192 protein-coding genes, 3 tRNA genes, 1 pseudogene and 1 riboswitch (1 of these 197 only partly in view) are annotated in these 230,686 nt (G+C 72.8%); of the genes and pseudogenes, 127 read left to right on the top strand and 69 right to left on the bottom strand.

Annotated features, from left to right (window positions below; translation table 11 throughout):
- Position 1 carries a 1-nt sliver of a dioxygenase gene (locus ACIBNE_RS07145; RefSeq protein ID WP_399271255.1) on the top strand. The gene continues 773 nt to the left of window position 1, outside the view, so a 1-nt sliver of its 774-nt coding sequence is all that appears in the window; the start codon falls outside the window, past its left edge; only part of the stop codon is in view: it crosses the left edge, with 1 base visible at position 1.
- A 65-nt stretch (positions 2-66) separates the two neighbouring features.
- Here the strand turns inward: ACIBNE_RS07145 and ACIBNE_RS07140 are convergent, their stop codons facing one another.
- The 3 genes from ACIBNE_RS07140 to ACIBNE_RS07130 all read right to left on the bottom strand — a co-directional run bounded on the left by ACIBNE_RS07140 (position 67) and on the right by ACIBNE_RS07130 (position 2,514).
- A complete protein-coding gene (locus ACIBNE_RS07140) occupies positions 67-1,104 on the bottom strand; it encodes a questin oxidase family protein (RefSeq protein WP_399270441.1) in 1,038 nt (345 codons plus the stop codon).
- Positions 1,105-1,176: 72 nt separating this feature from the next.
- Positions 1,177-1,842: a Uma2 family endonuclease gene (locus tag ACIBNE_RS07135; RefSeq protein ID WP_399270440.1), complete on the bottom strand. Its 666-nt coding sequence runs from the start codon at positions 1,840-1,842 to the stop codon at positions 1,177-1,179.
- Positions 1,843-2,001: 159 nt separating this feature from the next.
- Positions 2,002-2,514, bottom strand: a complete 513-nt coding sequence (locus ACIBNE_RS07130) for a GNAT family N-acetyltransferase (protein ID WP_399270439.1) — start codon at positions 2,512-2,514, stop codon at positions 2,002-2,004.
- A gap of 154 nt (positions 2,515-2,668) precedes the next feature.
- Between ACIBNE_RS07130 and ACIBNE_RS07125 the strand changes: the two genes are divergently transcribed.
- Entirely contained in the window at positions 2,669-3,670 is a 1,002-nt protein-coding gene (locus tag ACIBNE_RS07125) for an RNA polymerase sigma factor RpoD/SigA (protein WP_399270438.1), read from the top strand.
- Between the two features lie 142 nt (positions 3,671-3,812).
- Here ACIBNE_RS07125 and ACIBNE_RS07120 read toward each other — a convergent pair whose 3' ends face one another.
- Entirely contained in the window at positions 3,813-4,778 is a 966-nt protein-coding gene (locus ACIBNE_RS07120; RefSeq protein WP_399270437.1) for a helix-turn-helix transcriptional regulator, read from the bottom strand.
- Positions 4,779-4,839: 61 nt separating this feature from the next.
- Here ACIBNE_RS07120 and ACIBNE_RS07115 point away from each other — a divergent pair, with 61 nt between their 5' ends.
- Positions 4,840-6,360, top strand: coding sequence for an MFS transporter (locus ACIBNE_RS07115; protein ID WP_399270436.1), 1,521 nt, complete (start codon positions 4,840-4,842; stop codon positions 6,358-6,360).
- Between the two features lie 95 nt (positions 6,361-6,455).
- On the opposite strand, the gene ACIBNE_RS07110 is transcribed toward ACIBNE_RS07115, so the two are convergent.
- The 4 genes from ACIBNE_RS07110 to ACIBNE_RS07095 all read right to left on the bottom strand — a co-directional run bounded on the left by ACIBNE_RS07110 (position 6,456) and on the right by ACIBNE_RS07095 (position 10,600).
- Positions 6,456-7,268, bottom strand: a complete 813-nt coding sequence (locus ACIBNE_RS07110; RefSeq protein ID WP_399270435.1) for a maleylpyruvate isomerase family mycothiol-dependent enzyme — start codon at positions 7,266-7,268, stop codon at positions 6,456-6,458.
- 107 nt (positions 7,269-7,375) lie between these two features.
- A complete protein-coding gene (locus ACIBNE_RS07105; RefSeq protein ID WP_399270434.1) occupies positions 7,376-8,116 on the bottom strand; it encodes a DUF6227 family protein in 741 nt (246 codons plus the stop codon).
- A 143-nt stretch (positions 8,117-8,259) separates the two neighbouring features.
- A complete protein-coding gene (locus tag ACIBNE_RS07100; RefSeq protein ID WP_399270433.1) occupies positions 8,260-9,336 on the bottom strand; it encodes a P1 family peptidase in 1,077 nt (358 codons plus the stop codon).
- Positions 9,337-9,463: 127 nt separating this feature from the next.
- The gene (locus tag ACIBNE_RS07095) at positions 9,464-10,600 is read right to left on the bottom strand and encodes a low temperature requirement protein A (protein ID WP_399270432.1); all 1,137 of its coding nucleotides are present in this window, start codon (positions 10,598-10,600) and stop codon (positions 9,464-9,466) included.
- A 307-nt stretch (positions 10,601-10,907) separates the two neighbouring features.
- Between ACIBNE_RS07095 and pflB the strand changes: the two genes are divergently transcribed.
- The 8 genes from pflB (at position 10,908) to ACIBNE_RS07055 (ending at position 19,613) form a co-directional block, all read left to right on the top strand.
- Positions 10,908-13,175: a formate C-acetyltransferase gene (pflB, locus tag ACIBNE_RS07090; protein ID WP_399270431.1), complete on the top strand. Its 2,268-nt coding sequence runs from the start codon at positions 10,908-10,910 to the stop codon at positions 13,173-13,175.
- Between the two features lies 1 nt (position 13,176).
- Positions 13,177-13,998 (top strand): pyruvate formate-lyase-activating protein, encoded by an 822-nt coding sequence (gene pflA, locus ACIBNE_RS07085; RefSeq protein WP_399270430.1) that lies wholly within the window; start codon positions 13,177-13,179, stop codon positions 13,996-13,998.
- Between the two features lie 67 nt (positions 13,999-14,065).
- Positions 14,066-15,379 (top strand): MFS transporter, encoded by a 1,314-nt coding sequence (locus tag ACIBNE_RS07080; protein ID WP_399270429.1) that lies wholly within the window; start codon positions 14,066-14,068, stop codon positions 15,377-15,379.
- Positions 15,376-17,676 (top strand): molybdopterin oxidoreductase family protein, encoded by a 2,301-nt coding sequence (locus ACIBNE_RS07075; RefSeq protein WP_399270428.1) that lies wholly within the window; start codon positions 15,376-15,378, stop codon positions 17,674-17,676. Before ACIBNE_RS07080 ends, ACIBNE_RS07075 begins: the two co-directional genes overlap by 4 nt.
- Before the next feature lie 7 nt (positions 17,677-17,683).
- Complete coding sequence (locus ACIBNE_RS07070) at positions 17,684-18,283, top strand: 4Fe-4S dicluster domain-containing protein (protein ID WP_399270427.1); 600 nt, start codon at positions 17,684-17,686, stop codon at positions 18,281-18,283.
- On the top strand, positions 18,280-18,990 hold the full coding sequence (locus tag ACIBNE_RS07065) for a ubiquinol-cytochrome c reductase iron-sulfur subunit (protein ID WP_399270426.1): 711 nt from the start codon (positions 18,280-18,282) through the stop codon (positions 18,988-18,990). Before ACIBNE_RS07070 ends, ACIBNE_RS07065 begins: the two co-directional genes overlap by 4 nt.
- On the top strand, positions 18,987-19,403 hold the full coding sequence (locus ACIBNE_RS07060; protein ID WP_399270425.1) for a hypothetical protein: 417 nt from the start codon (positions 18,987-18,989) through the stop codon (positions 19,401-19,403). The genes ACIBNE_RS07065 and ACIBNE_RS07060 overlap by 4 nt, the downstream gene beginning before the upstream one ends.
- Positions 19,404-19,424: 21 nt before the next feature.
- The gene (locus ACIBNE_RS07055) at positions 19,425-19,613 is read left to right on the top strand and encodes a hypothetical protein (protein ID WP_399270424.1); all 189 of its coding nucleotides are present in this window, start codon (positions 19,425-19,427) and stop codon (positions 19,611-19,613) included.
- A 58-nt stretch (positions 19,614-19,671) separates the two neighbouring features.
- On the opposite strand, the gene mscL is transcribed toward ACIBNE_RS07055, so the two are convergent.
- From mscL to ACIBNE_RS07025, 6 genes are all read right to left on the bottom strand, one after another.
- Positions 19,672-20,184: a large conductance mechanosensitive channel protein MscL gene (gene mscL / locus ACIBNE_RS07050; RefSeq protein WP_399270423.1), complete on the bottom strand. Its 513-nt coding sequence runs from the start codon at positions 20,182-20,184 to the stop codon at positions 19,672-19,674.
- A 72-nt stretch (positions 20,185-20,256) separates the two neighbouring features.
- A complete protein-coding gene (locus ACIBNE_RS07045) occupies positions 20,257-20,784 on the bottom strand; it encodes a hypothetical protein (protein WP_399270422.1) in 528 nt (175 codons plus the stop codon).
- 297 nt (positions 20,785-21,081) lie between these two features.
- A complete protein-coding gene (locus tag ACIBNE_RS07040; RefSeq protein ID WP_399270421.1) occupies positions 21,082-21,927 on the bottom strand; it encodes an S-methyl-5'-thioadenosine phosphorylase in 846 nt (281 codons plus the stop codon).
- Between the two features lie 96 nt (positions 21,928-22,023).
- A complete protein-coding gene (locus ACIBNE_RS07035; protein ID WP_399270420.1) occupies positions 22,024-22,374 on the bottom strand; it encodes an FmdB family zinc ribbon protein in 351 nt (116 codons plus the stop codon).
- A 68-nt stretch (positions 22,375-22,442) separates the two neighbouring features.
- Positions 22,443-23,714 (bottom strand): MFS transporter, encoded by a 1,272-nt coding sequence (locus ACIBNE_RS07030; protein ID WP_399270419.1) that lies wholly within the window; start codon positions 23,712-23,714, stop codon positions 22,443-22,445.
- Positions 23,715-24,030: 316 nt separating this feature from the next.
- On the bottom strand, positions 24,031-25,476 hold the full coding sequence (locus ACIBNE_RS07025) for a potassium/proton antiporter (protein WP_399270418.1): 1,446 nt from the start codon (positions 25,474-25,476) through the stop codon (positions 24,031-24,033).
- Between the two features lie 261 nt (positions 25,477-25,737).
- Between ACIBNE_RS07025 and ACIBNE_RS07020 the strand changes: the two genes are divergently transcribed.
- Positions 25,738-28,626 (top strand): penicillin acylase family protein, encoded by a 2,889-nt coding sequence (locus ACIBNE_RS07020; protein ID WP_399270417.1) that lies wholly within the window; start codon positions 25,738-25,740, stop codon positions 28,624-28,626.
- Here ACIBNE_RS07020 and ACIBNE_RS07015 read toward each other — a convergent pair.
- Positions 28,595-29,185 (bottom strand): 5-formyltetrahydrofolate cyclo-ligase, encoded by a 591-nt coding sequence (locus tag ACIBNE_RS07015; RefSeq protein WP_399271254.1) that lies wholly within the window; start codon positions 29,183-29,185, stop codon positions 28,595-28,597. The two genes, ACIBNE_RS07020 and ACIBNE_RS07015, sit on opposite strands and share 32 nt — an antisense overlap.
- 106 nt (positions 29,186-29,291) lie before the next feature.
- Here ACIBNE_RS07015 and galU point away from each other — a divergent pair, with 106 nt between their 5' ends.
- From galU to ACIBNE_RS06980, 7 genes are all read left to right on the top strand, one after another.
- On the top strand, positions 29,292-30,203 hold the full coding sequence (galU, locus tag ACIBNE_RS07010) for a UTP--glucose-1-phosphate uridylyltransferase GalU (protein ID WP_399270416.1): 912 nt from the start codon (positions 29,292-29,294) through the stop codon (positions 30,201-30,203).
- The gene (gene glp / locus ACIBNE_RS07005) at positions 30,200-31,501 is read left to right on the top strand and encodes a gephyrin-like molybdotransferase Glp (RefSeq protein ID WP_399270415.1); all 1,302 of its coding nucleotides are present in this window, start codon (positions 30,200-30,202) and stop codon (positions 31,499-31,501) included. The genes galU and glp overlap by 4 nt, the downstream gene beginning before the upstream one ends.
- A gap of 57 nt (positions 31,502-31,558) precedes the next feature.
- The gene (gene moaC / locus ACIBNE_RS07000) at positions 31,559-32,038 is read left to right on the top strand and encodes a cyclic pyranopterin monophosphate synthase MoaC (RefSeq protein WP_399270414.1); all 480 of its coding nucleotides are present in this window, start codon (positions 31,559-31,561) and stop codon (positions 32,036-32,038) included.
- Entirely contained in the window at positions 32,023-32,550 is a 528-nt protein-coding gene (locus ACIBNE_RS06995; RefSeq protein ID WP_399271253.1) for a molybdenum cofactor biosynthesis protein B, read from the top strand. The genes moaC and ACIBNE_RS06995 overlap by 16 nt, the downstream gene beginning before the upstream one ends.
- Positions 32,547-33,155 carry a GNAT family N-acetyltransferase gene (locus tag ACIBNE_RS06990; protein WP_399270413.1) on the top strand — a complete coding sequence of 203 codons (609 nt, stop codon included), beginning with the start codon at positions 32,547-32,549 and terminating at the stop codon, positions 33,153-33,155. The genes ACIBNE_RS06995 and ACIBNE_RS06990 overlap by 4 nt, the downstream gene beginning before the upstream one ends.
- A gap of 106 nt (positions 33,156-33,261) precedes the next feature.
- A complete protein-coding gene (gene glpR, locus ACIBNE_RS06985; protein WP_399270412.1) occupies positions 33,262-34,392 on the top strand; it encodes a gephyrin-like molybdotransferase receptor GlpR in 1,131 nt (376 codons plus the stop codon).
- A gap of 76 nt (positions 34,393-34,468) precedes the next feature.
- A tRNA-Ala gene (locus ACIBNE_RS06980) sits at positions 34,469-34,542 on the top strand.
- Positions 34,543-34,698: 156 nt separating this feature from the next.
- Here the strand turns inward: ACIBNE_RS06980 and ACIBNE_RS06975 are convergent.
- The 3 genes from ACIBNE_RS06975 to ACIBNE_RS06965 form a co-directional block, all read right to left on the bottom strand.
- A complete protein-coding gene (locus ACIBNE_RS06975; protein ID WP_399270411.1) occupies positions 34,699-35,229 on the bottom strand; it encodes a hypothetical protein in 531 nt (176 codons plus the stop codon).
- Positions 35,230-35,351: 122 nt separating this feature from the next.
- On the bottom strand, positions 35,352-36,368 hold the full coding sequence (locus tag ACIBNE_RS06970) for a trypsin-like serine peptidase (protein WP_399270410.1): 1,017 nt from the start codon (positions 36,366-36,368) through the stop codon (positions 35,352-35,354).
- A gap of 83 nt (positions 36,369-36,451) precedes the next feature.
- Positions 36,452-36,946 (bottom strand): GNAT family N-acetyltransferase, encoded by a 495-nt coding sequence (locus ACIBNE_RS06965; protein ID WP_399270409.1) that lies wholly within the window; start codon positions 36,944-36,946, stop codon positions 36,452-36,454.
- A gap of 29 nt (positions 36,947-36,975) precedes the next feature.
- On the opposite strand from ACIBNE_RS06965, the gene ACIBNE_RS06960 reads away from it, so the two are divergent.
- Both ACIBNE_RS06960 and ACIBNE_RS06955 read left to right on the top strand, forming a co-directional pair.
- A complete protein-coding gene (locus ACIBNE_RS06960; RefSeq protein WP_399270408.1) occupies positions 36,976-37,815 on the top strand; it encodes an exodeoxyribonuclease III in 840 nt (279 codons plus the stop codon).
- Positions 37,816-37,903: 88 nt separating this feature from the next.
- Positions 37,904-38,887, top strand: a complete 984-nt coding sequence (locus ACIBNE_RS06955; protein ID WP_399270407.1) for a DUF6528 family protein — start codon at positions 37,904-37,906, stop codon at positions 38,885-38,887.
- Here ACIBNE_RS06955 and ACIBNE_RS06950 read toward each other — a convergent pair.
- Positions 38,884-39,495 (bottom strand): MerR family transcriptional regulator, encoded by a 612-nt coding sequence (locus ACIBNE_RS06950; RefSeq protein ID WP_399271252.1) that lies wholly within the window; start codon positions 39,493-39,495, stop codon positions 38,884-38,886. The two genes, ACIBNE_RS06955 and ACIBNE_RS06950, sit on opposite strands and share 4 nt — an antisense overlap.
- A gap of 225 nt (positions 39,496-39,720) precedes the next feature.
- Here ACIBNE_RS06950 and ACIBNE_RS06945 point away from each other — a divergent pair, with 225 nt between their 5' ends.
- The 4 genes from ACIBNE_RS06945 (at position 39,721) to ACIBNE_RS06930 (ending at position 43,317) form a co-directional block, all read left to right on the top strand.
- Positions 39,721-41,244, top strand: coding sequence for a flavin-containing monooxygenase (locus ACIBNE_RS06945; RefSeq protein ID WP_399270406.1), 1,524 nt, complete (start codon positions 39,721-39,723; stop codon positions 41,242-41,244).
- A complete protein-coding gene (locus ACIBNE_RS06940; RefSeq protein ID WP_399270405.1) occupies positions 41,241-42,191 on the top strand; it encodes an alpha/beta fold hydrolase in 951 nt (316 codons plus the stop codon). Before ACIBNE_RS06945 ends, ACIBNE_RS06940 begins: the two co-directional genes overlap by 4 nt.
- On the top strand, positions 42,188-43,066 hold the full coding sequence (locus ACIBNE_RS06935; protein ID WP_399270404.1) for an SDR family oxidoreductase: 879 nt from the start codon (positions 42,188-42,190) through the stop codon (positions 43,064-43,066). Before ACIBNE_RS06940 ends, ACIBNE_RS06935 begins: the two co-directional genes overlap by 4 nt.
- Before the next feature lie 77 nt (positions 43,067-43,143).
- Complete coding sequence (locus ACIBNE_RS06930) at positions 43,144-43,317, top strand: hypothetical protein (protein WP_399270403.1); 174 nt, start codon at positions 43,144-43,146, stop codon at positions 43,315-43,317.
- 228 nt (positions 43,318-43,545) lie between these two features.
- Here ACIBNE_RS06930 and ACIBNE_RS06925 read toward each other — a convergent pair whose 3' ends face one another.
- Positions 43,546-46,869 (bottom strand): S41 family peptidase, encoded by a 3,324-nt coding sequence (locus tag ACIBNE_RS06925; protein WP_399270402.1) that lies wholly within the window; start codon positions 46,867-46,869, stop codon positions 43,546-43,548.
- Positions 46,870-47,055: 186 nt separating this feature from the next.
- On the opposite strand from ACIBNE_RS06925, the gene ACIBNE_RS06920 reads away from it, so the two are divergent.
- Together ACIBNE_RS06920 and ACIBNE_RS06915 are read left to right on the top strand one after the other, a co-directional pair.
- Positions 47,056-47,628 (top strand): TetR/AcrR family transcriptional regulator, encoded by a 573-nt coding sequence (locus tag ACIBNE_RS06920; RefSeq protein ID WP_399270401.1) that lies wholly within the window; start codon positions 47,056-47,058, stop codon positions 47,626-47,628.
- 107 nt (positions 47,629-47,735) lie between these two features.
- Complete coding sequence (locus tag ACIBNE_RS06915) at positions 47,736-49,928, top strand: MMPL family transporter (protein WP_399270400.1); 2,193 nt, start codon at positions 47,736-47,738, stop codon at positions 49,926-49,928.
- Between the two features lie 47 nt (positions 49,929-49,975).
- Here ACIBNE_RS06915 and ACIBNE_RS06910 read toward each other — a convergent pair whose 3' ends face one another.
- Complete coding sequence (locus ACIBNE_RS06910) at positions 49,976-50,314, bottom strand: SsgA family sporulation/cell division regulator (RefSeq protein WP_399270399.1); 339 nt, start codon at positions 50,312-50,314, stop codon at positions 49,976-49,978.
- Between the two features lie 172 nt (positions 50,315-50,486).
- Here ACIBNE_RS06910 and ACIBNE_RS06905 point away from each other — a divergent pair, with 172 nt between their 5' ends.
- From ACIBNE_RS06905 to ACIBNE_RS06875, 7 genes are all read left to right on the top strand, one after another.
- Positions 50,487-51,545 carry an energy-coupling factor ABC transporter permease gene (locus tag ACIBNE_RS06905; RefSeq protein WP_399270398.1) on the top strand — a complete coding sequence of 353 codons (1,059 nt, stop codon included), beginning with the start codon at positions 50,487-50,489 and terminating at the stop codon, positions 51,543-51,545.
- A 1-nt stretch (position 51,546) separates the two neighbouring features.
- Positions 51,547-52,308: a cobalt ECF transporter T component CbiQ gene (gene cbiQ / locus ACIBNE_RS06900; RefSeq protein ID WP_399270397.1), complete on the top strand. Its 762-nt coding sequence runs from the start codon at positions 51,547-51,549 to the stop codon at positions 52,306-52,308.
- Entirely contained in the window at positions 52,296-53,051 is a 756-nt protein-coding gene (locus ACIBNE_RS06895) for an energy-coupling factor ABC transporter ATP-binding protein (protein WP_399270396.1), read from the top strand. The genes cbiQ and ACIBNE_RS06895 overlap by 13 nt, the downstream gene beginning before the upstream one ends.
- A 110-nt stretch (positions 53,052-53,161) precedes the next feature.
- On the top strand, positions 53,162-54,802 hold the full coding sequence (locus tag ACIBNE_RS06890; RefSeq protein WP_399270395.1) for a penicillin-binding transpeptidase domain-containing protein: 1,641 nt from the start codon (positions 53,162-53,164) through the stop codon (positions 54,800-54,802).
- A 63-nt stretch (positions 54,803-54,865) separates the two neighbouring features.
- Positions 54,866-55,360, top strand: coding sequence for a YbaK/EbsC family protein (locus ACIBNE_RS06885; RefSeq protein WP_399270394.1), 495 nt, complete (start codon positions 54,866-54,868; stop codon positions 55,358-55,360).
- Positions 55,357-56,208 carry an EamA family transporter gene (locus ACIBNE_RS06880; protein ID WP_399270393.1) on the top strand — a complete coding sequence of 284 codons (852 nt, stop codon included), beginning with the start codon at positions 55,357-55,359 and terminating at the stop codon, positions 56,206-56,208. The genes ACIBNE_RS06885 and ACIBNE_RS06880 overlap by 4 nt, the downstream gene beginning before the upstream one ends.
- A gap of 143 nt (positions 56,209-56,351) precedes the next feature.
- Positions 56,352-57,017, top strand: coding sequence for a hypothetical protein (locus tag ACIBNE_RS06875; protein WP_399270392.1), 666 nt, complete (start codon positions 56,352-56,354; stop codon positions 57,015-57,017).
- Here the strand turns inward: ACIBNE_RS06875 and ACIBNE_RS06870 are convergent.
- The 4 genes from ACIBNE_RS06870 to ACIBNE_RS06855 form a co-directional block, all read right to left on the bottom strand.
- Positions 56,995-57,774: an SDR family NAD(P)-dependent oxidoreductase gene (locus ACIBNE_RS06870; protein ID WP_399270391.1), complete on the bottom strand. Its 780-nt coding sequence runs from the start codon at positions 57,772-57,774 to the stop codon at positions 56,995-56,997. The genes ACIBNE_RS06875 and ACIBNE_RS06870 overlap by 23 nt on opposite strands.
- A gap of 23 nt (positions 57,775-57,797) precedes the next feature.
- Positions 57,798-58,964: a serine hydrolase domain-containing protein gene (locus ACIBNE_RS06865; RefSeq protein WP_399271251.1), complete on the bottom strand. Its 1,167-nt coding sequence runs from the start codon at positions 58,962-58,964 to the stop codon at positions 57,798-57,800.
- Positions 58,965-59,130: 166 nt separating this feature from the next.
- Complete coding sequence (locus tag ACIBNE_RS06860) at positions 59,131-59,640, bottom strand: DUF4253 domain-containing protein (protein ID WP_399270390.1); 510 nt, start codon at positions 59,638-59,640, stop codon at positions 59,131-59,133.
- A gap of 964 nt (positions 59,641-60,604) precedes the next feature.
- Positions 60,605-62,335, bottom strand: a complete 1,731-nt coding sequence (locus ACIBNE_RS06855; protein ID WP_399270389.1) for a dolichyl-phosphate-mannose--protein mannosyltransferase — start codon at positions 62,333-62,335, stop codon at positions 60,605-60,607.
- Between the two features lie 60 nt (positions 62,336-62,395).
- On the opposite strand from ACIBNE_RS06855, the gene rsmI reads away from it, so the two are divergent.
- From rsmI to galK, 13 genes are all read left to right on the top strand, one after another.
- Positions 62,396-63,283, top strand: a complete 888-nt coding sequence (rsmI, locus tag ACIBNE_RS06850; RefSeq protein WP_399270388.1) for a 16S rRNA (cytidine(1402)-2'-O)-methyltransferase — start codon at positions 62,396-62,398, stop codon at positions 63,281-63,283.
- 172 nt (positions 63,284-63,455) lie between these two features.
- Positions 63,456-63,851, top strand: a complete 396-nt coding sequence (locus ACIBNE_RS06845; protein ID WP_399270387.1) for a hypothetical protein — start codon at positions 63,456-63,458, stop codon at positions 63,849-63,851.
- Between the two features lie 42 nt (positions 63,852-63,893).
- Complete coding sequence (locus ACIBNE_RS06840) at positions 63,894-64,763, top strand: TatD family hydrolase (RefSeq protein WP_399270386.1); 870 nt, start codon at positions 63,894-63,896, stop codon at positions 64,761-64,763.
- 163 nt (positions 64,764-64,926) lie between these two features.
- Positions 64,927-66,465 (top strand): ubiquitin-like domain-containing protein, encoded by a 1,539-nt coding sequence (locus ACIBNE_RS06835; protein WP_399270385.1) that lies wholly within the window; start codon positions 64,927-64,929, stop codon positions 66,463-66,465.
- A 98-nt stretch (positions 66,466-66,563) separates the two neighbouring features.
- A complete protein-coding gene (gene rsmA, locus ACIBNE_RS06830; RefSeq protein ID WP_399271250.1) occupies positions 66,564-67,400 on the top strand; it encodes a 16S rRNA (adenine(1518)-N(6)/adenine(1519)-N(6))-dimethyltransferase RsmA in 837 nt (278 codons plus the stop codon).
- Positions 67,397-68,308, top strand: a complete 912-nt coding sequence (locus ACIBNE_RS06825) for a 4-(cytidine 5'-diphospho)-2-C-methyl-D-erythritol kinase (protein ID WP_399270384.1) — start codon at positions 67,397-67,399, stop codon at positions 68,306-68,308. The genes rsmA and ACIBNE_RS06825 overlap by 4 nt, the downstream gene beginning before the upstream one ends.
- Positions 68,309-68,446: 138 nt before the next feature.
- A complete protein-coding gene (locus ACIBNE_RS06820; protein WP_399270383.1) occupies positions 68,447-70,258 on the top strand; it encodes an ABC-F family ATP-binding cassette domain-containing protein in 1,812 nt (603 codons plus the stop codon).
- Positions 70,259-70,519: 261 nt separating this feature from the next.
- The gene (locus ACIBNE_RS06815; protein ID WP_399270382.1) at positions 70,520-72,394 is read left to right on the top strand and encodes a PQQ-binding-like beta-propeller repeat protein; all 1,875 of its coding nucleotides are present in this window, start codon (positions 70,520-70,522) and stop codon (positions 72,392-72,394) included.
- A 163-nt stretch (positions 72,395-72,557) separates the two neighbouring features.
- Positions 72,558-74,378 (top strand): PQQ-binding-like beta-propeller repeat protein, encoded by a 1,821-nt coding sequence (locus ACIBNE_RS06810; protein ID WP_399270381.1) that lies wholly within the window; start codon positions 72,558-72,560, stop codon positions 74,376-74,378.
- Between the two features lie 219 nt (positions 74,379-74,597).
- A complete protein-coding gene (locus ACIBNE_RS06805) occupies positions 74,598-75,299 on the top strand; it encodes a LuxR C-terminal-related transcriptional regulator (RefSeq protein ID WP_399270380.1) in 702 nt (233 codons plus the stop codon).
- Positions 75,300-75,486: 187 nt separating this feature from the next.
- Positions 75,487-76,542 carry a galactose-1-phosphate uridylyltransferase gene (gene galT / locus ACIBNE_RS06800; protein WP_399270379.1) on the top strand — a complete coding sequence of 352 codons (1,056 nt, stop codon included), beginning with the start codon at positions 75,487-75,489 and terminating at the stop codon, positions 76,540-76,542.
- Positions 76,539-77,507: a UDP-glucose 4-epimerase GalE gene (gene galE / locus ACIBNE_RS06795; RefSeq protein ID WP_399270378.1), complete on the top strand. Its 969-nt coding sequence runs from the start codon at positions 76,539-76,541 to the stop codon at positions 77,505-77,507. The genes galT and galE overlap by 4 nt, the downstream gene beginning before the upstream one ends.
- Positions 77,508-77,641: 134 nt before the next feature.
- A complete protein-coding gene (gene galK, locus ACIBNE_RS06790) occupies positions 77,642-78,736 on the top strand; it encodes a galactokinase (protein ID WP_399271249.1) in 1,095 nt (364 codons plus the stop codon).
- 66 nt (positions 78,737-78,802) lie between these two features.
- Here the strand turns inward: galK and ACIBNE_RS06785 are convergent, their stop codons facing one another.
- The gene (locus tag ACIBNE_RS06785; protein WP_399270377.1) at positions 78,803-79,246 is read right to left on the bottom strand and encodes a GNAT family N-acetyltransferase; all 444 of its coding nucleotides are present in this window, start codon (positions 79,244-79,246) and stop codon (positions 78,803-78,805) included.
- A 231-nt stretch (positions 79,247-79,477) separates the two neighbouring features.
- Here ACIBNE_RS06785 and ACIBNE_RS06780 point away from each other — a divergent pair, with 231 nt between their 5' ends.
- Entirely contained in the window at positions 79,478-80,260 is a 783-nt protein-coding gene (locus tag ACIBNE_RS06780) for a LuxR C-terminal-related transcriptional regulator (RefSeq protein WP_399270376.1), read from the top strand.
- Here ACIBNE_RS06780 and tamR read toward each other — a convergent pair.
- Positions 80,219-80,716 (bottom strand): MarR family transcriptional regulator TamR, encoded by a 498-nt coding sequence (gene tamR, locus ACIBNE_RS06775; protein WP_399270375.1) that lies wholly within the window; start codon positions 80,714-80,716, stop codon positions 80,219-80,221. The genes ACIBNE_RS06780 and tamR overlap by 42 nt on opposite strands.
- 73 nt (positions 80,717-80,789) lie before the next feature.
- On the opposite strand from tamR, the gene ACIBNE_RS06770 reads away from it, so the two are divergent.
- A complete protein-coding gene (locus tag ACIBNE_RS06770) occupies positions 80,790-81,611 on the top strand; it encodes a trans-aconitate 2-methyltransferase (RefSeq protein WP_399270374.1) in 822 nt (273 codons plus the stop codon).
- On the top strand, positions 81,611-81,979 hold the full coding sequence (locus tag ACIBNE_RS06765; RefSeq protein ID WP_399270373.1) for a VOC family protein: 369 nt from the start codon (positions 81,611-81,613) through the stop codon (positions 81,977-81,979). The genes ACIBNE_RS06770 and ACIBNE_RS06765 overlap by 1 nt, the downstream gene beginning before the upstream one ends.
- Before the next feature lie 112 nt (positions 81,980-82,091).
- On the opposite strand, the gene ACIBNE_RS06760 is transcribed toward ACIBNE_RS06765, so the two are convergent.
- A complete protein-coding gene (locus tag ACIBNE_RS06760; protein ID WP_399270372.1) occupies positions 82,092-82,751 on the bottom strand; it encodes a TetR/AcrR family transcriptional regulator in 660 nt (219 codons plus the stop codon).
- Positions 82,752-82,758: 7 nt separating this feature from the next.
- Positions 82,759-83,769: an acyl-CoA desaturase gene (locus ACIBNE_RS06755; RefSeq protein ID WP_399270371.1), complete on the bottom strand. Its 1,011-nt coding sequence runs from the start codon at positions 83,767-83,769 to the stop codon at positions 82,759-82,761.
- Positions 83,770-83,976: 207 nt separating this feature from the next.
- Between ACIBNE_RS06755 and ppc the strand changes: the two genes are divergently transcribed.
- Positions 83,977-86,718: a phosphoenolpyruvate carboxylase gene (ppc, locus tag ACIBNE_RS06750; RefSeq protein ID WP_399270370.1), complete on the top strand. Its 2,742-nt coding sequence runs from the start codon at positions 83,977-83,979 to the stop codon at positions 86,716-86,718.
- Between the two features lie 56 nt (positions 86,719-86,774).
- Here the strand turns inward: ppc and pth are convergent, their stop codons facing one another.
- From pth to ACIBNE_RS06725, 5 genes are all read right to left on the bottom strand, one after another.
- Positions 86,775-87,368 (bottom strand): aminoacyl-tRNA hydrolase, encoded by a 594-nt coding sequence (gene pth, locus ACIBNE_RS06745; RefSeq protein ID WP_399270369.1) that lies wholly within the window; start codon positions 87,366-87,368, stop codon positions 86,775-86,777.
- A 102-nt stretch (positions 87,369-87,470) separates the two neighbouring features.
- Positions 87,471-88,052: a 50S ribosomal protein L25/general stress protein Ctc gene (locus tag ACIBNE_RS06740; RefSeq protein ID WP_399270368.1), complete on the bottom strand. Its 582-nt coding sequence runs from the start codon at positions 88,050-88,052 to the stop codon at positions 87,471-87,473.
- A 183-nt stretch (positions 88,053-88,235) separates the two neighbouring features.
- A complete protein-coding gene (locus ACIBNE_RS06735; protein ID WP_399270367.1) occupies positions 88,236-89,210 on the bottom strand; it encodes a ribose-phosphate diphosphokinase in 975 nt (324 codons plus the stop codon).
- A gap of 108 nt (positions 89,211-89,318) precedes the next feature.
- Entirely contained in the window at positions 89,319-90,776 is a 1,458-nt protein-coding gene (glmU, locus tag ACIBNE_RS06730; RefSeq protein WP_399270366.1) for a bifunctional UDP-N-acetylglucosamine diphosphorylase/glucosamine-1-phosphate N-acetyltransferase GlmU, read from the bottom strand.
- A gap of 144 nt (positions 90,777-90,920) precedes the next feature.
- Positions 90,921-90,992 (bottom strand) — tRNA-Gln (locus ACIBNE_RS06725).
- 248 nt (positions 90,993-91,240) lie between these two features.
- Between ACIBNE_RS06725 and ACIBNE_RS06720 the strand changes: the two genes are divergently transcribed.
- Positions 91,241-92,608: a sensor histidine kinase gene (locus ACIBNE_RS06720; RefSeq protein ID WP_399270365.1), complete on the top strand. Its 1,368-nt coding sequence runs from the start codon at positions 91,241-91,243 to the stop codon at positions 92,606-92,608.
- A gap of 98 nt (positions 92,609-92,706) precedes the next feature.
- Here the strand turns inward: ACIBNE_RS06720 and ACIBNE_RS06715 are convergent, their stop codons facing one another.
- Both ACIBNE_RS06715 and ACIBNE_RS06710 read right to left on the bottom strand, forming a co-directional pair.
- Complete coding sequence (locus tag ACIBNE_RS06715; RefSeq protein WP_399270364.1) at positions 92,707-93,198, bottom strand: SUKH-3 domain-containing protein; 492 nt, start codon at positions 93,196-93,198, stop codon at positions 92,707-92,709.
- Between the two features lie 8 nt (positions 93,199-93,206).
- On the bottom strand, positions 93,207-93,725 hold the full coding sequence (locus ACIBNE_RS06710) for a YwqJ-related putative deaminase (protein ID WP_399270363.1): 519 nt from the start codon (positions 93,723-93,725) through the stop codon (positions 93,207-93,209).
- Between the two features lie 221 nt (positions 93,726-93,946).
- On the opposite strand from ACIBNE_RS06710, the gene ACIBNE_RS06705 reads away from it, so the two are divergent.
- The 3 genes from ACIBNE_RS06705 (at position 93,947) to ACIBNE_RS06695 (ending at position 98,818) form a co-directional block, all read left to right on the top strand.
- Positions 93,947-94,939 (top strand): SMI1/KNR4 family protein, encoded by a 993-nt coding sequence (locus tag ACIBNE_RS06705; RefSeq protein ID WP_399270362.1) that lies wholly within the window; start codon positions 93,947-93,949, stop codon positions 94,937-94,939.
- 5 nt (positions 94,940-94,944) lie between these two features.
- Positions 94,945-97,614 (top strand): SUKH-4 family immunity protein, encoded by a 2,670-nt coding sequence (locus ACIBNE_RS06700; protein WP_399270361.1) that lies wholly within the window; start codon positions 94,945-94,947, stop codon positions 97,612-97,614.
- Between the two features lie 331 nt (positions 97,615-97,945).
- On the top strand, positions 97,946-98,818 hold the full coding sequence (locus ACIBNE_RS06695; protein WP_399270360.1) for a cellulose-binding protein: 873 nt from the start codon (positions 97,946-97,948) through the stop codon (positions 98,816-98,818).
- A gap of 240 nt (positions 98,819-99,058) precedes the next feature.
- Here ACIBNE_RS06695 and ACIBNE_RS06690 read toward each other — a convergent pair whose 3' ends face one another.
- Together ACIBNE_RS06690 and ACIBNE_RS06685 are read right to left on the bottom strand one after the other, a co-directional pair.
- A complete protein-coding gene (locus ACIBNE_RS06690) occupies positions 99,059-100,381 on the bottom strand; it encodes an LAETG motif-containing sortase-dependent surface protein (RefSeq protein ID WP_399270359.1) in 1,323 nt (440 codons plus the stop codon).
- 181 nt (positions 100,382-100,562) lie between these two features.
- Positions 100,563-102,389 carry an MDR family MFS transporter gene (locus ACIBNE_RS06685; protein WP_399271248.1) on the bottom strand — a complete coding sequence of 609 codons (1,827 nt, stop codon included), beginning with the start codon at positions 102,387-102,389 and terminating at the stop codon, positions 100,563-100,565.
- Positions 102,390-102,734: 345 nt separating this feature from the next.
- Here ACIBNE_RS06685 and ACIBNE_RS06680 point away from each other — a divergent pair, with 345 nt between their 5' ends.
- From ACIBNE_RS06680 to ACIBNE_RS06625, 12 genes are all read left to right on the top strand, one after another.
- Positions 102,735-103,523: an ABC transporter ATP-binding protein gene (locus ACIBNE_RS06680; RefSeq protein ID WP_399270358.1), complete on the top strand. Its 789-nt coding sequence runs from the start codon at positions 102,735-102,737 to the stop codon at positions 103,521-103,523.
- Positions 103,520-106,102, top strand: a complete 2,583-nt coding sequence (locus ACIBNE_RS06675) for an ABC transporter permease (protein ID WP_399270357.1) — start codon at positions 103,520-103,522, stop codon at positions 106,100-106,102. The genes ACIBNE_RS06680 and ACIBNE_RS06675 overlap by 4 nt, the downstream gene beginning before the upstream one ends.
- 347 nt (positions 106,103-106,449) lie before the next feature.
- Entirely contained in the window at positions 106,450-108,678 is a 2,229-nt protein-coding gene (locus ACIBNE_RS06670) for a BTAD domain-containing putative transcriptional regulator (RefSeq protein WP_399270356.1), read from the top strand.
- Complete coding sequence (locus ACIBNE_RS06665; RefSeq protein ID WP_399270355.1) at positions 108,671-110,923, top strand: TOMM precursor leader peptide-binding protein; 2,253 nt, start codon at positions 108,671-108,673, stop codon at positions 110,921-110,923. Before ACIBNE_RS06670 ends, ACIBNE_RS06665 begins: the two co-directional genes overlap by 8 nt.
- 124 nt (positions 110,924-111,047) lie before the next feature.
- Entirely contained in the window at positions 111,048-113,060 is a 2,013-nt protein-coding gene (locus ACIBNE_RS06660; RefSeq protein ID WP_399271247.1) for a TOMM precursor leader peptide-binding protein, read from the top strand.
- 62 nt (positions 113,061-113,122) lie between these two features.
- Positions 113,123-114,781, top strand: coding sequence for a SagB family peptide dehydrogenase (locus ACIBNE_RS06655; RefSeq protein WP_399270354.1), 1,659 nt, complete (start codon positions 113,123-113,125; stop codon positions 114,779-114,781).
- Between the two features lie 33 nt (positions 114,782-114,814).
- Entirely contained in the window at positions 114,815-117,523 is a 2,709-nt protein-coding gene (locus ACIBNE_RS06650; RefSeq protein WP_399270353.1) for a lantibiotic dehydratase, read from the top strand.
- Positions 117,520-118,572, top strand: a complete 1,053-nt coding sequence (locus ACIBNE_RS06645; protein WP_399270352.1) for a lantibiotic dehydratase C-terminal domain-containing protein — start codon at positions 117,520-117,522, stop codon at positions 118,570-118,572. The genes ACIBNE_RS06650 and ACIBNE_RS06645 overlap by 4 nt, the downstream gene beginning before the upstream one ends.
- Positions 118,569-119,675, top strand: a complete 1,107-nt coding sequence (locus tag ACIBNE_RS06640) for a metalloprotease (RefSeq protein WP_399270351.1) — start codon at positions 118,569-118,571, stop codon at positions 119,673-119,675. Before ACIBNE_RS06645 ends, ACIBNE_RS06640 begins: the two co-directional genes overlap by 4 nt.
- Positions 119,676-119,736: 61 nt before the next feature.
- Positions 119,737-120,642, top strand: coding sequence for an ABC transporter ATP-binding protein (locus ACIBNE_RS06635; RefSeq protein WP_399270350.1), 906 nt, complete (start codon positions 119,737-119,739; stop codon positions 120,640-120,642).
- Positions 120,643-120,683: 41 nt separating this feature from the next.
- A complete protein-coding gene (locus ACIBNE_RS06630; protein WP_399270349.1) occupies positions 120,684-121,439 on the top strand; it encodes an ABC transporter permease in 756 nt (251 codons plus the stop codon).
- On the top strand, positions 121,436-123,334 hold the full coding sequence (locus tag ACIBNE_RS06625; RefSeq protein ID WP_399270348.1) for a TOMM precursor leader peptide-binding protein: 1,899 nt from the start codon (positions 121,436-121,438) through the stop codon (positions 123,332-123,334). The genes ACIBNE_RS06630 and ACIBNE_RS06625 overlap by 4 nt, the downstream gene beginning before the upstream one ends.
- A 128-nt stretch (positions 123,335-123,462) precedes the next feature.
- Here the strand turns inward: ACIBNE_RS06625 and ACIBNE_RS06620 are convergent, their stop codons facing one another.
- Positions 123,463-123,639 (bottom strand): thiazolylpeptide-type bacteriocin, encoded by a 177-nt coding sequence (locus tag ACIBNE_RS06620; RefSeq protein WP_399270347.1) that lies wholly within the window; start codon positions 123,637-123,639, stop codon positions 123,463-123,465.
- Between the two features lie 191 nt (positions 123,640-123,830).
- Between ACIBNE_RS06620 and ACIBNE_RS06615 the strand changes: the two genes are divergently transcribed.
- Complete coding sequence (locus ACIBNE_RS06615; protein ID WP_399270346.1) at positions 123,831-125,078, top strand: amidohydrolase; 1,248 nt, start codon at positions 123,831-123,833, stop codon at positions 125,076-125,078.
- Positions 125,075-125,386 carry a hypothetical protein gene (locus ACIBNE_RS06610; RefSeq protein WP_399270345.1) on the top strand — a complete coding sequence of 104 codons (312 nt, stop codon included), beginning with the start codon at positions 125,075-125,077 and terminating at the stop codon, positions 125,384-125,386. The genes ACIBNE_RS06615 and ACIBNE_RS06610 overlap by 4 nt, the downstream gene beginning before the upstream one ends.
- Before the next feature lie 41 nt (positions 125,387-125,427).
- On the opposite strand, the gene ACIBNE_RS06605 is transcribed toward ACIBNE_RS06610, so the two are convergent.
- On the bottom strand, positions 125,428-126,432 hold the full coding sequence (locus ACIBNE_RS06605; protein WP_399270344.1) for a helix-turn-helix transcriptional regulator: 1,005 nt from the start codon (positions 126,430-126,432) through the stop codon (positions 125,428-125,430).
- 285 nt (positions 126,433-126,717) lie between these two features.
- Between ACIBNE_RS06605 and mfd the strand changes: the two genes are divergently transcribed.
- Complete coding sequence (mfd, locus tag ACIBNE_RS06600) at positions 126,718-130,260, top strand: transcription-repair coupling factor (protein WP_399270343.1); 3,543 nt, start codon at positions 126,718-126,720, stop codon at positions 130,258-130,260.
- Between the two features lie 104 nt (positions 130,261-130,364).
- Here the strand turns inward: mfd and ACIBNE_RS06595 are convergent, their stop codons facing one another.
- Complete coding sequence (locus ACIBNE_RS06595) at positions 130,365-131,669, bottom strand: SGNH/GDSL hydrolase family protein (protein ID WP_399270342.1); 1,305 nt, start codon at positions 131,667-131,669, stop codon at positions 130,365-130,367.
- Positions 131,670-131,730: 61 nt separating this feature from the next.
- Positions 131,731-132,315, bottom strand: a complete 585-nt coding sequence (locus ACIBNE_RS06590; protein ID WP_399270341.1) for a TetR/AcrR family transcriptional regulator — start codon at positions 132,313-132,315, stop codon at positions 131,731-131,733.
- Positions 132,316-132,494: 179 nt separating this feature from the next.
- On the opposite strand from ACIBNE_RS06590, the gene ACIBNE_RS06585 reads away from it, so the two are divergent.
- The 5 genes and pseudogenes from ACIBNE_RS06585 to ACIBNE_RS06565 all read left to right on the top strand — a co-directional run bounded on the left by ACIBNE_RS06585 (position 132,495) and on the right by ACIBNE_RS06565 (position 138,747).
- Positions 132,495-133,379 carry a hypothetical protein gene (locus tag ACIBNE_RS06585; RefSeq protein WP_399271246.1) on the top strand — a complete coding sequence of 295 codons (885 nt, stop codon included), beginning with the start codon at positions 132,495-132,497 and terminating at the stop codon, positions 133,377-133,379.
- Between the two features lie 144 nt (positions 133,380-133,523).
- Positions 133,524-134,276: pseudogene (locus ACIBNE_RS06580) on the top strand (HNH endonuclease family protein); the annotation flags it as partial.
- Between the two features lie 232 nt (positions 134,277-134,508).
- Positions 134,509-135,270 carry an N-acetyltransferase gene (locus tag ACIBNE_RS06575; RefSeq protein ID WP_399270340.1) on the top strand — a complete coding sequence of 254 codons (762 nt, stop codon included), beginning with the start codon at positions 134,509-134,511 and terminating at the stop codon, positions 135,268-135,270.
- 142 nt (positions 135,271-135,412) lie between these two features.
- Positions 135,413-137,662: an N-6 DNA methylase gene (locus tag ACIBNE_RS06570; protein WP_399270339.1), complete on the top strand. Its 2,250-nt coding sequence runs from the start codon at positions 135,413-135,415 to the stop codon at positions 137,660-137,662.
- A gap of 200 nt (positions 137,663-137,862) precedes the next feature.
- Positions 137,863-138,747, top strand: coding sequence for a hypothetical protein (locus ACIBNE_RS06565; protein WP_399270338.1), 885 nt, complete (start codon positions 137,863-137,865; stop codon positions 138,745-138,747).
- Positions 138,748-138,772: 25 nt separating this feature from the next.
- Here ACIBNE_RS06565 and ACIBNE_RS06560 read toward each other — a convergent pair whose 3' ends face one another.
- Positions 138,773-140,401, bottom strand: coding sequence for a lytic transglycosylase domain-containing protein (locus tag ACIBNE_RS06560; RefSeq protein ID WP_399270336.1), 1,629 nt, complete (start codon positions 140,399-140,401; stop codon positions 138,773-138,775).
- 205 nt (positions 140,402-140,606) lie between these two features.
- Between ACIBNE_RS06560 and ACIBNE_RS06555 the strand changes: the two genes are divergently transcribed.
- Positions 140,607-141,383 (top strand): hypothetical protein, encoded by a 777-nt coding sequence (locus ACIBNE_RS06555; protein ID WP_399270334.1) that lies wholly within the window; start codon positions 140,607-140,609, stop codon positions 141,381-141,383.
- Positions 141,384-141,501: 118 nt separating this feature from the next.
- On the opposite strand, the gene ACIBNE_RS06550 is transcribed toward ACIBNE_RS06555, so the two are convergent.
- The gene (locus ACIBNE_RS06550) at positions 141,502-145,356 is read right to left on the bottom strand and encodes a GEVED domain-containing protein (RefSeq protein WP_399270332.1); all 3,855 of its coding nucleotides are present in this window, start codon (positions 145,354-145,356) and stop codon (positions 141,502-141,504) included.
- A gap of 282 nt (positions 145,357-145,638) precedes the next feature.
- Here ACIBNE_RS06550 and ACIBNE_RS06545 point away from each other — a divergent pair, with 282 nt between their 5' ends.
- From ACIBNE_RS06545 to ACIBNE_RS06515, 7 genes are all read left to right on the top strand, one after another.
- Positions 145,639-146,109, top strand: coding sequence for a hypothetical protein (locus tag ACIBNE_RS06545; protein ID WP_399270330.1), 471 nt, complete (start codon positions 145,639-145,641; stop codon positions 146,107-146,109).
- Between the two features lie 275 nt (positions 146,110-146,384).
- Positions 146,385-146,723 carry a hypothetical protein gene (locus tag ACIBNE_RS06540; protein ID WP_399270328.1) on the top strand — a complete coding sequence of 113 codons (339 nt, stop codon included), beginning with the start codon at positions 146,385-146,387 and terminating at the stop codon, positions 146,721-146,723.
- Positions 146,724-146,812: 89 nt separating this feature from the next.
- Positions 146,813-147,562: an ATP-binding cassette domain-containing protein gene (locus ACIBNE_RS06535; protein WP_399270326.1), complete on the top strand. Its 750-nt coding sequence runs from the start codon at positions 146,813-146,815 to the stop codon at positions 147,560-147,562.
- Positions 147,562-148,857 (top strand): ABC transporter permease, encoded by a 1,296-nt coding sequence (locus ACIBNE_RS06530; RefSeq protein ID WP_399270324.1) that lies wholly within the window; start codon positions 147,562-147,564, stop codon positions 148,855-148,857. The genes ACIBNE_RS06535 and ACIBNE_RS06530 overlap by 1 nt, the downstream gene beginning before the upstream one ends.
- Entirely contained in the window at positions 148,844-149,449 is a 606-nt protein-coding gene (locus ACIBNE_RS06525; protein WP_399270322.1) for a hypothetical protein, read from the top strand. Before ACIBNE_RS06530 ends, ACIBNE_RS06525 begins: the two co-directional genes overlap by 14 nt.
- Positions 149,450-149,778: 329 nt before the next feature.
- Positions 149,779-150,576, top strand: coding sequence for a helix-turn-helix domain-containing protein (locus ACIBNE_RS06520; protein ID WP_399270320.1), 798 nt, complete (start codon positions 149,779-149,781; stop codon positions 150,574-150,576).
- 46 nt (positions 150,577-150,622) lie between these two features.
- The gene (locus tag ACIBNE_RS06515; protein ID WP_399271245.1) at positions 150,623-151,210 is read left to right on the top strand and encodes a Uma2 family endonuclease; all 588 of its coding nucleotides are present in this window, start codon (positions 150,623-150,625) and stop codon (positions 151,208-151,210) included.
- Between the two features lie 61 nt (positions 151,211-151,271).
- Here the strand turns inward: ACIBNE_RS06515 and ACIBNE_RS06510 are convergent, their stop codons facing one another.
- Positions 151,272-154,319, bottom strand: a complete 3,048-nt coding sequence (locus ACIBNE_RS06510) for a VCBS repeat-containing protein (RefSeq protein WP_399270318.1) — start codon at positions 154,317-154,319, stop codon at positions 151,272-151,274.
- 395 nt (positions 154,320-154,714) lie between these two features.
- Between ACIBNE_RS06510 and ACIBNE_RS06505 the strand changes: the two genes are divergently transcribed.
- The 4 genes from ACIBNE_RS06505 to ACIBNE_RS06490 all read left to right on the top strand — a co-directional run bounded on the left by ACIBNE_RS06505 (position 154,715) and on the right by ACIBNE_RS06490 (position 162,090).
- Complete coding sequence (locus ACIBNE_RS06505) at positions 154,715-161,098, top strand: RHS repeat domain-containing protein (RefSeq protein WP_399270316.1); 6,384 nt, start codon at positions 154,715-154,717, stop codon at positions 161,096-161,098.
- Positions 161,099-161,185: 87 nt separating this feature from the next.
- Positions 161,186-161,662, top strand: coding sequence for a hypothetical protein (locus ACIBNE_RS06500; protein ID WP_399270314.1), 477 nt, complete (start codon positions 161,186-161,188; stop codon positions 161,660-161,662).
- Positions 161,659-161,835 carry a hypothetical protein gene (locus tag ACIBNE_RS06495; RefSeq protein ID WP_399270312.1) on the top strand — a complete coding sequence of 59 codons (177 nt, stop codon included), beginning with the start codon at positions 161,659-161,661 and terminating at the stop codon, positions 161,833-161,835. Before ACIBNE_RS06500 ends, ACIBNE_RS06495 begins: the two co-directional genes overlap by 4 nt.
- 99 nt (positions 161,836-161,934) lie before the next feature.
- A complete protein-coding gene (locus tag ACIBNE_RS06490) occupies positions 161,935-162,090 on the top strand; it encodes a hypothetical protein (RefSeq protein ID WP_399270310.1) in 156 nt (51 codons plus the stop codon).
- Between the two features lie 49 nt (positions 162,091-162,139).
- On the opposite strand, the gene ACIBNE_RS06485 is transcribed toward ACIBNE_RS06490, so the two are convergent.
- Both ACIBNE_RS06485 and ACIBNE_RS06480 read right to left on the bottom strand, forming a co-directional pair.
- The gene (locus ACIBNE_RS06485) at positions 162,140-162,868 is read right to left on the bottom strand and encodes a class I SAM-dependent methyltransferase (protein WP_399270308.1); all 729 of its coding nucleotides are present in this window, start codon (positions 162,866-162,868) and stop codon (positions 162,140-162,142) included.
- Positions 162,869-163,049: 181 nt separating this feature from the next.
- On the bottom strand, positions 163,050-164,552 hold the full coding sequence (locus ACIBNE_RS06480) for a D-glucuronyl C5-epimerase family protein (protein ID WP_399270306.1): 1,503 nt from the start codon (positions 164,550-164,552) through the stop codon (positions 163,050-163,052).
- A gap of 232 nt (positions 164,553-164,784) precedes the next feature.
- On the opposite strand from ACIBNE_RS06480, the gene ACIBNE_RS06475 reads away from it, so the two are divergent.
- The 11 genes from ACIBNE_RS06475 to ACIBNE_RS06425 all read left to right on the top strand — a co-directional run bounded on the left by ACIBNE_RS06475 (position 164,785) and on the right by ACIBNE_RS06425 (position 176,877).
- Positions 164,785-165,414 carry a SurA N-terminal domain-containing protein gene (locus ACIBNE_RS06475; RefSeq protein WP_399270304.1) on the top strand — a complete coding sequence of 210 codons (630 nt, stop codon included), beginning with the start codon at positions 164,785-164,787 and terminating at the stop codon, positions 165,412-165,414.
- Positions 165,415-165,424: 10 nt separating this feature from the next.
- Complete coding sequence (locus tag ACIBNE_RS06470; protein ID WP_399270302.1) at positions 165,425-166,399, top strand: nucleoside triphosphate pyrophosphohydrolase; 975 nt, start codon at positions 165,425-165,427, stop codon at positions 166,397-166,399.
- A 141-nt stretch (positions 166,400-166,540) separates the two neighbouring features.
- Positions 166,541-167,791 (top strand): cytochrome P450, encoded by a 1,251-nt coding sequence (locus ACIBNE_RS06465; protein WP_399270300.1) that lies wholly within the window; start codon positions 166,541-166,543, stop codon positions 167,789-167,791.
- Between the two features lie 114 nt (positions 167,792-167,905).
- Positions 167,906-168,886, top strand: a complete 981-nt coding sequence (locus ACIBNE_RS06460) for a transglycosylase family protein (protein ID WP_399270298.1) — start codon at positions 167,906-167,908, stop codon at positions 168,884-168,886.
- A gap of 254 nt (positions 168,887-169,140) precedes the next feature.
- Positions 169,141-169,308, top strand: a riboswitch (cyclic di-AMP (ydaO/yuaA leader).
- A 3-nt stretch (positions 169,309-169,311) separates the two neighbouring features.
- Positions 169,312-170,019, top strand: a complete 708-nt coding sequence (locus ACIBNE_RS06455) for a transglycosylase family protein (RefSeq protein ID WP_399270296.1) — start codon at positions 169,312-169,314, stop codon at positions 170,017-170,019.
- 247 nt (positions 170,020-170,266) lie between these two features.
- Positions 170,267-171,553 (top strand): phosphopyruvate hydratase, encoded by a 1,287-nt coding sequence (eno, locus tag ACIBNE_RS06450; protein WP_399270294.1) that lies wholly within the window; start codon positions 170,267-170,269, stop codon positions 171,551-171,553.
- A 177-nt stretch (positions 171,554-171,730) separates the two neighbouring features.
- On the top strand, positions 171,731-172,192 hold the full coding sequence (locus tag ACIBNE_RS06445) for a septum formation initiator family protein (protein WP_399270292.1): 462 nt from the start codon (positions 171,731-171,733) through the stop codon (positions 172,190-172,192).
- A gap of 20 nt (positions 172,193-172,212) precedes the next feature.
- Positions 172,213-172,749 carry a DUF501 domain-containing protein gene (locus tag ACIBNE_RS06440; RefSeq protein ID WP_399270290.1) on the top strand — a complete coding sequence of 179 codons (537 nt, stop codon included), beginning with the start codon at positions 172,213-172,215 and terminating at the stop codon, positions 172,747-172,749.
- Positions 172,746-173,663, top strand: coding sequence for an exopolyphosphatase (locus ACIBNE_RS06435; protein WP_399270288.1), 918 nt, complete (start codon positions 172,746-172,748; stop codon positions 173,661-173,663). Before ACIBNE_RS06440 ends, ACIBNE_RS06435 begins: the two co-directional genes overlap by 4 nt.
- A 334-nt stretch (positions 173,664-173,997) precedes the next feature.
- Entirely contained in the window at positions 173,998-175,380 is a 1,383-nt protein-coding gene (locus ACIBNE_RS06430) for an NAD(P)/FAD-dependent oxidoreductase (protein WP_399270286.1), read from the top strand.
- 198 nt (positions 175,381-175,578) lie between these two features.
- Positions 175,579-176,877, top strand: coding sequence for a class I SAM-dependent methyltransferase (locus tag ACIBNE_RS06425; protein ID WP_399270284.1), 1,299 nt, complete (start codon positions 175,579-175,581; stop codon positions 176,875-176,877).
- Positions 176,878-176,956: 79 nt separating this feature from the next.
- On the opposite strand, the gene ACIBNE_RS06420 is transcribed toward ACIBNE_RS06425, so the two are convergent.
- Entirely contained in the window at positions 176,957-179,494 is a 2,538-nt protein-coding gene (locus ACIBNE_RS06420) for an ABC transporter permease (RefSeq protein WP_399270282.1), read from the bottom strand.
- Between the two features lie 54 nt (positions 179,495-179,548).
- Positions 179,549-180,319: an ABC transporter ATP-binding protein gene (locus tag ACIBNE_RS06415; protein WP_399270280.1), complete on the bottom strand. Its 771-nt coding sequence runs from the start codon at positions 180,317-180,319 to the stop codon at positions 179,549-179,551.
- A gap of 516 nt (positions 180,320-180,835) precedes the next feature.
- Here ACIBNE_RS06415 and ACIBNE_RS06410 point away from each other — a divergent pair.
- Both ACIBNE_RS06410 and ACIBNE_RS06405 read left to right on the top strand, forming a co-directional pair.
- Positions 180,836-180,920 (top strand) — tRNA-Leu (locus ACIBNE_RS06410).
- A gap of 237 nt (positions 180,921-181,157) precedes the next feature.
- A complete protein-coding gene (locus ACIBNE_RS06405; protein WP_399270278.1) occupies positions 181,158-182,030 on the top strand; it encodes a Bax inhibitor-1/YccA family protein in 873 nt (290 codons plus the stop codon).
- Positions 182,031-182,124: 94 nt separating this feature from the next.
- Here ACIBNE_RS06405 and ACIBNE_RS06400 read toward each other — a convergent pair whose 3' ends face one another.
- Entirely contained in the window at positions 182,125-182,355 is a 231-nt protein-coding gene (locus ACIBNE_RS06400; protein ID WP_399270276.1) for a DUF4287 domain-containing protein, read from the bottom strand.
- Positions 182,356-182,454: 99 nt separating this feature from the next.
- Here ACIBNE_RS06400 and ACIBNE_RS06395 point away from each other — a divergent pair, with 99 nt between their 5' ends.
- Entirely contained in the window at positions 182,455-182,802 is a 348-nt protein-coding gene (locus tag ACIBNE_RS06395) for a hypothetical protein (protein ID WP_399270274.1), read from the top strand.
- A gap of 100 nt (positions 182,803-182,902) precedes the next feature.
- On the opposite strand, the gene ACIBNE_RS06390 is transcribed toward ACIBNE_RS06395, so the two are convergent.
- The 3 genes from ACIBNE_RS06390 to ACIBNE_RS06380 form a co-directional block, all read right to left on the bottom strand.
- Positions 182,903-183,811 carry a hypothetical protein gene (locus ACIBNE_RS06390; protein WP_399270272.1) on the bottom strand — a complete coding sequence of 303 codons (909 nt, stop codon included), beginning with the start codon at positions 183,809-183,811 and terminating at the stop codon, positions 182,903-182,905.
- Between the two features lie 349 nt (positions 183,812-184,160).
- Positions 184,161-185,381: an acetyl-CoA C-acetyltransferase gene (locus ACIBNE_RS06385; RefSeq protein WP_399270270.1), complete on the bottom strand. Its 1,221-nt coding sequence runs from the start codon at positions 185,379-185,381 to the stop codon at positions 184,161-184,163.
- 266 nt (positions 185,382-185,647) lie between these two features.
- A complete protein-coding gene (locus tag ACIBNE_RS06380) occupies positions 185,648-186,634 on the bottom strand; it encodes an SGNH/GDSL hydrolase family protein (RefSeq protein ID WP_399271244.1) in 987 nt (328 codons plus the stop codon).
- 156 nt (positions 186,635-186,790) lie between these two features.
- On the opposite strand from ACIBNE_RS06380, the gene ACIBNE_RS06375 reads away from it, so the two are divergent.
- The 3 genes from ACIBNE_RS06375 (at position 186,791) to ACIBNE_RS06365 (ending at position 190,428) form a co-directional block, all read left to right on the top strand.
- The gene (locus ACIBNE_RS06375; RefSeq protein ID WP_399270268.1) at positions 186,791-188,179 is read left to right on the top strand and encodes a cystathionine beta-synthase; all 1,389 of its coding nucleotides are present in this window, start codon (positions 186,791-186,793) and stop codon (positions 188,177-188,179) included.
- 299 nt (positions 188,180-188,478) lie between these two features.
- Positions 188,479-189,282 (top strand): SAM-dependent methyltransferase, encoded by an 804-nt coding sequence (locus tag ACIBNE_RS06370; RefSeq protein ID WP_399270266.1) that lies wholly within the window; start codon positions 188,479-188,481, stop codon positions 189,280-189,282.
- 144 nt (positions 189,283-189,426) lie between these two features.
- Positions 189,427-190,428 (top strand): helix-turn-helix domain-containing protein, encoded by a 1,002-nt coding sequence (locus tag ACIBNE_RS06365; RefSeq protein ID WP_399270264.1) that lies wholly within the window; start codon positions 189,427-189,429, stop codon positions 190,426-190,428.
- A 55-nt stretch (positions 190,429-190,483) separates the two neighbouring features.
- On the opposite strand, the gene ACIBNE_RS06360 is transcribed toward ACIBNE_RS06365, so the two are convergent.
- Complete coding sequence (locus ACIBNE_RS06360) at positions 190,484-190,927, bottom strand: hypothetical protein (RefSeq protein ID WP_399270262.1); 444 nt, start codon at positions 190,925-190,927, stop codon at positions 190,484-190,486.
- A gap of 132 nt (positions 190,928-191,059) precedes the next feature.
- Positions 191,060-191,485, bottom strand: a complete 426-nt coding sequence (locus tag ACIBNE_RS06355; RefSeq protein ID WP_399270260.1) for a hypothetical protein — start codon at positions 191,483-191,485, stop codon at positions 191,060-191,062.
- A 240-nt stretch (positions 191,486-191,725) separates the two neighbouring features.
- Between ACIBNE_RS06355 and ACIBNE_RS06350 the strand changes: the two genes are divergently transcribed.
- Positions 191,726-192,607: a MurR/RpiR family transcriptional regulator gene (locus ACIBNE_RS06350; RefSeq protein WP_399270258.1), complete on the top strand. Its 882-nt coding sequence runs from the start codon at positions 191,726-191,728 to the stop codon at positions 192,605-192,607.
- A gap of 95 nt (positions 192,608-192,702) precedes the next feature.
- Here the strand turns inward: ACIBNE_RS06350 and ACIBNE_RS06345 are convergent, their stop codons facing one another.
- From ACIBNE_RS06345 to ACIBNE_RS06330, 4 genes are all read right to left on the bottom strand, one after another.
- Positions 192,703-193,080 carry a hypothetical protein gene (locus tag ACIBNE_RS06345; RefSeq protein WP_399270256.1) on the bottom strand — a complete coding sequence of 126 codons (378 nt, stop codon included), beginning with the start codon at positions 193,078-193,080 and terminating at the stop codon, positions 192,703-192,705.
- Entirely contained in the window at positions 193,062-193,505 is a 444-nt protein-coding gene (locus ACIBNE_RS06340; RefSeq protein ID WP_399270254.1) for a roadblock/LC7 domain-containing protein, read from the bottom strand. Before ACIBNE_RS06340 ends, ACIBNE_RS06345 begins: the two co-directional genes overlap by 19 nt.
- Positions 193,506-193,543: 38 nt before the next feature.
- The gene (locus ACIBNE_RS06335) at positions 193,544-194,002 is read right to left on the bottom strand and encodes a hypothetical protein (RefSeq protein WP_399270252.1); all 459 of its coding nucleotides are present in this window, start codon (positions 194,000-194,002) and stop codon (positions 193,544-193,546) included.
- Positions 194,003-194,113: 111 nt separating this feature from the next.
- Positions 194,114-195,514 carry a diaminopimelate decarboxylase gene (locus ACIBNE_RS06330; protein ID WP_399270250.1) on the bottom strand — a complete coding sequence of 467 codons (1,401 nt, stop codon included), beginning with the start codon at positions 195,512-195,514 and terminating at the stop codon, positions 194,114-194,116.
- Between the two features lie 104 nt (positions 195,515-195,618).
- On the opposite strand from ACIBNE_RS06330, the gene hutU reads away from it, so the two are divergent.
- The 5 genes from hutU (at position 195,619) to ACIBNE_RS06305 (ending at position 203,498) form a co-directional block, all read left to right on the top strand.
- On the top strand, positions 195,619-197,301 hold the full coding sequence (hutU, locus tag ACIBNE_RS06325) for a urocanate hydratase (RefSeq protein ID WP_399270248.1): 1,683 nt from the start codon (positions 195,619-195,621) through the stop codon (positions 197,299-197,301).
- Positions 197,302-197,318: 17 nt separating this feature from the next.
- Positions 197,319-198,515: an allantoate amidohydrolase gene (locus tag ACIBNE_RS06320; protein WP_399271243.1), complete on the top strand. Its 1,197-nt coding sequence runs from the start codon at positions 197,319-197,321 to the stop codon at positions 198,513-198,515.
- Positions 198,512-199,855, top strand: coding sequence for a formimidoylglutamate deiminase (locus ACIBNE_RS06315; RefSeq protein ID WP_399271242.1), 1,344 nt, complete (start codon positions 198,512-198,514; stop codon positions 199,853-199,855). Before ACIBNE_RS06320 ends, ACIBNE_RS06315 begins: the two co-directional genes overlap by 4 nt.
- 139 nt (positions 199,856-199,994) lie before the next feature.
- Complete coding sequence (gene hutI / locus ACIBNE_RS06310; protein WP_399270246.1) at positions 199,995-201,179, top strand: imidazolonepropionase; 1,185 nt, start codon at positions 199,995-199,997, stop codon at positions 201,177-201,179.
- Between the two features lie 72 nt (positions 201,180-201,251).
- Complete coding sequence (locus ACIBNE_RS06305; protein ID WP_399270244.1) at positions 201,252-203,498, top strand: protein kinase; 2,247 nt, start codon at positions 201,252-201,254, stop codon at positions 203,496-203,498.
- A 24-nt stretch (positions 203,499-203,522) separates the two neighbouring features.
- Here ACIBNE_RS06305 and ACIBNE_RS06300 read toward each other — a convergent pair whose 3' ends face one another.
- Entirely contained in the window at positions 203,523-204,464 is a 942-nt protein-coding gene (locus tag ACIBNE_RS06300) for a zinc-binding dehydrogenase (protein ID WP_399270242.1), read from the bottom strand.
- A 72-nt stretch (positions 204,465-204,536) separates the two neighbouring features.
- Here ACIBNE_RS06300 and ACIBNE_RS06295 point away from each other — a divergent pair, with 72 nt between their 5' ends.
- Positions 204,537-205,229 (top strand): TetR family transcriptional regulator, encoded by a 693-nt coding sequence (locus tag ACIBNE_RS06295; RefSeq protein ID WP_399270240.1) that lies wholly within the window; start codon positions 204,537-204,539, stop codon positions 205,227-205,229.
- Between the two features lie 55 nt (positions 205,230-205,284).
- Here ACIBNE_RS06295 and ACIBNE_RS06290 read toward each other — a convergent pair whose 3' ends face one another.
- Entirely contained in the window at positions 205,285-206,169 is an 885-nt protein-coding gene (locus tag ACIBNE_RS06290; protein WP_399270238.1) for an RNA polymerase sigma-70 factor, read from the bottom strand.
- A gap of 82 nt (positions 206,170-206,251) precedes the next feature.
- Positions 206,252-206,461: a hypothetical protein gene (locus ACIBNE_RS06285; RefSeq protein ID WP_399270236.1), complete on the bottom strand. Its 210-nt coding sequence runs from the start codon at positions 206,459-206,461 to the stop codon at positions 206,252-206,254.
- Between the two features lie 330 nt (positions 206,462-206,791).
- Here ACIBNE_RS06285 and ACIBNE_RS06280 point away from each other — a divergent pair, with 330 nt between their 5' ends.
- The 6 genes from ACIBNE_RS06280 to ACIBNE_RS06255 all read left to right on the top strand — a co-directional run bounded on the left by ACIBNE_RS06280 (position 206,792) and on the right by ACIBNE_RS06255 (position 214,096).
- Positions 206,792-207,862: a GNAT family N-acetyltransferase gene (locus ACIBNE_RS06280; RefSeq protein WP_399271241.1), complete on the top strand. Its 1,071-nt coding sequence runs from the start codon at positions 206,792-206,794 to the stop codon at positions 207,860-207,862.
- Between the two features lie 44 nt (positions 207,863-207,906).
- Positions 207,907-209,418, top strand: coding sequence for a glycosyltransferase (locus ACIBNE_RS06275; RefSeq protein WP_399270234.1), 1,512 nt, complete (start codon positions 207,907-207,909; stop codon positions 209,416-209,418).
- A gap of 104 nt (positions 209,419-209,522) precedes the next feature.
- Positions 209,523-210,278 (top strand): polysaccharide deacetylase family protein, encoded by a 756-nt coding sequence (locus ACIBNE_RS06270; RefSeq protein WP_399271240.1) that lies wholly within the window; start codon positions 209,523-209,525, stop codon positions 210,276-210,278.
- Between the two features lie 157 nt (positions 210,279-210,435).
- Positions 210,436-212,382: a hypothetical protein gene (locus ACIBNE_RS06265; protein WP_399270232.1), complete on the top strand. Its 1,947-nt coding sequence runs from the start codon at positions 210,436-210,438 to the stop codon at positions 212,380-212,382.
- A gap of 59 nt (positions 212,383-212,441) precedes the next feature.
- Positions 212,442-212,942, top strand: a complete 501-nt coding sequence (locus ACIBNE_RS06260; RefSeq protein WP_399270230.1) for a hypothetical protein — start codon at positions 212,442-212,444, stop codon at positions 212,940-212,942.
- Positions 212,939-214,096: a glycosyl hydrolase gene (locus tag ACIBNE_RS06255; RefSeq protein WP_399270228.1), complete on the top strand. Its 1,158-nt coding sequence runs from the start codon at positions 212,939-212,941 to the stop codon at positions 214,094-214,096. The genes ACIBNE_RS06260 and ACIBNE_RS06255 overlap by 4 nt, the downstream gene beginning before the upstream one ends.
- A 66-nt stretch (positions 214,097-214,162) precedes the next feature.
- Here the strand turns inward: ACIBNE_RS06255 and ACIBNE_RS06250 are convergent, their stop codons facing one another.
- Positions 214,163-214,534, bottom strand: coding sequence for a hypothetical protein (locus tag ACIBNE_RS06250; protein ID WP_399270226.1), 372 nt, complete (start codon positions 214,532-214,534; stop codon positions 214,163-214,165).
- A gap of 73 nt (positions 214,535-214,607) precedes the next feature.
- On the bottom strand, positions 214,608-215,828 hold the full coding sequence (locus tag ACIBNE_RS06245) for a helix-turn-helix domain-containing protein (RefSeq protein ID WP_399270224.1): 1,221 nt from the start codon (positions 215,826-215,828) through the stop codon (positions 214,608-214,610).
- A gap of 166 nt (positions 215,829-215,994) precedes the next feature.
- Between ACIBNE_RS06245 and ACIBNE_RS06240 the strand changes: the two genes are divergently transcribed.
- Together ACIBNE_RS06240 and ACIBNE_RS06235 are read left to right on the top strand one after the other, a co-directional pair.
- Complete coding sequence (locus tag ACIBNE_RS06240) at positions 215,995-216,483, top strand: hypothetical protein (protein ID WP_399270222.1); 489 nt, start codon at positions 215,995-215,997, stop codon at positions 216,481-216,483.
- Positions 216,484-216,594: 111 nt separating this feature from the next.
- Positions 216,595-217,413, top strand: a complete 819-nt coding sequence (locus tag ACIBNE_RS06235; RefSeq protein WP_399270220.1) for an NUDIX domain-containing protein — start codon at positions 216,595-216,597, stop codon at positions 217,411-217,413.
- A 409-nt stretch (positions 217,414-217,822) separates the two neighbouring features.
- Here the strand turns inward: ACIBNE_RS06235 and ACIBNE_RS06230 are convergent, their stop codons facing one another.
- From ACIBNE_RS06230 to ACIBNE_RS06215, 4 genes are all read right to left on the bottom strand, one after another.
- Positions 217,823-218,299, bottom strand: coding sequence for a hypothetical protein (locus ACIBNE_RS06230; RefSeq protein WP_399270218.1), 477 nt, complete (start codon positions 218,297-218,299; stop codon positions 217,823-217,825).
- A 213-nt stretch (positions 218,300-218,512) separates the two neighbouring features.
- A complete protein-coding gene (locus ACIBNE_RS06225; protein ID WP_399271239.1) occupies positions 218,513-220,789 on the bottom strand; it encodes a lipopolysaccharide biosynthesis protein in 2,277 nt (758 codons plus the stop codon).
- 4 nt (positions 220,790-220,793) lie between these two features.
- Positions 220,794-221,984 carry a DegT/DnrJ/EryC1/StrS family aminotransferase gene (locus ACIBNE_RS06220; protein WP_399270216.1) on the bottom strand — a complete coding sequence of 397 codons (1,191 nt, stop codon included), beginning with the start codon at positions 221,982-221,984 and terminating at the stop codon, positions 220,794-220,796.
- A 149-nt stretch (positions 221,985-222,133) separates the two neighbouring features.
- On the bottom strand, positions 222,134-223,105 hold the full coding sequence (locus tag ACIBNE_RS06215) for an RNA polymerase sigma factor SigF (RefSeq protein ID WP_399270214.1): 972 nt from the start codon (positions 223,103-223,105) through the stop codon (positions 222,134-222,136).
- Between the two features lie 239 nt (positions 223,106-223,344).
- Between ACIBNE_RS06215 and ACIBNE_RS06210 the strand changes: the two genes are divergently transcribed.
- From ACIBNE_RS06210 to ACIBNE_RS06180, 7 genes are all read left to right on the top strand, one after another.
- On the top strand, positions 223,345-223,713 hold the full coding sequence (locus tag ACIBNE_RS06210) for an STAS domain-containing protein (protein ID WP_399270212.1): 369 nt from the start codon (positions 223,345-223,347) through the stop codon (positions 223,711-223,713).
- Positions 223,714-223,909: 196 nt separating this feature from the next.
- On the top strand, positions 223,910-224,452 hold the full coding sequence (locus ACIBNE_RS06205; protein ID WP_399270210.1) for an ATP-binding protein: 543 nt from the start codon (positions 223,910-223,912) through the stop codon (positions 224,450-224,452).
- Between the two features lie 127 nt (positions 224,453-224,579).
- Entirely contained in the window at positions 224,580-224,756 is a 177-nt protein-coding gene (locus tag ACIBNE_RS06200) for a hypothetical protein (RefSeq protein WP_399270208.1), read from the top strand.
- A gap of 207 nt (positions 224,757-224,963) precedes the next feature.
- Positions 224,964-225,737 (top strand): peptidase, encoded by a 774-nt coding sequence (locus ACIBNE_RS06195; RefSeq protein WP_399270206.1) that lies wholly within the window; start codon positions 224,964-224,966, stop codon positions 225,735-225,737.
- A gap of 7 nt (positions 225,738-225,744) precedes the next feature.
- The gene (locus ACIBNE_RS06190) at positions 225,745-226,731 is read left to right on the top strand and encodes a hypothetical protein (RefSeq protein ID WP_399270204.1); all 987 of its coding nucleotides are present in this window, start codon (positions 225,745-225,747) and stop codon (positions 226,729-226,731) included.
- Positions 226,728-228,026: a hypothetical protein gene (locus ACIBNE_RS06185; RefSeq protein ID WP_399270202.1), complete on the top strand. Its 1,299-nt coding sequence runs from the start codon at positions 226,728-226,730 to the stop codon at positions 228,024-228,026. The genes ACIBNE_RS06190 and ACIBNE_RS06185 overlap by 4 nt, the downstream gene beginning before the upstream one ends.
- Before the next feature lie 14 nt (positions 228,027-228,040).
- The gene (locus ACIBNE_RS06180; RefSeq protein WP_399270200.1) at positions 228,041-229,465 is read left to right on the top strand and encodes a hypothetical protein; all 1,425 of its coding nucleotides are present in this window, start codon (positions 228,041-228,043) and stop codon (positions 229,463-229,465) included.
- A 138-nt stretch (positions 229,466-229,603) separates the two neighbouring features.
- Here ACIBNE_RS06180 and ACIBNE_RS06175 read toward each other — a convergent pair whose 3' ends face one another.
- Positions 229,604-229,738 (bottom strand): hypothetical protein, encoded by a 135-nt coding sequence (locus tag ACIBNE_RS06175; protein WP_399270198.1) that lies wholly within the window; start codon positions 229,736-229,738, stop codon positions 229,604-229,606.
- Between the two features lie 13 nt (positions 229,739-229,751).
- Between ACIBNE_RS06175 and ACIBNE_RS06170 the strand changes: the two genes are divergently transcribed.
- Positions 229,752-230,582 carry an endonuclease I family protein gene (locus tag ACIBNE_RS06170; RefSeq protein WP_399271238.1) on the top strand — a complete coding sequence of 277 codons (831 nt, stop codon included), beginning with the start codon at positions 229,752-229,754 and terminating at the stop codon, positions 230,580-230,582.
- The last annotated feature ends 104 nt before the right edge of the window (positions 230,583-230,686 follow it).

The following is a 230,686-nucleotide window of genomic DNA, read 5'->3' as shown; positions in this document are numbered from 1 at the left end:
GGCCGCGCGCCGTGGACGCCGGTCGCCCCGACGGCAGCCTCGCCGGTCGCCCCGACGCCCGGCCCGCTAGAGCGCGGGCTCGTTCAGCTCGATCGACCGGACCGCCGCCGCCAGCGCGACGTCCCCGCCGACGTCGAGCGCGGTGTCCGTGAACTTGATCGTGTGGTCGTCGCCGTGCAGCGCCGCCCGCTCGAAGACCTCCTCGGGCGTGAGCGGGGTGCGGGCGTACGGGGCGGCCTCGGCGGGCGCGTACGCGGCCGTGACCGCCGCGCTCGCCGCCCAGGCCGCCGCCAGGCTCGGCGCCCACAGTTCGCGGGGGAGCGCGGGCAGGGCGCGCAGCACGGCGTTGGGCGCCGTCGCGGCGTGCACCAGCATGACCGGCTCGCCGTGGCCGTGGGTGGCGTAGCGGTGGGTCGCGGCGGTGACCAGCTCGGTCAGCAGGGCGCGCGCGGCGTCCGGGTCGGGGGCGGTGCCCCACGCGGGAAAGGCGGAGAGCTGCGCGAGGCGGTGCACGATGCCCCGGGACTGGTCGGGCACGCGGGGCACGGCGTCCAGCGCGGCGCGGGCGCTCGGGGCGGCGTCCAGCGCGGTGAGCGGGGGGAGGGGCTGGTGGCGTGCGGCCCAGTAGCCCAGGCCGTGGGCCAGCTCGGTGACGCGGGGCGCGGTCGCGGCGCCCTCCAGGAGCGTCCGCACGGCGTGGCCGACGCGGATCACGGGGTGGGTGGCGCCCGCGGCGATGCCGGGCAGCAGGCGCGGCCACCACTCGGCGAGCACCTCGCGCCAGGGCCGCTCGGCTGTCTCGCGCTCGAAGTACCGGGTCCAGTCGCCGATGCGGGTCGGGTCTCCCAGGGCCTCGCGCCAGGTCGCGGCGGTGATGCGGGCGCTGGTGCCGGGCATGTCCTCCAGCTTGGCCCGGTAGTGGTCGAGCCACCGGTGGACGACCGGCGCCTGCCCGTTCCGCACCAGTGCCTCGACGGCCATGGGCGCGTGGTTGCTGAGCCAGCCCTGGCGTTCGGGCCCGGCCGCGTGCAGCCGCTGGAGCGCCTCGTCGAGGGTGCCGGAGGTGTCGGGGATACGGGTGGAGGTCTCGCCCTTGGTGTCCATGGGCCGACGGTAGGGCGGCGGGGGAAGGCTCGGTAACGGTCTGCGGCCCTAGACCGGCCCCCGGCCTCTGCCCTAGTCCTTCGGGCGGACCGGCCCGGTGATGTCCTCGGTGACGGCGAAGCCCTTGAGGGGGCCGTCGGGGACGGTGACCCCGGTGCCGTACGGGACGCGGTGCTCGCCCACCCAGTCGCCCTTCTTGGGGTTGGGCCCGGTCAGGACGGTGACCGTACCGCCCTCGTCGTGGCTGTCGACCAGCACGTACACGGGGATGCCCGCGCGGGCGTACTCGCGGCGCTTGCGGGCGCGGTCGCGCTGGCGGTCGCGGTGGCCGGGGGAGACGACTTCGACGACGAGGGCGACGGCGGAGGCGTTGAACCCCAGGCCGTCCTCGTCGAGGTGCGGCTCGTCGTCCTCGGGGGCGACGATGATGTCCGGGATCCAGACCTTGCGGTCGTGCACCACGTTGAAGTCCTGGTAGGCCGCGTACTCGCTCTCGGCGAGGAACGCGTCCAGGGCTCGACGCAGACGGTTGTGGATCCTGCCGTGGTTGGCGCGGCCGGTGGGTGACACCTCGATGGCTCCCTCGATGATCTCGGCGCGGAAGCCCTCAGGGAGTTCCATGGCCTTCCACGCCTGCCAGAGAACCTCGTCCAGGTCGGGAACGTCGGGAACGTGACGAACGGGGGACTCCGGCACGGTGGCCTCGATCTCGGGTGCCTCGTGGGCGAGAGCGGTCATGGTGCAGCACCTCCTCCTTCAGTGTGGGCGTGTGCGTCCTAACGGCACAAGCGACATCGGGAAGGTAAGGGGCGTACGACCGCCTGCGCGGGGGAACGGGTGATCGCTTCACCCGGACCGGTGAGGGGGCAACGTTTCGGCGCCGCCCCCTCGCGGTGCTCAGAGCTTCTTCTCGTACCAGGCCACGTCCCAGTACGCGCCGAACTTCCGGCCCACCTCGCCGTGCGTGCCCGTGTGGGCGAAGCCGAAGCGTTCGTGGAGGCGGACCGAGGCCTCGTTGGGGACCGTGATGCCCGCGTACGCGCGGTGGACGTCCTCGTCGGCCAGGGCCTCGAAGAGCGCCTTGTACAGGAGCGTGCCGACGCCCCGGCCGCCCGCGTCGGGGGCGCAGTAGACGCTGACCTCCACGGAGGTGGCGTACGCGGCCTTGGGGCGGAACGGGCTGCTCGTCGCGTACCCCAGAAGCCGGTCATTCTGGACATCGCGAGCAACCAGGAGGCGGTGGGGGCCGTCTTCAGGGTGGGAGAGCAGCCAAGGGCGGCGCTCGTCGGGAGTGATCGGCTCCGTGTCGAATGTGATCGCCGTCTCACGGATGTAGTGGTTGTAAAGCTCCGTGAGGGCCGTCAGATCGGCCTCCGTACCCGGCCTGACCTGCACTTCCATCTGTGACATCGGAATCCGTCCTCCTCGTGTGGCGGCACAGGGTACTGCATGATCGCAAAATTCAATGGGCGGCATGGGAATTCTGTCCGGATTCCAGTCGTTGTTTCCATCGGATGCAGGGCACCCGAGAGGGTGTCGCGACCTACTCAGCAAGGGAGCACGCATGGCAACCCGTGCCGTCGCCCGCCGTCAGTCCGCCACCGAGGGGACCAGCCGGGCAAGCAGCGCTCGCGTCGTGGGCGGGGAGATCGCCGACCGCGACCTGGTCGGCATGTATCTCGACGAGATCGCGCGCACGCCCCTGCTCGACGCCGCCAAGGAGGTCGAGCTCTCGCAGACCATCGAGGCGGGTGTGTACGCCCGGCAGATACTCGACGGCGAGATCGCGGACAGCGATGCGGGCGGCGCCTCGCGCGAGGAGCTCCAGGCCCTGGCCGACGAGGGCGAGCGCGCCAAGGACGTCTTCATCCGTTCCAACCTCCGCCTCGTCGTCGCCGTCGCCCGGCGCTACCCGAGGGCGGGGCTGCCGCTCCTGGACCTGATCCAGGAGGGAAACGCCGGTCTCGTACGGGCGGTTGAGAAGTTCGACTACGCGAAGGGCTTCAAGTTCTCGACGTACGCGACGTGGTGGATCCGCCAGGCCATCACCCGGTCGATAGCCGACCAGTCGCGCACGATCCGCCTCCCCGTCCACCTCGTCGAGGAACTCGGCCGGATCCGGCGCGTGCAGCGGGAGTTCAACCGCGAGCACGGCCGCGACCCGGAGCACGCGGAGATCGCCGCGGAGCTGGGCGCGAAGCCCGAGCGCGTCAGCGACGTGCTCGACTGGGCGCGCGACCCGGTCTCGCTGAACATGTCGGTGGACGACGAGGGCGAGACCCAGTTCGGCGACCTCCTCGAAGACACCTCGGCGGTGTCGCCCGAGCAGTCCGTGCTGACGCTGCTGCGCAGCGAGGAGCTGGACGGGCTCATCGGCAAGCTCGACAACAGGACCGCGTCGATCATCAAGATGCGGTACGGGATCGAGGACGGCCGGGAGCGGACGCTCACGGAGGTCGGCAAGGAGCACGGGCTGACGCGGGAGCGGATCCGGCAGATCGAGAAGCACGCGCTGCTGGAGCTGAAGAAGATGGCGCACGACACGGGCTTCGACGCGGTGGCGTAACGCCGCGCGGCGGGCCCCCGCGCCCCGAGAACGGCCCCGGTACCCCTCCCCCCCCCGGTACCGGGGCTTCCCCCTGCGCGAAGGAGGGCCCCCTGCCCCCGCGGCGGCCAGCGCCCCGCCCCGCGCCCCTTCCGGCGCGCTCCTACTTCGCCGCCGCCCGTGCGAGGCGCCCGCTCAGCCCCCGTACGTACTCCCGCAGCTCCGCCGGCCCCCGGACGGTGAACTCGCAGTCCACCAGCGCCAGCCGCACCGCCAGCCACTCCACCGAATCGCTCGACGTCGCCCGCAGCCGGCAGCCCCCCGACTCCAGCGCCTCGGGCACCCCCAGCGTCCCCGGCAGCCGCGCCGCCACGAACTCCGCCGGCGCGTCGAACACCACGTCCACCTCGTGCTCCGGCCGCCCCGACCGCGCCAGCGACGCGCCCAGCAGCTGCGCCGCGTCCTGCGTCGGCAGCTCGCGCGGCGCGAACCGCGCCCCCGTGGCGAACGGCTCGCTCACCCGGTCCACCCGGAACGTCCGCCAGTCCGCCCGGTCCAGGTCGTACGCCACCAGGTACCAGCGGTACCCCGTCGACACCAGCCGGTACGGCTCCACCTGCCGCTTCGACGGCGTCCCGTCCCCCGCGCGGTACGCGAACCGCAGCCGCTCCCGCCCCGTCACCGCCCCCGCCATCACCGTCAGGGTGCGCGGGTCGACGGACGCGCCGTCGCCCCTGGTCAGCGGCAGCGTCGCGTGCTGGAGCGTGGAGACGCGGTGCCGCAGCCGGGCCGGCAGCACCTGCTCCAGCTTGGCCAGGGCCCGTACGGACGCCTCGTCCACGCCCTCGATGGCGTGCCCCGCGCCAGCCCGCAGGCCGACCGCGATCGCCACGGCCTCCTCGTCGTCGAGGAGCAGCGGCGGCATCGCGGCGCCCGCGACCAGCCGGTACCCGCCCACCGCGCCCTTCGACGCCTCCACCGGATAGCCGAGGTCGCGGAGCCGGTCGATGTCGCGGCGGATCGTGCGCGCGCTCACGGACAGCCGCTCGGCCAGCTCGCTGCCGGGCCACTCGCGCGGAGTCTGGAGCAGGGACAGGAGATTCAGCAGCCTTGCCGGGGTATCGGTCATGGACCCAGGGTGACGGTTAATTGGGACACGATCTGACCTAATGGCGGTCTAACTTCTTCCCATGACCTCCTCACCCCTCCCCGCAGAGTCCGTGCGGCCCACGGACCGGCAGGACCGCCGCAGGTGGTTCGCGCTGGCCATCGTGATGACGGCGGCCTTCATGGACCTCGTCGACGTCACGATCGTCAACATCGCGATCCCGAGCATCCAGCAGGACACGGGCGCGACGCTCAGCGCGATCCAGTGGATCACCGCGGGGTACGCGCTCGCCTTCGCGGGCGGGCTGATCACCGGTGGCCGCCTCGGCGACATCTACGGCCGCAAGCGGATCTTCCTGATAGGCATCGCGGGCTTCACCCTCGCCTCCGCGCTCTGCGGCTTCGCCGCCGGTCCGGAGATGCTCGTCGCCTCCCGCGTCCTCCAGGGCGCGATGGCCGCGCTGATGGTGCCGCAGGTGCTGTCGATCGTGCACGCGACGTTCCCCGCGGAGGAGCGCGGCAAGGTCTTCGGGCTCTTCGGCATGGTCGTCGGCCTCGGCGCGGTCTCCGGACCGCTGCTGGGCGCGCTGCTCACCGAGTGGAACATCTTCGGCCTCGAATGGCGCCCGATCTTCCTGATCAACCTGCCCGTCGGCATCGCGGGCCTGATCCTCGGCACGAAGTTCATCCAGGAGTCGAAGGCCCCCAAGGCGCTCAAGCTCGACCTGGTGGGCGTGGTCCTGGTGGTCGCCGCGCTGATGGCGCTGGTCTACCCGCTGACCCGGGGCCGCGAGCTGGACTGGCCGCTGTGGGGCTTCGTCCTGATGGCCGCCAGCCCCGTCCTGTTCGGCGCGCTGGTCGCGTACGAGAGGGCGAAGGCGCGGCGCGACGGGTCGCCGCTGATCGAGCTGTCGCTGTTCAAGGTGAAGAGCTTCGCGGCGGGCATCGCCGTGCAGCTGACCTTCGGTCTCGCGCTCGGCGTCTTCTTCCTGGTCTGGACGCTGTACATGCAGGTCGGACTCGGCTGGAGCGCGCTGAAGGCGGGCGCGACGGGCATCCCGTTCTCCATCGCGGTGTCGTTCGCCGCGGCGATCTCCGTACAGAAGCTGGTGCCGCGCTTCGGCCGCAAGGTGCTTCAGGCGGGTGCCGCGACGATGGTGGCGGGGCTGCTGCTCTACATCGCGCTGGCCTCGCACTACGGCCTGGACATCGCGCCCTGGCAGATGGTCCCGCCGCTGGTCGTGATGGGCCTGGGCATGGGCCTGATCGTCGCGCCGCTGACGGACGCGGTCCTCTCCGAGGTGCCGCGCGAGCACGCCGGATCGGCGTCCGGGCTGATCAACACCGTGCAGCAGATGGGCAACGCGGTGGGGCTCGCGCTGGTGTCGGTGGTCTTCTTCGGCACGATCGACGAGCGGATCGCGCCGACGGAGATCGGGGCGGCGTACGCGAACGCGTTCGAGAACGCGCTGTGGTGGGTCGTGGCGGTGCTCGCGGCGATCTTCCTGCTGATGTTCGCGCTGCCGCGGAAGCCGAGGCAGCACGCGGAGGCCGAGGCGGCGGGCGGGGCGCCCGCGAAGGAGCGGGAGTCGGTGCTCGCGTAGTCCGGCCGGGAGGGTACGCCCGGCGTGTGCTCCACTCTCCCGCGGTTCCCCGCGCCCCTTCGGGGGCGCGGGGGATTCGCCGGTTCGCGGGGGAGCTACGGATTGGGCGCGAGCTCGAAGAGGCGGGGGAGGAGTTCGCGATCCCCGGCCACCCCCATCCGCTCCGCCGGCACCCGGCCCCAGAGGAACAGCAGCAGCTCCGCCGCCCCGCCCGAGACCGTCACGTCGGCCGCCTCCGCCCCGCCCTCGGCGACCCGCACCTCGTCGCCCTCGAAGGACACGGTCCAAGCGCCACCGCCCCCGTCCGTGCGACGGAAGGCGAACCGCTCGCCCCCGCCCCGCGGCGCACTCCCCATCGCGCGCCACCCCGGCACCAGCAGCCCGAAGTGCAGCCCCACCGCCTCAGCGGCCAACTCCGCGTCGATCGGCGCGCGTTCGCCCAGCGCGCCCTGGGCGTCCCAGCGGTGCACGGCCGCCTCGACGGTCTGCACGCGCAGCCAGAACCCAGCCGTGTGGTCCGCCGACCACGACCACACCGGATCGTCGTCCGAGCCGCTCCGCAGCAGCTCCTCCAGCGCGGTGGCCCCGCGCGCGAACCAGTCGGGCAACTGGGGGTGGAGCGGCCCGGTGTGCGGCCCCTTCGCGGGATCGGGCCAGCCCGTGAGGTCGGCGGGCAGTTCGAAGAGCGTCAAGTCGGAGGTGTCGGGCGGCACCTGGAGGCGGTCGCGCAGGATCCGGGCCACGAACCGGTGCACACCGCCCAGGTGGGCGGCCAGGTCGGCGATCGACCAGCCGGGGCAGGAGGGGACGAGGGGCGCGGCGTCGGCGCGCGCCGCGGTGCGCAGCGCGGCCTCGAAGTCCCGAGCCTCGCGGTGGAATCGGGCGACGTACTCGTCTGCGTGCTTCATGCTCCCAGAGTGACAGGGCCCCGCCCTCCGGGGGACTCCCGGACTCCCGGACTTCTGGACCTCCGAACTCCCGAACTCCTGGAGGGCCGGACCTCCGCCGCCCCGCGTCAGCGCACCTGCGCCCGGTGCTCCATCGCCTGGCGCGCGGCGCGCTCGTCCCCGTACACCTCGCACATCTGGCGGCCGTCGGGGGTGGCCGTGTGCTCTATCTCCCACAGGCTCGCCTCGCTGCCGTCGAGCAGCAGGAACGCGTGCTCGTACAGCGTGAAGCCGGCCTCCTTGCCGCCGACCACGCACTGCCTGCCGTACACCCGCGTGATGTGGTGGGCGAACGCGGCCCGCAGCCGGTGCGACAGCTCCCAGCCCGGCCGGTCCTCGTTCTCCGCGCGGCGCAGCACCCGGCGGGCGTGGTCCGCGGAGTTGTCCGGCACGTACATCCGGGGCAGCGGCGCGGGCGGGGCCGACATCAGTGCGGCGAGCACCTCCAGGTCCGACTCCGCGTCCTCGTCGGGGAACGCCACGGACCCGGGGAACGCCGCCGCGAGCCGGGACGCCGCGAGATGCGCCTCGGCCTCCTCCTCGTACACCTCGTACTGCGGACCGTCCTGGCCCGCCGTGGAGTGGATCAGCTCCCACAGGCTGAGCGCGCTGCCGTCCGCCAGCAGGTACGTGTGCCGGTAGGTCTCGCGCTGGAGGCTCTGGCTGTGGTGCGAGGAGTGCAGCGCGCTGGCGTGGGCCAGGGCCGTCTCCAGCCGCTCGACCGTCGCGTCGGACAGGTCGAAGGAGTTGAGGGCCCGACCCAGGAGTCGCGAAAGGTGTTTCTCCGTGGTCTCGTTCGGATCGTTCAAGGTGCTCTCTCCAGGCAGTCGCCGTCGCTGCGTGTCACTCAATGCGTGCTTAAGGTAGTACCTGGGTCTGACAACGCGTCCCGGGTTCGGAAAAACGCGGAGGGGCCCCGGAAGGTTCCCGCAGCCCCAACGCCCTGTCGCGGTCATCCCATTCCATACAGCTCCGTGTACGAAGGAAACGTTCCACCCGGCCCCTCGATCCCCTCCGCCGCCCGCAGCGCCTTCACGATCGCCCTGGTCACCAGGTCCGCGCCGACCGCCAACACCGCGTTCAGCGCGAGCGGATCGCCGTGCGCCAGGGGGCGCGCGCCGGTGGCGAGCGCGAAGACCGTGTCGCCGTCGTTCAGCAGGTGCACCGGCCGGAGGGCGCGCGCCATGCCGTCGTGCGCCGTCCCCGCGAGCTTCTGCGCCTGCGCGCGCGTCAACTCCGCGTCCGTGGCGACCACCGCGAGCGTCGTGTTGAGCGGCCGCGCCGAGAAGTCCGCCCGTGCGGGCGTCAGTTCGGCGAGCCGCCGCGCCGCGTGCGCGTGCACCCCGGGACCGGGGTACGCGGGCCGCCCCGCCAGGTACTCCCCGTACAGCACGCCCGTCAGCGGATCGACCGCCGAGCCCGCCGCGTTCGCCACGACCAGCGCGGCCACCGTCGTCCCGTCGGGCAGGACCGCGCTGGCCGTCCCCACCCCGCCCTTGACCAGGCCGACCACCGCGCCCGCGCCCGCCCCCGCGTTCCCCTGCCCGACCGGCGCGCCGTCGCCCGAACCGGCCGCCGCCGCCACCGCCGCGTACCCGGTCGCCGCGTCCGGCCTGGCCCGCCAGTCGCCGCCGCGCCCCAGGTCGTAGACGCAGGCCGCGGGCACCACCGGCACGACCTGCTCGCGGCGCGGACCGACCCGAACCCCGCGCCCCCGCTCCTCCAGCCAGGCCATCACCCCGCCCGCCGCGTCCAGCCCGTACGCGCTGCCGCCGGTCAGCACGATCGCCTCCACCCGCTGCACGAGGTTGCGCGGATCCAGCGCGTCCGTCTCCCGGGTGCCGGGGCCGCCGCCCCGCACGTCCACGGCCGCCACCGCCCCGCCCTCGGGCGCGAGGACGACCGTGGTGCCGCTCAGCGCCCCGGCGCCCGGCACGCGCGCGTGGCCGACCCGCAGGCCGGCCACATCGGTCAGGGCGTCGAGCGGCCCGCTGCGCGGCGCGTGGTCCCGTACGTCATGAGTGGCCATGGGGCCCATGCGTACCACGGGAGTCGCGCGCAGGGACCGCGCGTGCGGCGAGCGTCACGTCTCCGGTGCGAGGCGGAGGTCACGTCTCCGGTGCGCTGCGGGGCCAGGACTCCGGTGTGCCGCGGAGTCACGTCCGCGGCGCGCGTGCGGCGAGCGTCACGCCCACCGCGACCGTGGCCGCCGCGACCAGCCCCGCCACCAGTACCGCCCAGTGCCCGGCGAACGTCGACGCGAGGACCAGCGCCGCCGCGACCGGCAGCGTGAGCTGCTGCGCTGCGGTGCGCTTGAAGTGCCGCGAGTGCAGCGCCCACACGGCCAGCAGGAACAGCGCGGCGGGGATCGTCACGGCGGCGGACGCGGCGGTCGTGGAGATGTGCGCCTTGCCGTCCGTCTGCTCCACCGCGATCTCGATGCCCGCCCCGATCGCGGCGGCCGAACCGAAGACCAGCACGTGCCCGTAACCCCACAGGAACGCCTGCCGGTTGGAGCGCAGGTGGTCGTGGATCGGCACGGCGAAGTAGATCCAGTACGCGGCGAAGACGATGAGCAGCCCGCCGCCCGCGATCGGCACCAGCCGCCACAGCTCGTCGTGCTCGTTCAGCGCCTCCTGCACGGCGACGGTCGCCGCGGCGATCGTCTCGCCCAGCACGATGATCGTGAACAGCCCGTACCGCTCCGCGATGTGGTGCGGGTGCCAGGGCGTCTGGTGGTCGCGCTCGGCGAGCGCGGGGACGGACAGCTCGCAGAGGAAGAGGGCGACGAAGGCCCAGTTGCGCGCGGAGTCGGGCACGAGGAGCATCGCGACCCAGCCGACCTGGCACACGGCCACCCCGGCCGCGTACCGCAGCGCGACCCTGCGGTCCGCGCCCCCGGTCGACAGGGCGGCGCGCAGCCACTGGCCGGCGAGGGCGAGGCGCATGACGGCGTAGCCGATGACGCCGACGGTCCAGTCGCCGTTGTCGAAGGCGCGCGGGATCCCGGCCGCGAAGATCAGCACGCCGGTGATCTGCACGAGGGTCATGACGCGGTACGGCACGTCGTCGCAGTCGTAGGCGGAGGCGAACCAGGTGAAGTTCATCCACGCCCACCAGACGGCCGCGAAGACCGCGAGGTAGGCGGCGAGGCCGTGGCCGAAGTGCCCCTCCGCGACGTCGTGCACCAGGCGGGCGCCCGCCTGGGCGACGGCGACGACGAAGCACAGGTCGAAGAAGAGCTCCAGCGGGGTGGCGGCGCGGTGCGCCTCGGTGCGGCTGCGGGGAGCCATGCGGGGGGTTGTGCGGACCATGCCCGTCAGGACAGCAGAGGCGGGCGGGGCGGGGGAGCGGTGGCGCGCGGCGGGCGGGTTTTTCGTACCGGGGTGGGGGTACGGAACATTATTTGTGAATGCATTCACAAGCGAACCATGGTCCAAAGTCCTTGCCGTAACCGCAGGTCAGCGGCTTTCCTTCAGAGGATCGCGGCGAAAAGAGGGACCTTGGGCCCCGCGCTGGTGACCATCGGCGAGCCTTTCGGGCGGCCCTCGGGAGTGGAATGGAGGGGAGCGAGAGCACAGCGAGCGGAAGGTGCGCACCATGACCGCGACCCCTGCGGAGAAGACGGCGGCCGGAGCCTGGGAGGGCTTCGAGGGCGGACGGTGGCGGGAGGCGATCGACGTCCGCGACTTCGTGCAGCGCAACTACACGCCGTACGAGGGCGACGGCTCCTTCCTCGCGGGCCCCACCGCGCGCACCACCGCGCTCTGGGGCAGGCTCCTCGCGATGTTCCCCGAGGAGAACGCCAAGGGCGTCCACGACGTCGACGTGCGGACCCCCTCGCGCATCGACGCCTTCGGCCCCGGCTACGTCCACGGCACCGCCGACGACCACGAGGACCTGATCGTCGGCCTCCAGACCGACGCCCCGCTGAAGCGCGCCATCATGCCGGCCGGCGGCTGGCGCATGGTCGAGGGCGCCCTCGACGCCTACGGCTACGAGGCCGATCCCCAGGTCCGCGAGATCTACACGCACCTGCGCAAGACGCACAACGAGGGCGTCTTCGACGCGTACACGCCCGAGATCCGCGCCTGCCGCTCGTCGGGCATCATCACCGGCCTGCCCGACGCCTACGGCCGCGGCCGCATCATCGGCGACTACCGCCGCGTCGCGCTCTACGGCGTGGACCGCCTCGTCGCCGACAAGCGGGACGCCAAGCGCGAACTGGACGCCCAGTGGCCCACCGAGGACGTCATCCGCGCCCGCGAGGAGACCTCGGAGCAGATCAAGGCGCTGGACGAACTGAAGGCCATGGCCCTCTCGTACGGCTACGACATCGCGGGCCCCGCCACCACGGGCCGCGAAGCCGTGCAGTGGCTGTACTTCGCCTACCTCGCCGCCGTGAAGGAGCAGAACGGCGCCGCCATGTCGATCGGCCGCATCGACGCGTTCCTCGACGTCTACCTCCAGCGCGACCTCGCGGCCGGACGCATCACCGAGTCCCGGGCCCAGGAGCTCGTCGACGACTTCGTCATCAAGCTCCGCATCGTCCGCTTCCTGCGCACCCCCGAGTACAACGAGCTCTACAGCGGCGACCCCACCTGGGTCACCTGGTCCCTGGCGGGCATCGGCGACGACGGCCGCCCGCTCGTCTCGCGCACCACCTTCCGCGCCCTCCAGACCCTCTACAACCTCGGCCCGGCCCCCGAGCCCAACCTCACGGTCTTCTGGTCGAGCCGACTGCCCGCCGGGTTCAAGGAGTTCGCGGCGCGCGTCGCCATCGACACCTCGGCCATCCAGTTCGAGTCCGACGAGCTGATGCGCCCCAAGTACGGCGACGACACGGCCATCGCCTGCTGCGTCTCCGCGATGGCGGTCGGCAAGCAGATGCAGTTCTTCGGCGCCCGCGTCAACGTCGCCAAGGCGTTGCTGTACGCGATCAACGGCGGCCGCGACGAGATGACAGGCAAGACCGTCGTCGAGGGCTTCGAGCCGCTGACGGGGGAGTACCTGGAGTACGAGGAGGTCGCCGAGCGCTACGACGCGATGCTGGAGTGGCTGGCGAAGACGTACGTCCACGCGCTCAACGTCATCCACTACATGCACGACAAGTACGCCTACGAGCGCATCGAGATGGCGCTGCACGACCGCGAGGTCCTGCGCACCATGGCGTGCGGCATCGCGGGCCTGTCGGTCGCGGCGGACTCCCTGTCGGCGATCCGGCACGCCAGGGTCAGGGTGGTCCGCGACGGGACCGGGCTCGCGGTCGACTACGAGATCGAGGGCGACTACCCGGCGTACGGCAACAACGACGACCGCGCCGACGGGATCGCGCGGCACGTCGTCCGCGAGTTCATGCGCAAGGTCCGCAAGCACCCCACGTACCGCGACGCCGTCCACACCCAGTCCGTGCTGACGATCACCTCCAACGTCGTCTACGGCAAGAAGACCGGCAACACCCCCGACGGGCGGCGCGCGGGCACCCCGTTCGCCCCGGGCGCCAACCCGATGAACGGCCGCGACGAACACGGCTACATCGCCTCGGCCCTGTCCGTCGCCAAGCTGCCGTACGACGACGCGGAGGACGGCATCTCGCTGACGAACACCATCACCCCCGACGCGCTGGGCCGCACGCCCGACGAACGCGTCCGGAACCTCGCGGGAGTGCTGGACGGCTTCACGGCGAGCGGCGGCTTCCACATGAACGTCAACGTGCTGGACAGGGCGACCCTGGAGGACGCCGTGGAACACCCGGAGAACTACCCCCAGCTGACGATCCGGGTCTCGGGCTACGCGGTGAACTTCATCCGCCTCACCCGCGACCAGCAACTGGACGTCATCAACCGCACGTTCCACGGGGCGCTCTGAGATGGACGTCGTCGACCGGTCCGCCACCCCCGAGGCCGCCGTCACCCCCGCGGCCACCGCCGCCACTCCCGCGGCCGCCGCCACGCACCGTCCCAGCAGCGGCACGGTCCACTCCTGGGACCTGTCCACCGGGGTGGACGGACCGGGCACGCGCTTCGTCACCTTCCTCTCCGGCTGCCCGCTGGCCTGCCTCTACTGCCACAACCCCGACACGATGCGCATGCGCAACGGCCGACGGGTCGCGGCGGACGAGATCGTCGCCGAGGCGGCCAAGTACACGGCCTTCATCCGCGCGGCGGGCGGCGGCGCGACCGTCAGCGGCGGCGAGCCGCTGCTCCAGCCGGTCTTCGCGGGCGAGCTGTTCCACCGCTTCAAGCACGAGCTGGGGCTGCACACCGCGCTCGACACCTCGGGCTTCCTCGGCGCCCGCGCCACCGACGCCCTGCTGCGCGACGTCGACCTGGTGCTCCTCGACATCAAGTCCTGGGACCGTGCCACCTACCGCGAGGTCACCGGCCGCGACCTGGAGCCGACGCTCGCCTTCGCGCGCCGCCTCGCCGCTCTCGGCAAGGAGATCCACCTCCGTTTCGTCCTGGTCCCCGGCCTCACCGACGACCCCGCCAACATCGAGGGCGTGGCCTCCTTCGCCGCCACGCTCCCCACCGTCACCCGCGTCGACGTCCTGCCCTTCCACAAGCTGGGCGAGGCGAAGTGGGAGGCCCTGGGCAAGCCCTTCACGCTCCACGACACCCCGTCGCCCACCCCCGGCCAGGTGGCCGCGGCCCGCGAGGTCTTCGCCGCCCACGGCCTGCGCGCCATCTGAGGGACCCGCCCACCCGGACACCCGTACAAAACAGGCACAATGCCCGAACCGCCCCTACCGTGGCCGCGTGACCGAGCCACCAGCGCCCCCGCCCGACGGCCCTCCCGCCCCACCCCCAGACCCCCGCCAGGCCTCCGGCCCCACCCGCGCCCCGGACGGTCCGCCCCCAGCCACGCCCCCGGCCCCGGCCCCGGTCACGCCACCGGCCCCGGCCCCGGCCCCGGTCACGCCACCGGCCCCGGGCGTCACCACCACCCTCGCGCCCCCGGCCCCGTCCGCCGCCCCGTCCGCCGCCCCGTCCGCCGCTCCACCCGCCGCCCCGCGCGCGGCCGGTCCCTCGGTCACCGGCCGCGCCACCCTCGTCGGCGCGGCCGTCTCCCTCCTCCTCGTCGCCGCGATCGTCTTCGGCAGCCGCCTGCTGCGCGACTTCGACTCCGCGCTCCTGCCGTACGCCGTCGCGACCGTCTTCCTCGCCTTCGGCGTCGCCTACCGCTACACCGTCTGGGTCTCGGCCCCCGGCGCCCGCCGCCTCTTCCGCCAGGGCTGGCGCAGCCTCTTCTCCGCCGCCAACTTCCGCAGGGCGCCCACCGCCCTGCCCAGGATGGCGGCCACCTACCTCGGCTTCCAGAAGTTCCTCGGCGCCCGCTCGCACGCCCGCTGGGCCGCCCACCAGCTGATCTTCTGGGGCTGCGTGCTGGCCGCCGCGATCACCTTCCCGCTCACCTGGGGCTGGTTCACCTTCACCTCCTCCACCGGCTCGGGCCCCGGCTACGAGATGCGGGTCTGGGGCTTCAAGGTCCTCGGCTTCGACTCAGCGAACGCCATCGGCTGGCTGATGTTCCACGGCCTGGACGTCGCCGCCGTGCTCGTCATCCCCGGCGCCTCGTACTTCCTGTGGCGGCGGATGAAGGACCGCGGCGCGATCACCGGCCAGCGCTTCGCCTACGACCTGGTCCCGCTGATCGCCCTGATCGTGATCTCGGTGACCGGTCTCCTCCTCACCTTCTCGTCGATCTTCCTGCACGGCGGCGGCTACGAGTTCCTGGCGGTCCTCCACATGGTCTCGGTCGTCTTCACGCTCATCTACGTCCCGTTCGGGAAGTTCTTCCACATCGTGCAGCGCCCCGCCGCCGTAGGCATGCAGCTCTTCAAGTACACGGCCCGGCAGGACGGGGGCGACGGGCAGGGGGCCGACGGCGGTCTGTTCCACTGCCGCCGCTGCCGGGAGCCCATCGACACCACCGCGTACGTCGAGAACCTCGAAGGCACCATGCGCGACCTGGACCTCCGCTTCGCCCAATGGGCCGAGTACTGCCCGCGCTGCAAGCGCGTCCTGCGCGGCGGCGCCTACCTCTCCCACGTCAAGAAGGGCTACAAGTGAGCGGGCCGCACCTCCCTCTCGACCCGTCCGTCGCCCCGCCCGGCACCCGGAACTTCCGCGACGCGGGCGGCATCCCGGCCGACCGGTGGCACGCCGACCAGAACGGCGAGACCCTCGTCCCCACCCACTGCTGCTTCTGCGGCGTCCAGTGCGGGATGTACCTGCGCGTCGACAAGCACCAGAAGGTCTTCGGCGTGGAGCCCCGCAACCACGACATCAACCGCATGCGGCTGTGCCCCAAGGGCATCAACGCCTATCAGCAGGTCAACCACCCCGACCGGCTGACGGCTCCGCTGCTGCGCCACAGCCGCGACGAACCCTTCCGCGAGGCGTCCTGGGAGGAGGCGCTGGACTTCACGGTCTCCGAGATCCGGCGCATCCAGGGCGCGCACGGCAACGACGCCTTCGGCCTCCTCGGCGGGGCGAGCCTCTACTCCGAGAAGACGTACCTCGTGGGCAAGTTCGCCCGGGTCGCCCTGCGCACCCGGCACGTCGACTACAACGGCCGCCTGTGCATGGTGTCCGCCGCCGGTGCCAACAAGCTCTCCTTCGGCATCGACCGGGCCGCCAACCCCTTCTCCGACATCCTCCTCACCGACTGCCTGCTCATCGCGGGCTCCAACGTCGGCGAGTGCTTCCCCGTCATGACCCAGTACGTCTGGGGCGCCAGGGACCGCGGCGCCACCCTGATCGTCGTCGATCCGCGCGAGACCGCCGTCGCCCGCACCGCCGACATCCACGTCGCCCTCAAGCCCGGCACCGACTCGGCGTTCTTCAACGCCGTGCTGCACGTCGTCGTCGCCGAGGGCCTCACCGACGAGGCGTTCCTCGCCGCGCACACCACGGGCTGGGCGGAGGTGAAGCAGACCGTCGCCGCGTACCCGCCGTCCCGCTCCGCCGCGATCTGCGGCGTCCCCGAGGAGCAGATCGTCCGGGTCGCCCGGGTCTTCGGCGGCGCGGACAAGGCCATGGCCATGCACGCCAGGGGCATCGAGCACCACTCCCAGGGCGTCGAGAACTGCCTCTCCGTCATCAACCTCTGCGTCGCCACCGGCAACCTCGGCCGCCCCGGCGCCGGTTACGGCACCATCACCGGCCAGGGCAACGGCCAGGGCGGCCGCGAGCACGGCCAGAAGTCCGACCTCCTCCCCGGCGGCCGTTCGATCACGAACGAGGAGCACCGCCGCCAGATCTGCGAGATCTGGGGCATCGACGAGTCGCAACTGCCGCCCGCCGGCACCTCGATGATGGAAATGGTCTGGCAGATGAACCGCCGCGAGATCCGCGGTCTGATCGGCATCTGCAACAACCCCTTCGTCTCCCTCCCCAACTACGGGACGGTCAAGCAGGGCTACGACACCCTCGAATTCCACGCCCAATTCGACTTCTTCCTCTCCGAGACCGCGGCCAACGCGCACGTGGTCTTCCCCGTCACGGTGTGGGCCGAGGACGAGGGCGTCATGGCCAACACCGAGGCCCGCGTCGTCAAGCACAACAAGGCCCAGGACCCGCCGCCCGGCGTCCGCACCGACACCTGGGTGATGTGCGAACTCGCCCGCAGGCTCGGCGCGGGGGACAAGTTCGACTTCCCCGACTCCCGCGCCGTCTTCGAGGAGCTGCGCATCGCGTCCGCCGGGACGGTCAACGACTACTACGGCATCACGTACGAGCGGCTGGAGGAGACCGGCGGCATCCCCTGGCCCTGCCCCACCACGGACCACCCGGGCACCCCGCGCCTCTTCGAGGGCGGCCGCACCTACCACCCGGACGGCAAGGTCCACCTCCAAGTAGTGGAGTGGCACCCGCCCATGGATCCGTACTCCGAGGAGTTCCCCTTCTCGCTCACCACCGGGCGCACCGTCGCCCACTTCCTCTCCGGCAACCAGACCCGCCGCCTGGGCGCCCTCGTCGAGCAGACCCCCCGCCCCTGGGTGGAGGTCCACCCCTCGCACGGCTTCAAGAACGGCGACCCGGTCCGCGTCGTCACCCGCCGCGGAAGCGAGGTCTTCCCCGCCCTGGTCACCGAGGCCATCCGCCCCGACACCTTCTTCGTGCCCTACCACTGGCCGGTCCCCACCGCGGCCAACGCCCTGACCGTCGACGCCCTCGACCCGCGCTCCAAGATCCCCGAGTACAAGGTCTGCGCCTGCCGCATCGAGCGCGGCGAGCGCGTCGACGAGGTCCCCGAACCGCCGACCGCGCCGGGCCACCGGGCGTACCCGGCGACCCAGGTCTCCCGCACCGACCCCCTGCCGCCCACGTCCCCGCAGGGCCGTGGCACCGCGGAGAGGAGCTGACGCCCGCATGATGGGCAGAACGATCTTCATCGACCCCGGGCGCTGCATCGGCTGCCAGGCGTGCGTCTCCGCCTGCCGCGAATGCGACTCGCACCGCGGCAAATCCATGATCCATCTCGACTACCCCGACGAGGGGTTCTCGGTCGCCTCCCTTCCCACCGTCTGCATGCACTGCGAGGACCCGGTCGCCCCCTGCGCCGAGGTCTGCCCAGCCGACGCGATCCTGGTGACCGCCGACGGCGTGGTGCAGCAGGCCGACACCACCCGCTGCATCGGCTGCGCCAACTGCGTCAACGCCTGCCCCTTCGGCGTCCCGAAGATCGACCTGGCGGCGAAGCTCCAGATGAAGTGCAACCTCTGCTACGACCGCACCGCCTACGGCCTCGCCCCCATGTGCGCCACGGTCTGCCCGACCGGTGCCCTCTTCTACGGCACCCTCGAAGAGCTCGCGGCCGAGCGCCCCGGCGTCCAGGTCGCCGACTCCTTCACCTTCGGCGACGTCGTCGTCTCCACCGGGGTCGCCGTGGTCGTCCCCGCCGACAAGGTCCAGTGGCCGGTGCCCGGCGGTCTCCCCATCGTCGAAGTGAACGGCAGGGACGTGCGATGACCGTCACCGACCAGCAGCCGCCCGCCGACGACCCGGAGGCGAGGACCCCGGCGACGGACCCGGCCGCAGACCCGGCCGCGGGCCCGGCGAAGGACGCCGCGCGGGCGGCCCTGCACGACCGGATCGCCGCCGATTCGCTCACCACCCGCCGCGACTACCTGCGCATCGTCGCGACCGTCTCCGGCGGTCTCGCCGTCGGTGGCGTCGCCGTCGCCTCGGGCGTCCTGCACCGCCACGGCGACAGCGAGGGCGCCCCCGAGCCGAAGAAGGTCACCGAAGAGCTGCCGCCCGGCGAGTCGATCGCCTTCCGCTACCCGGGCGACGAGGACCGCGCCGTGGCCGTACGCCTGGCGGACGGCACCCTCGTCGGCTACTCCGCCGTCTGCACGCACCTCGCCTGCGCCGTCCTGTGGCGCAAGGAGCGGGGCGAGGAGGGCGAGCTGTACTGCCCCTGCCACGAGGGCGTCTTCGACGCCCGCACCGGCGAGGTGACCGCGGGGCCGCCGCCGCGCCCGCTGCCCAAGGTGCTGCTCACCGAAGAGCTCGACGGCAGCGTCTGGGCGGTGGGCACCACCCGTTCGGGCGAGAGCGTCAGGGACGGGCTGTGCCGGCAGTTCCTCGACGAGCGGCCCGAGATGGCGGCCAGGCTCCGGTGCCCCGGCGCCGCGGAACCCGAGCCCCGGACGGAACGGGGGAGGGCGACATGACCGAGCAGCCCCCGCCCCCCGACCCGGGCACACCCCCCGACCCGCGCACACCCCCCGAGGCGCCGCCGCGCCCCGCCTACCACCCGGGGAGCGCCGAGCCCCGGCTGAACCGGCCGGTCCACGAGCGCTATCCGCAGATCCGCTCCACCAGCGGCTACGGCGACCCCCGTATCCGCCACACGGGGCCGGGCCCCGGCGCTGGCTCCGAGCAGGAGCCCGAGCGTTCCTCGAAGCTCTCCGCCCGGCTCGCCCTGGCGCTCACCGTGGTCATCGGCCAGCTCTGGGGCCTGACCGTGGTCGTCGACGAGTGGATGAGGGGCGACACAGGCACGGCCTGGTGGGGTGCGGGGTTCCTGTGCCTGTCGTTCCTGGTCGTCCTGGGCCTGTGGCGGCTCGACCCGAAGGACCGCTGAGGCCCGCCGTACCCTGGAGGCATGAGTACCGCCCCCACCCCCGGACCGCGCGACGCGAAGCCGAAGCCGAGGCTCGTCTTCGACGACCCGCTGGACCAGCAGTCGTCGGACGACACGGACCGGGGGTGGGGCGAGCAGCCCCGTACCAGCGGCGACAGCGCCGCCGACCTGGCGCGCTTCCTCGACGAGAAGCCGCCCCACCACATCTGATCCGTCCGTACGGCGGAGCCCCGCCGTGCCGCGGGGCCCGGCGCCGCTCGGCCCCGTACTACGAGGCGCTGCCGTGCCCCGAGCCGCGCTGCGAGATCAGCGCGTCGCGGATCTCCTTGAGGACCTCCAGCTCGCTGACCTCCATGACCTCCTCGACGCCCGCCTTCGCCCTGTCCTGCGCGCTCTTCCTGGCGAGGTACTTGGCCATGGGCAGCACCATCAGGAAGTAGACGACGGCGGCGGTGATCAGGAAGCTGAGCGTGGCGCTGAGCACCGAGCCCCACATGATCTGGATGCCGTCGACCTCGCCGTTCACGGTCTTGCAGCTGCCCTTGAGGCAGGAGCTGTACGACTCCAGGTCCTTGGTGCCGAAGGCGCCCACGATGGGGTTGATGACGCCCTTCACCACGGAGTTGACGATGTTGGTGAACGCGGCACCGATGACCACCGCGACTGCTAGATCGATCACGTTTCCGCGCGTCAGGAAGGCCTTGAAACCCTCCAACAGACTCTGCTTGTCTTCCCCAGCCACGCCGGTGCCTTTCGTCGCATGTGCAGTTGGCGCAGCCATTAGGCCGTCTGCGGTGCATAGCCGTCCAATCCGTACACACGAACAGGTGACTTGACTCTTCGTCAGTTCTAATCACCGCAGCGTCACCGCCAGTGGGGACGTAGTGCCCGCGCCGGCCAGCGCCACCGCCGTGGCGCGCGGGACGGTGAGGACGACCAGGGCGCCGCCGTCCGCGGCGGTCTCGCGCGCCCGGGGGATTTCGGCCACGCGGGCACCCGCCGCGACCACCCGGGCCTCACCCGGCGCACCCGCCCGGGAGCCCGCGCCCGCGACGACGTCGACGAGGTCTCCGGGGCGCAGCAGCCGGACCGTCGCGGCGTCCGCGATGCGTACGGGAGCGGACGCCGTCTCGGCCGGTCGTTCCCGCGCTCCGGGAGGCGGTCCGGCGGCGCCGGGCGCCGAGCCGCCGGCACCCGCCGGTGCGGCGGCCGCCGCGGCCAGCGCGGCGGCGGACATCGCGAGCCCCGCCGCCACCGCCCGTCGTCGCCCGCGCGGGATCCGCCGCGGCCGCCACCTGCCGCCGCGCACCCGCACCGGGGCGAACGCGGGCACGCCACCGGGCGCGAAGGGCGGCGAGGCCATCACGGGCGGCGCGGCCATTACGGGGAGCGCGGCCATCACGGGCGGCGCGGGAGTCGGAGGGCTCGAAAGGGCGGGGGAACGGAGCACGGCCATCACCACCAGGCGTCAGCGGATACGGGTGTGGATGCCGCTCGCGGCGGGCGCCGGAGCAACACCCACCACGATCCGCGCCCCGCGGAAATCCCGCTGAAGCCTGTGGACTACTCACCGGTTGTGGAAAACCCGCTCACCCGACCCGTGCCCGCCCGACCCGTGCTCACCCGCTGGCCTGCCCGCTCCGCCCGGCCCGTGCCGAGCCCCCTTGCCGTGGCCCGGCTACGGCAGCGCGATCCCCGTGTCGATCCCGTCCAACGCGTGCGCGCACAGGCAGTCGCGGGACGCCCCGTCGGGCAGCCCGGTCACCGCGTCGAAGAGCACCCCGCGCAGCCGGTCCACATTGGCCGCGAACACCTTCAGCACCTCCTCGTGGGAGACGCCCTCGCCGGTCTCGGCGCCCGCGTCCAAGTCCGTGACCAGGGTCATCGTCGTGTAGCAGAGCCCCAGTTCACGGGCGAGCACGGCCTCGGGGTGCCCGGTCATGCCGACCACCGACCAGCCCATCGACGCGTGCCACCGCGATTCGGCGCGCGTCGAGAAGCGCGGCCCCTCGACGACGACGAGCGTCCCGCCGTCGACCGGCTCCCAGCCGCGCCCGCGCGCCGCCGCGAGCGCGGCCCCGCGCCCCTCGGGGCAGTACGGGTCGGCGAACGACAGGTGCACCACGTTCGGCAGCGTCCCGTCGACCGGGGTCTCGCCGTCGTAGAACGTCTGGGTGCGCGACTTGGTGCGGTCGACCAGCTGGTCGGGCACGAGCAGCGTCCCCGGCCCGTACTCGGCGCGCAGGCCGCCCACCGCGCAGGGGCCGATGACCTGCCGCACCCCGACCGACCGGAGCGCCCACAGGTTGGCGCGGTAGTTGATGCGGTGCGGCGGCAGGTGGTGGCCGCGCCCGTGCCGGGGCAGGAAGGCGACGCGCCTTCCGCCGATCTCTCCGATGAAGAGCGAGTCGCTGGGGTCGCCGTACGGCGTCTCCACCCGCAGCTCGGTCACGTCCTCCAGGAAGGAGTAGAACCCCGAGCCGCCGATGACGCCGATCTCCGCTGTGATCTCTGCCTTCGCCATGCCGATCACACTATCGGGGCACACGTGCGCGCAGGGCCCCGCTGTGCGAAACAGCGGGGCCCTGCGCGAAGGCTGGAATCAGCGCGAAGGCTGGAATCAGGCGGCCGACGTGCTCGACGAGGACGACGACGAAGAAGAAGCCGAGGACGACGAGGAAGGCGTCGACGAGGCGGCGGGCTTGCTGTCCGAGGACGAGCCCGTGGAGCCCGACGAGGACGTGCCCGACGAGGACGACGTCTTGGACGACGCGGGCGAGCTGCTGGACGACGAGCCGCGGCTGTCGTTCCGGTAGAAGCCGGAGCCCTTGAAGACAATGCCGACGGCCGAGAACACCTTCTTCAGGCGTCCCTTGCAGCTGGGGCACTCGGTGAGTGCGTCGTCGGTGAACTTCTGCACGGCCTCAAGGCCCTCGCCGCACTCGGTGCACTGGTACTGGTAGGTCGGCACTTGTCTTCCTCCTGGCACTCTCACTCGATGAGTGCTAACGACGGTCCATAGTGACGTATTCCGCTGGATCAGTCCACCGTGGCCGGAACTCGGTGACCCACGCCACGTGCCACGGTGCGCCCCTCGCCGCTCGGGACGAGCCGCGAGCGCAGCGTCAGCAGGGTCAGCAGCGCCAGCGCGGTGCCGACGAGCGGCACCAGGAATCCGGCGCTCGATCCGTGCCCGTCGGCGAGCCGTCCTGCGACGGTCACAGCGGCGGCCTGGCCCAGCGCCACGGCACCGGTCAGCCAGGTGAACGCCTCGGTGCGGGCGCTCGCGGGTACCAGCGACTCGACGAGCGTGTAGCCGGTGATGAGCGCGGGCGCGATGCACAGGCCCACGAGCAGGCCGAGCGCGCCGAGCAGGACCACCGAGTTCGCGGCCCACAGGACGGACGCGGCGAGGGTCAGGCCGACGTACCCGAGGATCAGCCTGCGCTGCGGGCCGATCTTCCAGGCGATGGCGCCGCAGGCGATGCCCGCCAGCATGTTGCCCGCCGCGAAGGTTCCGTACAGCACGCCGTTGATGCCGGGGTTGCCGATCTCCTCGGCGAACGCGGTCAGCGAGACCTGCATGCCGCCGAAGACGGAGCCGATCCCGAGGAACGCGATGGCCAGGACCCGTACGCCCGGTACGGACAGTGCGGAGGCGTGCGGCTGTGCGGCGTTCGCGCCGGTGCGGCCGTGGGCGGGCTGGGTGCGCCGCTGTGCGGCGAAGAACAGGCCGCCTACGAGGGTCAGCGCGGCTTCCGCGATCAGACCGGCGGCGGGGTGGACGCCGGTGCACAGGGCGGTGGCCAGGATGGGGCCGACGACGAACGTGAACTCGTCGGTGACGGACTCGAAGGCCGCGGCCGTCGGCATCAGGGGCGAGCCGCCCAGCCGGGCCGCCCAGCGGGCGCGCACCATGGGGCCGATCTGCGGCACCGACGCACCGGTCGGCACGGCGGCCGCGAACAGCGCCCACAGGGGCGCGTCCGCCAGGGCGAGCGCGATGAGCGCCGAGACGGACGCGACGTGCAGCAGGACGCCGGGGACCAGTACGGCGCGCTGTCCGAACCGGTCGGCGAGCTTGCCGCCCTGCGGGGCGAAGAGCGCCATGGAGACACCGCTGGTGGCGGCGACGGCGCCCGCGGTGCCGTACGAACCGGTGGTGTGCTGGACCAGCAGCAGGATGCCGATGGTCAGCATCGCGAAGGGCTGCCTGGCCAGGAAGCCGGGCAGCAGGAACGTCCAGGCGCCGGGGGTGCGCAGCAGCTGTCCGTATCCAGGCCGCTTCTCAGGGGTGACCGTGTGGGACACGGCCCTTGCCTTTCTGCCACCTGGTAGCGCTCTCCCGAACAGGGGAGATGCCGAGAGCTGTCCTCTTGCGCGGAACTGCGGTAGATGCCGGGCGGCTCACTGCGGGAGGGCGCCTCGACCGCCATACGGTCGCGCCAGCTCTGCATCAGGCAGAGTTGGTCGATCAATGTGCCTTCATGGTACAGGGGACGCTGTTGATCGTCCTGGGAAAGCGCTGCGATTCTCGTCACCGGCCTGTGAATGGCGGGCGACGGGGCGTGAGCACGCCCCGTCGCTCCGCGACGCACGAGGGCCGTTTCCGGTCGGCCGCGGGCTCTCAGCCCCCGGTGCCGAGCCAGCCCGCCAGCTTGCCGCCCTGGCCCACGGCCCGCAGCCGGGCCTCGGCCGCGTCCCGCACCGGGTCGGTCGCGACCACCAGCAGTTCGTCGCCGCGCCGCAGGACGGTCGTCGGTCCCGGCACGAAGCTCGAACCGTCGCGTACGACGAGGGTGACGGCCGCGCCCTTGGGCAGCCGCAGCTCGCCGACCTCCACGCCGTGCATCCTGGACTTCTCCGGGATCGCGACCGACAGCAGGTGCCCGCGCAGCCGCTCCAGGGGAGCGGATTCGACCCCGAGGTCGGCGGCCTCGGAGGAGTCGCCGAGCTTCAGCGCCCTGGCGAGCCAGGGCAGGGTGGGGCCCTGGATCAGGGTGTAGACGACGACCAGCACGAAGACGACGTTGAAGACCTTCTCGCTGCCCTCGATGTCGGCGACCATCGGGATGGTCGCCAGGATGATGGGCACGGCGCCGCGCAGGCCGGCCCAGGACATGAGGGCCTGCTCCTGCCAGGGGATGCGGAAGGGCGCCAGGCTGATCAGTACGGACAGCGGCCGGGCCACCACGGTCAGGACGAGTCCCACTATCACCGCGGGCCAGAAGTCGTCGGCCAGTTCGTGCGGCGTGACCAGCAGGCCGAGCAGGACGAACATGCCGATCTGGGCGATCCAGCCCAGGCCCTCGGCGAAGCCGCGGTTGGCCGGGGCGTGCGGGAGCTTGGAGTTCCCCAGGACCATGGAGGCGAGGTACACGGCGAGGAAGCCCGAGCCGTGGGCGATGGCGCCGGTGGCGTAGGCGGCGACCGCGATCGCCATCACGGCGATGGGGTAGAGGCCGGACGCGGGCAGCGCGACGTGGCGCAGTCCGAAGGCGCCGAGCCAGCCGACCGCGAGGCCGACGGCCGCGCCGATGGCCAGTTCCAGCGCGATCTCGCCGATCAGCAGGTACCAGTGGTCGACGGGGCCCGCGGTGGAGAAGGCCACCACGAGGATGACGACGGGGGCGTCGTTGAAGCCGGACTCGGCCTCCAGCACGCCGGTGACGCGCGAGGGCAGGGGCACTTTGCGCAGGACCGAGAAGACCGCCGCGGCGTCCGTCGAGGAGACGACAGCGCCGACGATGAGCGCCTGGCGCCACTCCAGTCCGACCAGGTAGTGGGCGGCGGCGGCCGTGACGCCGACGCTCACCGCGACGCCGACGGTCGACATCATGACGGCGGCGGGCAACGCCGGTCTGATCTCTTTCCACTTGGTGCCCAGGCCGCCCTCGGCCAGGATCACCACGAGCGCGGCATAGCCGATGACCTGCGTCAGCTCGGCGTTGTCGAACTTGACGTTGAAGATGCCGTCCTGCCCTATCACCACCCCGATGCCGAGGTAGAGGAGCAGGCTGGGGAGGCCGCTGCGCGAGGAGACGCGCACCGCGGCCACGGCGATCAACAGCACCAGAGAGCAGATCAGCAGGAGTTCGTTGAGCTGGTGGACAGTCAGTGCCGTTCCTTCCCCGCGTGCCTGTGCCTTCAGCCGGATCGTTCCTCCGGAGGCCGGTAGTTCGTTACCTTACCTAATCTTTGACGCTTTCTTTACGCGCCCGATCATTCATACGAAAAATGGCGGCCTCTGTGGATACCGAGTCGGGCGGGCACGAGCGCTGCGCCTATGGTTGCTCCAGCACTCCAGGACCACCCTGCCCCTCGAAGGACAGCGATGCCCGCCAACACCACGCCCCCTTCCGCCGAGCCGCCCGGCAAGAAGATCAAGAAGAAGGGGCGCCGTGCCCGTCTCCTCGTGATCGTTCTGGTCCTGGCTCTCGCAGGGGGTGTCGGGTACGGAGCGTTCTGGGGCGTCGACACCGTGCGCGCCTCGTTCCCGCAGACGACGGGGACGATCGAGCTCGAAGGACTCGGCGGCGAGGTCGAGGTCAAGCGGGACGGCTACGGCATCCCGCAGATCTACGCCGACACCGACGCCGACCTCTTCCGCGCCCAGGGCTTCGTCCAGGCGCAGGACCGCTTCTGGGAGATGGACGTCCGCCGCCACATGACGGCGGGCCGGCTCTCCGAGATGTTCGGCCCCGGCCAGGTCGACACGGACGCCTTCCTGCGCACGCTCGGCTGGCGCAAGGTCGCGCAGGAGGAGTACGACAAGGTCCTGTCCCCGGAGACCAAGAAGAACCTCCAGGCGTACGCGGAGGGGGTCAACGCCTACCTCAAGGGCAAGTCCGACAAGGACATCTCCGTCGAGTACGCGGCGCTGAACCTCAAGTACGACTACGAGCCCGAGCCCTGGACCCCCGTCGACTCGGTGGCCTGGCTCAAGGCGATGGCCTGGGACCTGCGCGGCAACATGCAGGAGGAGATCGACCGTTCGCTGCTGACCGGCAAGCTGGACGAGAAGCAGATCAAGGACCTCTACCCGGCCTACCCGTACGAGCGCAACCGCCCGATCGTCGACAAGGGCGCCGTCAACAAGATCACGGAAAAGTTCGACCCGGGCGCCACGCCCGCCTCGAACGAGCTGGACTCCCAGAACGGGAACTCCCAGGACTCCCGGGGCGGCAACTCCCAGAACGGGAACTCGCAGGGCGGCAACTCCCAGAACAACGGTTCGCAGGGCAACGGCTCCCAGAACAACGGCTCCCAGAGCGGCAACTCCCCGCAGGGTGCCGCCCGGGGCCTGCAGTCCCAGCTCTCCGCGCTCTCCGACACCCTCGACGAGATCCCCGCGCTGCTCGGCCCGAGCGGCAACGGCATCGGGTCGAACTCCTGGGTCGTGCGCGGCCAGTACACGACCACGAACCAGCCGCTGCTCGCCAACGACCCGCACCTGGCGCCGCAGCTGCCCTCGCTCTGGTACCAGATGGGCCTGCACTGCCGTAAGACCTCGGCGACCTGCAAGTACGACACCGCCGGCTACACCTTCGCCGGCATGCCGGGCGTGATCATCGGTCACAACCAGGACATCGCCTGGGGCTTCACCAACCTCGGCGCCGACGTCACCGACCTCTTCCTGGAGAAGGTCACCGACGGCGGCTACCAGTACGACGGCGAGACGAAGCCCTTCGTCAGCCGCGAGGAGACCATCGAGGTCGCGGGCGAGAAGCCGCGCACCATCACCGTCCGCGAGACCAACAACGGCCCGCTGGTCTCCGACCGCAGCGACGAGCTGGAGAAGGTCGGCGAGAAGGCCCCCGTCGGGAGCGGCGCCCCGGACCGCGGCGAGGGCTACGCGGTGGCCCTGAAGTGGACCGCGCTGCAGCCCGGCAAGTCCATGGACGCCGTCTTCGAGCTCAACCGCGCCAAGGACTGGGACACCTTCCGCGAGGCCGCCGAGCACTTCGAGGTCCCCTCGCAGAACCTCGTCTACGCCGACACCAAGAACAACATCGGCTACCAGGCCCCCGGCAAGATCCCGCAGCGCAAGGCGGGCGACGGCACCGTGCCCTCGCCGGGCTGGACCTCGGAGTACGGCTGGAAGGACGAGTACGTCCCCTTCGACGAGCTGCCGTACGAGTACAACCCCGAGCGCGGCTACATCGTCACCGCCAACCAGGCCGTGATCGACCAGGAGAAGTACCCCCACCTCCTCACCAAGGACTGGGGCTACGGCGCCCGCAGCCAGCGGATCAACGACCTCATCGAGTCGAAGATCAAGGACGGCGGGAAGATCTCGACCGACGACATGCGCACCATGCAGATGGACAACAGCAGCGAGATCGCCAAGCTGCTCACCCCGCTGCTGCGCAAGATCGACATCTCCGACCCGGACGTCCGCGAGGCCCAGAAGCTGCTCGACGGCTGGGACTACACCCAGGACACCGACTCGGCCGCCGCCGCCTACTTCAACGCGGTCTGGCGCAACACCCTCAAGCTCGCCTTCGGCCACAAGCTCCCCAAGGAGCTGCGCCCCAAGGGCCAGTGCATCAACGTCCGCAACACCGACCAGTCCGGGCCCGTCGACGACCTCAACAAGGTGGTCCGCGAGTGCGGCGAGCGCGACGCCGACTCCGCCCAGCCGGACGGCGGCGACCGCTGGTTCGAGGTGGTGCGCCCGCTGCTCGCCGACAAGCAGCAGGACAACGCCTGGTGGCAGTCGCCCAAGAGCCGCAACGAGAAGGCCACCAAGACGCGCGACGAACTGCTCGCCCGCGCCATGGCCGACGCCCGCTGGGAGCTGACCGCCAAGCTCGGCAAGGACATCTCCGCCTGGAGCTGGGGCAGGCTGCACCAGCTGAACCTGCGCAACCAGACCCTCGGCAAGGAGGGCCCCGGAGTCCTGCGGTACATGCTCAACCGCGGCCCCTGGAACCTCAGCGGAGGCGAGGCCGCGGTCAACGCGACCGGCTGGAACGCGGCCGGCGGCTACGACGTGGTGTGGGTGCCGTCCATGCGGATGGTGGTCAACGTCGGCGACTGGGACAAGTCCCGCTGGATCAACCTCACCGGCGCGTCGGGCCACGCCTACAACGCGCACTACACCGACCAGACCGAGAAGTGGGCCAAGGGCGAGCTGCTCGACTGGGCCTACCGCCCGGACGCGGTCGAGCAGGCGACCTCCGACACGCTCAGGCTGACGCCGCCGGGAAGCGGCGCGTAACCGAGGGCGTCACCACCGCTCGTACGGGGTGGTCGTGCGGCTCCGCAGGGACCCGCGCGACCACCTCGTCGTCGTAGAGCAGCACCACCAGCGCCGGATGCGCGCCCGCCCGCTCCAGCCGCTGGAGCACCCGATCGTACGACCCGCCGCCCCGCCCGAGCCGCATCCCGCGGCCGTCCACCGCGAGTCCCGGCAGCAGCACCGCGTCCGCCCCGCACACCGCGTCGGGACCCAGCCGCTCCCCGCCGGGCTCCAGGAGCCCCCGCCCGGCCCGCACCAGCGAGTCCGCCCCCTCGTAGGCGCCCCAGTCCAGGTCGTTGTCGTCGAGCAGCACCGGCAGCAGCACCCGCACCCCCCGCTCCCGCAGCGCGTCCAGCAGCGCGCGCGTGCCCGGCTCGCGCCCCACCGAGACGTACGCGGCGACGGTGTCCGCCCCCGCCAGCTCGGGGAGGGCGGCGGCCGAGGCACCCAGGGCCTCGCCCGCGCGGCGCACGTCCTCCGGGGTCAGCCCGGCGCGAGTGGCCAGGAGTCGGCGGCGCAGCTCTGCTTTTTCGGACAACTCATTGCTCACCGGGTGCACGCAAACCTCTCGTATGTAGCTGTATGGCAACGAAGTTAAACTCACGCACATCTGACTCACATATGCAGCGGATATGGTGCTGCGCATGACCAAGCCACCCCCGCGGATCACCAAGGCTGTCATTCCGGCAGCAGGCCTCGGCACGCGCTTCCTCCCGGCCACCAAGGCCACCCCCAAGGAGATGCTGCCGGTCGTCGACAAGCCCGCGATCCAGTACGTGGTCGAAGAGGCGGTCGGTGCCGGCCTCTCCGACGTCCTCATGATCACAGGTCGCAACAAGCGCCCGCTCGAGGATCACTTCGACCGCAACTACGAGCTGGAGTCCGCCCTCTCGCGCAAGGGCGACGCGGACCGGCTCGCCCGGGTCCAGGAGTCCAGCGACCTCGCGACCATGCACTACGTCCGCCAGGGCGATCCCAGGGGGCTGGGCCACGCGGTGCTGTGCGCCGCGCCGCACGTCGGCGACCAGCCGTTCGCGGTGCTCCTGGGCGACGACCTGATCGACCCCCGCGACCCGCTGCTCGCCCGGATGGCCGAGGTGCAGGAGCGCGAGGGCGGCAGCGTCATCGCGCTCATGGAGGTCGAGCCCGAGCAGATCCACCAGTACGGCTGCGCGGCGGTGAAGGACACCGGCGAGAGCGACGTCGTGCGCGTCACCGACCTGGTCGAGAAGCCCGAGAGGTTCGAGGCGCCGAGCAACCTCGCGATCATCGGCAGGTACGTCCTGGACCCCGCGGTCTTCGACATACTGCGCAAGACCCAGCCGGGCCGCGGCGGCGAGATCCAGCTGACCGACGCGCTCCAGATGCTCGCCGCCGACGAGACGATCGGCGGGCCGGTGCACGGCGTGGTCTTCAAGGGCCGTCGCTATGACACCGGGGACCGGGGAGACTATCTGCGGGCCATTGTCAGACTGGCGTGCGAACGTGAAGACCTGGGACCCGACTTCAGGTCCTGGCTCCGCGGATACGTCGATGAGGAGATGCAGACACCTTGAGCCGTACGACCTGGTCGGTGGACGAACACCTGGACGACATCCTCGCCGCGGTCAAGCCGCTCGAACCCATCGAGCTGCAACTGCCCGACGCCCAGGGCTGCGTCCTGGTCGAGGACGTCACGGTGGGAGTGTCCCTGCCGCCCTTCGACAACAGCTCCATGGACGGGTACGCCGTCCGGACCGCCGACGTCGCGGGTGCGACGGAGGAGTTCCCCGCGGTGCTCACCGTCATCGGTGACGTCGCCGCGGGCAGCGGGGAGCTGCCGACGGTCGGACCCGGCCAGGCCGCCCGCATCATGACCGGCGCCCCGCTGCCCCCGGGCGCCGAGGCCGTCGTCCCCGTCGAGTGGACCGACGGGGGCGCGGGACGGGGCGCGGCGACCGCGATGCGCGCCGCGTCCGCCGACCCCGACGGCGCGGCGGGCGAGGTCCGGGTGTTCCGCCCGGCGGGCCCGCGCGCCCACGTCCGCGCGCGCGGCAGCGACGTCGGGGCGGGCGAGCGCGCCCTGGCGGCGGGCACGGTGCTTGGCGCGCCGCAGATCGGCCTGCTCGCGGCGATCGGCCGGGGCTCGGTCAAAGTCCGCCCCCGCCCCCGTGTGGTGGTCATGTCCACGGGAAGCGAACTGGTCCAGCCCGGTGAGGAGCTGGCCGAGGGGCAGATCTACGACTCCAACAGCTTCACGCTCACCGCGGCGGCCCGCGAGGCCGGGGCCATCGCCTACCGGGTCGGCGCGGTCACCGACGACGCCGACGAGCTGCGCGCCACCATCGAGGACCAGCTGATCCGCGCGGACCTCGTCGTCACCACGGGCGGCGTGAGCGTCGGCGCGTACGACGTGGTCAAGGAGGCGCTGGCCGAGACGACCGACGCGGACGAGCCGGGCAGCGGCGTCGACTTCCGCAGGCTCGCCATGCAGCCGGGCAAACCGCAGGGCTTCGGCTCCGTCGGCCCCGACCACACCCCGCTGCTGGCCCTGCCGGGCAACCCGGTCTCCTCGTACGTCTCCTTCGAGCTGTTCGTGCGCCCCGCGATCCGGGCGCTGATGGGCCTGAAGGACGTGCACAGGCCGGTGGTGAAGGCCGCCCTGGACAGCGCGGAGCCGCTGTCGTCGCCCGCGGGCAGGCGCCAGTTCCTGCGCGGCGTGTACGACGGGCGGGCGGGCACGGTGGCCCCGGTCGGCGGCCAGGGTTCGCACCTGGTGGCCGCGCTGGCGCACGCCGACTGTCTGATCGTCGTCCCCGAGGACGACACCACCGTCGAGCCGGGCGCGTCCCTGGACGTGGTCCTGCTCGGCTGAACCGAGGGGCGTGGCGGTACGGTGACTGCCCACACAGGCCCGAGGAGCGCCACAGCAATGAGTACGGAAGCCAGGCTCACGCACATCGACGAGGCGGGCGCGGCCCGGATGGTGGACGTGTCCGCCAAGGACGTCACCGCCCGCACGGCGCGCGCCGCCGGCCGCGTCCTGGTCTCGCCGCGCGTGGTGGAACTGCTGCGCGGCGAGGGCGTCCCCAAGGGCGACGCGCTGGCCACGGCGCGGATCGCGGGCATCATGGGCGCCAAGCGCACCCCCGATCTGATCCCGCTCTGCCATCCGCTGGCGCTCTCGGGAGTGAAGCTCGACCTGGCGGTCACGGACGAGGCGGTCGAGATCCTGGCGACGGTGCGGACCACGGACCGCACGGGCGTGGAGATGGAGGCCCTGACGGCGGTCACGGTCGCGGCCCTCACCGTCGTCGACATGGTCAAGGCGGTCGACAAGGCGGCGGTCATCACCGACGTCCGGGTCGAGGAGAAGACGGGCGGCAAGTCGGGCGACTGGAGCAGGTCGTGAGCCAGGCCGACCTCAGCACCGGGGCGGGCAGGGCGCTGGTCGTCACCGCGTCGAACCGCGCGTCGGCCGGTGTGTACGCGGACAAGGGCGGCCCGCTCGTCGCCGAGGGCCTGACGGCGCTGGGCTTCGCCGTCGAGGGCCCGCGGGTCGTCCCCGACGGCGACCCGGTCGAGCGGGAGCTGCGCGCGGCCGTCGCCGCCGGGTACGACGTCGTCGTCACCACGGGCGGCACCGGCATCTCGCCCACCGACGCCACGCCCGACGCGACCCGCCGCGTCGTCGACTACGAGGTCCCCGGCATCCCGGAGGCGATCAGGGCGTACGGGACCGCGCACGGCGTGGCCACGGCGGCGCTGTCCCGGGGCCTGGCGGGCGTCGCGGAGCGCACCCTGATCGTCAACCTGCCGGGCTCGTCCGGCGGGGTGCGCGACGGTCTCGCCGTCCTCGCCGGGATCCTGCCGCACGCCGTCGACCAGCTCCGCGGCGGCGACCACCCGAGACCGGCCGCGTGAACCCGGCCTGGCCCGTGGTCCTCCACCAGGGGGACGTCACGCTGCGGCCGATAAGGATGCGCGACCAGCGGGCCTGGCGCGAGGTCAACCGGCGCAACCGCGACTGGCTGCGCCCCTGGGAGGCGACGGTCCCGCCGCCCGCGCCCACCGGGCCCGTCGCCCAGCGCCCCACGTACCGCCAGATGGTGCGCCACCTGCGGGCGGAGGCCAACGCGGGGCGGATGCTGCCGTTCGTCATCGACTACCAGGGCCGTCTGGTCGGCCAGTTGACCGTCGCGGGCATCACCTGGGGCTCGATGTGCTCGGGGCACGTCGGCTACTGGGTCGACCGGGAGGTCGCGGGGCGCGGGGTGATGCCGACGGCCGTCGCGCTCGCCGTCGACCACTGCTTCCGCACGGTGGGGCTGCACCGGATGGAGGTCTGCATCCGCCCGGAGAACGGGCCGAGCCGCCGGGTCGTGGAGAAGCTCGGATTCCGCGAGGAGGGGCTGCGGCCGCGCTACCTCCACATCGACGGCGCGTGGCGCGACCACCTGGTGTTCGCGCTGACCGCGGAGGAGGTCCCGGAGGGGCTGTTGCGCCGCTGGTCACGGGAAATGAAATAAGTGTTCGAAATTAATCACAAAAAAAGTCTGTGATATCAGCCAGATCGTGCGACACACCGATCCAATTGGCGGATGGGCTTGCGGGAACACCTCTACGGTGTGAAGCGTGAGCAGCAGCGGCCTCATCTACGCAGTCATCGTCGGGGCCTGGGCCGCCTACTTGGTGCCGATGTGGCTCCGCAGGCAGGACGAGCTCAACGAGGCACGTCCGACGGAACGCTTCAGCACGGCCATCCGGCTCCTGTCCGGACGGGCGGCCATGGAGCGCCGGTACGCCAGGGAGCTTCAGGAGCGCGACGCATCGGGGGCGGCCCCCGACGCCGACCCGGACGCCGAGACCGAGCACCTCAGCTCGGTCGACGTCCGGGCCTTCGCCGCGCCCGAAAGCCAGGTGGGCCGGGTCCCCGGAGCCGAGGAGCGGGCCGAGCGCCCGTCCCCCAAGCGCGAGCGGCAGCCCGCGGGGCGCCCCAGGGAAGCGGCCCCCGGACCGCCGCGGGGCGCGGCCGAGCGGGCCAGACGCTCCAAGGTCCTGGCGCGCCGCCGCCGCACCACGCTGATGCTCTTCGCCGCCTTCACGCTCGGCGCGGTCGTCGCGGCGGTCGGCGGGCTGCACTTCCTGTGGGCGCCCGCGGTGCCCGCGCTGCTGCTGAGCGCGTACATCGTGCACCTGCGCACGCAGGAGCGCAGGCGCTTCGTGTACGTGATGGACCGGCGCAGGGCCGAGCAGGCCGCGCAGCGGCTGCGGGAGAACCGCCCGCGCCGCCACCAGCAGCACGCCCCGGCCCCGGCCGACGCGGACGCCGACCCCGAACCCGCGCCCGCGCACCCCGAGCCCGAGCCGGTGCCCGCGCCCGTGGTGTCACCTCAGGAGGCGGGGCGCCGCGCGCTCGTCGAGCAGACGGACCATCAGGAGTGGGTGGACCAGCAGCGCCAGCGCGGCCCCGCGCGCGGCGACAGCTGGGACCCGGTCCCGGTGCCGCTCCCCACGTACGTCACGGCCCCGGTCGCCCCGCGCGCCTCGGGCGGCGTCGAGGTGAACGACCCGGAGACCTGGAGCGCCGCCCGCTCCAGCGCGGCCGAGCCCTCGGACCCCACGGCCACGGACCCGCGCCAGCGCGCCGGCGACCCCGCGCCGCGCCCGCGCGCCGACCGCCCCCGCAAGGGGCGCGAGCGGGGCCGCACGCCCCTCTTCGACCAGTACGAGGACGGCGACCGGCCGCGCGCGGCCAACGAGTGATCCACATCATGCGTGGCCTGGGGGGACCGGATTTCCTTCCACCCCGATCGGGGTGCTAATGTTTCACACGTCGCAAGGGCCTGTGGCGCAGTCTGGTAGCGCACCTCGTTCGCATCGAGGGGGTCTGGGGTTCAAATCCCCACAGGTCCACAGACGACAGTTCTTGAGTAGCTCTCAAGAATCGTCACGAGATCCCGTTCCGCCGAAAGGCGGGGCGGGATCTCGGCGTTTCTGGGCCCGTGGATCGCACGGGGCAGAAGGAGGGCCCCGCGGCACGGAAGTGCCGCGGGGCCCTGTCGTTCCCTCTCAGTTGAGGGGCAGACACATCGCGTACGGGGTGACGGTGTCGGCGTTGTCGCCCGCCTGTCCGATGTTCTTGAAGCTCACCGACCAGGCGGTGCCCTCCGCGTTGGGGCGGGAGATGTAGTTGTAGCTGTTCACGACGTCGTCCTGGTGGTAGCCGCCACCGGTCACCGTCGTGCCCGCGGGGCAGGCGACCTCGCCGCCGGCCGCCTGGCCCGGCTCGATCCTGATGGGGTCGCCCGTCACGATCTGGATGGGCTTGGCGACCCCGTCCTTGCCGTCCTTGCCGTTCTTGCCCGGCTTACCCTGCTTGCCGGGCTTGCCCGGGTCGCCCTTGAGCTGCTTCTTGTACTTCTTGATGTACTTCTTGACGCAGCCTTCGCACCAGTCGCCGTCGCCGCCCCGGATCGGGCTGGAAACGGCGACGGCTTCGGTGGTCGGAGCCAGCGGGGAGCTGGCGGCGGCGAGTGCCGGGGAGGCGGTGAGGCCCATTCCCGCGGCTGCGACGGCAAGTGCTACGAGTGTTTTCTTCACGGCCACAAAATGCCCCACGAAGGGCTCGGAGCTGGCCGTACGGGTGCTCGCCACACGCCGATTCCCCTGTTGGAACCAATTGGCCAATGGCGCCAGTCAGTTCGATTGCTCCGGTTGGCGCATCAGGAGGTCTGGGCCTTTTCGTAGAGCGCCTTCGCCTCGTTGCCGAAGTACGGGCCGAACATGCGGTTCGGGAGGAAGGTGTAGCCGAAGCTGTTCACCGATGCCTGGAGGCCCGTGCCCGTGGACTCGTTGAAGGTGGTGAACCAGGGGCCGCCGCTGGAGCCGCCCGTCATGTTGCAGCCCATGCCGTGGTCCTTGGAGAACAGGAAGTCCTTGGACGTGTTGCCGCTGCAGTAGACGAGCTTCGTGCCGTCGTACGGGGAGGCCGCGGGGAAGCCGAAGGCGTACATGGGCCTGTTGTAGGCGCCGTTGAACTCCAGGCCCTGGGCGCCGACCACTGCGGTGAGCTTCTGACCGTTCAGCGGGGCCACGACGGCCGCGCCGACGTCGTAGTTGATGTCCTCGCTCGCCGCCCACTGGTCCGTGGCCAGGGTCTTGGCCGCGGACCACTGGCCGTACGGGGCCTGGCCGTTGTCGTACGCGGGGACGAAGACCCAGTTGGTGTGCCAGCTGCCCTGGTACTTCACGCAGTGGCCCGCCGTGATGACGGTGGAGGCGTTCTGGCTGGTGACCGCGTTGCCCGAGCAGGAGGCCGTACGGCCGTTGAAGGTGAAGAACACCCGGCCCGAGGTCTTCACCACCGCGCCGCCGCCCGTCCAGGGGCCGCCCGCCTGCGGGAAGGCGAAGGGCGTGGCGCGGGTGGCGGCGTCGGTGGCGGCGGCGGGCGCGGGGGTCGGGGCGACCGTGGTGCGGGCCGCCGGGGCGGCGGCCGCCGTGCGCGGGTCCGGGGCGGCGGTGCCCGGGAGGTCCAGGGGGGCCGCGGAGCGCATCCGGGCCGCCGTCCAGAAGCCCTCGGCGGGCTGCTCGTGGCGGAACTCGGGTGCGGGCTGCGTCCGGGGCGCCGACGGGAGCCGTACCTGGGACGCGGGCTGCGCCTGGGCCTGGGCGGTGGTGGCCAGAGCGGCCGTCAGGGCGGCGCCCACGGCCAGCAGGGCCGTGCGGGAGCGACTTCTCACGCTTGTCTCCTTGTGCCTCAGTGGGGATGGGGCGGTGCGGATCGGCGTGCGTGAGGAAGCGTGCTCCCGCTGTCACGGGCGGGTCAAGGTGTGGGGTTGAGTGGCTTCGCGTAGCAGCGGCTGTCCTCGTATGTGCGGTAGTGGCCGAATTTCTCGCACGGCTCGTAACCGCTGGAGGTGTAGAGCGCGATGGCCTCCGGCTGGGCCGTGCCCGTCTCCAGGGCCATGCGGAGCCGGCCCGCCGCGCGGGCGTCCTCCTCCAGGGCGGCGAGGATGCGGCGGGCCAGGCCGAGGCCGCGGGCCTCCGGGACCACGTACATGCGCTTGATCTCGGCGTCGCCGTCGAGGTTGTTCTCCGGGTTGCGGTCCCTGGCGCGCCAGCCGCCGCTGGCGACGGGGCGGCCCTCGGCGTCGTACGCCACCAGGAACAGGCCGTTGGGCGGGGCGAACATCCCGGGCGCGAGCGGGGTGACGTCGCCGTCGGGCTCGTCCGGGTAGCGCACGTTGTATTCGAGCAGCACCTCGTCGCTGAGCTTCACTGCGTCGGGGTGGTCGTAGGGCGTCGGGCGGATGTGCATGGTGGGGGATCGTACAGGTTTGCGAGTGAATGGGCGCGGGGTGCGGGGGTGGCGGTCGGTATGGTGCATTGGTGCTGACTGTGACCTCTGTGAACGTGAACGGGCTTCGCGCCGCCGCGAAGAAGGGCTTCGTGGAGTGGCTCGCCGCCACCGAAGCCGATGTGCTCTGCCTCCAGGAAGTGCGGGCCGAGCCCGAGCAGCTGCCCGCCGGGGTCGGGGATCCCGAGGGCTGGCACGTCGTGCACGCGCCCGCCGCCGCGAAGGGGCGCGCCGGGGTGTCGCTCTACACGCGCGCGGAGCCCGAGCGCGTGCGGATCGGGTTCGGGAGCGAGGAGTTCGACGGGAGCGGGCGGTACGTGGAGGCCGACCTGCCCGGGGTGACCGTCGCCAGCCTCTACCTGCCGTCCGGCGAGGTCGGGACCGACCGGCAGGACGAGAAGATGCGGTTCATGGCGGAGTTCCTGGAGTACCTGCGGGGGCTTCGGGTGCGGGCCGCCGAGGACGGGCGCGAGGTCGTCGTGTGCGGCGACTGGAACATCGCCCACCGCGAGGCCGATCTGAAGAACTGGCGCGCCAACCGGAAGAGCTCCGGGTTCCTGCCCGAGGAGCGGGAGTGGCTCGGGCGGGTCTTCGAGGAGGTCGGGTACGTGGACGTGGTGCGGGCGCTGCATCCCGACGTGGAGGGGCCGTACTCGTGGTGGTCGTACCGCGGGCGGGCCTTCGACAACGACTCCGGGTGGCGGATCGACTATCACGTGGCCACGGAGGGGCTTGCCCGGCGGGCCGTGAAGGGGTGGGTCGAGCGGGCGGCTTCGCACGGGGAGCGGTGGAGCGACCATGCGCCGGTGACGGTGGTGTACGGGGAGTAGGGGAGCAGGGGGGCGTCCTCCCGCGTTCACCTTGGGGTGGGATGTTGTGGCGTGTACATGATCTGTCGCCGTCTCCTGGGGAGTCCCCATGCCCGGTTCCGGTCATCCGTCCCGTCGCACGCTGGTCCTGGGCGGCGCTGCCGCCGGCCTCCTCGGCGCGGGGCCCGCCTTCGCCGCGGCCCCGCGTCCGCCCGCGCTGCTCGTCACCGACCAAGCGCGCAAGCGGATACTCAAGCTCGACTCCGGGCGTGACGTCTGGGACCCCGAGGGGGATCCCGGGTGCGTGCGGTGGGCGTTCTCGCCGCTCGGGGATCCCCGGTACGCCGACCTGGCGCCCCGCGAGAGCTGGGTGTACCCCTGTGAGGCCAAGGTCAGGGTGCACGGGAAGCGGACGTATCTGCTGACCACCGCGTCCTTCGGGTTCGCCGCCGTCGTGGAGTACCCGTCGGGGCGCCGCCACTGGGGCGCCGCGCTGTCCGCCGGCACCATCGGGCACAACCCGCACAGCATCGAGCTGCTGCCCGACGGGAGCGTCGCCGTGGCCAGCAGTACGGGCGGATCCGTGCGGTGGTACGCCGCGCCACCCTCGAAGGACTTCGTGGACTTCGCGCTCGAAGACGCGCACGGGCTCCAGTGGGACCCCGTGCACCGCCTCCTGTGGGCGCTCGGCGGGCACGAGCTCGTCGCGCTGCGGGCGGGTGACGGGGCCGGGGGCCGGCCCGCGCTCGGCAGGCTGTTCGGGGTGCCGCTGCCCACCCCGTACGGGCACGACCTCTTCCAGGTCGCCGGGCGGTCCCGGCGGCTGTGGGTGACCACGGGGGCCGGGGTGTACCAGTTCGACAAGCGCGAGCGGGGCTTTCGGCAGGACTTCCCCGGGGCGGACCGCATCAGCCGCGCCGACGTCAAGGCCGTCGGCGACCACCCGCTGACCGGGCAGGTCGCCTCCACGGTCCCGCGGGCCGGGCTCCCCGAGACCTGGTGGACCCGGGAGGTGACGGTCCACCGGCCCGACGGGGTCCGCGTGCTGAAGGGCGGGGGGATCTACAAGGCGCGGTGGTGGGCGCCCCGCTAGGGGCGCAGGCGGCGGTCCAGTGCCATGGACAGTTCCGCTTCGACCACGCTCTTCGCCAGCGGGCGCAGCTTCTCCGGGTCCGTGCCGTGCGCGCTCACGAACTCCAGGAACAGGTCCGCCAGGCTCTCCGCGTGCTCGCGCACCCGGTGGCCCGCCGTCAGCACGGCGGAGAGCGGGACGCCCTCCCGCACCAGCGCCGCCGAGACGTCCAGCAGGCGGCGGCTGATGTGGACGATCTCCTCGCCGTCCGTGGCCAGGTAGCCCAGGTCCAGGGCCGCCGCGAGGTTCTCCGGGGTCACCTCGCCCTCGAAGTAGTCGGCCAGCTCTTCGGGGGTGAGGCGGACCGGGGTCTCCTCGGTCGGCGCCACCAGGCCGCCCAGCACCTCGTCGACGCCGCGACCGCCGTCGAAGGCCGCCGACAGGTCGGCGATGCCCTGGAGGGTGTGGCCGCGCTCCAGCAGGGCGGCGATCGTGCGGAGCCTGGCGAGGTGGCGGTCGTCGTACCAGGCGATGCGGCCCTCGCGGCGGGGCGGCGGGATCAGGCCGCGCTCGCGGTAGTAGCGCAGGGTGCGCAGCGGGATCCCGGCGGCTTCGGCGAGGTCCGGCATGCGGTACTCGCGGGGGGCGCCGCCCCGTTCGTCCCGCACGTCCCGCTGTTCCGGCGCTTTCGGCGCGTCCTTCGGGGGGTCTTCTGCTGCTGCCACGCCGGAAGCCTATGTCGTACTGCCGGTAACTTTCCTTTGCCGTACCCCTACCGATCGGTATGCCACTGCTCTACGCTCCGGACTGTGCCAGTGATTACTGGCAGCATTGAGCGCGGCGGGAGGCGGCACATGGAGAGCGAACGCGAGCACGTGAGGGTCGCGGTCATCGGATCAGGGTTCGGCGGGCTCGGTGCCGCCGTCCGGCTCAGGCGCGAGGGGATCACCGACTTCGTGGTGCTGGAGCGGCGCGACTCGGTCGGCGGCACCTGGCGCGACAACTCCTACCCCGGGTGCGCCTGCGACGTCCCCTCGCACCTGTACTCGTTCTCCTTCGCGCCCAACCCCGACTGGCCGCGCACCTTCTCCGGGCAGCGGCACATCCGCGCGTACCTGGAGCGCGTCGCCGACACCTTCGGGCTGCGGCCGCACATCAGGCTGAACCACGAAGTGCTGATGATGCGCTGGGACGACGAGCAGCTGTGGTGGGAGATCGAGACCTCGCGGGGCACGCTTGTCGCCGACGTCGTCGTCTCCGCGACCGGGCCGCTCTCCGACCCCAAGACGCCCGACGTGCCGGGGCTCGACGGCTTCGACGGCAAGGTCTTCCACTCCGCGCAGTGGGACCACGACTACGACCTGAAGGGCAAGCGGGTCGCCGTGGTCGGCACCGGCGCCTCCGCCATCCAGATCGTGCCCGCGATCCAGCCGCGGGTGGCGAAGCTGACGCTGTTCCAGCGGACCCCGCCGTGGGTCATGCCGCGCATGGACCGGGGCATCAGCGGCGTCGAGCGCTGGCTGCACCGCCAGCTGCCCTTCACCGGCGCGGCCCGCCGCGGCCTGCTGTGGGGCATCAGGGAGCTCCAGGTCAGCGCCTTCACCAAGCGGCCGAACGAGCTGGGGCTCGTGGAGTCCGTCGCCAAGGCGAACATCGCCCGCGCGATCAAGGATCCGGCGCTGCGCGCCAAGCTCACCCCCTCGTACCGCATCGGCTGCAAGCGGATCCTGCTGTCCAGCACGTACTACCCGGCGCTGGCCGAGCCCAACGTCGACGTCGTCGCCTCCGCGCTGCGCGAGGTGCGCGGCAACACCGTGGTCGCGGCCGACGGCACCGAGGCCGAGGTCGACGCGATCGTCTTCGGCACGGGCTTCCACGTCACGGACATGCCGATCGCGGACCGCGTCGTCGGCGCGGACGGCATCACGCTCGCCGAGGCGTGGAAGGAGGGGATGGAGTCGCTGCGCGGCGCGACGGCGGCCGGGTTCCCGAACTGGATGACCATCATCGGCCCCAACACCGGGCTCGGGAACTCCTCGATGATCCTGATGATCGAGTCCCAGCTGAACTACCTGGCCGACTACATGCGGCAGTTGACCGTGCTGGGCGGGCGCGCGGCGCTCGCGGCGCGGCCCTCGGCCGTCGGCGCGTGGAACCGGGGCGTGCAGGAGCGCATGAAGCGCACGGTGTGGAACACCGGCGGCTGCACCAGCTGGTACCTCGACTCCAACGGGCGCAACACCACCGTCTGGCCCGGCACGACGGGCGAGTTCAGGCGCCTGACGCGCGAGGTGGACCTGGCGGAGTACGAGATCGTGCGCGCGGCGGCGGCCCCGCGCTCCGAGGCCGTGAAGGCGGAGCGGGAGGCCGTGGCGTGAGCGGGACCGGGGTCGTACGGGAGTTGACCGTCGCGTCCGCCGACGGCGCCGCGCTCCACGTCGAGGTGCACGGCCCGCCCGCCGCGCCCGCCGTGGTGCTGGCGCACGGCTGGACCTGCTCCACGCGGTTCTGGGACGCGCAGGTGCGCGGCCTGGTCGCGGTCGGGCACCGGGTGGTCGTCTACGACCAGCGCGGACACGGGCGTTCGCCGCTCGCCGAGGTCGGTACCGAGCGGTTGGCCGACGACCTGGAGGCGGTGCTGCGGGCGACCCTCGAACCGGGGGAGAAGGCCGTGGTGGCCGGGCACTCCATGGGCGGCATGACGATCATGGCGGCCGCGGCCAGGCCCGCGTTCACCGAGCACGCGGCGGCCGTCCTGCTGTGCAGCACGGGCGCGTCGGTGCTGCTGGACGAGGCGCGGGTCGTGCCGCTGCGGGCCGGGCGGCTGCGCAGCCGTCTGACGCGGGCGGTGCTGGGGGCGAAGGCGCCGCTCGGGCCGGTCACGCCGGTCTCCAAGCGGGTGCTGCGGTACGCCACGATGGGGCCGGGCGCGGCGTCCGCGCGGGTCGCGGAGTGCGCCCGGATCGTGCACGCCTGCGGGCGGCGCGCCCGGGTGGCCTGGTCGGACGTCCTGGCGGAGCTGGACCTGGCCTCGGGCGTACGGGAGTTGGCTGTGCCCACGGTGGTGGTGGCCGGGGCCGTCGACCGGCTGACCCCGCCCGTGCACGCGCATCGGATCGCGGCGTGGCTGCCCCGCTGCGTGGAACTGGTGGAGCTGGCGGGGGTCGGGCACATGGCTCCGATGGAGGCGCCGGAGTTCGTGACGGACCGGATCAGCGGGCTCGTGGACGCGTACGTACGGGCGGGTTCGGCGGACGCGGCGGGTTCGGCGGGTTCAGTGGGCGCGGCGGGCGCGGTGGTTTCGGCGGAAGGGGAAGCGGCATGAGCAAGGTCGGTCTCGAAGGGCAGGTCGCGGTCGTCACGGGCGCGGCGCGCGGCGTCGGCGAACTGCTGGCCCGCAAGCTGTCGGCGCGCGGCGCGAAGGTGGCGCTGGTCGGTCTGGAGCCCGAGGAGCTGAAGCGGGTCTCGGGGCGGCTGCACACCGAATCCGACTGGTGGCACGCGGACGTCACGGACCACGAGGCGATGGCGCGGGTCGCGCGGGAGGTGAAGGAGCGGTTCGGCAAGGTCGACGTCGTCGTCGCCAACGCGGGCGTCGCGGCGGGCGGTCCCTTCGTCGACTCCGACCCGGCCGCCTGGCGGCGGGTCATCGAGGTCAACCTGATCGGCGGGGCGGTGACCGGGCGGGCGTTCCTGCCCGTACTGATGGAGAGCCGGGGGTACTTCCTCCAGATCGCGTCGCTCGCCGCGATGACGCCCGCGCCGATGATGACCGCGTACTGCGCGTCCAAGTCGGGCGTCGAGGCGTTCGCGCACTCGCTGCGGGCGGAGGTCGGGTACCGGGGCGTGCGGGTCGGCGTCGGATACCTGTCGTGGACCGACACCGACATGGTGCGGGGCGCCGACCAGGACGACGTGATGCGGGAGTTGCGGCAGCGGCTGCCGTGGCCGGCGAACCGCACGTATCCGCTGGGTCCGGCCGTCGACCGGATCGTCGCCGGGATCGAGCGGCGCTCGGCGCACGTGTACGCGCAGTGGTGGCTGCGGGGCATGCAGTCCGTGCGCGGGTACCTGCCGTCGGTCATCGGGATCGTCGGGCAGCGCGAGATGCGGCGCTTCGAGCCCCGGCTCGGTGCGGTGGGCACGGGGCTCGTGGGGGCGGGGGGCGCGGCGGACGAGGGGGAGCGGGCGGCACGGTAGCCGAAATGCGGGGTTCGTCCCTGCGTGCCAGGCTGGGTGGGGCCCGATCCCCCCACACCCCACTAGGAGTGAATTCCATGGGCATCGCAGACCAGTTCAAGGACAAGGCGCAGGAGCTCGCGGAGCAGGCGAAGCAGGCGTTGGGCGGCGCGAAGGACGAGGCGTCGGAGCGGGCTTCGGAGGCGGGCGAGCAGGGGCAGCAGAAGGCTCAGGAGGCGGCGGACGCGGCGAAGGACCGTCTTCAGGGTTGAGTGCGGGTTGCCCGGGGGCGCCGTTTCGCCTGCGGCGGGCAGCACCCCACCCCGCCCCTTCCCGAAACCCTCCGGGGCCCTGCGGGGCCGGTTGGGTACGCGCGGCATCTGCCGCACCCTCGCGCAGTTCCCCGCGCCCCTAAAAGGGGCGCGGGGAACTGCGCGATCTTTTGAACGCCCCCGGCAGGGTTTCGGGAAGGGGCGGGTAGGGGATCACCCCCTGTCCCCCTACCCCCTCGGCGGTAGCCGGGGCCTGGTGCGGTCCGGGACCGACTCGTAGCCCGGGGGCGCCGCCGCCGGGTTCGTGGTCAGGAGGTCCAGGGCCACCCCCACCGCGTCGTCCAACTGCGCGTGCCGTCCCTCCGCCCAGTCCAGCGGTGTCCGCAGCGCCTCGATGTCCGGCGTCACGCCCTCGTTCTCCACCGACCAGCCGTACTCGTCGAACCACGCCGCGTTCATCGGCACCGTGATCACCGTGCCGTCCCCCAGCGTGTGGCGGCCCGTCATGCCGACGACGCCGCCCCAGGTGCGCTGGCCCACCACCGGGCCCAGGCCCAGCAGTTTGAACGCCGCCGTGATCATGTCGCCGTCCGACGACGTCGCCTCGTCGGCGAGCGCGACGACCGGGCCGCGCGGCGAGTTGGAGGCGTACGACACCGGCTGTGCGTTCCGCGTCAGGTCCCAGCCGAGGATCCTGCGGGTCAGCTTCTCCACGACCAGCTCGCTGATGTGCCCGCCCGCGTTGCCCCGCACGTCCACGATCAGCGCCGGACGCGAGACCTCCAGCCGCAGGTCGCGGTTGAACTGGGCCCAGCCCGAGCCGCCCATGTCGGGGATGTGCAGGTAGCCGCACCGGCCGTCGCTCAACTCCCGTACCACCGCGCGCCGTTTGGCCACCCAGTCCTGGTACCGCAGCGGCCGCTCGTCGATCAGCGGGACCACCGCGACCCGCCGCGAGCGCCCCTCGTTCCCGGCGGGCGTGAACGTCAGCTCGACCGTCGTGCCGCCCGCCGCCGCGAGCAGCGGGTAGGGGCCCGTCACCGGGTCGACCGCGCGGCCGTCCACGTGCGTGAGGACCGCGCCCTCGCGGATGCCCGTGCCCGCGAGCGGCGAGCGCGCCTTGGAGTCCGAGGAGTCGCCAGGCAGGATCCGGGAGACCTGCCAGCCCCCGTCCCGGCACACGAGGTTCGCGCCGAGCAGGCCCATCGGACGCTGGTAGTGCGGCGGCCCCTCGTTGCGGCGGGACGGCGATACGTACGCGTGCGAGGTGCCCAGCTCGCCCAGCACCTCGCGCAGCAGGTCCGCGAAGTCGTCGGGCGTGGCGACGCGCGGCAGCAGCGGGCGGTACTGGTCGAGGACGCCCGTCCAGTCGATGCCGCACATCCGCGGCTCCCAGAAGTACGCGCGCACGATGCGCCCCGCCTCGTCGTACGCCTGGCGCCACTCCGATGCCGGGTCGACGTCGTGCAGGATGCGGCGCAGGTCAAGGTAGACCGTGGAGTCGTTGTCGCCGGACTCCGTCGCGGGCACGGCCCGCAGGTCGCCCTCGTCCATCACGACGAGCCGCGAGCCGTCGCCGCTCACCGCGAACCAGTCCAGGTGGTCGACCAGTTCGGACTTGCGGGCCTTGGCGATGGCGAAGTGCTCCAGCGTGGGCCGCCCCGAGGTGTCGTCCGGGTTGGCGAACGTCTCGCCGAGCGCGCCGGAGATCGGCCAGCGCAGCCAGACCAGGCCGCCGCCGCTGACCGGGCAGAGCGCGGAGTACTTGGACGCGGCGACCGGGAACGGCGTCACCCGGCTCTCCAGGCCCTCCGCCTCCACGGTGACCGTGCCGTCCGTCGACTCGTCGTCCGAGGGGTCGAGGCCGCCGGCGGCGGGGCGGCCGTCCGCCGAGAGCGCGAAGGGGGAGGGGGTGGCCGAGGAGAGGGGCACCAGGTAGGGGCGGCAGCCGAGCGGGAAGGAGAGGTCCCCGGTGTGCACGTCGTACACCGGGTCGAAGCCGCGCCAGGAGAGGAAGGCCAGATAGCGTCCGTCGCTGGTGAAGACCGGGTTCTCGTCCTCGAAGCGGCCGTCGGTGACGTCCAGGACCGTGGGGCCGTCGGGGCTGCCTGGGCTGCCTGAGCCGTCGGGCGCCGCTTCTCCGGTGCCCTCGCCCGCCCCCGCGATGCGGGCCAGCTTGATCTGGCGCAGCGAGCGGCCGATGCCCGGGTGCGACCAGGTCAGCCAGGCGCCGTCGGGCGAGAACGCCAGGTCGCGCACGGGCCCGTTGGCGGACCTGATCAGCTCGGTGACCTCGCCGTCGGAGTCCTCGGTCGCGTCGATGAGCAGCAGCCGCCCGTCGTGCGAGGCGATGGCGAGCCGCTCGCCGTCCGGGTCCGCGATCAGTTCGGTGACCCGGCCGAGACCGCCGGCCGCCAGGCGCCTGGGCGGGCGGTCCCCGGTGGCCCTGGGCAGGTAGGCGATCTCCACCGCGTCCTCGCCCTCGGCGTCCGTGACGTACGCGACCTGGCCGCCGCTGCCCAGCATCTCCGGCAGCCTGACCCGTACGCCGGGGGTGTCGGCGATGGTGCGGGCGGGCCCGTCGCGGTGGGTCAGCCAGTACAGGCTGCCGCGCACGTTGACCGCGCTCGCCCGGCCCGTCTCGTCGACCGAGATCGAGTCGACGTGGCCGCCCGCGGGGACCTGGTAGGCGCGCCGCCCGGTGCGCGGCCCGCCGAGCCGCACCTCCAGCCTGCGCGGGACCGAGTCGGGGGTGAGCGCGTCGACGATCCACAGGTCGCCCGCGCACTGGTAGACCACGCGCCGCCCGTCGCTGGACGCGTGCCGGGCGTAGAAGGCGTCGTGGTCGGTGTGGCGGTGCAGGTCCGTGCCGTCGGGCAGGCAGGAGTAGAGGTTGCCGACGCCCTCGTGGTCGGAGAGGAAGGCGATGCGGCCGCCGACGAACATCGGGCAGTCCAGGTGCCCGCCGACGTCCGGCAGCAGCCGCTCCCCGTGCAGCCACAGCCGCCCGGTCGCCCCGCCCCGGTAGCGCTTCCAGGCGGCGGGCTCGTGCGGCGGCGTGCCGGTGAGCAGCAGCGTGCGGCGCTCGGGGCCCCCGTCGCCCGGCACGTCGGTGACGGCGATGTCGGAGACCGGGCCCCAGGGCAGCCTGCCGCCGGGGGAGCCGTCGGTGGGGACGCTGTAGGCCCAGGAGAAGTACGAGAAGGGCTGGGCGTGCGAGGAGACGGCGAGGATCTGCCGGTCGGGGGTCCAGCCGCAGACCCGGGTGTCGGTCGAGCCCCAGTAGGTCAGGCGCCGGGACTCTCCGCCCGCGACGGGCGCGAGGTGGATCTCCGGGTCGAGGCTGCGCCAGTTCGTGTACGCGATCGAGGTGCCGTCGGGGGAGAAGCGGGGGTGCCCGGCCTTGGTCCGGTCCACCGTCAGCCGCCAGCCGCGCCCCGGCCGGTGTCCCTCGGGGACCAGGGGCGCCACCCAGAGGTCGTCCTCGGCGACGAAGCAGAGCAGGTCGTTGTGGAGATGCGGGAAGCGGAGATACGCGTCGTCGTCACTCACCCCCACATGCTTTCCGCGGCAGGGGGGCGCGGCAACTCGTAACGCCGTAACACTTCCGGGGCGTACGGGAGCGGGGCCGGCCGCGGTGTGGCGCACCCCACAAGCGAAACGGCGCCGTTTCGATAAGGGGCGGAGCTATGGTTCTACGGTACGAAACCGTTTCGTTCCATGGATGGGAGGTCGATCATGGCCCGCACGCGCATCACGCCCGAGCGCGAGAAGGAGCTGTACGGAGCCGTGCTCGACCTGCTCCGCGAGGTCGGGTACGACGGGCTGACGATGGACGCCATCGCCGCCCGCACCCACTCCAGCAAGGCCACCCTCTACCGCCAGTGGGGGAGCAAGCCCGAGCTGGTCGCCAGGGCCATGCGCGACCACGAGCCGGACAACATCGCCGACATCGACACCGGCTCGCTGCGCGGGGACTTCCACGAGATGATCCTGCGCACCGACGACTGCCAGTTGGAGAAGGACTCCGCGCTGATGCGGGCCCTCTTCCACGCCGTCCATGAGAACCCCGACCTCCACAGGGCGCTGCGCGAGCTGCTCATCGAGCCGGAGATGACCGGCCTCGACGTGCTGCTGCGGCGCGCCGTGGACAGGGGCGAGGTCGCCGCGGACAGCCCCGCGCTCGCCTTCGTCCCGCACATGCTGATCGGCGCCTTCGTCGGCCGGCAGCTCATCGAGGACGCCCCGACCGATCGGGAGTTCCTCGCCGGATACATCGAAGCCGTGGTCCTCCCCGCCCTCGGCGCCTGACGTCCGACCAGCTCCACCCGCCTGACCCGCTCTGCCTGACGCGCTCGCTCACGTCGTCGGGACGGCTCCCCATGCCCTGTTCACCACCGAAAACGGGAGACGCCCTCGTGGCCACGTTCCTCTACAAGCTCGGCAGGCTGGCCTTCAGGCGCCGCCGCCTCGTCGCCCTCATATGGGTGGGGCTGCTGGTGCTCGCCGGAGTCGGCGCCGCCACCGCGACCACCCCCACCTCCAGTTCCTTCTCCATCCCCGGCACGGAGGCCCAGAAGGCGTTCGACCTGCTGGAGAAGCGCTTCCCCGGGGCCAGCCCCGACGGGGCGACCGCCCGGGTCGTCTTCAAGGCGCCCGCGGGCCAGAAGATGACGGACGCGGGCCACAAGGCCGAGGTCCAGAAGATCGTCGGCGAGCTGAAGTCCGGCTCGAAGCAGATCGGCTCCGTCACCGACCCGTACCAGGCCCAGGCCGTCAGCAAGGACGGCTCGACCGCGTACATCTCCGTGGCCTACAAGGTCAACGGCATGGAGCTGACCGACGACTCGCGCGACTCGCTCAAGAAGGCGGGCGACGAGGCGCGCGAGACCGGGCTGACCGTGGAGATCGGCGGTGACGCGCTCCAGGCCATGCCGGAGACCGGCTCCGGCGAGATCATCGGCATCATCGTCGCGGGCATCGTCCTCGTCCTCACCTTCGGCTCGATGGTGGCCGCCGGACTGCCGCTGCTCACCGCGATCATCGGCGTCGGCATCGGCGTCTCCTCGATCACCGCGCTCGCCAACGTCCTGGACCTGGGCACCACGACCTCGACGCTGGCCATGATGATCGGCCTCGCGGTCGGCATCGACTACGCGCTCTTCATCGTCTCCCGCTACCGCGCCGAGCTGGCCGAGGGCCGGGAGCAGGAGGAGGCGGCGGGCCGCGCCGTCGGCACCGCGGGCTCCGCGGTGGTCTTCGCCGGCCTCACCGTCGTCATCGCGCTGGTCGGCCTGGCCGTCGTGAACATCCCGATGCTCTCCAAGATGGGCTTCGCCGCCGCCGGCACGGTCGCCATCGCCGTCCTCATCGCGCTGACCCTCATCCCCGCGCTGCTGGGCTTCGCGGGCAAGAAGGTCATCGGCCGCAAGGCCCGCAAGGCCGGCGTCGTCACGCTCGACAAGGGCAAGGAGAAGGCGGGCGTCCGCTGGGCCCGCTTCGTGCTGCGCCGCCCGCTGATGGTGCTGCTCGTCGGCGTCATCGGGCTCGGCGCGGTCGCCGTTCCGGCCGCCTCGCTCCAGGTCGGCCTGCCCGACGACGGCTCGCAGCCGGTCTCCACGACCCAGCGCAAGGCCTACGACCTGCTGTCCGAGGGCTTCGGCCCCGGCTTCAACGGCCCGCTCCTGATCGTCGTCGACGGCGACAAGGCCGCAGCCGACCGCGCCGTGAAGCAGATCGAGGGCATCGAAGGCGTCGTCGCGGTCACCCCGCCCGCGCCCAACAAGGCCGGCGACACCTCGATGATCACGGTGATCCCCGAGGACCGCCCGTCGTCCAAGGACACCGAGGACCTGGTCCACTCCATCCGCGACACCGCGGGCGACGAGGTCCTGGTCTCCGGCATGACCGCGATGAACATCGACTTCTCGGAGAAGATGAACGACGCGCTGCTGCCGTACCTGGCGCTCGTCGTGGGCCTGGCCTTCCTGCTGCTGATGGTGGTCTTCCGGTCGGTGCTGGTGCCGCTCAAGGCGGCGCTCGGCTTCCTGCTCTCGGTGGTCGCGGCCCTCGGCGCCGTCGTCGCCGTCTTCCAGTGGGGCTGGCTCGCCGACGTCTTCGGCGTGGAGCAGACCGGCCCGATCATGAGCATGATGCCGATCTTCATGGTGGGCGTCGTCTTCGGCCTCGCGATGGACTACGAGGTCTTCCTCGTGACGCGGATGCGCGAGGCGTACGTGCACGGCGAGCGCCCCGGACAGGCGATCGTCACCGGCTTCGAGCACGGCGCGCGCGTCGTGTCGGCCGCCGCCGTCATCATGATCGCGGTGTTCTCCGGCTTCATCGGGGCCAGCGACTCCATGATCAAGATGATCGGCTTCGGCCTCGCGATCGCGGTCTTCTTCGACGCGTTCGTGGTGCGCATGGCGATCGTCCCCGCGGTGCTCGCCCTGCTCGGCAAGTCGGCCTGGTGGCTGCCGCGCTGGCTGGACAAGGCGCTGCCGAACGTCGACGTCGAGGGCGAGGGCCTGCGCAAGGGCCTCGGTGACGGCGCGTCGGGCCCCGCGGGCCACGAGGACCCGGACGCGGACCGGGAGCTGGCGCGCGTCTGAGCCGCACGCGGTGGTGCGCGAAGGTGGCCGTACCCCCTGATCACCGATCAGGCGGGTGCGGCCACCGCGTACGTCCGGCGCAGGAAGCGGACCAGCGCCGCGCTGTCGAACTGGAGCACCGCGACGCCGTCCGGCGAATGGAACTCCAGCACCGTCTGCACCCGGCCGCACGGCCAGACCTCGATGTCCCCGCGCCGTACCGGGGAGCGCATCCCGGCCTCCAGGAGCTCCCGCGCGAAGACCCACTCGTTGCCCCCGGGGAAGACGAAGCGCACGGCACGCGGGTCGTTCGCCGCGTCGTAGCTGAGGGCGACGGGCACGGCCGTGGCGGTGGGCGCGTCGGTGATCAGACGTGCTCGTGCGTGATTCTCAACGGTGGGGGACATCGCCCGACTCCTCACGCCTATTCATTCGCATACGCGATATGTGTCCTCTAATGTCGCATATTTTCGATGGTGAATACCAGCTCTTTTGTGGGCCGTCCGCTCTTGCGAAGCCTTCGCAAGTGAGCACTATCATCAAACGGTTAAGCACCTTCGGGGGAAGCGGAGCCCTCCCATGCATGTACCCGACGGATTCATCGACGCACCTGTATCCGCGGTCACAGCCGTCGTGGCGGCGGGCGCCGTAACCGTCGGCCTCAGAGGCGCCAAGCGGGAGCTGGACGACAGGACCGCGCCGCTGGCCGGACTCGTCGCCGCATTCGTCTTCGCCGTGCAGATGCTGAATTTCCCGGTCGCCGCCGGGACCAGCGGACATCTGCTGGGCGGCGCGCTCGCCGCGATCCTCGTCGGCCCGTACACCGGAGTGCTCTGCATATCCGTCGTCCTGCTGATGCAGGGCATCCTCTTCGCGGACGGCGGCCTCACCGCGCTCGGCGTGAACATCACCGTCATGGGCGTCGTCACCGTCCTCGTCGCGTACGGCCTCTTCCGCGCCCTCGTGAAGGTGCTGCCGCGCACCCGCCGCTCCGTGACCGCCTCCGCGTTCGTCGCCGCCCTGGTCTCGGTGCCCGCCGCGGCCACCGCCTTCACCGCGATCTACGCGGTCGGCGGCACCACCGACGTCCCCGTCGGCAAGGTCTTCACCGCCATGGTCGGCGTCCACACCCTGATCGGCATCGGCGAGGCCGCGATCACCGCGCTCACCGTCGGCGCCGTGATCGCGGTGCGCCCCGACCTGGTGCACGGCGCGCGCGACCTGCGCACCCCGCTCAAGCTGCGGGTCGGCGGCGAACTGATCGACGCGCCCGCCGCGCCCGCGCCCGCCGCCGCGCCCGCCGCCCGGATCGCCACCCGCAAGGTCTGGGGCGCGGGCCTGGTCACCGCACTCGTCCTCGCCGGGTTCGTCTCCTTCTACGCCTCCCAGAGCCCCGACGGCCTGGAGAAGGTCGCCGCCGACAAGGGCATCGACGCCAAGGAGGAGGAGCACGCGGCCAAGGACTCGCCGCTCTTCGACTACGGCGTCCAGGGCGTCACCGACACCCGCCTCTCCGGCGGACTCGCGGGCGTCATCGGCGTCGGCGTGACCATCGGCGTGGGCACCGGCGTCTTCTGGGCCGTCCGCACCCGGCGCGAGCGCGAGCGGCAGGCCCCCGCCGAAGAGACGACCCCCTGACGTGGGCGCGGGACACGCCCACGCCCTCTACCGGCCCGGCGACTCACCCGTCCACCGGCTCCCCCCGCACTGCAAGCTCGTCGCCGTCCTCGCCTTCGTCACCGCCGTCGTCGCCACCCCGCGCGAGGCCGTGTGGGCCTTCGGGCTGTACGCGGCGCTGCTCGGCGCGGCCGCCGCGGCGGCCGGACTCCCGGCGGGCGTCCTGCTCAAGCGGCTGCTCATCGAAGTGCCGTTCGTGGCGTTCGCGCTGCTCATGCCGTTCGTGGTGCCCGGCGAGCAGACGACCGTGCTCGGCGTGCGGCTGAGCGTCCCCGGGCTCTGGGGCGCCTGGCACGTCCTGGCCAAGGGCACGCTGGGCGTCGCCGCCTCCGTGATCCTGGCCTCCACGACCGAACTGCGCGCCCTGCTGCTGGGCCTCCAGCGGCTGCGCCTGCCCCCGCTCCTCGTCCAGATCGCGTCCTTCATGATCCGGTACGGCGACGTGGTCACGGACGAGATGCGCCGGATGTCCGTCGCCCGCCGCTCGCGCGGCTTCGAGGCGCGGGGCGTACGGCACTGGGGCGTCCTCGCCAAGTCGGCGGGCGCGCTCTTCATCCGCTCCTACGAGCGCGGCGAGCGGGTGCACCTCGCGATGGTCAGCCGGGGGTACACCGGGACGATGCCGGTGCTCGACACGGCGGGCGCGGGGCGCGCGCAGTGGTCGTACGCCCTGGCCCTCCCCGCGACGGCCCTCGGCGTGTGCGTGCTGGGATGGACCCTGTGACCCCTTCTCTCGAAGTCAGCGGCCTCGCCTACGCCTACCCCGACGGCCACCAGGCCCTGTTCGGCGTCGACCTCACCGTCGGGCGCGGCGAGCGGGTCGCGCTGCTCGGCCCCAACGGCGCGGGCAAGACGACCCTCGTCCTGCACCTCAACGGCATCCTGACCGGCGGCGCGGGCACCGTGTCGGTGGCCGGGCTGCCCGTGTCGCAGCGGCACATGGCGGAGATCAGGCGCCGCGTCGGGATCGTCTTCCAGGACCCGGACGACCAGCTCTTCATGCCGACCGTCCGCGAGGACGTCGCCTTCGGCCCCGCGTCGGCGGGCGTCCGGGGCGCCGAGCTGGAGACGCGGGTGCGGGACGCGCTGGAGCGGGTCGGGATGGCCGAGTACGCGGACCGGCCGCCGCACCACCTCTCGTTCGGGCAGCGGCGCCGCGTCGCGGTGGCCACGGTGCTGGTGATGGAGCCGGAGATCCTGGTCCTCGACGAGCCCTCCTCCAACCTCGACCCCGCGTCCCGCCGCGAACTGGCGGAGGTGATCGGGGCGCTGGACGTGACGGTGCTGATGGTCACGCACGACCTGCCGTACGCGCTGGAGCTGTGCCCGAGGTCGGTGGTGCTCAGCGGGGGCGCGATCGTCGGGGACGGGCCGACGCGGGACGTCCTGGCGGACGGGGCGCTGATGCGCGCGCACCGCCTGGAACTCCCGTACGGCTTCGACCCGAGGAGCGTTCCGGCGGGGTAGCGCGCCGCCCGGGGGAGAGGGTCCCGGTCCGGTAACGACGCGTAGCGGTGTCACTGCCGTCCCGTAGGGTGCAGTCGCCACACAGGCTCCCGGGGAGGGGACTGCACGTCATGCGTAGTGGAGCGAAGGTAGCGGTCGTCGGCGCGGTGTTCCTCGTCGCGGCGGGCGGCACCGTCTACGGCGCCTACAGCCTCGTCGGCGGCGACGACGGCACGAGCGTCGAGGGCAAGTCCGCGTCGGGCAAGAAGAAGACGGGACCCCCGGACCCCACCGAGATCCGCGAGACCGCCGCCGAGTTCCTCGCCGCCTGGGCCAAGGGCGACGCCCCCGCCGCCGCGGAGCTGACGAACAACGCGGCCGAGGCCGGGCCCGCCCTCGCGGGCTACGCCACCGAGGCGCACGTCTCGCGGGCGGCCATCACCCCCGGCGCCCCGGTCGGCGCGAAGGTGCCGTTCACCGTCAAGGCCACGGTGTCGTACCAGGGCGCGAGCAAGCCCTGGTCGTACGCCTCGTCCCTGACCGTCGTCCGCGGCCTCAGCACCGGCAAGGCCCTCGTCGACTGGCAGCCGGCCGTCGTCCACCCCAAGCTGACCAAGGGCACCTCGCTGCGCACCGGCGAGGCGGGCACCCCGCAGATCAAGGCGGTCGACCGGGGCGGCCAGGAGCTGACCAAGGAGAAGTTCCCCTCGATCGGGACGATCCTGGACGGCCTGCGCCAGAAGTACGGCTCCGAGGCGGGCGGCAGGGCGGGCATCGAGCTCCAGATCACCGGCGAGAGCGACGCCGTCCCCGACCAGACCCTGCTGACCCTCACCAAGGGCACCCCGGGCCGCGTCCCCACCACCATCGACGCGAACGTCCAGGCCGCCGCCGAACGCGCGGTCAAGCGCTTCAAGCAGGCGTCCGTCGTCGCGATCCAGCCGAGCACCGGCGAGATCAGGGCCGTCGCCAACAACCCGGCGACCGGCTTCAACGCCGCGATGCAGGGCAAGCAGGCCCCCGGCTCCACGATGAAGATCGTGACCGCCGCGATGATGATGGAGCACGACATCGCGGGCCCCGACAGCAAGGTCGAGTGCCCCTCCACGGTCACCTGGGAGGGCGTGCCCTTCCGCAACCTCGACAGCTTCTCGATCCCCTCGGGCACCCTCACCGACAGCTTCCGCCGCTCCTGCAACACCGCCTTCATCAAGGCCATCGGACCGCTCAACGAGAAGGGCCTCGCGAACACCGCGCTCGGCTCGACCGCCCTGAAGTACTTCGGGATCGGCGCCGACTGGAAGACCGGCGTCGTCTCCAGCGACGGCAGCGTCCCCGAGTCCAGCGGCGGCGAGACCGCCGCCTCGTACATCGGCCAGGGCAAGATCACCATGAACGCCCTGAACATGGCGTCGATCACCGCGACCGCCAAGAACGGCGGCTTCAAGCAGCCGGTCATCGTCCCGCAGTCGCTCGACGACCGCGAACTGGCCACCGCCGAGCCGCTGCCGGGCCGGATCTCCGACGGGCTGCGCCGCCTGATGCGCGCCGCCGCGGGCCCCGGCGGCACCGGCCAGCAGGCCATGTCGTCGGTCGGCGGCGACAAGGGCGCCAAGACCGGCTCCGCCGAGGTCGACGGCCAGTCCAGCTCCAACAGCTGGTTCACCGGCTACAGCAACGACCTCGCGGCCGCGGCCGTCGTCCAGGCCGGCGGCCACGGCGGCGACGCGGCGGGCCCGGTGGTCGCCGAGGTGCTCAGATCCGGCAACTGACGCCGGTGCCACCGGTCGAAACCCGGTCGCATGGCCCGTACACCCACCACTAACGTGCGGGCCATGAGCGATTCACCCGACTCCCTCGCCCACCCCCGCTTCGCCGCCGCCCTGGGCGAGCTGGGCCTCGCGTCCGTCGAGATCCGCCGTTTCCCCGACGCGACCCGCACCGCCGCCGAGGCCGCCGCCGCGATCGGCTGCGACACCTCCGAGATCGTCAAGTCGCTGGTCTTCGTGGCGGACGGCGTCCCGGTGCTGATCCTGATGGACGGCTCCTCGCGGGTCGACGTCGAGCTGGTGCGGCGCGAGCTGGGCGCCGCACGCGTGGAGCGGGCGAGCGCGGAGCTGGTCCGCGAGACCACCGGGTACGCGATCGGCGGCGTCCCGCCCTTCGGCCACCGCACCCGCACCCGCGTCCTCGCCGACCGGGGCCTGCTCGACCACGCCGTCGTGTGGGCCGCCGCGGGAACCCCGCACACGGTGTTCCCGCTCGACCCGAAGACCCTGATCGGCCACGCGGGCGGCACCCCGGTCGACGTGCGGGAGCGCACCGCGTGACCCCTCTCGTCGCCGCGGCCGTGCTGCTCGCCGCCGTCACGCACGCCAGCTGGAACGCGATCGCCCACCACATCAAGGACCAGCTGCTCTCCTTCACGCTCATATCCGGCGGCGGGGCCCTCATCGGCCTCGCCGCCGCGGCGTTCGTGCCGTTCCCCGACGCCGGGGCGTGGCCCTACCTGATCGTGTCGGCGGCGCTGCACCTCGCGTACATGGCGCTGCTGATGCGCTCCTTCTCGCTCGGCGACTTCGGGCAGATGTACCCGATCGCGCGCGGCACCGCGCCCCTCGCGGTGACCGTGCTCGCCGCGCTGTTCGTCGGCGAGCGCCCGGACGGCTGGCAGCTGACCGGCGTCGCGGTCGCCTGCGCGGGCCTGGTCGGCGTCGCGCTCTGGGGCATCAGGGGCGGGGGCGCCCGCCCGCACTGGCCCGCGCTCCTGGCGGCCGCCGCGACGGGCCTGGCCATCGCCGCGTACACCGTCGTGGACGGCGTGGGCGTGCGCGCGTCGGGCTCCGCACTCGGCTACGTCGCCTGGCTGATGATCCTGGAGGGCCTCGCCATCCCGGCGTACACCCTCTTCCGCAGGCGCGGCGCCCTCGCCGCGCAGCTGCGCCCGTACGCGGTGCGCGGGCTGATCGGCGCGGCGCTCAGCTTCGCCGCGTACGGCCTCGTGCTGTGGGCCCAGACCAGGGCCGCGCTGGCCCCGATCGCCGCGCTGCGCGAGTCGTCGATCATCGTGGGCGCGGCGATCGGCGCGCTGTTCTTCAAGGAGAAGTTCGGCGCCCCGAGGATCGCGGCGGCCGGTCTCATGGTGGCGGGCATCGGGCTGATGCTGCACGCGGGCTGACGCCGTACGCGGGCTGACGGTTGCCCAGGGGGTCCAGGGGGCCGCTGTGACGTACCCGACTGCCGTCAAGTGCTCGTTCAGCCAACGTTGATCCACTCCTGGCACTCTTCGTGGTGGACCACGAAGACGGGGGAAGCACCGACATGCGACACCGACCAGACCCGGCCAACTGGCTGACCGACCTGCCCGACGAGACCCCGATCCAGCGGCTCTCGCTGCCCGGCACGCACCGCAGCGCCAGCGCCGCGCACCAGAACTGGACCATCGCCGAGCAGTTGGCGCACGGCGTCCGCTTCCTCGACGTCGACCGCGTCGACGACGCGGTGCTCTCGCCGTGCCGCACCTTCCTCGCCGCGCACCCGGGCGAGCTGGTCCTGCTGCGCGTACGCGACAGGGGTCCGCTCTCCTGCGACGAGCTGCCCCCCTCGCTGGGCGCGGCCCGCGGCCGGATCGTCCAGCTCACCGACCTGGAGGCCGACCGGGACCGCTTCGGCGTCCAGGACTCCCTGAGCACCGGGCCGTTGGAGAAGAAGGCGCTGATCACCGCGCAGTTCGACGAGGCCCGCTTCCAGCGCGGCGCCGAGCGGCTGCACGTCAACGTCACGGCGCTGGCGGGCGGGCACAGCGAGCTGGTCATGCCCTACGTACGGGCGTGGCTCCAGGCCCGCGCCGAGGACCCGGGGCCCTGCGGCGCGGTCGTCATGGACTTCCCCGACCTGTACCCGTCGGTCGTGCCCGACGTGATCGCCCGCAACTTCGCGCCGCGGGGCGCCGGTTCGCCCGTGCTCAGCCGTTCAGCGCACGTCTGAGGCCCAGGTTGCTGTTGAGCAGGCCGCCGTCGACCGGGAGCGTCACGCCGGTGATCCACGCCGCGTCCCGGGAGGCGAGGAAGGCGACGGCCGCCGCGATGTCCTCGGGACGGCCGACCCGGCCCAGCGGGTACTCCTCGGCCGCGCCCACCAGCGCGTGCTCCTTGCCCTGCGCGGCCCACACGCCGGTGTGGACCGTGCCGGGCGCCACCAGGTTGACGCGCACGCCGCGCCGCGCCGCGTGCCCCGCGAGGGTGCGGGTCAGGCTCGCCAGGCCCGCCTTCGCCGCGCTGTAGGCGTGGTTGCCGAAGTCCTGCTCGCCGTTGACCGAGCCGATCGAGACGATCGCGCCCCTGCCGGACGCGACGAGGTGCGGCAGGGCGGCCCGCGCGCAGCGGTACGCGCCGGTGAGCGTCACGTCGATGTCGCGCGCCCAGCTCTCGTCGTCCTGGTCCTCGAAGAGCGGGGCGTCGGGCGTGCAGGCCAGCGCGTTGTTGACCAGCACGTCGAGGCGGCCGAAGCGCTCGACGGCCACGGCCACCGCCGACTCGACGGCCGCCCTGTCGGTCACGTCGCAGGGGTGCGCGGACGCGCCCGGTATGCCGGCCGCGGCCTTCTCGGCGCGCTCCCCGTCCAGGTCGGTGACGAGCACCCGGGCGCCCTCGGCGGCGAGCCGCCGCGAGATCGCGGCGCCGATGCCCTGCCCGGCGCCGGTGACCAGCACCCCGTACCCCTCGAACCTCTGCGTTGCTGTCATCGCTGTCATGGGTGTGATGGGTGTCATGAGGGTGAACGTACCGCCGCACCCACCGCCTTGATCAAGGCGTGCGAGCGGGGGTCGGCCGTGACGCCCTTGCGCAGGCTGTTGGTCACGTACCCCATCGCGATGCCGTTCTCCGGGTCGGCGAAGCCCAGCGAGCCGCCCCTGCCGGGGTGGCCGAAGGAGCCCGGCGCGAGGAACGGCGAGGTCGAGCCGTGCAGCATGAAGCCCAGGCCGAAGCGGGTGTTGACGACCAGGACGCGGTCCGGGCCCGCCGACTCCTCGGTGCGGGCGAGGGTGAGCGTCGCGGGCGCGAACAGGCGGTGGCCGTCGACCGGGCCGATCATCGCGGCGTAGCAGCGGGCGAGGGCACGCGCGGTGGATATGGCGCCGGACGCGGGGAGTTCGGCGGCGCGGTAGGCCGGGTCGTTCTCGTCGGGCAGCGGGGCGATGGCGCCGAAGGCCCTGCGGGTCAGGGAGTTCGGGTCTTCGTACGCCTCGGTGACGTTGCGCTTGGGCCGGAGTTTGAGCGCGGAGGTGGTGGGGGGTTCCTCGACGGGGCCGATGCGTCCGACGCGGGACGCCTCCTCGGCGGGGAGCCCGAACCAGAAGTCCAGGCCGAGCGGGCGGGCGATCTCCTCGGCGACCCAGCGGCCGATGGTGCGTCCCGTGACGCGGCGCACCAGCTCGGAGAGCAGCCAGCTGTACGTCTGCGCGTGGTAGCCGTGGTCGGTGCCCGGCTGCCATGCGGGCGCCTGCGCGGCGACGGCGCGCGGGCCGCTGACCCCGTCGCAGGCCTCCGCCGGGGTGAGGGGGCGGTCGACGACCGGGAGTCCCGCACGGTGCGTCAGGAGGTGCCGTACGAGGACGCGTTCCTTGCCCGCCGCCTTGAACTCCGGCCAGTACGTGCCCACGGGGGCGTCCAGGTCGAGCTGGCCGCGCTGGTGGAGGAGGAGGGGGACGGCGGCGGCGATGCCCTTGCCCGCGGAGCGGACGATCTGGGCGGTGTCCACGGCCCAGGGTTCGTGGCCGTCCACGTCCTTGGTGCCGGCCCACAGGTCGACGACCTTCACCCCGTGGCGGTAGACGGCGACGGCGGCGCCGCGGTCGCCGCGGTCCTGGAAATTTCGGAGGAACGCGTCCCGTACGGGCTCGAAGCCGTCCGAGACGGTGCCTTTCACGTCCACGTGCTGCACGCTCATGGCCCCATGGTGCACGTGCACGCTCCGCGCGCGGGAGTTGGGGGTGCGCCGAGAGGAGCGCCTTCCCGCCCGCCGTCCCGGCGGACTGTCCGTGGTCCGCTGCTGCCAAGAGGGCTCCGGAGCGTGCGAAAAGATTCACAGGATTTGTGGTTCAGTCCCACCAGAACGACCAGTAATTCGATCGAACCTGACCGTTTCCCAGCTCGATGACATCCAGCAAGTCATCGCAGTACGCATACTGTTCGATAGCCAGCTCTGTCACTTCGCCCTGTGATACAGGAGGTCGCGGGACGGCCAGCTGAAGTTCTGTCCCATTCATGAAGAAAACCTCTGCGCCATAGCGCTCGTGCCAGCGCTGGATGAATGCTTGATTGTCGAACGGTGAGAGGTCGACCACGTTCGGAGACGCTGACGTCGAGGTTCTTTTGAGCAGTCCCGGAACCTTTGGAGGCAAGAGGTGTCCGGATTCCACATTGACGAGAAGGAGTCTCAGCCGCGCCGACCCCCAGCGGCGGGAAAATGACAGTGGGTCGCCGGGCAACACCTCACCCCAGGGCCCATCAAGCATTGAAGAGAGCCTGGCAGGGTCGGAGACCATCTCTTCCTCCGCCCTGTCCCACTCGGGGGTCGCTTCGATCCTTGCTCTGGTGACTTCCTTCACCCGAGCCTGAACGTAAGCGTGAACTTCGGCCGCCGGTACCTCGGTGCACCAGTCGGGAAGGTCCCATCGGTCGGTGGAGGAGGGAGACCGCGTGCCCACAACAGGGGTCCAGCCGGTTTCAGGTCTGAGGGCAAGCCATTTCCGCCAGACTGATTCGCATTCGTGTAGTGCGACAAGGAATTCATGCACCACGACACCTTCCGGGAGATGGGTCGTCCGTACTTGCGGAAGGCGATCCTCGCCGTACCATTCCTGCATTTGTGACCGGATGAGCCGGACCCCTGATGTGGACAAAATATTTGCTCCTTACTCGGGTCTGCGCTCTACAGTGAACTGCCATTCGGCATAGTCTTCGCCGCCGAAGGCCCGGACCGTGGACAGTGTGCTCGGGTTCCGCCACACATTGTTCTTGACGGCGTACAGCGCCTTCTCTTGGCTCACATTACTGATGGCCAAGTAGACGGCGTCAGCTCCCTGTTCTCCTGCTTTTTTGAGTCGGCTTCTGACCGCCCGCTCGCTTGATGGGGCCTTGAATTCGGCTCGTACGCCATCGACCCAAGCACCGAACGACTTCTCGTTCCATCGCGAGCCTCAGGGCAATCGAAAACACCTCCACGGTCAAGGGAGCGTTCAACGCGCCCTTCGCTCCTGGTCGACACCCACGGGCTACAGCCGCTCGCGTGCCAAGTTCGTGGCCGGCGACTTCAGCGGCGACGGTCGGGACGATCTCGGTGCCCTCGACCACCGCAGTGACGGCACCGTCCGAACGGTGACCTGGACCGCGACGCCCAGCGCGTCGTTCAACCCCGGCATCGTCGGTTGGACCATCACCTCGAAGGACTGGCTCTACAACAACACCAGACTCTTCAACAGCTACAACTGATCCGAATCCGGCCGTTTCCGGCACCGCGAGCGGTGCCGGAAACGGCCGTTTCGTTACCGCCGGGCAGGCACGGTCGCCCCGCTACACCCACGTGTCCAGCCACATTCTGTTGCGCCACTCCTCCAGCGGGATCGGGTCCCCCGTGTACAGCGGCCAGAAGTAGATGAAGTTCCAGATGATCAGGAGCACCAGGACGCCCGCGCCGATCGCGCCCACCGCGCGGCGGCGTTCGTCCGCGCCCGGGGGGCCGAGCATCGCGCCGATCATCATCGTGACCGCCAGGCACAGGAACGGGACGAAGACCACCGCGTAGAAGAGGAAGATGGTCCGTTCCTGGTAGAAGAACCACGGCACCCAGCCCGCCGCCACGCCGCAGGCGATCGCGCCCGCGCGCCAGTCGCGGCGGAAGAACCAGCGCCACAGCACGTACACGAGGGCGAAGCACGCCGCCCACCACAGCAGCGGCGTGCCGAGCGCCAGCACCTCGCTCGCGCACTTCTCGCCGCCCACGGGCGCGCCGCAGCCGTCGACGCCCGGTTTCACGTCCTCGTAGTAGTACGAGACGGGGCGGCCCACCACGATCCAGCTCCACGGGTTGGAGTCGTAGGTGTGGCCGTCGGTGAGGCCGACGTGGAACTTGTAGACCTCGTTCTCGTAGTGCCACAGGCTCCGCAGCCAGTCGGGCAGCCAGGTGAAGTTCCCGCCCTTGCCGCCCGTCGTCGCCCAGTCCCGGTAGTAGCCCTTGTCGCCGACGATCCAGCCGGTCCACGTCGCCAGGTACGTGGCGATCGCGACCGGCACGGTCGAGACGAACGCCGGGAGCAGGTCCCGCTTCGCCACCGCCGCGTACGGCCGCACCGCGCCCGCCACCCGCCGCGCGCCCACGTCCCACGCCACCGTCAGCAGGCCGAACGCGGCGAGGACGTAGAGGCCGTTCCACTTCGTGCCGCACGCGAGGCCGAGCAGCACGCCCGCCGCCAGGCGCCACGGCCGCCACCCCAGGCGCAAGGTTTCCGCGACGCCCGCGTCGGGCCGCAGCACCCCGTCCGCGTCCACCGGCAGCGCCGCCGCGAGCCTCTCCCGCGACCGGTCCCGGTCGATCAGCAGACAGCCGAACGCGGCGACCACGAAGAACATCAGCACCATGTCGAGCAGCGCGGTGCGGCTCATCACGAAGTGCAGGCCGTCCACCGCGAGCAGCAGCCCCGCCAGGCAGCCCAGGAACGTGGAGCGGAACAGGCGGCGGCCGATGCGGCAGAGCATCAGGACCGAGAGCGTGCCCAGCAGCGCCACCATGAAGCGCCAGCCGAAGGGGTTCAGGCCGAAGAGCTGCTCGCCCAGGCCGATGACCCATTTGCCCATGGGCGGGTGCACGACGTAGCTGGGCTCGGTGGGGACCTTCACGTCGCCCGGGTACTTCAGGATCAGCTTGTCGACGTCCTTGAGCCGCCAGGCCCCTTCGTACCCCTGGTTGACCAGCGCCCACGCGTCCTTGGCGTAGTACGTCTCGTCGAATATGACGGCCTTGGGCCGGTCCAGGTGCCAGAACCGCAGGGCGCCCGCGACCAGCGCGACCAGCAGCGGTCCGCCCCAGGCCGACCAGCGCTCCACCCGCCGCGCGAGCGGCTCGGGCACGCCGAGCACGGCCCAGGTCCTGCGGTTGGGCCGGACGTACGGAGGGACCAGCCGGTCCCGCAGCGACGGCGTCCGCCGGGGCGCGTAGCCGAATCTGAGCAGCCGCCGCTGCCAGGAGTGCGGCGGCCGCCGGTCGGCGTCTTGGCCCTGTAGGGCTTCGGGCGCGGTACTGGTCACCGCGCCATCGTAGGGAACGCTCCTGCGCGAGTCGCCCGTCCGGGCTGGGAGGATGGAAAGGTGACAGGAACGCCCGGAACCCTCGTACTCGCAGGCACCCCCATCGGAGACGTGGCGGACGCCCCGCCCCGGCTCTCCGCCGAACTCGCCGCGGCCGACGTCGTGGCGGCCGAGGACACGCGCCGTCTGCGCCGTCTGACGCAGGCGCTCGGCGTGCAGACCACCGGGCGTGTCGTCTCCTACTTCGAGGGCAACGAATCGGCCCGTACGCCCGAGCTGGTCGAGGCGCTGGAGGGCGGCGCGCGCGTGCTGCTGGTCACCGACGCGGGCATGCCGTCGGTCTCCGACCCCGGCTACCGGCTGGTCGCCGCCGCGGTGGAGAAGGACATCAAGGTCACGGCCGTGCCGGGGCCTTCGGCCGTGCTCACCGCGCTGGCGCTGTCCGGCCTGCCCGTGGACCGCTTCTGCTTCGAGGGCTTCCTGCCGCGCAAGCAGGGGGAGCGGCTCGGCCGGCTGCGGGAGGTCGCCGACGAGCGGCGCACGCTGGTCTACTTCGAGGCGCCGCACCGCCTGGACGACACGCTCGCCGCGATGGCCGAGGTGTTCGGCGGGGAGCGGCGGGCCGCCGTGTGCCGCGAGCTGACCAAGACGTACGAGGAAGTGAAGCGCGGCGCGCTGAAGGACCTCGCCGAGTGGGCCGCCGAAGGGGTGCGCGGCGAGATCACCGTCGTCGTCGAGGGCGCCCCGGAGTCCGGGCCCGCCGAGCTGGACGCGGACGAGCTGGTGCGCAGGGTGCGGGTGCGCGAGGAGGCGGGCGAGCGGCGCAAGGAGGCGATCGCGGCGGTCGCGGCCGAGGCGGGCCTTCCCAAGCGCGAGGTGTTCGATGCCGTCGTGGCGGCAAAGAACGCGGAACGGCAGGCCCCCGCACAGGGCAAGGGACTATCGTAAAAAGAACACCGCAGGTAAAGCGCTCGCCGCGCTACGGGCCCCTTTCCCAGGAAAGGGCCAAGACCGCTCCAATACTCGACCGGCCGGCTCGCACTCGGCCGGAAAAAGGCGTCCACTGTTCTGTGGGCAGCGCTTGGTTCGAGGGCCTGTCCACTGGACAAGAGGAGCAGGCATGAGTGACTTCTCAGGCACCACCGTCCACGAGGCGTACGCCTTCGCGTGCATGAGGTGCGGTCACGGCTGGGAGCAGTCGTACGACATAGAGCACCACGTCGACGCGGCCGGCGAGCCCTATGTGACCTACCGGGCGGACGGGGAGAAGGTGCCTTCTCCGCTCACCCGCCCCACCTGCCTCAACTGCGGCGGCCACGTCGTGCGCATCATGCGCGCCGGACAGGTCTCCTCGGTGCTGGCGCTGATGGGCCAGCGCGGCGCGGCGGCCAAGGGCGGTGCGTCCGGGACCGGCCCCGCGGCCGAGGACGCCGGGACCGCCGCCGCCCCCGCCGCGGCCAAGCCCGAGCACCACTGGCACCTCTCGGATCTGCTGCATCCCTTCCACCGCAAGTAATCCGTTCCACCGCGGACACCCGCGGAAATTACGATCGGGGGCATGAGCCCCAAGGACGCACACCCGCCGCTGCCCGAACCACTGCGGGTTCCGGTCGCCGACTCGCACACCCATCTGGACCTCCAGGACGCCACGGTCGACGAGGCGCTGGCCAAGGCCGCGTCCGTCGGCGTCACGACGGTGGTCCAGGTGGGGTGCGACATCAAGGGCTCGCGCTGGGCCGCCGAGACCGCCGCCGCGTACGAGAACGTGCACGCGGCGGTCGCCCTGCACCCCAACGAGGCGCCGCGCATCGTGCACGGCGATCCGGACGGCTGGTCGCGGCAGGGCGAGCGGCCCGGGGGCGGCGATGCCGCCCTGGACGAGGCGCTCGCCGAGATCGAGCGCCTCGCCTCGCTGGAGCACGTGAAGGCCGTCGGCGAGACCGGCCTCGACCACTTCCGTACGGGCCCCGAGGGCATGGCCGCCCAGGAGCGCTCCTTCCGCGCCCACATCGAGATCGCCAAGCGGCGGGGCAAGGCGCTGGTCATCCACGACCGGGAGGCGCACGCGGACGTGTTGCGGATCCTCGCGGAGGAGGGCGCGCCCGAGCGGACCGTCTTCCACTGCTACTCGGGCGACGCGGAGATGGCCCGGGAGTGCGCGGCCGCGGGCTACTTCATGTCCTTCGCGGGCAACGTCACCTTCAAGAACGCCCAGCACCTGCGGGACGCGCTGGCGGTCGCGCCGCTGGAACTGGTCCTGGTGGAGACCGACGGGCCCTACCTGACGGCGGTGCCGTACCGCGGACGGCCTAACGCGCCGTATCTCATTCCGGTCACGCTGCGGGCGATGGCGCAGGTGCGGGGCATCGACGAGGACGCCATGGCCGCGGCGGTCTCGGCCAATACCGCACGCGCTTTTGGTTACTGAGGGGCGGCGCCCGCGGACTTCGGGAGGGCGCGGCGCAGGGTAGCGCCGCGACGCTCCGTGGTCGAGCCGCTTTGGAGAGTGACCTCCGCTCCGCTAGTGTCCCGGCCCGCAAGGCTGGACGAGCCGCAAGGCTGAACGAGCGCGGACCGGACTCTGGAGCGCAGTGAGCAATTCACAGGGCAGTCACCGTGCCGCGCGGGGCGGCCGCCGCGCCACCAGGACGGCGGAGCCGCCCGCCGCCGTGCGCGAGGACCCGGGGCCGGGCTCCTTCGACACGTACGACTCCGACACGTACGACTCCGACGCGTACGACTCCGACGCGTACGCCCCCGACAGCTACACCCCCGGCACGTACGACCCCGACCCCGACACGTACGCCCCCGCCTACGAGCTGCGCGAGCCCCTGCTGCCCCGGCAGAACCCCGGCGCCGACGCCCCGCCCCCCGCCCCGCAGCCCGCCGCGTACGCGGACCCGCCCCCCGCCCCGCACCCCGACCCGCAGGACCCCCCGCACTCCGCCGCGCCGGACGTCCCCGCCCCCGGGCGCGCCGGAGGTGGGCGGCGCCGCAAGCCGGGCAGGGGCGCGGCGGGCGGCGGCATCGGCGGCGGTCCCGACGGGCTGCGCCGCCTCGTGCCCCAGGCCCTCGTCGTGGCGTTCCTCGCGGGAGGCACCTCCGCGTTCGTCGCCAACGACAAGGCCGTCAAGCTCAGCGTCGACGGGGTGCCCCGCACGATGCACACCTTCGCCGACGACGTCAGCGAGCTGCTGGCGGACGAGGGCGTCGGCATCGGCGCCCACGACATCGTCGCCCCCGCCCCCGGCACCGCGCTGGCCAGCGGCGACGAGGTCGTCGTGCGCTACGGCCGCCCCGTGACGCTCACGCTCGACGGGCAGCGCCGCCGGGTGTGGACCACCGCGCGCACCGTCGAGGGCGCGCTGCGCCAGCTCGGGGTGCGGGCCGAGGGCGCGTACCTCTCCGCGTCCCGCTCCTCGGCGATCGGCCGCACCGGGCTCACGCTGGACGTGCGCACCGAGCGCACCGTGACCTTCATGGCCGACGGCCACGAGCGCACCGTCCGCACCAACGCCGCCACGGTCCGCGAGGCGGTCGAGGAGGCCGGGATCACCCTCGGCGGCCAGGACACCACCTCCGTGCCGCCGGACAGCTTCCCGCGCGACGGGCAGACCGTCACGGTCATGCGGATCACCGGCACCGAGGAGATCCGCGAGGAGCCCATCGCGTACCGCGTGCGCAGGACCGACGACCCCACGCTCTTCACGGGCACCGAGGTCGTCGAGCAGTCCGGCCGCGAGGGGTCCCGCAAGGTGACGTACGCCGTGCGCACCGTCAACGGCGTCAAGCAGAAGCCCAAGCGGATCTCCGACGAGGTCGTGCGCGAGCCGGTCGAGCGGATCGTGAAGGTCGGCACCAAGAAGATGCCCACGTCCGTCGCGGGCGCCGACAACCTCGACTGGTCCTCGCTCGCGCACTGCGAGTCGGGCGGGCGGCCGGGCGCCGTCGACCCCTCGGGCAACTACGGCGGGCTGTACCAGTTCGACCGCCAGACCTGGCAGTCGCTCGGCGGCAGCGGCAGCCCGCAGGACGCGCCCGCGGCCGAGCAGACCTTCCGGGCGAAGAAGCTGTACGTCTCCAGGGGAGCGAGTCCCTGGCCGCACTGCGGCCGTAGGCTTTACGGGTGAGCACCACTGAGCAGCCCGACACCCCCGACGTCACGGACGCCTCCGGCCCCGCCGCCGACGCGGCCCCCGGCCCCGCGGCCGATGCCGCGTCCGACGCCCTGCTGGGGCCCGCCGACATCCGCGAGCTGGCGGCGGTCCTGGGCGTGCGCCCGACCAAGCAGCGCGGCCAGAACTTCGTCATCGACGCCAACACCGTGCGCCGCATCGTCCGCACGGCCGGGGTGCGCCCCGACGACGTGGTCGTCGAGGTCGGCCCCGGACTCGGCTCGCTGACCCTGGCGCTGCTCGAAGCCGCGGACCGGCTCGTCGCCGTCGAGATCGACGACGTGCTGGCGTCCGCGCTGCCCGCGACGATCACCGCGCGGATGCCCGCGCGCGCGGAGCGCTTCGCGCTGGTGCACTCCGACGCCATGCAGGTCCAGGAGCTGCCCGGCCCGCCGCCCACGGCGCTCGTCGCCAACCTGCCGTACAACGTCGCCGTGCCCGTCCTGCTGCACATGCTGGACCGCTTCCCGTCCATCGAGCGCACGCTGGTGATGGTCCAGGCCGAGGTCGCCGACCGGCTCGCGGCGAAGCCCGGCAACAAGGTGTACGGCGTGCCGTCGGTGAAGGCCAACTGGTACGCGGACGTGAAGCGCGCCGGGGCCATCGGCCGCAACGTCTTCTGGCCCGCGCCCAACGTCGACTCCGGGCTCGTCTCGCTGGTGCGGCGCGCCGAGCCGGTGAAGACCACCGCCACGAAGGCGGAGGTCTTCGCGGTGGTCGACGCGGCGTTCGCGCAGCGCCGCAAGACGCTGCGGGCCGCGCTCGCGGGCTGGGCGGGCTCGGCCGCCGCCGCGGAGGCGGCGCTGGTCGCGGCCGGGATCTCGCCGCAGGCGCGCGGCGAGGCGCTGACGGTGGAAGAGTTCGCGGCGATCGCGGAGAACAAGCGGTGAGCCGACCGGTGAACGGCGTTGCGGTACGGGTCCCGGCCAAGGTCAACGTCCAGCTCGCGGTCGGCGCCGCGCGCCCCGACGGCTTCCACGACCTCGCCAACGTCTTCCTCGCGGTCGGCCTCTACGACGAGGTGACGGTCGCCCCCGCCGACGAACTGCGCATCACCTGTACGGGGCCCGGCGCCGACCAGGTCCCGCTGGACCGCACGAACCTCGCGGCGCGCGCCGCGCTGGCCCTCGCCGGGCGCCGGGGCATCGCGGCCGACGTGCACATCCACATCGACAAGGACATCCCCGTCGCGGGCGGCATGGCGGGCGGCAGCGCGGACGGCGCGGGCGCCCTGCTCGCCTGCGACGCCCTGTGGGGCACCGGCGCGACCCGCGCCGAGCTGCTCGAAATCTGCGCCGAGCTGGGCAGCGACGTGCCCTTCAGCCTGGTCGGCGGCGCCGCGCTCGGCACCGGGCGCGGCGAGCGGCTGACCCCGCTGGACGTCGGCGGCACCTTCCACTGGGTGTTCGCGGTCGCCGACGGCGGGCTCTCCACCCCCGCGGTCTACCGCGAGTTCGACCGGCTGACCCCGGTCGCGCCCGCCCCCGAGGCGGCCCCCGCGCTGCTGGCCGCACTGTGTACCGGCGACGCGACGGCGCTGTCCACCGCGCTCGCCAACGACCTCCAGCCCGCCGCGCTCTCGCTGCGCCCCTCGCTGGCCGACACGCTCGCGGCAGGCACGGCGGCGGGCGCGCTGGCCGGCCTGGTCTCGGGCTCGGGCCCCACGACGGCGTTCCTGGCGAAGGACGCGGAGTCGGCGGCGTCGATCGCCGACGCGCTGCTGGCCTCGGGCACCTGCCGTACGGCGAGGGTCGCCGGATCCCCCGCGCCGGGCGCCCGCGTCGTGGACCGCGCGTAGGCCGCGCGTAGGCCGACGAGCGGCGCCCGGCGCGGGCGCCGCTCGACGGGGGAGCGGGTGCGGGAGCCCGTACCCGACAGGCGCACCGGCCCGGCGCTTACCCTGGGACGTCGATCGATCCCGCCGTACAGGAGTGAAATGGCCGTCAATCTGGTCAATGTCGAGGCAGTCAGCAAGGTGTACGGCACGCGTGCCCTGCTCGACTCCGTCTCGCTCGGTGTGTCCGAGGGGGACCGGATCGGCGTCGTGGGCCGCAACGGCGACGGCAAGACGACCCTCATCAGGATGCTCGCCCAGCTGGAGGAGGCCGACAGCGGCCGGGTCACCCACGTCGGCGGGCTGCACCTGGGCGTGCTCACCCAGCACGACTCGCTCGACCCCGCCGCGACGATCCGCCACGAGGTGATCGGCGACCTCGCGGACCACGAGTGGGCGGGCAGCGCCAAGATCCGCGACGTGCTGACCGGCCTCTTCGGCGGGCTCGACCTGCCGGGCTTCGAGCTGGGCCTGGACACCGTCATCGGCCCGCTCTCCGGCGGCGAGCGCCGCCGCATCGCGCTCGCCAAGCTGCTCATCGCCGAGCAGGACCTGATCGTCCTCGACGAGCCGACCAACCACCTCGACGTCGAGGGCATCTCCTGGCTGGCCCGCCACCTCCAGGAGCGCCGTTCCGCGCTGGTCTGCGTCACCCACGACCGCTGGTTCCTCGACCAGGTCTGCACCCGCATGTGGGACGTGCAGCGCGGCCAGGTCCACGAGTACGAGGGCGGCTACTCCGACTACGTCTTCGCGCGCGCCGAGCGCGAGCGCATCGCGGCGACGGAGGAGGCCAAGCGGCAGAACCTGATGCGCAAGGAGCTGGCCTGGCTGCGCCGCGGCGCCCCGGCCCGCACCTCCAAGCCCCGCTACCGCATCGAGGCCGCCAACGAGCTGATCGCCGACGTGCCGCCGCCGCGCGACACCAGCGAGCTGATGAAGTTCGCCAACGCGCGCCTGGGCAAGACGGTCTTCGACCTGGAGGACGTCACCGTCCAGGCCGGCCCCAAGACCCTGCTCAAGCACCTGACCTGGCAGCTGGGCCCCGGCGACCGCGTGGGCCTGGTCGGCGTGAACGGCGCGGGCAAGACCTCGCTGCTGCGCGCGCTGGCCGATGCGGCGGCGAGCCAGGGCGAGGAGCAGCCCGCGGCGGGCCGGGTCGTCGTCGGCAAGACGGTCCGCCTCGCGTACCTCTCGCAGGACGTCACCGAGCTGCCGTCGGAGCTGCGGGTCCTCGAAGCGGTCCAGCAGATCAGGGACCGGGTGGACCTCGGCAAGGGCCGCGAGATGACGGCCGGGCAGCTCTGCGAGCAGTTCGGCTTCGCCAAGGAGAAGCAGTGGACGCCGGTCGGCGACCTGTCCGGCGGCGAGCGCCGCAGGCTCCAGATCCTGCGGCTGCTGATGGACGAGCCGAACGTCCTCTTCCTCGACGAGCCGACCAACGACCTCGACATCGAGACCCTGACGCAGCTGGAGGACCTGCTCGACGGCTGGCCCGGCTCCATGGTCGTGATCTCCCACGACCGGTTCTTCGTCGAGCGCACCACCGACAAGACGTTCGCGCTGCTCGGCGACGCGACGCTGCGGATGCTGCCGCGCGGCATCGACGAGTACCTGGAGCGGCGGGCGCGCGCGGTCGAGGCGGCGGCGCCCGCCCCGGCGGCCCAGGCGAAGGCCGGAAAGGAGGCGTCGTCGACCTCGTCGGCGGACGCCCGCGCGGCCAAAAAGGAACTGCAGAAGATCGAGCGGCAGCTCGACAGGATCTCCGACAAGGAGGCGAAGCTGCACGCCGACATCGCCGCGAACGCGACCGACTTCGAGAAGGTCGCGAAGCTGGACGCGACGCTGCGCGAACTGGTGGGCGAGCGCGAGGAACTGGAGATGCGCTGGCTTGAGCTGGCCGAAGACGCGTAGCGGTGACGCGGGCCGGGTCGTAGAGGTCGTGTAGAGGGCGCGTAACGGAGGTATCACGGGCCGGTTCTCCCTTGGGAACAGGGGAGGAACCGATCAGGTGTTCCCCGGTGCACCAGTGATAGAAAGAAGCCCCGCTCGACTGACGCAACACTGCGCAATCCATGTCCGAAACGCTCCATCCCGACGGGGGTCGTTCCAGCCCGGAGGGACAGCGGGGGAGGCCGGATCGGACATCGGATCCGCACAAAGGGGGACCGAGCTGTGACGCAGCCGCCCAGCCAGCAGCCGCCGCAGGGAGGCTTCGGAGCACCGCAGGATCCCCAGCAGGGGACGCCCGGTGCTCCGGCGCAGCCGCCCCAGCCGCCGCCCGCGCAGCCGGGGTACGGCTACCCGCAGGCGCCCGGCCAGCCCGCCCAGCCCGGTCCTTACGGCCAGCAGCCGCCGCAGCCGGGTCCGTACGCGGCCCCTGCGGGCCCTTACGGCCAGCAGCCGGGCCAGCCGGGCCCGTACGGCCAGCAGCCGCCGACGCAGCCGGGCCAGCCGGGCCCGTACGGCCAGCCTCCGACGCAGCCCGGTCAGCCGGGCCCGTACGGCCAGCCCCCGGCGCAGCCCGGTTACGGCCACCCGCAGCAGGCGAACTTCCCCACGGCCCCGATGCAGCCCGCCGCAGGCAGTGGCGGCAGCGGCAGCGGTGGCGGCGGCCCCTTCAAGGGCAAGCCCGCGGCGATCATCGGCGCGGCCCTCGCCGCCGTCCTCGTGATCGGCGGCGGCGTCTACTTCGCCACCAGCGGCGACGGGGACGACAAGCCGGAGGCGAAGAAGAGCTCGACGGCCCCCAAGCCCTCCAGGTCCCTCACGGACGAGGAGATCGAGGGAGACGGCCAGGGCGGCAACGGCCAGGAGTTCTCCGACGACCTCAACGCGGGCCGCAAGCCGGGCGAGTCGAAGGTCCTCTTCCTCAACCAGAACCAGGTCGACCTGCCCAACAACGGCGCGAAGCAGCTCGGCCCCTGGTTCACGGACGACACCGTCGTGACCGCCACGTACCGGACGGTCACGGGCTACTCGGTGGCGGACGGCAAGGAGAAGTGGAAGGTCCCGTTCACCGTCGACCTGTGCGGGGCGCCGAAGACCGCGACCGCCGACGGGAAGATCGCGGTCATGATCAAGAACGGCGCGACCGAGAGGGCCGACTGCGACACGATCCAGATGATCGACCTGAAGACCGGCAAGTCGGGCTGGCGCACCAAGGTCGACCGCAAGCAGGGGGCGTTCGACATCGGCGGCCTCGGCGAGAGCTTCGTCATCTCGGGCAACACCTTCGCCGTCGGCCGGATCAACGGCGTCAGCGCCTACAGCATGACCGACGGCAAGCAGATCCACCGCAAGCGCGCGGGCAACTGCCAGCCGGAGGAGTACGCGGGCGGCGCCAAGCTCATCGCCGTCACGGCCTGCCGCTCCGCCGACTACGACACCCGGCCGATCCAGATCGAGGAGCTGGACCCGGCGAACGGCAAGCCCAGGTGGACGTACCGGGTGCCGACCGGCTGGAAGGTCAAGAAGATCTTCTCCACCGCCCCCACCGTGGTGCTGCTGGAGAACGAGGCCCAGAAGAAGCTGCGCATCCAGGTGCTCACCGAGCGGGGGACGGTCCGCTCGACGCTGGCCACCGGCGGGCTCCACTTCGACCAGCAGTGCGGCCTCTTCAGCAGCGGCCTGGAGGGCTGCTCGGGCGTGGCGGCCGACGCCAACACCTTCTACATGGCGACGGAGCCCGACAAGAGCGGCGTCGCGCGCACCAACAAGGCCGTCGCCTTCGACCTGAACACCGGCAAGGTGAAGTGGACCGCCGCGGCGCCCGCCGACCGGCTGATGCGTCCCGTCCGCACCGAGGGCGGCAACCTGGTGGTCTACGTCGAGCCGACCGGCACCGAGGGCGGCACGGTCGCCACGATCGGCCCCTCGGGCGGCGCCCCGAAGGCCGTGCTGCAGAACCCGGGCTCCACCTCCGGGATCGAGCGCTCGTTCTTCACGCCCGTCACGCGCTACGAGGGCGGTCGCCTCTTCCTCCTCAGCGACCACGTCACCGGCAAGGACGACACGAAGGAAAAGACGATCATGGCCTTCGGCAAGTGACCGTCCCCTCGACCGTCCCCTCGACCGTCCTTTCGAGCGCCCCCTCGACCGTCCCCCCGATCGCCCCCTCGACCGTCCCCCCGATCGCCCCCTCGGCCGACGCCCAGGTGTCCCCCGATACCCCCAGCATCCCGACTCCCCTTCCTCCAGAGGTACGAACGTCATGACGCAGCCGCCCCAGCCGCCCAACCAGCCGCCGCAGGGGGGATACGGCGGGCCGAACCAGCCGCCGCAGGGCCCCGGTTACGGCTACCCGCAGACCCCGCCCGCCCAGCCGCCCGCCCAGCCCCCGGCCCCGCCCGCCGCGCCGCCGCAGGCCCCGCCCGCGCCGCCCGCCGCCCCCGCCGCCCCGCCGCAGGCCCCGCCCGCGGCCGGTCCCGGCTACGGCTACCCGCAGCAGCCCGCGCCCGGCCAGCAGGCGGCGCAGGCGCCGTACAACTACCCGACCGCGCCGATGCAGCCGATGCCCGCGCCCGGCCAGCAGCCCCCGGCGGGGCCTGGCGCGCCCGGCGGCATCGCCAAGTACCTCAACAAGACGCAGTTGAGGATCGTCGTCGCGGCGACCGCCGCGATCGCCCTGATCATCGGAGGCGGCGCTGTCTACTCCGCGACCAAGGACGACGGGGACAAGACCAGCACCGAGGCCGGGGGCTCCGGCGACAAGGGCGAGAAGGGCGGGAAGGGCGGCAAGGAGCAGCCCGCAGGCGGCGGCGGCAAGGAGAAGCCCGCCGCGAACGTCAACTCGAAGCTCGCCTTCCAGCTGCCGGTGCCGGTGGTCACGGACCTCACGGACGTCTTCGGCTCCTGGGCGACCGACAAGGTCTACGCCAAGCCCGGCGTCAACTCGATCGTCGGCTACGACGCGCTCAAGGGCACCCAGACCTGGAAGATCGACCTGCCGGGCCAGCCCTGCCAGGCGTCGCGCCACGTCACCAAGGACAACAAGACGGCGATCCTCTTCGAGGCGAAGAAGCGGAGCGCCAAGGACAAGTACCTGCCGTGCGACCAGGTCGGCGCGATCGACCTGAACACCGGCAAGCTGCTGTGGAGCAAGACCGCCAAGGGCAACCAGAGCGGTGACGAGCCGGTCAAGTTCGACGAGGTGACCCTCAGCGGCACCACGGTCGCCGCGGGCGGCCTCTACGGCGGCGCGGGCTTCGACGTCAACACCGGCGCCGTCCTGTGGAACCCGGACACGGACGCGCAGAACTGCCACGACATCGGCTACAGCGGCGGCGACGCGCTGGTCGCGGTCCGCAGGTGCGGCCGGTACGGCAGCAACGCGAGCCTGCTGATCCAGCCGCTCGGCGACAAGGGCAAGCCGATCTCCAGCTTCAAGATGCCCGCGGGCGTCGAGGACGCCTCGATCGTCAACTCCAAGCCGCTGGTCGTCGCCGCCGACATCAACCGCACCGCGGGCGACGGCAGCGGCATCTCGGACTTCTTCTCCGTCGACTACGCGACCGGCAAGCTGCTCGGCCGCATCTCCGCGCCCGGCGACAAGTTCTACGGCGACTGCGAAGACGTCGAGAAGTGCAACCGCCTGGCGGTCGGCAACAACAAGCTGTACGTGCCGACCGAGAAGCACGAGGCGACCGGCGAGGAGTACGGCCGGACGAACGAGATCCTCTCCTTCGACCTCGCCACCGGCAAGCCGACCTCCGACAAGTTCGAGGCGGGCGGCAAGTACACGATGTGGCCGCTGCGCATGGACGGCAACAACGTCATCGCGTACAAGGAGCCGCCGTACGACAAGGGCGGGCAGGTCGTCAGCATCGACCCCGCGACGGGCAAGCAGACGGTGCTGATGGAGAACCCGGCGGACGAGGCGGTGCGCGAGGCGGAGCGGAGCTTCCTGCTGGACAGCGCCGAGATCCGGTACGCGGCGGGCAGGCTCTACATCTCCGACTACCGGCTCAGCAAGGACGACGGCGAGTCGAAGTACGGGAAGAAGTACCTGGCTCTCGCGTTCGCCACCAACTGATCCACCGTTCAAACCCGTTGTAACCCAAAGGCCCTGCCGGTCGAACGTCCGACCGGCAGGGCCGTTCACTTCCCGACGGCCAAGTAGCCCTGAATGACGCAGAATTCGGCATTCTGGGGGGCTTCTGGCACGTAAGGGGCGCGCAATGTCGAACAAGCGTGTAGCTTGCCGGGTCAGGAGGGCCGGGGGGCCAGCTCCAGGGGTATGGGGGGTTGCTCGATGGGTGTGCGGCTCATGGTGGTCGACGACCACCGACTGCTCGCCGAGGCGCTCGCATCGGCACTGAAACTACGTGGTCACCGCGTGCTCGCCGCGGCCGCGCCCACCGCGGGGGCGGCCGATCTCGTGGTGAGCCGGGCGCCCGAGGTCTGCCTCTTCGGCACGTCGACCCCCGCCGAGCCCGGGGCCTTCGACCCGATCCTGCGGATCAAGCGGGAGCGGCCCCAGGTGGCCGTGGTCGTGCTCGGCCCCGTGCCGAGCCCGCGCGGCATCGCCGCGGCCTTCGCCGCGGGCGCGTCCGGCTACGTGCGCCACGACGAGCGCATCGAGGGCGTCGAGCGGGCCATGGCCAAGGCGAGATCGGGCGAGGCGGCGGTCGCGCCGCAGCTGCTCCAGGGCGCCTTCGCGGAGCTGCTCAACCCGGCGGTGCAGCCGGACGACGAGGGCCAGCGGCTGCTCCAGATGCTCACGCCGCGCGAGGTGGAGGTCCTGGTGCGGGTCGCCGAGGGCGAGGACACCCGGCTGATCGCGGCGGGCATGGGAATAGCGCCCAGCACGGCGCGCACGCACGTCCAGCGGGTGCTGATGAAGCTGGGCGTGGGCTCCCGCCTGGAAGCGGCGGCCCTGGCCGCCCGCACCGGCCTGCTGGAGCGCGCGGCGGGCGCGACGGAACGGCACCAGGGGTCCGACCCCGTCGAGTAGCCCCGGTCCGTTTGGATCTGTTCGGTTTCGTGTGGGGTTCGGCCCTTCGGTGCGTACGGAACGCCCGCGGCCGAACCCCGTGACAGCCATGCCTCTTTTCACCGCGTGAACAGCACCCGTCGCGCCGAGCGTTGACGATCCTGTTGATTCATGGTTTGTTGTGCGCGGTTATGTTTGGAGGCCCTTGGTGAAGAAGACGGTCACGACGCTCGCCGACGGTCGGGAGCTGCTCTACTACGACTCCCGTGACGACGTCGTCCGCGACGCCGTCGACCCGCGTCCCCTCGACCCCGTGGCGACCACGTCCGAAGTGCGCCACGACCCGCTGCGCGGCGACACCGTCGCCATCGCCTCGCACCGGCAGGCGCGCACCTACCACCCGCCCGCCGACGAGTGCCCGCTCTGCCCGTCCCGCGACGGCCGGCACACCGAGATCCCGGAGCCCGACTACGACGTCGCGGTCTTCGAGAACCGTTTCCCCTCCCTCGCCGGCGACTCTGGCCGCTGCGAGGTCGTCTGCTTCACCTCCGACCACGACGCGTCCTTCGCCGACCTGACCGACGAACAGGCCGCGCTCGTCCTGGAGGCGTGGACCGACAGGACCGCCGAACTCGCCGAACTCCCGCAGGTCCAGCAGGTGTTCTGCTTCGAGAACCGCGGCGCCGAGATCGGCGTCACCCTCGGCCACCCGCACGGCCAGATCTACGCGTACCCCTTCACCACCCCCCGCACGGCCGCGATGCTCCGCTCGGCCGACGAGCACCGCGAGCGCACCGGCGGGGGCAACCTCTTCGACGACGTCGTGGAGCGCGAGCGCGCCGACGGCAGCCGGGTGGTGCTGGCGGGCGAGCACTGGACCGCCTTCGTGCCGTACGCCGCGCACTGGCCGTACGAGGTCCACCTCTACCCGCGCCGCAGGGTGCCCGACCTGCGGGAGCTGGACGAGGCGGCGCGCACGGAGTTCCCACAGGTCTATCTGGAACTCTTGCGGCGCTTCGACCGGATCTTCGGCGAGGGCGAGCCGCCCACGCCGTACGTCGCGGCCTGGCACCAGGCGCCCTTCCGGGGGCCAGGAAGCGTCAACAGGAGTGAATTCGCCCTGCATCTGGAGCTTTTCACCATTCGTCGCACATCCGGCAAGCTGAAGTTCCTCGCGGGCTCCGAGTCCGGCATGGACGTCTTCATCAACGACGTGCCGCCGGAGGCCGCGGCCCAGCGACTGCGAGAGGTAGCGAGCAAGTGAGCAAGAAGTACCTGGTGACGGGCGGCGCGGGATACGTCGGAAGCGTCGTCGCCGCGCACCTCCTGGAAGCGGGTCACGCGGTGACCGTCCTGGACGACCTCTCCACCGGATTCCGCGAGGGCGTCCCGTCCGGCGCCCAGTTCGTCGAGGGGCGCGTCCAGGACGCCGCCCGCTGGCTCGACCCCAGCTACGACGGCGTGCTGCACTTCGCCGCGTTCAGCCAGGTCGGCGAGTCCGTCGTCGACCCGGAGAAGTACTGGGTCAACAACGTCGGCGGCACGATGTCGCTGCTCGGCGCGATGCGCGACGCGGGCGTGCGCCGCCTGGTCTTCTCGTCCACCGCCGCCACCTACGGCGAGCCGGTCGACACGCCGATCACGGAGACCGACCCGACGTCCCCCACCAACCCCTACGGCGCCTCCAAGCTGGCCGTCGACCACATGATCACCGGTGAGGCCGCCGCGCACGGCCTGGCCGCCGTCAGCCTCCGCTACTTCAACGTCGCTGGTGCCTACGGCAGTTACGGCGAACGGCACGACCCCGAGTCGCACCTCATCCCGCTCGTGCTCCAGGTCGCCCTCGGCAAGCGCGTGTCGATCTCGGTGTACGGCGAGGACTACCCGACGCCCGACGGCACCTGCGTCCGCGACTACATCCACGTCGCCGACCTCGCCGAGGCGCACCTGCTGGCCATGGACAAGGCGCGCCCCGGCGAGCACCTGATCTGCAACCTCGGCAACGGCAACGGCTTCTCGGTACGGGAGGTCATCGAGACCGTCCGCAAGGTCACCGGGCACCCCGTCCCCGAGGCCGCGGCGCCGCGCAGGCCGGGCGACCCCGCCGTGCTGGTGGCGTCCGCCGCCACCGCGCGCGAGCGGCTGGGCTGGACGCCCTCGCGCTCCGACCTCGCGGGCATCGTCGCGGACGCCTGGGCGTTCGCGCGCCGGGCGGAGGCCGGGCTGTGACGGGCATAGACGCGCTGCCGGACCGGCCGGCCGCGCGGGAGCCGGACGGGCCTGCCGGACGGGAGTCGGACGGGGAGCGTGCGCGGGGCGCGGCCGAGGCCTTCGACGCGCTCTACGGATACGCCCCCGACGGGGTGTGGGCCGCACCCGGACGGGTGAATCTCATCGGCGAGTACACGGACTTCAACGAGGGCTTCGTGATGCCCCTCGCGCTGCCGCACACCACCGTCGCCGCGGTCGCCCGCCGCGCCGACGGGGTGCTGCGGCTGCACTCGGCCGACGTCCCGGGCGGTGTCGTCCAGCTGGACGACACCGCCGCGCTCGCCCCGGGCGCGGGCGGCGGCTGGGCCGCCTACCCGGCGGGCGTGGTCTGGGCGCTGCGCGCGGCGGGCCACGAGGTCGGGGGCGCGGACGTGCACCTCACGTCCACGGTCCCCACCGGGGCCGGCCTCTCCTCGTCGGCCGCGCTGGAGGTCGTCGTCGCGCTCGCCCTGAACGACCTGTACGAACTGGGGCTGACCGCGCCCGAGTTGGCGCGCGTCGCGCAGCACGCCGAGAACGGGTTCGTGGGCGTGCCCTGCGGCATCATGGACCAGACCGCGTCGGCCTGCGCGGTCGAGGGCCACGCGCTGCACCTGGACTGCCGCGACCTGACCGTGCGCCAGGTCCCCTTCGCCCCGGCGGCCGAAGGCCTGACGCTCCTGGTGGTCGACACGCGGGTGAGCCACGCGCTGGGCGACGGCGCGTACGCGGAGCGGCGCGCCGGGTGCGAGGCGGCCGCGCGGGCACTGGGCGTGTCCCATCTGCGCGACCTCGCGTACGAGGAATTGCCGGGCGCGCTGGCCGCGTTGACGGACGAGACGCAGCGCCGCTACGTGCGGCACGTGGTCGGCGACGACCGCCGCGTGGGGCGCATCGCCGCACTGCTGGACGCGGGCGACGTCCGGGGCATCGGCCCGCTGCTCACCGAGGGCCACGCCTCGCTCCGCGACGACCTGCGGGTCTCCTGCCCCGAGCTGGACCTCGTGGTGGAGGCCTCGCTGGCGGCGGGCGCGCTCGGGGCGCGGATGACGGGCGGCGGCTTCGGCGGCTCGGCGATCGTGCTGGTGGCGGAGCGGGAGGCGGACGCGCTGGCCGAGTCGGTGGCCGACGCGTTCGCCTCGGCCGGATTCGGTGCGCCCCGGGTGTTCCCCGCGGTGCCCTCGCAGGGGGCGCGCAGGCTGCGCTGAGGGCGCGGGCGGGGCCCCGGAGTGCCGCGCGCTCCGGGGCCTGCGCCGCGCGCTCCGGTCCGGGCGCTACACCAGCGCCTTGACCAGGATGTACTCGGTGACCCCCGGCGGATAGTCGGGGACCTCGCCGATCACCTCGTACCCCCGCTTGCGGTAGAAGCCGGGCGCCTGGAAGTCCCAGGTCTCCAGGCGGGAGCTGACGCAGCCGTGGTCGGCGCGGGCCCGCTCCTCCGCCTCGTCGAGCAGCCGCGTGCCGAGCCCGGCGGCGCGGTGCCGCTCGTCGATCCAGAGCAGGTCCACATGGAGCCAGCGCGCCCAGACGCGCCCGGCCAGACCCCCCGCGAGCTGCCCCTCCGCGTCGAACGCCCAGACCTGGAGCGGCACTTCGTCCTCGGTGCCGGTCTCGACGAGCCCCCGTATCGCGGGGGAGCGGTCGACGTTGGCGGCGCGGAGCTTTTTGCCCAGCAGGGCGCGTCGTTGTTTGTCGACTCCTGTCTCAATTCGAAACATGGGTCACACCCTAAACACCCCGGCCAATCAGTTCTGCGATTTACCTTCCCCTCCTCGCCCCTGGCTCTACTCTGATGCACAGCACCGGTGGGGGCCGGTGCTGATTCAGGGGGCGAGACAGTCGGGTACGACGCCCGGGTGGGGGGTAGCTTTCACGCACGGCGGCGGCCGTGCGGCTCTTTGGGTATCCCTCTCCGGGCGCCGTACCTGCGCCGATCCGCCTCCCGACGCATGGGGGTACCTGTGGTTCGTATCCGGGTCCTGGTGGTGGACGACCATCGGATCTTCGCCGAGTCGCTCGCCGCGGCGCTCGCGGCCGAGCCCGATGTGGACGTCGCGGCCGCCGGGAGCGGTCCCGCCGCGCTGCGCTGCCTGGAACGGGCGGCGGCCGAAGGGCGCAGATTCGACGTGATGCTGGTCGACGCCGACCTGGGCATCGCGTCGACCGCGGGACCGCCGCGCGCGGTGGCCGCGCCCGACTCGGGCGGCGCGGGCACGGTGGACGGGATCTCGCTGGTGGCCGGGGTCCGTTCGGGCCAGCCGTCGGTGCGCACGGTGGTGCTCGCCGAGAAGGACGACTCGCGGCGCGCCGCGCTGGCGCTCCAGGCGGGCGCGTCGGGCTGGGTCGCCAAGGACTGCTCGCTCCAGCGGCTGCTCGCGGTGATCAGGGGCGTCCTGCGGGACGAGACGCACCTGCCGGCCGCGCTGCTCACCGGCGTGCTGCGGGAGTTGACGGCCGCGCGCAAGCACCGCACCGAGAGCGAGCGGCTGGTCGAGTCGCTGACGCCGCGCGAGCGCGAGGTGCTGCGGTGCATGGTGGCGGGCCTGGGGCGCAAGGCGGTCGCCGAGCGCCTGTTCCTGTCCCCGCACACCGTCCGTACGCACATGCAGAACGTGCTGGGGAAGCTGGGCGTGCACTCCACGCTCGCGGCGGTCGCGCTGGCCCGCAGGGCGGGCGTGGGACCGGCCGAGCTAGCCGGGGACGTTGTCGAACGGGGCGGTCAACTGGCGTAGCAGCGCGGCCAGTTCGCCGCGCTGGCCGCGGCTCAGCTCGGCGAGGATGGCGCGCTCCTGGTCGAGCAGCCCGGCGAGCGCCTGATCGGCGCGGTCGCGCCCCTCGTCGGTGAGCCGGACGAGGACGCCGCGCCGGTCGCTGGGGTCGGGCAGCCGCTCGACGAGGCCCTTCTTGGTGAGCCGGTCGATGCGGTTGGTCATCGTGCCCGAGGTGACGAGCGTCTGGGTGAGGAGCTGCCCGGGGGAGAGCTGGTACGGGGCGCCCGCGCGGCGCAGCGAGGTGAGCACGTCGAACTCCCACGGCTCCAGGTTGTGCTCCGAGAAGGCCAGCCTGCGGGCGCGGTCGAGGTGCCTGGCCAGCCGCGACACGCGACTGAGGACCTCAAGTGGTTCCACGTCGAGGTCCGGGCGCTCCCGGCGCCATGCTGCGACCAGTCGGTCGACCTCGTCCTCCATGGCGATCAGTGTAGAGGGTCCCTCGATGTGAAGTCTCTTGACATCAAGATACTTGGCTGGTGATCCTGGGCGCATGACCGCACCAGCCACCTGGGATCCGCAGCAGTACCTGCGCCACGCGGACCATCGCACCCGCCCCTTCCACGACCTCGTCGCCCGCGTCGGAGAGCTGCCGGGCGGGTCCGCGCCGCGCATCGCCGACCTCGGCTGCGGCGCGGGCAACGTCACCGCGACCCTCGCCGGACGCTGGCCCGGCGCGCGCGTCACCGGCTACGACAACTCCCCGCAGATGCTGGAGCGGGCCCGCGCGTACGCCACCGACCTGCTCGACTTCGCCCACGCCGACGCGCTGACCTGGACGCCGTCCGAGCCGTACGACCTGATCGTCTCCAACGCGCTGCTCCAGTGGGTCCCCGGGCACGCCGAGCGCTTCCCCGACTGGCTGGCGGGCATCGCCCCCGGCGGCACCTTCGCCTTCCAGGTGCCCGGCAACTTCACCGCCCCCAGTCACACGATCCTCGCCGGGCTGCGGACGTCCGCGCGGTGGCGCGGGCGCCTCGGGGACGCTGCGGACCGCTCGGCGGCGGTCCTGGAGCCCGCGGACTACCTGACCCGGCTGACCGGCCTCGTCGGGCCCGGCGGCGCGGTGGACGTCTGGGAGACCACGTACCTCCAGACGCTCCGGGGCGAGGACCCCGTGCTCGACTGGGTCAAGGGCACGGCCCTGCGGCCGGTGCTCACGGCGCTCGACTCCGACCCCGAGGCGCGGGAGGCGTTCCTCGCGGAGTACGCGGCGCTGCTGCGGGAGGCGTACCCGGCGACGCCGTACGGCACGGTCTTCCCGTTCCGCCGGATCTTCGCCGTCGCCCGCAGGAGCGGGGAGGCGGGGCGCTGATGCTCGTCGCCGTCGACCACGTGCAGCTCGCCGCGCCCGTCGGCGCGGAGGACCTGCTGCGGACGTACTACGTCGGCGCCCTCGGCATGACCGAGGTCCCCAAGCCGCCGGTGCTCGCGGCGCGCGGCGGATGCTGGTTCCGGGCGGGGGCGGTGCGGCTGCACCTGGGGGCGGAGGCGGACTTCGTGCCCGCGAAGAAGGCGCACCCGGGGCTGCGGGTGCGGGACATCCGGGCGTACGCGGACCGGCTCGCGGTGCACGGGGCACGGGTCGAATGGGACGAGAACCTGCCGGGCCACCTGAGGTTCTACTCCTGGGACCCGGTGGGCAACCGCCTGGAGTTCCTGGAGCCGTCACCGGGGGAGTAGCCACTCTCGCGCGGTTCCCCGCGCCCCTTGAGGGACGCGGGGAACCGCGCGGTCTTTGAACGCCCCCGGCAGGGTTTCGCACCCCGGAGCGCCGGCCTCAGGCCGGGGCGCGTCAGTTCTTGCGGTGCCCTATCAAGCGGGGCCGCGCCTCAAGGTTCCCGAGGCCGTGCCACGCCAGGTTCACCAGGTGCGCCGCCACCTCCGCCTTGCCGGGCTTCCGCGCGTCCACCCACCACTGCCCGGTGAGCGCGACCATCCCCACCAGCGCCTGCGCGTACAGCGGCGCGAGCTTCGGATCGAACCCCTTCGCCTTGAACTCGCCCGCGAGGATGTCCTCGACCTGCGTCGCGATGTCGGAGATCAGCGACGCGAACGTCCCCGTCGACTGCGCCACGGGCGAGTCCCGCACCAGGATGCGGAACCCGTCCGTGTACTCCTCGATGTAGTCGAGCAGCGCGAACGCCGCCTGCTCGCACAGCTCCCTGGGGTGCCCGGCCGTCAGCGACCCGGTCACCATGTCGAGCAGCTGGCGCATCTCGCGGTCGACCACGACGGCGTACAGCCCCTCCTTGCCGCCGAAGTGCTCGTAGACCACCGGCTTGGACACCCCGGCCTTCGCCGCGATCTCCTCGACCGACGTCCCCTCGTAGCCCTTCTCGGCGAAGATGGTCCGGCCGATGTCCAGCAGCTGTTCACGCCGCTCCTTGCCCGTCATCCGGACCCGGCGGACGCGCCTCTTCTCGCTTCTGCTGGAACTGCCGTCGATCACCACGCGTCAATCATGCCGTCTCTGTGAGGTCTTTCGTTCCGTCCGAGCGCTTGGCCGCGAGCCGCGAGTCACTCGGCCAGCGCACGTCGGACGCCCAGCCCAGCTTCTCGAACCAGCGGATCAGCCGGGCGCTGGAGTCGACCTGGCCCCGCAGCACGCCGTGCCGCGCGGACGTCGGATCGGCGTGGTGCAGGTTGTGCCAGGACTCTCCACAGGAGAGGACCGCGAGCCACCACACATTGCCTGACCGGTCGCGCGATTTGAACGGACGCTTTCCGACCGCGTGGCAGATCGAGTTGATCGACCAGGTGACGTGGTGCAGCAGCGCGACCCGTACCAGCGAGCCCCAGAAGAAGGCGGTGAACGCGCCCCACCAGGACATCGTCACTAGGCCGCCGACCAGCGGCGGGATCGCCAGCGACACGCCCGCCCAGAGCAGGAACTGCCGGGAGACGCGGCGCAGCGCCGGATCCTTGATCAGATCGGGGGCGTACTTGTGCTGCGGGGTCTGCTCCTCGTCGAACAGCCAGCCGATGTGCGCCCACCACAGCCCCTTGAGCAGGGCCGGTACGGTCTCGCCGAAGCGCCACGGCGAGTGCGGGTCGCCCTCCGCGTCGGAGAACTTGTGGTGCTTGCGGTGGTCGGCCACCCAGCGCACCAGCGGGCCCTCGATGGCCATCGAACCCGCGATGGCCAGCGCGACGCGCAGCGGGCGCTTCGCCTTGAAGGAGCCGTGCGTGAAGTGGCGGTGGAAGCCGACGGTGATGCCGTGGCAGCCGATGAAGTACATCGTCACCAGCAGCCCGAGGTCGAGCCAGCTCACCCCCCAGCCCCAGGCCAGCGGCACGGCGGCCAGCACGGCGAGGAAGGGGACCACGATGAACAGCAGCAGCGTGATCTGTTCGAGAGAACGCTTCTGCTCACCGCCGAGCGTGGCCTGCGGCTGGTCCTGCGACGGGTCCTGGTCAGGGGTGGCCTGCTGCGGAACGGTGGAGTCGAGCACATCGGGGCTCGTGGTCATAACTGTGTCCCTGTGGGGTGAGGGAAGAAGAGGGCGCGTGGCTACGCCTCCGTAACCTACGGCGTCGTAAGTATGGCAGTGACGCGCCCCACGGCAAGAGGGCTGTGGACAACGGCCGGGATCTGGACACATATCCTGGGTGGGTCGGACAGCGCGGTCCGCATTACCTGCCAGACGTGCTCTCAACCACTGCAAGGAGCCGCACCTGTGAGCAGTGCCGACCAGACCACCGCCGTGAACGCCGAGTCCAGCCCCGAGCTGCGCGCTGACATCCGCCGCCTCGGCGACCTGCTGGGCGAGACCCTCGTACGGCAGGAGGGCCCCGAACTCCTCGAACTCGTCGAGCGGGTCCGCGCCCTGACCCGCGAGGACGGCGAGGCCGCCGCCGAGCTGCTCGGCGACACCGACCTGGAGACCGCAGCCAAGCTGGTGCGGGCCTTCTCCACCTACTTCCACCTCGCCAACGTCACCGAGCAGGTGCACCGCGGCCACGAACTGCGCGCCAAGCGGGCCGCCGAGGGCGGGCTGCTCACCCGCACCGCCGACCGCCTCAAGGACGCGGACCCCGAGCACCTGCGCGAGACGGTCAAGAACCTCAACGTGCGGCCCGTCTTCACCGCGCACCCCACCGAGGCGGCCCGCCGCTCCGTGCTGAACAAGCTGCGCCGCATCGGCGAGCTGCTGGAGTCCCCGGTCATCGCCTCCGACCGGCGCCGCCAGGACCTGCGCCTCGCCGAGAACATCGACCTCATCTGGCAGACCGACGAGCTGCGGGTGGTGCGGCCCGAGCCCGCCGACGAGGCCCGCAACGCCATCTACTACCTGGACGAGCTGCACGCGGGCGCGGTCGGCGACGTCCTGGAGGACCTGGCGGCCGAGCTGGAGCGGGTCGGCGTCGAGCTGCCCGCCGGGACCCGCCCGCTGACCTTCGGCACCTGGATCGGCGGCGACCGCGACGGCAACCCCAACGTGACGCCCGCCGTCACCTGGGAGGTGCTGATCCTCCAGCACGAGCACGGCATCACCGACGCCATCGAGGCCGTCGACTCCCTGCGCGGGCTGCTCTCCAACTCGATCCGCTACGCGGGCGCCACCGAGGAGCTGCTCACCTCCCTCCGCACGGACCTGGAGCGGCTGCCGGAGATCAGCCCCCGCTACAAGCGGCTCAACGCCGAGGAGCCGTACCGCCTCAAGGCGACCTGCATCCGGCAGAAGCTCGTCAACACCCGCGAGCGCCTGGCCAAGGGCACCCCGCACGAGGAGGGCCACGACTACCTCGGCACGAGCGAGCTGATCCGCGACCTGACGCTGATCCAGACCTCGCTGCGCGCGCACCGCGGCGGTCTCTTCGCGGACGGCCGCATGGACCGCGTCATCCGCACGCTCTCGGCGTTCGGCCTCCAGCTCGCCACGATGGACGTGCGCGAGCACGCGGACGCCCACCACCACGCGCTCGGCCAGCTCTTCGACCGGCTCGGCGAGGAGTCCTGGCGGTACGCGGACATGCCGCGCGAGTACCGGCAGAAGCTGCTCGCCAAGGAGCTGCGCTCGCGCCGCCCGCTGGCCCCGACGCCCGCCCCGCTGGACGCGGCGGGCGAGAAGACCCTCGGCGTCTTCCACACCGTCAAGGAGGCCTTCGAGCGGTTCGGCCCCGAGGTCATCGAGTCGTACATCATCTCGATGTGCCAGGGCGCGGACGACGTCTTCGCCGCGGCGGTGCTGGCGCGCGAGGCCGGTCTGATCGACCTGCACGCGGGCTGGGCCAAGATCGGCATCGTGCCGCTCCTGGAGACCACGGACGAGCTGAAGGCCGCGGACGTCATCCTCGACGCGATGCTGGCCGACCCGTCGTACCGCCGGCTGGTCTCGCTGCGCGGGGACGTGCAGGAGGTCATGCTCGGCTACTCCGACTCCTCGAAGTTCGGCGGCATCACCACCTCCCAGTGGGAGATCCACCGCGCGCAGCGCCGCCTGCGCGACGTCGCGCACCGCTACGGCGTGCGGCTGCGGCTCTTCCACGGCCGCGGCGGTACGGTCGGGCGCGGCGGCGGCCCCTCGCACGACGCGATCCTCGCGCAGCCGTGGGGCACGCTGGAGGGCGAGATCAAGGTGACCGAGCAGGGCGAGGTCATCTCGGACAAGTACCTCATCCCGTCGCTGGCCAGGGAGAACCTGGAGCTGACGGTGGCCGCGACGCTCCAGGCGTCCGCGCTGCACACCGCTCCGCGCCAGTCCGACGAGTCGCTGGCGCGCTGGGACGCGGCGATGGACACGGTCTCGGACGCGGCGCACGCGGCGTACCGGCGGCTCGTGGAGGACCCGGACCTGCCGACGTACTTCCTCGCCTCGACCCCCGTCGACCAGCTCGCCGACCTGCACCTGGGCTCGCGGCCCGCCCGCCGCCCCGGCTCGGGCGTCTCGCTCGACGGCCTGCGGGCCATCCCGTGGGTCTTCGGCTGGACCCAGTCCCGGCAGATCGTGCCCGGCTGGTTCGGCGTGGGCTCCGGCCTGAAGGCGCTGCGGGAGGCGGGCCTGGAGTCCGTGCTGGAGGAGATGCACGAGAAGTGGCACTTCTTCCGCAACTTCCTCTCCAACGTGGAGATGACGCTGGCGAAGACCGATCTGCGCATCGCCCGCCACTACGTCGACACGCTCGTCCCCGACGAGCTGAAGCACGTCTTCGACGTGATCGAGGAGGAGCACGCGCTGACCGTGCGGGAGGTCCTGCGGGTCACCGGGGGCGAGCGGATGCTCGACTCCAACCCGGTGCTCCAGCAGACCTTCGCGATCCGTGACGCGTACCTGGACCCGATCTCCTACCTCCAGGTCTCCCTCCTCGCCCGGCAGCGGGCGGCGGCGGAGCGGGGCGAGGAGCCGGACCCGCTGCTGGCGAGGGCGCTGCTGCTCACCGTGAACGGCGTGGCGGCGGGCCTGCGCAACACGGGCTGACCCGAGGGGCCGGGGTGCGGTACGCCGCCGCGCGGGGCCGCACCCCACTTCCGCCCCTAGGAGTTGTACGTGCTCTGGGCGCGCTCCAGGCCTTCGGCCAGGAGCGCCTCCACCGCGTCCGCCGCGCGGTCCACCTCGTACGCGAGTTCCTTGCGCTCCGCGGCGGAGAAGTCCTTCAGGACGAAGTCCGCGACCTGCATGCGCCCCGGCGGCCGGCCGATCCCGAACCGCACCCGGTGGTAGTCGGGCCCCATCGCCTTCGTCATCGACTTCAGGCCGTTGTGTCCGTTGTCGCCCCCGCCGAGCTTCAGCCGCAGCGTCCCGTAGTCGATGTCCAGCTCGTCGTGGATCGCGACGACGTTCGCGGTGGGGACCTTGTAGAAGTCGCGCAGCGAGACGACGGGCCCGCCCGACAGGTTCATGTACGACATCGGCTTGGCGAGGACCACCCGGCGGCTCAGCGGTCCGGGCGGACCGATCCGCCCCTCCACCACCTGCGCCTGCGCCTTCTGCGCGCGCTTGAACCTGCCCCCGATCCGCTCCGCGAGCAGGTCGACGACCATGAAGCCGACGTTGTGGCGGTTGGCCGCGTACTCGGGGCCGGGGTTGCCGAGGCCCACGACGAGCCAGGGCGCGGTGGGGTCCGTCATGGCGGGACCGTTCCTTCTGTAGGGGACTCCGTGGGACACAAGGAAACGGGGCGGCGGGCACCAGGAGTGCCCGCCGCCCCGTCAGGCGAAGCGTGAGACGGCTCAGGCCTCGGCGGCCGCGTCGCCCTCGGCGGCGCTCTCCTCGGCCTGCGCGGCCAGGACCTGCAGGACGACGGCGTCGGCGTCGGTCACCAGGGTGGTGCCGGCTGGGAGGACGATGTCCTTGGCGAGGACGGACGCACCGGCGTCCAGGCCCGCGACGGAGACCGTGACGGCCTCGGGGATGTGGGTGGCCTCGGCCTCGACCGTGATGGTGCTGAGGACGTGCTCCAGCAGGTTGCCACCGGGGGCCAGGTCGCCCTCGGCGTTGACCGCGATCTCGACCGAGACCTTCTCGCCGCGCTTGACGGCCAGCAGGTCGACGTGGGTCAGGGTGCGCTTCAGCGGGTGGCGCTGGATGGCCTTGGGGATGACCAGCTCGTTGCGGCCCTCGATGTCCAGGGAGATCAGGACGTTGGCGGTCTTGAGCGCCATCATCAGGTCGTGGCCCGGGAGGGAGACGTGGACGGGCTCGGCGCCGTGGCCGTAGATGACCGCGGGGACGCGGTTGTCGCGGCGGGTCTGGCGGGCGGAGCCCTTGCCGAACGTGGTGCGGATGACGGCGTCGAGCTTGACCTCGGACATGTGGCACTCCTCGTAGGTGACGAATCGGAAAGGAAGGTCACCCGGCCACGACTTGCGGCCTGCTACGAAGAGCGCGTCGATAACGGAGCATCCGCGCCAAAAGGTGCGGCCTCCCTCGCCGAGCAACCTGAACAGTCTACTCGGCGGGGAGGCCGCACCAGAAATCGATCTTCTGAAGAAGCCTTACTGCTCTTCGAAGAGGCTCGTCACCGAACCGTCCTCGAAGACCTCGCGCACCGCGCGCGCGATGGTCGGGGCGATCGAGAGCACCGTGATCTTGTCGAGCTCGATGTCCTCGGGGTCGGGCAGCGTGTTCGTGAAGATGAACTCGCTGACCTTGGAGTTCTTCAGCCGGTCCGCGGCCGGGCCGGAGAGGATGCCGTGCGTGGCCGTCACGATGACGTCCTCGGCGCCGTGCGCGAAGAGCGCCTCGGCGGCGGCGCAGATCGTGCCGCCCGTGTCGATCATGTCGTCGACCAGGACGCAGACGCGGCCCTCCACGTCACCGACGACCTCGTGGACGGTCACCTGGTTGGCGACGTCCTTGTCGCGGCGCTTGTGGACGATCGCCAGCGGGGCGTCCAGGCGGTCGCACCAGCGGTCGGCGACGCGCACGCGGCCGGCGTCGGGGGAGACGACGGTCAGCTTGGAGCGGTCGACCTTCGCGCCCACGTAGTCCGCGAGGACCGGCAGGGCGGTGAGGTGGTCGACGGGGCCGTCGAAGAAGCCCTGGATCTGGTCCGTGTGCAGGTCGACGGTGAGGATGCGGTCGGCACCCGCCGTCTTCAGCAGGTCGGCGATCAGGCGGGCCGAGATCGGCTCGCGGCCCTTGTGCTTCTTGTCCTGCCGCGCGTAGCCGTACGACGGGACGATCACGGTGATGGAGCGGGCCGACGCGCGCTTCAGCGCGTCGATCATGATCAGCTGCTCCATGATCCACTTGTTGATGGGAGCCGTGTGGCTCTGCATCAGGAAGCAGTCGGCGCCGCGCGCCGACTCCTGGAAGCGGACGTAGATCTCACCGTTGGCGAAATCGAATGCCTTCGTAGGGACGAGGCCTACGCCCAGCTGGTGCGCGACCTCCTCGGCCAGCTCGGGGTGGGCGCGGCCGGAGAAGAGCATCAGCTTCTTCTCGCCGGTCGTCTTGATCCCGGTCACAGCACTGTCTCCTCAGACGTGTTGTCCGGCCACGCGGTCCTCGCCGTGGGCCGGCCGAATAGGTGTGCATGTATCACGGTACGCCGAACCCGACGCACCTGTTTCCGGTCAGCTTTCGCGGTCGCCCTCGGCGGCGGCCGCCTGGGCCGCCTGGGCGGCGGCGCTGCCGGGGCGCTTGCGGGCCACCCAACCCTCGATATTCCGCTGCTGGCCCCGGGCGACGGCCAGTGAACCGGCCGGGACGTCCTTGGTGATGACCGAGCCCGCGGCGGTGTAGGCGCCGTCCCCGATGGTGACGGGCGCCACAAGCATGTTGTCCGCTCCGGTGCGGCAGTGGGAGCCGATCGTGGTGTGGTGCTTCTTCTCGCCGTCGTAGTTCACGAAGACGCTGGCGGCGCCGATGTTCGTGAAGTCGCCGATGGTGGCGTCGCCCACGTACGACAGGTGCGGGACCTTGGTGCCCTCGCCGATCGTGGAGTTCTTCACCTCCACGAACGCGCCGATCTTCGACTTCAGGCCGAGGCGGGTGCCGGGGCGCAGGTAGGCGAACGGGCCGACGACGGCGTTCGGGCCGATCTCGGCGCTGTCGGCGACCGAGTTGTCGACGCGGGCGCCGCTGTGGACGGTGGTGTCCTTCAGGCGGGTGTTCGGGCCGACCTCGGCGTCCTCGGCGATGTGCGTGGCGCCCAGCAGCTGGGTGCCCGGGTGCACGATCGCGTCGCGCTCGAAGGTGACGGTGGCGTCGACGACGGTGGTCGCCGGGTCGACGACGGTGACGCCCTGGAGCATCGCCGCCTCCAGGAGGCGGGCGTTGAGCAGGCGGCGGGCCTCGGCGAGCTGGACGCGGTTGTTGATGCCCAGGATCTCGCGGTGGTCGGCGGCGACGGACGCGCCGACCCGGTGCCCGGCCTCGCGCAGGATGCCCAGCACGTCGGTGAGGTACTCCTCGCCCTGGCTGTTGTCCGTGCGGACCTTGCCGAGCGCGTCGGCCAGGAGCTGGCCGTCGAAGGCGAAGACGCCGGAGTTGATCTCCTTGATGGCGCGCTGCGCCTCGCTGGCGTCCTTGTGCTCGACGATCCCGGTGACCGCGCCGGTCGCCGCGTCGCGCACGATCCGGCCGTAGCCGGTGGAGTCGGGGACCTCGGCGGTCAGCACGGTCACGGCGTTGCCGTCGGCGGCGTGCGTCGCGGCCAGCGCGGTCAGCGTCGCGCCGGAGAGCAGCGGGGTGTCGCCGCAGACGACGACCACGGTGCCGGAGAGCGTCTGGCCGGTCCCGTCCAGGGACTCCAGGGCGATGCGGACGGCGTGGCCCGTGCCCTTCTGCTCCTCCTGCACGGCGGTGCGGGTGCCGGGGTAGACGGTGTCGAGGTGGGCCTTGACCTGCTCACGGGCGTGGCCGACGACCACGACGAGGTGCTCGGGGGAGAGGTCGCCCGCTGCGGTGACGACGTGGCCGACGAGCGAGCGCCCGCTGATGTCGTGCAGGACCTTGGGGGTCTTCGACTTCATGCGGGTGCCTTCACCCGCTGCGAGGACTACGACGGCTGCCGGGCGGTTGGCGCTCACGGGAATGCCCTTCGGCTTTTACGGGTGGGTGACATCCGCAGGATACCGGGGGGTTTCGAAGGTGAAACGTGGGCGGGGCGACCGGTTGCGGCACGCGGACGGGCCCCGACCTTGGAGGTCGGGGCCCGTACCGGACGACTTGTGCTCCCCCGTCAGGACTCGAACCCGAACAGATGGCACCAAAAGCCACAGTGCTGCCAATTACACCACGGGGGATTGAAGGCGGGTGAAGCGGACATTTCTTCAAGGTGCCTTCGTGGCACCCCACACTATGCCGTACCGAGTGCCTTTACGGCGACGGTAAAGATCGGTGGTTCCGGCGGCGGTTCGGCCGTCCCGTTCGGCTGTCCGGTTCGGTCGTCCGGTTCGGTCGTCCGGTTCGGCTGTCCGGTTCGGTCGTTCCGTTCGGCCGTCCGGTTCGGCCGTCCCGAAAACGACTGGCCCCCGCCCGTAGGCTGGAAGACATGACCGTTACGGGGGCACACCAGGAGGCCGGGGGCCCGACCACCCGCGGCATGTGGTGGTGGGAGCGGCGACGCAGCGCCGTACTGGACATCGGGCTCGCACTGGTGTCCGCGTTGGAATGTGCGCTTGAGGGGGTGACGTTCGCCGGCGACGTACGGATGCCCGTGCCGCTCGGCGTGCTGTTCGGACTGTTGGCGGGCTCGGTGCTGATCCTGCGGCGCCGCTCGCCGATCGCGGTGGTGCTGGTGGCGATCGCGCTGACGCCCGCGGCCATGGGCTTCCTCCTGGGGATCGTCGGGCTCTACACGCTCGCGGCGTCCGAGGTGCCGCGCAGGATCACGGCGGCCCTGGCGGGGATGTCCCTGGTGGGGACGTTGATCGTGACGTTCGTACGGACCGGGCAGAGCCTGGGCGAAGCGGATCCCGACTTCGACCCGGGCTCCTGGTACGTCCCGCTCGTCTCCGTCTTCGTGGCCCTCGGGCTCACCGCGCCGCCCGTGCTGCTCGGCCTCTACATAGGCGCGCGGCGCAGGCTCATGGAGAGCCTGCGGGAGCGCAACGACTCGCTGGAGCGGGAGCTGTCGCTGCTCGCCGACAGGGCGGAGGAGCGCGCCGAGTGGGCCCGTACGGAGGAGCGGACCCGGATCGCGCGCGAGATGCACGACGTGGTGGCGCACCGGGTGTCGCTGATGGTCGTCCACGCCGCCGCGCTCCAGGCGGTGGCGCCGAAGGACCCGGCGAAGGCCGTGAAGAACGCGGCGCTCGTCGGCGACATGGGGCGGCAGGCGCTGACGGAGCTGCGCGAGATGCTGGGGGTGCTGCGGGCGGCGGACCAGGTGAAGGCGCCGCCCGCCGCCTCGGGTGCGCACGCGGGTACGGGGGGCGCGGTGCCGCTGGCGGCCGTCGCCCAGGCCGCTGCCGCCGCCGCAGCCGCCGCTTCCTCCGGTGCCCAGGCCGCCGAGGACGGGCCCTGTCTGGCCGAGCTGGAGGAACTGGTCGACCAGTCCCGGGCCGCCGGGATGGTCGTGGAGATGCTCGTCGACGGCGAGCCGCGGACCTATGCGCCGGAGGTCGAGCAGACCGCGTACCGCGTGGTGCAGGAGGCGCTGACCAACGTCCACAAGCACGCGGCGGGCGCGAAGGTGCGGGTGCGGCTCGCGCACCGGGGCGACGAGGTCGCCATGCAGGTGGAGAACGGCGCGCCCGGGTCCGACGGCGCGGCGGGGGCGGCGCGGCTGCCCAGCGGGGGGAACGGGCTCGTGGGGATGCGGGAGCGGGTGCAGGCGCTGGGCGGGGTGTTCGTGTCCGGCCCCACGGACGCGGGGGGCTTCCGGGTCTCGGCGGTCCTGCCGGGCCGCGAGGCGTAGGGGGGACCGTCCTGTGGGGTCCCGTTGCCGGGGGCGCCGAAAGATTCGCGCGCGCCGCGCATGCCCACCCGGCCCACGGCCGGTACGGCGCCCCGCCCTCAGGGCGACGTCAGGCGGACCGGACGGGCGCCCTCCAGGAGCGCCGCGAGGGCGTGCCCCACGTCCTGACCCACGTACCAGTCACCCGTGTGGTCCAGGCTGAACACCCGCCCCTCCAGGTCGATCGCCAGCACCGCCCGCGCGTCCCCCTCCTCCCCCAGAGGAGCGATCTGCGTCTCCAGGGCCCGCCCCAGGTCCCCGAGCGTGCGCGCCAGGTGCAGACCGCGCAGCGGGTCGACGTGCACCTGCGCGGGGGCGATCTGGCGGCCGGGCCCGGACGCGCCGAGGGTCAGCCCGCCGAACTCCGCCCACGCCTCGACGGCCGCGGGGAACACGTGGTGCCGGTGCCCCGCGGGCGACACGTGCGCGCGGAGCGTGTCCGCCCATTCCTCCGCACGCTGTATGTCCCACCGTCCGGGCTGCCACCCGGCGCCGCGCAGCGCGGCGTCGACGGCGACGGGGAAACGGGTGGCGGAGGTGCGGTCGATCATCGTCAGCGTCAGCCGTTCTGGGCGGTCGTGAGGTTCACGGGGCGCACGCCGAAGTGCGCGAGCATTTCCGTACAGGAGCGGCAGGGCGGCGCGTAGCTGCCGTGCAGCGGGTCCCCGTCCTCCCGGATGCGGCGGGTGGTGATCCTGGAGTGCTTGAGGGCGCGGCGCGCCTCGCTCGACGAGAGCGGCTTGCGCTGGGCCCGCTTGGAGCGCTGCGACTCCGCGGCGGACAGGTGCCGGGAGAGCAGGATCGCCTCGGGGCACCGTCCGGTGAAGCGCTCGCGCTGTCCGCTGGGGAGCGTGTCGAGGAAGTCCTGCACCAGGGGGTGGAGGGTCGGCGGCTGCTCGCCCTTGCCCGCCGTGCAGGTGAGGGTGGGTCCGTTGTTCACGGAGAGTGCCGCCGCGATTGCGGGGAGGATGCCGTCCCGGCGATGCCTCAGTACGGGGGCGTCGGCCGCGCCGCTGGCGCTCCAGGTGAGCCGCGGGTCCCCGGTTGTGGCTGTTCGTGCTGCTGGTGCCGTGTGCATGGTGCTGTCGTCCCCTCCGCCGCAATCCCCCGAGTTGCGGGGACAGCCTGCCAAATGTGGCGGGTGGTGTGGAAGCGGGGGCCGTGGATCGTGCCCTGTCGTGGGCGAACCGTCACCCCGGCGTGACGGTTCGTTACCGGGACGGCGGGGAGGGACCCGCTGTTGCACCACCGCATAGGCTGTGGTGAACCACCAGCCGGACGCAGCAGGGGGCAACCGCCATGACGACAGGTCGGCTCGGGCAGCAAGCCGCGCCACCGAACGCGGCCTACGCCGGGCAGGTCGTGCACTTCCCGGATCCGGTCCGGGCGTCCCGCCACCCCAGGGGTGTGCGGGTGGACGGGGACGGCTATCCGGTCTTCTCCCCGTACGCGCGCGCCGCCGCGGAGATCGCGGAGCCCCCCGGGGGGTTCGGCGTCGACGAGCTGCGCCTGACGGACTACGTCTCGGCCAACGCCGCGCTGTCCGGCGACGGCCACGAGCTGTGGGACACGATCCCCGCGGTGGCGACCCCGCACGGCTGGACCTGGCACCACGTGCCAGGCACCCGCCGTCTCGAACTGGTCCCGGTCGAGGTGAAGGCGCTGCTGCGGCACCACGGCGGGCTGGCCACGGCTGCCGTCGACCAGGGCAAGCGCGGCACCCGCCCGCTCCAGGAGACGCGGCCCGCGCACTTCGGGCTGCCCAAGGGCGCGGTCGCGGTGACCGAACAGCAGGTCCAGGGCGTCGAGGAGAACCTCGGCTACCGCCTGCCGGGCGCCTACCGCTCCTTCCTGAAGGCGGCGGGCGGCGCGGCGCCGGTGGGCGCGGCCCTCGACGCGGAGCTCGGCCTGCTGGTGGACCAGCCGTTCTTCACGGTCAGGGACAGGGCCGGGACGAACGACCTGGAGTACGTCAACAAGTGCCTGCGCGACCACCTGACCAAGGACTACCTGGGCGTCGCGTTCGTCCAGGGCGGTCTGCTGGCGGTGAAGGTGCGCGGCGACGCCGCGGGCTCCGTGTGGTTCTGCGCGTACGACGACGCCCGGGACAGCGCCGAGACGGCCCACTGGTCGGCCGCCGAGCGCGTGGAGCGGCTGCTGCTGCCCTGCGGGGCCGACTTCGACGAGTTCCTCCAGCGGCTGGCGGGCAACCCGCCGGAGCTGGAGACCGTGGCGAACCTGATGGTGGACGGCGGCTTCGCGCGGGCCGTCCCCGTCTCGGACGAGGGGTGAGCGCGATGGTGACCTTCGCGCAGGCGCAGGAGCGCGCGGAAGAGTGGATCAACGGCGACATGCCCGCGTACCAGCACCGCGAGGTGCGGGTGCGGGAGTTCGAGCTGGGCTTCGTCGTCTGGGCGGAGGACCGCCAGGACGGGCCGCGCTCGGACGGCGGACGGCACAGGCTGGTCATCGCGCGCGACAGCGGCGAGGCGACGCTCTGGCCGGCCCTGCCGGTCGGCGAGGTGATCAGGCGGTACGAGGAGGAGTACGGGACCCCGGAGGACGCCGCGGGCCCCGCCGAGCCCGAGCCGCCCCAGCGGATCGACCTGAACCAGACCTCGTTCCTGCTGACGCCGCCCGAGTGGCTCCAGGACGCGGCGGACCGGATGGGCATTCCGGACCGGCGGTCCGACGGGGCGGGCGCGGGGGAGGCCGGTTCCGGGAACGGTTCACCGACCCCCTCTCCGGCTGCTTCTCCGGCGCCTTCGCCGATCCCTTCCCCGATCCCTTCGGCGGATCCTTCGGGCGCTGATTCCGGTGCCGCGCCCGCCGACGCGGTGCCCGCTTCCGGCTCCTCCGGCGCGGCGTGGCCCGCCGCCCAGGGGTCGCACGGCGGTGCCACGCCGTGGGCCGACGTCAGCGGCACGGGCGACGACGGGTCCGTCCCGCTGCCCGCCACCGTGTTCGCGCCGCCGCTCATCGGGGCGGACGACGACGACACCCCGCCGCCCTCGGTGGGCGCCGACGCGCCGACCGCGTTGATGTCCGGCGGCAGCCAGCTTCCGGCGACCGCGATCTCCCCCGCGCTGAACCCGCAGGCGCAGGCTCCCGGCGCGCCGGGCCAGGCGCCCGGAGCCGCGGCCCCGTCCGGCCCCGTGGCGCCGGGTCCCGTACCGCCGCCGCCCGGTTCGACGCCGCCCTCCGCGGCAGGCATCGCCGAGGAGACGACGGCCAAGGCCGAGGTGCAGCCGCGCCCCGCCCCGCGCGGCGACGGCCCCACGACCCCGCCGCCGCCCGGTGCTCCGGGCACCCCGGGCGCCCGTCCGCCCGCCGCGGCGCCGCCCGCGTCGGGGCCCGGCGCCCCCGGCGCTCCGGCCGGTGGCTACGTACCGACGCAGCTGGTGTCGCAGCTCGGCCCCGACGGGCCCCAGCCGCCCGGTGCTCCCGCTACCCCTGGCGCTCCCGGTGCCCCTGGTACGCCTCCTGGTGCGCCGATGCCGCCTCCCGCGCCCGGTTCCACGCCGCCGCCCGGTGGCGGTGTGCACCATGCCGCGACGATGTTGGCGGGTCCCGCGCAGGTGGGTCCGCCGACGCCTCCGCCGCCGCCCGGTTCGACGCCGCCTCCTGGTGCGCCGATGCCGCCTCCCGCGCCCGGTTCCACGCCGCCGCCCGGCGGTGGTGTGCACCATGCCGCGACGATGTTGGCGGGTCCCGCGCAGGTGGGTCCGCCGACGCCTCCGCCGCCGCCCGGTTCGACGCCGCCTCCCGGTGCGCCGATGCCGCCTCCCGCGCCCGGCTCCACGCCGCCGCCGGGCGGCGGTGTGCACCATGCCGCGACGATGCTCGCCGGGCCCGCACAGATGGGGCCGCCTCCCGGGGCTCCCTCCGCACCCAATCCGCCCGGCCCTCCGGGACCGCCGCCGGGTGCGCCCGGTGCCCCGGCGGGCGGGCCGCCCCCGGCCGCGTACGGCTACCCGCAGGCGCCCGTCGGACAGCCCACCGTCGGACCCGGCTACCAGGCCGTCCTGCGCTACCGCGCGCCCGACGGCACGGAGGCGCAGTTGATCCGGCGCTCCGCGCCCGGCATGCCGCACCCCGAGTGGCAGATCTTTCACGAGCTGATGGCGATGGGCGTGCCGCCGCAGCAGGTGCTCGAACTCCACACCGAGCTGGCCTCCTGCGAGCTGCCCGGCGGCTACTGCGCGCGGATGATCCGAGAGCAGTGGCCGCAGGTGCGGATCACCTCCGTCGCGCCGTACGGCACCGACCACGCGAGCCGGCAGCAGGGCATGCGGCACCTCATCACGCACCAGGGCGAGCTGCACCAGGTCGCGGACGGCCCGGCGCGCCCCGCGCCGGTGCGGGCGCCGCTGCCACAGGTGCAGCCCGTGCCGCCGGTGCCGCCCGAGGCGATCGCGCAGGAGCTGGTCGCGGCGTTCGGGCCGCAGGGGGTCCTCCGCTTCGACCAGCGCGCGGTGTCCCGGCAGGGCGTGCCGGAGATCGTCGGCAGGACGCTCGTGTGGGCGGGCCTCCCGGCCGATTTCGGGCCGTTCTTCTGGGCGCAGCCCGGCCAGCCCGTGGTGCCGACGCTCGCCGAGCTGGCGGCGCAGCGGCAGGTGCAGCCCGCGGCCGACGCGGGCGCGTACCTCGTGATGGGCTCGGACTTCGGCCGGGCGATCTGCGTGCAGTACGGAACGGCGCACATCGTGGCCGTGCCGGTCGAGGCGGGCCCAGGCGGCGCCCCGGTGCCGCCGCAGTTCGTCAACACCGGGCTGCCGGAGTTCGCGCGCTCGCTGGCGCTGCTGGGCCGGATGTGGCGGCTGCGCTACGGGCTCAACCAGGAGCAGGCGGGCCGCTGGACGGTCGACTTCCAGGCACAGCTGCTGGCGATCGACCCGGCGGCGCTGCAGTCGCCCGAGACGTGGTGGTCGGTGCTGCTCGAACAGATGTGGGACGGCCTGCTCTGACGGTCCCCGGCCGCCGGACGGTCCCCGTCCGGCGCCTCAGGCGCCCGGTCCGCACGGCGGGTCGGGCGCCTCTTTTGTGGGTAGGTTCCGCGAGAAACACCCCTGTGCCAACTTCTGACTCCAATTGACGCATCCTTGAGCGGTGCGGATGTGTGGAGTGTCGCGTTATGAGCGCTTCACTCATCTGCGTGAAGATATGCGCGCGTACTGCGTACCGAGCACCGCGTAACGCGTTCAGTGTCGGATGAGGAGCTTCAAGGTGAGTGCTGCAGCGGCGTCCCCGTCGTCTTCGTCTTCGTCATCGACTGCATGGGCCGCGTCGGCGGGTCCCGTGCCGCTGCGCGGCTTCGACACCGTGCGGCGCGGCTACCGCCCCGAACAGGTCGACCGCTACCTCGCGGGCGTCTCGGGGGACCGCGACGACGCCTGGGAGCGGGCCGCCCGGCTGACCGTCCTCGCCAAGGACATGGAGGCGGAGGCGGAGCGGCTGCGCGCGGTCGTGGCGGCGCTCGCCCCGCAGACGTACGAGTCGCTCAGCGCGCGCGCCCGCCGGATCCTGGCACTCGCCGAGGAGGAGGCGATCGAGGCGCGGGCCGCCGCGGCGTCCGACGCGCAGGGCCTGCGCGACGACGCCGACCGGGCGGCCCGCACGGTGCGCGACGCGGCGGCCAAGTACGCGGAGGGCACGCTGGCCGAGGCCGAGGCGAGCGCCCAGGGGATCCTGCTGACGTGCCGGACGCGCGCCGACGAGCTGCGCGTGGAGGCCAGGCGCGAGTCCAAGGAGCAGCGGGGCGAGGCGCTGACGGAGCTCAAGGAGACGCGGCAGCGGACCGCCGACGCGCTCGCCGAGCTGGAGCGGGAGCACGCCGAGCGCAAGGAGGCGGCGGAGCGCGACCTGGCCGCCCGCGAGGCCGAGCTTGAGGCGCGGCTCGCGGAGCTGGAGTCGTACGCGGACGCGCGCCTCGCGGACGCCCGGCGCGACCTGGCGGCCGTCGAGGAGGCGGCCAGGCACCGCCAGGAGGACGCGGAGGCGCGCGGCGCCGAGCTGATCGCCCAGGCGCGGGTGGGCGAGGAGCGGGTGGCCAGGGAGACGGAGCGGGTGCTGCGCGAGCACACGGAGAGCCGCGAGGAGGTCCAGGCGCACATGGCGCACGTACGCAGCAGCCTGGCGGCGCTGACGGGGCGGGCGGCGGCGGAGGGCTGAGGCGGGGCGCGGCGCCGGTCCGTCCACGAGGGCGGCGCCCGTCCGTACGGGCGGGCAGGTTCTCGTACACGGCGCGGCGCCCGTCCGCACGGACAGGCAGGTTCGCGTACACGGGGCGGCGCCCGTCCGTACGGACTGACGGGTTCTCGTACGAAAGGGCGGGGCCCGTACCACTGCTGGTACGGGCCCCGCCCTTCGTACGCTCGTGTGCCCCTCCGTACGGACGGGCGCCGCGTGTCCCTACGCGGCGTCGCTGCCCTTGCGGCGGCGGGCCACCAGGACCGCGCCCGCGCCGAGCACGACGGCGGCGCCGCCCGCGAGGGCGATCTTCGGCGTCGCGGAGTTCGAGCCGGTGTTCGCCAGCGTGCCCACCGGCTGCTGGGAGGTGTTGCCCTGCGCGGTCACCGACGAGGTGCCGGACTTGGGCTTCTCGGCGGGCTTCCCGGCGCCGACGGCCTTGACCTGGAACTCGTGCTCGTCCAGCTCGGCGGTGTAGCCGCAGGAGGCGTCGCTGTCGTTGAAGAACATGCCGTCGGCCATGAGCAGGCCCTCGCCCGCCGGGGCCTTCTTGTCGACTTCGAGGCGCAGCTTGATGTCGATGTGCTCGCCCTTCTTCAGCGGGCCCAGCACGTCGAGGAAGTCGCCGCCCCTGATGCTCTTCCAGTCGGAGGAGCCGGTGGCGGACCACTTGAGGTCCAGGAACTCGTCGAGGGCGTCGGACTCGTCGGACTCGTCGGAGCCCGTGCCGAAGACGGAGACGAGGGGCAGGACCTCGTCCATCTGCTGGACCGCGGAGTCGTTGGCGACGCGCAGCTTGAGGTCGACGGTGGTGCCCGCGGTGATCTTCTCGGGCATGCCGGTGACGACGGTGCTGAAGCCGGGGACGTCCGGGCAGTCCTCTTCCTGCTCCTGCTCCTCGGCCGCCTCCTTGGCGTCGGCGTACGCCTTCTCGGCCTCCGTCTTCGCGGCGAGTGCCTCCTCGACCGCGATCTGGAGCTCTCCGATCTTCCTGCTCTGCCGCACCTCGGCCTCGATGACGTCGAGCCTGGCCAGCTCCCGCTTCGCGTCGGCCGCGGTCTTGGTGTCCGCGGCCGTCTTGGCGGCGGCCTTGGCGTCAGTGACGGCCTTCTGCGCCGCTTCCGTCTCCTCGGGCGTCGCCGTGTCCGGCAGTTCGGCCAGCTTCTTCTCGGCGTCCGTGACGGCCTTGTCGGCCTCGTCCTTCTTGGTCGCGGCCTCGGTCGCGGCCGTCTTGGCGGCGGCGTACGCGGCGGTCTGCTCGGGGAAGGCGCTGCCGTCCTTCAGGCCCTGCACGGCCGCCTTCTTGGCGGCGACGGCGTCGTCGTACTTCTTCTTCGCCTCGGCCGCGGCCTTCTCCAGGCGCTTCAGCTCCGCGTCGGTGATCCGGTCCGGCCGCTCGTCGGTGTGGTCCTCGGCCCGGTCCTTCATCAGCTGGCGCGTGGAGACCGGCGGGGCGTCGGCGAAGGCCGGGGCCGCCGCGACGAGGAGGACGGGGGCCGTGACGGCGGTGGCGACGGCCGTCGCGAGGGTTCGGCGAAGGTTCACGGATGCCCTTTTGTGTAGAAGTGGAGCTGCTGGAGCGACTGCGCCGAAGGGTAAAGCGGAGGTAAGGGCGGGGGGAAGTCGGAAATGCGGGACATCCGGAACGGGGAGAGCACGAGCCGTTAGCAAAAGGGGTAAATGCGGACGGTTGCGTGTGTTCTTCTGGATTTCTCTGTGACTGATGTCACGATTGACGATTTCCCGGGGGTGCTGTGGATTCCGTCGTCTCCGCGCTCCCGTTTTTCTCCTCCGTTTTGGCTTTCGCCTCCTTCGCGGATTCGGATTCGGCGGGTTCGGCAATGACCGGGAAGCGGCGGGGCGCGACGAATACCAGGGCCAGCAGCGCGAGCGCGGCGGCGCCCGCCGCGCCCAGGTAGACGTAGTCGACCGCGGCGTCGACCGCGCGGCGCAGCTCGTCGGCCGCCTGCGCGGTGAGCGCCGCCGGGTCCTCCAGCGCGTGCGAGACGGAGTCCAGGTCCTCGGGGAGGCCGGGCGTCGGCGACGCGGCGAGCCGGGACACCAGTACGGCGTTGGCGACCGCGCCGAACAGCGCCGCGCCCACGGACTGGCCGACCTGGCGGCAGAAGAGCACGGACGCGGTGGTGGTGCCGCGCTCGGACCAGCCGACCGTCGACTGGACGCCGACGATCAGCGGCAGCTGGAAGAAGCCGAGGGCGCCGCCGAGCAGCAGCATGATCAGCGCGGGCTGCCAGGCGGAGCCCGGGTAGGGGAGCAGCGGGAAGGCGAGGAGCGTGAGCAGGGCGCCCGACATGCCCGCTATCGCGGTGAGCCGGAAGCCGATGCGGTTGTAGACGCGGTTGGCCAGGGCGGCGGTGACCGGCCAGGACAGCGTCATCACGGAGAGGACGAAGCCGGCGGCTATCGGGCCGAGGCCCAGCACCGACTGGGCGTACGTCGGCAGGAAGACCACGGGCGCGACCATCAGCAGGCCCAGGGCGCCCAGGGCGAGGTTGACGGCGGCGATGGTGCGGCGGCGCCAGACCCAGCCGGGGATGATCGGCTCGGCGGCGCGGCGCTCGATCGCGACGGTGAGGAGGATGCCGAGCGCGCTCGCGGCGAGCAGGGCGAGCGAGGGCGCGGAGAGCCAGGGCCAGGCGACGCCGCCCTGCACGAGGGCGGTGAGCAGCAGGGTCCCGGTCACGAAGACGGCGAGCGCGCCGGCCCAGTCGACGCGCGGGCGGGCGGTGCCTTTGGCGGTGCCCTGGGGCGGGGTGCGGGCGGGCTCGCGGAGGTGGCGGACCACGAGGAGCAGCGCGAGCGCGCCGAACGGCAGGTTGATGAGGAAGATCCAGCGCCAGTCCGCGTACGAGGCGAGCAGGCCGCCGACCGCGGGGCCCGCGACGGCGGACGTGGCCCAGACGGTGGAGAGCCTGGCCTGGATCTTGGGACGTTCCTTGAGCGGGTAGAGGTCGGCGGCGATGGTCTGCACGGTGCCCTGCAACGCGCCGCCGCCCAGGCCCTGGACGATCCGGAAGGCGATGAGCGCCGCCATGTTCCAGGCGAGGGCGCAGAGCAGGGAGCCGAGGAGGAAGAGGGCGATGCCCGCGATCAGTACGGGCTTGCGGCCGAAGGTGTCGGAGAGCTTGCCGTAGATGGGGAGGGTGACCGTGACGGCGAGCAGGTAGCCGGAGAACAGCCACGAGAAGATCGCGAAGCCGCCGAGGTCGCCGACGATCTGGGGGACGGCGGTGGCGACGATGGTGCCGTCCAGGGCGGCGAGGGCCATGGAGAGCATGAGCGCGGCGACGACGGGCGCGCGCCGGTCGCGGGTCGGGTCCGTCCCCGTGTCCGCGCCTGAGTCTGTATCGGTGCCGGTGCCGGTGGCCGTGCCCGTGCCGGTGGCCGTGCCCGTGCCTGTGCCCGCGCCTGTGTCCGTGCCCGCGCGTGTGTCCGTGCCCGCGCTTCGCGTGGGGCGGGAACTTCCCGCTTCGTGCGCCTCGTTGGAGTTCCCGTCGCCGGGATCCGTGCTTTTCCGCTCTGTCACCGAGATCCCTTCCCTATGCACGTAAATGGCCCCGGGACACCCTCTCACCCGCAGGTCACGCAGGGGAGGGTGGAGACGGGATCAGGGAAGCGCTCCACCCTCGGGTGGAGACCCCTAGGGGTCTCTCCTTACTTGTGGGCAGGGGTCGTTCGTCCCGACGGAGGACGCTGGACGTCCGACCTGATCCTTAACTTGGTCTTACGCGGGGCGCTGCGGCCCGCACCACCACGGGGGGTGGGGAAAACCTCAGTAGAAGTGTGCGCTGTACCCCAGTGCACTCAGGTCCCCGGCTCAGCAGACTCAGAACGTGGCGAAGCGCGTCCTGCCATCCACCGACTTAGGAGACGTACCGTGACAACGGCTGTGACCATTCCCAGGCACGGGGGTACTGGAGGGCTTACGGCCGTCGCCGCGCGAGCGCGGCAGGTCGTGAAGGCGTACGGCTCGGGGGAGACCCGGGTCGTCGCGCTCGACCACGTCGACGTGGACATCGCCCGCGGGCAGTTCACCGCCATCATGGGCCCGTCGGGCTCCGGCAAGTCGACGCTGATGCACTGCCTGGCCGGCCTCGACACCGTCTCGTCGGGCGAGATCTACCTCTCCGAGACGGAGATCACCAAGCTCAAGGACAAGAAGCTCACCCAGCTCCGCCGGGACCGGATCGGCTTCATCTTCCAGGCGTTCAACCTGCTGCCGACGCTCAACGCGATAGAGAACATCACGCTGCCGATGGACATCGCGGGCCGCAAGCCCGACGCCGAATGGCTGCGTCAGGTCGTGGAGACCGTCGGCCTCGGCGAGCGGCTGAAGCACCGGCCGACCCAGCTCTCCGGCGGCCAGCAGCAGCGCGTCGCCGTGGCGCGGGCCCTCGCCGCCCAGCCCGAGATCATCTTCGGCGACGAGCCGACCGGAAACCTCGACTCGCGGGCCGGCGCCGAGGTGTTGGGCTTCCTGCGCCGCTCGGTCTCCGAGCTGGGCCAGACCATCGTGATGGTGACGCACGACCCGGTCGCCGCCTCCTACGCGGACCGCGTGCTGTACCTCGCGGACGGCCGGATCGTCGACGAGATGTACAGCCCGACGGCCGATCAGGTCCTGGACCGCATGAAGGACTTCGACGCCCGGGGACGGACGTCGTGACCGTGCTCAAGACCTCGATGCGCAACTTCCTCGCGCACAAGGGGAGGATGGCGCTCTCGGCCGTCGCGGTCGTCCTGTCGGTGGCGTTCGTCTGCGGGACGCTGGTGTTCACGGACACCGTCAACACCACCTTCGACAAGCTCTTCGCCGCGACCGCGTCCGACGTCTCCGTCAGCCCGAAGAAGGCGAAGGGCGAGGACGACGACAGCGCCGCGCGCTCCGGGAAGCCCAGGTCGCTGCCCGCGTCCCTGGTGGACCGGGTCACCAAGGTCAAGGGCGTGAAGTCCGCCGAGGGCGGTGTCTTCAGCGAGTCCGTGACCGTCGTCGACAGCAAGGACAAGGACCTCGGCCCCACCAGCGGCGCCCCGACCATCGCGGGCAACTGGACCGAGAACGACCTCAAGTCGATGAAGATCGAGTCGGGTCACGCCCCGCGCGGCCCCACCGAGGTGATGATCGACGCCGACACCGCCGACAAGCACCACCTCAAGCTCGGCGACGAACTGCGCACCATCGTCGCCACCGGTGACTTCCGGGCGAAGATCTCCGGGTTCGCCGCCTTCACCGTCACCAACCCCGGCGCCACGGTCGTCTACTTCGACACCGCCACAGCCCAGAAGCAGCTCCTCGGCACCACCGGCCGGTTCACCCAGGTCATGGTCACCGCCCAGGACGGCGTCAGCGACGAGCAGTTGAAGCAGGACGTCGCCGCCGCGCTCGGCACCGCCTCCTACGACCTGAAGACCGCCAAGGAGTCCGCGGACCAGAGCCGTCAGGACGTCGGCTCGTTCATGGACGTGATGAAGTACGCGATGCTCGGCTTCGCCGGAATCGCCTTCCTCGTCGGCATCTTCCTGATCGTCAACACCTTCTCGATGCTGGTCGCCCAGCGCACCAGGGAAATCGGCCTCATGCGGGCCATCGGCTCCAGCCGCAAGCAGGTCAACCGCTCCGTGCTGGTCGAGGCGCTGCTGCTCGGCATCGTCGGCTCGGTCCTCGGCGTCGCCGCGGGCATCGGCCTCGCGGTCGGCCTGATGAAGCTGATGGGCTCCATCGGCATGGAGCTGTCCACCGAGGACCTGACCGTCTCCTGGACCACCCCGGTCGCCGGGCTCGCGCTCGGCATCATCGTCACGGTCCTCGCCGCCTACATACCGGCGCGCCGGGCGGGCAAGGTCTCCCCGATGGCCGCACTGCGCGACGCGGGCACCCCCGCCGACGCCAAGGCCGGCTGGATCCGCGCCGGGATCGGCCTGGTCCTCACCGGGATCGGTGCGGCGGGGCTCTACACGGCGGCCAACGCCGACAAGGCGAGCGAGGGTTCGCTCTACCTCGGTGCGGGCGTGGTGTTCTCGCTCATCGGGTTCATCGTGATCGGGCCGCTGCTCGCCAGCGGGGTCGTCAAGGTCCTGAGCGTCTTCGTCCTGCGGATGTTCGGACCGGTCGGGCGGATGGCCGAGCGCAACGCCCTGCGCAACCCCCGGCGCACCGGCGCCACGGGTGCGGCGCTGATGATCGGCCTCGCACTGGTCGCCTGCCTCTCGGTGGTCGGCTCCTCGATGGTCGCCTCGGCCACCGACGAGCTGGACCGCACGGTCGGAGCGGACTTCATCATCAGCTCCAAGAAGGGGCAGCCGATCATCCCGCAGGTCGAGAAGGCCGTGCGCGGCGCCGACCACCTCGCCCACGTCACCCGCTACAAGGTCGTCGACGTGGAGCTGACCGGCCCCGACGGCAAGAAGGTGAAGCAGGACCTCTCGGCCGCCGACCCGACCTACGCGGAGGACCTGCGGCGCGTGACGCTGGCGGGCGACCTCAAGGACGCGTACGGGAAGGACGCGATGTCGATCGGCTCCGAGTACGCCGAGCGGCACAAGGTGAAGGTCGGTGACACGCTGACCGTGGCCTTCAAGGACGGCAGGCCGGCCCGGCTGAAGGTCGCGGCGATCACCGACGACGACGTGAGCGTCGACAAGGGGGCGAACTACGTCAACATCTCCACCGTCGAGCAGTACGTCCCGGCTGCCAAGATGCCGGCGAACGACATCATGTTCGCCAAGGCGGAGGACGGCAAGGAGACCGAGGCGTACGCATCGCTCAAGGCGTCCATGTCCAAGCTCCCGCAGTACTCGGTGCAGAACCAGACGGACTTCAAGCAGCAGCTCAAGGACCAGATCGGGCAGTTGCTGAACATCGTCTACGGTCTGCTGGCCCTCGCGATCATCGTCGCGGTGCTCGGTGTGGTGAACACCCTCGCCCTGTCGGTGGTCGAGCGGACCAGGGAGATCGGCCTCATGCGGGCCATCGGGCTCTCCCGCCGCCAGCTGCGCCGGATGATCCGCCTGGAGTCCGTGGTCATCGCGCTCTTCGGCGCGCTGCTGGGCCTGGGGCTCGGCATGGCCTGGGGCGCCACGGCTCAGAAGCTGCTGGCTCTGGAGGGACTTGAGGTCCTGGAGATCCCGTGGCCGACGATCCTCACGGTCTTCATCGGCTCGGCCTTCGTGGGACTGTTCGCCGCGCTGGTGCCGGCGTTCAGGGCGGGCCGCATGAACGTGCTGAACGCGATCGCGACGGACTGACCGGTCAGGACTGATCGGCAAGGACTGATCGGCAAGGACGGATCGGGAGCATCGGCCCCTCGGGGTACGTAAGCTGAAACCGGCCCGGCGTCGGGGTGTTCCTCCAAACACCCCGACGCCGGGCCATTGGCATATGGCGCGAGCAACGCTGCAAGGCCGATGACACCAAGCTGCAAAAGCGGTGCAACATGCTGACACGGCTCTGCGCACCAGGCCTTTTCCCCCGCTGGCACTCTTCTTCTCACCGGAAATCCGGCAGAGCAGTCATGAGAGCCAAAGACAGCCAAGGGGGACACGTGAACGAGAAGGCACATTCGGACGTCAACGGCTGGGACTAGGCGAGAGCCATGCGGTTCCAGCTGCTCGGGCCACTGAGTCTGCGGGACGGTCAGGAAGCCGTGGTGCTCCAGCCGTCCAAGCCGACGATCCTGCTCTCCGCACTGCTGATCCACGCCAACGGCGTGGTCTCGGCGGACTACTTGCAGCGCGCCGTCTGGGGCGAGGAACAGCCCGCGACGGCGAAGGCGGCCCTGCAGACCTGCGTGCTCAGGCTGCGGCGGCTCTTCACCAAGCACGCGGTGACCGAAACCCCCATCGAGGCGGTGCCCGGCGGGTACCGGATCTCCGCGGGGCCCGACACCCTGGACCTGATCGGCTTCCGCGAGCTGGTCGGCAGGGCGGGCGGGGAGACCCGTGAGCCCGAGTCCGAACTGCTGCTGCTCAAGCAGGCGTTGGGGCTCTGGCAGGGATCGCTGCTGGCCAACGTACGGTCGGACCTGCTGCACCGCGACGAGGTGCCCCGGCTCACCGAGGAGCGGCTGCGGGTCCAGGAGCGCGTCTGCGACCTGGAGCTCGGGCTCGGCAGGTGCGGCGAGGCGCTGGCCCAGCTGTGGAGCGTCACCCGGGAGAACCCCGGCTACGAGCGGTTCCACGAGCAGTTGATCGAGGCGCTGTACCGGACGGGCAGGCAGGCGGAGGCGCTGGCGGAGTACCGGCGCGTCAAGGAGTACCTGCTCGACGAGTTGGGCGTGGACCCCTCGCCCGCGCTGCGGCGGCTGGAGCTGTCCATCCTGCGCGGCGAGTACCTGGGGCCCGGGGCGGGCGTCGGTCCCGGGCCTGGTGAGTCGGCCGCGCTCGGCCGGGCCGCCGCCCGCCCCGCGCTCGGCCCGGGGAGCGGCGCATCCGGTACGGCGGCACACGGTACGGCGGCACTCGGCGCGGCGTCACCCGGTACGGCGGCACACGGTGCGGTGCAGCTCGGTACGGCGGCATTCGGTGCGGTGCCGCTCGGCGCGCTGGCGTCCGGCACCGCATCATCCGGTGCGCGGGGCGTCGCGCGCGGCGCCACGTCGAGCACCACGTCCGGCCTCGCCCCGCACTCCGCCCCGCACACGGCCCCGCACCCCGTCCCGCACGGCGCCGCCGCGTACGCCACCGCCGCGTACCCCGTCGCCCCGGTCGGCGTCGAACCGCTGCCCGGTGTGCCCTCCTTCACCGGCCGCGCCGCCGACGTCGCCGCCATGGCCGACCGCCTCACCGCGGTCCGCGACGAACCCGTGACCGTACTGGTGTCCGGCGCGCCCGGCATCGGCAAGTCCGCCCTCGCCCACCACGTCGCCCACCAGGTCCGCGACGCCTTCCCCGGCGGCACCCTCCTGGTGCGCATGACGGCGCCCGACGGCACCCCGCGCCCCGCCGAGGACGCCGCCGCCGAGATCTCCGCCGCCCTGCGTGACCGGCGCCCGGGACAGCGGGCGCTGCTCGTCCTGGACGACGTCACCGACGCCGACCAGGCCCGCCCGCTGCTCCCCACGGGGCCCACGGGACCCACGGGCCCCGGTTCCCCGGGCACCGCCGACGCGGTCGTCGTCACCAGCAGACTGGGCCTGGCGGGGCTGATCGCCACCCACGGCGGCTGGGTGCAGCGCCTCTCGGTGTTCGAACCCGCGGAGTCGTACGGGCTGTTGCGCGCCCTCCTCGGGCCCGAGCGGGTCGACGCCGAACCGGACGCGGCCCGCGCGCTCGCCGAGGTCTGCGGCCACTTCCCGCTCGCCCTGCGCATCGCGGCCGCCCGCCTGCTGACCCGCCCCGGGCTGCTGCTCGCGGACGCGGCGGGCTGGTTCGCCGGGGCGCCGCTCGCCCGGCTCGCCCTCGCGGGACCCGACCGGATGTCGGTCGCCCGGGTGCTCGGCGGGGCCGTCGCCCGGCTCGACCCCCGGCTCGCCGAGGCGTACGAGCGCATCGGCGCGCTCCCGTCGGGCGCCTTCCACGCCGAGGACTGCGCGGCCGTGCTGGGCCCCGGCACGTCGGCCGCCGACGCCGAGGACGTGCTGGAGCGGCTGGCGGACGCCGGGTTCCTGGAGGAGGGGCCGCCCGGCCCGTACCGGATGCACGAGCTGCTGCGGGTGCACGCGCGCGGCGCGCCGCCGGACGCCGCCGGACGTCCCACAGCCGGTGGAACCACTCGCGGAACGGCCGGTGGAACCACTCGCGGAACCGCCCGTGGAACCGCCCGCGACAGCGCCCGCGAAACCGTCCGCGACATCGACCGAGAGAGTGTGAATTCCTATGGCTGACCAGGCTGTTGCCGCTTCCTCCCCGCCGTCCGCCGCGCGGTTCGCCGCTCTCGCCGGGACCCGCCCCAGGATCCGCAGGGACGTGCTCTTCACCGAGACGCCCGGCGGGGTCCTCTTCCACAACGCCGACGGCGGCTTCCACCTCACCGGACGCACCGCCTACCGCTTCGCCGCGCTCCTCGTCCCGCACCTCACGGGCGGCCACCGCCTCGAAGAGATATGTACCGGGTTCGGCCCGGCCCAGCGGGAGATGGCGGCCGGCCTCGTCGGCACGCTGTACGAGCGCGGCCTCGCCCGCGACGTCCCCGAGGCCGACGCCGAGCAGCCCGAGCGGGCGGGCGCGGTCGCCCGCAGGTTCGCCGCCCAGATCGCCTACGTCGACCACTACGTGGACGCGGCGCCCGAGCGCTTCGGCCGCTTCCGCGACACCCGCGTCGCGGTGCTGGGCACCGACGCCGTCGCCCGCTGGTGCGTGCTGAGCCTGGTCCGCAACGGCTGCGCCCACATCGCCGCCCCCGCGGACTTCGCCGACGCGTACGACGAGGCCGTCGTCCTGACGTCCAGCGGCTGCCCGGTGCGGCTGGAGTCCGTGCCGCTGGAGGCCGACTGGGAGACCCTGGCCGCGTACGACGTCGTGGTCGTCACCGGCGCGGGCGCCGAGGCCCGCACCCACCGGCTGCTCGCGGCCGGCGTGCCCGAGGGCCAGACGCTCATCCCCGCCTGGACCTTCGGCGACCGCGCCGTGACCGGCCCGCTGTCCACCGAGGACTCCACCGGCTGCTGGTCGTGCGCCGTGCTGCGGCTCGGCGGCAACACCGACGCGGGGACGGCCGCCGAGATCTGGAGCCGGGTCGCCGAAGGCGCGCTCGACCCGGGCGCGGCCGACGGACCGGTCGCGGGCCCCGTCGCCGCGATGGCGGGCAACCTCGTCGGGTACGAGATCTTCCGCATCGCCACCGGGGCGCTGCCCGCCGAGACCGGCGGCCAACTGCTGATCCAGGACCTGGATTCGCTGGACGTCGTGGCCGAGCCGGTGCTGCCGCACCCGCGCTGCCAGCGCTGCGCCGCGCTGGACGCGGGGCGCCCCGCCGCCGTGCCCGCCGGGCTCGCGCTGCCCGCGACGCCGACCGTGGAGACGGCCCGCGAGGCGGAGGAGGTCGTCGACGGGCTGAACCGGATCGGGACCGCGCTCGTACGGCCCTTCACCGGAGTCTTCGCGCGGTACGACGACGAGTCGCTGACCCAGACCCCGCTCAAGCTCAGCCGCGTCGAGGTGGCGCTGGCGGCGGGCAGGCGGCGCACGGTCGCCGCGTTCGACGTGCACCACCTGGCGGGCGCCAGGACCCGGGCGCTGTACGCGGCCGCCGAGGCGTACGCGGCGCGCGTCGTGCCGCTCCGGGGCGCCGAGCCGCGCCTGGTGGCGGTGGCGCCCGCGCGGCTGGCGATCGGCGGCGCCACCGGGGCGGGCGAGGCGGAGATCGCGGCGTGGACGCCCGCGGTCTCGCTGCTCAGCAAGGGCCGGGTGCGGGTGCCCGCCGCGGCGGCCGCCCCGTTCGGGGCGCACAACAGGGACCGGCACGTGCTGGCGACCTGCGCGGGCACGGGCGCGGGCGCGACCCCGGAGGAGGCCGCAGGGCGCGGGCTGCTCTCGGCGCTCGCCCACGACGCGCTGCTCGGCGCGGTACGGGGCCGGGGGACCGTCGGACGGGTGGCGGTCGCGGACTCGGCCGACCCGGAGCTGGTGTTCCTGCTCAAGTCGGCGGCCAACCTCGGCGTTGGCGTGGAGGTGCTGGACCTCGGCGAGGGCGGGCGCACGACGGCCCAGGTGGTGCTGGCCCGCGAGGCGGGCGGCGCGCGCTGGGCGGTCGGCGCGGAGCTGTCGCGGGGCGCCGCGGTCTGCGCGGCGCTGCGCGACCTGCTGGGCCAGGTCCAGCTGGCGGCCGAGGACCCGGTGGGCGACGTCGACCCGGGCGACCCGCTGATGGGCGACCTGGCGCCGGGGACCGTCGCGGTGACGGGCGAGCAGGTGGCCGTCGAGGAGCCGGGCACGGACTTCGAGACGGTGCTCACGCGGCTGTGGGAGGCGGGGCGCGACGCGCTGCACGTCGCCACGACCCCGGCCGACCTGGAGTCGGGCGGCATCCACACCGCGCGCGTGCTGCTCACCACGGGCGCGGTCACGGACAGGGGTACGGGTACCGGCACGGCCGGAAGCGCGGGAGGCGGCAGCGGTGCGGGCGCCTGAGGCGGGGCCGGGGCCGGGGCCGACGGCGGGGCCCGGGACGGGGACGGGGACGGGGACGGCGGTACGGGGGACGCGCGGCGCGTCCCCCGAGGGGGGCTCGCCGCTGGAGCGGGCCGCCGCGGGCCTGGCGCGGACGCTGACGGAGGCGCTCGCCGCGCACGGGGCCGAGGTCCCGCTGGACGTGGCCCCGCTGGGCGAGCACGACGCGTTCACGGCGCCGCTCGGGGGCGGCGCGCCCGACGCCGTACCCGTGCGGTTCTACGGGCGCCAGGCCCTGGTCGGCCCGTTCCCCCGAAACACCACGGGCACGGCGGGCGCCACGGACAAGCCGGGCACCACAGGCGCGGCGGACGCCACGAACACGGCGGGTGCCGCGAGCACGGCGGACGCCGCGAGCACGGTGGGCGCCGGGCCCGCCGACGGCGCCGTGCGCCCCTGTGCGCGCTGCCTGGAGCGGCGCTGGCAGGCCGTGCGCTCGGTCGCCCTGCGCGAGGCGCTGGAGCTGGGCGGCCCCACCACGGCCGTCGCCCCGCCCCCGTACCTCACGCCCTTCGCGGTCCAAGCCGTCGCCGGGCTCGTCGCGGCCAGGGGGCACGGCCCTCAGGGGCACCCCGCCGACGCCGCCTTCCCCGCCGTCCACCTCGTCGACCTCCAGACGCTCGCCGTCCGCCACTACCCCCTCGTCCCCGACCCCGAGTGCCCGTCCTGCGGGCGGACCGACCCCGACACCCCCGAGGCGGCGGCCCTGGTCCTGCGCCCCGCGCCCAAGCACGGGTCCGGCGGCTTCCGGGTCCGCGACATCGGCGCGTACGACCTCCCCGTCGAGCCCTACGCCAACCCGGTGTGCGGCGCGCTCGGCCCCTCCCTCGTCACCGACGTCTCCTCGCTCTCCACCTCGGCGACCATCGGCTGCTTCTCGATGCGTTCGGGGGAGTACCTGCGCGAGACGTTCTGGGGCGGGCACGCCGACACCTTCGCGCACAGCGCGCGCATCGGGGTCCTCGAAGGGCTTGAGCGGTACGCGGGCATGCGCTCGCGGGCCAAGAACGCCAACGTGCGGGCCTCGTACGACGCGCTGGCCGCCGGGGGGACCGCGCTGGTCGACCCCCGGGTGTGCGGGCTGTACTCGGAGGCGTTCCACCGGGCCAACCCCCGGGTGACGCCGTTCTCGACGGACCGGGAGATCCCCTGGGTGTGGGGGTACTCGCTGCGCGACGACGCCCCCGTGCTCGTCCCCGAAGTGCTGACGTACTACCACGCGCCCGGTCTGGAGAACCGGTTCGTGCAGGAGAGCTCCAACGGCTGCGCGTCCGGCGGCTGCCTCGAAGAGGCCGTGTACTTCGGGCTGATGGAGGTCGTCGAGCGCGACGCGTTCCTGCTCACCTGGTACGGGCGGGCCGCACTGCCCGAGCTGGACGTGCGCACCAGCGCGAGCCGCGCCACCCGGCACATGGTGGACCGGCTGGAGATGTACGGCTACGAGGCGCGGTTCTTCGACGCGCGGATCTCCTTCCGCTCGATCCCGGTCGTCGCGGGCGTCGCCGTGCGCCCCGACGGCGGTCCCGGCCGGATGTGCTTCGGGGCGGGCGCGAGCCTGGACCCGGAGGCGGCGGTCGCCGGGGCGCTCTGCGAGATCGCCACCGACGCGGTCAACCTCCAGGGCCGCACCGAGCGCGACGAGGAGCGGCTGCGCGCGATGGCGCGGGACTTCGACAAGGTCGAGGCGCTGCACGACCACCCGCTCGCCTACGGCATCCCGGAGATGGGCGACCACGCGCACTTCCTGATCGGCGAGCCGGGCGCGGCGCGCAGGCCCGCGCGGTCCTTCCGGGAGGCGTACGGCTCCCTGGGCCCGGTCTCCGACGACCTCAAGGACGACCTGGAGCGGTGCGTGGCGGAGGTGACCGGCGCCGGGTTCGACGTGGTGGTGGTCGACCAGACCATGCCCGAGCAGCGCGACCTCGGGCTGACCACGGTCGGCGTGATCGTGCCGGGGCTGCTGCCGATCGACTTCGGCTGGAGCAGGCAGCGCGCGCTCCACATGCCCCGGATGCGCACGGCGCTGCGCGAGGCCGGGCTGCGCGACCGCGACCTGACGGCGGCGGACCTCAACCCCGCGCCGCATCCGTTCCCGTGAAGCCAGTGGATCCCGTGAAGCCCGTGAATCCCGCGAACACGACCGTGACCAAGGAGACCGCCATGGGATACGCCCATGAGTACGCCGCCGCGATCATGCGGCGGGGCCGGGTGCACATGCCTCCCGTGGATTACGTGCCCAACTGGGCCGACGGGCCGCGCAAGGCGAAGTACTACCCGGGCGCCGACCGGCTGCCGCTGCCCGACCCCGGCTATCCGCAGGACGCGACCGTCGAGCGCGGCGTCCACCACCGCGGACTCCCCGACGAGCGGGCCGACTTCGACCTCCCGCTGCTCTCCGGCATGCTCCGCGACTCCTACGGCCTCACCGGCCGCCGCCTCGGCGTCCAGGCCAACACCGACCTGAGCGCGCTGCCCTTCTACCCGCTCGCCAACTGGTCGCGCGGCACCGCGTCGGGCGGCGGCCTCTACCCCGTGAGCGTCTACTGGGTCGCGGGCCCCGCCGCCCCCGTACCGCCCGGCGTCCACTACTACTCGACCCGCCACCACGCCATGCAGCGGCTGCTGACCGGCGACGTGTCGGGCGAAGTGCGCGAAGCGCTGGGCGAGTCGGCCGACGAGGTCGGTACGGACCAGTTCCTGGTGCTGGGCGTCAAGTACTGGCAGAACGCCTTCAAGTACAACAGCTTCTCCTTCCACGCCGTCTCCATGGACGTCGGCACGATCCTCCAGACCTGGCGGATGTGGGCGGCGGCGCGCGGGCTCCGCATCGAGCCGCTGATGTGGTTCGACGAGGAGCGCCTGGCCCGGCTGTTGGGGGTGCGCACCGAGGAGGAGGGCGTCTTCGCGGTGGTCCCGCTGAAGTGGGCGGGCGCGGCGCCCCCCGCCCAGGCGCCCGCCGCACCCGCCCAGGCGCCCACCGCCACCGCCCCCGCCCCGGCCCCGGCCGTGCGCCGCCGCGACGTGGAACGCTCGCGCACGGTGCTGACCTTCGACGCGGTACGGGGCATGCAGGCCGCCACCCAGGAGGGCGCCGCCGACCGGCCGGCCCCGGGCGCCCTCGCCCCGGCCGCCGCCCCGGCCGTCGACCGCGGCCGGATCGAGGTCCGGCTGCCCGCCCCCGCCCCGCTGGACGCCGACGTGCGCACCGCGCTGCGGGCGCGCCGCTCCAGCTTCGGGCGGTTCGACGCGCAGCGCCCGTGCGGCCGCGCGGAGCTGGCCGCGTGCCTGGCGGCGGGCGCCGCAGGCGCGCTGCTCGGCGGCGACACGGGCACCGGCACGCCGGGCGCGCCCCTGGACGGCGCGTCCGGCGGCACCCGGCTCGCCACGCTCTACGCCTTCGTCAACCACGTCGAGGGCCTGGAGCCCGGCGCGTACGCCTACGACCCCGGGGCGAACAGCCTGCGCCTGGTCAAGGCGGGCGCCCCCGGCGCCTTCCTCCAGAAGAACTACTTCCTGGCCAACTACAACCTGGAGCAGACGGCCGCCGTGCTCGTGCCGACCGTCCGCACCACCGCCGTCCTGGACGCGGTCGGCGACCGCGGCTACCGGCTGGTCAACGCGGCGATCGGCGCGGTCTCGCAGAGCGTCTACACCGCCGCGTCCGCGCTGGAGCTGGGCTGTGGCGTCGCGCTGGGCTTCGACAACATCTCGTACATCGAGGAGCTGGGGCTCGAAGGGACCGGCGAGGCCCCGCTGTTGATCATGATGATCGGGCACGAGAGGCCCGCTCCCGCCGACTTCCACTACGCGATCGCCTAGGCCGCCCGAGGCCGGTAGGGAGACAGGGACCAGATGAACTCGCCTTTTCTGCTCAGGGTCGCGGGGCTGCCCGTCGAGAGCGTCCGCGCACTGCGCTGCCCCGAGAGCCGCCGCTGGGCCGACGAGGTCCTCGCCGCCGCCGAGGAGTCGGCGGCCGAGGGGCGGGCCGTGGGCGACCTGCTGCACGGCCTCGTCGGCGGCTGCGCCGACGAGCGGGTGCGGCGCGCGCTGCTCGCCCTGCGCCGCGAGGTGTTCAACGGCCGGCTGCCGCGCGACGCCGACGCGGCCCGCACCCTCGTCGGGGGCCTGGACCGGGACGCGGGGCGCGCCCTGGACGCCTGGCTGACCCGCGGGAAGGCGATCGAGGCGCGCCGGGCCGAGGGCGCCGCCCTCGTCGAGGCCGAGACCGCGCGCGCCAGGGCCGCCCTGGTGCGGCTCGCGGGCGACGAGCGGCTGCGCGGCGGGCTGCTGCTCGCCTCGCCCTCGCTGGACGCCCAACTCGACGCGTACGTGGAGAAGGCGGCCGCGTCGGGGCCCGGCCGCCGCCCCGACAAGAAGCACCGGAAGATCGAGCGCTCCCTGATGTCGTACCTGTACCGCACGGCCTGCAAGACCAGCCCCTTCGCCACCTTCACCGGGGTCGCGCTGGGGGAGTTCGGGGAGGGCGGCGGGCTGCTCACGGCCCTCGACGACCCCTGGACCAGCCACGTCAGGCTCAACGTCGCCGTCATCGGCCGCCTCGCCGAGGCCGTCGCCGCCGACCGGGACCGCCGCACCGACCTGCCGGTGACGCCCGCGTCCGGCTGGGGGCGGGACGACGACCGGGTGCGGTACGTGCGCCGCTGGGTCACCACGGGCGACGACGACACGGCCGTCACCTTCGACGCCGTCCAGGACCGGCTGTTCTTCCTGCGCCGCAGCGGCACCCTGGAGCGGCTGCTCTCCCTCTTCGAGGAGCGCGGCGCGGCCGACGGGCGCGGCCCGCTGCGCCACGGGGAGCTGGCCGCGTGGCTCGCCGCCGACCGGGGCGCGGGCGCCGACGAGGCCGAGCGGTACCTCGGGGCGCTGCTGGACATCGGCATGGTGCAGATCCCCTGTCTGCGCACGGAGGTCCACGACACGGACCCGCTGGGCGCCTTCAGGGCCGCGCTGGGCGCCGTCGGCCGCCCCTGGGCCGACGCCCTCGCCGACCGCCTCGCGGGCGCCGCCGACCGGCTGGAGCGCTACCCGGCGGCGGGCCCCGCCGAGCGCCGCCGCCTCGTCGCCGAACTGCGCACCGAACTGGCCGACGTGCAGAAGGAGTTGGGGGTCGAGCGGCCCAGGGTGCCCAGGACCGTGCTGTACGAGGACGCGGCGGCGCCGCTCGCCGACGGGCCCGGCATGGGCCGGGACGCCTGGGCGGAGCTGGCCGAGGGCCCGCTGGGGTCGGTCGAGCGGCTGCTGCCCGCCTTCGACCTGACCCTGCCGCAGCGGATCACCTTCAAGGGCTTCTTCACCACGCGCTACGGCCGGGGCGGGCGCTGCGACGATCTGCTGAAGCTCGTCCACGACTTCCACGAGGACTTCTTCGACCAGTACCTCTCCTTCACCCGCACCAGGACCGCCTTCGACGCCGAGGGCGAGTACGTCCCGGAGGAGAACTGGCTCGGACTGCCCCAGCTCAAGTCGCTGGACACGGCCCGCCGCACCTTCGTGGAGCGCATGCGGGCGCTGTACGCGCAGGGCGGCGCGGGCGCCGACGAGCTGGTCGTCGACGACGCGTTCGTGGACGACGTCGCCGGTGAACTCGACGGTGTGGCACCGCACTTCGCGCCCATGAGCCACCACGTCCAGCTCGCCGGACGCCCGTCGGGCGACCCGCTGGTGGTGCTCAACCGCTCGTACGGCGGGATCTCCTTCCCGTACAGCCGCTTCACGCACTGCTTCGACGGCGTCGAGGAGCGGCTGCTCGCGGGCAACGCGGCCCGGGTCCCGGCGGGCGCCGTCCTCGCCGAGGTCACCGGCGGGCCCGTGACCAGCAACCTCAACCTGCACGGCAGGCTCACCGAGTACGAGATCGTCTGTCCCGGCGAGAGCGGCACCCTGGCGCCCGAGCGGCAACTCGACCTCGCCGACCTGTACATCGAGCACGACGAGGCCGACGACCGGCTCGTGCTGCGCTCGGCCCGCCTCGGCCGCGAGGTGGTCCCGGTCTACCTCGGCTACCTCGTACCGCTCGCCCTGCCCGAGCTGCCCCGCACGCTCCTGCTGCTCTCGCCCACCTCGATGTCCCCGCTCAACGTCTGGGGCGGCGTCCCCGAGGGCGCCCCCGAGGGCGGCGTGACCCGGCGGCCCCGGGTCAGCCACCGGGGCGTGGTCCTGGCCCGGCGCAGCTGGAGCGCCCCCGCCGCCGTCCTGCCGCTGCGCACGCCCGAGCTGACCGACGCCGAGTGGTTCCTCGGCTGGCACCGCTTCCGGCGCGCGCACGGCCTGCCCTGCCGGGTCTACGCGACCGTCTCGGACAGCGGGGCGCGCGGCGCGACCGGCGCCAAACCGCAGTACCTCGACTTCGACTCGCCGCTCTCGCTCGCCGCGTTCGAGTCGCTGCTGGTCACCGAGCGGGCCCGGGTCGTGCTGCGCGAGGCGCTGCCCGACGAGGACGGGCTGCACACCGTCTCGGCCCGCGGTCACCACGTCGCCGAACTGGCCGTGGAGACCGCCGCATCCGTCCGCGTACGAGCACGACAGGGGAGTGCCGCATGACCGTGACCACCGCCGTCAGGACCGAACGGGCCGCGGGGGGCGCCGACTGGCAGGCCACGCACGTCTTCTACGCCGCCAACCCGCGCCCGCTGCTGCTCCAGTGCGTCCGTCCGCTGGTCGCCGGGCTGGAGGCGGACGGCCTCATGGACGGCTACTTCTTCATCAACTACTGGCTGGAGGGCCCGCACGTGCGGCTGCGCGTCAAGCCCTCGTGCCCCGAGGCGGCCCCCGAGGTCGCCCGCCGCACCGCCCGCGCGATCGACGCCTTCCTCGCCGAGCGGCCCGCGCTCTACGAGGTCGACTCGGGCTTCCTCAACGACTTCTACAACACCCTCTTCGACATCGAGTTCCCCGGCGCCGAGCGCGGCCACTACGTCGACTCCCAGGGCCGGATGAACCTGCGGCCCAACAACTCCCGCAGCACCGAGCCCTACGAGCCGGAGTACGGCAAGTACGGCGGGCCCGCCGGGATCGAACTCGCCGAGTGGCACTTCCGGCACTCCAGCGACCTGGTCATCGACGCGCTGGGCACCAAGAACCTCCACCTGCGGACCGTGCTGCTGGGCACGGCGGCCCAGCTGATGATGGTGATGGCCGCCACGTTCCTGCCCGGCGAGGACGAGCTGGCCGAATACCTCGACAGCTACTACGAGTTCTGGCACCGCGCCTTCCCCGGCACCGGCTTCATCGGCAGCGAGGAGTACGACAGCAACTACGCGGCCATGGCCCCCAAGCTGACCGCACGCTTCGCCGCCATCCGCGCCGCGGTCGCGGAGGACGACCGGGGCGTGCTGCCCGCCTCGCTCGCCCGCTGGGCCGAGCACTGCGCCGAGCTGCGCGAGAGGGCCGTGCGGCTGGCGCGCGAGGGGGACCTGGTCTTCCGCTCGTGGGACGGCGAGCGGGACGAGCGGGTCACGGACCCGGCCGCGGCGCTGCCGCTGCTGCTCTCCCCGTACATGCACATGACCAACAACAGGCTGCACGTCACCATCCGCGACGAGGCCTACCTCGCGCACGTGCTGGGCCGCTGCCTGCGGGAGTCGGGGTGACGGCCGCCGGGGCGGCGGCCCTCGGCGCGTACTGCCCCGAACTGCGGGCCTCCGTGCTCCTCAGCGAGGCGCTGCTGCACGGCGCCGACACCGTCCACCTGGTCAAGGACACCGCGAGCGGCCAGTCCTTCAAACTGGGCGCCAAGGAGCACTTCCTGGTCTCCCGGATGGACGGCGGCCACAGCCTGGAGGAGATCGGCGCGCAGTACGCGGCCCGGTTCGGGCGCAGGCTCGGCGACGCGCACTGGCAGCGGCTGCTCCGGATGCTCGGCACGCGCGGGCTGCTCGTCGGATCGCCGGAGCCCGCGCCCCCGGCGCCCGAACCCGTGACGCGCGGGCTGCTCAGGGGCACGCTGCCGCTGGTCGCCGACGCCGACGCGACGGCCGCCCGGCTGCACCGGGCGCTGGGCTTCCTGCTCGCGCCGCGCTGGACCGTGCCGCTGCTCGCGCTGGTCGTGGCGATGGAGGCCGTGCTCGCCCTGCACGCGGGCGAACTGACCGTCGCGGCCTGGGAGCTGTTCGCCAATCCGGTACTGCTCGCCGCGACCGGGGCGCTGCTGTGGACCAGCACCGCCCTGCACGAACTGGCGCACGGCGTGGTCGCCCGGCACTACGGCGGCAAGGTCACCGAGATCGGCCTGCGCTGGCGGCTGCCCGTCGTCATCATGTACTGCACCGTCGACAACTACCTCTACCTGCGCGGCCGCCGGGGCCGCATCGCCACCGCGCTCGCGGGCGCGGTGATGAACCTGCTGTTCCTGCTGCCGTTCTGCGCGCTCTGGCTCTTCGCGCCGCTCAACGGCGCGACCCGCGACGGGCTCGCCGGGCTGCTGTTCCTCGGCAGCGTCCAGGCCCTGGCGATGCTGCTGCCCGTCCCCCCGCTGGACGGCTACAAGGTCGTGGGCCAGGCCCTGCGGATCACCGAACTGGCCGCCTCCAGCCGGGAGTACCTGAAACTCAGACGCCGCGGCGACCCGGCGGCCGCCGCCTATCCGCGCCGGGCCCGCGTCGCCTACACCGCGTACGGCATCGGCTGGCCGCTCGCCCTGTGCCTGCCGCTCGCCGCCGCCGCGGCCGTCGCCCACCACCTGCTCACCCGCTGACCCGCTGACCCGCCCGCCGCGGCCCGACCCGGCAGCGCCCCGCCCGACCCGAGGAGTGCCCATGACCCCGAACACCCCCGCAGTCGTCCTCGAAGACGTGCACAAGCGGTACGGCGCGACCCGGGCCGTCGACGGGATCTCGCTCACCGTGGCGCGCGGCGAGTTCTTCGGGCTGCTCGGCCCCAACGGCGCGGGCAAGACCACCCTCGTGGAGATCATGGAGGGCCAGCGCGCGGCCGACTCGGGGAGGGTCGCCGTGCTCGGCGAGGCGCCCTGGCCGCGCAACACCGGGCTGCTGCCGCGCATCGGCGTCCAGACCCAGGCCTCCGCCTTCTTCGTGCGCCTCACCGCCCGCGAACACCTGGAGACCGTCGCCGCGCTCTACCGCGCGGGCCGCGACGCCGCCGCCCGCGCGCTCGCCTCCGTCGGCCTCACCGAACAGGGCGGCGTCCGCGTCGACGCGCTCTCCGGCGGCCAGCGCCAGCGCCTGGCCATCGCCTCCGCGCTCGTCCACGACCCCGAGCTGATCTTCCTGGACGAGCCGACCGCCGCGCTCGACCCGCAGGCCCGCCGCGCGCTGTGGCAGGTGCTGCGCGACCTCAAGAGCGCGGGCCGCACCATCGTCTACACCACCCACCACCTCGACGAGGCCGAGGCGCTGTGCGACCGGGTCGCCATCCTCGTGGGCGGCCGGATCACCGCCCTGGACAGCCCGGCCGGGCTGGTCGCCGCCAGCAGCGGGACCACCAGCCTGCTGGTGCCCGCCGAGCGCCTGACGCTCTCCGTCGCCAGCGGCATCCCCGGCGTCGACCGGGCCTTCCCGGACGCCGACGTCATCGTCCTGGAGACCGCCGACCCGGGCCCCGTCCTCGCCGTCCTCGCCGACCTCGCCGGACTCCAGGGCGTGCGGACCCGCACCGCCAGCCTGGAGGACGTCTACCTCGAACTCACCGCAGCAGCACAGTGATCCAGTAGTCCCAAGCGACCCACGACCGCGGAGACACCGCCATGAGCGCATACGCCGCCCTCTCCCTCGCCGGGTACCGGGCCTACACCCGGGACAAGACGACCCTCTTCTTCACCTTCGCCTTCCCGCTCCTCTTCCTGGTCGTCTTCGGGCTGATCTTCCACGGCCAGGAGGTCGAGCAGAGCGGCAAGCCGTACATCAACTACATCGCGCCCGGCGTCCTGTCCTGGGGCGTCGCCAACGCCGCCGTGTTCGGCGTCGCCTTCGTCCTCATGCAGTGGCGCCGCGACGACCTGCTGCGGCTCGTCCGGATGACCCCGGCCAGGCTCCCGGCCGTCCTCGCCTCCCGCTACGTGCTGGCCGTCGGCATCGGCGCCGTCCAGGCCGTGCTGTTCGTCTCCGTCGCGCTGCTGCCCTCCTTCGGGCTGCGCCTCGACGGCGGCTGGCCGCTCGCCCTGCCCGTGCTCCTCGCCGGGATCACCGCGTTCCTCGCGATCGGCGTCGTCGTCGGCTCCTTCACCAGGACCCCCGAGGCCGTCGCCGCCGTCGCCAACTGCCTGATGATCCCGATGGCGTTCCTCTCCGGGTCGTTCTTCCCGCTGGACGCCATGCCCGACTGGATGCGGTCGCTCTCCCGGGTCCTGCCGCTGCGCTACCTCAACGACGGCGTCTCCGCCGCCCTCACCGGCGACGGCGGCGGCCGGGACGTCCTCGTCAGCTGCGGCGTGCTCGCCGCCTTCGCCCTCGTCTTCGGCGCGCTGGCGCTCAGGACCTTCCGCTGGAGTGACCGGACATGAAGACAGCGGCCCAACAGCTCCAGTCCGAACTCACCGCGCGGTACGAGGCGTTGCCGCCCGGCGAACGGCTCACCAGCCCCCTCGTGGTGCCGCTCGGCAACGCCGACGTGCTCGGCTTCGGCCACCGCGACCCGTACGCCGCGATCCGCCCGCTCGCCACCGTCCAGCTCACCGCGCGCGCCGCGCTCATCGGCCCCTGGGGCGGCGCGGGCGGCGACTTCGTCTGCGGGCAGTGCCTGGCGATGCGCTGGCAGCGGCTGCGCGGCCGCTCCGAGCGCGAGGCGCTGGAGCTGGGGTACGAGCCCAGGGAGGCGGGCGCCTGGCCGGTGCTCACCGGCTTCGCGGTCGACGCGGTCTGGGCCGCGTACCGCGCGGTCGTCCCCGGCGGGCGCACCGCACCCGCCGAGACCCCGGCCGACCGGGCGCTCCCGCAGGTCACCAGGGTCGACCTCGGGACGCTGGCCACCGCCACGTTCCCGCTGCTGCCCGAACCGCTGTGCCCCGCCTGCGTCCAGGAGCGGCCCGACACCGCCGAGTCCGCCCGCATGGAGCTCGTCCCCCGGCCCAAGCCGGACCCCGACGGCTACCGGCTGCGGCCCCTGGACTCCTACCCGCTGCCCGCCGCCGCGCTCGCCAACCCGGTGTGCGGCGCGATCGGCTCCGGCACCTGGCTCAACCCGGCGTCCACCACGACCGCGCCCGTGGCGGGCAGCCACTTCGTGCGCGGGTACGCGGGCCTCAACGACGTCACCTGGAGCGGCCAGGCCAACAGCTACGGCACCAGCAGGACGCTGGCCCAACTGGAGGGCCTGGAGCGGTACGCGGGCACGCACCGCCGCCGGGGCACCTCGCCCGTCGTGGAGTCCTTCACCACCCTGCGCTCGCGCGGCGAGGCGGTCCTGGACCCCGCCTCCTGCGGTCTGTACGCCCCCGAGACCTACGCGAGCGACCCGCTGGTCAGCCCCTTCGACCCGGACCGGGACATCCCCTGGGTGTGGGGCCACTCCCTGCGCGACGACCGGCCCGTCCTCGTCCCCTCGCGGCTCGCCCACTACAGCGCGGGCGTCGACGCGGACAACTTCGTCTTCGAGTGCTCCAACGGCTGCGCCACGGGCGCCGGCCTGGAGGAGGCGATCCTCTTCGGGCTCCTCGAACTCGTCGAGCGCGACGCGTTCCTGGTGACCTGGCACGGCCGGCTGCACCCCGTCGAGATCGACCTGGCGACCTGCCGCGCGCCCGCCGTCCGCTCCATGCTGGACCGGGCCGCGCTGCACGGCTACGACGTGCACGCCTTCGACACCAGGACGGACCTCGCCGTGCCCGTCGTCACCGCGCTCGCCGTCCGGCGCGACGGGGGTCCGGGGACGCTGTCGTTCAGCGCGGCGGCCGGGTTCGACCCGGAGGGGACGGTGGAGGCGGCGCTCTCCGAAGTGCTGACGTACATCCCCCACCTGCCCCACCAGGTCGCCGACCGGCAGGGCGAACTGGAGGCGATGGCCGCGGACTTCGGCAAGGTCCTGCACCTCAAGGACCACGCCCAGCTGTACGGGCTGCCGTCCATGGCCCCCTACGCGCGGGAGTACCTGGAGCCCGCGGCGGTCGTGCCGCTGGCCGAGGCGTTCCCCGGGTGGGCCGCGCTGCGGCCGCGCACCGGGGACCTCCTGGACGACCTGCGGCTGCTGTGCGACCAGCTGACGGGGGCGGGGCACGACGTGATCGCCGTCGACCAGACGACGCCCGAACAGCACCGGATGGGGCTGCGGACGGTGAGCACGATCGTGCCGGGGCTGCTGCCGCTGGACTTCGGGTGGACCCGGCAGCGGGCGCTGCGGATGCCGCGGCTCGCGAAGCTCGCGGGCGGCGACATCAAAGCCGTCCCGCACCCCTTCCCGTGACACCGCCGCCGCGGGCCCCGCGCGGTCCGCGCCCGCGCCCACGCGGGGCGCCCCCTCGGGGGCGTCCCGCGCATGCGGGAGCCCCCTCCCCGTACGGGAAGGGGGCCTCCGCCCGTGGGTGCCCCGCGTCAGGCGCTGCAGGACGTGGTGCTGGTGGTGCTGGAGCACGTCGACGTCGAGGAACACGACGTCGAACCGGCGAGCACGACCTCGGACGAGTCCGAGTAGTCCGAGATCTCGAAGGTCTCCGACTCCAGCTCCAGGATCTCGTCGGCGAGGGTGGCGAGCTCGGTCTTGGGGGCCATGGTGGACTCCTCAGGTCAAGGGCCGCCTTTCGGTCCGGCGGCCGGAACTCGTCCATTGCAGCGGCAGCCGCTGTCAGATCGCGCCGCCTGCCGCTGTCACCCCGCTGTCACGGGGTGACAGTGGCCCGTAGGCACCCTGAAGTCCCTTTCCCGCACGCTGGGTCCCGGCGCAAGAGGAGGAAGAGATTCCCATGACTGGTACGGCCGTCGCCGCCGCGGAGCGCGAACTCCTGCGCCCCGAGGTCGAGTTCTACCTGGACCTGCACGCCCATCCGGAGCTGTCCGGCGCCGAGCGCCGCACCGCGGCCCGCCTCGCGGAGCGCCTCGCGGCGCACGGCTGCGAGGTCACCCGGGGCGTCGGCGGCCACGGGGTCGTCGGCGTCCTGCGGTCGGGCCGACCGGGCCCGACCGTACTGCTGCGCGCGGAGCTGGACGCGCTGCCGGTCGCCGAGGAGACCGGGCTGCCGTACGCCAGCACGACCCCCGGCGCGATGCACGCCTGCGGCCACGACCTCCACCTGGCCGCGCTCACGGGCGCGGTCGGCCGTCTCGCCCGCGCCCGCGAGCGCGGCGCCTGGGGCGGCACGGTCGTCGCGGTGGGGCAGCCCGCCGAGGAGACCCTGGAGGGCGCGGCGGCGCTGCTCGCGGACGGGCTGTACGAGCGGTTCGGCGTCCCGGACCTGGTCCTGGCCCAGCACGCCGCCCCGCTGCCCGCAGGCACCGTCGCGCACGCGGTGCCTGGCGCGCCGCTGATGGCCGCGAGCGTCACGCTCGACGTGGTGGTCCACGGCAGGGGCGGCCACGCGGGCACGCCGCAGTTCGCCGTCGACCCGGTCGTGGCGGCGGCGGCCGTGGTGCTGCGGCTCCAGTCGGTGGTGGCCAGGGAGACCGCGCCGGCCGACCAGGTCGTGGTCACGGTGGGCGCGCTGCACGCGGGGGAGCGCGCGAACGTGATCCCGGACAGGGCCGAGCTCTCCCTCTCCGTACGGGCACTGGGCGAGGAGTCCCTGGCGCGCGCCGAGGCGGCCGTGCGGCGCGTCGTGACCGCCGAGTGCGCGGCCTCCGCGTGCCCCAGGGACCCGGAGTTCACCGTCACCTCCCGCTCGCCCGCCCTCGTGCCGGACGCACGGGCCACGGAGGCGGTGCGCGCCACCCACGGGAAGCTGTTCGGCCCCGGCCGGGTCGCGGTGACGGCCCCCGTGACCGCGACCGAGGACGCGGGCCGCTTCGCGGAGGGCGGGGTCCCCCTGGCGTACTGGCTGCTGGGCACCGTGGGGGCCAAGGCGTGGCGCCGCGCCCTGGCGGACGGCGGGCCCCCGGCCCCCAACCACTCGCCGCGGTTCGCGCCCGACGTGCGCACCGCGCTGCCGACCGGGATCGAGGCGCTCGGCGCGGCGGCGCTGACCGCACTGACCGAAGCGAAGGAGCCCACGAAATGACCGCGTGCCCCCAGTTCCCCGCCGACGGGCCCAGCACCGAGCGGCCCAGCACCGAGCGGCCCAGCACCGAGCGGCCCTTCATCGACGTGGTGGCGGTCCGCAACGACCGTACGGCCCCGTCCGGCGAGACCACCGTGCTCCGCCTCCTGAGCCTGCTCCCCGCGCACTGGACGTGCACCCCGGACGTGGCCAGCGACCGCGTGAGCCTGCGGGTGGCCCTGGACCGGGCGACCCGGCCGGACGCCGTGCGGAACGCGCTGGCGACCGTCCTCGCGGACACGGCGCTGCACGGCTGGCAGGCGGCCTGATCCCCACCGGGCGGACGGGGCGGGAACCGGGCGGCGAGGCCCTAGATCCAGCCCCGTTCGCGGGCCAGGAGCGCGGCCTGCGCGCGGCTCGTGGCCCGCAGCGACTGGAGCAGGTCGGCGACGTAGCGGCGGTACGTGCGGACGGACACGCCCAGCTCGCGCGCTCCCGCCTCGTCCTTGCCGCCCGTGCACATCGACACGAGCACCCGCTGCTCGATCTCCGACAGCTCGTCGCCCGGCGGCCGGCCGCCGTTCTCCGCGGTCGCCAGGTCCTCGGCGGACGCCCAGATCTTCTCGAACAGCGCGATGATGTTCACCACGAGCCCGCTCTTGTGCGCGAGGAGCGCGCCGCGCGCGGTGTTCTGCGGGTCCAGCGGGACGAGCGCGGTACCTCCGTCGTACACGAGCATCCGCTCGGACGGCTCGTCGGTCACCCTGACCTGCGCGCCGTGCGCGACCAGCTCGCGGAGGTAGTCGGCGGTCGGCGCGTCGTCGAGCGCCGCGCGCACCACGATGTTGCGCAGCCGCACGCCCCGGCGCAGGCAGCGCAGGTCGAGCGGGCGGGAGCGCGCGATGTTCTCGGGGGAGAGCCGGGGGTGCGGCTCCACCGCGAGGATCTCGTGGCGGGCGAAGAACGCGAGGTCGTCGATCCGGTCGCGGATCTCGTCGACCCCCTCCAACTGTTCGATCCCCGCAGGGGATTCGCGCCGCGCCGCCTGCTCGGCGCGCAGCCCGTCCACGACGTGCCGCGAGCGCGTGACGCGCTGGAGCTCCTCGTGGAGGTCGTTGAGCCGCTGGTCGACGAGGCGCGCGAGGGCGACCTCGGGGTCCGTGGGGCAGACCAGGCCCTCGCCGTCGTCGGGGTCCTCCGGCTGGAGCAGCCCGAGGTCACGGAGCCGGCCGAGGCAGCGCAGCGCGTGCTCGCGGTCGGCGCGGATGAGGAGGTGCACCTCGTCCGCGGGGGTGCGGGGGTTCCTGAGGAAGTGGCGGTAGATCTCCTCCTCAGGGGCGGACACCCCGAAAGCGGCCATCGCGTTGACGTCCAAGGCTGCACCCCCACTCGGTCCCCTGTCCGGCGTGGTCGGCGCCGGAGCGTACGGGACGAGAGTAGGGGCGCACCCCGCTTTCCCGGTCGTACGGCTACCGCATGGTGGACAGGGGGGGCGGGCGCGCCCCGCCGGGAGCGCGGGGAACCGCACGCGGGGACCCGCACGGGCGACGCCCGCCCCGTGCGGGCCGCGCCTGTCAGTGGGGGGTCGTACGCTGGACACCCCCGGCCCGTACCACGTGTCGGGCCCTCGCGATGCCACCCCGCCCGAAACGGAAAGCTCATGAGCCTGCACGGCCTGCTGGATGCCGTAGTACGTGACCCGGCGCTCGCGGAAGCGGTGAAGGCCGCGGCCGACGGCCACCGCATGCACGTCGACCTGGTCGGCCCCGCCGCCGCCCGCCCCTTCGCGGTGGCCGCCCTCGCGCGCGAGGCGGGCCGCCCGGTCCTCGCGGTGACCGCGACGGGCCGCGAGGCCGAGGACCTGGCGGCGGCGCTGCGCACGCTCCTGCCCGAGGACGGCATCGCGGAGTACCCCTCCTGGGAGACCCTGCCGCACGAGCGCCTGTCGCCCCGCTCCGACACGGTCGGCCGCCGCCTCGCCGTGCTGCGCCGCCTGACGCACCCCTCGCTGGACGACCCCGCGGCCGGCCCGGTCAGCGTCGTCGTCGCCCCGATCCGCTCGGTGCTCCAGCCGCAGGTGAAGGGCCTGGGCGACCTGGAGCCCGTATCCCTGCGCACGGGGCAGACCGCCGACCTGAACCGGATCGTCGAAGGACTGGCCGCCGCCGCGTACTCCCGGGTCGAACTCGTCGAGAAGCGCGGCGAGTTCGCCGTGCGCGGCGGCATCCTGGACGTCTTCCCGCCCACCGAGGAGCACCCGCTGCGGGTGGAGTTCTGGGGCGACGACGTCGAGGAGATCCGCTACTTCAAGGTCGCCGACCAGCGCTCCCTCGAAGTCGCCGAGCACGGCCTGTGGGCCCCGCCCTGCCGCGAGCTGCTGCTCACCCCCGCCGTACGGGAGAAGGCCGCGGCCCTCGCCGAGGCCCACCCGGAGCTGGGCGAGCTGCTCAACAAGATCGCCGAGGGCATCGCGGTGGAGGGCATGGAGTCCCTCGCCCCGGTGCTCGTGGACGACATGGAGCTGCTGATCGACGTCCTGCCCAAGGGCGCGATGGCCGTCGTCTGCGACCCGGAGCGGGTCCGCACCCGCGCCGCCGACCTCGTGGCGACCAGCCAGGAGTTCCTCCAGGCGTCGTGGGCGGCGAGCGCGACCGGCGGCGAGGCCCCGATCGACCTGGACGCCGCCTCGCTGTGGGGCATCGCGGACGTCCGCGACCGGGCCCGCGAGCTGGACATGATGTGGTGGTCGATCTCCCCGTTCGCCGCCGACGACGAGCTGGCCGACCACACCGACGACACGCTGAAGCTGGCGATGCGCGCCCCGGAGACGTACCGGGGCGACACGGCCCGCGCGCTCGCGGACACCAAGCAGTGGCTGGCCGACGGCTGGCGCGCGGTGTACGTCACGGAGGGCCACGGCCCCGCGGCCCGCACCGTCGAGGTGCTGGGCGGCGAGGGCATCGCGGCCCGCCTCGACGCGGACCTCGCGGAGGTCTCCCCGTCCGTGGTGCACGTCGCGTGCGGCGCGATCGACCACGGCTTCGTCGACCCCGGGCTCAAGCTCGCGGTCCTCACCGAGACCGACCTGACCGGGCAGCGCACGGCCAGCAAGGACATGGGCCGCATGCCGGCCCGCCGCCGCAAGACGATCGACCCGCTGACCCTCCAGGCGGGCGACTACATCGTGCACGAGCAGCACGGCGTGGGCCGCTACATCGAGATGGTGCAGCGCACGGTCCAGGGCGCCACCCGCGAGTACCTGCTGGTGGAGTACGCCCCCGCGAAGCGCGGCCAGCCGGGCGACCGGCTGTACATCCCCACCGACCAGCTGGAGCAGGTCACGAAGTACGTCGGCGGCGAGGCCCCGACCCTGCACCGCCTCGGCGGCGCGGACTGGACGAAGACCAAGGCCCGCGCGAAGAAGGCGGTCAAGGAGATCGCCGCGGACCTCATCAAGCTGTACTCCGCGCGCATGGCGGCGCCCGGCCACACCTTCGGCCCCGACACGCCCTGGCAGCGGGAGCTGGAGGACGCCTTCCCGTACGCGGAGACGCCCGACCAGCTGTCCACCATCGCCGAGGTGAAGGAGGACATGGAGAAGTCCGTCCCGATGGACCGCCTGATCTGCGGCGACGTCGGCTACGGCAAGACGGAGATCGCGGTGCGCGCGGCCTTCAAGGCGGTGCAGGACGGCAAGCAGGTCGCGGTCCTGGTCCCCACCACCCTGCTGGTCCAGCAGCACTACGGCACCTTCTCGGAGCGGTACGCGCAGTTCCCGGTCGTCGTCCGCGCCCTGTCCCGCTTCCAGTCGGACGCGGAGGCGAAGGCGACGCTCGAGGGGCTGAAGGACGGCTCGGTCGACGTCGTCATCGGCACGCACCGGCTGTTCTCGTCCGAGACCAAGTTCAAGGACCTGGGCCTGGTCATCGTCGACGAGGAGCAGCGCTTCGGCGTCGAGCACAAGGAGCAGCTGAAGAAGCTCCGCGCCAACGTCGACGTCCTCACCATGTCCGCGACGCCCATTCCCCGTACGCTCGAAATGGCGGTGACGGGCATCCGCGAGATGTCCACGATCACCACCCCGCCCGAGGAGCGCCACCCGGTGCTCACCTTCGTCGGCCCGTACGAGGAGAAGCAGATCGGCGCCGCGATCCGCCGCGAACTGCTCCGCGAGGGCCAGGCGTTCTACATCCACAACCGCGTCGAGTCGATCGACCGCGCGGCGGCGCGGCTGCGCGAGATCGTCCCCGAGGCGCGGATCGCGACGGCCCACGGCCAGATGTCCGAACAGGCCCTGGAGCAGGTCGTGGTGGACTTCTGGGAGAAGAAGTTCGACGTGCTCGTCTCGACGACGATCGTCGAGTCCGGCATCGACATCTCCAACGCCAACACGCTGATCGTGGAGCGCGGCGACAACTTCGGCCTCTCCCAGCTCCACCAGCTGCGCGGCCGCGTGGGCCGCTCGCGCGAGCGGGGGTACGCGTACTTCCTGTACCCGCCGGAGAAGCCGCTGACCGAGACCGCCCACGAGCGCCTGGCGACCATCGCGCAGCACACGGAGATGGGCGCGGGCATGTACGTCGCGATGAAGGACCTGGAGATCCGCGGCGCCGGAAACCTGCTGGGCGGCGAGCAGTCGGGCCACATCGCGGGGGTCGGCTTCGACCTGTACGTACGGATGGTGGGCGAGGCGGTCGCCGACTACCGCAAGTCGCTGGAGAGCGGTGGGGCCGAGGACGAGGCGCCCCTGGAGGTGAAGATCGAGCTGCCGGTGGACGCGCACGTCCCGCACGACTACGCGCCCGGCGAGCGGCTGCGGCTCCAGGCGTACCGCGCGATCGCCGCGGCCAACTCCGAGGACGACATCAAGGCGGTGCGCGAGGAGCTGACCGACCGCTACGGCAAGCTGCCGGAGCCGGTCGAGAACCTGCTGCTGGTGGCGGGCCTGCGGATGCTGGCGCGGGCGTGCGGGGTGGGGGAGATCGTCCTCCAGGGGTCGAACATCCGCTTCGCGCCGGTGGAGCTGCGGGAGTCGCAGGAGCTGCGCCTGAAGCGGCTGTACCCGCGTACGGTGATCAAGGGCGGCGCCCAGCAGATCCTGGTCCCCCGCCCGACCGCCGGGAAGATCGGCGGGAAGCCCGTGGTGGGCCGCGAACTCCTGGCGTGGACGGGCGAGTTCCTGACGACGATCCTGGGCTCGTAGGGGGCCCGCTCGCACAGTTTCCCCGCGCCCCTCCAGGGGCGCGGGGCTGTGTCGATGTGCGGCTCCGCCGCGCGGGCGCGGTCCTCTGACGCCCCCGGCAGGGGTTACCGCAGCTCGGAGAGGTCGATGGCCTGGGCCATCGCGACGTACCCCGCGTCGCTCGGGTGGAGCTTGTCCCCCGAGTCGTACACCGGAAGCAGCCGGTCTCGATCGGCCGGATCGGCCACCGCCCGGTCGAAGTCGACGACCGCGTCGTACTCCCCGGAGCCGCGGATCCACGCGTTCACCGCGTCCCGCTTCTTCTCGTTGAGCCCCTTCGGGTCGTCGTAGAACGACCCCTTGATCGGCGTCAGCGTCGCCCCGATCACCTTCAGGCCCCGCGCGTGCGCCTGCCGGATCAGCGACCTGTGCCCCTCGATGAGCTGCCGCGCGGACACCTCGGGCGTCCCTCCGATCGGCGGCCCCTGGAAGCTCGCGCCGATGTCGTTGATGCCTTCGAGGACGATCACCGTCCCGATCCCGCGCTCGTTCAGCACGTCCTTCTCGAAGCGCGCGATCCCCTTCTCGCCTGCCCACGTCGTGTCGTTGACGACCTGGTTGCCGGAGATCCCGTGGTTCAGGACGGCCCGCTCCTGCCCGGCGGCGGCGAGCCGCTCGGCGAGCTTGTCCGGGTAGCGGCCGTTGGCGTCGACCGTGGAGCCGACGCCGTCGGTGATGGAGTCCCCGAAGGTCACCACGCCCTTGCCGCGCCCGGCCCCGCGTCCCGCCGTGCCGCCGCTGACCTCGACCCCCGTGAGGAAGTACCAGGACTCGCTGGTCTCCTTGAACGCCTCCCCGCCCCGGTCGGCCCGGTGGTCCCCGGCCGCGCGGAAGCTCTTCGCACCGGCGGTGTGGTGGAAGGTGCCGGGCCCGGTGGGCGCCGCGAGGTACAGCGTGACGGAGACCGACTCGAACGCCTCGACCTCGAACGGCACGCCGTCGCTGAGCGCGGTCCCGCCCGCCGGGATTGTCAGCGCACGTCCGTGACCGAACGTCAGGTCCCGCACCGAACCGGCCTCGACGGCCGCGCCCCCGTCCGTACGGGCGATGGTCGCGCCCGCGATCCGCAGCGGGGCGGTGCCGTACCGGTTGGAGAGTTCGATGCGGGCCTTCGCGCCGCCCTTCGTGACGCGCACGACCTGGCGGACCGTCTGGTTCGCGAACCCTTCCTGTGACCAGTTCGGTCCGAAGGGGGCGGCGGGCGACTGCGGTGAGGCGGCCCAACTGCCGCTCCAGGAAGCCGCCTTGTGCGGCGCGTGCCCGGAGTCGAGGGCGATCGCCGTGCCGGGCAGCGCGGCGAGGACCGTCGCGGAGACCAGTGCGACGGCCGCCCCGCGTACGGAGTTGCGGCTGGAGGTTCCTGCGCCCATCGTTCCCACCCCTTGCTCTGTGCGTGCGTTGCAAGGTGGTCAAGCGCGCCCGCCCGCCGGGCTATTCCGGTGTCCGGCCGGACGGCGGTGTGAAGGAAATCTCGGCCAGAACGCGGAATACGTCCTCGGGGTCCCCGTCGCCCACCGCCCGCTCCAGGTTGTGGGTGAGCAGCAGCGTGGCGAAGCCGTGGGCGAGCGACCAGGCGGCCACGCCCGCGAGTTCGGGGTCGGCGCCGAGCTGGGCGACCGCCGCGCGCAGCTCTCGCGTCGAGCGGTCCTTCGCCGCGACGAGGTCCGGGTCGTCGGCCCGGTACAGCTCGGGCTGGAACATCACCTGGAAGTGCGCGGGGTGCCGCGTCGCGAAGCGCACGTAACCCACGCCCGCCTCGCGCAGCCCGTCGGCCTCGGCGACGGCCTCGGCGAGCAGGTCGTGGCCTTCGGCGGCGATCGCGGTGAGCAGGCCCGCGCGGTCCTTGAAGTGGTGCGCGGGCGCGGCGTGCGAGACGCCGGCGCGGCGCGCGAGGTCGCGCAGCGACAGGGCGCCGGGCCCTTCGGAGCGGATGACGTCGAGGGCGGCGGCGAGGATCGCGTGCCGCAGGTCGCCGTGGTGGTAGCCGCGGGGAGCGGTGCTGTCGGTGGTCGCCATGACAGCAGCGTACGCGGGATCTAGTCATTGACAAATTCGCCGGGGGGCGGGCAATCTAGCCAGTGACAAGATGTGTGTACGGAGGAGGAACCGTGACCGAGCCCGCCGTAGCCCCCGCCCCTGTCTCTGCCCCCGCCCCCGCACCTGCTTTCGCTCCCGCTCCCGAGCGGGTCCGCCAGATGTGGCACCTGCTGGAGCCGCTGCACGCCCTCCTCTACTACGCGCCCGAGGCGAACGCCGAGGCGGCGGCGCTCGGTTACGCCACCGACGAGCGCTGGCCCTCGTACTTCGCCTGGCGGTCGGCGCCGCTGGGCCCCGTGTCCCCCGAGCTGGTCACCGCGGTGTTCCACAGCTTCAGCCCCCGCATGGTCGCCGCGTACGTCCCCGCGATCCGGGACGTGGCCCTGCCGTCGGAGGTGCTGGCGGCCAGGCTCAGGGCGGTGGACCGGACGTACCGCGCGCTGTTCGGCGACGCGCTGGCGTCCCCGGCGCTCGCGGAGGCCGCCGAACTGGCCCGTACGGCCGCCGGATCCGCCGACCTGGCGGGCCGCCCGATCGCGGCGGCGAACGCGGCGCTGCTCGCCGGGACGCGGTCCGCGCCTTCCGGCGCGCCGGGGGCGGGCCCCGCGCTCCCCGAAGCGCCGCACCTCGTCCTCTGGAAGGCCGCGACCGTGCTCCGCGAACACCGGGGCGACGGCCACGTCGCGGCGCTGCTCGCGGCCGGTCTCGACCCGGTCGAGACGCTGGTCTCCTTCGCGTCGGTCGGCGCGGCGCCCGTCGAGGTGTTCGCGAGCCGGGGCTGGAGCGCCGAGGAGTGGGCGGCGGCGCGGGCGCGGCTGGAGCGGCGCGGCCTGGTGGACGCGGAGGGCCGGGCGACGGAGGCGGGCCGCGCGCTGCGCGCGGACGTCGAACTGCGCACCGACCGGCTGGCGGCGGGGCCGTGGGCGGCGCTCGGCGAGGCGGGAACGGCGCGGCTCGCGGAACTGCTGGGGGAGTACTGGGTGGGGGCGATCGGCTCGGGCCTGCTGCCGGGCGAGAACACGCTGGGGATCGGGAAGGTGTGAGGAGGCGCGTGCCGCCCGACGCGCCGACGCGTGTCGCACAGCGCGCCGACGCGTGCCGTACGACGCGCTGACGATGCGCGGATGTGCCGACGCGCGCGCCTAGGATGCGGGGTCCCCGCCCCCGGCACCCCAGGAGACGTCACCGTGGCAGGAACGGTCCTCAAGCTCCGTACGGCCCTTCCCCTGGCGGCGCTCGCCGGGGTGCTGGCGCTGACGGGCTGCTCCCCGGAGTCCGGTCCGGGGGCCGGGGCCGACCCGGGGGCGCGGCCGGACGGCTCGGGCGCGGGCCCCGCGTCGCGGCCGGACGGCTCGGCGCTGGCGGCGGTCGACACGCTCGCGGTGAAGGGCAGGGCGCCCAGGACCGGCTACGAGCGGGAACGTTTCGGCAAGGCGTGGGCCGACACGGACTCCAACGGCTGCCGCACCCGCGACGACATCCTGAAGCGCGACCTGACGGAGACCGCGTTCAAGGGCGGCGACTGCAAGGTCGCGACGGGGACGCTGGCGAAGGACCCGTACACGGGCAGGCGCATCCCCTTCGAGCGGATGCGCTCCACGATCGACATCGACCACGTGGTCGCGCTCTCGGACGCCTGGCAGAAGGGCGCGCGGCAGTGGGACGGGCGCAAGAGGGTGGCGTTCGCCAACGACCCGCTGAACCTGCTGGCCGTCGACGGGCCGGCGAACCGCGCGAAGGGCGACGCGGACGCGGCGACGTGGCTGCCGCCGTACAAGCCGTACCGCTGTGCGTACGTGGCGCGGCAGGTGGCCGTGAAGAAGAAGTACGGCGTGTGGGTCACGAGCGGCGAACGGGCCGCGATGAAGCGGGTGCTGGGCGGCTGCGCGCAGGAGGCGCTCCCGTCGGGCGGGAACCCGACGCGGGCGCCGCAGAGGTACGCGCCGACGGAACCGGGGGAGCGCGAGCCGGGCCGGGACGCGCACGCGGACGTCCTCCTGACCCCGTCGGGCAACCACTACCAGCGGGGGCAGCTCTGCGGGAAGGCGCGCCTGGGGCGGACGACGAGGGACGCGCAGGGCGCGGAGCTGAGGTGCGCCGAGCGGGCGGGCCGCCCGTACTGGCAGTAGATATTCGCTGGTCGGTTCGTGTGCGGGGACTTAGCCTGCGCGCATGAACAGCACCACCACCATCACCATCACCACCGTGGCCGAACGGCCGGAGCTCGCCGGGCGCCTCTGGGACTTCCCGGACAGCTGGCCGGGGTTCGTCCAGGAGGACCTCGTCAGCTGGGCGCACTACATGCGGATCCCCGCGGAGTTCCCGGAGTACGTCCTGGTTGCGACGGACGACGAGAGCGGGGCGGTGATCGCGCGGGGCCTGTCCGTGCCGTTCCTGCTGAACGCCGACGACCGGGGCGGGCTGCCCGCACTGGGCTGGGACCAGGCGGTCCTGTGGGCCTTCTCGGACCTGCGGCGCGGGCGGAAGCCGGACACGGTGAGCGCGGTGGAGGTCGCGGTCTCGACCGCGCGCCAGGGCGAGGGGCTGTCGGGCCTGATGCTCGCCGCGATGCGCGAGAACGCGGCGCGGTGCGGGCACGCGGAGCTGGTGGCCCCGGTCCGCCCCAGCGCCAAGCACCTGGAGCCGCGCACCCCGATCGAGGAGTACGCCTTCAGGACCCGCCCGCAGGACGGCCTCCCGCACGACCCGTGGCTGCGCGTCCACGTCCGCGCGGGCGGCGTGATCGAAGCGGTGGCCCCGGCGTCGATGACGGTCACGGGCTCCCTGGCCCAGTGGCGCGCCTGGACGGACCTCCCGTTCGACGAGACCGGCGACGTCGAGGTCGAGGGCGCCCTGGTCCCGGTCCACTGCGACGCACAGCAGGGCCACGCGGTCTACGTGGAACCGAACGTCTGGGTCCGCCACCGCATCTGAACACCCGTCCACCGGGAGCCGCGACGCGGGGACTGTGAGCCGATCCCGCGGAAGGAACACCGCGGCGGCGGGTCAATGGCGACGGGGGCTGTGAACCGAGTCAACATCGCTCACGGGGATCCGGTCGACCAACCCGGTGGCTATGATCAGCGGCACACACAGGGCGCGCGGCGAGGGAGACGGCCAGGTGTCGGGGAGGGTGCGGGACGCCGGGGAGGTCACCGCCGCGGGAATCGCCCGCCTCGCGGGCGTCGGGCGCGCCGCGGTCAGCAACTGGCGGCGGCGTCACGCCGACTTCCCCAAGCCCGTGGGCGGCACCGAGACCAGCCCGGCCTTCGCGCTCGCGGAGGTCGAGGAGTGGCTGCGCCGCCAGGGCAAGCTCGCCGAGGTGCCGCTGCGCGAACGCGCCTGGCAGCAGGTCGCCGACCACCCCGCAGGGTCGCTCACCGCCCTGGTCCACGCGGGCTGCGCCCTGCTGCTGCTCAGGGAACGGCCCGCCGAATGGCTGGAGCCGGGCGCCTCGTCCGACGTGCGGCTGTCGCGGATGCTGCCCGCCGCCCTCGAAGCCGTACTCGCTCCGAGGCTCGGCCCGCCGGGACCCGGGCGCGCCGTCCGCACCCCGGACCCAGAGCAGCTCCTGCCCTCGGCGCCGCTGTTGCGCTCGGCCGTCGAGCTGGCCGCCGAGACGGGGGTGCGGCAGGCCTTCGAGTTCCTGCTCGGCCGCCACCTCGACGCGAACCCCCGTCAGTACACGCTCACTCCGCCGGGCCCCGCCGCGCTGATGGCCGCCATCGCGGGCCCCGCGGCGACCGTCCTGGACCCGGCCTGCGGCACCGGCGCCCTGCTGCACGCCGCCGTCTCGGCTCCCGCCGACGCGCCCCCCACCGCCGTGTACGGCCAGGACTCCGACCCCGGCCTCGCCGCACTCGCCGCACTCCGGCTCGCCCTGCGCTCCTGCGCCGACGTCCGGGTGGCCGCCGCCGACACCCTGCGCGCCGACGCGCACCCCGGCCTCACCGCCGACGTCGTCCTCTGTCACCCGCCCTTCAACGAGCGCGACTGGGGCCACGACGAGCTGGCCTACGACTCCCGGTGGGAGTACGGCTTCCCCGCCCGTACGGAGTCCGAGCTGGCGTGGGCCCAGCACGCCCTCGCCCGCCTCCGCGAGGGCGGCACCGCCGTGCTCCTGATGCCCCCGGCCGCCGCGTCCCGCCGTTCGGGCCGCCGGATCCGCGCCGACCTGCTCCGCAAGGGCGCCCTGCGCGCGGTGATCGCGCTGCCGCCCGGCGCCGCGCCGCCGTACGGCATCCCGCTCCACCTCTGGGTCCTCCGCAAGCCGGGAGCCAAGCCGGGATCCCACTTCGGCACCACGCCCGGACCCCGCTCCGGCACCGCACCCGCGGACGCACCCGAAGCCGAGCCGGACGCCGCCCCCGGCCTCCTCCTGGTCGACGCGGCCGCGGCCACCGCCGCACCGTCCGGGACGGGCGCACCGCAGTCCATCGGCAAGACGGGCAAGGCGAGCAGGACGAGCAAGACGGCCAAGACAGCCAAGGCGGGCAAGGCGGCCAGGGGCGACTGGCCCGCCGTACAGAAGGCCGTCCTGGACGCCTGGCGCGACCCGGCGACCGACCGCCCCGGCGTGAGCCGCACCATCCCGGTCGTCGAACTCCTCGACGACGACGTGGACCTGACCCCGGCCCGCCACCTGCCGCCCGCCGCGACGGGCGACGGCGCGCCGGACCTCGCGCGGGTGCACGGCCTCCTGTCCGAGACGCTCCGCGAGACCGCCCGGCTGACCCCCGCGGCCCCGCCCCCGGGGTCCGCGCGCCGCACCCTCCCGCTCACCACGCTCGGCGAGCTGGCCCGCGCGGGCGCCCTCACGCTGCACTCGGGGGGCGCGGGCACGGGCGCCCACCCCGTCCTCACCGACCTGGACGTCCTCGCGGGCCGCTCCCCGACGGGCACGCTCCCCGAAGGCCCGCCCGAGGAGCCCGTCCTGACCGCGCCGGGCGACGTCGTCGTGCCGGTGCTCGGCGGGCGCGCCGTCGCCCTCGTCGTCGACGACGCCACGGCGGGCGCGGCGCTCGGCCGCGGCCTGACGCTGCTCCGCCCCGAACCGGCCGAACTGGACGCGTGGTTCCTCGCGGGCTTCCTGCGCTCCACGGCCAACCGCCGCCGGGCCAGCAGCTACGCCTCAACGGCCGCCCGCCTGGACGTCCGCCGCCTGCGCCTCCCGCGCCTCCCGCTGGAACAGCAGCGCGCGTACGGCGAACGGTTCCGCGCGATCACCTCCTTCGAGGAGGCCCTGCGCGAGGTGGGCAGCCTGGGCGAACAGCTGGCCCAGGGCCTGTACGACGGCCTGGCGGACGGCACGGTCACGGCGACCTGACCCGTACGCGGCGCAGTGCCAGGAACCCGTCACGCCTACGGAATCCGCAACAGAACCGACCGCCACCCTTCTGCCGCTTATCACCCGAACAGGTGAAGTACTCCAATTGGGCTAGGTTTCGGCCCCATGGGGAGGCATATGCTCCCGGCAATTACCAAGGCGCATGCCTTCGCCGTCGGCTCACAGAACGGTCACCACCCATGGTCAGCGCTCCCCACGAGGCCCTGCACCGCATCTTCCAGGAGTACCCGGAGGTGTTCACCCAGGTCTCCCGCACCCTCGGCCTCGACTTTCCCGCCGTCACGTCGGCGACCGTCCTCTCGCCCGACCTCACCGAGGCCAGGCCGGTCGAGCGGCGCGTCGACACGCTGTTACGGATCGAGACCGAGGCGGACGAGCCCTTCCTCCTCGCCGTCGAATCACAGGGCAGGAAGGCCCACGACAAACCCGTGAACTGGGCCTACTACATCGCGTACCTGCATGCGAAGTACGAGCTGCCCGCCGTCCTGCTGGTCGTCTGCCAGGACCGCGCCACCGCCGAGTGGGCCGCCAGGCCGGTGCGGCTCGGGCCCCGCCCCTGGCGCACCATGACGCTGTACCCGCTGGTCGCGGGGCCCCACAACATGCCCGTGATCACCGACCCGGAGCAGGCCGGGGAGAACCTCGTCATGGCCACCCTGGCGGCGATGACCCACGCCAGGGATCCGCAGGTCGGTGCCATACTGAAAGCACTCTCCACCGCCCTGCGCAAGCTGCCCGACAACATCTCGTACCCCCTAGCCGAATTCACCGCACAAGGGCTGGGAAAGCTCCCGGCCGCCCACCAGTGGAGGAATCTGATGGCCGTGGACCTGTCCTTCTACACGTCCGAGATCTGGCAGGAAGCCCGTTCGGAGGCCCGTTCGGAGGGGCGAGTGGAGGGCCGTGCCGAGGACGTCCTGCGGCTTCTCGACCGGCGCGGCATCGACGTATCCGACGAGCAGCGCGAGCGCGTCATGTCCTGCGCCGACCTCGACGTCCTCGGCGAGTGGTTCGACCGGGCCGTCACCGCCGCCACCGCCGACGAGGTCTTCGCCGGGGAGTAGCCCGTCGGGGACGAGCGGCGGACGGTCAGCGGACGGTCAGGGGCAGGGTGAGGGCCAGGCCGTCCGGGGTCGTCAGGCGGAGGGTGTACGTGCCAGGGGCGGGGCCCGCCTGGAGGGCGGGGAGCTTCAGGGTGCCCTTCTCGTCCGTGAGCAGCGGGCCCGGGAGGGGCGGCGCGAAGCGGGGGCCGTTCGGCACCGGGCCGTCCGGGCCCTCGAACGTCGCCGTCAGGAGCACTCCCGCCGCCGGGGCGCCCTTCAGCGTCGCGCGCACGCGGACCTCGCCGGTGAATTCCGCGCCCGCCTCCGCCGCCAGGACCGGCGCGTCGGGGGCCGTCAGTTCGTCCGCGTGCGGCGTGACGCGCGAGGTGAACACGACCGGCGGGGCCGTGGTGTTCAGGAGCGTGGCCCGCACCCGGACCTCGCCCGGGGTGCCGGACGCCGTCAGCCGGGGCGCGGTCGCCGTGCCGTCCGGGGACGCCTCGACCGTGATCGCCGTACGTCCTCCCGGGAAGCCCGCGCCCTTCACCTCGTAACGCACCCAGCGCTTCTCGCCCCCGACCCTGACCTTCGGCCGGTCCGCGAACTCCTCGCCCGTCCGGGCCGGGGCCAGTTCGGCGGGGCCGATCCGGGTGAGCGTGGGGGAGGGGGTCGGGGGAGGGGTCGGCTTGGGCGTCGGCTCGGGCGTCGGCTTGGGCTCAGGGGTCGGGGTCGGGGTTGGGGTCGGCTTCGGGGGCGGCACGGGCTTCGGCTTCTGCGGCGGCACCGTGGGCTTCGGGGCCGGCGGGGGCGTCACCTCCGGTACGGGGACCGGGAGCGGCGCCGGAGGCAGGGGCGTCGAAGTCCGCGGCGTCTCGGGCCCGTTGGGCAGCTCGGCCACCGGCGCGCCCTGGTACGTGCGCATCCACCCCAGCACCGTGTTCACGTACTCCCGCGAGCGGTTGTAGCTCAGCACCGCCGCGTCCAGGTCCGCCGCCCGCGACAGGTCCCGGTCGGCCGCGCACAGGTACAGGCCCGTCGCGAGCGCCGCGTCGTAGATGTTGTTGGGGTCGCGCACCCCGTCGCCGTCGCCGTCCGCGCCCGCGGTGGCCCAGGTCGACGGGATGAACTGCATCGGGCCCACCGCCCTGTCGTACTCCGTGTCGCCGTCCCAGCGGCCCCCGTCCGTGTCCCGGATCAGCGCGAACCCGGCGCCGTCCAGGCGCGGACCCCGGATCGGCTGGGCGGTCGTGCCGTCGGGCCGCAGGCCGTAGCCGCCCGCGTGCTGCGACTCCACCTTGCCGATGCCCGCGACCAGCTCCCACGGGAGGCGGCAGCCGGGGAGCGACGCGGTGACCGCCTCGCCCGCCCTGCGGTACGCGTCCAGGGCGGTCGCCGGTATGCCCGTACCGCCCGCGTCCGTGCCCGCGTCCGTGCCCGCCGTGCCGGGGACCGGCACCGCCAGCGGGGGCAGCGGCGTGGTGTACCCGGGCTTCGCCGCGTTGCCGCGCGGCGCGGACTGGTCGCCGCCCGTTCCCGGCTCCCCGGCCTCCGCGCGGTCGGCGAGCGGCGCGGTGCCCAGCACCGTCCCCGCGCTCAGGCACGCGGCCAGGGTCGCCCCGCACAGCAGTTGGCGGGTCAGGCGGGCTATGGGGGCGGAGCGGCGGTGCGAGGGCATGGAGGGATTCCGGGGCAGGCGGCAGCGACAGAGGGGAGAAAAGGTATAGCAGGAGTAAAGCAGATGATTTTCCATGGCATTTTCTGGGGGTGTTTGACCTGGTTGGGGACCTAGGTCCCGGCTCTCTCGGGCCTTTTGTTTGCCCCGGAGGCAAGCCCGGCGCGAGATAATTCCCTTTCCTTTCACCGGAGTTCTGGTGAGTTCCGTGGGAGATGGGGGTGGGCTCGTGGAGCGGGCCGTGCGCGTGGCGGGCGCCGTCTGCTGCTGGCTCGTCGGCCTCGTCCTGGCGACCGGCGCGGTCGGACTCGCCGCCGAGGTCCCCGCGAGCCTCCGCGTCGAGCGCGCCTACGCCTCCGCCGAGCCCTGCCCCCCGCACGTGCGCGGCGGGGCCGACAGCGACTGTCTGTACGAGATCCACGCCGAGGTCACCGGCACGGTCGTCAAGGGCGGCCGGTACAGCGAGTACACCCTCGGGCTCAAGGGCCGCGAGCCCCTGCCGGAGAAGGTCTCCCTCGGCGACGACGAGCCGCTCCTCGGCGGCCTGGACCCGGGCGACAGCGTCACCGTCACGCTGTGGCGCGACTACCCGACGGCCGTCTCCCGGGGCGGCGTGACGCAGGTCAGCGCCGAAACCCCCGACGGCGAGGCGGACTTCACCACCGGGTTCGCCCTCTTCGTCGCCGTGGCCGCCGCGTACCTCTTCTTCGCGGGCTGCGTCCTGGTCCGTGCGCGCCGGGGCGGCGGGCACGCCCTCGTCGAGGGACTGGTCCACGCGTCCGTCGCGGTGGGCTGCGTCATCGTCGCGGGCTTCGTCGGCGCGGCCGCCGCGGGTCTCGTCGGGCCCGACCGGCCGGGCCCGTGGGCGGTCCTCGCGGCCTGGGGCCTCCTCACCCCGCCCGCGCTGGCCGTCACCCGCGCCCTGCGCCGCCGCCGCGCAACGGCCCGCCGCCGCGCGGCGCCCCGCACCGACGGCCTCGGGTAGCGCACGCGGAAACGGCTCGGGCCCCCACCACCAGGCGGGGGCCCGAGCCGTTCCGTCATGCCGTTCCGTCAAGACGTTCCGTCAAAACGCGGGCTCTCACGAGCCGCGCGTCACGCGCCTACCTCCGGGCCCTCCGCCTCTTCGCGAAGAGCAGGACCAGCCCGCCCGCCGCGAGCATCGCCGCCGCGTAGGCCGTGAGGACCGTCCCGTCGAGCGTCCCGGTCTCGGGCAGCTTCGGGCCGGGGCCCGGCTGCCCGACCGGCGGCGGCACGGGCTCGGGCTCGGTGTCCACCGTCGCCCTGCCCGGCTCCGACACCACCGGCTCGCCGCCGGGGCCCGTCCCGCTCGCCGTCGCGGTGTTCCGCAGCGGCTTGCCGGTCAGGTCGGCCGCGACGACCGTGTACGCCGCCGTGCAGTCGACGCTCCCGCCGGGCGCCAGCGACCCGGTCGCGGGGCACTCGACGGGCCCGAGCTTCCCGTGGCCGTTGAACTCGCCCTCCTTGACCGCGATGTCGCGGAGGCTGACGTTCCCGGTGTTGGTGACCGTGAAGGTGTAGGTGATGACCTGCCCCGCCCTGGTCGCCCGGTCGGTGCTCGCGCTCTTCGCCAGCTTCAGGCCCGGCGCGTGCCGCGCGGGCACCCGGGCGTCGGCCGGCGGCGAGGTCACCGGCGGCGCGCCGCCCGGCGGCGTACCGGTGGCGGTCGCGGTGTTGGTGAGCGAGCCGCTGTCGACGTCGGCCTGCGTCACGACGTACGTCGCGGTGCAGGTCGTCGTGGCGCCCGCGGCCAGCTTCGTCACCGGGCAGTCGACCGGGGACATCTTCCCCGTACCGCTGAACTCGCCCTCGTCGACCGACAGGTCGTCCAGCGTGACGTTGCCGGTGTTGGTGAGGAGGAAGGAGTACGTGACCGTCTCCCCGGCGACCAGCTTGTTCTCGTTCGAGGACTCGGCGCTCTTGGCGAGGTCCAGGCCCGGCGCGGGCGGCACGTCCACCTCGGTGGAGACCGGCGGCGAGCCGACCGGCGGGCCGCTGGGCGGGGTGCCCGTGGCGGTCGCGGTGTTCGTCACCTTCCCCGCGTCGACGTCCGCCTGCGTCAGCACGTACGTCGCCGTGCAGTGCACCCGCTCACCGGGTTCGAGCGCGGCCGCCTCGTCCCCGCAGCTGATCGGGGAGAGCTCGCCGGTGCCGGAGAACGCGCCCTCGGCGGGCCGGACGTCCCGCACGGTCACGTTGCCCGTGTTGGTGATCGTGAACGTGTAGGTGACGACGTCACCGACCTCGTGCACGGTGTCGGGAGCGGCCTCCTTGGTCATGCTCAGCGCGGGCCGCGAGTCGTGCGGCACCTGCACGGAGGTGGGCGGCGACGTCACCGGCGGGGTGCCGCCCGGCGGGGTGCCCGTCGCGGTCGCGGTGTTGCGCAGCGTGCCCCGGTCGGCGTCGGCCTGCGTCACCGTGTACGTCGCGGTGCACACCACCTGGTCGCCGGGCGCGAGCGACTTCGCCCCGTCCGGGCAGACGGGCTCCGACATCGTGCCCGACCCGTTGAACTCGCCCTCGTCGACCGTGACGTCGGTGAGCGTGACGTTGCCCGTGTTGGTGACCGTGAAGGAGTACGTGATCGTCTCGCCGACGACCAGCTCCTCCTTGTCCGAGGACTTCACGATGCTCAGCGACGGGTCCGGGTCGCCCGGCACCGTGGTCGTGCCCGGCGGGCTGCCGACCGGCGGGCCCGAGGGCGGCGTGCCGGTCGCGGTCGCGGAGTTGTCGACCCGCCCGGCGTCCACGTCCGCCTGCGTCACCACGTACGTCGCCGTGCACTTCAGCTGCGCGCCGGGCGCGAGCGGGGCGCCGTCGGGGCAGTCGATCGCGGACATCTTCCCGGACCCGCTGAACTCGCCCTCGCTGACGGTGACTTCGCTCAGCGTGACGTTGCCGGTGTTGGTGACCGTGAAGGTGTACGTCACGGTCTCGCCCGCGACCAGCGTCTTCTTGTCGGCCTCCTTCTCGACTTCGAGGGAGGGCTTGGGGTCGAACGGCACGCGCGTGCTGGACGGCGGCGACTCGACCGGCGTGCCGCCGCCGGGCGGGGTGCCCGAAGCGGTCGCCTTGTTGTCGATGCTGCCCGCGTCCGCGTCGGCCTGCGTCACGGTGTACTCCGCGGTGCAGGTGACCTTCGCGCCGGGCGCCAGCGAGCGCGCCGCGTCCGGGCAGGTGACGTCGGGTGCGCCGCCACTGCCGGAGAACTCGTGGTCGCTGACGCCGACGTCGGTGAGCGTGACGTTGCCGGTGTTGGTGATCTCGAAGGAGTACGTGACGGTCTGGCCGACCGTCAGCTCGTCCGTCTCCGAGGCGCTCTTGCGCAGCGTCAGGGACGGGTCGGGGTCGGCCGTCACGGTAGTGGTCGACTCGTCGGAGACCGGGGGCGTACGGCCCGGGGGCGGGGTACCGGTGGCGGTCGCGGTGTTCCTGACCGACCCGGCGTCCGCGTCGGCCTGCGTCACGGTGTACTCCGCGGTGCAGGTCACCGAGTCGCCCGGCTCCAGCGTCCCCGCCGGGCAGGTGGCCTGCGGCGCGGTGCCCGTGCCGGTGAACGTGCCCTCGTCGACCTTCACGTCCCGTACGGGCACGTCGCCCGTGTTGGTGACCTCGAAGGAGTACGTGACCTTCTCGCCGGCCTTGGCGACGGTCTGCGGCGAGGCCGACTTCTTCAGCGACAGCGCGGGCGGGCCGACGACCCGCAGCGGCCAGTCCTCGACCTCGCCGGAGTCTGCCATGCCGGTCGCGGAGCGCACCTGGTCGGCGGTGTAGCCGAGGCGGAAGCGGGTCCAGGTGTTCCCCGGCTTGATCCCCTCGGGGAGCGTCCAGGTGAACGTGACGCTGTCCGCGCCCGGGGCGACGTCCGCGACCGCGCGCCGGGCGTCCGAGAAGGACCCGTCGCCCGTGACGTCGAGCCACGCGGCGGCGTACGCCTGCTTCGAGACGCCCCTGACCGGGACCGTCACCGAGTAGGTCTGCCCGGACATCTCCGTGTGCAGCTCGGGGAAGTCCGGGTCCATGTCGTTCTCGTCGTCCTCGCGGCGGCACGCCGCCGTGAGCGCGGTGTTCTGGTTGTCCTCGGTGACGTCGGGGCCGAGCGCCAGGTCGCTGACGACGTGGCTGGCGTTGCCGTACGAGGAGGGCGCGTTGGAGCAGTCGTCGCGGATCATCGCCGACAGGGCCCAGGCGTCGGCGCCCGCGCTGCCCGACGCCGCGTTGACGGCCCGGCCCTGCGTGACGAAGTCGACCCGGAAGACCATCGTGCTGACGTCGCCGCGCACCGGGACGCTGCCGCAGCCCGCGCGCAGCGCCGCGTTCGCGTTCGAGCAGTTGAACTGCGAGGTGTTGCTCAGCGGCCTGACGGTCTGTCCGTCGACCCGCAGCGTGGCGCCCGCGCTGGCCGGGCGCAGCGTGGCGCCCCCGTCGCCGTCCAGGAGGGTGAGGCGCACGGAGGTGCCGGGGTCCGCTTCGCCCCCGGTGTTCGCCCCGATCCCCGCGAAGTTCAGCACGGGGTCGTGCACCGGGTGCTTGAACCGGACGAACAGGTTGCCCGAGAAGCAGACCGAGTTAGCCGCGCAGTTCTGCTGGGGCAGCGACTGCACCTTGATCGCGTACCCCCTGGCGGGGTCGATCTGCGGGTCGTAGTGCGCGGCCCTGGGCTCCCCGATGGTGCTGAGGGTCAGGCCCTCCTGCACCTCCTGGTTCCCGTTGACCGACGTGGACAGCTGCATCCCCGAGGGATAGGGGATGTGCCGCACGCCGTTCAGCCCGGTGACGCCGGTGCCGCTGCCGCTCGGCTGCTCGTACGCGACACCGGGGACGGCGGTCGCCACCACGGCGAGCGTCGCGGCGACCGCCGCGAGCCCCCGCCGCAGCGGCAGCCGCCGCCCTGGCGGTCTTGGCCTGAGGCCTGGTGGTCGGAGTCTGGCGAGCAAGGACACGGGTCACCCCTGTGGGCCCGGCACGCCACTTTCCTACCTGGAGGGCGCGCACACGTTACGGAACGTGCGCAACGTATATTGCGGACAAGTCGGTCATATGCTTTGCCTCGCCCTGATTCCTCGGGCAATACCGCAATTCACTTGTTCGGCGGACGCCTCGGCCCGGGTCGGCCCGGGCCCGGGGGCCGGGGCGGTTCTTGGTGTCGCACCCGATCCCGCCGCTCAAGGTGTGCGTCCCCTTGGGCGACGCGTGCGGCGTCGTCGCCCGTATGGCCCATGGGGGATCGATTCGGCGGCCCCGTGCGGGTGACCCCGCGCATGGCGGGGGTGGCCGCGGAGCAGGTGGCTGGCGCGTTCACGGGCCGCCAGGCCCCTTACCGGAAGGTCTTCATGCGTCTTCGTCACACCGTCGCCGCGGCTCTCGGCGCGCTCGCCCTGGTCGTCACCCTGCCGACCTCCGCGAGTGCCGCCACCGGTGACTTCTCGTACAAGTTCGTCGGCCTCGACGGATCGCCGCAGTCGGCGACCGTCCACGATCCGGCCGGGCCGGGCTGCGTCACGATCCCCGAGGTCGCGGATCCCGGGTCCTCGTCGCCCGCGTTCGCTCCGCACAACGACACGGACTCGTGGGTGATCGTGTTCACGGAGCCCGACTGCACGGGGGACTCCTGGACGCTCCGTCCGCACGGGCGGCCCGCGTCGGACCGGTTGCTGCTGCGTTCGGTGTTCGTGACCGAGATCCGCTGAGGCGGGGGCATCGGGGTTCCCGCCCACCGGGGACCCCGTTGCCCGAAGACGCCGTTTCGCCTGCGGCGGGCAAGTTCCCCGAGCCCCTGGCAGAGCCCGTTCGCACCGGGGTCGAACAGCCCCGCAGATGCGGCCAGAAGCTGCCCGGATCCGGTCAACATTCCCTGACCCGACTTATTCCTGCGCTCCGCTTTTGCGGTGCGTGCTAGCGTCGCGATTCGCAGGCTGGGGATGGCTTATTGATCTCCGAAATTCTATTCCTAGGGGGGATCTAGGTGAGTTTCGCGGCAGGTCGAATAGCGGGATCGAAGATCGTGAAGGGGGCTGTCGTCTCGGGTTTGGCGGCTGTGGCGATCGGACTGGCGGCGCCGTTGTCGAACGCTTCCCACGAGGCTTCCTGGGACGAGGGGTGCCGAGGATACTGGTACTCCACGTCCGGCCACGGTTACTGCTACGACGCTTCGGACTTTCCGGATTTCGGGTACTACACGGGGTACGACTGCAACGCCCAGATCGACACGCAGCACTACGACAAGCTGTACAGCGGCTACATCGGCAAGTTCGACACCTACGAGTGCAGGTTCAAGATCAATAAAACCGACGTGCACAACTGACCGGCCATGCAGGGCGGGCCCGTGGTTCCGGCGGGCCCGCCCTGTGTTTCAGGGAAATTTAATTTATGACGAATCATCCTGTGGCTCGCTTGACGGCTCTCGCGCAGGGGTATGCCGGTCGCTGCGTCATCGAGGGTCTCGATCTTTCCGTCGAACCCGGCGTCACCGGCTTATTGGGGCCCAATGGAGCGGGCAAGACCACGCTTTTCCGTACCCTGGCCACCGTCGCCCCGCCGCTGAGCGGAAAGCTGGAGCTGTTCGGCGAGCCCGTCACCAATGAACGGCAAGCCCGCCGAGCCCGCCGTCGCATCGGGTACCTCCCGCAGGACTTCGGCTACTACCCGGCCTTCTCCGTCGTCGACTTCGTCCGCTACTGCGCCTGGCTGCGCGAGGTTCCCGCCAAGAAGGCCGAACACGCGACCCGGGAAGCCCTTGCCGCCGTGGGTCTCGCCGACCGGGACCGGCACCGCATGAAGTCGCTGTCCGGCGGCATGCTCCGGCGCGCCGGCATCGCCGCGGCCATCGTCGGCTCCCCGTCGCTTCTGCTCCTCGACGAGCCCACCGTCGGCCTCGACCCGGCGCAGCGCCTCGACTTCCGCGAGCTGATCCGCTCCCTCGCCGGGGCCGGAGCCGCCGTCGTGCTCAGTACGCACCTGGTGGAGGACGTGGGCGCGGCTTGCGACTCCGTGCTCGTACTGAACGACGGCCGAGTGTGTCACCGGGGCACCCCTCGGCAGCTGGCGGAACTGGCCGCGCCGACGGCCCCGGGCGACAGCCCCCTGGAACGTGGCTACATGACGGTGCTCGGCAGGCAGCCGCTGAGCGAAGGCGCCGCGTGATGCACGTCTACCGGATCGAGCTGCGGCGCTCACCGCTCCTGACCGCGTTCCCGGTGATGGTCGCCGTGGACCTCGTGGTCCTCTTCGGACGGTCCAGGTACTGGATCGGGGTCTGGCCCGAAGCCAGTGTGGCGGCACAGGTCGTCACGCTCTTCCTGGGGTCGGTCCTCGCGGGCGTTTCGGCCTGGCAGGCCGGCCGGTCCTCACGTGCGGGCATGCCGGAGGGGCTGCTCGCGGCGGCGAGGCCGGGCTGGCGGATCGAGGCCGCGCGGCTGGCCGCCACCCTCACGCTCGGATTCCTGGCGTACGGGATCGGGTGCCTGACCGCCGCGGCCGTCTCCTTCACCGACGCGGGCCCCGGCTTCCTGTGGCCGTCCTACCTCCTGCTCGGGGCCTCGACCCTGATCGCCTTCGCTTCGGTGGGGCACCTCGCGGGGCGCTGGTGGCCGTCGGCCGCCTTCACGCCCGTCGTCTGCGCGGTGGGCTGTTTCATCAGCATGCTGGCGCTCCCGTTCAGGTTCGACGTCCTCGCGGGGCCTCCGGACCAGCACCTGGACCCGGTTCCGGTCGCCGTGCGGCTGCTGTTCGCCTGTGCGCTCGCGGTGCTCGCGGTGACGGCGCCACCGCTGCGCGGGAACACCGAACGGATGCCCTCCTGGGGCACCCCGCCGTCCGTCCGCTTCGTCGCCGTGGGCGCGGCGGCCGTGTCCCTCGCGGCGCTGCTCGCGGTGCCCGCCGCCGGTGAGCTGCGTGTGGACCGCCCGGCGTCGGCGGTCGTCCCGCGGTGCGACCGCGCCGAGGAAGGCGCGCCGCGCGTGTGCGTGTGGCCCGAGCACCGCAAGTACCTGCCGGATCTGACTCGCATGGCCCAGCGCCTGGGCCGGTCGGGGCAGCCCTGGATGAAGACGCCGGAGGAGTTCTACGAGTTCGGGCTGCGGCGGACCAAGTGGGGGGACCGGGGCTTCGACATCGCCGAAGGCCATGTGCGCACGGCGGCGTTCGCCATGGCCGACCAGGTGTTCACCGAGTCGATCGGCCGCTGCCGGCCGCCCCGGGAGGACGAGGCGGCCTGGGCCGCCATGGACAACATCCGTCTCTGGCTGGAGTACCACTCCATGGGCCAGGACCCGGCCGACGCCGACAAGGGGCTCCACATGGCGGGAGTCGACGAAGCCCAGCGCGAGGCGGGCGAGGCCGTGCGGACGTCGGCGGCCGAACAGCGGACCTGGCTCGCGCGGGAGCGCGACCGGCTTCTCCGCGACCCCTCCTGGTGCGGGCCCGATGACCGGTTCTGACCTTCTCCGCTACGCACGGGTCCACCGGGGGGCGGCGGTCCTGGCCGGTGTGTCCGCCGTCGCCCTCCTCTCGGCCGTCTTCGGCGGAACGCGCATCGCGCTGCCTTCCATCGGAAGCGGGGGCGTCACCACGGGTGTGCCCTATCGCCAGGAACTCCCGCTCCTGACCGCTGTCTTCCTCACCGCGATGCTGGGCGGCCCCATGGCGGTGCACGACGCCATGGGCGCGTCCGCGATGCATCGGGTGCGCGCCGCGTACTGCACGGCACTGGTCCTGGCCGCTTGTGCCGTTTCCTTCGGCGTCGAGGCGTTCGCCGTCGGCCCGGAGGCCGGAGTCGTCTTCGTCCGCTCCCTCCTGATCTGGTTCGGTCTCGCCCTGCTGTCCGTGCGGCTGCTGGGACACCAGCTCGGCTGGGTCGTTCCGCTCGCATCGGCCTTCTTCTTGGTCTGGTACCCCGGCAGTTGGTGGGACTGGACGATGAAACCGGCCGCCGACCTGTTCGGTTGGGCCGTGGCCGGGGGCGCTCTGTTCGTCGGACTGGCCGCCACCGCGATGACGCCTTGGCGGCGGAAGACCTTCCTGATGCGCTGACGTGCTTGCGTCACCCCGGAGTGCCCCCGCCCCCCGGGCATTCCAGGAGGCGCCCCTTACCGCGTCGTGGGTTCCCGCGACGCGGTGCGGTGCGACATCAAAAGCCTTAGCCCCTGGGGGAAGCACCCTCCGAACCGGGCCGGTCACTCGCGCGGGTGACATTCGGCAACTGGGCTGGATTTACGTCCCGTTCGCGGGCATATGCTCGCCGCGACCACCCACAGCAAAGCGACGGCCCTCGCAGGGACAGCAATCCCGCACGAGGGCCTGGCCATCAAGGAAGAAGCGCTTCCGCGAGGGCCTGACCATCAAGGAAGAAGTGTTTCCTCATGGCTTTACAGCAGCCTAGCGCGCCCCCGCGCACCCGCACCCCGTCCGGCGTGATCCACGCCAACACCCGTCACGCCACCCGCTACACCGTGATCGGCAACCACCTCGCCCAGCACCGCGAACTCTCGCTGCTCGCGATCGGCCTCGCCGCGCACATCCAGTCGCTGCCCGCCGGTTCCCCCATTGGCATCAAGTTCCTCGCGGCCCGCTTCCCGGAGAGCGAGCACCGCATCGCCGCAGCGCTGCGGGAGTTGGAGCGGTACGGCTACCTGTCCCGTACGCGCGAGCGGCTGCCGGGCGGCAGGGTCGTGACGCGCACGGTCTCGTACAACCAGCCGGGCGCCCCCGCGAAGGCCCCGGCCCCGGCCCCCGCCCCGGAGCCTGAGCCGGTGCGCGAACCCCCGCCCCCACCGGCCCCGGAGCGGCCCACCCCGGAGCACTCCACGGCCACCGCCCTCCTCGCGGACCTCCGCCGCCACGAGCCGCGCCTCACGCTCGCCGAGCGGGACGTCCACCGGCTGGGTCCGGCGGTGGCCCAGTGGCTCGACCGGGGCGCGACACCGGAAGCCGTGCGCCGCACGCTCACCGCGTCCCTCCCGGACGACCTGAGACACCCGGCGGGCCTCCTCGCCCACCGCCTCACCACGCTGCTGCCCCCACGGCTCCCGACGCCCCCGGGCCCCCCGCCCCCGCTCCAGAACTGCGAGGGCTGCGACAGGGCCTTCAGATCCCCGACTCCTGGCCACTGCGCCACCTGCCGCCCCGCTGGCCGCCCCGACCTCAAGGACGCCGCCTAGCATGAACGTGACGACCCTTGCCCCCGGCAGACGAGGAGCGCACGCCATGACCGTCGCCCCCGACAGCGCACGACAGGACGACTTCCAGTACCGGGCGATGCGCGATGCCGTCGACCAGTTGGGGTACGGCCTCCCCGGCAAGTTCGAGATCACCAAGGAAGGGATCGTCCACGACATGATGGCTCCCGGAGGCCCTCACGAAGTGACGGTGTCGCGCATCAGCCGTCGCCTGGAGCGGGAGATGCCCGACGAGCTGCTGGCGCACACCGGGACCCCGGACGTGGAGGACGGGCCCGGGGGCATCATGCGGCACCCCGACGTGACCGTGATCGCCTGGGACGACCTGGGCGTCGAGGGCGCCGTCGACCCCCGTGCCGTCCTCGCCGCCGTCGAGGTCGTCTCCCGGTCCAACCCCGACAACGACTGGGTCGGCAAGGTGCGGGACTACCCGCTCATCGGCATCCCCGTCTACGCGGTCTTCGACCCCCGCACCGGCACCGGCGCCGTGTTCTCCGACATCCACGCCACCCCCGAAGGGCCGCGCTACGCGACCCGCAAGGACTTCGTCTACGGCGAGGACGTCACCGTCGCCGGGTGGACCGTCTCCACCGGGGGCCTGCCCCGGTACGCGTGAGGGGCGCGCCGCCCGTAGGTGGCGCGCCCCTCCGTCCGGTGTCCCGGGGGACACGGGTGCCTCAGCCCAGGTCCAGGTAGCCCTTCAGGCTCGTGCCGATTGCTGTGCCGCCACCCCTGATGCCCGGGTAGAAGTACAGCTCACCGCCCGCGCCCGTCGCCCAGACGCCCGACCTGCCGTCGCCCGTGATGTCCGGGGCGGCCGTGGCCAGCGGACGGTACGCGGGGGTCCAGCCGTTGCCGATGACCGTGTGGGCGTTGCCCAGGCCCTGGCCCTCGGGGCCCTTGCCCTCGTACAGGCGCAGCTCGCCGGTGGTCTTGGAGCGGGCCAGCATGTCCACGCGGCCGTTCCCGGTGTGGTCGCCCGGAGCCATCAGGTCGTAGTTCGACCAGCCGCCCTGACCCAGCAGGACCGGCGGCTGGTCCAAGTGCTCGTCCAGGTGGTTGGAGGACGAGCCGAAGTACAGCCAGAGGTGGTCGCCCTTCTTGACGATCAGGTCCGGGTGCGCCGGGCGGTCGTCGGAGCCGATGACCCCGTCGCCGTCCAGGTCGAGCGGACCGTCCACATCGCCGATCGCGAGGATCTGGTCGGCCTCCCGGAAGTGGGCGTTCTCCTCCTCGTGGACCTTCAGCTCACGCTCCACGACCTTCGGCTCGTCCGTCGGTTTCTGCTTCTCCGCGGTCTCGATGGCACCCTTCCCGTCGTTGGGATGGACCCACAGGCGGTTGTAATTCTCGACGGGGTCGGGGATCAGCGCGACGAGGTCTTCGAACTGGTTGCTGGTCCAGTCTCCGCGCGTGGTGATCTTCGCGTTCTTGTACGCGCCCTTCTCGGACGCCGCCTCGGCGGCCTTCGTCACCTTGCCCGTGCCGTCGCCGAAGTACCGCTGGAGGGTGCCCTCGCCGTCGACCGCCCACAGGTCGGGGTGACCGTCGCCGTTGATGTCACCCGCCTTGTCGGCGGTCTTCAGGCCGTTGGCGTAGAACAGGTAGGACTGGGGGTCCGAGCCGTTGCCCGCCCGGTCGAGGCTGCGCACGGTGAGCGTGTGCGATCCCACGGTCATCGGGGTGAGCTTGACGGTGACGTCGCCCCCCGGCTTGGCCGGCTTCAGGGTGCGCACCGTGGGGTCGACGCTTGAGGAGTACTCGTACGACTCGACGTCCTTCGCACCGCCGTTGGCGATGGTGAAGACGCCTTCCGTGCGGATGGGGGACGTGCCCGCGGGCCAGCCGTCGGCGCCGTCGGGGAACTGCGGTGAGCTGACGTCCGGCTTGTGGCTCGGCCGGTCCTTGAGGACCATGAAGGAGCAGGTCGCGCTGAAGGCGGACTTGGCCTTCCCGTCCTCCGCCCTGACCTGCCAGGTGTACGGGGTGCGGTCGGCGAAGCTCCCCTTGGAGACCGTGACCCGGGCGACCGTGCCGCTGGTGGCCGATGCGAGGGGCTCGAAGAAGGCTTCGGGCTTGCCGGTCGGCCACACCTTGAACCGGGCCTGGAGGGTGCCGCCGTCGGCGTCGGCGACCTTCGCGAACAGCTGGACGTCGGTGTTGCCGATGACCGCGACGGGGTTGGCGTTGCACTGCGTGGCGGGATTGGTGCCAAGACCGTTGGGGACGCCGGGAGTGGTGTTGTACTCGGTGGAGACGACCGCGGTCTTCGCGTCGAACTTCTTCCAGCCGAAGGTGTCCGATTCACTGGCCCGCAGGCCCAGCGTCATCGTCGTCCACTTGCCCGCCTGAGCCTTCTTGGCGTTGGCGGTGTTGTCGAACTCCAGGTTGCCCGCGGGGCAGCCGGTGCCCCAGCCCTTGGCGTCGGTCAGCGTGGCCAGCTTGTTGGACCAGGCGGGCTGCTTGTTCCACGTGGTGGCGGAGCTGATGGTGCCGGTGTCCCACAGTTCGACCGGCTTCTTGGTACAGGACCAGGAGTGGGTGTTGCTGATGCGGAACGTCGACTTGACGATGGTCTTGTTCGCGTCGTTGAGGTTGCGCGAGTCCATCGTGAAGAAGGAGCGCCAGGTGCCGCCCGTGTCGCTCTCGTAGCCGACGCGGGCGACGTTGTCGGTCTTGTTCCAGTACGACGTCGTCGGATAGCTCTTCGAGACGGCGGTCCAGTTGTTGCGGGCGCCCGAGACGTACGGGTCGATGTGGACCGGGAAGACCGTGTCGGGCGCCGAGAGCAGCTTCTGGTCCGGGATCATCTCCAGGGTGCCGGACGCCAGCTTGACCGGCATCGTCGTTTCCTTGGCGCCCACGGCGGGCGTGAAGCCGCCCGCCTCGACGGCGGGTGCGGCCTGCGGGGCGGAGAGGGCCGTGTCCACCGAGCGGGCCTTGCGGGACGTGGCCGCGGCGGGAGCGTCGGCCGGGACGCCGGAGCTGTCCCACATGCTCGGAGTAGGCGCGGTGAAGACCGTCTGGCCCGCGGGGTTGACGGCGGTGAGGTTGCCCGCCGCGTCGGCGCGGACCGCGACGCCCTCGGAGTCGAGGTCGAAGCGGAGCTTCTTCAACTCGGGCCGGGCCGCGGCCTCGCGGTTCTTGACGACCAGGAGCTGCTGGTAGCCGGTGACCGAGGCGCGCAGTTTCAGGTCGACGCCGGGCAGCACCTCGGGGTACGTGGCGGTGTCGCCGGACAGCGTCGGCTCGGGCAGCTTCCCCGCCCAGTCCATCGTCATCGAGCGGCCGTCGCGCGAGACGGTCGCCATCGGGGCGTCGCCGCCGCCGGAGAACTCCATGCCCACCGACGTCGCCTTCGGCCGCACGGTCCCGTCGGCCGCCTTCACCAGCGTCGGGTCGGCGTCCACCAGCTTGCCCGCCTGGCGGACCCGGATCGGCACGGAGTGCGTCTCGCGGGTGAACGTGCCGGACGGGTTGGCGTACGTGGTCGACCGCTCGGTGCGTTCGGCGATCACCTCGACCTGCTCGCCCGATGCGACGGCCCGCGCCGACGCGGAGGGCGCGCCCTCGCCTGTGGTGGGCCGGGGCGCGGCGTCCGGCGCGGGCGATGGCACGGCGATGGCTGCGGCGGGCGCCGCGGCCGTGAGGCCGGCGGCGACGGCCCCGGCCAACAGGGCGCGCCACGGGCGGGCTCTGCCGGGGAGCGGGGTGGAACTGGGCAAGGCTGGCCCTTTCCGACGAATATCTGAGTGGCCGTCAAATGGTGGGATGGGTTAAGAGGAAGCGGGACGCCGAAAATTCACGTCGAGTCAAGGGAAGTTAATGGATTGATTTGCGCGGAGTGCGGGTGGGGGTGCTCGATATCCGATTCGGGACCAAAGGATCGCTGGTCTTTCGTGAAATTGGGACTTTGGTCCCGATTGCTTTGGGACCTTTGGATGGCAATGTCGAAGTAAAGGTTGCGTAATGTCTCTGCGGTTCCATTTCTCAACATGGGGGCGGCGTGCGCGCTTTTGCTCAACGGACGGAACGGACGCGAGGAAATCCGAGGGGTGATGCGCGACGGAAGTTCGGCCGCCGGGCCCGGGTCACGGCGGCTTCCACGATCCTGTTCGTCATGGGCGGTTTCCTCTCCGCCGAAGGCGTGGTGGCCGTGAGCCGCCTCGCGCTCCCGGACCTGGACAAGGACAAGCCCGTCCCAGTCGCCCCCGTGAAGTCGGTCTTCGGCGAGGACCGCAGGGTGGACGAGGCGGCGCGCGACGCCAAGCGGCGCGCGTCCGAGGCCCGTTGGCCCGCGGCGGGCACGGCGGAGACCGGTGCGCTCGCGCGCACGGGCAAGGCCGTCGAGGTCGGCGGGCTGCCCGTGGAGGTGGCCGCGCCCGGCGCCGGTGCGAAGGCGCCGGGCGGCGCGCAGATCCAGGTCCTGGACCGTGCGGTGAGCGAGAAGCTGGGCGTGCCCGGCGTGCTGCTCGCGGTACGGGGCACGGACGCGGCTGCGGGCGGCGACGCGAAGTCGGGTGACGCGAAGAAGGCGGACGACCCCGAGGCGGGTGCCCCGAAGCCCGCCGAGGACAAGACCCCCACCAAGGTCAAGCTGACCCTGGACTACTCCGGCTTCGCGGACGCGTTCGGCGCCGACTGGGCCTCCCGGCTCTCCCTCGCTCAGCTTCCCGCCTGCGCCCTCCAGGACCCGGGCAAGGCGGGCTGCGGCAGCGGCACGGCCCTGAAGACGGCCAACGACACCGACGACAAGAAGCTGACGGCCGAGGTCGCGCTGCCCGCGTCCGGTGCGCAGGCCGGGAACGGTGACCCCGTCACCCGTACCAAGCGCTCCGCGTCCGGCTACGCGGCTGCCCCCGGCGTGACCCTGCTGGCCGCGAGCGCGGCCCCGCAGGGCGGCGGCGGCGACTTCAAGGCCACGCCCCTGACCCCCTCGGGCCACTGGGCCGCGGGCACCTCGTCCGGCGGCTTCAGCTGGCAGTACGAGCTCCAGACCCCGGAGGTCCCCGGCGGCCTGGAGCCCGAGCTGGCGCTCGGCTACTCCTCGCAGTCCCTGGACGGCCGCACCGCGGCCACCAACAACCAGACCAACTGGGTGGGCGACGGCTGGTCGCTGACCGAGAACTACATCGAGCGCCGCTACGCCTCCTGCAACGACGACATGAAGTCGCCGGACGGCAAGGCGGGCAACAACAAGGCCAAGAACGGCGAGCAGTGCTGGCGCAGCGACAACGCCACGATGTCGCTGAACGGCCAGTCCCACGAGCTGGTCAAGGACGACAAGTCCGGTGACTGGAAGCTCAAGGACGACGACGGCACCCGCATCGAGCGCCTGACCGACACCGCGCGCGGCAACGGCGACGCGGACGGCGAGTACTGGCGCATCACCACCACGGACGGCGTCAAGTACCACTTCGGGTACAACCGCCTCCCGGGCTGGAGCCAGGGCAGGGCCGAGACCAACTCGACCTGGACCGTGCCGGTCTACGGCAACCACGCGGGCGAGCCCGGCAACAAGGCCGCGTTCGCGGACTCCTGGCAGCAGCAGGCCTGGCGCTGGAACCTCGACTACGTCGTGGACCCCAACGCCAACGCCACCGCGTACCACTACGCGGCCGAGACCAACCGCTACGCGCGCGACTTCAACCTCACCACCGGCAAGGGCACCCCGACCGCGTACACCCGCGGCGGCCACCTGACCCGCATCGAGTACGGCCTGCGCGCCGACAACCTGTTCGGCGCGAACGCGGCGGCCGCGAAGGTGGAGTTCGAGGTGGCCGAGCGCTGCCTGCCCGACTCCGGCTTCGACTGCGCCCCGGCGAAGATGACCGAGGCCAACGCCAAGCGCTGGCCCGACGTCCCCGTCGACCAGCACTGCGCCACGGGCGACTGCAAGAAGAACATGGCGCCCACGTTCTGGACGACCAAGCGCCTCGCCAAGATCACGACGCAGGCGCTGGTCGGCTCCGGCTACCAGAACGTCGACAGCTGGGACCTGCGCCACCAGTTCCCCGACCCGGGCGACGGCTCGACCCCGGCGCTGTGGCTGGCGGGCATCACCCGCACCGGCCACACCGGCGACAAGCCCGAGAAGCTGCCCGAGATCACCTTCCAGGGCCAGCAGCTCGCCAACCGCGTCGACACCACGGGCGACGGCATCCCGCCGCTGGTGCGCTACCGCGTCTTCCGGATCGACACGGAGACCGGCGGCTCGGTCGGCGTCACCTACTCGGCGCCCGACTGCAAGCCGGGCGACCTGCCCGCCGAGGCGTCCAACGACCGGCGCTGCTACCCGGTGTACTGGATGTCCGCGGACTCGCCCGCGGCCGACTTCAAGCCGAAGAAGGACTGGTTCCACAAGTACGTGGCGACCGAGGTCCTGGAGAACGACCACGTCGGCGGGGCCCCGGCCCAGCAGACCCGGTACTCCTACCTCGGCGGCGCGGCCTGGACGAAGAGCGAGGACGAGTTCACCCAGCCCGAGTACCGCACGTACAGCGAGTTCCGCGGCTACGGCGAGGTCCGCACCCTGGTCGGCACCGGCAAGGACGGCCGCCAGCTCGACTCCCGCACCCGCTACTTCCGCGGGATCCAGGGCGCCGAGGTCGCCGACTTCGAGGGGATCAAGACCGCCGACCACCCGGCCCACGCGGGCATGGAGCGCGGTGAGGCCCTCTACAACGGCACCGAGACGGTCTCCGAGGAGTCGGCCGTGCCCTGGCGCAGCGCGCCCACCGCGACCCGGGCCCGCCCCGGCCTGCCCGCGCTGACTGCGGAGCAGACCGGCGTGCAGTCCGAGAGCGAGCGCTCCCCGGCCGCGGGCGGCACCTGGCAGCGCACGAAGACCGACCGCACGTTCGACGCGTACGGAATGGTCGCCACCGTCACCGACCACGGCGACCTCGCCAAGACCGGCGACGAGTCCTGCACCACCACCAGCTACACCCGCTCCGCCGCCAACGTCGCGGCGAACATGATCGAGCTGGAGACCGGCGAGAAGACCGTCACCGGCACCTGCGCCGCGCCCGGCACCGAGCTGATCAGCGAGACGCGCTCCACCTACGACGCCAAGGGCAACACCCTCACCGAGGAGGAGAACGACGGCAAGGGCACCGGCCTGATCACCGTCGCCCGCTCCACCTACGACGCGCACGGCCGTCCGCTGACCGTCACCGACGCGGCCGACGCCAAGATGACCACCGTCTACACCCCGGCCACCGGCGCCTCGCCGACCAAGGCGGTCGTCACCAACCCGCTGGGCCACGCGCTCACCACGGAGTACGACCCGCGCCGCGGCCACCCCACGGCCGAGATCGACGCAAACGACAAGCGCACCGACGTCGGCTACGACGGCCTGGGCCGCCTCACCGCGGTCTGGGAGCCGGGCCGGGCCAAGGCGACCTACCCGACCTCGCCCAGCGCCTCGTACGCGTACACCATCTCGCGCACCCAGGCGCCGGTCGTCAGTGAGACGACGCTCAAGAACGACGGCCGCACCGAGACCAGTTACACGATCTACGACGGGCTGCTGCGCGAGCGGCAGACCCAGGAGGCCTCGGCGTCTGGCGTGGGCCGGGTCATCGAGGAGGTCCTGTACGACTCGCGCGGTCTCGAATGGAAGGTGTTCGACGGCTACTACGCCACCGGCGGCCCCGAGGGGAAGCTGGTCGCGGGTGACGACACCAAGGCCCCGGCCGCGCTGCGCACCGTCTACGACGGCGCGGGCCGCCCGACCGACGCGATCGCCATGAAGTTCGGCGACGAGACGCGGCGCACGGTCACCCAGTACGACGGCAACCGCACCACGGTCCTGCCGCCCAAGGGCGGCACGGCCCGCACCACTGTCACCGACGCCGTCGGCCGCACGGTCGAGGTCGTCGAGTACACCAGCCAGGACCGCACCACATCGCAGTCCATCAAGTACGCCTACGACAAGCGCGGTTCGCTGGTCCAGATCACCGATCCGGCGGGCAACCAGCGCAAGTTCGGCTACGACGCGCGCGGCCGCGAGGTCCGCTCGGAGGACCCGGACCAGGGCGTCGCCACCACCACGTACGACGCGATGGACCGGCCGGTCACCACGACCGACGGCCGGGGCGTCTCGCTCACCTCGACGTACGACGTGCTGGGCCGCAAGACCGCGCTCAAGGAGGGCGCCAAGACCCTCGCCGAGTGGTCCTACGACTCGGTCGCCAAGGGCGAGATGTCCGAGGCCCGCAGGCTGATCGGCGCGAACGTCTACACCCAGAAGATCACCGGGTACACCGACGACTACCAGCCCAAGGGCATGGACGTGGTGGTCCCGGCGGCCGAGGGCGGTCTCGCCGGTACGTACAAGTGGGGCTTCGCCTACAACCAGTACACCGGGATGCTCGGCACCATCACGCAGCCCGCGATCGGTGACCTGCCCGCCGAGCGGGTCGTGACCCGCTACGACGCGCAGGACGAGGTCCAGGGCCTGACCGCCGGCGGGCGGATCCTGGTCAACTCGGCGCAGTACGACGCCTTCGGGCGCGTCATGCGCACCGAGTACAACGACAACAACACGCGTCGGCTATACCGCAGTTGGGCGTACGACGAGCACACCGGCGAGCTGCTGCGGGCCACCACGGACCGCAGCATGGCGCCGCAGCGCGTCGACGACACGCACTACAGCTACGACCTGGCGGGCAACGTCACCCGGATCACCACCGCGACGGGCCAGGACCAGCAGAAGTCCACGGACACGCAGTGCTTCACCACGGACGCGCTCCAGCGCATGACGCAGGCGTGGACGTCCAAGGACGACTGCGCGGGCGCCCCGTCCAAGGAGAAGGTCGGCGGCCCGCAGCCGTACTGGCTGTCCTACAGCTACGACGCGCTCGGCAACCGCACTCAGGAGACCCGCCACGACGTGGGCGGCGACACGGCCAAGAACACGGTCCGCACCTACGGCTACGCCAAGGAGGGCGGCCTGAAGCCGGCCGCGCTGACCTCGGTCGAGACGAAGACGGGCACGGTCGCGGGACCGAAGGACACCTTCACCTACGACGCGTCCGGCAACACCGTCACGCGCAAGGCCGAAGGCCGCGAGCAGAAGCTGAACTGGGACGCGGAGAACCAGCTGGCGTCCGTCGAGGAGGCGGGCGGCCCCACCACGTCGTACACCTACGACGCGGACGGCAACCGCCTCATCCGCAAGGACGGCCAGGGCTCCACGCTCTACCTGCCGGGCGGCAACGAGCTGACGCTCGGCACGGACGGCAAGAAGGCCGGGACCCGCTACTACGAGCTGGACGGCGACCCGGTCGCGGCCCGCACGGGCGGCGAGATCCAGTTCCTCTTCGCCGACCACCACGGCACGGCCACCGCGGCGATCGACGCCACGACCCAGGACGTCACGCACCGCGCCCTCGCCCCCTTCGGCGAGGACCGGGCGGAGGTCTCGGCGGGCGTGGCGGTCGCGGGCGGCGCGGCGGTGGCCGGGAGCGCGGCTGCCATCGCGGCGGCCGTGAAGAAGTGGCCGGGTGACCGGGGCTTCGTCAACGGCGCGAGGGACGGCACGGGCCTCACGCAACTGGGAGCGCGCGCCTACGACCCGAAGCTGGGCCGGTTCCTGAGCGTCGACCCGATGATCGACCGGGGCGAGTCGCAGCGCATGAACGCCTATGCGTATGCGAACAACAACCCGGTCACGTTCTCGGACCCCGACGGCCTCTTCTTCGGAAAGGTCAAGAACTTCGTCAAGAAGACGACGAAGAAGGTCACCAAGACCGTCAAGAAGGTCGCGAAGAAGGTGGTCAAGGCCACCAAGAAGGTCGTGGCGACGGTCAAGAAGGTCGTGAAGAAGGTCGCGGCCAAGGTCAAGAAGGTCGTCAAGAAGGTTGCGAAGGCCACCAAGAAGGTGGTCAAGCGGACGGTCAAGGCGGTCAAGAAGTATGTGAAGAAGAAGACCGCGGCCGTCACCAAGAAGGTGAAGAGCAAGGGCAATTCGCTCAAGCAGAAGATGTCCAAGGGCTGGAACAAGGTCAAGGCTGGCGGATCGAAGGCGTGGGGCGGCCTGAAGAGCGGAGTCTCCAAGGGCTGGAACGCGATCACTTCGACCAGGTCGGCGGACATCTTGGGCAAGGTGAGCACCTTCACGGGTGCGGTCGCCGGAGTCCTTGCGGTCACCGGAGCGGGCGGACCGGCGGCCGCGATATTTGGAGCGATTTCCCTGGGAACCGGCGCGGCCAGCGCGGGAATTTACGCGGGCCGTGAAGGATTCGGCAGCCAGAACTTCAAGAATGCGGCGGTAGGCGTCGGTCTTGGAGTCGTCGGTGGCGGATTCGGTAAACTCGCGGGTCGAGGCGCGGCAAACCTCGGAATACGCGGCTCTCGGTTCATCGGGGGCGGCTTGAAGGCGACGCTTCCGGTCAATAGTGCAGGAAAGCTCACCAAGACGGGCATGTACATGTCGCTCAAGTATGACGCGATGCCTACGGCGGTCGGTGCGGTAACCACCGACTGGCGGAATTGGTGACGTGGGTAACTGGTAGTTGAAAGCGGGTGGGTGTGACCGTTTGCGGTCGCACTCACCCGTTGTATTGAATTTCGGAAAGGTGATTTCATGGAACCCAAAGTGTTCCGCCCGATGGAGCTCAAGAGCTCGATGATCATGGCAGGGCTCTTCACGGTTGGTGGCATCATCGCGGCGGTGCGCCTCGTGCGGGGAGACTTCTCCAACTTCCTGGATGCCCTGGGTGTGGGCTGGCTCATCATCCTCCCGTTCATGCTGAACCTCGGGCTCGGCAAGGTCGTGGTGGATGACCGGGGCATCCTGTCTTGGCGACCGCTGTGGCGGAAGATGTATCTCTGGCAGGACATCTCGGACATCACCGTGGAGGAGAAGAGCAGCCGGAGCAATGGTGCTTTCCGGATCAGGATCTACCGCCACAACGGCAGGCCGCGCTGGCTCGCCGCGCCTTACGTGGGGCTGCGGGCTTCCGAGAAGTGGTTCGCAGAGTTCTATCGCCAGGCCGACGACATCAAAGCCCGGTGGCGCGCCGCCACCGGGACGACCGGAGAAGCGGAGACCCAGCGATGAAGGCCCGCCGTCAGCCCCTGTGGGCCGCACTCGTCATGGCCCTGTGGGGCACCGCGTTCGTGGCCCGCTGGCTGCTCGGCGACTGGCCCTGGCCGCTCGGCGCGCTCGGTGTGGCCGCGCTCGTCACGGCCCCGTTCCTGCTGCGCGCGGCGCTGCGGGGCGAGCGGCGGTGACGTGTGGGGCGCAGGCGGTCGGGGTCGCGTAACCGGCGGATCGCGGTGCCCGCCACGGGCCACGCCGTGTTCCTCGTGTGCATGGGGTGCGGCCTGGGGATGACCCTGCTGGGCGGCGGCCTCTTCCACCTCGTGACGCTCCGCCCGTCGGGGGTCGCCTTCGCGCTGGCGGGGCTGGCGATCGGGTGGCCGTCCTACCGGCTCCTCGCGCGCTGGTTCGAGAAGGTGACCGCTCCGGGGCGGCCCCGGCGGTGAGGGCCGCGGCCTTCGTCCGGCCCGCCCGGACCGTCCCGCCCGCCCCCGCTCAGTTCGCGCGGAGGAACACCGAGCCCGCCACCCGGCCCAGCACCGTGAGGCCGTGGCCCGGCAGGGGCTCCTCGCCGAGGATCACGACCGCGCCCGGCTCCAGCAGCTTCTCCAGCCACTCCAGGTCCGCCGCGCCCTCGGCCACGACCACGCCGTAGCGCCGGTCATCGGCCCCCGCCCTGCCGGTCGTCCGGTACTCCGAACTCCCGCCGCACAGCGCCAGGTTGGCCCGCAGCACCGCCGCGTCCGCGGGCGGGTCCACCAGCGTCAGCCGCGCCTCGCGGCCCGCGCGGTGCAGCATCCGCAGCAGCGCGGCGGCGAACAGCCCCTGCCGCGCCCCGGTCTCCAGCACCTCGCCGCCGGGCGGCGACAGCAGCGGGACCACCGCGAGGCGCCCGCACACGTCCGACGTCGCCTCCGCCATGAGGCCGACCCCGAGCGCCTCCAGCGCCACCACCGTGCGGTACGCGGCCGTGACGTCGCGCCGCGCGGCCTCCTCGCCGACCCCGGTCACGGCGCGGACCTCGCGCACCAGCGTGTCGAACTGGGTGGGCGTGGGCGCCCGTTCGCCGAGCAGCGGACCCAGCGCGTACTGCTGCCTGCGCAGGTCGGCGACCTGGTGGTGAAGGGCGTCCAGGTCGGCCTGGAAGGAGGCGGCGGTCCGCTCCACGCGCTGCTCCACCAGGGAGAGGGCCGGGCGGAGCACCCGCTTCAGAAGAGAGGGCATGGGAGGAACGTAGGGCTCCCGGGTGAAGAACCGGTGTCAGCGGGGCGAAGCCTGGTCGCCGGGACCGTTCACACGGAGCGTCGCGGAGCCCTCACGCCGCGTACCCCTCCCGCGTGCCCCTCACGCAGCGTGCCTCCCCCGCGTGCCCCTCACGCCGCGTACCCCTCACCCCGCGTGCCCCTCACGCCGCGTCCAGCGCCAACTGCGCGACCGGCGCCCAGAGTCCCGTACCGAGCCGCACCATCACCCGCCCGTCCACCACCGCCCGCGCGTCGAACGGCACCTTCGTGTCCCGCTCGTGGCTCACCGCCCGCTGCGTGCGCCCGTCCTCCGACCGGCACACCACGCTCACGCCCGCGGGGAACAGCGCCGTGCGCCCCTCCCGGTACCCCGACTTGCACCACGTCCCGCGCAGCCACACCCGCGGAAAGGACTCCTCGACGTACCGCCCCTTCCCGGGCCCCGAAGTCAGCAGGTAGTGGATGCCGCGCCCCTTGATCCGTGTCCGTCGCGACGCGGAGTGCTCCTCGGCCGCCGCCACCACCAGCTCCGACGCGCTCCGCACCCCGCCCTCATCGTCGAAGTCGTACGTGGCGTGGCGGCCCGGCGCGAAGACCACCCGCCCGCCCGACATGCCCAGCGACGGCGTCGGATAGTCGTCCATCAGCGCGTCCGAGAGCCGCGCGAAGCCCGCCCCGCCGCCCAGGTGCCCGAGCTGCGAGAGCAGGGTGACGTGGACCTGGTGGTACGAAGCCGTGGGCACCAGGTGCGTACGGCAGTAGTGCGACAGCCACTCCTTGCCGCGGAGCGTCTCGAACTCCGCCGAGAGCGTGCTGAGCGCCCCGTCGAACAGCCGCTCGGCCAGCGGGTCGCCGGTCAGGTGGTGGTGGTCCCACAATCCCAGCGCGGCGAACATGTGCCCGTTGTAGGTGCAGTCGGACGTGCCCGGCGCGTCGATCGGGTACTCGTGCAGCCACAGCAGCCCCTTCTCGTCCCGCGCGACCACCCACGGCTTCGCGTCGTTCCCGCGCAGCAGCGAGGTGAACGCGGCGCGCGCCGCCGCCCCGTACCGTGCGCGCTGCCTGCCCGGCAGCGCGTCGATCTTGGCGAGCTGTCCGAACAGGCTCAGCGACTCGCCCTGCGCCATCCCGGAGAACCAGGGCCCGCGGAACTCGATCCCGTCGTGCGCGTCGAGCCGGAAGTCGAAGGAGTACGGGAAGTACCAGGCGCCCCGCCGCTCCACGCGCCGCGCGATCAGCCGCTCCGCCTGCGCGACGCACCGGTCCAGGAAGAAGCGGTCCCCCGACGCGCGGAACGCGGCGAGGTTGTGCAGCCCGTACTGGATCTGGCCCACCGGGTGGTCGTGCAACTTCCCGTCCCGCGAGAACATCCGCACGCCCGACGCGTCGTGCGGATCGGTGTCCGCCCGCTTGGCCCGCCTGCCGCGCCACGGCTGGAGCGCGTCCGGCACGTCGGTCGAGCAGCGGTAGCCGTCGGTGCGGAAGCCGACCGGCAGCCCGGCGACGGACCGCCGGGAGGACGGCGGCACGGCGGGCTGCCCTCCTCCCGGGGACGCCGTGCCGCGCAGCGCGGCGGCACCGATCCCGGCACCGACCGCGCCCAGGGCGGCGACGGCGCCGCCCGCCCACCGGAACGCCTTCCGCCGACCTATGTTCCCGTCCATGCAGACATCCCCCCGTAAGACACCAAGCGATCAAGCACACATGTTCGCCTGCTCCTTGTTGCCCGGTGCGGGCGAGGGGGTTCACGGGGCGAGCGCGCGGATCCGGGCGGCGCGCACCCCTATTCCTTCCGAATCGTTGGTCGAATCAGTGGCCCGAGCCACTGCGACTGCCTAACATCGATCAACGCAAGGCACTTGTGCACCGAAGCACAAACCATGCCGGGAGGCCCCTTTGCACCGCCGTCGTCGCACTGCGCTCTCCGTCTCCGCCGCGCTCATCGCCGCGGCCCCCCTCCTCGCCGCCTGCGGCAACGAAGCACACCCCGGCGCGGCAGCCGTCGTCGGCGGTGACCGCATCGAGGTGTCGGCGCTCCAGTCCGAGGTGAAGGTCGTGCGCGCGGCGCAGCGCGACTCCCCGGACGCCGCGCAGCTGATCAAGGACACGGGCCGGCTCAGCCGGGCCAAACTGCACGGCATGATCTTCGACCGGATCCTGGACAGGGCGGCCGACGACGCGGGCGTCGAGGTCAGCCGCAGGGAGGTCCAGGAGGGCAGGTCCGCGCTCTCCGCCCAGTCCGGCGGCGAGGAGCAGTGGGCCGCGATGATGCTCCAGCAGCGCGGGGTCGCCCCTGGCCAGCTGAACGGCGCGGTGCGCGAGCAGGTCCAGCTGGCGAAGCTGGCGCAGGCGCTCGGCGCGGACCTCCAGACGCCGCAGGGCCAGCAGAAGGTGGGCGACGCGCTCGCCGCGGCGTCCAAGGCGCTCGACATCGACGTGAACCCCAGGTACGGCGCCTGGGACGACCAGAAGATCCAGCTGGGCGACTACCGGGCGCCGTGGATCGCGCGGTCCGGCAAGGCGTAGGTTTCGGGGCGTGAACCCCGAAACGCATCCCGCCCCCGCCGTCACCGCCGCCCGCATCGTCCTGCTCACCTCCAGCCACCGGGTCGCGCCCGGACTGCTGTCCTGGCCGGCCTGGCGGACGCTGCGCGCGGCGGACCTCGTGCTGTGCGCGGACGCGGAGCACCCGCAGCTGCCGTACCTCGTGGAGGCGGGCGTCGCGGTCGAGGTCGCGGCGCCCGGTGCGCGGGAGCTGGTGGACGCGGCGGGCGACGACCGGACCGTCGTCGTCCTCGTCGGCGGCGAGGGCGACCGGGCCCTCACGGACGGCCTGGCGCGGCTCGCGGGCTCGGGCCGCGAGCGGATGCCCGAACTGGAGCTCTTGCCCGGCTCGTACGACCTGCCGGGCGCGCGGCTGCTCGACCTCGTGGAGGTCATGGACCGCATCAGGGAGGCCTGCCCCTGGTCCTCCCAGCGCACCCACAAGGACCTCGCGAAGTACGGGATCGAGGAGGCGTACGAACTCGTCGAGGCGATCGAGGAGGGGGACCGGGAGTCGCTGCGGGAGGAGCTGGGCGACGTCCTGCTCCAGGTCGTCTTCCACGCCAGGATCGCGCAGGAGCACGCGGAGGAGCCGTTCTCCGTGGACGACGTCGCGGCGACGATCGTGGAGAAGCTGATCCACCGGCATCCGCACGTCTTCGGCGACGAGACCGCGCGGACGCCGGAGGACGTGAAGGCGCACTGGCTGCGGACGAAGGCGATCGAGAAGCAGCGGGATTCGGTGACGGACGGGGTGCCGCTGGCCCAGCCGGGGCTCGCCCTGGCCGCGAAGCTCGCGGGGCGGGCGCGGACAGCGGGCCTTGAGGTCCCGCTTCCCGAGGGCGAAGGGGTGGGGTACGCCCTGCTGCGCCTGGCGGCGGGGGCGGAGGCGGAGGGCACGGACCCGGAGGCGGCGCTGAGGGCCGCCGCGCGGGCCTACCGGGACGCGATCAGAGCGGCGGAGTAGGGGGTACGGGTCGGTTCCCGGGGGTCCCCGCGCCCCTTCAGGGGCGCGGGGAACTGCGCGAGGGTGGGGCACACGCCGCGCGTACGGGCAACGGCACCCGCAAGGGGCGGTACCCCTCCTCCGCCGGATACGGTCAAGAGCGTGTCCGAGAACCATCCGTCCCCCGCCCCGGAACTCTTCACCTGGGAGTTCGCCACCGACCCCTACCCCGCGTACGCCTGGCTCCGCCAACACTCCCCGGTGCACCGCACCACCCTCCCCAGCGGCGTCGACGCCTGGCTCGTGACCCGTTACGCGGACGCCCGCCAGGCCCTCGCGGACCAGCGGCTCTCCAAGAACCCGGCCCACCACGACGAGCCCTCGCACGCCCGGGGCAAGACGGGCATCCCGGGGGAGCGCGGCGCCGGTCTGATGACGCACCTGCTGAACATCGACCCGCCGGACCACACCCGGCTGCGCCGCCTCGTCTCGAAGGCGTTCACGCCCCGTACCGTCGCGGAATTCGAGCCCCGCGTGCAGGAGTTGGCCGACCGCCTGATCGACGCCTTCGAGGCGAAGGGCGAGGCCGACCTCATCCACGACTTCGCGTTCCCGCTCCCCATCTACGCGATCTGCGACCTGCTGGGCGTCCCGCGCGAGGACCAGGACGACTTCCGCGACTGGGCGGGCATGATGATCCGGCACGCCGGAGGCCCGCGCGGCGGCGTCGCCCGTTCCGTCAAGAAGATCCGCGCGTACCTCGCCGAACTGATCCACAAGAAGCGGGCGGCCCTCGGCGACGACCTGATCTCGGACCTCATCCGCGCGTCCGACCACGGCGAGCACCTCACCGAGAACGAGGCCGCCGCGATGGCCTTCGTGATCCTGTTCGCCGGCTTCGAGACGACCATCAACCTGATCGGCAACGGCGTCTACGCCCTGCTGCGCAACCCGGAGCAGCGCGCCCTCCTCCAGGACTCCCTCGCGCGCGGCGAGAGCGACCTGCTCGCCACCGGCGTCGAGGAACTGCTGCGCTACGACGGCCCGGTGGAGCTGGCGACCTGGCGGTTCGCCACCGAGGCGCTGACGCTCGGGGGCGCGGAGATCGCCGCGGGCGACCCCGTGCTCGTCGTGCTCGCCGCCGCCGACCGCGACCCTGAGCGCTTCCCCGACCCGGACGCGCTGGACCTCGCGCGGCGCGACAACCAGCACCTGGGGTACGGGCACGGCATCCACTACTGCCTGGGCGCCCCGCTCGCCCGCCTCGAAGGCCAGACCGCGCTCGCGACGCTCCTGGGGCGCCTTCCCGACCTGCGGCTCGCGGTGGATCCGGCCGATCTGCGGTGGCGCGGCGGCCTCATCATGCGCGGACTGCGGACGCTCCCGGTGGAGTTCACGCCGCCTCAGAAGTGACGGTCCGTCACTTCTGTGACTTTCGCGTTATCCCGGCTGCATCGACTTGTGACAGGAGTTCGAATGCCGCTACGTTCGCCGTTCGGCTCATCCGTCACGCGAAAGGCCAACCGCATGCGCTCCGGGAACGGTAAACACCGTCGCCCCCGACAAGCCCCCGCCATAGTCGTCGCGGCCGGGGTCACGGGCTCAGCCATCGCCATTCCGCTGCTCGGCGCGTCCGGCGCGAACGCGGCGGACGCCGACACCTGGAACAGGGTCGCCGAGTGCGAGAGCGGAGGCGCCTGGAGCGCCGACTTCGGCAACGGCCTCTACGGAGGGCTCCAGTTCTCCCAGGCGACCTGGGCGAAGTACGGCGGCACGGCGTACGCCGAGCGCCCCGACCTCGCCAGCCGCTCGCAGCAGATCGCGGTCGCCGAGAAGGTGGTGGCCGCCGAGGGCCCGATGGCGTGGCCCGGCTGCGCGGTCATCTCGGGGCTGAAGAAGGGCGACCGCACGGACCCCGGGGTGGACCCCGGCGCGACCCCGGCCCCGACGACGCCCGCCAAGCCCGCCGAGCGGTCCGAGGAGGCACCGGCGAAGCCGGGCGAGGCGCCGAAGCCGACCGGCTCGAAGGCCGCCGAGCCGCCCGCGGCCCCCGCCGACGAACCGGCCGCTGGCAAGCACCGGGGCAGTCCGAGCCCGGAGGAGCCGCCCGCGGCGCCCGACGCGGCGCAGGACGGGCGCTCCACGGACCCCAAGGCCTCCCGGGGCTCGTCGGGCCGTCACGCGGCGCCCACGACGCCCGCAGCCCCGAAGGACTCGGCCGCGCCGACCAATCCGGATGCGACGGACATTCCGCCCGTAACGTCCGTGCCGGGCGAGGGTGACGGCTCGGCACCTGACGCGGGGTCGGGCGGGGAGGCCCCGGCGCCCGCCGACGGCGAGTACACCGTGCGCCCCGGCGACAACCTCTGGAGCATCGCGGACGAGCACCGGGTGCCCGGCGGCTGGCCCGCGCTGTACGAGGCGAACCGCGCCGAGCTCGGAACCGATCCGGACCTCATCCTCCCTGGCCAGAACCTGGAATTGGGCAAGGAAGCCGCCAAGAAATAACCGGGAATGTCCCAGTTCGCGCAAGTGAGACATGAGTCTCTCCGCCCCAACTGGCGCGTCCCGCCCGGCGGCTCCGTCCGCATCGCCCCTCACCTGCGGAAACGGGAGTTCCCCGAGGGCAAGTAGGGGTGTTAAGTCCCCGATGTTCCTCTTTGAACATCGGGGACTCATGTGATTACGGTCTTAACCGCTCGCCACTGCGGGCCCCGTCGACCGGTACGCCAAATCCTGCCGCCGGTCGGAGGGAACAGTCGACGCGTCATGCGCCGTAGGCAGGAGCGGGGGACCCAAGGTAAGCGCCGGCCCCGCCCGTTGAGGGTGGACCGGCTTGGGGTGAAGCCGCGCGCTAGGTCGCGCGGCCGGGCAATTCTTCATCGGCCCGAACCCGACAGCTCACCTCGTCGGCGTCGGTGAGGAGCACTCTCATGCTGCGTAAGTCCAAGGGCAAGCACCGTCGTCCCTCCAAGGCCGTCCGCGTCGCCACGCTGGCCGGCGTCACCGGTGCCGCCGTCGCCGCCCCGCTGATGGCCGCGGGCTCGGCGTCGGCCGCCACCTCCGCCGAGTGGGACCGCGTCGCACAGTGCGAGTCCGGCGGCAACTGGTCGATCAACACCGGCAACGGCTACTACGGCGGCCTGCAGTTCTCGCCGTCCACCTGGGCCGCGTACGGCGGCACGGCGTACGCGCCCAACGCCCACCAGGCGTCGAAGTCCCAGCAGATCCGCATCGCCGAGAAGGTCCTCGCGGGCCAGGGCAAGGGTGCGTGGCCGAGCTGCGGCGTCGGCCTGTCGCGCGCCTCGTACGACGGCGGCGGCTCCTCCGAGCAGCGCCAGCAGCCGCAGAAGCAGCAGCGCCAGCAGTCCACCCAGCAGAAGTCGCAGCCGCAGAAGCAGCAGACGCAGCAGCGCTCCCAGAAGTCCGAGCAGCGCTCGGACCGCTCGGTGCGCCCGTCCGCGCCGACGAAGGTGCTCAAGGGCGACGGCGAGTACAAGGTGAAGCCGGGCGACACGCTCAGCAAGATCGCCAAGGCGCACGGGGTGAAGGGCGGCTGGAAGGCCCTCTTCGACCTGAACAAGGACGTCGTCCGCGACGCGGACGTCATCTACGTGGGTCAGCAGCTCCACCTCCGCTGACCCCTCCGGAGCGACCCCGGCCCCGGCGCGCCTTCCCCCGAGCGCGCCGGGCCGGGGTCTTCCGCTGCCCGGGGCGTCCTCGGTTACCCATCGGTACAAGGTGTGACGTTTGTCCCGGGACAGGCCCATTCGGCACCGTTTTCATCCCAGGACCCGGGCACCGGCTGGCCGATGCCCCGGAGCCGGTTAGGCTCTTGTCGCAAGGCCAAAGAGACCCTGCACTTCAAGCGTCACATCCCAGAAGGAGATGCTCGTGCCGTCCATCGACGTCGTCGTAGCCCGGGAAATCCTGGACTCCCGAGGCAACCCCACGGTCGAGGTCGAGGTCGGCCTCGACGACGGCAGCACCGGTCGTGCCGCCGTCCCGTCCGGCGCCTCCACGGGCGCCTTCGAGGCCATCGAGCTTCGTGACGGCGACCCCAACCGCTACCAGGGCAAGGGTGTCGAGAAGGCCGTCCTCGCCGTCATCGAGCAGATCGGCCCGGAGCTCGTCGGCTACGACGCCACCGAGCAGCGCCTGATCGACCAGGCCATGTTCGACCTGGACGCCACCGACAACAAGGGCTCGCTGGGCGCCAACGCCATCCTCGGCGTCTCCCTCGCCGTGGCGCACGCCGCCTCCGAGGCCAGCGACCTCCCGCTGTTCCGCTACCTGGGCGGCCCGAACGCGCACCTGCTGCCCGTCCCGATGATGAACATCCTGAACGGCGGGTCCCACGCGGACTCCAACGTCGACATCCAGGAGTTCATGATCGCCCCGATCGGCGCGGAGTCCTTCTCCGAGGCGCTGCGCTGGGGCACCGAGGTCTACCACACCCTCAAGAAGGTACTGAAGGGCAAGGGCCTGTCCACCGGCCTCGGCGACGAGGGCGGCTTCGCCCCGAACCTGGACTCCAACCGCGCCGCGCTCGACCTCATCCTGGAGGCCATCAAGCAGGCCGGTTACGTCCCCGGCGAGCAGATCGCGCTCGCGCTCGACGTCGCCGCGTCCGAGTTCTACAAGGACGGCAAGTACGAGTTCGAGGGCAAGTCCCGCTCGGCCGCCGAGATGACCGAGTACTACGAGGAGCTCGTCGCGGCGTACCCGCTCGTCTCCATCGAGGACCCGCTCTTCGAGGACGACTGGGCCGGCTGGAACGTCATCACCGAGAAGCTGGGCGACAAGGTCCAGCTCGTCGGCGACGACCTCTTCGTCACCAACCCGGAGCGCCTGGCCCGCGGCATCGAGGAGAAGTCGGCCAACGCCCTCCTCGTCAAGGTCAACCAGATCGGTTCGCTGACCGAGACCCTGGACGCCGTCGAGCTGGCCCAGCGCAACGGCTTCAAGTGCATGATGTCGCACCGCTCCGGCGAGACCGAGGACGTCACCATCGCCGACCTGGCCGTCGCCACCAACTGCGGCCAGATCAAGACCGGCGCCCCGGCCCGCTCCGAGCGCGTCGCCAAGTACAACCAGCTGCTGCGCATCGAGGAGATCCTCGACGACGCCGCGGTCTACGCGGGCCGCTCGGCGTTCCCGCGCTTCAAGGGCTGACACCCCTAGTTACACACGTCCCCGCACCCGGTCCCGTACCGTGTGCGGGGACGTTCGTACGTGAAGAGCCTGTGTCTGAACCCGGGCCGGGCGCGCGCCGCCTGGCACGCACGCTCCAGACGACGCACGCTGATCCGACCCGGGTTCAGACACAGGCTCTAAGGGAAGGCGGCACACATGGCCCGGGATCGGTTCTCCACCGCGACCAGGCTGAAGGCCCTGGGCTCGCAGACCGCCGCCCGCGTCTACCGCTCCCAGAGCCGCCGCCAGGCCCGCCGCTCGCGCCTCACCGGCCGCGCCGCCTTCCTCGCGCTGGTCGTCTGCTCGCTGATCGTCGCGCTCGCGTACCCCATGCGGCAGTACGTGTCCCAGCGCGGCGAGATCGCCGAGCAGGAGGACCGGGTCGCCGAGGCCGAGCGGCGCACCGAGGAGCTGCGCGACGAGAAGGCGCGGCTCCAGGACGACGCGTACGTCCGCCGCCTGGCGCGCCGGCACCTCCACTACGTGCTCCCCGGCGAGACCGGCTTCACCATGTACGACCCCGAGGCCCAGGAGGAGCGCCGCAGCGACGACGCGACGGCCGACCGCCCCTGGTACTCCAACGTCTTCGACGGCATCGACACCGCAGACCGCAAGTAGGAACAGCAGAGCTAGGACACATGCAGACGCCTCCGCCCTCCACCGAGTCCGCCCCGCCCACCGAGCGCGACATCGCCGCGTTCCAGGAGCAGCTGGGCCGCCCGCCGCGCGGCCTGCGGGCCATCGCGCACCGCTGCCCCTGCGGGAACCCCGACGTGGTCGAGACCGCGCCGCGCCTCCCCGACGGCACGCCCTTCCCGACGACGTACTACCTGACCTGCCCGCGCGCCGCCTCCGCGATCGGCACGCTGGAGGCCAACGGCGTCATGAAGGAGATGAGCGAGCGCCTCCAGAGCGACCCCGAGCTGGCCGCCGCCTACCGCAAGGCGCACGAGGACTACATCGCGCGCCGCGACGCCATCGAGGTCCTGGAGGGCTTCCCGAGCGCGGGCGGCATGCCGGACCGGGTGAAGTGCCTGCACGTCCTGGTCGGCCACTCGCTGGCCGCCGGGCCCGGGGTGAACCCGCTGGGCGACGAGGCCATCGCGATGCTGCCCGAGTGGTGGGCCAAGGGCCCCTGCGTCACCCCGTGCACCGAAGGGGAGGCCGGCGAGTGACCCGCGTCGCCGCCGTCGACTGCGGCACCAACTCCATCCGGCTGCTCGTCGCGGACGCGAATCCGGAGACCGGCGAGCTGGTCGACCTGGACCGCAGGATGACCATCGTCAGGCTCGGCCAGGGCGTGGACCGCACGGGCACGCTGGCGCCCGAGGCGCTGGAGCGCACCTTCGCGGCCTGCCGCGAGTACGCCGCCGTGATCAAGGAGCACGGGGCCGAGCGGCTGCGCTTCGTCGCCACCTCGGCCTCCCGCGACGCCTCGAACAGGGACGACTTCGTCCGGGGCGTGCTGGACATCCTGGGCGTGGAGCCCGAGGTGATCAGCGGCGACCAGGAGGCGGAGTTCTCGTTCACGGGTGCGACGAAGGAGCTCGCGGGCGACGACTCGTACCTGGTAGTGGACATCGGCGGCGGGTCGACGGAGTTCGTCGTGGGCACCGACCGGGTCGAGGCGGGCAGGTCCGTGGACATCGGCTGCGTGCGCCTCACCGAGCGGCACGTCAGGCACGATCCGCCGACCGCCGACGAGGTCGCCGCGATCCGCGCGGACATCGAGGCGGCACTGGATCTCGCGGAGAGCTCGGTTCCGCTGCGGGAATCGCGTACGCTCGTCGGGCTCGCGGGCTCCGTGACCACGGTCGCCGCGATCGCACTCGGTCTCGACTCCTACGACTCGGCGCGGATCCACAACTCCCGGATCCCCTACGAGACCGTCCGGGAGATCAGCGAGACCCTGCTGGGGGCCACCCACGAGGAGCGCGCGGCCCACTCCGTCATGCACCCGGGCCGGGTGGACGTCATCGTCGCCGGAACGCTGATCCTGCGGGCCGTCATGGAGCGGACCGGGGCCCGTGAGGTCGTGGTCAGCGAGCACGACATCCTCGATGGAATCGCCTGGTCCGTCGCTGTGTGAGACGAAGTTCGTGAACTTCTTCACAAGGAAAACGGTCCTGTTGGAGGTCCCGGCGGGGCCAAAGTCCCGGCAGGCGGACCCGAGGGACCCTGGTGCCCGCATCGCGGACCGTTTCGGATGTGTGTCCCAGGGGTGAACGGGGGGAGTGGTCCATCGTTGGCCACCCCCCTGGAGCCCAGTTCAGAGGCGGTCAACAACGTTTCCGGCGGCCCCGTGGTTCCCCCGTACGGGCATGACCTCGATCACGAAGGGCGCGGAGTGTATCAGAGGGTGTCCAGAGGCTTGTGAAGGGGCTCACGAGCGACCCCTGATGCGGGGGTGGATACTCGATGACATGACCACCACGGAGCGTCCCAGGATCCTCGTAGTAGGTGGCGGGTACGTCGGTTTGTACGCTGCCCGCCGCATCCTCAAGAAGATGCGTTACGGCGAGGCGACTGTCACAGTCGTCGACCCTCGCTCGTACATGACGTATCAGCCCTTCCTTCCCGAAGCAGCCGCAGGCAGCATCTCGCCCCGGCACGTCGTCGTCCCGCTGCGACGCGTGCTGCCCAAGGCAGAGGTCCTCACCGGCCGCGTCACCACCATCGACCAGGACCGCAAGGTCGCCACGATCGCGCCGCTCGTCGGCGAGGCGTACGAGCTGCCGTTCGACTACCTGGTCGTCGCGATGGGCGCGGTCTCCCGCACCTTCCCGATCCCCGGCCTCGCCGAGCAGGGCATCGGCATGAAGGGCATCGAGGAGGCCATCGGCCTGCGCAACCACGTCCTCGAACAGCTCGACAAGGCCGACTCGACGACCGACGAGGACGTCCGCCGCAAGGCGCTCACCTTCGTCTTCGTCGGTGGCGGCTTCGCCGGCGCCGAGACGATCGGCGAGGTCGAGGACATGGCCCGCGACGCGGCCAAGGTCTACAAGAACGTGAAGCGCGAGGACATGCGCTTCATCCTGGTGGACGCCGCCGACAAGATCCTTCCCGAGGTCGGGCCCAAGCTCGGCAAGTACGGCAAGGAGCACCTCGAAGGCCGCGGCATCGAGATCTACCTCCAGACCTCGATGGACTCCTGCGTCGACGGCCACGTCGTGCTGAAGAACGGCCTTGAGGTCGACTCCAACACGATCGTCTGGACCGCGGGCGTCAAGCCCAACCCGGCCCTCCAGCGCTTCGGCATCCCGCTCGGCCCGCGCGGTCACATCGACTGCAACGAGAAGCTCCAGGTCAACGGGATGGACTACGTCTGGGCCGCGGGCGACAACGCCCAGGTCCCGGACGTGGCCGCCCGCAAGGCCGGCGTCGAGAACGCCTGGTGCCCGCCGAACGCCCAGCACGCGCTGCGCCAGGCCAAGGTCCTCGGCGACAACGTCATCTCCGGGATGCGCGGCTTCCCGCAGGGCGACTACGAGCACGCGAACAAGGGTGCGGTCGCCGGTCTCGGCCTGCACAAGGGCGTCGCGATGATCGTCTTCGGCAAGATGAAGATCAAGCTGAAGGGCCGGCTGGCCTGGTACATGCACCGTGGCTACCACGGCATGGCCATGCCGACCTTCAACCGCAAGATCCGCGTCCTCGCGGACTGGACCCTCGCGGTCTTCCTCAAGCGCGAGGTCGTCTCCCTCGGCGCGATGGAGACGCCGCGCGAGGAGTTCTACGAGGCGGCCAAGCCCGCCCCGGCGCCCGCCAAGGCGGCCGAGCCGGAGAAGGCCAAGGCTTCCTAGCCTCCGCCCTCGCAGTAGCGTCCCGAAGGGGCCGCCCGCCATCCGTGGTGCGGGCGGCCCCTTCGGCGCGTCCTGACGCATGCTGCGTACACGTAATTTGACCGGCGCTTGAACATCGCCGGGAAGTGCGGCGGCGGCCCGACGTGTTGACACTGGATGACAACGCATGTCGATCCCGTCACCACGGAGGTGTGCGCCATGGCCGACGCCGCACAGCGGCTGTCCGCTCTCGCCGAGGAGATCCTGGACGGGCCGCTCCCGGTCCGCATCCGGGCCTGGGACGGCAGCGAGGCCGGGCCGCCCGGCACGCCCGTGCTGGTCGTGCGCCACCGCCGCGCCCTGCGCCGCCTGCTGTGGAAGCCCGGCGAGCTGGGCCTCGCCCGCGCCTGGGTGGCCGGGGACCTGGACGTCGACGGCGACCTGTACGAGGCGCTCGACCTGCTCGCCGAGCTGATCTGGGAGCGCGGCGCCGAGGCCAAGGACACGGTGCACCCCGTCCGCGACCCCAAGCTGCGGGCCGCCGCGTTCGGGCTGCTGAAGCTCGGCGGGACGCTGCCGCCCCCGCCGCCGCCCGACGAGGAGGCGGACGGGCACCGGAACGGACGGCGGCACACCAAGCGCCGCGACAAGGCGGCGATCAGCCACCACTACGACGTCGGCAACGACTTCTACTCGCTCGTCCTGGGCCCGTCCATGGTCTACTCCTGCGCGTACTGGGAGGGCCCGGACGCGACCCTGGAGGCCGCCCAGCGCGACAAGCTCGACCTGATCGCCCGCAAGCTCGCGCTGAAGGAGGACGACCGGCTGCTCGACGTCGGCTGCGGCTGGGGGTCCATGGCGATCCACGCGGCCCGCGAGTACGGGGCGCGGGTCACCGGCATCACGCTCTCCACCGAGCAGGCGGCGTACGCCCGCAAGCGGATCGCCGAGGAGGGGCTGACCGACCGGATCGAGATCCGCGTCCAGGACTACCGGGACGTCGGGGACGGCCCGTACGACGCGATCTCCTCCATCGGCATGGCCGAGCACGTCGGGGCCGTCCAGTACCGCGAGTACGCGGACGTCCTGCACGCCCTCCTCAAGCCCGGCGGGCGGCTGCTCAACCACCAGATCGCGCGGCGGCCCGAGAAGGACGAGTCGGCGTACCGCGTGGACGAGTTCATCGACCGGTACGTCTTCCCCGACGGGGAGCTGGCGCCGCTCGGGCGCACGCTCTCCACGCTGGAGGAGGCGGGCTTCGAGGCGCGCGACGTCGAGTCGATCCGCGAGCACTACGCGCTCACGCTGCGGGCGTGGGTGGCCCGTCTGGAGGCCGCCTGGCCGAAGGCCGCGCGGCTGACCTCGCCGGGGCGGGCGCGGGTGTGGCGGCTGTACATGGCGGCGTCCGCGCTGGCCTTCGAGCACAACAAGATCGGCGTGAACCAGATCCTGGCGGTCCGCACCCCGCAGGACGGCGACTCGGGCCTGCCGCTGCGGACGAGGGAGTGGCGGGGGTAGGGGGCGCCCGCAACGCGCGAGGGGCGGGCGCCCCTTCCGGGAACGCCCGCCCCTCGCGCCGCGAGGACCCCGTGCCCCGCTACTCCGTCTTGATCGCCGTCAGCATGTTCAGGCGCGCCGCGCTCCGCGCCGGCCACATCGCCGCGAGGACGCCCACCAGGCCCGCCAGGACCAGGAACAGGCCCACCCGGTCCCACGGGATCACCAGCGCGTACCCCGGGATCTCGTCCTTGATGCTCTGGCCGATCGCCCAGCCCAGGAACGTGCCGAGCCCGATGCCGATCACCGCGCCGAAGAGCGAGATGACCACCGACTCCAGCCGGATCATCGTCTTCACGCGCCCCCGGTCGAGGCCGATCGCCCGCAGCATGCCGATCTCCTGCTGCCGCTCGAAGACGGACATCGCGAGGGTGTTGATCACGCCGAGGACGGCGATGATCAGGGCCATGCCGAGCAGGCCGTACATGATGTTCAGCAGCGTGTTGATCATGCCGCCGAAGGTGTTGCGGATGTCCTGCTTGTCCATCACGCTGATCGCCGGGTTGTCCCCGAGCGCGTTGATCAGCGCCTTCTCGTTCGCCGCGGTCGCGCCGCCCTGCGACTTCACGAAGATCTGCCGGATCTCGGGCCGGTCGGTGTACGCGGTGCCGACCTTCTGGTCGACGAGCACGTTCGAGGAGAACTCGTTGCCCTCGTAGACGCCGCCGATCCGCATCGGGGCGGTCTTCGGGTTCTCGTCGCGGCCGAATCCGGCCTTGACGGTGTCGCCGACCTTCAGGCCGCGGTTCTTCGCGGTCTTGTCGTCCAGGACGATCTCGCCCTTGCCCAGGGCGTCGAGCGAGCCGCTGAGCACCTTCACGTTGAGGACCTTGCCGATGTCACCGGGGGTGACGCCGTCGGCCGACACCGACTCGCCGTCGATCTCCATGGGCACCCAGGTCTGCGGGGAGACCGCGGAGACGCCGGGCGCCTTCTCCAGGGCGGTGAGCGCCGACTTGTCGAGGGACTTGCCGCTCGCCATGGTCAGCATGTAGTCGGCCCTGATGTTGTCCGTGGTCGCCTTGTCGACCGCGCGGCCCATCGTGACGCCGAGCACCGACAGGCCCGTGACCAGGGTCAGGCCGATGGCCAGGGCGGACGCGGTGGCGCCCGTGCGGCGCGGGTTGCGCACCGCGTTCTGGCTGGCGAGCTTGCCCGAGACGCCGAACAGCTTGCTGATCGCGGGGCGGACCAGCGCGATGACGGGGCGCGACAGCAGCGGGATCAGCACGATGATGCCGATCAGCGCGAAGAACGCGCCCGCGCCGATGAGCATCCGGCCGCCCTTGCCGGCCGCGGCGCCCGCCAGGATGCCGCCCGCGCCGATCAGGGTGATGAGGGCGCCGATGGAGTTCCGCACGACCAGCGACTTCGTCGTGGCCACCGCGTGCACGCTGCTCATCGCGGCGACCGGCGGGATCTTCGCGGCGCGCCGGGCGGGCAGCCAGGCGGCGAGCATCGTCACGACCACGCCGACCGCCAGGGCCGCGCCGATCGCGGTGGGCGACACGACCAGCCCGCCGGCCGGGACCTTCGCGCCGAACGAGGACATCGCGGAGCGCAGGGCGACGGCGAGGCCGATGCCGAGCGCGAAGCCGACGACGGAGGCGAGGACGCCGACGACCATGGCTTCGAGCAGCACCGAGCGCTTGACCTGGCGGCGCGAGGCGCCGACGGCGCGCATCAGCGCCAGTTCCTTGGTGCGCTGGGCGACCAGCATGGTGAAGGTGTTGGAGATCAGGAAGATCCCGACGAAGAGCGCGATGGCGGCGAACGCGAGCAGCACCTGGCTCAGGGTGCTCATGCTCTCCTCGATCTGCTTGGCGTTGTCGTCCGCGAGCGCCTCGCCGGTCTTGACGTCGGCGTCCTTCGGCAGCAGCGGTTTCACCTCGGCGAGCAGCTTCCCGGCGGAGGCGCCGGGCGCGGCGGAGACGGTGATGTCCTCGTAGTAGCCGGGGGCGAGGTAGAGCTTCTGGGCGACGGGCGTCTGGAAGAGCACCAGCGAGCCGCCCGCGTTGACCTGGCCGTCCTCGGTGGTGAAGACGCCGGAGAGCACGTACTCCCGCACGGGGCCGTTGGTGGCGACGCGCACGCGGTCGCCGACCTCGTACTCGCCCTTCTTCGCGGTGTCCCGGTCCAGGGCGATCTCGTCGGCCTTCGCCGGGCCGTGGCCGTCGGTGAAGTCGTACGAGGAGTCCTTGCCGTCCTTGCCGGGGGCGAAGTTCGCGCCGGTGTTGGTCCAGCCGTTGCCGATGAGCTTGCCGTCGGGGTCGGCGACGCCCGCGAAGCCGGAGACGCGGCCGGTGACGCTCCGGACGCCGTCCAGGGCGCGGACCTTGTCCAGGGCCGCCGCGTCGATCGCGGTGCCCTTGGGGGAGCCGTCGGGGTCGGAGTAGGTGGTGGCGGCGACCGCGACGTCGTCGTAGCTCTTGGCCGACTGGCCGCGGTAGGCGTTGGAGAGGGTGTCGGAGAAGACCAGGGTGCCGGAGACGAAGGCCACGCCGAGCATCACGGCGAGCACGGTCATCAGCAGCCTGGCCTTGTGCGCGAGCACGTTGCGCAAGGCGGTACGGAGCATGGGTCAGTCAGTCCTGGGAGAGGGGAGGGCGAGGAGTACGGGGGCGGGGACGCGTCAGCTGGTGCGGCCCTTGGCGTCGAACTCCTTCATCCGGTCGAGGACGCCGTCCGCGGTGGGGTGCAGCATCTCGTCGACGATGCGGCCGTCGGCGAGGAAGACGACGCGGTCCGCGTAGGAGGCGGCGACCGGGTCGTGGGTGACCATCACCACGGTCTGGCCCAGCTCGCGCACCGAGTTGCGCAGGAAGCCCAGGACCTCGGCGCCGGAGCGCGAGTCGAGGTTTCCGGTCGGCTCGTCACCGAAGATGATCTCCGGCTGGGAGGCCAGGGCGCGGGCGACGGCGACGCGCTGCTGCTGGCCGCCGGAGAGCTGGGTGGGGCGGTGGCTCAGGCGTCCGGAGAGGCCGACCATCTCGATGACCTTGTCCAGCCACGCCTTGTCGGGCTTGCGGCCCGCGATGTCCATGGGGAGCGTGATGTTCTCCAGCGCCGTGAGCGTCGGCAGCAGGTTGAACGCCTGGAAGATGAAGCCGATCTTGTCCCGGCGCAGCTGGGTGAGCTGCTTGTCCTTGAGCGTGGACAGCTCGGTCTCGCCGATGCGCACGGATCCGGAGCTGAACGAGTCGAGCCCGGCCACGCAGTGCATCAGCGTCGACTTGCCGGAGCCCGAGGGGCCCATGATCGCGGTGAACTCGCCCTGCCGGAAGTCCACGGAGACGTGGTCGAGGGCGACGACCTGCGTCTCGCCCTGCCCGTAGACCTTGGACAGGTCAGTGGCGCGGGCGGCCACCGCGGTGGCGCGGTGTGCGGTGGGGGTCGTGAACACGGGGGCACTCCTGGGATGGCTGGGGCGGGACCTTCGGCGGTCGCGGGGCGGTCCGCCCGGCGGCTGCCGGGCGATCCCCGGGGACCACTCCATGCTCCCGGCCCAACCGCGGCGGGTCGTCAATCCTCGTGCCCGTTCCCGTGGCCCTCTTGAGTCTGACCACACCCCCGCTCGCGTCCTACTTGGGTATGACACCGACCCCGAGGCGTTCCCGGTGGGATCGCGGGGGAACCGCGGGGGAGCGGTGAGCGGTCCGTGATCGTCCTGCGGAGAAGCGGAGGAGGCGGGAAAGCGTCCGGGGCGGGCGGGACACGGGTGAACGGGCGTCGAGTTTCCGTCATTCCCGTTTGCCGGACTTCGCGCCAGCCAACGCCCCGGGGAGGGTGGCAGGTGGCTGCCACCTGGGCTGACGCTCCCTCAAGCGGTCAATAAAATAAGACAACATCGCGAAGATGTTCCGCTGTTCGGGGGATGCGTGGGGCTAGGCTCATGTGCCAACGCGGAGCCGCGAACCCTGCCCGGATGGTGGAATGCAGACACGGCGAGCTTAAACCTCGCTGCCCCTCGGGGCGTGCCGGTTCAAGTCCGGCTCCGGGCACCACACGCCGGACACGGGGCCCGTGCCCTTTCCGTCGTGAAGGTACGGGTTTCCGCGGCCGTGGACGTCGAGCGCCGCGCACCGACATGCGTACCCCAGTACGGCCCCCCGCGGAACCCTCCGCGGGACTTTCTGCCATCGGGGTCCCTCGTAAAGATCCTCCTGGAGCACTAGGGTGATTCTTTTGCTTACGCATTACCCTTGACGCAAGGCCACGCAGGGTGGCCATGGAGGAGTGAGATGAGGAGCAGCAACCCGGTCTTCTCGCGACGGGGGTTCAGCCGCGACAACGGCTACGCGGGCTTCAACGCGCAGCAGCCGCAGGCCGGGGGCCCGGTCGGGACCAACCCGTACGCCCAGGGCGCCGCCAACCCGTACGCGACCAACCCGTACGCCCCGCAGCAGGGCGCCCCGCAGACGGCGCCGCGCTCCGGCGCGATGACCATCGACGACGTCGTGACCCGTACGGGCGTGACGCTCGGCACGGTCGTGCTCACCGCCGTCCTGTCGTGGGTGTTCCTGTCGGTCGACAGCGACAGCGTCAACAAGTCGTACGGCATCGCCGTGGGTGCGGCCCTCGTGGCCTTCGTGCTCGCGATGGTGCAGTCCTTCAAGCGCAAGCCGTCGCCGGCGCTGATCCTCGCCTACGCGGCGTTCGAGGGCGTCTTCCTCGGCGTGATCTCCAGCGCGGTCTCCACGTACGTGAGTCCGGGCGTCGTCGTGCAGGCCGTGCTCGGCACCATGTGCGTCTTCGCGGCCGTCCTCTTCGCGTACAAGATGCGCTGGATCCGCGTCACCCGCCGGTTCTACGGCTTCGTGATGGCCGCCGCCATGGGCTTCATGCTGCTCATGCTGGTGAACCTGATGTTCTCGATCTTCGGCGGCGGTGACGGCCTCGGCTTCCGCAGCGGCGGCCTGGGCATCCTGTTCGGCGTCATCGGCATCATCCTCGGCGCCTGCTTCCTGGCCCTCGACTTCAAGCAGGTCGAGGACGGGCTGACCTACGGCGCCCCGCGCGAGGAGGCGTGGTTCGCGGCCTTCGGCCTCACCATGACGCTCGTGTGGCTGTACCTGGAGATGCTGAGGCTCTTCTCGATCCTCCAGGGCGACTAGCGGTCGTAGTGGTGGACGCGTTGGTCGAACGACACGGAACGGCCCGCAGGCATCGCGCCTGCGGGCCGTTTTCCGTGGCCCTCCCGGCGCCCGCCTAGCGCAGCTTGCGCGCGGCGCGCCTCAAGTCGTACTCGTGGATGATCGCTTTCGCGTGACCGTAGGCGAGGTTGTGCTCGCTCCGGAGCCAGCTGACCTTTTCCTCGAAGCGGAAGAGGGAGGGCCCCTCATCGACGGTCCGCAGCCAGTCGGACACTTCACGACCGGTGCAGTGGGGGATGCGGGAGAGCAGGTTGCGATGGGTCTCTTCGGAGAAGACTTGCGACATCGGCGCCTCCGGACGCATTGCGCGTACTGGTCTTCACGTCACCGTGCCTGAGGGTTCGCGCGTTGGCAACAGTCCCGGGGAGGCGCGTAGGGTCGCGGAGTGCTTGATACGACTGGGCTGACCGCCGCCGTGGACCGCTTCGCCGACCGGCTGAGGGCCGCCCCGCACAGCCGCCTGCGCCAGGGTGCGGCGGCCGCCGGGCTCGGGCTCGCCAGGGAGCTCGCCGTACGCGCCCAGGCCATCGAGGAGCCGGGGAGCGCGCCGCGCGAGATGCCCGACGAGGGGGTCTTCACCGTCGGGGACCAGCTGGCGGTGGCGGGGCGCGATCTCGCGCTGGCCCTGGCCGGCGCGGACGGCGCGGGCGGTGCGGACGCGGAGACGACCTCGTCCGAGGCGCTGGACGAGGCCGTTGCGTTGGTCGAGGCCGCCGTCGCGGCGGCCTTCTGAGGGGCTTCAGGGGGCCGTGCGGCCCGTGTGCGGGGTCTGCGGGTCCCCGGGGGTCTCCTGGGGCCCGTGGGATCCGCGGGGCCCGGAGAAGGGCGCTGGGTCAGAACGACGCTATGACCCGGTCCGCGAGGATGTAGACGCTCTCCTCGCCCACCTCGAACGTCAGCGCGTACGCGCCGGAGACGCCCGAGCCGCCCAGCAGGACCGGCGCCTCGCCGTCCCGCAGCGACTGGGCGAGGCGCTCGGCGGTCTCGCGGTGGCCGGGCGTCATGCACAGCGTCGTGCCGTCGGCGAAGACGTACACGTCGAGGGTGCCCAGCGGGCCGGGACGCACGTCCGCCAGCTCCGTGCGGGTCCGCGCGAGCTGCTCCAGGCGCGAGACCGTGCGCTCGTGGTCCGTGACGACCGGGGTCTGCACGGGGACGAAGTCGGGGTGCGAGGGGTGGCGGCGGCGCGCGGCGGCCAACTCGGGGGAGTCGTCGGCGAACTCGGCTGCGCCGGAGAACTCCGGCAGCTCGCCGGGGGCGGTCAGCTCGTCGATGCCCTCGGCGACGGGGAGCCCGTCGAGACCGGCGGCGCCGTCGAGCGAACCGGTGCCGTCGAAGGCCCCGAGGCCGCCGAGGTCCAGCGCCTCGACGCCCGCGAAGTCGGCCTGGCGCGGCAGGAAGAACGGCGTCTCCTCGCCGAAGCCGCCGAACCCGCCGAACGACATGGGGGTCTCCGCGGCGTCGCGGGTCTCCTGGGCGGCCCAGAACGCACGCGCCTCGGCGAGCTCGCGCTCGCGCTCCTCGGCGAGCGCGTCGGCGACCGCGGCTCGTATCTCCTCGACGGGGGTGGCACGGGCGGCGGGCACCTCCGCCACGCGGTCCCGGCCGGCGACGGCCAGATCCTCGCGCAGGGCGGTGACCTGCTTGCGCAGCCCGTGAGCGGCGTGCAGGGCGGCCACTCCGACGGCCGTGGCAGCGGCCGTGGTCAGCAGCAGGGCAAGAGACAAGGCGCTCACTGACATACTCCCGGTTTCAATAGATCCCCCGACTTCCTACATCAGCTTGCTGGGTGCCCGCTCCAACTGTCAGTGCATTACGTCACGAAATGGACAGGTCTTTGTGCCCGGCGTTTAGCCCCGTCACGGCTGTGACCTGGGGGAACGAACTTCCCCCAGGAGATACGTCACATCCTGGGGGAGATTCGGTCACGAATGGGGTGCGAGGAGCTTAGCGGGAATGCCGGGAGGTGTGTCGCTCCTGTGTTCAATTATCGGTACGGAAGCGGAGGTAGGGGCCCCGGGCATATGCCCGGGGCCCCTACCTGTCGGTGCTGCTCGGTGCTGCTCGGTGCTGCTCTATGCCGCCGCGGTGTCAGCTCAGGCGCTCGATGACCATGGCCATGCCCTGGCCGCCGCCGACGCACATCGTCTCCACGCCGAACTGCTTGTCGTGGAACTGCAGGGAGTTGATGAGCGTGCCGGTGAGGCGGGCGCCGGTCATGCCGAAGGGGTGGCCGACCGCGATCGCGCCGCCGTTGACGTTCAGCTTGTCGAGCGGGATCTCCAGTTCGCGGTAGGAGGGGATCACCTGCGCCGCGAACGCCTCGTTGATCTCGAAGAGGTCGATGTCCGAGACGGTGAGGTTCGCGCGGGACAGCGCCTGCCGGGTCGCCTCCACCGGGCCGAGGCCCATGATCTCCGGCGAGAGGCCGGTGACGCCGGTCGACACGATGCGCGCGAGCGGGGTCAGGCCCAGCTCGCGGGCCTTGGTGTCGGACATGATCACGAGCGCGGCGGCGCCGTCGTTGAGCGGGCAGCAGTTGCCCGCGGTGACCAGGCCGTCGGGGCGGAAGACGGGCTTCAGGCCCTGGACGCCCTCCAGGGTGACCCCGGCGCGGGGGCCGTCGTCCTTCGCGACGACCGTGCCGTCGGGGGTGGTCACCGGGGTGATCTCACGCTCCCAGAAGCCGTTCTTGATGGCCTGCTCGGCGAGGTTCTGCGACCGTACGCCGAACTCGTCCATGTCCGCGCGGGTCACGCCCTTCGCGCGGGCGAGGTTCTCCGCGGTCTGGCCCATCGCGATGTACGCGTCAGGGACCAGGCCGTCCGCGCGCGGATCGTGCCAGTCGGTGCCCTCCTGTCGGGCGCGCTCGGAGGTACGGGCCTCCGCGTCCGCGAAGAACGGGTTGTGGGTGTCCGGGAGGCCGTCGGAGGTGCCCTTCACGGAGCGGGACACCATCTCCACGCCCGCTGAGACGAACACGTCGCCCTCGCCCGCCTTGATCGCGTGCAGCGCCATGCGGCTCGTCTGGAGCGAGGAGGAGCAGTACCGGGTGATCGTGCAGCCCGGGAGGTGGTCCATGCCCATCTGCACGGCGACGATGCGGCCCAGGTTGTGCCCCTGCTCGCCGCCCGGGAGGCCGCAGCCGAGCATCAGGTCGTCGATGTCGCGCGGGTCCAGCTCGGGGACCTTCGCGAGGGCGGCCTGGATGATCGTCGCGGTCAGGTCGTCCGGGCGGAGGTCCTTGAGGGAGCCCTTGAAGGCGCGGCCGATGGGGGAGCGGGCGGTCGAGACGATCACTGCTTCGGGCATCGGGGCTCCTGGGGTGGCGGGGGTTGCGGCTCTACGGGAAGTTACCCGCACGTATCGGGGCGGGTCACCCGGTGCGGGGTGTGACGCGGGCCTCTTTTCTAAGCGCACGCTCAGCCCCGGCGGGCCGGGGCGGGGGCGGGGGGTGCGCAGGGGGGGCGGCGCTCTTGTCGGGGTCCCGCTGCCCGGGGGCGCCGTTTCGCCCGCGGCGGGCCGGTCCCTCCCCGCGCCCCTGGAGGGCGCACCCGTGCCGGGCCCGCCCCGGCCCCCTACACCGGGCGGGGCGCCGCCGTCTCCGCCGCCGGTACCGGGGGGATCCGCCTCCTGCGGCGGTGCTTCAGGAGTGCCCACGGCGCTCGCGCTCCCGACACCTCCGTGCCCGCCGCCGACGCCGCCTCCGCCGCGGCCTTCGCCACCGGCAGGATGTCCTCGTCGCGCGAGGCGTCCAGCCGGTCGCTCTCCGGCCAGAGCCCGAGCGCCGCGCAGAGCGTGGGCAGCACGGCCATCGCCGCCGTCGCGTACCCCTCCGCCGACGGGTGGTAGTTGTCCACCGCGAACATCTCGCGGGGGTTCGCCGCGAACTCGGGCCCCAGCAGGTCGCCCAGCGAGACCGTGCGGCCGCCCTGCTCCACCACCCCGATCGTCTGCGCCGCCGCCAGCTGCCGCGAGACGCGCCGCGCCAGCCACCGCAGCGGCTGGTAGACCGGCTCGATCGTGCCCAGGTCGGGGCAGGTCCCGACCACCACCTCCGCGCCCGCGGTGCGCAGCCGCCGTACCGCAGCCGCCAGGTACCGCACCGACTGCGTCGCGGGCATCCGGTGCGTGACGTCGTTCGCGCCGATCATGATCACGCACACGTCGGGGGTGCGGACCGGGTCCGAGAGGAGCTGCCCCACCTGGCGCTCCAGGTCGTCCGACTGGGCGCCGGGCAGCGCCACGTTCCGCAGTTCGACGGGCCGCTCGGCCACCGCCGCGAGCCCCGAGGCGAGCAGCGCGCCCGGGGTCTGGCCCGCCCGCCGCACGCCCTGTCCCGCCGCCGTGGAATCACCCAGAAGGCCCAGGCGCAGCGGCGGCGCGAGCCCCGCGAGCGCCACCCCGTACCGCCCGTCGGCGCTCGGCGGGACGGGTGCGACGCCCCCGCCGACGGACCTCTTCGCCAACTGCACCTCGGCCAGGACCACACCCACGGCCGCCGCTCCCAGCAGCCCGATGGAGCCGCCTCCGTAGGCCGCGCCCGCGGCGATGCGCCGCGCCACTCTCGCCCTCGACACCTTCCGAGCCACCTCCTCTTCGCCGTACCCGGACTTCAAGAGCTACACAAGAGCTAACTGCCCCGTAACGACCGTCACCCAATCGCGTGTTCGGCCGCATACGCTGGGCCACACCCAATCGGAGACCCCGCGGAGTACACGGTGCAATTCCACGAATCGATGATCAGCCTCGTCGGCAACACGCCGCTCTTGAAGCTGAGCAATGTCACGGCCGGAATCCAGGCGACCGTCCTGGCCAAGGTCGAATACTTCAACCCCGGCGGTTCGGTGAAGGACCGGATCGCCCTGCGCATGATCGAGGCCGCCGAGCAGAGCGGGGAGCTCCGGCCGGGCGGCACGATCGTCGAGCCGACGTCCGGGAACACCGGCGTGGGGCTCGCGATCGTCGCCCAGCAGAAGGGCTACAAGTGCATCTTCGTCTGCCCCGACAAGGTGTCGACCGACAAGATCAACGTGCTGCGGGCGTACGGGGCCGAGGTCGTCGTCTGCCCGACGGCGGTCGACCCCGAGCACCCCGACTCGTACTACAACGTCTCCGACCGGCTGGTCCGCGAGACGCCGGGCGCGTGGAAGCCCGACCAGTACTCCAACCCGAACAACCCGCGCTCGCACTACGAGACGACCGGTCCCGAACTGTGGGAACAGACCGAGGGAAAGATCACTCACTTCGTCGCGGGCGTCGGCACCGGCGGCACGATCTCCGGCACCGGCCGCTACCTCAAGGAGGTCAGCGACGGCCGGGTGAAGGTCATCGGCGCCGACCCCGAGGGCTCGGTGTACTCCGGCGGCTCCGGCCGTCCGTACCTGGTCGAGGGCGTCGGTGAGGACTTCTGGCCGACCGCCTACGACCAGGACGTCACGGACCGGATCGTCGCGGTCTCCGACAAGGACTCCTTCCAGATGACCCGCCGCCTCGCCAAGGAGGAGGGCCTGCTGGTCGGCGGCTCCTGCGGCATGGCCGTGGTCGGCGCCCTGGAGGTCGCCAAGGACCTCGGCCCCGACGACGTGGTCGTCGTGCTGCTCCCCGACAGCGGCCGCGGCTACCTGTCGAAGATCTTCAACGACGAGTGGATGGCGGACTACGGGTTCCTGGAGGGCGCGGGCCCCTCGGCGAGCGTCGGCGACGTGCTGCGCTTCAAGGAGGGCGGGAAGATCCCCAGCCTGGTCCACATGCACCCGGAGGAGACCGTCGGCGAGGCGATCGAGGTGCTGCGCGAGTACGGCGTGTCGCAGATGCCCATCGTCAAGCCGGGCGCGGGACACCCGGACGTGATGGCCGCCGAGGTCATCGGGTCCGTGGTGGAGCGCGAGCTGCTGGACGCGCTGTTCGCGCAGCGCGCCTCGCTCACCGACCCGCTGGAGAAGCACATGAGCGACCCGCTGCCGCAGGTCGGCTCGGGCGAGCCGGTCGGGGACCTGATGCAGGTGCTCGGCGGGGCCGGCGGGTCGGACGCGGCGATCGTGCTGGTCGAGGGCAAGCCGAAGGGCGTCGTGAGCCGACAGGACCTGCTGGCCTTCCTCGCGAAGTAGGGCGCCGCGGGAGGCGGGTGTTGTGCTCTTCGCGCAATCGGTACGACCCCGACACGTGCGCGCAGCACCCGCTTAACACGGCTGGGGCACAGTGGTTCTCGGCGCAGGGAACTTCCGGAGCGGCTCCCGGACCACCCGAAGGCGCCCAGGACACGGCGACCGGCCCTGACCCGGAGCCTGTCCCTCGCGGGGACCGCCGTCGTCCCGTCCTCCGGCACCGTCCGGGGGTGCGGCGGCCCCCGCGACGCAATTTCCTTGACCCGTGGGGCAGTTGGTGCGTCAGGGGTTACGTTCTACTGGTGACCGACGAATGGACCGACCGGGCCGGACGGATCGACACCTCCAGGCCCCACACCGCCCGCATCTGGAACTACTGGACCGGCGGCAAGGACAACTACGAGGTCGACCGGGCGGCCGGCGACCGGATCCGCGCGCTGCACCCCGGCATCGGGGAGTACGCCAAGGCCGACCGGCTCTTCCTGGGGCGGTCCGTGCGGCACCTCGCGAAGGAGGCGGGGATCCGGCAGTTCCTCGACATCGGCACGGGGCTGCCGAGCGCCGACAACACCCACGAGGTGGCGCAGCGCGTTGCACCCGATTCGAGGGTCGTCTACGTCGACAACGACCCGCTGGTGCTGGCGCACGCGCGGGCCCTGCTGACGAGCGCGCCCGAGGGGCGGACCGCCTACCTCGACGCCGACCTGCGCGACACCGGCACGATCCTCGAACGGGCCGCGAAGACACTGGACTTCGGCGAGCCGGTGGCGCTGATGCTGCTCGGCGTCGTGATCTTCGTCGAGGACGACGAGGAGTCGTACGCGGTGGTGCGCGCGCTCCTGGACGCGCTGCCGTCCGGGAGCCACCTGGTGCTCTCGCACACCATCACCAGCCCGGCGATGCCGGACGTGGACGCGGCGGTGGCGTTCTGGAACGAGCACGGCACGCCGCGGCTGACCCAGCGGACGCCGGGGGCGGTGGAGCGGTACTTCGACGGGCTCGACCTGCTGGAGCCCGGAGTGGTGAGCTGCTCCCGCTGGCGCCCGGACGGGCCGGGGGAGCACGGCGAGGTCGCGATGTACGGGGGCGTGGGGCGCAAGCGGTAGGGCGGGGCGCGGGTACGGGTGCGGGGCACGCGCCCGTACCCGCAGGATTTTCGACAGAGTGGCGCCCAGGCCGAATTGAGGATGGTGGGGCAGCGGGGGACCTGGAAGGCTGCCGCCCGTCGATGGCCGTTCGGGGGAGGGTCCATGGGTCTCGCCACGCTGCATTCCACGTGTGTGCCGCCGGAGCAACGCTTCGACTGGTGGCGGGATTTGATCAGTCAGGACGTCGCGCCGACCCGCATCACCAGCGCGCACGTCGACGACTTCCCGGCGAGCGCGGGATCCGTACAGCTCGGCAGCCTCCAGCTGACCTCGATGTCCTTCCCCGCGATCCGCTCGGAGCGCACCCCGGCCCTCATCAGGCGCTCCGATCCGGAGGTGTACGAGCTCACCCTCATCACCGGCAGCGAGATGTGGATCTCGCAGGCGCGCAACGAGACCCGGATGAAGGCCGGCGACCTGGTGATGTGGAACACCTCCCGGCCGTTCGACGGACGGGGGCTCGACGGGTCGGGCGACGGGATCTCCCGGGCGATCATCCTGCACCTGCCGAGGGCCGACATGCCGGTCCCGGCGGAGCGGCTGGACGGGCTGCTGGCGCACAGCATGCCCACGGACCGGGGCATGGCGGCCGTACTGGCGCGGTTCCTGCGGTCCCTGGTGGCGGAGGCGCCGTTCCTGACGGACCGCGAGACGGCCAGGCTCGGGCCCGTCACCTGGGAGTTGGTCGCCGCCTTCCTCGCGGACCGGCTGAACGCGAACGACCGGGTGCCGCCCGAGGCGCGCAACCGCATGCTGCTCGCCAGGATCGACGCCTTCATCGAGGACAACCTGAGCCACGCGGCCCTGTCGCCGTCCGCCGTCGCGGCGCACCACCACATCTCGGTGCGCACGCTGCACGCGCTGTTCCGCGCCCGGAGCCGTACGGTGTCCGCCGCGATCCGCCACCGCCGCCTCGAACACTGCCGTGCCGACCTGGAGGACCCCCGGATGCGCGGGGTGCCGGTGCACGCGATCGCCGCCCGCTGGGGACTGCCGAACCCGTCCGCCTTCAACCGGGCCTTCCTCACGGAGTACGGAGTGACTCCCGGCGAGTACCGGCGCACGGTCACCGGTCCCGCCCCGGCGGCTGAGCGGCCGGAGTAGCAGCGTGCTGTGGCAGGGGGGCGGGCCTGGGCGCGACCCGCCCCCCGCATCCCCGTCAGCGGTGGATGGTGAGACAGGCCACGTCGATGCCTTCGATGGACCCGCAGACCTTGTTGTTCTGGTTCATGTAGACGTAGTAGTCCTTGCGCCAGGCCTGGCCCCTTCCGAGCCAGGCGCCGTAGTGGGTCTGGTTGTCCCACGTGCTGGAGATGACGCCGCGGCCCACGGGGTTGCCGTTGCGGTTGGTGACGACCGCGTACTCCACGCGGAGGCCGGTGCCCTTGACGTGGATACAGGTGGTGCCGTGGCAGCCGGTCGCCGTCTGGATGCCGGTGCGCGCGTCGCGGCTCACGGTGACGGCCGTGTCGGCGTTGCCCGCCGACACTTGAGCGGCCGGGGCCGGTGCGCTCCCGGTGGCGGCGTTGGCCGCTGTGGGTGTGAGGGCGGCGCCCATGAGGAAGGCGCCCAGGACGGCCACGCGCGGAAGGGTCAGGTGCACGAAGGACTCCTCGGGTGAGGCTTCTGGGGTGCCGGGTCGTCCCGGCCCGAGAAGTCTGTCCGAGGGCACGGTGGTCGCTCATGGGCCTGCGGCGCGGCTTTCCTTGCCGTTCAGCGCATCCGGAACGCCTCGTTACGCGTCCCAGTCCGACTTCCGCGCGTCCCTGCGGTCGCGCCGCCACGGCACCCCGTGCGCCGCGTGCACCGCGTTCACGCCCACGATCCCCAGCCACGCCACCACGAGACCGATCCGTCCCCCGTTCACGACCGCGATCGCGGACAGCGGGATCGCCAGGATCAGCGAGATGATCGCGAAGCCGAAGCGCTCGCCGAAGTTCCCCTCGGCGACCTCCCCCGGCCGGGACGAGCCTCTGGCCACGACGACCTGCTGCTCGGCGAGGTGACGGCGGACACGGCGGTCGAGCGTGCCGTCCAGGCGCTGTTCGACCTTCTCCAAGAAGGAGTCGACCAGCGCGGACTCGTACTCCTCGCCCAGTTCCTTGCGGGCGTGGAGCGTGGCGTCGAGCTCCTTCTTGAGCTCAGGGTCGCGGGCTTCCATGCGTCCACCGTACGGAGCGCGCCCCGCACGGGCAGTGGGGGTAACCCCCCTCTTCGCACACGGGGGAGCCCCCGCTCCGGCGGAGGGCGGGCCGCGAGGAGGCGGTACCGTGCCGTTCCGCGTCCGGCACGGCGCCGGTGGCGCGGTTGTATGTGGTCATGCAGAGTTCGCTGTGCTGAATAAGCTGATGGTCCGGCCAACGGGCCGGTCGATGGTTCGTACGCGTACGGGAGGGACGGCATGAGCGGGAGCAGCCCTGCCGCACGTCTGCAACAGCTCTTCGAGGGGCACCGGCTCACGCCCACCCAGCGGCGCATCGCGCACTGCATGGTGCGGCGCGCGGCCGACGTGCCGTTCCTGTCGAGCGTCGAGCTCGCGGAGCTGGCCGGGGTCAGCCAGCCGTCCGTGACGCGGTTCGCCGTCGCGCTCGGCTTCGACGGGTATCCGGCGCTCCGCAAGCACCTGCGCGAGGTCGTGCCGACGGGCGCGGCGGGTTCCGGCGCGGGTGCGGCGGGTGCGGGCTCGGGCGCGTCCGGGGACGACCCCGGGCTCAACGAGTACCAGCAGGCCGTCCACGCGGAGATCGAGAACCTGCGGCACCTCGCGGAACTGCTGGCCGATCCCGCGCCCGTCGAGCGGGCGGGGGCGGTGCTCGCCGCGTCGCGGCCGCTGCCGGTGCTGGGGCTGCGCGCCGCCTCTTCGCAGGCGCGGGGGTTCGCCTACTTCGCGGCGAAGGTCCATCCGGACGTGCGGCTGCTCGACGAGGGCGGCACGATGCTCGCCGACCGGATCGACGCGGCGCGGCGGGCCGGGGCGAGCGCGCTGCTGTGCTTCGCGCTGCCGCGGCATCCGCGGGAGGTGGTGGAGGCGCTGGAGTACGCGCGGTCGGTGGGGCTCACGGTGGTGACCGTGGCGGACTCGGCGTTCGCGCCGGTCGCGGCGCACAGCGACCTGCTGATCCCGGCCGCGGTCGGGACCGGGCTCGCCTTCGACACGGCGTGCGCGCCGATGCTGCTCGGGCGGGTGCTGCTGGAGGCGCTGTGCGACGGGCTGCCCGATGCGCAGGCGCGCCTGGAGGAGTTCGACGCGGGGGCGGCGGCGCGGGGGTTGTTCGTGGAGTAGGGCGCCCCGCCCTCGCGGCCCCGTCGCGCGTGCGCCCCGCCCGCGCGCGGGTCCCCGCGCCCCTTTCGGGGGCGCGGGGTGCCGCCCGCTCCCGTTCAGATCTCCAGTTGCCCCTCCACCTGCTTCAGCTGGTGCCTGGCCATCGCCAGGTTCGAGCGGGACGAGTCCAGCGCCAGGTACAGGAACAGCCCCGTGCTGCTGTTGCGCGCCTTCAGCAGGCGGATCACGTGGTACTGCGTCCCCAGCGTGATCAGGATGTCCTCGATCTCGTCCTTCAGCCCCAGGTGCTCCATCGTCCGCACCTTCGCGCGCACCACGTCGGTGTTGCCCGCCGCCGCCACGTTCAGGTCGAGGTCCTTGCCGCCGCCGACCGTGCCCAGCGCCATGCCGCTGGTGTAGTCGACGAGGGCGACGCCGAGCGCCCCCTCGATGGTGGTCAGGGCTTCTTTGAGGGCTACGTCTGTCTTGGCCATGAGGGTTCGTTTCTCTCTCTGCGGGGTTGGACTTGCGTACGGTCGGGGCGCTCCAGCGCGCCGTCGACCAGTTCGCCGAGGCGCGCGCCCGCCCGGCGGGCCTCCAGGTGCAGGCGGCCCACGTTGGTGCGCGGCTCGGCGAAGACGGTGAGGGCGGCGGAGGCACCCGCCGCGTAGACGGCCGCGTAGCCCGACTCGGCGCGCACCACGAGCTCGCGGAACTCCCCGTGGCCCGCGGCACCGCTCAGCCGCAGGGCCACCGCGAGCGCCGCCGCGGTGAGCGCCGCCGTGCCCTCCGCGTCCACCGGGCGGCAGTCCTGCGCGAGGATCAGCCCGTCGGTCCCGGCCACCAGCGCGCCGGTCAACTGCGGGACCCTGGCCCGCAGCCGGGCCAGCTCCTCCAGGATCTCGGCCTCGGCGGCCATCAGCTGCCTCCTCTCGGCCCGCTGTCGAAGGGAGCGGATCACAGCACCAGCCGTTCGGCGAGGTCGCGCAGGCGGATGCGGGCGAGGGCGAGGTTGCCGGTGTCGCGGTCCAGCCAGACGTACAGGAAGACGCCGGGCGTCCCGGACGTGCCGGACGTCTCCACGAACCGCAGCAGGTGGTAACCGCCCCGGTTCGTGACGATCACGTCCTCGACGGGCAACGTGCCTCCAGGAGCCGTACTGCCGAGAAGCGCGCCGCCGGGCGGCGGGCCGCCGGGAGACCTGCCGCCCGGCGGCCCGTCACCCGGCGCGAACGCCGGCTGCTCCGCGGCGAGCCGGGCCAGTTCGGCCGTCTCCGCCGCGGTCGTCTCGTGGTCGCCGTTGGGCGAGTCGCCGACCGTCCCGAGCGCGAGTCCGCTGGTCCAGTCGACGACGGCGGCCCCGTGGGCACCGGGCAACCGCATGGCTTCCAGCAGGCACTCGTCGATTCCGGGCACGCCGTTCTCCCCTCCTCGGGCCTGATGTGCGGCAGTGACGAGGAAGCTACTGAACGTGCGGACGCCCGGTGAGAGTTGCGCGGATTTCCGGTGGAACTCCCGCCGGAGCGGCTAGAGTTCGGCGGTCTGTGCGCCGCCTGCCTCGGCGACGATCTCCCGGGTGGTCTGCGCGGCCCGCACCGTCGTGAACACCGTGGTCCCCGGCCGGTCGGCGGGGCGGGCGTACGCGAGGACGGCCGGCCTGGCCAGGCTGTTGTACGCGAAGTGGTGGGCGAAGAAGTAGGCCCCCGTGTCCAGCACCGCCACGTGGTCGCCCTGCTCCAGCGGCGGCAGCTCGCGCGCCCGCGCCAGCAGGTCGCCCGCGAAGCAGGCCGGGCCCGCCACGTCCTGGGGGACGGCCGCGCCCGCCTTGGGGCGGCCCTTCGCGTCGTACGCCGCGATCCGCAGCGGCCAGGAGTCGGGCGCGAAGACCGTGCGCGTCGCGACCTGCACGCCCGCGTGGGTGACCGCGATCGGCCGTCCCCCGCTGGCCTTGGCGTACTCGACGCGGCTGAGCACCGTGCCGTGCTTGGCCAGCAGCGAGCGGCCGAACTCGGTCACCAGCCCGTACCGCCCGTCGAAGAGGCCGGGCGCCGCGGCCTTCAGGGCGCGGGCGTAGGCGGCGTACGACGGGGTGTGCGCGTCCGAGGCGAAGTTCACCGGCAGCCCGCCGCCGATGTCGACCGTGTCCACCTGGTGGCGGCCCGCCGCCGCGTTGATCTCCTCGGCCAGCCCGTACACCGCCGCGACGCCTTCGGCCATCAGGTCGAGCGTGAGGCCCTGGCTGCCGGAGTGGGCGTGCAGCCGGGTCAGCCACGGGCGGTCCAGATAGGCCCTGACCAGCCAGGACCTGGCGCCCTCGTCGCGCAGGCCCACGCCGAACTTGGAGGTGGCCGTCGCCGTGGAGAGCGCGGCGATCGCGCCGCCGCCGGTCTGCGGGTTGATCCGTACGCCGATCGGGGAGCGCGTCGGGGCGGAGGCCACCAGCGCGTCGATCCTGGCCAGCTCCTGGGCGTTGTCGGCGTTGACCGCGATGCCCAGCGCCAGGGCCTCGCGCAGCTCGGTGGGCGTCTTGGCGGGCGAGTCCAGGACGGTGCGGCCGGGGGCGACGCCCGCCGCGCGGGCGATCGCCAGCTCGCCGGGGCTGGCCACCTCGGCGCCGATGCCCTCGCCGCGCAGCAGCCGCACCACCGGCACCAGGGGGCACGCCTTCACCGCGAAGGCGTGCAGCACGGGACCGGCCGTGACCTCGGCGAACGCGCTGTGCAGTGCGGCGGCCGAGGCGCGGATCCCCGCGGTGTCCAGCAGGGCGACGAGCGGCTCGGCGTCGCCGATGAGCCCCTGCTCCACGGCCGCGCGCACGGCCTGCTCGCGCCGGGCGGGTGCCGCGTCCTGGACGGGGTCCTGGACGGGGTCCTGGAGCGAGTCCTGAAACGGGTCCTGAGCCGGGTCCTGAACCGAGTCCGAAGGCATGTGCGTCAGCCAATCATCCGACGGGCGGAGCCGCAGCTGTTGACTGAAACTATTCAGCCCGCCAGGATGTGAATAACGCATTCAATACCGGAGGAGGCTTCGCCATGTCAGGACCTCGCCCCGTACGGGCACCGCGCGGCAGTGAACTGAGCGCCCTGGGATGGCAGCAGGAGGCCGCCCTCCGCATGCTCCAGAACAACCTCGACCCCGAGGTCGCCGAGCACCCCGACAAGCTCGTCGTCTACGGCGGCACCGGCAAGGCCGCCCGCGACTGGCGCTCCTTCGACGCCATGGTCCGCACGCTGAAGACCCTCAAGCAGGACGAGACCATGCTGGTCCAGTCCGGCCGCCCGGTCGGCGTCATGCAGACCCACGAGTGGGCGCCGCGCGTCCTCATCGCCAACTCCAACCTCGTCGGCGACTGGGCCAACTGGGAGGAGTTCCGCCGCCTGGAGCAGCTGGGCCTCACCATGTACGGCCAGATGACCGCCGGGTCCTGGATCTACATCGGCACCCAGGGCATCCTCCAGGGCACGTACGAGACCTTCGCCGCCGTCGCCGCGAAGAAGTTCAACGGCACCCTCGCCGGGACGATCACCCTCACCGCCGGACTCGGCGGCATGGGCGGCGCCCAGCCGCTCGCCGTCACCATGAACGACGGCGTCGCCATCTGCATCGACGTCGACCCGCGCGCCATCGAGCGCCGCATCGAGCACCGCTACCTGGACGTGAAGGCCGACGACCCGGCGCACGCCCTCCAGCTCGCCGTCGAGGCCCGCGACGCGCGCCGCCCGCTCTCCATCGGCCTGCTGGGCAACGCCGCCGAGCTGGTCCCGCAGCTGCTCGCCGAGGGCGCGCCCATCGACATCGTGACCGACCAGACGTCGGCCCACGACCCGCTCTCCTACCTCCCCGTCGGCATCGCCTTCGAGGACATGGCCGACGCCGCCGCCAAGGACCCGGCCGGGTTCACCACCCGCGCCCGCGAGTCCATGGCCCGCCACGTCGAGGCCATGGTCGGCTTCATGGACGCGGGCGCCGAGGTCTTCGACTACGGCAACTCCATCCGCGGCGAGGCCCAACTGGCCGGTTACGACCGCGCGTTCGCCTTCCCCGGCTTCGTGCCCGCGTACATCCGCCCGCTGTTCTGCGAGGGCAAGGGCCCCTTCCGCTGGGCGGCGCTGTCCGGCGAGGCGTCCGACATCCACAAGACGGACAAGGCGATCCTCGACCTCTTCCCCGAGAACGAATCGCTGCACCGCTGGATCAAGATGGCCGGCGAGCGCGTCCACTTCCAGGGCCTCCCGGCGCGCATCTGCTGGCTCGGCCAGGGCGAGCGCGACAAGGCGGGCGACATGTTCAACGACATGGTCGGCAACGGCACCCTCGCCGCGCCGCTCGCCATCGGCCGCGACCACCTCGACTGCGGCTCGGTGGCCTCCCCGTACCGCGAGACCGAGGCCATGCTCGACGGCTCCGACGCCATCGCCGACTGGCCGCTGCTCAACGCCATGGTCAACGTCGCGTCCGGCGCCTCCTGGGTCTCCATCCACCACGGCGGCGGCGTCGGCATGGGCCGCTCCATCCACGCCGGGCAGGTCTCCGTCGCGGACGGCACCAAGCTCGCGGGCGAGAAGATCCGCCGCGTGCTCACCAACGACCCCGGCATGGGCGTCATCCGGCACGTCGACGCGGGCTACGACACCGCCGAGCGAGTCGCGGCCGAGAAGGGCGTGCGCGTCCCGATGCGCGAGGGCGCCGAAGCCGCTGAGGGCGGCGCGGCGTGAGCGAGGGCTTCCACGCCATGTGGCGCTCGCTGCGGCCCATCGGCCGCAGCGACGCCTCCGGCGGCTACCGGCGCTACGCCTGGACCGGCGCCGACGCGGACTGCCGCCTCTGGTTCCGGATGCAGGCCGAGGCCCGCCGCCTGAACTACGAGGTCGACCGCAACGGCAACCAGTGGGCCTGGCTCGGCGACCCCGAGCGCGGCGACGCCGTCGTCACCGGCTCCCACCTGGACTCCGTACCCGACGGCGGCGCCTTCGACGGCCCCCTCGGCGTCGTCTCCTCCTTCGCGGCCCTGGACGAACTGCGGCGCAGGGGCGTCACGTTCACCAAGCCGCTCGCCATCACCAACTTCGGCGACGAGGAGGGCGCCCGCTTCGGCCTCGCCTGCGTCGGCTCCCGGCTCACCGCGGGCAAGCTGACCAAGGAGCAGGCGTACGGGCTGACGGACGGCGACGGGATCTCCCTCCCGCGGGCCATGGAGGCCGCCGGGTACGACCCCGAGGCGATCGGCCCCGACCCCGAGCGGCTCGCCCGCATCGGCGCCTTCGTCGAGCTGCACGTCGAGCAGGGCCGCGCGCTGGACCTCTCCGGCGACCGCGTCGGCATCGCGTCCGCCATCTGGCCGCACGGCCGCTGGCGGTTCGACTTCCGCGGCGAGGCCAACCACGCGGGCACCACCCGCCTGGTCGACCGCCGCGACCCCATGCTCAGCTACGCCGAGACCGTGCTCGCGGCCCGCCGCGAGGCCGAACTCGCGGGCGCCGTCGCCACGTTCGGCAAGGTCGCCGTCGAGCCCAACGGCGTCAACGCCATCCCGTCGCTGGTGCGCGGCTGGCTCGACTCGCGCGCCGCCGACCAGGCCACGCTGGACGTCGTCGTCGAAGCGATCGAGCGGGCCGCCCGGGAGCGGGCCGAGCGCGACGGCATCGACCTCGCGGTCGTACGGGAGTCCTTCACGCCCGTCGTGGAGTTCGAGCACGCCCTGCGCGACGAGCTGGGCAAGCTGCTCGGCGGCGAGCGGCCCGTCCCCGTGCTCGGCACGGGCGCCGGACACGACGCAGGTGTTTTGTCCGGATCGATCCCGACCGCCATGCTGTTCGTGCGCAACCCCACCGGGGTCTCGCACTCCCCGGCGGAGCACGCGGAAGAGGACGACTGCGTGGCCGGGGTGACCGCACTCGCCGACGTACTGGAAGGTCTCGCGTGCAGCTGACGGCACCCACGAAGACGTACTGGGCGGAGCACGCCTGGCTCGGCACGCACGTCGAGCCGGGCGTGGCGATCGACGTGGCGGACGGCCGGATCGGGGCCGTCCGCACCGAGGTCGACGCGCCGCCGCCCGGCGCGGAGGTCCTGCGCGGGCTGACCCTCCCCGGCCTGGCCAACGCCCACTCGCACGCCTTCCACCGGGCGCTGCGCTCGACCGTCCAGGTCGGCTCGGGCACCTTCTGGACCTGGCGCGACACGATGTACCAGGTCGCGTCCCGGCTCACGCCCGACACGTACTACGCCCTCGCGCGGGCGGTCTACGCGGAGATGGCGCTCGCCGGGATCACCTCGGTGGGCGAGTTCCACTACCTCCACCACGCGCCCGGCGGCGCGGCCTACGCCTCGCCCAACGCCATGGGCGACGCGCTGATCGCGGCGGCGGGCGAGGCGGGCATCCGGATCACGCTCCTGGACACCGCGTACCTCTCCGCCGGCTTCGGCGAGCCCCCCAACCACCACCAGCTGCGGTTCTCCGACGGCACGGCCGAGGCGTGGGCCGAGCGGGCGTCGCTCCTGCGGGAGGCGCCGCACGCGAAGATCGGCGCGGCGATCCACTCGGTGCGGGCCGTCCCGGCCGACCAGCTGGCGACCGTCGCGAAGTGGGCGGAGGAGCGGCGGGCGCCGCTGCACGTCCACCTCTCCGAGCAGACCGCCGAGAACGACGCGTGCCTCGCCGCGCACGGCCGCACGCCGACGCGGCTGCTCGCCGACCACGGGGTGCTCGGCGCGCGCACGACGGGCGTGCACAACACGCACCTCACCGACGAGGACGTCTCCTTGATCGGCGGATCGGGGACCGGCACGTGCATGTGCCCGACCACCGAGCGGGACCTCGCGGACGGGATCGGCCCCGCGGTGGCCCTCCAGCGGGCGGGTTCGCCGCTCTCGCTGGGCAGCGACAGCCATGCCGTGATCGACCACTTCGAGGAGGCGCGCGCGATGGAGCTGAACGAGCGCCTGCGCTCGCGCACGCGCGGCCACTGGACGGCCGCCGCGCTGCTGCGGGCGGCGTCCGCCGACGGGCACGCGGCGATCGGCTGGGGCGAGGCGGGCGCGATCGAGCGCGGGGCGCTCGCGGACCTCGTGACGATCGACCTGGGATCGGTGCGGACGGCGGGCGCGCTGCCGCGCCTCGGCGCGGAGGTCGCGGTGTTCGCGGCGTCGGCGGCCGACGTGCGGCACACGATCGTGGGCGGCCGCCACGTGGTGCGCGACGGCGCGCACGCGACCGTGCCGGACGTGGCGGGGGCGCTGGCCTCGGCGGTGGCGGGGCTGCGGGGGTAGGGGGTACGGGGGCGGGCCCGCGCCCCGGCAGGGGCGCGGGGAACCGCGCGAGCGCCCCACCACCGGCCCGCGCAGCGGAACCCCAGCCCCCCGCACCTACCCACCGATGCGCCCGCCCCCTCACAGACAGGAGCACCCCATGACCACCGTCACCACCCTCCTCACCAACATCTCCACCCTCGTCACCAACGACCCCGCCCTCGGCGAAGGGCCCCTCGGCCTCGTCCACAACGCCGCCGTCATCGTCGAGGACGACCGCATCGCCTGGGTGGGCCCCGCCAAGAAGGCCCGCGCCCACGCCACGGACACCGTCCACGACGCCGACGGACGGGCGGTCGTCCCCGGGTTCGTCGACTCCCACTCCCACCTCGTCTTCGCGGGCGACCGCACCGCCGAGTTCAACGCCCGCATGTCGGGCCAGCCCTACAAGGCGGGCGGCATCCGCACCACCGTCGCCGCCACCCGCGCCGCCACCGACGCCGAGCTCTCCGCGAACGTCGACCGCTACCTCACCGAGGCCCTGCGCCAGGGCACCACCACCCTGGAGACCAAGTCCGGCTACGGCCTGACCGTCCACGACGAGGCCCGCGCCCTGCGCATCGCCGCCGAGCACACCGACGAGGTCACCTACCTCGGCGCGCACATCGTCTCCCCGGACTACGCGGACGACCCGGCCGCGTACGTCGACCTCGTCACCGGCGAGATGCTCGACGCCTGCGCCCCGCACGCCCGTTGGATCGACGTCTTCTGCGAGAAGGGCGCGTTCGACGGCGACCAGGCCCGCGCGGTCCTCACCGCGGGCAAGGCCAGGGGCCTGCTGCCCCGCATCCACGCCAACCAGCTCTCGTACGGCCCCGGCGTGCAGCTCGCCGTGGAGCTGGACGCGGCCAGCGCCGACCACTGCACGCACCTCACGGACGCCGACGTGGACGCACTCGCGAACAGCGGAACGGTCGCGACCCTGCTCCCCGGCGCGGAGTTCTCCACGCGCGCCGAGTGGCCCGATGCGCGCCGCCTGCTGGACGCGGGCGCGACGGTCGCGCTGTCCACGGACTGCAACCCGGGCTCGTCCTTCACCTCCTCCATGCCGTTCTGCATCGCGCTCGCGGTGCGGGACATGGGGATGACGCCCGACGAGGCGCTGTGGGCCGCGACGGCGGGCGGCGCGGCGGCCCTGCGCCGCACGGACGTCGGCCGCGTCGCCCCGGGCGCCCGTGCCGACCTCGCGCTCCTCGACGCCCCTTCGCACGTCCACCTCGCGTACCGCCCCGGCGTGCCGCTGGTGAGCGCGGTGTGGCGGGCCGGGGTCCGCGTCGGCACCTGAGCGCCTGAGCGCCTGTGCCAGAACCCTGGCCCACCACGGTCAACGGGGTTACCGGCGGCTACAGTTGCGCGCATGTCGGGGGCAGTGGGAATCGTGGTGGGCGAGCGGTACCGCCTGGTCGAGCTGGTCGGCCGGGGCGGCATGGGGCGCGTGTGGCGCGGCCACGACGAGGTCCTGGACCGCGAAGTGGCCGTCAAGGAAGTCCTGTTGTCCGAGATGCCGCCCGAACTGCGCGACGAGCTGATCGCCCGCACCAAGCGCGAGGCGCGGGCCGCCGCCCGGCTGCGCCACCCGAGCATCGTCACCGCGTTCGACGTCGCGGAGCACGGCGGGGCGCCGTGGATCGTCATGGAGTTCCTGCCCGGCCCCTCGCTCGCCGCGCTCGTCTCCCGTGAGGGCCCGCTGGGCTGGCAGCGGGCCGCCGCGCTCGGCGCGGAGCTGGCGGACGCCCTCGCGCACGCCCACGCGGCGGGCGTGGTGCACCGCGACCTGAAGCCGGACAACGTCCTGCTGGCGGGCAGCCGCCCGGTCGTCACGGACTTCGGCATCGCGCGCCTCCTCGACACGGCGACCCAGCACCTGACCAGGACGAACACGATCATCGGCACCCCGCAGTACATGCCGCCCGAGCAGCTGGAGGGCAAGCGGGTGGGGGCCTCGGCCGACCTGTGGGCGCTGGGGGCGACGCTGTACGCGGCGGTGGAGGGCCGCCCGCCCTTCGACGGCCCCTCACTGACGGCGATCATCGTGGCCGTACTGACGCAGCCGCTGCCCGCGCCCCGGCGGGCGGGGCCGCTGGCCGAGGTGCTGGAGGCGCTGCTGGCGAAGGACCCGGAGGCGCGCCCGGACGCGCGGACGGCGGCGGAGCGGCTGCGCGCGCTGTGCCCGCCGGTGCGGTCGGCGCCAGCGGCGGGATCCGGGGCGGTATCCGGGGCGCCCGGTGCGGTACGGACGCCCGGGATCCCGGACCCCAGGGCCGCACACCCGCCCCAGCCCGCGTCCCAGCCCGGCCCCACGCCTCAGCCCGTGTCCCAGCCCGGCCCCGCGCCTCAGCCCGGCCCCGCTCCCCGCCCGCCGGTGACCGTGCCCGGCGCCGCGCCCCGCGCCGCGCCGAACACTCCGCCCGCCCCCGGCCTGCACGCCGCCCCGACCGCGCCCGCCGCCGGACCGCCTGCCGCCCGGCCCCCGGCGCCCACCGGCCCGATGCCGCCCGCGACCCCCGCCCCGTCCGCTCCCCGCCGCGGACCCGCCCGCCGCACCCTGCTCATCGGCGGGCTCGGTGCGCTGGCCGTGGCGGGCGGCGGGGGATACCTGGCGTACCGGCAGGGCGCGGACGAGCCGCCGCCGAAGACGGGCCGCCTGCCGCACGTGCTCGCCGGGCACCGCGCGGGCGTGACCTCGGTGGCGTTCAGCCCCGACGGCAAGCTCCTGGCCAGCGGCAGCAACGACACCTCCGTCAGGCTGTGGGACCCGGTGACGCGCAGGACCGTCGCGACCTTCATGGAGCAGCACTACGGTGCCGTGCACGCGCTGGCGTTCAGCCGGGACGGCAAACTGCTCGCCGGCGCGGGCTTCGACGGGCTCATACGGCTCTGGGACGTCGCCGCGCGCAAGCCCGCGAAGACCTTCACCGGCAGCGAAGAGGCGGTGCACGGGCTGGACTTCAGCCCCGACGGCGAGATGCTCGCCAGCGCCCACGACGGTTTCGTACGGCTCTGGAGGGTCGCGACAGGCAACCGGATCGAGAAGTGGGACAACCTCTCGAAAGAGGCGGCGAACTACGCCACCGAAGAGCCGTCCGTGCCCGTGCGCGCGGTGGAGTTCAGCCGCGACGGCACGAGCCTGCTCGGCGGCGGGGACGCCGTCGCGCTGTGGAGCGTCGCGCGGGGCGAGCGGTGGGCGCTGCAGGAGTACGACGAGTACGCGGAGGGCCCCACCGCCATGAACGCGGCGGCGTTCCATCCCGGGGGACGCGCCTTCACCACCGGGGGAGAGGACAAGGGAATCCACGTCTGGGACGTCCCCGAAGGGATCTGGGCCCTCTCCGACGAGGAGCGGGACGGCAAGAGCCCGACCGGCCACGTCCTCAAGGGCCACGAACGCCCCGTGTCCTCGCTGGCGTTCGCCCCCGACGGCAGGACGCTCGCCAGCGGAGACGAGGGCGGCGCGGTGCGGATCTGGGACTACGGGGACCGCAGGACCACCACGATCCTCTCCGGCCACGAGAACGCCGTGGCCTCGGTGGCGTTCAGCCCGAACGGCAAGCTCCTCGCCACGGCGGGAGCGGACCGGACGATCCGCCTGGGCCCGCTCCCGTAGGACCCGTCGGCGAGGCGCCCCGCCTCACCCCACGTCCAGCACCGCCTTCCCCCGCACCCCGCCCGCGAGCAGCGTCGCGATGGCCTCGCCCGTGCGGGTCCAGTCGGTGCGCAGGCCGATCTGCGGGTCCAGGTCGCCGCGCGCCACGAGCCCCGCGAGCCACGTCAGCTCGGCGCCCAGGTCCTTCGCGTCGTCCAGCAGGAAGAACGTGGTCAGCGTGCGGTCGTGACGGCCCTCGTTGCCGAAGAGCGCGCCGTACGGGAACGTCTCGCCGACCCCCGCCGAGTGCCCCAGCGCGACCAGCGTGCCGTGGGAGGCCAACGCGGCGTACGCGTCGACGAGTTGCTGGCCGCCCACCATGTCGACCACGCCGTGCACCGGGGCGAGCGCGGCCAGGTCCGCCGCGTCCACCACCTCGTGCGCGCCCAGGGCGCGCAGCTCGTCGCCCTTCGCCGCGTCGCGCGTCGCGGCCACCACGTGCGCGCCGCCGCGCGCCGCGAGCTGGACGGCGAAGCGGCCGACCCCGCTGCTCGCCCCGGTGACCAGGACCCGGCGGCCCAGGACGGGCCCCAGCCTGTGCAGGGCCCGCAGCGCGCTGCCCGCCGCGACCGGCAGCGCGGCCGCCGCGCCCAGGTCCGTGCCCTGCGGCACGGTGCCCGTCAACTCCGTGTCCACCGCGCGCAGTTCGGCCCAGGCGCCGGAGGTGCCGAGCGTGACGACCGGGGTGCCGACCGCCGGGCCCGTGCCGTCGGCCGCAGCCTCGACCACCACGCCCGCCGCGTCCCAGCCGGGGACGGTGCCCGGCTCGCCGTTCGGCACGACGAACGCGGCCTCGCCGTAGTTGAGCGAGAAGGAGCGGACCCGGATCAGGGCCTGGTGGGGTGCGGGCGCCGGGTCGGGGACCTCGGTCAACTCCACTTCGCGGGTGTCGGGTTCGCGGCCTTCGACGATCGTGAGTGCTTTCATGACAGTGAATGTGCCACTGAGTGGCAAAAGCCGTCAAGGGGCGATTGCTTACGAGGGGCTAAGGTGGCCCCCATGGCAGAGCGACAGACCGGGGCAGAGCAACAGGCCGGGGCGGAACGGCGGACCGGGGCGCAGCGACCGGCCGGGTCGCTGCGCGAGCGCAAGAAGCTCCGCACCCGGCAGGCCCTCGTGGAGACCGCGCTCGACCTCTTCACCGAGAGGGGCTTCGCGGCCGTGACCCTCGACGAACTGGTCGACGCGGTCGAGGTGTCCAAGCGGACGTTCTTCCGGACGTTCGCGTCCAAGGACGACGTGGCGCTCGCCCCCGAGCGGGAGCTGTGGGGCGCGTACGCCGATGAGCTGGCCGCCCGCCCGGTCGCGGGCGCGCCGGTCTTCGCGACCTTCGTGGACGCGCTGTACGCGTCGGTGACCGCGATGGCCGAGGGCTGGGAGCGGCGCTTCCTGGCCAGCCGCGCGCTCGCGGAGGGCACGCCCGCGCTCAACGCGCACAGCCTGCGGCACTGCTCCGAGGTGAGCGACGCGGTGGTGCGGGCGACGGCGGAGCGGCTGGCCGCCGCCGGGGCCTCCCCGGGGGACGTACAGCTGCGGCTGCTGCTGGAGCTGATGCTCGCCGCGTGGCGGTGCGCGCTGCGCGAGTGGACGGAGGCGGCCGACGGGGAGCGGGACCGGGCGGCGCTGCTGGCGCGGATGGACGAGGCGTTCGCGCAGGTGCCGGCGGTGCTGGCGCTGGCCGGGGAGCGGTAGGCCCCCGCCGCGCCCGGCCCTCTGCCGCGCCAGGCTCCCCGCCGCCCCCTGCTCCCTACGGCGCGGGCGCCAGGCTTCCGAGCTTGTCCGGGTTCACCTGGCAGCGCACGTGCAGCACGCGCCCGTCGACCACGCCCAGGTCCAGCGCGGCGACCGGGTGGCCGTACAGCCGGGCGACGATGCCGGGTCCGCCGTTGAGCGTCACCCGCTCGTACGTCAGGTCCTCCATGCCCGGTTTGCGCAGCACGCCCAGCAGCCAGCGCGCCACGTGGTCGGGGCCGTGCAGCGGGCGGCGCGCGGCCGTGACCTTGCCGCCGCCGTCCGACCAGGCGGTCACGTCGGGGGCCAGCAGTTCGAGCACGGCGTTCAGATCGCCGCCCGTGCAGGCCGCGAGGAACTTGTCCGTGACCTCCTGGCGCACCTCCGCGTCCGCGTCGTACCGGGGCCGGCGCGCCGCGACGTGCTCGCGGGCGCGGTGCGCGGCCTGCCGCACGGAGGCCTCGCCGCGCTCCAGGACCGAGGCGATCTCGGCGTGCGAGTACCCGAAGACCTCGCGCAGCACGAAGACCGCGCGCTCCAGCGGGGACAGCGACTCCAGGACCACCAGCATCGCCATCGAAACGGAGTCCGCCAGCTCGGCCCCTTCGGCGACGTCGGGGGAGGTGAGCAGCGGCTCGGGCAGCCAGGGCCCGACGTAGGCCTCGCGGGTGGCGCGGGCGGAGGTGAGGCGGGTGAGGGAGAGGTTCGTGACGGTGCGGACGAGGTACGCCTTCGGGTGCTCGACCGTGGACCGGTCCACGGCGGCCCACTTCAGCCAGGCGTCCTGGAGGACGTCCTCGGCGTCGGCGGTGCTGCCGAGCATGCGGTACGCGGTGGCGAAGAGGAGGCGGTGGTGCGCGGTGTAGGGGTCCTGGGTGCTCTGGGCGTCCGTATCGATCACGCGGCCAGCGTGCCAGGCGGGGGGCCGGGTTGGGTAGGCCCCCGGGCCCGCCCCCCTCGGTCGTCGCGCACCGCGCCCCGGCTCACCGCCCGGCCTCCGATATGCCGGTCGTGAGCTGTCGCAGGACGTCCAGGATCCACTGGCCGACCGGGGTGGGGGCGAGCAGCACGCCCAGCGCCAGGATGGTGAGGGCCGTGGTCATCTCCTCGTTCCTGCTGCGGGCCTGCGTACGGCGCCGCAGCCGGAAGAAGGCGATGACCGCGAGCAGTACGGCCACGTCGATGGTCAGCACCCGTCCAGACCTCCCCGCCTCCCCCGACGACCGGCCACGTGCGGGCGACGGCGGCGCGTCACCCCGACTCCTGTGTAGCCGGGTCCGATCGGAGGTGGAGGACGTTTGGCGGCGAATGGCACGAAGCAACCGGTTCTGACCGGATCCCGGCCGAGAGGTCGCACAGCCCCTCGCGCCCGCCCCAACTGTCCCTGGTTTCACCTTTCTTCATGACTTGGTCACAACATGACCGACTCTCCCTACCCTCCCCCGGAAACGCCCGGTACCGTCCTGGAGCAGTGCAGCGTTGCTCAGGGGGATGACCGGGGGGTCGTGTTGAGCGGTGTACGCATTCGTGTGATCAGGCCGGGGGAGCTGGGCACGGGGGACATCGAGGCCTGGCGCGAGCTGCGCGCCAAGTCCGGCGCCCCGGCGAACCCCTTCATGGAGCCGGAGTTCACCCTCGCCGTCGGGCGCCTGCGCCCGCCCGCGCGGATCGCCGTCGTCGAGGACGACGGCGGTACGGCGGGCTTCTTCCCGTACGAGAAGGGGACGTTCGGCAACGGCCGGGCCATCGGCTTCGGCGTCTCCGACAGCCAGGGCGCCGTCCTGCGGCCCGGCCTCGAACTCCCCGCCCGCACCCTGCTGCGCGCCTGCGGCCTCTCCTCCTGGGCGTTCGACAACCTGGAGGCCGGGCAGGGCATCTTCGAGGGCGCGGCGGCGGCGCGCTACCCGGCGTACGTCATCGACGTGGGCGAGGGCTACGCGAGCTACGAGGCGGTGCTGCGCGAGCGGTCGCCGAAGTTCCTCAGGACGACGCTCGCCAAGGAGCGCAGGCTGGGCCGGCAGGTCGGGGACGTGCGCCTCGTCCTGGACGAGCGCGATCCGGCGCGGCTGCGGACGCTGATGGAGTGGAAGTCCGCGCAGTACCGGCGCACGGGGCGGCGCGACCGCTTCGCGCAGGGCTGGATCGCGGGGGTCGTGGAGCAGCTGCTGTACACCCGCGCGCCCGGCTGCACCGGCACGCTCTCCGTCCTGTACGCGGGCGAGCGGCCGGTCGCCGCGCACTTCGGGCTGCGCTCGCGGACCGTGCTGGCGTGCTGGTTCCCCTCGTACGACACGGAGTTGGCGAAGTACTCGCCCGGTCTCGTCCTGCACCTGCGGATGGCCCAGGCGGCGGCGGACGCCGGGATCGGGATGCTCGACATGGGGCGCGGCGCGGCGGAGTACAAGGACGCGCTGAAGACGGGCGAACTCCCGGTGTACGAGGGTGCGGCGACGCACCCGGGGGTGGGGGCGACGCTGCACTGGCTGGGCCGCGAGCCCGCCCGCAGGGCCCACGGTTTCGTACGGGGCCGCCCCCGGCTGGCGGCGCTCGCGCAACGGAACCTGGAGCGGGCGGCGCGGCTGCGCGGCAAGTAGCGGGTGGCAGGGGGCGGGGAGACAGGGAGACGGGGGGCGGGAACATGCGCGGGATCGCACGTGACATCAGAGTGGCGGAGCTGGACCTCGCGGGGCCGGGGGGCGAGGAGGTCGGGTCGCTGCGGCCCGCGCCCGGAGGACCCCCGGTGGTGTCCCCGGGCCGGGACACGCAGGTCTTCGCCCTGGTGCGCCTGGAGGGCCGCCCGCTGGGAACCGTGCTGTGCACGGTGGGAGCGGGGGAGGACCCGGCGGAGGTACTGGGCGCGGCGGCGAGGGCGCGGTGCGCGGGGGTACGTGCCCCACAGGACACGCCGGGCACAGGCGCCCCGACAGGGGCGCGGGGAACTGCGCGAGCAAGTCACCACCGGCCCGCAGGGCACCACATACGCCCGGCGGGCCCGCCACAAGGCGCTCCACTCAGCCCCCGGCAGGGTTTCGGGAAGGGGTGGGGAGGGGGCCGGCCCGCCGCAGCCGAAGAACACCCACCCCGGGCAACGGCACCCCGCGAAGGACCCGCCCCCAAGGACGCCGCATCCCCCGCCGTAACCGTCGTCCTCGCCACCCGCGACCACCCCGCCCCCCTCGCCCGCGCCCTGGACTCCCTCCTCCGCCAGTCCCACCCCTCCTACGAACTCCTCGTCGTCGACAACAACCCCTCCACCGACGAGACCCGCGACCTCGTCGCCGCCGACTACGCCCCGCACGGCGTGCGTTACGCGCGCGAACCCGTCCCCGGCCTCGCCGCCGCCCACAACCGCGGCGTCGCCGAGGCCAGGGGCGCCCTCCTCGCGTTCACGGACGACGACGTCATCGCCGACCCGCACTGGCTCACCGCCCTCACCCGCCCCCTGGCCGACGACCCCCGCACCGCCTGCGTGACCGGGCTGATCCTGCCCGCCCGGCTCACCACCCCCGCGCAGGTGCTCCTCGAAAGCCACGGCGGCTTCGCCAAGGGGTTCGCGCCCCGGCACTACGACCCCGCGGCCCCGCCCCCGGACGAACCGCTCTTCCCGTTCACCGCGGGCAGCTTCGGCTCCGGCGCCAACATGGCCTTCCGCGCCGACGCCCTCCGCGCGATCGGCGGCTTCGACCCGGCGACCGGCACGGGCACCGCCGCCAAGGGCGGCGACGACCTCTACGCCTTCGTCCGCGTCCTCACCGCCGGCCACCACCTCCGCTACACGCCGGAGGCGATCGTCTGGCACCACCACCGCGAGACCTGGCAGGACCTGGAGAACCAGGCGTACGGCTACGGCGCCGGGCTCACCGCGTACCTCACCGCCGTGCTCGCCCGCCGCCCCGCCCTGCTCCCGGCCCTCCTCAAGGGCCTCCCGCGCGGCCTCGCGCACGCCCGCGCGATGACCGCCCCGCGCACGGGGGCGGCGGCCGGCGCCCCGGGCGAGCACGGCGTCCACGCGTACCCCTGGCCGCGCGCCCTCTCCCGCCTGGAGCGCAGGGGCATGCTCTACGGCCCGTACGGCTACCTCAAGGCGCGCCGGGCCCTGCGCGGCACGCCGCCCCCCTGGAAGGACGTAGGGAAGGACGTGCGCACGTGACGGACACCAGACCCGCCCCCGACGACAGGCCGACCGCCCCCGGCGGCGACCCGCACCCGCCCGCGCCCCCCGCCCGCATCCCCGTCCTCCTCTACCACGCCGTCATGCCGGATCCGCCCGCCTGGATCGCCGAATTCACCGTCACGCCACGGCAGTTCGCCGCGCACCTCGACGCGATCGCCGCCAGCGGCCGCACCCCGATCCGCATCGGCGCGCTCCACGACCACCTCGTGCGCCGCGCCCCGCTCCCGCCCCGCCCCGTCCTCCTCACCTTCGACGACGGCTTCGCGGACCTCCCGGGACCCACCGCGGAGGCGCTGGCCGCCCGTGGCGTCGCGGCCACCGCGTACCTCACCACCGGTGCCGTCACGCCCGGCGCCCGCAGCCTCCTGCCGCCCGCGCCGATGATGACGCTCGACCGGGCCCCGCTCCTTGAGCAGTACGGGATGGAGGTCGGCGGCCACACCGTCACCCACCCCCAGCTGGACACGCTCCGCCCCGCCCGCCTGGCCCGCGAGCTGACCGACTCCAAGAAGGCCCTGGAGGACGTCCTGGGCCACGCGGTCACCCACCTCGCCTACCCGCACGGCTACAACAGCCCCGCCGTGCGCCGCGCGGCCCGCGCCGCCGGGTACGAGACGGCGGTCGCCGTGCGGCACGCCCTCAGCTCGGCCGACGACGAGGCGTACCGCATCGCCCGGCTGATCGTGCGGCGCGGCCACACCGTGGGGGACGTACAGGACTGGATGGAGGGGCAGGGCGCGCGCGTCGCGCCGTACCCGGATGCGCTGCCGACGGTCGGCTGGCGGCTCTACCGCAGGGCGCGCGCGGCGGTGAAGGGCCCGGTGTTCGCGGGCTGACGCGGCACCGACTGCCGTACGCGGCAAGGGTGTACGAGCGCCCCGTACCGCACAAGGATGTTCCCGTACGGCATCGAAGGGGACAGCCAGAGGGATCGGACGAGAGAAACAGCAGCGGCGTGACGGCCGCGACCACATCCGTGGGGGGAGCCGCACTGTGCAACAGCGCCATGGGCCCGCACCGGCCGCGCAGCCCGCACCGGCCGCAGGAGGCAGCCCGACGACGGTGCCGCCCCCCGGCGCGCGGGGCGCGGGGCGCCCCCCGGGGACCGGCCCGCGCTCCTCGGGCCCGCGCGCCGGGGCGCGCCGCGCGCCCGACTTCCTCCGCCCCCAACAGCTCCTCACCTGGCTGCCGTTGCTCGCCGCGACCGGCCTGTGGCTGGCCGCGCTGCCCGGCGTGGGCTTCCGCGAGATGGGCGACTACGGCCTGCTCGACCGCCTCCCGCCCGCCTTCTACCTCTCGCTCGCGGTCCTGACCGCAGGCTTCCTGGTCAGCCTGCGCCGCGCGGGCACCGCGCCCTGGTGGCCCGCCCTGTACTGCGCCGCGCTCCTGATGGCCCTCAAGGGCGCCCCGGCCGTGCTGTACGACTCCGAGCGCTACCCCTGGGCCTCCAAGCACGACGCCGTCATCAACAAGATCCTCGCCACCGACGGGCTGCGCCCCGACGCGGCACTGGACGGCAACATGTCCGCGTACGACCAGTGGCCCGGCTTCTTCACGCTCAACGCCGCGCTCGTCCGGGCCTTCGGCGTGGACAGCGCCGCCGCCTACCTCAACTGGGCGCCGATCGTCCTCGGCCTGCTGATGATGCCGGTACTGGTCCTGCTCTACCGCACCTTCAGCGAGGACTGGCGCCTGGTGTGGACGGCCGTCTGGATCTTCCAGCTCGGCAACTGGGTCGGCCAGGACTACCTCGCCCCGCAGGGCCTGGCGTTCCTGCTGCACCTCACCGTCCTCGCGGTGGTCCTGCGCCACTTCGTGCGCCCCGGATCGGCCGGGCGGCTCCGCTCGCGCGCCTACCTCGACCCGGCCGCCGCCGCGCTCCCGCCGCCCACCAGCACCCGCCAGCGCGCCCTGTGCGTCCTGATCCTGGCCCCGATGGTCGCCGCGATCAACGCCGTCCACCAGCTCACCCCGGTGATGCTCTGCGTCACCCTCCTCGCCCTCAACCTCACCCGCCGCTACCGGAATCCGGGCCTCCTCCTCGTCGCCGGGCTGCTGATGCTCACCTGGGACCTGACGATGGGCCGCCCGCTCTTCGTCGAGACGCTGCGCACCCTCAAGGAGTCCGTCGGCGAACTCACCCAGAACTCCCGCGCGGGCTACGCCGGTGAACTCACCGGCCCCGGACCCGAGTTGGCTGGCACCGCCAACATCCTCATGGTCCTCGCCATCGTCGCCCTCGCCGGCCTCGCGCTCCTCCTGCGCCGCCGCCTCGTCCACAGCGCCCTGCCGCTGCTGCTCGCCTCCGCCGCGCCCGTGCCGCTCTTCGTCGTCAACGACTACGGCGGCGAAATGCTGTTCCGCGTCTACCTCTTCGGGCTGCCCGGCGCCGCGTTCTTCGCGGCGGCGGCCCTCGTCCCGGCGGCGGGCGGCTCGGGCGTGCACCGGGTGCGGCCCTGGATCCGCAAGGCGTGCGCACTCGCGCTCCCGCTCTCCCTGGCCGCCCTGCTGGCGGGCTTCATGCCGTCCTACTACGGCAAGGAGCGCATGTACTACACGCCGCCCGCCGAGACCGCGCTGGTCGTCCGCACCCTCGACGGGCTGCCCGAAGGCGCCCTGGTCCTCGCCACCACGGGCTCCTTCCCGCAGGCGCTGCGCCACTACGACAAGCTCGGCCACTGGTACTTCGCGGAGCAGGCGCCCGCCGAGAACGAGAAGCTGCTGCGCGACCCGGTCGGCTACCTGGTGCCCCAACTGCCGCCCGCACCGGCCGTGTACGTCCTGCTGACCCGTACGCAGGACGTCTACACGGCGGGGGAGGGCCTGCTCCCGCCGGGCGGTTTCGCCACTTTGGAGAAGAGGCTGAGGGATTCGCCCCTGTTCCGTACCGTCGAGGAGACGGAGTACGGCCTCGTGCTGGAGTACCGCCCCGCGAGGTGACGTGGAGGGGCGGAGCGTGCCGGACGGCCGCCCCCGTAAGGTGACTTGGAGGTCGCCACGTGCCCGATTCCCCGCTCCGCACGCCCCCCGACCCCCCTGCCGCCGGGCGCGGTGCCACCGGGCCCGGCACCCCCGATCCCCCTGCCGCGGCCCCCTTCCTCTCGCGCACCCGCGTCAGGCTCGCCGTGGCGCTCTCCGGCTGGGTGGCGCTCGCCGCGACCGCGCTGCCCGCCGGATCGGCGGTGCGCGGGCTGCCGGTGCTGCTCTTCGTCTGCTTCGGCCCCGGCTTCGCCGTCCTGTACCCGCAGCCCGGGATGCTCCGCCCGACCGCCCGCCTTGAGGCACTGGCCTTCACCGCGCCCGTCAGCCTCTCGCTGAGCGCGCTCGCCGCGACCTCGCTCTTCCTGGTCGAGTCCTTCTCCGCGACGGCGTTCCTGGTCTCGACGGCCGCGTTCACGACGGTCGTGGCGTTCTGCCCGGGGCTTCCGCTGCCCGCGGCGACGCGGGGCGCGGTGGAGCGGCGGCCGCGCCGGAAGGCCGCGGGGGTGAAGCGCCGGTGAGCGGCAAGCACGCGGCGGGAGGCTTACGGCCCCCGGGAGGCCCCCGCGCCCGGCTCCTGCTGGCCCTGGTCGCGGTGGCCGCGCTGCTGACCGGGGTGAGCGTCTGGCTGACCGGCGGCGACGAGGACGGCACGGGCGACGACCGCACGGCCCCGACCGGCAACGGCCTGCCGCCCGACGCGGCGAGCGGCGCCCCGCCCAGCGGCCCCTGCGCCCCGACGAAGATCCTGGTCCCGCAGTGCGGCGCCTGGTGGGGCGCGTACGTCCCGTACCCCGAGGACGGCTCCTCGCTCACGGAAGCCGTCCGGGCCCACGAGAAGCGAATAGGCCGCAAGCTGGACCTCCTCTACACGTACCACGACATGTCGAACACCGAGATCGACGGCACGCTCCTGACCCCCGACGAGATCGAACTGGGCCGCGACCGGATGCTGATGCTGGCCTGGGAGACCACGGTCTGGAAGGAGAAGCACCACGCGGGCTACACCGAGACGCCGCTCGGCTGGAAGAACGTCGCGGCGGGCGAGTTCGACGAGAAGGTCATCGACCCGCAGGCGCGGCGCCTGAAGGCGTACGGCAAGCGGGTCTTCTTCTCCCTCGACCAGGAGGTCGACGCCCGCATCAAGGAGGGCCAGGGGACGCCGGAGGAGTACGTGGCGGCCTACCGGCACGTACAGAGCAGGTTCAAGGCGCTGGGCGTCACCAACGTCGTCTGGGTCTGGACGGTCTCCGGCTACCTCGGCAACAAGGCGCTGATGAAGAGCCTCTACCCGGGCGACGCGTACGTCGACTGGCTGGGCATGGACCAGTACAACTACTTCACCTGCCACGACACGACGGACTGGAAGGACTTCGACCGCAGCCAACGCCCCACGTACGACTGGCTGAGGGCGGAGATCTCGCCGGACAAACCCATCATGCTGGCGGAGTTCTCCACGGTCCCCGACCCGGACAACCCGCTGCGCAAACGGGACTGGTTCACCCAGATCCCGCGCACGGTGAAGACCATGCCGGGGATCAGGGCACTGGTCCAGTGGAACCGCACGGTCCCGGGCGACGGCTGCGACCTGACGGTCAACGAGGGCCCGGGACTGACCGGTTACCGCGAGGCGGGCAAGAACGGCTACTTCAAGCAACCGGTGCCGGGGAGGTAGGGGGGCACCTGGGACAGGGCGGCGCCCAGCGTCCGCTCACGGGCCTCGCCCCGACCGGGCGCACGGCTACCCGGTGACCCGCTCGACGGCCTCGAAGACGTCCGCGTCGGTCTGCTGCTGCCACTCGGGCAGCTCGGGCCAGTCGGCGACGTAGCTCGGCTTGGGGTCCTCGAAGTGCCGGTGGATCTGCGCGATCCAGCAGAGGGCGACGAACCGCCCCTTCTGCTCGCGGGACAGCGCGGCGGTGCCCCCACCGCTCACCCGCACGAAGTCCGCGACCTGCGCCCCCACGGCGGCCGCGGCGGCCCGCTCCCAGGCGGGGGTGTCTTCCCAGGGGGTGACGTACCCGGGCTTGGGCTCACCGGGAAAGTGCTTCTTCACCCCGGAGATCCACGCTTCCCGGAACACCCGCCCGTACTCGTCCTGCTCGTTCCGCACGGTCACTCCCTGGCTCGGCCGGTCTCCCACCGTACCCAGCCGCCCGGGGCCGCGTCGGGCGGAAGTGCGGGATCTAGCCGTTCGCCGTCAACGCCCTGAGCCCCTGATACGCCTCGCGGAGGTCCGGGGCTTCCGGGAGCCTTCGTGTCTCCACGGCCTTGACGACCTCCAGCGCACGCCAGTGGTTCGACGGGACGATGCGGCCGGACAGTATGGCCCGCCGGGCCGCGTCGCACGCCTCGTCCAGCCGGTCGCCGTCGAGCAGCGCCAGCGCCAGATCGATGGTGGCCGACGCGACCCGGCGCGGCCACTTCTCGACGTCGTCGGCGGGGGCGAGCCGCGCGATGACTTCGCGCGCGCACCGCTCCGCCGCCGGATCCCCGGCCCAGGCGAGCGTGGTCGCCGTGTACGCCAGCGCCTTGCCGGGGTCGTACTGGTAGTGGTGCTCGGTCCCCTTGCGCGGGGTGAGTTTGCCGGACATCCGCTGGACACGGTCGATGGCCCCGTACGTTCCCGGCCCCTCACCCAGGCGCGCGCTCGCCCTCCCCTCCTGGGCGGTCGCCTGGATCGCGACCGAACTTCCGGCCGGTGCCAGGTCCTGCGCGATCCTCGACAGCTCCAGCGCCCGGCCGTACTCGCCTTCCGTCAACACCCGCCAGGCGTCCGTCTCGTAGCACCACGCCTCGATCTCACGGTGCTCCGCGTGCTGCGCGAAGGTCGCCGCCGCCCGCAGGCGGGCCGTCGCGGCGTGCTGCTGGTTCAGGTCGATGTGGAGCGTGGCCCCCAGGAGCTGGAACCACCCTCCGACCACGTGGAGACGGCGCTGTTCCGCGAGCGTCATGCGCGCGTCCATGAGGTGCGAGACGTACGCCGCGTGCCGCCGCACCCGTTGCAGCAGTGCCTGCGGCGGGGAGACCGGATACGCCGTGGCCAGCCCGTCGAACGAGGTTTCCAGCCGCCGCAGGGTCTCCTTCCCCACGTCGCTCGCGGACACCCGCCGAGCCAGTTCCAGGGCGTCGAACTCGTCGTCGCCGTCCGTGGGAACGGCGGCGAGCCAGCCACGAGGGGGACGCGGTGGCGCGTAGGCGTCCGGGACCAGGAGCGCGTCGAGTTCGTTCGCGGTGACGGCCAGAACCTTGGCGATCCTCGGACGCTGCCACGGCTGGGGACCGTTCTTCCCGGTCTCCCAGCGCTGCACCGTGGAACGGTCGACGCCGACCGCTTCCGCGAACTCCTCCTGGCTGAGCCCACACGCCTTCCGGCGCTCCGCGAACCTCTGCCGCCTGCTGCTCACCGTGGCCGCTCCCTTGATGCGGATGCGTCGTCCCTGGTCAGCGTAGCCAGTGCGGTACGGATGCGGCGGTACTGCGGCTTTTTTGCCGTGGTGCGGGGCCGCTTCTCCCGCTTCCCTGGAACAACGCCCGATTGCCCGCACTTGAGAGACGACCCGGAAGGCGGCCATGGCGCTCCGACCCGCACCGAGCGGTGCGACGTACCCCGCGTGCCCTACGGACGCGGAGCTCACAAGGGAACCCGAACTCCGGGGAAAACACCGGCCCGACGCCGACTGCGAGTACCGCGCCGAGGTGGTCGCGACGGGCCCCGTGGGCGGCGGGACCGCGCGGGTCGTGCTCGGGGCGTTCCGTACCCCGGACGTCCGGCTGATGATCGGGTGGCTGGCCGATCAGGCGCTCCGCATCGCGGACGGCCTCGACCCGGCGCCCGACGTCCACTGGCTCGACCCCGCGCAGCGCGGCGCGCTGATGACGAGCGGGTCCCTGACCCAACTGCCCAGCGCTCCAGCGGAGTTACGGGCCTGGTGTGCGGACCCCGAGGAGCGCCGCACCGCGTACGACCGGCTGCGCGCCGGGCGGCAGTTCGTCCTGGGGGCGGCCGATCACACCGGGACGTACGCCCTGTGGGTCGTGCCCTGCCCGAACCACCCATGAGGCACGTGCGCACGGCGCTCGTCTTCGCGGCCGCGTTCGCGGCGTGGGCCGCGATCGGCTGGCTCCTCGCCGCACCCCTCGCACGCCCATGAAGTCTCTGGGGGCCCCTTCGTGAACCGTTGCTCCGAACGCTTCTTCTACACGCCCCCACTGCTGGGCCGTGCCGTCGAACTCGCGGGCGGGGACGCCGTACCGGAGGACGTACTGCCCTCCCTGGAATGCGAGTTGGCCTGGCACGGCGGTGCCGACCACGCCGCGCACCTGCTGTTCCTGCCCGGCCCCTCCGGCCGTGCGGTGTGGGCGCGCTGGCGGCACACCGACACCCGTGTCCAGGTCATGGACCCCTGCACAGGCTCGTGCGAACTGTTCGCCGAGCATCCCGGACACCACCAGATCCCCGCACCGGAGAACGGAATGCCCATGGCGCACGCCGACATCGACCCCGCCAACCCGCCCCGCCGCCGCATCGGCGCGGTCGTCCTCGTCCGCGACCAGGACGGGTCCGTACTCCTGGTGAAGCCGACGTACAAGCACGCGGACAGCCGCCTCGGGTGGCAACTGTCCGGCGGCGGCGCGCATCCGGACGAGACGGTGGCGGCGGCTGCCGCGCGGGAGCTGTTTGAGGAGACCGGGCTGCGCCGCCACATCTCGCACGCGCTGATGATCGACCAGATGCCCGCGCACGAGGACAGCGCCGAGGGCATCAACATCGTCGTGGACGGCGGCATCCTCACCCCGCAGGAGGCCCGTGCCGTGCGCCTTCCGGAGAACGCTATCGCCGAGTTGTCCGCGCTGCGGTGGGTCCCCATGGGCGACCTGGACAAGCACGCACTCCCGTACCAGGCCGCCCGCATCCGCGCCGCCGCCCGCGCCTACGAGTTCGGGATGCGGTTGCCGCTCTACCAGCGTGGGGAGCCCGCCCGGGTGTAGGTGGGCGGGCCCCGGGGCGCCGCCTTTCGCCTGCGGCGGGCAGGGCCCCTCCCCACCCCTTCCCGAAAACCTGCCGGTGGCGAGCCCGCTGCCGCGGGATGGGAACGCGCGGCATCTGCCCCACCCTCGCGCAGTTCCCCGCGCCCCTGACGGGGCCCGTTCACACCGGGATCGTATGGGTACCCCGGGGTGGGGGTCGGAAGGGTGCTCCCCGCAGGAGCACGAGCCAAGACCGGGGTTATCCAGGAGTCGAGACGGTTCCGGCTCGTGATCTGAGGAGTGCACCCTGGAGCGCCCCCGGCCCCCCGGGTAATCCATTGACCGACCGGGTCACCCCATCCACCCAGGGGCGCGGGGAACTGCGCAAAAAGACGCCGCCCCGAGGCACCGGGGCCCTACGCGGCCCCCGTCAGCAGGCGACCGGCGCGTCCACGATCACCGGTACCGCGGGGTAGCCCAGCGCGGTCGAGGTGAACTCGGCGTGGACCGTCGACCCGCAGGGGACCGTGTCGCTGATGCCGCTGACTCGGACGGTCGAGGCATGGAAGCGGACCGGCTTCACCAGCTGGCCGAGGAACGCGCCGCCGGTGACGTTGCCGGTGAGAGTCGTGGTCAGGTCCTTGACCGGGATCGGGTAGCCCGGACTGGGCGGGCCCGCGAGGGATATCTCGCCGTACAACTGCACGTTGTTGCCGGTGACTTCGACGCACACTTCGGTCGCCAGGCCCGCCCGGATGGCGAAGGGGCTGCACGTCACGGTGGTGGCAGCGCTGGTGGCGGCGGCGGCGGTGGTGGCGACGGCAGGCGTCTGCGCGGCGGTGGCCGGGACGGCGCCGAATAAGGCCAGGCCCATGGTCGCGGTGGCGATCAGAGCGGTACGGGACATGAGGGTGTCTCTCCCTGTTGAGAGGTGTCGTTTGGCGGCAGTCGCTGCCGCATACGGCACACGCCGTTGCAATGTGACATTGCACTGAACGGCGGCACGTGTGGAGAGTACGTGAAGTCCAACTCCCTTGTCGCCACGAACCCTTCGCTTCCGGAGTGATGTGCGGCACCTGATCGCGAACGCGACGCACGCCGCCCTCGGGGGACCGCCCCGCTACCGCCACTTCCGGTACGCCACCGACCCCACCCCCGCCGCGAAGAACCCCAGGAACACCGGCAGGCCCACCTCCGCGAAGCGTTCCTGCGCCGCCCAGCCCGCCACCCCGAGCGCCCACACCACGCCCGCGTTCACCCGCCAGTTCGCGCCCGTGTTGTGCAGCGCGACCGCCGCCAAGGCCAGGCACAGGCCCTGGAGCACGTACGGCAGCCCCCTCAGCACCCCCGCCGCGTCCGGGAACCCCGCCACCTCCGCCACGAACTCCGCCAGCGGCCCGTGCCAGTGCCGGGACGCCGCGTACGGTTCGATGCCGAAGAACAGCGGCGCCGAGTGCAGTGCGGCCACCGTCACCCCGAGCGACGCGCACAGCAGCACGGCCCGCGGCCGGTACAGCGCGACCGCCGCGCAGTACACGACGATCAGCAGCCCCACCGCCGTCAGCGTCACGGGCGGCAGCGCGTCGACCAGTTCGCCGCCGGTCAGGCGGTGGTCCCCGTGCAGGTCGACCGCACGCGACAGCGGCACCCAGAACAGCCCGGCAGCCAGCCCCAGCAGCAGCCACAGCGCGTCGGTGAGCAGCGCCTCGTCCCCACCGGCGTCGGCACCGGTACGGGCGGCCGGCGCCTCCCCCCGTACGCCCCCGGATTCCCGTACGCCCCCGGACCCCCGTACGGGCTCCGCCTCCCGCCGTACGTACACCGGTATCCCGAACGCCGGCGTCACCGTGTCGTGCGTGCCCCGCAAGTACGCCGTGCCCGACGGCCAGTCCGTGCCCGTCCAGTCCGCGCTGTACGCCGCGCCCCGCCGCTCCCGAGCGCGCTCCGCCGCCATCCGGGCCCAACTCGTCCCGAACTCGTCGGCCCCGTCCGACCCCGCGCGCCGGGAAGCCCGAGCCCCCGCCCCCGCCTTCACTCCCGCCCAAGGCCCCACGCCCGGCCGCCACCGCACCCCGGTACGGCCGTCGGACAGGGCGATCCGCATGCCCACCGCCGACGCCACCGCCACCAGCGTCATGCTGAGCAGCATCGCCCAGCCCGCGCCCGCGATCCCCAGCGGCCCGAGCAGCGCCGCCGCGCTGCCCAGCACCAGCGCGCACATCGCGCCCTGGAGCACGGCGAGCGCGCCCGTCCGCCCCTGCACCCGCAGCACGCCGATGTACAGCTCGACGACGACCCTCGGCAGCGCCGCCGCCGCGAGCAGGCGCAGGACGAGCGCGCCGTGGTCGGCGTAGTCGTGGCCGAAGGGCGCGAGGATCTGCTCGGCGAAGGCGACGAGCACCACGACGACCGGCACCAGCAGGTACGCCATGCGGCGCAGCGCGCCCCGTACGCCCTCGGCCAGTTGTCCGGGGCTGTGGGAGGCGTGGGCGGTCAGCGAGGAGGCCATGTTGATGGCCATGAACTCCATGGTCCCGCCGACGGTGTACGCGATGTAGAAGAAGCCGTTGTGCGCCGCGTCGAACCGCACGGCGACCATCACCGGCAGCAGGTTGATCATCGCGAGGCTGAAGAGCGCGCCGACCGAGTCCCCGGCGAGGAAGCGGCCGATCTCGCGCATCCCGGGCGGCTCGCGGTCGCGTTCGGCGGCGGCCTGCCGGGGGATGAGCCTGCGGAAGACCAGCCAGCCGAGCGGCACGGTGGACAGGGCGATGGCCGCGGCCCAGGAGACGAAGACGCCGAGGACCGGCACCGAGGTGGCGAAGACGGCGAGCAGCAGCAGTTTGCCGATGGAGAAGACGGCGTTGCCGACCGGCACCCAGACGGCCTTGCGCAGGCCGGTCAGGACGCCGTCCTGGAGGGTGAGGATTGCCCAGGCGGCGCAGGCGGCGGTGAAGACGAGCCCGGCGGAGAGCGTGCCCAGCGGCCGGTAGGAGGGTCCCCACAGGTCCAGCGTGAGCAGGAAGACCACGCAGGCGACGACGACCACGACGGAGCTGACGAGGTAGAGGCGGACGACGAGGGGGCCGGTTGCGCGGCCCGCCCTGGGGACGTAGCGCACGACGGCGCCGATCATCGTGGTGGCGGTCACGGACGCCAGGAGCCGCATCGCGGCGATGGCCGCCGAGCCCTGCCCGACGGCGTCCTCGGTGTAGTAGCGGGCGGCGACCAGCCAGAAGCCGAGCCCGAGCGCGGCGGAGACGCCCGTGGAGAGCATCAGCGCGTAGGCGTTGCGGAACATGGAGTCGCCTGAGGCGCCCCGGCCGGCGGCCCCCGGGCCGGGGGCCGTGTCCGCCGGTGCGGCCTCGCCGTGCGGCCGGGCGGTGTCGGCCACCATGGGGTCAGCCACCGCGGGGGCCGCCCCTCGCGGGCTCGGCGCCCAGGGCGGTGAGGACCCGGACGGCGGCGTCCGCCTTCAGCGGGTCGATCGGGAGGGCGTGCCGGGCGAACCAGCGGGCGCCTTCGGCGGGGCCGGCCGCGTCGGTGAACGCCTCGCCCGCGTACGCGTCCAGGGGCGGGTCGTAGAGGTAGCCGACGGTGATCCGGGCGCGGGCGAGTGCGGTGATCGCGGCGTCCCGGTCGGCGACGAGCAGCGGCACCCTGAACAGCGGGCGGGGTACGGCTCCGGGCGCGGCCCAGCGCGTGGCCAACAGGCGCTCGGTGCCCGCGAGATGGGCGTCGAGGGTCGCGTCGAGCCGGGCGAGGCGGTGGGCGATGCGGCGTCTGCGCGGGGCTCCGGCGCCGATCCGGTAGTCGTGCATGTCGACCCGTACCCAGGAGTGGAAGGCGTCCAGCGAGGGCGCGGCCTCCAGGGCCCGCTTCAACTCGCCCGCGCGCAGCGGCATCCGGATGTCCGCGCGCTCCTGGAGTCCGAGGAGCCGCTGGGCCGCCCGCGCGGCGGGGGCCAGGCGCAGGCCGCGCACGGCGGCTTCGGCGTGCGGCCGCAGCCAGTAGGCGAGTTCGGCGGTGGGGCGCACGGGCCGCAGCAGCGCGTCGCGCGCGTGGGCGAACTCGTCGGCGAGCGAGGGGTCGGCGAGGGTGAGGAAGCCGCCCGCCTTGGCGGCGGTGTGCTTGGAGAGGCTGTAGAGGGCGGCGTCGCCGTAGGAGCCGACGGGTCTGCCGCCGACCTCGCTGCCGATGGCGTGCGCCGCGTCCTCGACGAGGGGGATGCGCGACTCGTCGCATCTGGCGCGCAGGCGGGGCGCCGGGTCGGGGTTGCCGTACAGGTTGGTGGTGAGGACGGCGGCGAGGGAGCCCCAGACGTCGTCGGGGACGGCCGCGAGGTCGATGGAGCCGTCGCGCGGGTCGAGCGGCGCCTGGACGGGGCGCAGTCCGGCGGCCAGTACGACGAAGAAGATGACGTCGTCGTTGACCGGGGACATCAGGACGCGGCCGCCCGGCGCGCACCAGTGGCGCAGCGCGAGGTAGAGCCCGAATCTGCACGACGGCACGTAGAGCGCGGCGCGGCCCGTTCTGTGCCGCATGGCGGCTTCCAGCTCCGAGTACGCGGATTTCGCACGAACGAGAGCCATGTTGTGTTCCCCCCAGAACCCCCCGGCTCGCCCAATGTGGCCCAGTCCCTGCCGGTTCGTCAACAATGCGGAGGGGCCCGTCCCCCGAGGGACGGGCCCCTCCGCAGGCGGTGCCGTGCGGTGCCGGTGCGGTGCCGTGCGCGGCGCCCTCACTCCTCCAGCGTGAGCCCCTTGCGGAGTTTCACGAGGGTCCTGGAGAGCAGCCGCGAGACGTGCATCTGCGAGATGCCCAGCTCCTCGCCGATCTCGGACTGCGTCATGTTGGCGACGAAGCGCAGGCTGAGGATCTTGCGGTCGCGGGCGGGGAGCGACGCGATCAGCGGCTTCAACGACTCGACGTACTCGATGCCTTCGAGTCCGTGGTCCTCGTAGCCGATGCGGTCGGCGAGCGCGCCCTCGGTCTCGTCCTCGTCGGGCTGCGCGTCCAGCGAGCTCGCGGTGTACGCGTTGCTGGCCGCCATGCCCTCGACGACTTCTTCCTTGGTGATGCCGAGCCGTTCGGCGAGTTCGCCCACGGTGGGCGAGCGGTCGAGCTGCTGGGCGAGTTCGTCGCCCGCCTTGGCCAGGTCCAGGCGCAGTTCCTGGAGCCGGCGCGGCACGCGGACCGACCAGCTCGTGTCGCGGAAGAAGCGCTTGATCTCGCCGACGATGGTCGGCATGGCGAAGGTGGGGAACTCGACGCCCCTGCTGAGCTCGAAGCGGTCGATCGCCTTGATCAGGCCGATGGTGCCGACCTGGATGATGTCTTCCATCGGTTCGCTGCGGGAGCGGAACCGGGACGCCGCGAACTTCACCAGCGCGAGGTTGAGTTCGACGAGCGTGTTGCGGACGTACGCGTACTCGTGCGTGCCCTCTTCCAAGGCGTCGAGGCGGGCGAAGAGCGTCTTCGACAGCGCTCTGGCGTCGAGCGCGTCCACCTCGCCGTACGGGGGGATCTCGGGGAGATCCGCCAACGCGTCCGGCACTTCGGGCGGTTGAGGGGCCACGGGCGTCGGTGGCGCCAAGGGCGCCGCGGTCGCCGAGCGGTTCTCGGGGGAGTTGCGGGTAGTCGGGACGGAAAGTGCCGACGGCGCATGCTGGGTATGCGATTCGTCGAGCCGGGGTGACATGGTGTCCTCCATCGTTCTCGGCATATGGCCGCCGATGCCCATACGTGTTGCTGCGGTGTGCGGCGCCTCCAAGCCGGCCGTGTCGAAAGGTGTCCCTACTAGCCCTACCCGTTTTTGACGTGCCGTCGCAAGTGTCAATGATTGATGTTTGTCCGCATTTGTGGAGGTCTTCGGCTTCCGGGCGTGGTGAAGAACGCGTAGTGTTTGTGGACGCCAGCGACGGTTTACGACGAGGCTAAAGAGGGACGTGCATGGACCGCGGGACGGTCGGCAGCGCGAATCGCGGCCGGCTCAGGGTCGAGGTTCGGACCGAGGGCGACAGCGAGGTGCTGACGGTGGTGGGTGAGCTCGATCACCACACCGCCGATCTGCTGCGCGAACCTCTGGAGCATGCGCTCGACCAGGGCCGGACACGGCTCGTGGTCGACTGCTCACGGCTCGAATTCTGTGATTCCACCGGGCTCAACGTGCTGCTCGGCGCCCGCCTGCGGGCGGACGCGGCAGGGGGAGGTGTCCACCTGGCGGCGATGCGGCCGGTGGTGGCCAGGGTCTTCGAGATCACCGGGGCGGAAGCGGTCTTCACCGTCCACGCCTCCCTCGACGGCGCCCTCGGCGAGTGACTCGGAAGATTCTCCCCACCACGCGTGTTGCTCGTGTCACTGGACTCGTGTGCACGAGGTGGGTGTTGTCCCGATTCGGTCGGGCAGAAGAATCCCGGCGGTAACGAACCGCCCCGCACGGACGCAGAAGCACAGAGCGGGACGCAAGCAGAGCGATACGGCAGACAGAACGGTGAATCGGTGAGGTGAAGCGCTGATGAGCACCACCCGGCAGCATCCGCCGGGCGACCTCGGCCCCGAGCCGAACGAGGTCGCGGCCGACTCGGCCGTGCCCGGGGGCACCAGCGGGGGCGCGGCCCCCGTGACGGACCGGGTGCCCGAGGGCGGCGAGCGCAGACGGCGGACGCTCGCGCTCGGGTCGGCCAGCGGGATCGTCCCGCTCGCCCGTGACTTCACCCGGCAGGCGCTGTACGACTGGGGCTGGCTGCCCGCGGCGGGCGCGGACCGCAGGGCCGCGGCCGAGGACGTCCTGCTCGTCGTCTCCGAGCTGGTCACCAACGCCTGTCTGCACGCGGAGGGCCCCGAGGAGCTGCGCGTCACCTGCGACGGCAAGGTGCTGCGCCTGGAGGTCGCCGACCGCGGCGCGGGCCAGCCCGCACCCCGCACCCCGCACCGCGCGGGCCGCCCCGGCGGCCACGGCATGTTCATCGTCCAGCGCCTCTGCCTGGACTGGGGCGTCGTACGGGTCCCGGGGGAGCCGGGCAAGACCGTGTGGGCGGAGCTGGCGGCCCCGGCCTAGGGGCCTGTCCGCGCGGTTTTCTCCGGCGCGGGGCGCCACCCGGTCGCGCGCCCCGACGTGCGGGGCGGCCGAGGCTGATGAAGAGTCGATGCGAGTCACCCACTCGCTTCACTCGAAGGAGAACGACATGCTTCGGCGCATCTCAATCGCTCTGGCCGGTCTGCTCGCGGTCGGCTTCCTCGCCGCTTCCCCGGCGGGCGCCGTCGGCGGCGACGTGCACGGCTGCTGGCAGAACAAGACGCACGTCCAGGCGGGCAGCGTAGTGGTGGACGACTACGACGCGGCGTGCTGGCACGTGGGCTGACCCTTCCCGGTCGCGGTCGAACGTCTCGGGTGGGCGCCCCGGCAGGGGGCGCCCACCCGAGCGCGTTTCCCGCGCGCCCCGCCCGCCCCCGCGGTTCCTCCCGGCCCCCGGCCGATCCGGCACGCGCTTTGTCTTCCTTCGTCAAGGCACCCGGCGTACCTTGAGCGCCCCATCTGATGTGTCGTCAGAAATTGAGGGGTGCGTGAGGTGTCGAATCGGAAGCGGAAGACTCTCGCCCTGGCCTCGGCTGCGGCGGTGGCGGGCTCGGTGGTGCTGCTGACGGCGCCCGCCGCCCACGCCGACGTCGTGGACGTCAACTACCAGTGCAAGACGCCGATCGGGGACAAGGGAGCGGTGTCGCCGATCGACATCAAGGCCGTCAAGGGCGGCAGCGGCTACAGGCTCACGATGTCCTTCCAGAAGGGCGTCTCCTCCAGCCCGGTCGAACTGGGCAGCGGCGCGATGAAGCCGAGCGCGGTCATCAAGGTCGGCGGCGCGGACGGCGGTACGGTCGCGGTGTCCGGCGACCCCAACTCGGCGGCGATCCCGGCCAACACCCCCATCAAGATCAGCGACTTGTCGGGCACGTACACGCCGAAGAAGACCGGCAAGGTCACCTTCACGGCGGGCGTCCTCACCATCAAGGCGCTCGGCACCGTCACCACCTGCACCCCGACGAACAACCCGAAGCCCTCTCTGGAGCTGGACGTCCAGGGCAGCGGCGGTTCGGGCGGATCCGGGGGGTCGGGCGGATCCGGGGGGTCCGGAGGCTCGGGCGGATCCGGCGGTTCGGGCGGGTCGGGGGGCTCGACCGGGGGCGGCGCGCAGACCTCGGGCTCGGGCGGCAGCGGCGGCGAACTGCCCAAGACCGGCCCGCTCGACTCGGCCGTGGCGCTCGGCACCCTCGGCGGCACCGTGCTGCTCTCCGGGGCGGCCGGGGCGCTCTGGCTGAGCCGCCGGAGTCAGCGCCGTACGGGCTGAGCCGTCCGTGCCCCGCCCCCGCCGCACCCCGGCGACCGCGCCCCGCGCCCCCGCGCGCCACCCGCTCCTGGGCCTTCCGCTCCTGACCCCTGCGCTCCTGACCCGGGCGCTCCTGACCTCTGCGCTCCTGGGCATCGCGCTGCTGCTCGCCGTCCCGCACCCGGCGGCGGCAGCGGGCGAGCCCTGGAGCGCGGGGCCCGCGGCGGGCGGCGACGGGGGCGGGCGCGGCAGGCCGTACTTCTACCTGGAGGGCGCGCCCGGCGCCGTCCTGGAGGACCGGATCGCGCTCACCAACCCGGGCGCGCGGCCGTTGACCGTACGGCTGAGCGGGGCGGGCGCGGTCTTCCGCGCACCGCGCGTGAGCGTGCCGCCGCGCACCAGGGCCGAGGTGCCCTTCGGGGTGGCCGTCGCGCGGAACGCGGCGCCCGGCGAACGGAGTTGGGCGCTGGTCGCCGAAGCGGGCGGCCGCGCGGTGCGCGTACCGCTGCACCTGCGGGTCAAGGGCCCGGCCCTGGCGGCGCTCGCCGTCGAGGGCGTCCGCGCGGACCGGGCGGGCGTCCACTACACGCTCGTGAACCGGGGCAACACCGCGCTCGCGCCCCGGGTCGCCGTGCGCGTGGACGGGATCTTCGGGGCGCGCCTGGACCGCCCGGCGGGCGCGGCGCGGCCCCTGGCGCCGGGGGAGCGGGCCGCCGGGACCCTGCGCTGGCCGGGCGGCGCGCCGACGCTCGACCGGGTGTCGGTCACGGTCGCGGCGACGGCGCCCGGCGCGGAGCCGGCCGAGGCGCGGGCGACCGGGGCGTTCGTGACGTGGTGGTGGGTGGCGGTCGGCGGGGCGCTGGCCGCCGGACTCGCGGGAGCGGGCCGGTTCCTCCTGTGGCCCCGGCTGCGCGCACGCGGCGGGGCGCGGGAGTCGGCCGACGGCCGCGATCCCGTCGAAGTGGACGTCGAAGCGGATCTGGAACAGGGCGAGTTGACGGGAGCGGTGAAGTGAGAGGCACGGTGGTTTCCCGGTCGGCCGCGACGGCGGTTCCCCGGTCGGTCGCGGCCGCGCTGCTGGCGCTCGCCCTGCTCTGGCTGCCGCTGGGCGGAGCGACGGCGGCCCAGGCGCAGGTGCGGCAGGCCGACGCCGGGCCCGTCGTCACCCTCTCCCGGCAGGAGGCGGGCAAGGGCGGCGACATCACGGTCAAGGGCGCGGGCTGGCGCCCGAAGGCCCTGCTCATGCTGCTGATCTGCGGGCAGTCCGCGCCGGACCGCGGCGTGATCGGCGGCACCAACTCCTGCGCCAACTCCGACGGCCGGGCCGTCACCACCGACGCCAAGGGCGCCTTCACCAGGGAACTCCCGGTCGCCGAGCCGCCGAAGCCCTGCCCCTGCGTGGTGCACGTCGCGACCGTGACCGGTCGACAGGCCGTGGTGGACACGGTGTTCGCCGTCGCGGGCCACCCGACCGCGCCGCTGCCCGCGCCCGATGCCGCCGGGCGCCTCGCCTTCCTGGCGACGGCCCGCCTGGAGGGATCGAGCGGCGTCCTCACCTGGTTCGGCGCCCCGCCCGTACGCAGGCTCGTCTTCACCGTCGGCAACATGGGTACGGCCCCGGTCGAGGACCCCGTCTTCCGACTGGGCACCGCGCACGGCGTGTTCGCGCCGCAGTGGGAGGAGCGCCAGTGGCGCGGCACCGTCGCGCCCGGCGAGCGGGCGCGGATCGAGCTGGACGTCAGGCTCGCGGCGGGCGCCCACGGCGACTACCAGGTCTCGCTCAAGTACGGCCCCAGGACGGTCGTCGAGCAGCCCTGGCGCGTCGGCCGCCCCTGGGGCGTGACGCTCTTCTGGGTCCTGCTGTGCGTGGTGGTCCCGGCCGCGGTGTTCCGCGTGGGCCTCGCGGTGGTCGACCGGATCCGCCCGCGCCCGGCGGACCGGGGCGCGGCGGACCACGGCGCGGCGGCCAGGGGCGCGGCGCCGCCGGAGCCCGTACGCCGGAAGTCCGCGCACCGGAAGCCGGTGCGGCGGGAGCCCGCGTACCGGAAGTTCCTGCGCCGCCCGGGGTTCCTGCGGCGCCCTGAGTCCGTACGGCCCCCTGAGTCCGTACACCCCTCGAAGTCCGTACGCCCCCCGAAGTCCGGCCGGTCGGCCCCCGCCCCGCTGGAGGAGCCGCCGACCGCACCCGCCACGGCCCCGCTGCCGTGGTTCACAGCTGACTCCGCACCGTCAGAGAAGCGATCCACACGGCCGTCGGCGCCCGCCGCACCGGACACCCCGACGGCCCCGACCAAGAAGGGACATCCGTGAGGACGCAACGGAGGATGAGCGCGGCGGGAGTCGCGCTGATGCTCGGCGGCGCGGGAATCATGCTGGCCGCGAGCCCGGCGGACGCCGCAGAGGTCTCGTACAAGACGGAGTGCATACCCCCGCCGATCTCGGGGCTGCCCGCCGTCCAGGGCACCACCAAGGTGCTGATCACCGCTCCGGCGGAGGCGAAGGTCGGCGACGAGGTCGAGATCGTCTGGAAGACGGTCGCGGCGGCGTCGAAGAACCCCGACGTGCTCAACCTGGACAAGGACACGGTCCAGCCGAGCGGCACGCTCAAGGCGGGCGGCGCGCAGAGCGCCGACGTCCAGATGCAGGGGCCCAGGCAGAACCCGCCGATCCCCAAGAACAGCCCGATGGTGCTCTCCGACATGAAGGGCAAGCTGAAGCTGACGAAGGCGGGCGTGGTCACGCTCACCCCGGACAAGTACACGATCAACGTCTCGAAGCCGATCTCGACGGACACCAAGTGCGCGCCGAAGGAGGCGGTGAAGGCCGCGGCGACCATCAAGGTGACGGACGGCTCGGGGAGTTCGGGCGGCACGACGTCGGGGACGACGGGGTCGGGCGGCACGACGTCGGGCACCAGCGCGTCCGGCGGCACGACGTCCGGCACCACGACGTCCGGGACCACGGCGGGCGGCACGACCTCGGGGACGACCGCGTCCGGCGGCACCGCGTCCGGCGGCGGTGACGGCGGGCAGAGCGACTTCCCCGGCAAGGAGGTCTCCGTCGCCTACGCCTGCAAGCCCCCGGGGCCCGCCGCCATCAACTCCAAGGTGACGATCAACGCCAAGAAGAACGGGGGGAGTTACGACCTCACGGTCAAGACGGCCAAGGGCGTCATGAACAGCCCCGCCGCGCTTCCCGCGGGGGCCCTGAAGCCCTCCATGGCGGTGACCCTGGGCGGCGCCGACAAGGGGGCCGTCGCGGTCGCGGGGCCCGCCAACAAGGATCCGCTGGAGGCGGGCAAGCCCGTCGACCTGTCCGACATGACCGGCACCTACAAGCCGGGCGCGGCGGGCAAGTCGACGCTCTCGCCGGGCGCGCTCACCATCGAAGTGACCCTCGGGGGGCAGAAGATCACCATCCCGTGCACCGTGAACGGCACGGTGCGGCCGTCGCTGGAGCTGGACACGACCCCCCAGCCGGGCGGCGCGTCCGGCGGCAGCGGCGCGGCGGGCGGCAGCGGTGCGTCGGGCGGCAGCGCGTCGGGCGGTGCCGCGGCCGGTGGCGCGGCGGGCGGCGACTCGGGCACGGCGTCGGGCGGCGGCGACGCGTCCGGCGGCGGCCTCGCCGCGACCGGCGCGGACGACAACGGTTCGCTGCGCGCGCTGGGCCTGGTCGCGGGCACCGTGATGCTGCTGGGCGGCGCGGTGTTCGCGCTCACCCCGTGGCGCCGGCTGCGCTCCCGTTCCTAGGGGCAGCGGTCGAGGGCGCCCGTCCCCACCAGGGGCGGGCACCCGATCTCGTAGCGTCCATGACAACGTCACGCAACCGCCCCTGGACGTTCACCCGATGAGGTCGGGGTCCGTGCGACGCTCCCCGGGACCGCTCGGTCAACTCGCGTAGAACGCCTCTCCTTTCCGTACGGGCAGCCGTACGGGCAGCCGTACGGCCAGTCGTACGGCCAGCCGTACGGACGGAGGCGCCGTCCCCCGCGCGAGCGTCCCCGGGAAAGGACGGACCCCCATGGCACTCCCGCACATACGCCGCCGCCACGCGCTGGCCGCCGCCGCGCTGCTCGTCGCCGTCGCGGCCCCGGTCGCCACGACGGCCCAGGCGTCCCCCAAGGCCCAGGAGCCCCGGGCGGACCAGGCCGCACCGGCCGCCGTCTCCGGGGCGGGCGCCTACGACGACACGTACTACCAGGGCGCCGTCGGCAAGACGGGCCCCGCCCTCAAGAGCGCGCTGCACACCATCGTCAGCAAGCAGACCAAGATCTCGTACGACGCCGTGTGGAACGCCCTCAAGGTCACCGACGAGGACCCGGCGAACACCGCCAACGTGATCCTGCTCTACGCGGGCCGCTCGCAGAGCAAGGGCTCCAACGGCGGCAACACGGGCCAGTGGAACCGCGAGCACGTCTGGGCCAAGTCCCACGGCGACTTCGGCACCGCGACGGGCCCCGGCACCGACCTGCACCACCTGCGGCCCGAGGACGTCACGGTCAACAGCATCCGGGGCAACAAGGACTTCGACAACGGCGGCAGTGCGGTCTCCGGCGCCCCCGGCAGCCGTACCGACTCCGACTCCTTCGAGCCCCGCGCGGCGGTCAAGGGCGACGTCGCCCGCATGATCCTCTACATGGCCGTGCGCTACGACGGCGGCGACGGCTTCGCGGACCTGGAGCCCAACGAGCGCGTCGACAACGGCAGCGCGCCCGCGATCGGCAAGCTCTCGGTCCTCAAGGCGTGGAGCGCGGGCGACCCGCCGGACGCCTTCGAGAAGCGCCGCAACCAGCTGATCTTCGACAGGTACCAGCACAACAGGAACCCGTTCATCGACCACCCGGAGTGGGTCGAGGAGATCTGGTAGGCACCCGCGTACGGCGAGAGGGCCGTGGGGGGGGGGGGCGGGCGCGGGCCCCCCCCCCCCCCCCCCCCGCCGGGGCCCCGCCCCCGCCCCCCCGCGGGCGCCGG

The sequence above is a fragment of the Streptomyces sp. NPDC050504 genome (genome assembly GCF_044458065.1).
Taxonomy (GTDB): Bacteria; Actinomycetota; Actinomycetes; order Streptomycetales; family Streptomycetaceae; genus Streptomyces.
This window is presented reverse-complemented; position numbering and strand designations above follow the sequence as displayed.

What these genes read in the sequence shown, in the direction of transcription:
- ACIBNE_RS07100 (WP_399270433.1), bottom strand. Translation starts at nt 9,336, where the DNA reads ATGGCCACTCATGACGTACGGGACCACGCGCCGCGCAGCGGGCCGCTC.
- tamR (WP_399270375.1), bottom strand. Translation starts at nt 80,716, where the DNA reads ATGGAGGACGAGGTCGACCGACTGGTCGCAGCATGGCGCCGGGAGCGC.
- ACIBNE_RS06610 (WP_399270345.1), top strand. Translation starts at nt 125,075, where the DNA reads ATGACCGCGTGCCCCCAGTTCCCCGCCGACGGGCCCAGCACCGAGCGG.
- ACIBNE_RS06515 (WP_399271245.1), top strand. Translation starts at nt 150,623, where the DNA reads ATGACCGTCGCCCCCGACAGCGCACGACAGGACGACTTCCAGTACCGG.
- ACIBNE_RS06620 (WP_399270347.1), bottom strand. Translation starts at nt 123,639, where the DNA reads ATGGCCCCCAAGACCGAGCTCGCCACCCTCGCCGACGAGATCCTGGAG.
- pth (WP_399270369.1), bottom strand. Translation starts at nt 87,368, where the DNA reads ATGACGGACCCCACCGCGCCCTGGCTCGTCGTGGGCCTCGGCAACCCC.
- ACIBNE_RS06740 (WP_399270368.1), bottom strand. Translation starts at nt 88,052, where the DNA reads ATGTCCGAGGTCAAGCTCGACGCCGTCATCCGCACCACGTTCGGCAAG.
- pflA (WP_399270430.1), top strand. Translation starts at nt 13,177, where the DNA reads ATGGACGTCGTCGACCGGTCCGCCACCCCCGAGGCCGCCGTCACCCCC.
- ACIBNE_RS07055 (WP_399270424.1), top strand. Translation starts at nt 19,425, where the DNA reads ATGAGTACCGCCCCCACCCCCGGACCGCGCGACGCGAAGCCGAAGCCG.
- ACIBNE_RS06225 (WP_399271239.1), bottom strand. Translation starts at nt 220,789, where the DNA reads ATGGTGGCCGACACCGCCCGGCCGCACGGCGAGGCCGCACCGGCGGAC.
- ACIBNE_RS06305 (WP_399270244.1), top strand. Translation starts at nt 201,252, where the DNA reads ATGTCGGGGGCAGTGGGAATCGTGGTGGGCGAGCGGTACCGCCTGGTC.
- ACIBNE_RS06780 (WP_399270376.1), top strand. Translation starts at nt 79,478, where the DNA reads ATGGGGGTACCTGTGGTTCGTATCCGGGTCCTGGTGGTGGACGACCAT.
- ACIBNE_RS06720 (WP_399270365.1), top strand. Translation starts at nt 91,241, where the DNA reads ATGACCGTTACGGGGGCACACCAGGAGGCCGGGGGCCCGACCACCCGC.
- ACIBNE_RS06545 (WP_399270330.1), top strand. Translation starts at nt 145,639, where the DNA reads ATGGGGGATCGATTCGGCGGCCCCGTGCGGGTGACCCCGCGCATGGCG.
- ACIBNE_RS06645 (WP_399270352.1), top strand. Translation starts at nt 117,520, where the DNA reads ATGACCGTGACCACCGCCGTCAGGACCGAACGGGCCGCGGGGGGCGCC.
- ACIBNE_RS06585 (WP_399271246.1), top strand. Translation starts at nt 132,495, where the DNA reads ATGTGGCACCTGCTGGAGCCGCTGCACGCCCTCCTCTACTACGCGCCC.
- ACIBNE_RS06210 (WP_399270212.1), top strand. Translation starts at nt 223,345, where the DNA reads ATGGACCGCGGGACGGTCGGCAGCGCGAATCGCGGCCGGCTCAGGGTC.
- ACIBNE_RS06525 (WP_399270322.1), top strand. Translation starts at nt 148,844, where the DNA reads ATGACCGGTTCTGACCTTCTCCGCTACGCACGGGTCCACCGGGGGGCG.
- ACIBNE_RS06340 (WP_399270254.1), bottom strand. Translation starts at nt 193,505, where the DNA reads ATGGCCGCCGAGGCCGAGATCCTGGAGGAGCTGGCCCGGCTGCGGGCC.
- ACIBNE_RS06275 (WP_399270234.1), top strand. Translation starts at nt 207,907, where the DNA reads ATGCGCGGGATCGCACGTGACATCAGAGTGGCGGAGCTGGACCTCGCG.
- ACIBNE_RS06200 (WP_399270208.1), top strand. Translation starts at nt 224,580, where the DNA reads ATGCTTCGGCGCATCTCAATCGCTCTGGCCGGTCTGCTCGCGGTCGGC.
- ACIBNE_RS06935 (WP_399270404.1), top strand. Translation starts at nt 42,188, where the DNA reads ATGAGCAAGGTCGGTCTCGAAGGGCAGGTCGCGGTCGTCACGGGCGCG.
- moaC (WP_399270414.1), top strand. Translation starts at nt 31,559, where the DNA reads ATGAGTACGGAAGCCAGGCTCACGCACATCGACGAGGCGGGCGCGGCC.
- ACIBNE_RS06230 (WP_399270218.1), bottom strand. Translation starts at nt 218,299, where the DNA reads ATGTCCCGTACCGCTCTGATCGCCACCGCGACCATGGGCCTGGCCTTA.
- ACIBNE_RS06890 (WP_399270395.1), top strand. Translation starts at nt 53,162, where the DNA reads ATGCGTAGTGGAGCGAAGGTAGCGGTCGTCGGCGCGGTGTTCCTCGTC.
- ACIBNE_RS06270 (WP_399271240.1), top strand. Translation starts at nt 209,523, where the DNA reads ATGCCGGATCCGCCCGCCTGGATCGCCGAATTCACCGTCACGCCACGG.
- ACIBNE_RS07045 (WP_399270422.1), bottom strand. Translation starts at nt 20,784, where the DNA reads ATGGCCGCGCCGCCCGTGATGGCCTCGCCGCCCTTCGCGCCCGGTGGC.
- ACIBNE_RS07120 (WP_399270437.1), bottom strand. Translation starts at nt 4,778, where the DNA reads ATGACCGATACCCCGGCAAGGCTGCTGAATCTCCTGTCCCTGCTCCAG.
- ACIBNE_RS06485 (WP_399270308.1), bottom strand. Translation starts at nt 162,868, where the DNA reads ATGCCCTCTCTTCTGAAGCGGGTGCTCCGCCCGGCCCTCTCCCTGGTG.
- ACIBNE_RS07115 (WP_399270436.1), top strand. Translation starts at nt 4,840, where the DNA reads ATGACCTCCTCACCCCTCCCCGCAGAGTCCGTGCGGCCCACGGACCGG.
- ACIBNE_RS07040 (WP_399270421.1), bottom strand. Translation starts at nt 21,927, where the DNA reads ATGGCGAAGGCAGAGATCACAGCGGAGATCGGCGTCATCGGCGGCTCG.
- ACIBNE_RS06440 (WP_399270290.1), top strand. Translation starts at nt 172,213, where the DNA reads ATGCAGACGCCTCCGCCCTCCACCGAGTCCGCCCCGCCCACCGAGCGC.
- ACIBNE_RS06905 (WP_399270398.1), top strand. Translation starts at nt 50,487, where the DNA reads ATGCATGTACCCGACGGATTCATCGACGCACCTGTATCCGCGGTCACA.
- mscL (WP_399270423.1), bottom strand. Translation starts at nt 20,184, where the DNA reads ATGGCTGCGCCAACTGCACATGCGACGAAAGGCACCGGCGTGGCTGGG.
- ACIBNE_RS06460 (WP_399270298.1), top strand. Translation starts at nt 167,906, where the DNA reads ATGCGCTCCGGGAACGGTAAACACCGTCGCCCCCGACAAGCCCCCGCC.
- ACIBNE_RS07065 (WP_399270426.1), top strand. Translation starts at nt 18,280, where the DNA reads ATGACCGTCACCGACCAGCAGCCGCCCGCCGACGACCCGGAGGCGAGG.
- ACIBNE_RS06560 (WP_399270336.1), bottom strand. Translation starts at nt 140,401, where the DNA reads ATGCCCTCGCACCGCCGCTCCGCCCCCATAGCCCGCCTGACCCGCCAA.
- ACIBNE_RS06845 (WP_399270387.1), top strand. Translation starts at nt 63,456, where the DNA reads ATGAGTGACTTCTCAGGCACCACCGTCCACGAGGCGTACGCCTTCGCG.
- ACIBNE_RS07140 (WP_399270441.1), bottom strand. Translation starts at nt 1,104, where the DNA reads ATGGACACCAAGGGCGAGACCTCCACCCGTATCCCCGACACCTCCGGC.
- ACIBNE_RS06500 (WP_399270314.1), top strand. Translation starts at nt 161,186, where the DNA reads ATGGAACCCAAAGTGTTCCGCCCGATGGAGCTCAAGAGCTCGATGATC.
- ACIBNE_RS06945 (WP_399270406.1), top strand. Translation starts at nt 39,721, where the DNA reads ATGGAGAGCGAACGCGAGCACGTGAGGGTCGCGGTCATCGGATCAGGG.
- ACIBNE_RS06770 (WP_399270374.1), top strand. Translation starts at nt 80,790, where the DNA reads ATGACCGCACCAGCCACCTGGGATCCGCAGCAGTACCTGCGCCACGCG.
- ACIBNE_RS06365 (WP_399270264.1), top strand. Translation starts at nt 189,427, where the DNA reads ATGGGTCTCGCCACGCTGCATTCCACGTGTGTGCCGCCGGAGCAACGC.
- ACIBNE_RS06630 (WP_399270349.1), top strand. Translation starts at nt 120,684, where the DNA reads ATGAGCGCATACGCCGCCCTCTCCCTCGCCGGGTACCGGGCCTACACC.
- ACIBNE_RS06405 (WP_399270278.1), top strand. Translation starts at nt 181,158, where the DNA reads ATGAGGAGCAGCAACCCGGTCTTCTCGCGACGGGGGTTCAGCCGCGAC.
- ACIBNE_RS06505 (WP_399270316.1), top strand. Translation starts at nt 154,715, where the DNA reads ATGGGCGGTTTCCTCTCCGCCGAAGGCGTGGTGGCCGTGAGCCGCCTC.
- ACIBNE_RS06705 (WP_399270362.1), top strand. Translation starts at nt 93,947, where the DNA reads ATGACGACAGGTCGGCTCGGGCAGCAAGCCGCGCCACCGAACGCGGCC.
- ACIBNE_RS06240 (WP_399270222.1), top strand. Translation starts at nt 215,995, where the DNA reads ATGGCGCTCCGACCCGCACCGAGCGGTGCGACGTACCCCGCGTGCCCT.
- ACIBNE_RS06655 (WP_399270354.1), top strand. Translation starts at nt 113,123, where the DNA reads ATGGGATACGCCCATGAGTACGCCGCCGCGATCATGCGGCGGGGCCGG.
- ACIBNE_RS06700 (WP_399270361.1), top strand. Translation starts at nt 94,945, where the DNA reads ATGGTGACCTTCGCGCAGGCGCAGGAGCGCGCGGAAGAGTGGATCAAC.
- ACIBNE_RS06390 (WP_399270272.1), bottom strand. Translation starts at nt 183,811, where the DNA reads ATGTCAGTGAGCGCCTTGTCTCTTGCCCTGCTGCTGACCACGGCCGCT.
- ACIBNE_RS06320 (WP_399271243.1), top strand. Translation starts at nt 197,319, where the DNA reads ATGTGGCGCTCGCTGCGGCCCATCGGCCGCAGCGACGCCTCCGGCGGC.
- ACIBNE_RS06350 (WP_399270258.1), top strand. Translation starts at nt 191,726, where the DNA reads ATGAGCGGGAGCAGCCCTGCCGCACGTCTGCAACAGCTCTTCGAGGGG.
- ACIBNE_RS06355 (WP_399270260.1), bottom strand. Translation starts at nt 191,485, where the DNA reads ATGGAAGCCCGCGACCCTGAGCTCAAGAAGGAGCTCGACGCCACGCTC.
- ACIBNE_RS06590 (WP_399270341.1), bottom strand. Translation starts at nt 132,315, where the DNA reads ATGGCGACCACCGACAGCACCGCTCCCCGCGGCTACCACCACGGCGAC.
- ACIBNE_RS07135 (WP_399270440.1), bottom strand. Translation starts at nt 1,842, where the DNA reads ATGACCGCTCTCGCCCACGAGGCACCCGAGATCGAGGCCACCGTGCCG.
- ACIBNE_RS06895 (WP_399270396.1), top strand. Translation starts at nt 52,296, where the DNA reads ATGGACCCTGTGACCCCTTCTCTCGAAGTCAGCGGCCTCGCCTACGCC.
- ACIBNE_RS06710 (WP_399270363.1), bottom strand. Translation starts at nt 93,725, where the DNA reads ATGCACACGGCACCAGCAGCACGAACAGCCACAACCGGGGACCCGCGG.
- ACIBNE_RS06330 (WP_399270250.1), bottom strand. Translation starts at nt 195,514, where the DNA reads ATGCCTTCGGACTCGGTTCAGGACCCGGCTCAGGACCCGTTTCAGGAC.
- ACIBNE_RS06805 (WP_399270380.1), top strand. Translation starts at nt 74,598, where the DNA reads ATGGGTGTGCGGCTCATGGTGGTCGACGACCACCGACTGCTCGCCGAG.
- ACIBNE_RS06965 (WP_399270409.1), bottom strand. Translation starts at nt 36,946, where the DNA reads ATGCACATCCGCCCGACGCCCTACGACCACCCCGACGCAGTGAAGCTC.
- ACIBNE_RS06490 (WP_399270310.1), top strand. Translation starts at nt 161,935, where the DNA reads ATGACCCTGCTGGGCGGCGGCCTCTTCCACCTCGTGACGCTCCGCCCG.
- ACIBNE_RS06455 (WP_399270296.1), top strand. Translation starts at nt 169,312, where the DNA reads ATGCTGCGTAAGTCCAAGGGCAAGCACCGTCGTCCCTCCAAGGCCGTC.
- ACIBNE_RS06520 (WP_399270320.1), top strand. Translation starts at nt 149,779, where the DNA reads ATGGCTTTACAGCAGCCTAGCGCGCCCCCGCGCACCCGCACCCCGTCC.
- ACIBNE_RS06635 (WP_399270350.1), top strand. Translation starts at nt 119,737, where the DNA reads ATGACCCCGAACACCCCCGCAGTCGTCCTCGAAGACGTGCACAAGCGG.
- ACIBNE_RS06595 (WP_399270342.1), bottom strand. Translation starts at nt 131,669, where the DNA reads ATGGGCGCAGGAACCTCCAGCCGCAACTCCGTACGCGGGGCGGCCGTC.
- ACIBNE_RS06220 (WP_399270216.1), bottom strand. Translation starts at nt 221,984, where the DNA reads ATGGCTCTCGTTCGTGCGAAATCCGCGTACTCGGAGCTGGAAGCCGCC.
- ACIBNE_RS07125 (WP_399270438.1), top strand. Translation starts at nt 2,669, where the DNA reads ATGGCAACCCGTGCCGTCGCCCGCCGTCAGTCCGCCACCGAGGGGACC.
- ACIBNE_RS07110 (WP_399270435.1), bottom strand. Translation starts at nt 7,268, where the DNA reads ATGAAGCACGCAGACGAGTACGTCGCCCGATTCCACCGCGAGGCTCGG.
- ACIBNE_RS06345 (WP_399270256.1), bottom strand. Translation starts at nt 193,080, where the DNA reads ATGGCCAAGACAGACGTAGCCCTCAAAGAAGCCCTGACCACCATCGAG.
- ACIBNE_RS06570 (WP_399270339.1), top strand. Translation starts at nt 135,413, where the DNA reads ATGATCAGCGGCACACACAGGGCGCGCGGCGAGGGAGACGGCCAGGTG.
- ACIBNE_RS06180 (WP_399270200.1), top strand. Translation starts at nt 228,041, where the DNA reads ATGAGCGCGGCGGGAGTCGCGCTGATGCTCGGCGGCGCGGGAATCATG.
- ACIBNE_RS06175 (WP_399270198.1), bottom strand. Translation starts at nt 229,738, where the DNA reads ATGGGGGTCCGTCCTTTCCCGGGGACGCTCGCGCGGGGGACGGCGCCT.
- ACIBNE_RS06205 (WP_399270210.1), top strand. Translation starts at nt 223,910, where the DNA reads ATGAGCACCACCCGGCAGCATCCGCCGGGCGACCTCGGCCCCGAGCCG.
- ACIBNE_RS06950 (WP_399271252.1), bottom strand. Translation starts at nt 39,495, where the DNA reads ATGCCGGACCTCGCCGAAGCCGCCGGGATCCCGCTGCGCACCCTGCGC.
- ACIBNE_RS07020 (WP_399270417.1), top strand. Translation starts at nt 25,738, where the DNA reads ATGCCCGCCAACACCACGCCCCCTTCCGCCGAGCCGCCCGGCAAGAAG.
- ACIBNE_RS06565 (WP_399270338.1), top strand. Translation starts at nt 137,863, where the DNA reads ATGGTCAGCGCTCCCCACGAGGCCCTGCACCGCATCTTCCAGGAGTAC.
- ACIBNE_RS06400 (WP_399270276.1), bottom strand. Translation starts at nt 182,355, where the DNA reads ATGTCGCAAGTCTTCTCCGAAGAGACCCATCGCAACCTGCTCTCCCGC.
- ACIBNE_RS06215 (WP_399270214.1), bottom strand. Translation starts at nt 223,105, where the DNA reads ATGGAGGACACCATGTCACCCCGGCTCGACGAATCGCATACCCAGCAT.
- ACIBNE_RS06650 (WP_399270353.1), top strand. Translation starts at nt 114,815, where the DNA reads ATGAACTCGCCTTTTCTGCTCAGGGTCGCGGGGCTGCCCGTCGAGAGC.
- ACIBNE_RS06575 (WP_399270340.1), top strand. Translation starts at nt 134,509, where the DNA reads ATGAACAGCACCACCACCATCACCATCACCACCGTGGCCGAACGGCCG.
- ACIBNE_RS07060 (WP_399270425.1), top strand. Translation starts at nt 18,987, where the DNA reads ATGACCGAGCAGCCCCCGCCCCCCGACCCGGGCACACCCCCCGACCCG.
- ACIBNE_RS06930 (WP_399270403.1), top strand. Translation starts at nt 43,144, where the DNA reads ATGGGCATCGCAGACCAGTTCAAGGACAAGGCGCAGGAGCTCGCGGAG.
- ACIBNE_RS06960 (WP_399270408.1), top strand. Translation starts at nt 36,976, where the DNA reads ATGGGCGCGGGGTGCGGGGGTGGCGGTCGGTATGGTGCATTGGTGCTG.
- ACIBNE_RS06480 (WP_399270306.1), bottom strand. Translation starts at nt 164,552, where the DNA reads ATGGACGGGAACATAGGTCGGCGGAAGGCGTTCCGGTGGGCGGGCGGC.
- ACIBNE_RS06670 (WP_399270356.1), top strand. Translation starts at nt 106,450, where the DNA reads ATGCGGTTCCAGCTGCTCGGGCCACTGAGTCTGCGGGACGGTCAGGAA.
- ACIBNE_RS06385 (WP_399270270.1), bottom strand. Translation starts at nt 185,381, where the DNA reads ATGCCCGAAGCAGTGATCGTCTCGACCGCCCGCTCCCCCATCGGCCGC.
- ACIBNE_RS06840 (WP_399270386.1), top strand. Translation starts at nt 63,894, where the DNA reads ATGAGCCCCAAGGACGCACACCCGCCGCTGCCCGAACCACTGCGGGTT.
- ACIBNE_RS07130 (WP_399270439.1), bottom strand. Translation starts at nt 2,514, where the DNA reads ATGTCACAGATGGAAGTGCAGGTCAGGCCGGGTACGGAGGCCGATCTG.
- ACIBNE_RS06530 (WP_399270324.1), top strand. Translation starts at nt 147,562, where the DNA reads ATGCACGTCTACCGGATCGAGCTGCGGCGCTCACCGCTCCTGACCGCG.
- ACIBNE_RS06920 (WP_399270401.1), top strand. Translation starts at nt 47,056, where the DNA reads ATGGCCCGCACGCGCATCACGCCCGAGCGCGAGAAGGAGCTGTACGGA.
- ACIBNE_RS06615 (WP_399270346.1), top strand. Translation starts at nt 123,831, where the DNA reads ATGACTGGTACGGCCGTCGCCGCCGCGGAGCGCGAACTCCTGCGCCCC.
- ACIBNE_RS06785 (WP_399270377.1), bottom strand. Translation starts at nt 79,246, where the DNA reads ATGTTTCGAATTGAGACAGGAGTCGACAAACAACGACGCGCCCTGCTG.
- ACIBNE_RS06955 (WP_399270407.1), top strand. Translation starts at nt 37,904, where the DNA reads ATGCCCGGTTCCGGTCATCCGTCCCGTCGCACGCTGGTCCTGGGCGGC.
- eno (WP_399270294.1), top strand. Translation starts at nt 170,267, where the DNA reads ATGCTCGTGCCGTCCATCGACGTCGTCGTAGCCCGGGAAATCCTGGAC.
- pflB (WP_399270431.1), top strand. Translation starts at nt 10,908, where the DNA reads ATGACCGCGACCCCTGCGGAGAAGACGGCGGCCGGAGCCTGGGAGGGC.
- galU (WP_399270416.1), top strand. Translation starts at nt 29,292, where the DNA reads ATGACCAAGCCACCCCCGCGGATCACCAAGGCTGTCATTCCGGCAGCA.
- ACIBNE_RS06755 (WP_399270371.1), bottom strand. Translation starts at nt 83,769, where the DNA reads ATGACCACGAGCCCCGATGTGCTCGACTCCACCGTTCCGCAGCAGGCC.
- ACIBNE_RS06870 (WP_399270391.1), bottom strand. Translation starts at nt 57,774, where the DNA reads ATGACAGCAACGCAGAGGTTCGAGGGGTACGGGGTGCTGGTCACCGGC.
- ACIBNE_RS06295 (WP_399270240.1), top strand. Translation starts at nt 204,537, where the DNA reads ATGGCAGAGCGACAGACCGGGGCAGAGCAACAGGCCGGGGCGGAACGG.
- ACIBNE_RS06765 (WP_399270373.1), top strand. Translation starts at nt 81,611, where the DNA reads ATGCTCGTCGCCGTCGACCACGTGCAGCTCGCCGCGCCCGTCGGCGCG.
- mfd (WP_399270343.1), top strand. Translation starts at nt 126,718, where the DNA reads ATGAGCCTGCACGGCCTGCTGGATGCCGTAGTACGTGACCCGGCGCTC.
- ACIBNE_RS06445 (WP_399270292.1), top strand. Translation starts at nt 171,731, where the DNA reads ATGGCCCGGGATCGGTTCTCCACCGCGACCAGGCTGAAGGCCCTGGGC.
- ACIBNE_RS06495 (WP_399270312.1), top strand. Translation starts at nt 161,659, where the DNA reads ATGAAGGCCCGCCGTCAGCCCCTGTGGGCCGCACTCGTCATGGCCCTG.
- ACIBNE_RS06820 (WP_399270383.1), top strand. Translation starts at nt 68,447, where the DNA reads ATGGCCGTCAATCTGGTCAATGTCGAGGCAGTCAGCAAGGTGTACGGC.
- ACIBNE_RS07095 (WP_399270432.1), bottom strand. Translation starts at nt 10,600, where the DNA reads ATGGCTCCCCGCAGCCGCACCGAGGCGCACCGCGCCGCCACCCCGCTG.
- ACIBNE_RS06885 (WP_399270394.1), top strand. Translation starts at nt 54,866, where the DNA reads ATGAGCGATTCACCCGACTCCCTCGCCCACCCCCGCTTCGCCGCCGCC.
- ACIBNE_RS06810 (WP_399270381.1), top strand. Translation starts at nt 72,558, where the DNA reads ATGACGCAGCCGCCCCAGCCGCCCAACCAGCCGCCGCAGGGGGGATAC.
- ACIBNE_RS06430 (WP_399270286.1), top strand. Translation starts at nt 173,998, where the DNA reads ATGACCACCACGGAGCGTCCCAGGATCCTCGTAGTAGGTGGCGGGTAC.
- ACIBNE_RS06625 (WP_399270348.1), top strand. Translation starts at nt 121,436, where the DNA reads ATGAAGACAGCGGCCCAACAGCTCCAGTCCGAACTCACCGCGCGGTAC.
- ACIBNE_RS06910 (WP_399270399.1), bottom strand. Translation starts at nt 50,314, where the DNA reads ATGTCCCCCACCGTTGAGAATCACGCACGAGCACGTCTGATCACCGAC.
- ACIBNE_RS07070 (WP_399270427.1), top strand. Translation starts at nt 17,684, where the DNA reads ATGATGGGCAGAACGATCTTCATCGACCCCGGGCGCTGCATCGGCTGC.
- hutI (WP_399270246.1), top strand. Translation starts at nt 199,995, where the DNA reads ATGACCACCGTCACCACCCTCCTCACCAACATCTCCACCCTCGTCACC.
- hutU (WP_399270248.1), top strand. Translation starts at nt 195,619, where the DNA reads ATGTCAGGACCTCGCCCCGTACGGGCACCGCGCGGCAGTGAACTGAGC.
- ACIBNE_RS06715 (WP_399270364.1), bottom strand. Translation starts at nt 93,198, where the DNA reads ATGATCGACCGCACCTCCGCCACCCGTTTCCCCGTCGCCGTCGACGCC.
- ACIBNE_RS06425 (WP_399270284.1), top strand. Translation starts at nt 175,579, where the DNA reads ATGGCCGACGCCGCACAGCGGCTGTCCGCTCTCGCCGAGGAGATCCTG.
- ACIBNE_RS06420 (WP_399270282.1), bottom strand. Translation starts at nt 179,494, where the DNA reads ATGCTCCGTACCGCCTTGCGCAACGTGCTCGCGCACAAGGCCAGGCTG.
- ACIBNE_RS06300 (WP_399270242.1), bottom strand. Translation starts at nt 204,464, where the DNA reads ATGAAAGCACTCACGATCGTCGAAGGCCGCGAACCCGACACCCGCGAA.
- ACIBNE_RS06875 (WP_399270392.1), top strand. Translation starts at nt 56,352, where the DNA reads ATGCGACACCGACCAGACCCGGCCAACTGGCTGACCGACCTGCCCGAC.
- ACIBNE_RS06665 (WP_399270355.1), top strand. Translation starts at nt 108,671, where the DNA reads ATGGCTGACCAGGCTGTTGCCGCTTCCTCCCCGCCGTCCGCCGCGCGG.